Origin of the sequence: Gallaecimonas pentaromativorans (assembly GCF_003751625.1) — a bacterium.
GTDB lineage: Bacteria > Pseudomonadota > Gammaproteobacteria > Enterobacterales > Gallaecimonadaceae > Gallaecimonas > Gallaecimonas pentaromativorans.
On record NZ_RJUL01000002.1, the window covers coordinates 282,271 to 509,783 of the forward strand.

The window sequence follows — 227,513 nt, forward strand, 5'->3', positions numbered from 1 at the left end:
AACTGAAACTAAAAAAGTTGGCACGTAACCTGCTTTAGATAAAAGGCAAAACCTTGAGTCCTAATCTTAATGAGGAATGTCTTATGTTTACTGCTACTTTGCTTGCCACAGTTCTGAACTTCTTCGCTCCCAGCACGGCTTCTGTCGACGCTACCGTAACTGCAGCCCCGGTTACCGTGCTGATCGATGACCAAGTAGAAATGTAAACATCATGTCTACCCTGCTGAAAAGGCTTTTTGGCCATCATCAAAAACGGCAGGTAAAGCTCCCAAAGGGACTTGAGACTTTACGTCTCACCGTGACTCCCGCCAATAAATGGTGGGCATGAAAAAAGGCGCTCATTGAGCGCCTTTTCTTTTATGTTATGCCCTAAAGGCCACACCGCCATAGCCGCAGACCTGATGCATCCACAGTTGCTTTTTTAACTGTAACAACGGCCACAGCACCGGACCAAAGACCAGCCCGCCAAACGCCCATTGGCGCGGCGTCAGGCCCCCTTTGAGGGCATCAACATAGAAGAAGAAGGCACAAAAAAGCGATACGAAGGGAATGAACAACAACATCGACAACCACCTCTCAAAGCGAGGGGCTAGCATACCATGATGGCGTTTTTATGACCAAAAAAAGAGGGGCAAGCCCCTCTTCGTTAACTGTCGGCAGGTTAGCCATTAATCCTGATAGAAACGGGTCCCTTCTTCGGCCATCTTCACCAGCAGCGGGCTAGGCGCAAAGCGCTCGCCATACTGGCCTTCAAAGGTCTTGAGCTTGGCTACAACCGCTTTGGCACCCAGCTTGTCCATGTAGCGGAACGGGCCGCCCAGGAAAGGCGGGAAGCCGATACCGAAGATGGCGCCAATGTCGCCGTCACGGGCGCTTTGGATGATGCCTTCGTCCAGGCAGCGCGCCGCTTCGTTGAGCATCTGCATCAAGGTGCGCTCCACCAGGGTGGTGCTGTCGAGCCTACCTGAAGGGCTAACCCCCAAAACGCCGTACACCGACTCGTCCACCGGTTTTTTCGGCAGCTTTTTCAGCGGGTTCCAGGATTTGGGCAGATCCTTGTAGAGGTAAAAGCCCTTCAGGGATTTCTTGCCCTTGCGGCCATCAGCCAGCAGCTTGTCAAAGGCTTGAGGGGCCTGGAAGCGGCTACCCAGCTCTTTTTCAAGGATGGGGGCGATTTTGGCGCCCACGTCGATACCCACTTCGTCCAGCAAGGTAATGGGGCCTACGGGCATCCCGAAACCGGTCAGGGCTTTGTCCAGCTTTTCAACCGGCTCCCCTTCCATCACCAGGAACGCCGCTTCGTTCATGTACAAACCGAGGATCCTGTTGACATAAAAGCCGGCGCCGTCTTTGACCACGATGGGGGTTTTGCCCTGGCGACGGGCAAAAGCCACGGTGGTGGCGATGGTTTGGGGCGAGGTTTTGTCGTGAGCGATGATCTCGGCGAGCGGCATTTTGTCCACCGGCGAGAAATAATGCAGGCCAATCACGTTTTCCGGGCGCGCAGCTGCAGCAGCGATTTGACCGATGGGCAGGGAGGAAGTGTTGGAGGCAAAAATGGTTTCAGGGTGGCAATATTTTTCCACGTCTTTGACCATCTGGTGCTTGAGGTCCAAGTCTTCAAACACCGCTTCCACCACCAGATCCACATCGTGAAAACCACGGTACTGGGTGTCGCCGCTTAGCATCATCATCTGCTTTTGGGCTTCGCTCTTGCGAAGGTGGCGACGCTTGACCTTCTTCATCAGCAGGTCATAGCTGTACTTGTAGGCGTGGCTGATACCTTGCTCGGAAATGTCCTTGATACGGGTAGGAATGCCGGCCTTGGTCACGGTGACATTGGCAATACCGCCGCCCATCAGGCCGCCGCCAAGAACCGCCGCCTTAGTGACCTTCTGGGGTTTAACGCCCTCGGCGCCGGTTTCCTTTTTCATTTGGGTGGTGGCGAAGAACAAGCCGCGCAGCTGCTTGCTCTCGGGGGTTTTTACCAGCTCACCAAAGTTTTTGGCTTCCACTGCCAGGCCTGCGGCCATGCCGTCGGTCATGCCGATGCGCACGCACTCGAGGATCTTAAGCGGCGCCGGGTAATGGCCCCCGGTCTTTTTCACCACCGCCTTGTGGGCCTGATCGAAGACGATATTACGGCCAACGCCGTTGTCTTCCAGCAGTTTGTCCTTGATGGACTTTTTCGGGTCGTGAGCCGGCTTGCCCTTTTTGGCAAGCTCAATGGCCACTTCCAGCAGCACCGACTTGGGCACCACGTCGTCCACCAGGCCAGCCTTAAGGGCTTGCTTGGCGCGCAGCTGTTTGCCGGTCAGCATCATATCCAGGGCTTTTTGAATACCCACCAGGCGCGGCAAGCGCTGGGTGCCACCGGAGCCCGGCAGCAGGCCCAGCTGCACTTCCGGCAGGCCAAGGGCGGTTTTGTCCCAGTCGGTAGCCACCCGGCCATGGCAAGCCATGGCCAGCTCCAAACCGCCGCCCAGGCAAGGGCCGTGGATGGCGGCGATCACCGGCATTTTCAGGGCTTCAATCTCGGCGCAAATGGCATGGCCGGCCTTGGCCAGGGCTTCGGCGTCCTGGCTGGTCTGGCACTGGTCAAGCATGGTGATGTCGGCGCCGGCGATAAAGGAGCCTTCCTTGCCGGAGGTCAGCACCAGGCCCTTGATGGCGCTGTCGTGCCGCACATCGTCAAGAATGGCGCGAATTTCCTCGGCAAAGGCGGCCTTAAGGGTGTTCATGGTCTCGCCGGGCACATCCATGCAGATGATAGCGATGCCGTCTTCGCGGCGCTCCAGGGTAAAGGTTGTTGCAGTCATTATTCAGCCTCCAGAACCATGGCTGCGCCCAGGCCACCGGCGGCGCAGGCTGTGGTCAGGCCCAGGCCGCCGCCGCGGCGTTTAAGCTCGCGAAGGGTCTGGGTGATCATGCGGGTACCGGTCGCGGCAAAGGGGTGGCCGTAGGCAATGGAGCCGCCCAGCACATTGAATTTGTCCATGTCGATTTCGCCAGTTGCCTTGCTGCGGCCGAGTTTTTCCTGGGCAAACTTGTCAGAGGCAAACATCTTGACGTTGGCCAGGGTCTGGGCGGCAAAAGCTTCGTGCATGTCGATAAGCGCCAGGTCGCCAAGGGTAATGCCGGCGCGGTCCAGGGCCATGGGAGTGGCATAGGACGGGCCCATCAGCATGTCTTCCCAGACATCGATGGCGGCAAAGGCGTAAGAGCGGATGTAACCCAGGGGCTCGTAGCCCAGCTCTTTGGCACGGCCTTCACGCATCAGGATAATGGCCGAGGCGCCGTCGGTAAGCGGCGTGGCGTTGGCGGCGGTAACCGAGCCGTGCTTGCGGTCAAAGGCGGGCTTGAGCTTGGCGTAACCGGCCAGCTCGGAGTTTTCCCGAACGTTGTTGTCTTTGTCGAGGAAGCCTTTGTAAGGCTCGGCGTGGGCCACCATCACCTCGTCACGCACCAAACCCTCGGCCCAGGCCTTGGCAGCCAGGGTGTGGGAGCGGTGCGCCAGCTCGTCTTGGGCAAGGCGGCTGATGCCATGGCTCTTGGCCATTTGCTCGGCGGTATCACCCATAGACAAACCGGTGCTGTACTCGGCGACCGCCGGCGGTACCGGCAGCAAATCTTTCAGCCCTAAGCGGCGGAAGATGGCAAAGCGCTGGCCCAAAGTTTTGGCTTTGGTTAAATCCACCAGCGCGCGGGCCAGAGCCTTGGATACCCCTACCGGCAAGACAGAGGAAGAGTCGGCGCCCCCGGCAATACCGATATCGATACTGCCAGCCATAATGGATTCCACCACGTTCGCGGTGGACTGGAACGACGTGGCACAGGCGCGAGAGACACTGTAGGCGTCGGTGTGCACGCTCATGCCGGTACCCAGCACGATCTCCCGGGCAATGTTGGGCGCCTCGGGCATTTGCACTACCTGGCCAAACACCAGTTGCTCAACCAGCTTGGGGTCCAGCTCGCTGCGGGTCAGCAGCTCGCTCACCACCATCTTGCCCATGTCCAGTGCCGGTACCCCGTGATAGTAGGTAGCCTGGCGGGCAAAAGGCGTGCGCAGACCGGCAACAACGGCGATACGCTCGCCACTGGCCGTCTTTAAATTCAGGGTTTTCGCCGTCATCCCTTCCTCTCTATTAGTGTCTCTGATCTCAGAGGTCTGACCTGTGTAGTGGTCGATTGTAACCACTCCTTTTCCAAAAGGAAAACCTCTCTCACAGGGTAGCCAGTAGACCTGCTTGGCGTTTTCCGTTAAAACAGGTCAACACTCAAGATTAATCAGAAAATCAATGACACGCGCTGCATTTACTCGACTACGCACTCACCTGGACAAACAGGTGGTAGGACAGAGCCAGCTAACCCAGAACCTGCTGATCGCCCTGCTTGCCGACGGACACCTGTTGGTGGAAGGCCCACCAGGACTGGCCAAAACCCGTGCCATCAAGGCCGTAGCCCAAGGCCTCGAAGCCGATTTTCACCGGGTCCAGTTCACCCCGGACTTATTGCCGGCCGATTTGACCGGCACCGACATCTACCGCCCCGAGACCGGCGAGTTCACCTTCCAAAAAGGGCCGCTCTTTCACAACCTGCTGCTGGCAGACGAAATCAACCGGGCCCCGGCCAAGGTGCAATCGGCGCTGCTCGAAGCCATGGCCGAGCGGCAAATCACCGTTGGTAAAACCACCTACCCGCTGCCCAAGCTGTTTTTGGTCATGGCCACCCAAAACCCCCTGGAGCAAGAAGGCACCTACCCGCTGCCAGAAGCGCAGCTCGACCGCTTTTTGATGCACGTGCGGGTCGACTACCCCGACGCCCAGACCGAAATGGCCATCCTGCGCCTTAACCGCCAGGAAGCCATTGAAGACAAACCGGTGCCGGTCGAACCCCTGACCCAGGAAGACATCTTCGCCGCGCGCCGGGAAATTTTTAACCTGCACCTGGCCGACGCCGTGGAGCAATACATGGTGGCCCTCATCATGGCCACCCGCGAACCGGGCCGGGTTGACGAAGAGCTGGCCGGTTGGCTTGCCTACGGCGCCAGCCCCCGCGCCACCGCCGCCCTTGAGCGCTGCGCCCGGGCAAGAGCCTGGCTTGCCGGCCGCGACTTTGTCACCCCGGACGATGTCCAGGCGCTGCTGCCCAACGTGCTGCGCCACCGCTTGCTGCTCTCCTATCAGGCCGAAGCCAGCGGCATCACCATGGAGCAGGTGCTGGATCGCATTCTTTCCCGCGTTCCCTGCCCATGAGTGCCGTGCTACCGAGCGGCGCAGACGGCATAAGCCTGCGCCTTGAAGAACTGGTGCCTTACCGGCGCCTGGCAGGGCAACTGCAACTGACCCCCAAGGCGCCGTCGCGGGCCCATCAGGCTGGCCAACATCTGGCCCGGGCCAAGGGCCGCGGCATGGACTTTGACGAGGTGCGCCAGTACCAGGTGGGGGACGATATTCGCACCATCGACTGGCGCGTCACCGCCCGTACCGGCAAGCCTCACACCAAGCTGTTTCGTGAAGAGCGGGAAAGGCCGGTGCAGATGATCATCGACCTTGGCCCCTCCATGCAGTTTGGCTCCAAGCTGCTGTTAAAGGCGGTGCAGGCGGCGCACCTGGCGTCCTTGCTGGCCTGGCATGTGGCCGAGCGCGGCGACCGCATCGGCGCCCTTATCGGCAACGGCGACACCCACAAGGAGCTCAAGCCCAAGGGGCGCCAGCAAGGGGTGTTGGCCCTGGCCCATGGCCTGATTGAAATGCAAGGCCAGGCCCCTGACGTGCACCAGGCCAAGCCGGAGCTCATGAACGATTTACTGCGCCGCAGCCTCAAGCTCGCCTCTCCCGGCAGCCAGATTTGGCTGATAACAGACTTGCAAGGCTGGGACGACGAAAGCCGCTGGCTGATGGCCCGCCTGAAAAAGCACGCCGATGTCAGCGTGTTTATGGTAACCGACCCTTTGGAGCTGACCCTGCCCTCCTCTCGCCTGCCCCTGACCTTGCCGGTCCAGGGCCCCGAGGGCAAAGGCCTGCTGCCCATCGGCTCGGGGCGTTTTCGCAGCCAATACCAGCGCACCCGCTTAAGCCAAATTCAGCACATTCGCCAGACCCTCAAAGCCATGGATATCCGTTTTTGCGCCGTCGGTGCCCAGCAGTCCCTGGAGTTCCAGCTCGACCGGGTGAAGCCATGCTAGACAAACTCAAAGACATTCACGCCCCCCAAGCCCCGTCGGCCTGGCCGCTGGCCTGGGGTTGGTGGCTGCTTATCGCCTTGGTGCTGCTGGCCATCATTGCCGCCTTTTTTTATGTTCGCCGCGGCCGCGAGCAGGTAAACGAGCGCTTACAAGCCCGCCTCAAGGAGTTGGGTAACGGCGACGACTTCCTGGCCGCCCTCAATCAGCTGTTAAAAGAAGCCGCCTGCTATTACCACGACCCAGGCCAGGTCAGCGCCCTGTCCGGCAAGGCCTGGACCGGCTTTTTACGCCAGCACAGCCCCGCCGAGCCCGAGCGCCACCTTATCGAGCTGTTAGAAGCCGGCCCCTACGCCAAGAGCTTTCCCATTCGTTTTGAGCTTTTTCGTGACCTCAAAGCCTTTGCCGGCAGTTGGATAGCGGCCCAGGAGGGCAAAGATGCTTGAGTTTGAAAGCCTCTGGGCCTTGCTGCTGCTGCCGCTGCCCCTTATCTGGCGTTTTTTGCCGGCCCAGCCGGTAGCAAGCCTGACCCGCCTCAAGGTGCCCCTTGCCATCAGTAGCGCCGCCGACAGCGACCAGCCCGGCCAGGCCCGCCGCCAATTGCCTTGGTGGTTCAAATGGCTCGGCTGGCTTTGCCTGCTGCTGGCCCTGGCGAGGCCGGTGTGGATTGGCGACCCGGTCTCCCTGCCCGACAGCCGCCGGGAAATGATGCTGGTACTGGACTTATCCGGCTCGATGCAGGAGCCCGACATGGAGTTTGGCGGCCGCCCGGCCGACCGCCTGACCGCCGCCAAAGGGGTGCTTTACGATTTTATCAAGGAGCGCAAAGGGGACCGGCTGGGGCTTATTCTCTTTGCCGACCACGCCTATGTGCAGGCGCCGCTCTCCTATGACTTGGACACCATCGCCAAGCTGATGTCCGAGGCAAGCCTGGGGCTGGTGGGCAACCAAACCGCCATTGGCGAGGCGGTGGCGCTCGCCACCAAGCAGCTCGCCGACTCCAAGGCCAAAAAGAAAGTGGCCATTTTGCTCACCGACGGGCGCAATACCGCCGGTGGCATCGACCCGAATGACGCCATCGCCGCCGCCAAGGCCAAAGGCGTGACCTTCTACACCATCGGTTTTGGCTCCGATTTCCAGATAAAGCGCACCCCCATTGGCGACATCAAGGTGCCCAATAACGATCCGCCGGACGAAGCGCTGTTAAAGCGGCTTTCCGAGCAAACCGGTGGCCGCTTCTTTCGGGCCAAGAACACCCAGGATCTGCAACAGATCTACGGCGAGCTTAATCAATTGGAGCCGCTCAAAGACAACCAGCAGGTGCTTCGCCCCCGCCAGGACATCTTCTACTGGCCTTTGGGCCTTGTGCTGCTATTGAGTGTGGCGGTCGCCATTTGGAGGAGCCGATGATCTGGTTACGCCCTTATTGGCTGCTGGCCCTTATTCCGCTGGCCGTGCTGCTGTGGTGGTGCTGGCAGCGCCGCCCGGCAGGCTCCAGTTGGCAAAAACTGCTACCCGCCCACCTGGCCAAGCATCTCCTTACCGGCCAGGAAGGGGCCCAAAGCCGCTGGCCGCTGTTGATGCTGGCGCTGGCCTGGCTGCTGGCCACCCTGGCCATGGCTGGCCCTAGCTGGGAGCAAGACAAATACCCCCTGTATCAGCTCAAGGGTGGCCGGGTGCTGGTGATGGATATGTCCAACTCCATGCGCGCCACCGACTTGAGCCCTGACCGCCTCACCCAGGCCAAATTCAAAGCCATCGACTTAGTGCGGCAGTTAAAAGAAGGGGAAACCGGCCTGGTGGCCTATGCCGGCGCCGCGTTTACCGTCGCCCCCATGACCCGCGACAGCTCCACCCTTGAGTACCTTATCCAGGCCCTGTCGCCGGAGATCATGCCAGTGCAAGGCTCGCGCTCTGACCTTGGCATCGAAAAGGCGGTGGACCTTCTCAAGCAAGCCGGGTACCGGCGCGGCGATATCCTCTTATTTACCGACGGCCTGAACGACAAGGAACGCAGCCTTATCAGCAAACTGGACCTTGGCCCCTTTAAGGTGTCGGCGCTGGTGTTCGGCACCGACCAGGGCGCCCCCATCCGCAGCCTCTCCGGCGAGCTGATGAAAGACGACAAGGGCCAGGTGGTGATCGCCAAAACCAGCCTCAGCGAGACGTGTTCGGTAATAGCCGGTCTTTGCATCAAGGCAGGCCTTGACGATGGCGACCTCAAAGCCCTGCTCACCCCCAAAGACGACGGCCAGACCAAGTCCAACGAGGTGATAACCCTGCCCAAAGACGGCGGCCGTTATCTGTTGTGGCTGTTGCTGCCGCTGGTGCTGCTGGCCTTTCGCCGGGGCCTGTTGGTACTGGGGTTGGTGGCGCTGCTGCCCATGGTTAAACCGGCCGAGGCGGCGGTGTTTAAAAACGATAACCAGCAAGGCTACCAGCAGTATCAGGACCAAGACTACGCCCAGGCCGCCAAGACCTTTACCGACCCCAACTGGCAGGCCGCCGCCCTTTACCGCGACGGTAAATACCAACAAGCCGCCGATCTCTGGGCCAAACAAAGCGGCGCCAGCGCTCACTTTAACGAGGGCAATGCCCTTGCCAAGGCCGGTAAGCTTGACCAAGCCATCAGCGCCTATGACGAAGCCCTGGACACCCAGCCAGACTTTCCCGATGCCCGCTTTAACCGCGATCTGGTGAAAAAGCAGCTGGATCAGCAGAAAAAAGACGGCAAAGGGGACGATAAAAAGTCCGGCAAGGACAACGACAAGGACCAAAACAAAGACGGCCAATCCGCATCCAAGCCCAACCAACAGGATGACAAGGGCAACAAGAACAACAAGCCGGGCCAGCAAAAGGACGGCAACAAAGGGCAAGACCCTCAGCAACAACCCAAGGCCGATAACCAAAGCGGCCAGGACAAGAAAAAAGACCAGGGTCAAAACGGCCAACAGCAAAAGCCCCAGCAACCCAAAGACGGGAAGGACCACCAGGGCATGACGCCCCAGGGCGCCGATAAAAAAGGCGACGACAAGGCCCGCCAACAGCCAGCCCAGCTCAGTAAAGGTGATGGCCAGAGCCAGGGCCCGATGATGAGCGCCGATAAATTGCTGGACGCGGTCAACAATGACCCCGGCTACCTGCTGCAACAAAAAATGCTGCGCGCCTATGAAGCGCAAGCCAAAAAAGGGAAGGAACAACAACAATGGTAAGGCGTCTGCCGTTATTGCTGGCAGCCTGGCTGCTGCCGCTGCTGGCCTGGGGAGCCACCCAGGTCGAGGCCACCTTGAGCCGCAACCCGGTACCGGCCGGCGAGGCGGTTACCCTGGAGGTGGTGGTTAATGACGATCTGCCCGCCAACGCGCTGGACAGCTCGGCCCTTGGCAAGGATTTTATCGTCGGCAACACCAGTGTCAGCCGCTCCACCCAGATAACCAACCTCAATGTCAGCCGGGTAACCCGCTGGCAAATCAACCTCATCGCCACCAACCCCGGCAACTACACCATTCCGCCCTTGAAGGTGGACGGCTTGATGACCGCTCCCATCAAGCTGCAAGTGGTCAAGGCCGGCAGCAGTATCGACGCCCAAGACGTGTTGCTGGAAACCGAGCTTTCCGACAACCAGGCCTACCCCGGCGAGCAAATCACCTATAGCGTCAAATTGCTGGTGGCAAGCGATTTGAAATCAGGGCAATTGAGCGACCCCAGCGTCGACAACGCCGACATCAAGCGCCTGGGCGAAGATAAAGAAGGCAATGAGACCCGCCAGGGCCGCCGCTATCACACCTACTCGCGCCAGTACGCCGTTTTCCCCAAGGAAGTGGGTAATTACGTTATCAGCCCGCCGGTATTTAACGGCGAAACCTTCACTCAAGACCGGCGCGGCTTTTACCAAACCAAAGAAGTGGGCAAGGTAGGCCAGCCCCAGAGCCTTATCGTCAAAGCGATTCCCGACAACAGCAAACCCTGGCTGCCGGCACGGGATTTGAGCCTGGAAGAGCGATGGAGCGCCGATCCTAAAGACTGGAAGGTAGGCCAGCCCCTGACCCGCACCCTGGTACTGACCGCCACCGGCACCCAGGCCTCCAACCTGCCGCCGCTGACCTTACCTGTGCCGGACGGCCTCAAGGAATACCCGGACCAAAAAGACCGCAAGGATTTTATCAAAGACGGCTGGCTTACCGCCCAGCAGACCGTTGCCGAAGCCCTGGTACCTACCCGGGCCGGCAAGCTGGAACTGCCGGAAGTAGACATCACCTGGTTTGACACCCTGGCCGGTAAATACCGGGTCGCCACCCTGCCCGCCCGCACCCTCACCATTGGCGCCGTGGCGCCACAGCCCTCAGAAGTGGTGCAGCAGCAAGCGCCGCCCAGCGAAACCCACGCTGGCTTCTGGCCTTATTTGGCGGTGCTGGCCCTCTTGGCCTGGATGCTGACCCTGGTGCTGTGGTATCGCCAGCGCCAGGGCCGGCCCGGCAAAAAAGGCGCCGCCAGCGAGGCCAGTGAGGCCCCCGGTTGGCTGCGCCTTCGCCAAGCCGTTCACGGTAAAGACGCCAACCTAGCAGGCCAGGCGCTACTGGCCTGGGCGCGGGAGAAATACCAGGTCCATTCCCTTGAGGAGCTGGCAGGACTCTTGCGCCACCCGCCGCTCACCGATGCCATCACCGCCTTGCAGCAACAGCGCTTTGCGACCAAAGGCACGGCCTGGGACGGCCATGCCCTGTGGCAAGCCTTAAGCGATGCCAAGCTGCCCGAGCCGCCGCCACCAGGCTCGGGGCTATACGCCCGTTTTCAGCTGTAAATCATCTTGCGGCTCATGCCGCCATCGGCCAGCCAATGCTGGCCGGTGACAAATCCGGCCTCGGGGCCAAGAAGCCAGGCTACCAGCGAGGCGATGTCCCGGCCCCTTCCTACCCTGCCCGCCGGGTGCTGGTGATGCTCAAGCTCGCTAAGCACCTCGCTCTCTGGCGCCACCCACCCCGGGCTCACGCAGTTCACCCGCACCTTGGGCCCTAGGCTGATGGCAAGGGCGTGGGTCAGGGCCACTAGGCCACCTTTGGAGGCGCCATAACATTCGCTGTTGGGCTCGGACATCACGGCGCGGGTCGAGGCGATGTTGACCACCGAGGCGCCATCACGAAAATGGGGCAACAGCGCTTGGGTCATCAACATCGGTGCGGTCAGGTTTACCGCCAATACCTCTTGCCAAAGGCTTAAAGGAAGCTCGGCCAGCGGCGGGTTATGGGGATGGGCGATGGCAGCGTTATTGACCAGGCCATCCACCGGCGCCGAGAGCCGGGCGCCAAAACCGTTAATGGCGGCGGCATCGGTTAAATCCAGCCCCTCTATGGCAAGGTTCAGCTCCCCTGCCCTTGGCGTTTTATCCAGGGCCGTGACCCTGGCGCCGCACTCCAGTAGATAACGGCAGATGGCGCTGCCAATAACGCCGCCGGCGCCGGTGACCACGATGTGCTTGTCTTGCCAGTGGCACTGCATGAAACCTCCAAGGCTATGATTGTGATAATGCTCACATCTATGATGGGAAAAATACCATGGCCATGAAAGAGCAATGGGCCGAGGGCGGTCAATAGACCCATGAACAGCAGACAACGACGTTTCGAAGCCCTGGTTGGGGCACTTTCAACGGACCTCTATCGCTATGGGCTCTGGCTCACCAGCGATCCGGGGGTTGCCGACGATCTGGTGCAGGAAACCTTCCTGCGGGCATGGAAATACCTTGACGATCTGAAAGACGAAAAATCCGCCAGGGCCTGGCTTATCACCATCTTGCGCCGAGAAAACGCCCGGCGCTTTGAACGCAAACAGTTTGACATGACCGATTACGAAGAAGCCCACATCGCCGACGAGCATAGCCTGGACAGCGAAACCCAGCTCAGCCAGCTGGAGTTGCAGCGGGCCATGGGCCAGTTGGCGGTGGAATACCGCGAGCCCCTGGTACTGCAAGTGCTGTTTGGTTATTCGGGGGAAGAGATAGGCCAGATGCTGGAGCTCAACACCAACACCGTGATGACCCGGCTGTTTCGGGCCAGAAACCAGCTCAGGGAAATGCTCGGCGACACTGCGACAAGCAACAGGAGGGCCTCGGAATGAACGACCTGGAATTTAGACGCCGCCTGCTGGCCGACCCGCAGGACCCAAGCCTTTGCGAAGAGGCCAAAGGCGACAAGGCCCGTACCCGCCTGACCCAAGAAGTACGCCAGCAGGATGCCGCGCTGCTTGCCGCCCTCAAGGTACCGGCGCCGGGCAATCTGGCCAGCCGCATCATCCTTAGCCAAAGCCTTAAGGATTTTGAGCAGCGCCAACGGCGCCGCTCTCGCTGGCATCTGGGCATTGCCGCTTCCCTTGCTTTTACCGCCGGAGCCTTGATGAGCTTTTTAACCCTCGACAGAAGCCACCTGGGCTTTAGCCAATATGCCCTGGCCCACGTCTACCATGAATACAGCACCATGACCGATGCGGTAGACGAGAAGGCGACCCTGGCCTCTTTTAACAGCAAACTGGCCAGTTACGGCGGCGAGCTGACCCACCAGATAGGCCACATCTATTACGTTAATTTCTGTGACTTTGACGGTGTGCAAAGCCTGCATGCGGTAATGAGCGGTGAAAAAGGCCGGGTCACCGTCTTTTTCATCGACGGTAAAACCAAGGCCGGTGAAAAAGAAAAAGCCTACTTTGCCGACGGCCAATTTGACGGGGTAACCGAGCAAATCGGCAACCACCAGTTAATCCTGATTGGCGAGAAAGGCGAACCCTTGGAAAAAATGGAACAAAAGCTCAGGAAAAACCTGGATTGGACCATCTAAGCGCCTGAAAACGCTCCGCTTAACGCCCGAGCCTTGCCCGGGCTTTTTTATGGTTCCAAGGCTTGGGTGATTAAGAAAAAGGCAATTTAGGGGCACTTTGCGAGCCATGTCAAAACTGACCGTGGGTCAGTTATTTTTCATCGAAAAAAAGTGGATTTATGGGGTGCATTTTTAGGAGTATTCGCAGAAGTTTTGATAGTATCGCAACAGGTCCGCTGAGCGGACTTTAATCAAGGATGCCCTAAAGAGAGAACAATATTATGCAGCTAATCAGAAAATCACTTGTTGCAACCGCCATCTTCAGCGTGTGCTCTGGTGCCATGGCAGCTGGCTTCCAGATCACCGAACACTCCGCCAAATCCCTGGGCCGCTCCAACGCCGGCGAAGCCGCCGTAGCAGAGGACGCTTCGGTAGTGGCCGCCAACCCGGCCCTGATGACCAAGTTCAAGCGCCCCATGATGAGCGTGGTGGGCGCCTACATCATGCCCGACATCGACATCGAAGGGACCACCAGCAACTACTTCACTACCGGTGGCACCCCGGTGGCCACTTACAACAATGACGTGGCCCCCAACGCCTTCGTGCCGGAAGCCTACTATGTTGCCCCCATTAACGACCAATGGTCCTGGGGTATCGGTGGCTTCTCCAACTTTGGCCTGATGACCGATTACAACAGCGCAGCCATGACCAACCCGCTGGCTGACAAAACCGACCTGAAAACCTACAACCTCAACCCCAGCATCGCCTACAAAGTAGACGACAGCCTGTCTGTGGGTTTTGGTATCAACATCGTTTACGCCGAAGCCACCCTGTCCTCTTCGGTCCCAGCTGGCCTCGATGGCAGCACCCTGGCTGATGCCTTTGGCTTTGACGGCCAGCTCATTACCGAGCTTAAAGGCGACGATTACGGCTGGGGCTGGAACCTGGGCGTTACCTACGACTTCAGCCCGGCAACCCGCATCGGCTTTGCCTACCGCTCCAAGGTTGACCTGACCTTTGACGGCACCATCGACACCGGCATTCTGCCTACCGCCGGTAACCTGCTGCTGGGTCTGGACCCGACCAGCCAAAGCGCCGCCTTCCTGGCTGGCCTGCCGGCCAAGTTCGACGAGAAACTGGATCTGACCCTGCCGGCTATCTGGGAATTGGCCCTGAACCAACAGCTGACCAGCGCTCTGTCCTTGCAGGCGTCCGTCAACCGCATCGAGTGGTCCGACTTTGACAAACTGGTGGGTAAAAGTGCCCGTGGCGCCATGCTGCTGGATCAGCCCGAGAACTGGAAAGATGCCTGGTACTACAGCGCCGGTCTGACCTACGTTGCCTCCAGCGACATCACCCTGCGCGCTGGTATGAAATACGACAACACCCCGGTGCGTGACGAATACCGCGACCTGCGTATTCCTGACTCCAAGCGGATGTGGTACAGCGTCGGTATGACCTACAGCTTCAGCAAGGATCTGGATGTCGACGTTTCCTACAGCTACCTCGACTCCAAAAAAGCCTCCATCAACGAAGGCGAAGTGGTTGAGAACGGCAGTCCGTCTCTGACCGGTAGCTTCAGCGGCGAGATGTCAGGCAGCGCCCAGATCTTCGCTCTGCAGGCCAACTACCGTTTCTAAGCGGTATTGGTGACAAAAAAGGGGCCAGATGGCCCCTTTTTTTATTGGCGACCCCTTACTTGGGGCGTACCGCGATAACTTCGATTTCCACCAGCATGCCGGCACCGGCCAGGCCCGCTATCTGCACGGCGCTACGCGACGGCAGGTTGGGCTGCTCCTTGGTACCAAAATACTGGGTATAGCCCTTCATAAAGCCTTCGAAGTCCATGTGGCCCCCCTTGGCCGGGTCGCCGACCAAAAAGGCGGTCATCTTCACCACATCCCCCATGCCGAGGCCCTTTTCCTTGAGGGAGGCTTCAATACGGGACAGCACGCTCAGGGTTTGCACTTCGGTGTCGCCCCAATAGGCGGCGCTGCCTTTAGGGGCTTTTGCATCCTTGGGCGCCGGCACCATACCGCTTTGATAGACGGTGCCATCAACCTCCACAGCCGAAGAGATGGGAAAGGTGCTGCCACCCGGTAGCGGGTAGCGTTTAATTTCGGCGGCGCTCAGTGAACCGGCGCCCAGCACCATGGCCAGTGCCCCCAGCATCAGGCTTTTTTTCATCGTCTCTTCCTTATGGTTTGGTTGTCAGTGGCAGGCCGGCCAGGTAGGCCGAAACGTCCTGCATGTCCTTTTCAGAGCCGAGCATCATGGCGGCCTGGCGCATCATGGCGCCGTATTGGTCGCCCTCGGCTTCGCCCCGCTCGCCGCTTTTATAAGCCTCAAGCTGTTTGAGGATATACCAGTCGCTCTGGCCCGCCAGGGGCGGCGCTTTGACTGCCGACATGCCTTCACCGCTGGCGCCATGGCAACCAGCGCAGCTTTGATAAAGGCGCTTGCCGTGGGCGGCGTCCGCGCTCAGCAACTTCACCTTGGCCGGTGCCACCGGCTGCTGGCGCACAAAGGCAATGGCGTGTTCGATTTCAGCTGGCTTCATGATCTTGGCCACCTGCATCATCTCGCGGCCATGCCAGTCTGACGGCGTCATGCCCCGCCAGCCTTTTTGAAAGCCTTCAAGCTGCTCTTTGAGGTACCAGTCGGGCAGCACCGTCAGGTTGGGGGCCTTTACCGAGGCGTTGCCCTGGGCATTGCTGCCATGGCAGACCAGGCAGTATTGGGCGTTATCTTCCTTGGCCTGGGCCGCACCGGCCAGGGCCAGGGTCATTACCAGCAACCAGCTTCTCATGAGGCCTCCTTACTGCGCCGGGCTTCTTTGGTCTCAATGTCTGCCAGGGCATGCCAGGCCGAGCGAATGGCGCCTTCCTGCCAGCCGGAGTGGTGGCTTATCTGGTCGCCCACCATGTAGTGGCGGCCGCCGGCAGGGGCCTGCATCAGGGCAAATTTCTCCTGTATTTCCTCCGGCCACACCGAGCTGCAGCCCATCATGTGGTTCATGCGCTGCCAGCAAATGGTGACGCCGGTCTCGATATGGCTGCCATAGTCCTTGTGCACCTTGCTGCCCTGGCGAATGGCCTCTTGCATGCGCTCTTCGTTGCTCATGCGGGCAAAGCGGTCTCCCACTTCCGGGTCCCAGGTGTAGGCGCCGAGAAACACGCCTTTTTGCGTCAGCGGGCTGTGCTCGGGATACCAAATTTGGGTGATGTCCTGATTGGTCCAGCTGATGCCGTTGTAGATTTGCTCTTTCTCCCAGAACCGCTCCTTGGCCTGGAAGCCGATTTTAAAGAGCTTGCCGCGCTGAATTTTGCCCAGCACCTCGGCGTAATCGCTGGGGAAGTTGTTCTCGATGCCGGCCATGATGTGGGTCGGTATGCAGTTGATGCAGTAATCGGCGCGAATGGCTTTGCGGGCGCCGTCTTGCAGGTAGCTGACTTCGACGCCATCGTCGTCCAGCCACACCTTTTGCACCTGGGCCTTGAGGGTGATTTTGTCTTTGACCTTCTTAAGAAAGCCTTTAACCACATGGTCCATGCCGCCAACCGGGGTAAGCATGGCCGGGGCCTGATCGACCGCTTCGGCAAAGTTAAGGGCGCCGGCCCAGTAGTTCGATTGCATCAGGTCGGCAAAGCGCAGCGGATCTTTGATAACCGGCTCGGAGACAAAACCGCCCGACACCAACCCGGCGCGCTCGGAGCCGTGGTATTTCATGTCCGAGCCCAGATCGCCATAGGCCTTGACGAAGGCCATCATCTTCTCGAGTTCCACCTCGTCAAAGGGCGCATCCAGGTGTTTGGCAGAGGCCATGGTTTTACCCAGCAGCTCTGACATAAAGCCGCGGATATCGGCGCGGTACTCGCGAATGCGCACCGGCTTGCCGCCAAAGGCCTGGTCGTCCTGGGTGTAGCAGTTGACGTTGTCATTGCTAAACAGCATCAGCTCTACGCCCAGCTCGCGGCAGTAGTGCATCAGCCCGGTGTGGTGGGCGGGAATGCGGGCCGGGCCGCAGTTCATGTAGAGATGAGGTTGGTCGTCGAATTTGCAGATCTGCGGGTTACCGAACTCGTCGATAAAATCGCCATGGCGCACCGTGAAGTTACGGCCCCCGGCCCGGTGCGAGGCTTCCAGCACCGTCACTTGGTAGCCGGCACGGCTCAGCTCATAGGCGCTGGTCAGGCCGCTGATACCGGCCCCGAGAATAACAACTGAACGTTTTTTTCCGTTTAAGGGTTTGAGTTTTAACGGACTTGCCTGCACCGGAATGCTGGTCAATCCCAAAATACCGGCAGCATGAAATAACGCTGCGCTACCTCCGGCTCGCCCAATAAAATTGAGCAATTGCCGCCTTGAAAGCTCTTTTTTCATAAGCCCACCAACGTGTTAACAACTAGTTTCTACATCTAACTTCTCTTGGCCGTATTTAATTGTTTAGAGCGACAACCACCTAACCAAAAAAACAAAACCAGAGAAACCAACTTGTCACTATCCTGTAACGTTTTGCGGTACAGCTCACAAAAAATAGAGCTTTGACTCTAGCGTAACATCATGTTTTATAAAGATTGATTACGTTTACGCAAAGGTAAGCAATAGCTAAAATTCAGCCTTTATCTGGGATCGAATTCACAAAAACTTAATTTTCGATAACCTTTTAAGTGAATTTCTTTTGATAGGAAAAATAAGCCTGTGGTACCGATTTTAAAGGTTACCGGATGGTTAATACCTGTAGTTCCGGCTCTGTTGAAGATGTGCATCTTTTAAATGAGGGCGGACAATTATGACTAAAGATAAAAATGCCTTTAAGCAGAAAAGAGATCTGATTTCTCTTGCTGTGGTAATGGCCTTGAGCAATGTTTCAGTGGCAATGGCAGACGAGGACGACGCTGCCGCCAAAGGCGAAGACACTGAAGTCATTGCCATCACCGGTTCACGGGTAGCAGGCCGCACTGCCGCGGATTCTGCAGCGCCGGTGGATATCTTCTCCGCCAAAGACTTGCGTGGCCCTGGCGACACCGACCTGGGTGAAGTGCTGCGCAAACTGGTGCCCTCTTTCAACATCCCTACCCAGCCCATCAGCGACGGTAGCTCCTTTGTCCGACCGGCCAACATGCGAGGCCTGCCACCGGATGAAACCCTGGTGCTGGTCAATGGCAAACGCTTCCATCGCTCGGCCCTGGTGCAACTGGGGGGCGGTTCACTGTCCCAGGGTGCCCAGGCGCCGGACACCGCCAACATCCCCAGCCTGGCCCTTGGCCGCCTCGACGTGCTGCGTGACGGCGCCTCGGCCCAGTACGGCTCGGATGCCATCGCCGGGGTAATGAACTTCGTGCTGCGCTCCGACACCAACGGCCTGGAAACCCAGGCGCAATACGGCTCTACCTCCGAGGGTGACGGCGACGAATGGAAATTCTCCGCCAACTACGGCCGGGAGATGACCGAGAAAGGTTTCTTGAACGTCACTGCCGAAATCACCCAGCGTGACCGCACCGTGCGTGCCGACCAGCGCCCCGATGCCCAAAGCTATATCGATGCCGGTATCGAAGGGGTGCCGGACCCGGCCATGACCTGGGGTACCCCGCGCAGCAAATCCAAGCGTCTGGTGTGGAACTTCGGCTTGGAATTCTCCCCAAGCGATACCCTGTATCTGTTCGGTAACTACTCCGACGCCAACTCCGAAGGCGGTTTTTACTACCGTAACCTGGACCGTGATTTCTTTACCGACATCACCACCCCTGACGGCTCCACCTTTAACTTCCTGCAGTGGTTCCCAGGCGGCTTTACCCCGAGCTTCGGGGCTGATATCTATGACTTCAGCCAAGTGGCCGGCGTCAAAGGGACCCTGGCTTCCATCTCTGATGACCTGACCTATGATATCTCCGGCAGCTTTGGCCGTAACCGCATCGAGTACTTCCTGCACAACACCATCAACCCCTCTTTGGGGCCGGACTCCCCCACCAGCTTCAACCCGGGGACCCTGCAACAGACCGAGAAAAACCTAAACGCCGACTTCAACTACCCCATCGGCTCATTGAACGTGGCCTTCGGCGCCGAATACCGGGATGAAACCTACGCCATCATGAGTGGCGACCAGGCCTCCTGGGAAATTGGGCCTTACTCCTACCTCGGTATCGGCTCCAACGGCTTCCCAGGCTACGACCCCACCCAGACCGGCGAATGGACCCGCTCCAACTACGCCGGCTACGTGGACATGGAATGGGATGTCAGCATGGACTTGATGCTGGGCCTGGCCGGGCGCTACGAGAAGTTCTCCGACTTTGGTGACACCACCAACGGCAAACTCTCCGCCCGTTATAACCTGACCGACAGCTTCGTGCTGCGCGGCACCGTTAGCTCAGGCTTCCGCGCCCCGACCCCGGGCCAATCCCACACCACCAACGTGGCCACCACCTTTATCGGTGACGACCCAACCCCGGTGGCCGTGGGTACCATTCCGCCCACCAACCCTATTTCCGAGTTCTTCGGTGGCCGGGCCCTGAAGCCGGAAAAATCCACCAACTACACCCTGGGCGCCGGCTGGACCATCACCCCGGACTTGACCGCCACCATCGACGTGTACCGTATCGACGTGCGTGACCGTATCGGTATCTCCTCTTCTATTGATATCGACGATGCCACCCGCGCCCAACTGGTTGCCTCCGGTATCGCCAGCGCCGCCGACTACGGGCAAATTCGCTTCTTTACCAACGCCTTTGACACCAAAACCCAGGGCGTGGATTTGGTCATGACCTACAACCTCACCAGCGACTGGGGCGATACCACCATCAGCCTGGGCGGTAACTACAACAAAACCGAAGTCACCAAGATCAAGGATGACCGGGTAGTGGACGCCGACCGTAAGGCCGACCTTGAGAACCAGTTGCCCAAAACCCGGGTCAACCTCAACGTCAGCCACAGCATCGACGTCTACCGTTTCGATGTGGGTGCCCGCTACTACAGCAAGTGGAAGAACGCCACCGACCAGCAATATCAGACCTTTGGCTCTGAAGTGGTGGTGGACGCTTCTGCAACCTGGATGGCCACCTCCGACTTCAGCCTGACCGCCGGGGTCGAGAACCTGTTCGATACCTACCCGGACAAGACCCTCTACGGCGAAGGAACCGGCCAGAAGTACCCTGGCGGCTCCCCTGTTAACAGTGACGGCATGCGCTGGTACCTGCGCGGCAGCTACCACTTCTAATGCTAACCCACTGAAAAAAGGGGCCTTTGGCCCCTTTTCTTTTTTAAGAAGAAAGGTGCAGATGCACCGGGTTTCGCGGCAGTTGGCGACCATTTGCCTTGATGGTAATCTGCCAGGGTCAAAGCCGTTGTAGGACACCGATGGAAAGCTGTTGCATTACTATCCTGGCCCCCCATGGCCTCCATACCCGCCCGGCGGCCTTGCTGGTAGCCATGGCGCGGCGTTATGGCGCCGACATCACCGTTAAGTGTGGCGGCCTGCAAGCCAGCGCTAAAAGCCTGTTTGCCCTGCAAAAACTGCCGCTGGTAAGCGGCGCCACCATCGAGCTTTGCGCCGAGGGCGATGATGCCTGTAGCGCCATAAAAGACCTGCAACAGTGGCTGGAACAATTCAATGACGGCCAGCATTAAAGGCATCAGTGTCAGCAGCGGCAAAATCAAAGGGCCGGTGCTGACCCTGCCAGGGCAAGACCTTCGCCTGGATTTCACTCCCGCCAAGGCTGGCCAGCACCATAGCGAGTGGCACCGGTTCGAAGAGGCCCTGGCCCTTGCCGAAACCCAACTTGAAAAACTGCACCAACAAGCCCAGGAAAAGCTCGGTGACGACATCGCTGCCCTCTTTGTGGGCCTGCACCTGTTGGTGACCGATCCTGAGCTTATCGACGAAGTTAAAACCCAAATCTTTAAAAAGCGCGCCCGAGCCGAGGCCGCCGTTTATCACGTGCTGAACGAGCAGGCCCGCACCCTGGTCAATATCGGCGACGACTACCTGGCCGAGCGGGCCGCCGACCTTCGGGAACTGGCCGGTCGCCTGGTGCACCTGCTGCAAGGCCGGGTGCCCCCAGACCACATCCTTCTTGAACACCCGGTCATTTTGCTGGCCGACGAGCTTTACCCGGCCCAGCTCACCTTGCTGGATAACGACAAACTGCTGGGTATCGTCACCCGCAAAGGAGGCCGCCACGCCCATGCCGCCATTTTGGCCCGGGCTTACGGCATTCCGGCCCTGGCCGGTTGCAACGTGCTGGATAAGGTCAGTGACGGCGACTGGGTGGCCATTGATGGCGACCAGGGGCTTTTGTACCTGGACGACCCGCTGCCGGACTTTCCCACCGCCCATGTCGAAAGCCAGGACGGCTGCGCCGAAGTGATCCCCACCGCATCGCCCATTCGCCTGGCAGCCAATATCTCGACCCTGGTGGAAGCGCGCCAGGTGAGCCGCTGCGGCGCAAGAGAAGTGGGGCTTTGCCGCACCGAGCTGCTCTTTCCCAGCCGCCAACAGGCGCCGAGCCTGGAGCGGCAAATTCAGATTTACAGCCACATCGCCCGCGAGTGCGCCCCGGCACCGGTTACCTTCCGGTTGCTGGACGCCGGCGGCGACAAGCCCCTGCCCTGGCTCAATAAAGGCTCCGAGCCCAACCCGGCCCTTGGCTGGCACGGCATAAGGGTGCTGCTGGACCAACCCGAGCTCTTAGACACCCAGCTCAAAGCGCTGCTGGAAGTCTCCCGCCAGTATTGCATCCGCATCATGGTGCCCATGGTCACCGAATTGGAGGAAGTGTTGGCGGTCAAGGCCCGGCTCCACGCCCTGGCGGCCGAGCTTGAGGTGGCAGCGCCAGAGCTTGGCACCATGGTCGAAACGCCTTCGGCGGCGATGCTGGCCGATGTGCTGGCCGAAGAGCTGGATTTTTTCTCCATCGGCTCTAACGATCTGGCCCAATACACCTTGGCGGTAGACCGCGACAACCCCCGGGTAGCCGACCGCCTCAATGCGGTGTCGCCGGCTCTCGTTAGACTGATGGCGCTGGTGGTGGACGCCGCTCGCCCCAAAGGTCTGGCCGTGACCCTTTGCGGGGAGCTGGCCGCCAACCCCGATTACCTGCCACTGTGGCTGAGCCTTGGCATTGATGGCCTCTCTATGCAAGCCGGCGCCCTGGCGCACATTCGCCAGCGGCTGATGGACCCGCTTTTAGTGCCCGAGCGCCAGGCCCTGCTGGCCGCCCGTTCCGTCAGTGAACTGAGCACGCTTTTACAAAAAGCATGATAAGCTTGGAAAAAACGTTAACGACGTAGGCAACTATGGGGCTACTGGACAAGCTCAAACAGTTACTGGGCGACGGCCCGCAAGGGGACGGCATCGACATCACGGCACCGGTCAGCGGTGAGTTGGTGGATATCGAAGCCGTACCCGATGTGGTCTTTGCCGATAAGATCGTCGGCGATGGCATCGCCATCAAACCCAGCTCCCATCAAGTGGTGGCGCCGGTTAACGGCACCATCGGCAAGATCTTCGAGACCAACCATGCCTTTTCCATCGAGTCGGAAGACGGGGTGGAGATCTTTGTCCATATCGGCATCGACACCGTCGAGCTAAAAGGCGAAGGTTTTGTGCGGGTGGCCCAGGAAGGCCAACAGGTGAAACGAGGCGAGCCGGTGCTGGAATGCGATCTGGCTTTCTTACAAGAGCACGCCCGCTCAATCCTAACGCCAGTGGTGGTGTCCAACATGGACGACTTTCGCCACATTCGTAAAAAGGCCGGTAAGGTCAAAGGCGGCGAAGACATTATTCTGACCCTCTACCGCTGAAAAAAGCCCCTCCAAGGGGCTTTTTTTGTGCCTGTACCGATACGCCGGCCCAGCTGTTACCATGGGGCAAAAGCCACATCGGACCCCAACCACAGATGACCACCCTCTACGGCATAAAAAACTGCGACACCATCAAAAAAGCCCGCAAATGGCTCGATGACAACAGTATCGGCTACCAGTTTCACGACTACCGCATTGACGGCCTGAGTAAAGAACAGCTCAAAGGCTGGGCCAAGGAACTGGGCTGGGAAGCCATGCTCAACAAACGCGGCACCACCTTTCGCCAACTGCCCGAGGCGGATAAAGAAGCGCTGACCGAAGACAAGGCCCTGGAGCTGATGCTAAGCCACCCGGCTCTGATCAAAAGGCCGTTGCTGGCCGCCAACGGCAGCCTGGAACTGGGCTTTAAGGCCGACAGCTACGCCAAACTGTTTGAGGTGGCGCCATGAGCGACGTGTTGCAACTGGCCGCCGACCTTATCAGCCGCCCCTCGGTCACCCCCGAAGACGAAGGCTGCCAGCAGCTGATGGGCGAACGCTTGGCCGCGGTGGGCTTTAACCTTGAGTCCATGGTCTTTGAAGACACCACCAACCTCTGGGCCCGCCGCGGCAGCGACGGCCCGCTGTTTTGTTTTGCCGGCCACACCGACGTGGTGCCTACCGGCCCTCTTGAGCAGTGGCACACCCCGCCTTTTGAGCCGACGGTGATGGACGGCTACCTGCACGGCCGGGGCGCCGCCGACATGAAAGGCAGCCTGGCGGCCATGGTGGTGGCCACCGAACGGTTCGTGAAAAAGCACCCCAACCACAAGGGCTCTATCGCCTACCTCATCACCTCCGATGAAGAAGGCCCCTTTATCAACGGCACGGTGCGGGTGATTGACACCCTCGAAGCCCGCAACGAGAAAATCACCTGGTGCATCGTCGGCGAGCCCTCCTCCACTAAAACGGTGGGAGACGTGGTGAAAAACGGCCGCCGTGGCAGCCTGTCGGGCTACCTCAGGGTGAAAGGGATACAAGGCCATGTGGCCTACCCGCATCTGGCCAAAAACCCCGTGCACCTGGCGGCCCCGGCTCTGGCGGAGCTGGCCGGTATCGAGTGGGACAAGGGCAACGAATTCTTCCCCCCCACCAGCTTTCAAATTTCCAACCTTCAAAGCGGCACCGGCGCCGAGAACGTGGTGCCAGGCGAGTTGGAGGCAAAATTCAACTTCCGTTTCTCCACCGAGTCCAGCAGCGACAGCCTCAAGGCCCGGGTCACCGGCATCCTCGACGCCCATGGCCTGGATTACGACCTCACCTGGAAACTCAACGGCGCCCCCTTCCTGACCGACACCGGCCCGCTCCTTGGCGCCGTGCAGTTGGCCATCGAATCGGTCACCGGCCACCCTACCCGCCTGGAGACCTCCGGCGGCACCTCGGACGGCCGCTTTATCGCCCCGACCGGCGCACAGGTGGTTGAGTTAGGTCCTGTTAATGCCACCATCCATAAGGTGAACGAGTGCACCAACGTGGAAGAACTGGACAAACTGGCCCTGATTTATGAAAACCTTCTCGAGCGACTCCTGGCCTGATCTGGTCCTGACCGGGCGCTACGTCGGCCACCTTGAAGACTTGGGTGGCCAGCGGTTGTCAGCCTCGGCGGCCAAGGCCTTTGACGCCCTTAAAGCTGCCGCCGCCAAGGACGGCTTTATGCTGAGCATTGCCTCAAGCTACCGGGACTTTGAGCGCCAGGAACAAATCTTTTCCGGCAAATGGCGGGGCGTGCGCCCCGTCCATGACGACAGCGGCGCGCCCGTGGATGTTAGCGCCATGGACGCCGGGCAAAAGCTGGACGCCATCTTGCGCTTCTCGGCCCTGCCCGGCGCCAGCCGCCATCACTGGGGCACGGACCTTGATGTCTACTGCGCCAAGGCCCTTGGCAGCGACACCTTGGGGCTCACCCCCCAGGAATACGGGCCGGGCGGCGCCCAACATGCCCTGGCCCTGTGGCTGGCAGAGCATGCTCGCGATGCCGATTTTTTTCTGCCCTACGATATTGACCGTGGCGGCGTGGCGGCCGAGCCCTGGCATTTGAGCTTTGCGCCCCAAGCCGGGCCCCTGCTGTCAAGGCTTAGCGCCGATAAGGTGGCCGATGCCCTGAGCTATGGCCGGGTTGCCGGTTATGAAGACATCGTGCCGCGCCTCGATGCGCTGATGGCGCGCTTCGTCACCAACGTGGCCAAACCATGATCGGCTGGTGGATAGCCCTTATCGTGCTGCTGGTGATTGTGGGTAACCTGGCGCTGCTGTGGCCAAGAAAGCCCCCTGGCAATGACAAAAAAGACCCGCCTTGAGCGGGTCTTTTTTCAGGCGCTGCGCCGCTCGGTATTGGGGTTGGTGCCGAAGTAGCGTTTGTAGTCGCGGCTGAACTGGTTGACGCTCTTGTAACCCACGGCGCTTGCCGTCTGGCCGACGTTTAAAAGGTCCTGAGTAAGCAGCATCTGCGCTTTTAGCAGGCGCAGCTTTTTCAGGTACTGCAGCGGCGAGCACTGGGCCACATCCTTAAAATGCTGGTGAAAACTCGACTGGCTCATGTTGGCAAGGCGCGCCAGCTGCTCCACCGACATCTCCTCGTCCAGGTTATCGCACATCTGCGCCAGCACCTGGGCAATGCGGGCATAGTGGCCCTGGCCCTGCACCAAGGCCCTAAGCGCCGGGCCCTGAGCGCCTTTGAGCGCCTCGTACACCAACTCGCGCACCCGGCTTTGCCCAAGCACCCGGGCGTCCTGCGGCGAATGCAAACATTGCAGTAAACGCTCGGCGGCGGCCAGCATGGCCGGGGTCATTGGTACCGAGGCCAGCGGGCTTGGGTCGCCTTCGGTCACCGCCATGGGGCCGGTTTCGTTAACCAGCTCGGCCAGCAGCGCCGGGGTAATGCGTACAGACAGCCCCAGCAGCGGCGTCTCGCTACTGGCAAAGGTCTCGCATTCAAAGGGCAGCGGCAGGGTTTTCACCAGATATTGGCCAGGGTTGTAGTGAAACTCCTGATCTCCCAGGTAACCTATCTTGCGGCCCTGGGCGATGATCACCAGGCACGGCGGACTGTAGATAAGCGGCGAGCGGGGAATGGCTCGGCGGCATTGCATGATGGTGACATCCTCCAGCACCGTCTTGGAGGATCGGTCAGATTGCAGCAAGGGCGTGATAAGCGGTATAAGGGAGGCCGCCATAGCTGGGTTCCTTGATACGTAGCAAGATTGGGCCCCGCCATTATGCCTCTGTTACCGCCAGCCATTAAGGGCAGGTTTCGCCTTTTGGAGAAATTGGCAAAAAACTCGCAGGAATGAGAATGGCCCAATCGGCTTGGCGCCAGCAAAATAGTACCGTCACTTCCCTTCCTCCGCTAAAAAGGAATCCTTGTTTATGGCACAAGCTAAAGGTTACGCGGCCCAGTCCGCCACCGCATCCCTGGCGCCTTTCAACTTTGAGCGTCGCGCCCTTCGCGCCGACGACGTGGCCATCGAGATTGATTATTGCGGCGTTTGCCACTCCGACATCCACACCGCCGAGAACGACTGGGGCGGCTCCCGTTACCCGGTGGTGCCGGGCCATGAAATCATCGGCCACGTTACTGCCGTGGGTAGCGGTGTCAGCCGCTTCAAGGTGGGCGATATTGTCGGCGTTGGCTGCATGGTGGACTCGTGCAAGCATTGCCAAGCCTGCAACGATGGCCTGGAGCAGTACTGCCTGAACGGTTTTGTCGGCACCTATAACGGCGTGGACAAAGTCGACGGCACCATCACTCTGGGCGGCTACTCCGACAGCATCGTGGTGCACGAGCGTTTTGTGCTGACCATCCCCGAAGCGCTGGACCCTTCCGCCGCCGCGCCTATCCTGTGCGCCGGTATCACTACCTATTCCCCGCTGAAACACTTTGGCGTTAAGGCCGGTGACAAAGTAGGGGTGCTGGGCATGGGCGGCCTGGGCCACATGGGCGTGAAATTTGCCAAGGCCATGGGCGCTGAAGTAACCATCTTCACCCGCTCCGAGAGCAAGGTGGCCGAAGCCAAAAAACAAGGCGCCGACCATGTGGTGATCAGCACCGACCCCGAGCAGATGGCTGCCGTTGCCGGTACCTTCAACTACCTGCTGGACACCATTCCGGTGCAGCACGATTTGAACCCCTACCTGACCTGCCTCAAATATGACGGGGTGCATATCCTGGTCGGCCTTATCGAACCTCTGGAACCTGCTGTGCATACCGCTAACCTGGTGATGAAACGCCGGGTCATTGCCGGCTCTCTTATCGGCGGTATTCCTGAAACCCAGGAAGTGCTGGATTTCTGCGCCGAGCACGGCATCAGCTGCGATGTGGAAATGCTGGCCATGCAGGATATTAACGAAGCCTACCAGCGCATGAAAAAAGGCGACGTGAAATACCGTTTTGTTATCGATATGGCGAGCCTTAAAAGAGCCTCCTGAAAATAAAAAAGCCCGCTTGGCGGGCTTTTTTATTCCCACCCTCGCTAGACCAGTTTTAATTTTCTCGCCACCATAAAAAAGACAGCTGTCATTTACGACAGGGCGATTGCCATTTTCGTACTGAAATCATCATTTTCAGGTAATGATGATATTTATGTTTCACCAATAAACATCCCACCATCAGTCCAGAAACGTCGAAAAAACATCATTGCCGCCCTCCTATCGCGCCCAGCCTTACCTGGCAAAGCCAAGGCTGCCATCTGTTACTCCCGGCTTTGCCGCAACAGCATCGTTTTTTAATTCTCACCACAGCCGACATTCCCATTCTTTTTGCTGCGGGGAATCGTTTCCCCCTTATCTCCTTTTCCCCATCCCGTAATTTAAAACCCAAGTTCGGTGGCAGCGGTAACACATCGGCATTCAGGACGGCAATTTAATCAAGGATGCAAGACGATGAATTTTGACGACGCTTTAATCGAAGAATACATCGACTATTTCCCGGAATCGTTGCAGGAGCTGATACGGCTGATAGGGTTCTCCCAGACCCGCCAGCTGCTGTCCCACTACGGCGGGGCCAAGCGCTATATCCCCAAGCGCGGCGCCCAAAAAGGCCGGCGCTGGGACGCCATCAGCGACGAAGCCTTTAGCAAGCTGTGTGCCCTCTACTGCGGCGAGACCCTGGAGCTGCCCAAGCTCGACAGCCTTTTACGCATTCAGCGCGATCTGAACATCGTCGAGCAAAGCCGTAGCGGCGCATCCCGGGCCGAACTGGTGGCGCAATTTGGGCTGACCAACCGCCAGATAGGCAACATTCGCCGCCGCTATCGCATGGGCTGCCACAGCCCTTCTCATTGAGGTGCGTTATGACCCGCCTTCGCCTGTTTAATTACTGCGACCATCACCGGCCACCGGTGGTAGTGCTAAGTGAAGCCTTTGACGGCGGCGCCATGACGCCGCTGCCGTGGAAGGTAGTGAAGCGCCTGCCGCACTGGGGCTATCACCCTTTTGAATTTAGCGCCGAGCCAAGGCTCTGCCTGAGCGACGGTGACGGTAACTTCAACCCGGGCCGCGAGCTTGGCCTGGGGGAAACGCTGACGATTAGCGGCCAGCGCCAATGCCAAAAAGCGCCCGCTAACAGCAGCGAGATAGCGGTAGATAACCGCAGCGACACCGGCTTTGGCGCCTGGCTCTATCGGGCCCGCCAAGCCTCAGGCTACCGGGCCCTTGGGCCGCGCCAGCAGCTGCGGCTAAGGCCCCAAAGCCGCCTTTGTTTAACCACCGCCCTTAGTTGGCGCCCCTGGGACTTTCCCGACCCCGGCGCCCAGCCCACTTATTTTTCACTTACCGGCATCGCCTCGGCCGACATTTTGTTGGTTGGCGGCGGCGCCGGCAGAGACTCAGGGCCTTTTCGCTTCCACCTGGAAAACATCATCCGATGCTGACAGGGGCGAGAAATGCCGGAGCCAAGGCCGGTAAATGTTGCCGGCTTCATTCACCGCAAGGAGCAAGACATGGATATCAAACTGCGTTTCGTTAACCACAGCAATGACGCCAACAATTCCGAGTTCGTTGTCTTCCAGAAGAACGTGTCCAGCGATTTTGATGAGCTGAACGTGGCCTGGAAGGTCATTAAGAACTGCGGCCAGGGCGATTACCACCCCTTCGCCTTCCCCATGACCATGAGCGTGGGCGCCAGCGACAGCGACGGTAACTACATGCCGGAGATCGTCGCCGAGAACGGCCAGATGTACAGCGTGCAGCAAACCACCTCCGGCCACCGCCTGCAGTTCACCGGCCCAGGCACCTCCAGCAAGGAAGTGCAGCTGCGCAACGACCTCACCAAAGGCGCCATCAACTGCAACATCATGAAAGCCGGGCGCTTGCTGGCCACCAAAACCGGTGTCGCCCCTGGCCAAAAAGCGGTGTTCCAGTTCAAACCCACCATCTGGATCGGCGCGGCATCGCAGATCGTCGAAGGGGAAGTAATGAACTCGGCCATCATCTCCGACATCAACACCGAGATCTCCTTGCTGGGCATTGCCAGCGCCGATCTGGTGGTGACTGGCGGCGGTCCAGGCGCCAACTCCACCCCCTTTGTTTTCAGCCTTGAAAACGTGGTCATGGCCTGACGGAGCGGCCGCGAAAGCGGCCCTCCTTTTTCAAGGAGAGCAGCATGACCCGCACCCTTGGCATCTGGACCAGCGCCGACGGCCAGTTGATGCTGCGTATCGATTGGGAGCAAGGCGCGACCAACCTCAGTGTGTATGCCACTAGCGCCCGCAGCGGCCATGAAAGCCCGGCTTTCTACCTGCCGCTAAATGGCCTGCCTTGCCCGGTGCACTGCCAGCTCAAACCCGACATCGAACTCAAAGGCACCCTCTGGTTCAAGGCCCTGTCCGGCAACCTCGGCAAGGGCTGCGTTTGGGCCGATATCTACTCCACCAATGCGCCAACCCGCCTGCACCCCAGGCGTTTTGAAGGGGCGCTGCTGGAATGCTTTCTTGGCGAAGTGTCAGAGCCGGTTGAACCGGTCGAGCCGCCTTTGCCGCCTTATCTACCGGATAAATCCTATCAAGGGCCAGAAGACGCGTCAGCCGAGGCGCTGCCGCCGGGCCAAAACCTCTTTCCCTATATGTACCTTCGCCACTGGCCGGCCCTGGATAGCGCCGCCTTGGCCAAAGATTTTATCGTTATGCCAAGCGGGTTTATCAGCCAAAGCCCTTTTATCGGCGAACTGGCAAGGTGCAAAAGCCAGGGCCAGCGCACCGCCATGACTCGCCTGGCTGAGCGCTATTTGCAAACAGACCAAAGCGCCAGCCCCCCCACAGCCCCGTTGCAACTGGCCTGGGAGCGCTACCTGGCGCTGCTGTTAGTGCCCGGCTTTTCAACCCAAACCCTGGCGCCATTGACCCTTGAGCTAACGGAAGGCCGCTCCCAGGCGCCGATATTGCTGCCAGCGGCCCTTTTCCCCTTGCCACAACAGACAGCTTCGCCCCCCGAAGCCCCAGGGCAGCTGGCGCCCTACGCCATTGGCGAGCTACAGATGCTGCGCCAGCGCCTGATTGGCTACGAGCTTGGCGACATCGCCCGGGTGCAAAGCCTGATGCCAGGGGAGCGCCAGCACCTGGCGCAAAGCCAGGGCGACAGCCAGCTGCGCTTTGCACACAGTCAGCAGCAAAGCCACAGCGAAACCCAAAACAGCGCCGATGAAGACTGGCTCAACAGCCAGCTGCACCAGCAGCGCACCGTGATGGAAAAGCTCTGCACCGACGATTACCAGAATCTCAGCACCCATTACGGCCCGCCCACCGAGGCCACCCTGAGCGGCATCGTCAGCCACAAAACCCAGGCCGGCGACAACCCCGCCAGCAAAGACCGAACCCAACTGGCCCGCCACCTTCTGGATAAAAGCCAGAGCCTGCTGGCCAATGGCCAACAGCAGCAAAGTGGCCAGCGGCAGCTCAGCCACCAGCAGCAACTGGCTAAGAGCCGCTTTGACAACAGCGCCTCAAACGAGCCGCGCATCGGCGTGTATCGCTGGTTAAACCGCCGCTTCGAGGCCTTTGTGGTGCATTACGGCAATCGGTTGATGTTCGAGTGCCTGCTGCCAAAGCCGGCAGCGGTCTACATCCGCCAGCAGCGCCGCCTGTGCGGCCAGGAGCTGGCCGAACCCCAGCCCTTGGCAAGCTTTGGCATCAACGATTGGAGCGGGCTTGATAGCCAACTTGCCCGCATCCTGGCGGTGCGTTATCAGGCGCTGGATATCGCTCCCTGCCCTGCTAGCCGGGTGCAAAGCCTGGGCCTTAGGGCTGGTGAGCAGCGGGCCCTTGCCATACCCCCTGGCTATCAGGTCAGTGCTGTCGCCCTTAATACCCTGGGCGGCGAGGGGCGGCTGCTGGCCGGAGACCAGCAGCTAAGTGGCCAGCAGCAGCTAAGGGGCACCGCCCTTTTTGGCGAAGAGCAAAGCCTGGCGCTCTGCGCCGAGGCAACAGGCACCGACTTTTTAGCGGCGGTGAAGGTCAGCTGCGAGCCGAACGCCACCTTGCTTGAGCAGTGGCAGCAAGATTGCTACCAGCGGTTGCTGGCGGCCTACCAGCGCCAGGCCGAGCGTTACTACCGCCAGCAAACCCCAGCCATGGACGCCCAGCCAAGAGAAAGCCTGCGCCAAGTGGAGCGCCACTACCTTAAAGCCGGCGCCAAGCAACTGCTGCTGGCCCGCCAACAGCAAGATGGCCCCGCCTGGCTGAGCCGGCCAAGGCTAGAGCAGTTTTTTGACGATGCCATTGAGTGGCAGGAGATGAGTTACCGCTTTTTCAGCGAAGACGACACCGAGCTTCCCTGCCTTGACAGCCAGGCTGACCCTCTTTTTAGCGCCTTTTTGCAGGCAGCCAGCGCAAGGTTGCTGCTGCCGGTACGCCCCGACCGGGAAAAGGCACTGCTTTATTACCTGCAAAGCGGCGCTCCCTGGCCCCTCGATAACAGCCTGTGCCCGGTGCATCTTGCCAACGCCCCCTTGGTGCACCAGTTGCAAGCCTTGCCTGCCAATGCGGCGCAGCACCTGGTGGGTGAACCCTGGACCGAGTTGGTGCCCACTCACCAGCAGGTACTGGACACCAGCACCGCCCTGCCCTGGCAGGTGCGCCATGATTAGCCCCTGGCCGGTTATGGCCGCCGGCATCCCCGTCGGAGCAGTGATCGCCTTTGCCGGCCCCATGGGCCGCGACAGCGCCCTGCCCCGCCATGGCCTTGCCAGCACCGAGCCCTGGGGCTGGCTGCTGTGCGATGGCCGGCAACTGGCCTGCCAGGCCTACCCCGAACTTTTTGCCATGCTCGGCTACCACTACGGGGGCAGCGGCGCCCAATTTGCTCTGCCCGACTACCGGGGGGTTTTCTTGCGCGGGGTGGATGGCGGCAGCGGCAACGACCCCGATCTCTCCCGCCGCCAAGCGCCGGGAGACGGCGCCGCCAGCGAAGTAGGCTCGCGCCAGGGCGATGCGGTGATCAACCACAACCACAGCTACACCAAGCCCGAGGGTGAAACGAGTGCCGGCCCGGTAGGCGGCACCGCGGTTGCCTCCCTGCTGCCAAACCAATGCACCGATGCCCTCAAAAGCGCCAGCTGCGGCGAGCTCGCCCAGCAATCGGATTTTGAAACCCGGCCCTGCAACGTCAGCGTTTACTACCTCATTAAATTCACCAGCGCCGGGGCTGGTGGCCAACCACGACAAGGAGTTCACCATGGCCTATGACAAGGTGCAGTTCATTACCTACAACCTGGACACCAGCGCAGCGCCTGCCGCCCTTGGCGAGGCGCGCCAGAATATCGATGCTCGCCTGGCCCTGCTGAGCCGGGCCTTAAACCAAGCGGCCGCCAACACCGGCTCACCGCCCGATGAGAGCCTTAAGGTCTTGGTGACGCCCCAGCAGTTCCTCGGCTGCTACAGCCTGGCCGACGCCGCCTACGCCCTTCATAGCGTGCAGCAGTTGCTGGCCGCCCCTTGTTGGCAGCACTGGGCTTTGGTCATCAGTTTGCAGGCCAAAAGCGAGAGTGCCGCGCCGATGACCCTGTGCCTGGTGCAATTGGGCGCGGCGGTGGCGCTAGGGCAAGAGCAAATCGCCCAATACCTCACCGCCTGGCAAGGCGGCAGGGACCTCAGCGCCAGCCAGCGGCTTGGCCAAGGTTATTTGCTGGCCAAACGCGCCGGTGAAGGTTTGAACCCGGCCACCGGCGCCACCTTTAACCTGGCTGAGATCCAATGGGGGCTGGAGCTTGCCGATGACGGCGGCAAACGCCGCGCCCCGCTGCCAGCGGCCCTGCCAGGGCAACCTGGGGTGCAGCTGCAACTGGCGCTCTCCTGCGGCCTGGATTTTCGCCCCCAGCCCCTGGCGGTGTTGGAGGGGGGCCTGGTTTGCCACTGCGACGGCGCCGGTTTTGGCAGCGGCCTTTGGCGCCTTGAAAACGGCGCCGCCAGCGCCCTCTCGGGCCAAGCGCCGGAGCCGGTGAGCGACGCCCCCATAGAACTCGGCTCGCCGCTGGCATCGCTGCCGGTCAGCAGCCTTTACCCCAAAGGGGCCGGTAAACTGCGGGCTTTTACGCCCCAGCCGCTGCCCCCGGCCGCCCCAGCGCCGGGCCAGGTGCAGACCTTTAACTGGCAAGTATCGGAGCAGGCCAAGCTCGATTTAACGCTCTTTTACGACCAGGACGGCCAGTTCCTCTGTGCCCAGTGCCAGGCGGCGCTGCCCGGGGTTAACCTGGCAGAGCGCCCCTATCGATTGCCCCTCAACCTTTGTATCCGCGACAGCCAGGGCCAGCCGGTGGTACTTAAGTTGCGCCTGCAGTCTTGCAACGGCCTTCAGGACTTGGCCATCAACTGCAACCTAGATTTGCCGCACTTTAAATTCAGCGGCATCGCCATGGTCTTTTGCAGCACGCTTCGCGGCGACGCCCCGGCGCCCATCACCGCCTGGAAGGAGAGCGGCTTTGTCTGAGCTGGTTGTCGGTATTTATTGCCGGGGCCAGGGCGCGGCCCTGGCTGCAAGCTTAAGAGCCCTTTGGGCGGGCACCGACCACGGCTTTACGCCGCTCTTGCTGCTAGATGGCCCCCAGCCGCCGCTACCAAGCACTTGGGAGACATTGCCGCGCCTTTCCAGCCTTGAGGTGTTGGGCCAGGGCGCTTTTATCAACGCCATGAAAGCGGCCATGCCGGCCAGGGTGTACGGGTTTATCGAGGCCGGCACCCTGGTGGCGCCGGGCTGCATTGACGCGCTATTGGCAGCGCTTCTGGCAGCCCCTGCCAATGGCCTTGCCGGGCCCAGCAGCAACCGTGGCTGGAACGAGCAGGCGCAACTGCTGGACGAGCGCCTTGGTCTTGCCGAGCAGGCCCACAGCCTGGCCGGGGAAGGCCAGGCCAGCCAATACCTCAAGCCCCTTTACAGCCTGGGGGGCTTTTGCCTGCTGATAAAAGCCGAGGTGCTGACTCACCTTGGCGGCGTGGACGAAGGCTACGGCGCCGCGCCGGGTTGGGAGATGGACACCAACATCCGCGCCGCGCGCCTCGGTTGGCAAGGGCTGTGGGTAAAAGAGGCGCTGGCCATAAGGGCGGCCAGTAGCGATACCGACGCCGCCCTTTTGGCCGGGAAGCTCCGTTACCAAAAGCGCTTTTGCGGCCAGTGGAATATGGAGGAGGAGCGCCTTAGCTGCGCCCATTGCCTGGGGGATAACTGCCCGCACTTTGCCCACCAGCCCCTGCCGGGAGCAACCCTTAACGCCTCAGCGCCTGCTTTTTTGCCCGCCAAGGCCATGGCGGCGCCGCTGGTATCTTGCGTGATGCCCACCAAGGGCCGGCCAGCGTGGCTGGCGCAATCGGTGCGCTATTTTCTGGCCCAGGATCATCCCAACAAGGAGCTGGTGATTGTCTTTGACCAACCCGCGGATCTGGGCGCCCTTGCCTGCCACCCGTCGGTACGGCTGGTGGCAAGCAAGGATGACACCAGCATCGGCGCCAAGCGCCAGCTTGGTAACCAACATGCCAGGGGCGATTTTATCGTGCAGTGGGACGACGATGACTGGTACAGCTCGCGCCGCCTAAGCCGCCAGCTGTGGCCGCTGCGCCTGGACCTTGCCGATGTGACAGCGCTGACCCAAACCGGCTTTTTTGATGTGGACGCCAGCCAATGCTGGCAAGTCACGCCTTGCCTTTATCGCCAGCTTTTTCATGGCGCCGTGGCCGGCGGTACCCTGGCCTATCGGCGCAGCCTTTGGCAGCAGGCGCCGGGTTATCCCCCCGCCTCCCTTGGCGAAGACGCGCGGTTTTTAAAGCACCTTGAGCAGCGCGGCGCCGAGCTTTTAGCCATCGGTGCCGGTGAGGATTTTCTCTACCTGCGTCACGGCCTTAACAGCTGGCGCTTTGCCCCCGGTTACCTTGATGCCAAGGCTTGGTCCCTTCGCCCCCTGCCCCGGCGTTTTGCCGCCGACAAGGCCTTTTACAAAGCAATGAAGCAAAGGCCGCTGCTCTCTTGCATCATGCCCACCGCCAACAGGCCGGGCTTTGCCAAAGAGGCCATCAACGCCTTTTTGGCCCAGGACTACCCCCACAAGGAGCTGGTGATCGTTGACGATGGCCATGACGACCTCCGCCATCTGGTGCCACCCCACCCGGCCATTCGCTATCACCGGATAGCGCCGGGGCTGAGCCTTGGCGCCAAGCGTAACCGCTGCTGCGAGCTGGCCTCGGGGCATATCATTGCCCATTGGGATGACGACGATTGGCGGGCGCCGGATTGGCTGAGCCGCCAGGTGGCGCTGTTAGAAAAAAGTGGCGCCGATCTGTGCGGCCTGGCGGCGCTTTTTTTTGCCGAGCCCGCCACTGGCCGCTGTTGGCAATACCGCTATGACGGCGAGCCGCCTTGGGCGGCGGGGGGCACCTTGTGTTACTGGCGCCGCTATTGGCTGGCCCACCCCTTTAGCGACCGGCAGATCGGCGAGGACAATGCCTTTGTCTGGGAACCGGGCTGCAAACTGGCGTTAAGCGATTATGAGCTTGGCTATATCGCCACCGTCCATGGCGCCAACACCAGCCCCAAGGCAACCGATGGCGCTCGCTGGCACCCATGCTCCGAGGCGCAGCGCCGCCAGCTTTGGGCGCTGATGGGGGCTCAGGAAGCGGGAGCCGCCGACAAGGCGACAGCGGAGATGGCAGGGAAGTTGTCGTCGCACGAATGGGGCGAATAAAAGCTCAGCTCCTGCACCGAGGCGCCCTGGGGCACCTGAAAGGTGCGCTCAAAGCGAAGGCCGCCGGAGGCAGGGTCCACCACCTCGCGGCACACCCAGTACAGCGGCTGGCCGGCGCGGCTCAGCTCGCCGGATTTGATAAAGTGATTGGCCGGCGGCTCGCCGTACAGGCCGTTTTGGTAAGTAGACACAAAACTGGGCCCGTTAAGCTCGCCCTTGGGGTAGCGAAGGCCAATGCGGGCCACGGCGTGGCCCTTGGCGTCCACAAAATGCAGGCCGTGGCGCTGCCATTCAACCGGCACTTGCAGGCTGACAGGCCCAATCTTTACCGGCTTACTGCCGGGGCCGGCCTCCGCCTGGCTGACTAAAAGCGCCAGCACCAAGGATAAAATGCGCATCCGCTGTCCTTGTTTTCATCATTCTTCCTTGATACCGCCTTTTGCGCATTAATCCAAATTTTTCTGCCAGAACAGCGCCTTACCCATTTGCGGGTCCAACTCGTAACCGGCAAACCCGGCCTTGATATAGGCCTGGCGGGCCACCTGGTTGCCTTCCAGTACCTCAAGGGTCAGCTTGCAGCAGCCACGGGCGCGGGCCCGCTCCTCCAGCGCCGCCATCAGCGCCTGGCTAAGGCCCCGGCCGCGATAGGCCGGCAGCACCGCCATGTCATGCACATTAAGAAGGGGTTTGCCCTTGAAGGTGGAAAAGCCCTCAAAGGCATTTAAAAGCGCCGCCGGCTGGCCGTCCACGTAGGCCAGCAAGGTCATGGCATCGGTGCGCGCCGCAAGCATCGCTGGCAAGGCGGCCAGCACCTCTTCGGCGATAGCTTCGCCGCCACCCATGGGATCTTTGGCGTAGGCATTGAGCAAAAACACCAGGTCAGCGCCATGGCGGCTATTGCGGTAGTCGGCTTCGATTATCTCAACGGACATAACAATTTCTCTAAAAAAAAGGGCCGTTAGCTCAGCACAGCCTGGCAAGGGACTCAAGGGCCCAACCGCCATCCCCTGGAAACATCGGTGTACAAATTTGTAACGCCCGCACACAAAGGCAGGTCTAGACTGCTGTTTTTACAACCAAAAAACAGGGAGTACCGATGCCAATCACCTTATCGCGCCGCCAGCCCTGGCTGGGCCTGTTGGCCGGCCTACTGGCCATGCCGGCCCTGGCTGACACCCGGCTATTAAAAGAGCCGGATATTGCCGGTAACCGCATTGCCTTCGTTTACGCCGGCAATATCTGGGTTGCTGCCAGCGACGGCAGCCAGCCAAGGCAGCTGACCACCGGCAATGATGCCAATAGCCGCCCGCAATTTTCACCCGACGGCAAAACCCTGGCCTTTAGCGCCACCCATAACGGCAATACCGATGTTTACCTGATGCCAAGTAGCGGCGGCTTGCCCACCCGGCTGACCTACCACCCTGGCCGCGACTATGTAGAAGGCTGGACGCCAGACGGCAGCAAGGTGCTCTTTACCAGCGACCGGGATATCGGCAACAACAGGGCCAACCAGCTGTTTAGCATCGCCAAAAGCGGCGGCACCCCGGTCAAATGGATGCAGGCCCGGGCCGAAGACGCGGCGCTCTCACCCGACGGCGCCAAGCTCGCCTACCGGCCCATTATCATGGCCAACCGCGGCTCAAGCGGCTGGCGCCAGCACCGCGGTGGCGACACCCCGCCCATCTGGATAATGGACACCAAAAGCGGCGATTTCACCGAAGTGCCCCACCCCCATGCCAGCGATTTTCAGCCCATGTGGGCCGGAAGCGACCTGTATTTTTTGTCTGACCGCGGCCAAAGCGTCGGCCTTTATGGCTACAACGCGGCGCGGGGCGTCTGGCCGGTGGTAAGCCAGCAGCCTTGGGATATCCAAAGCGCAAACAGCGACGGCAAGCGTATTATTTATGACGCCGGCGGCCAGCTGCATCTTTGGGATATCACCACCGGCAAGGACCAAACCTTAAGCCTTGAGCTGCGCCCCGATCTGCCCGAGCGCCAGCCGGCCTGGAAATCGGTGCAGGGCAATATCGAGACCGCCGCGCTCTCTCCCACCGGCAAGCGGGTGGTGGTTACCGCCAGGGGCGAGATTTTTACCGTGCCTCTTGAACATGGCGCCATTCGCAATATCTCCAATACCGACGGGGCGCGGGAGATGACCGGCGTTTGGTCGGCCAAGGGCGACAAGCTGGCCTTTTTGTCCGACCAATCCGGCCAGTACCAGTTGGTGGTGACCGATCAGCAAGGCGGCAACAGTAAAAGCTGGGCTTTGTCTGACACCGCCACCCATTACTTTCACCTGGTGGGTTTTGCCGACCAGGACCGCAAAATCCTCTTTCGCGACAGCCACCTGCATTTGAAGGTGATTGACCTTGGCTCGGGCAAAGTAGCCACCATTGCCACCGACCCCATTCGCACCACTTTTTTAAACGGTGGCGACAGCGAAGCGCTGTCACCGGATGGCGCCTGGCTGGCCTATTCCCAGGTGGGTCCGAGCTTTAACCGCCTGTTGTACCTGTACAGCTTTGCCAGCGGCAAAAGCACCCCACTGACCCGTGGCATGAGCGATGCCGCCAGCCCCACTTTCTCGCCAGACGGCAAATACCTGTACTTCATGGCGTCCACCAACAGCGGTACCAGCGCGGCCGGTATCGACATGTCGACCCAGGAGCGCCCCTATCGCGCCGCCTTGTACGCCCTGGTGCTGCAAAAGGACGGCAGCTCGCCGCTGCTGCCCAAATCCGATGAGGAAAAAGCCGCCAGCAAGGAAAAAGACAGCGACAAGGGCGATAAAAAGCCGGCGGTGAAAATCGACCTGGACGGCATCAGCGATCGCCTGGTGGCATTGCCGGTGCCTGAGCGGGCCTATTCTGAGCTTGCCGTGGCAGACGATGGCGCGCTCTTTTATTTAGACAGCCCCCAGCCTGGCGCCAGCGTTGACCCAGACGCCAGCGACGCCCCAAGCCGCATCATGCGCTTTGATGTGGAGAAAAAAGAGGCCAGCCAGGTGGCCGACAAGGTGGCCTCCTTTAGCCTCAGCCGTGACGGCAAATTGATGCTGATAACCGGCCCCCACAACGCGCTCTCCACCGCCAAAGCCAGCGACAAACCCGAGCCCAAGGCGCTGGATTTAGCCAACCTCAAGCTGCGCATCGACCCGGCCAAGGAATGGCTGCAGATCTTCACCGACGCCTGGCGCATGGAAAAGGACTACTTCTACGCCGCCAACATGCACGGCCTTGACTGGCAAGGGGTGTTCAAGCGCTACCGGCCGCTGGTGGACAGCGTCGGTACCCGCAGCGACCTCACCGCCCTTATCGTCAACATGATAGGCGAGCTGCAAGTGGGCCATAACCGCGCCTACGGCGGCGACAGCCCGGCTTCAGCGCCGGTCAAAGTGGGCTTGCTGGGCGCCGATATCGCCCTTGAAAACGGCCACTACCGCATTCAAAAAATTTACAGCGGCGGCAAGTGGAACCCCTACCTTGAAGCGCCCCTGGCGGTGCCCGGGGTGAAAGCCCATCAAGGGGATTACATTTTGGCGGTTAACGGCCAGCCGCTGGCCGCCACCGACAACTTCTTTGCGCCCTTTGAGAACACCGCCGGCCAGCAGGTAAGCCTGACCCTGTCGCGCCGCAGCGACGGCAAAGACAGCTGGCAGCAAACCGTGGTGCCCACCGCCAGTGAGCGGGAGCTGCGGCTTTGGGACTGGATAGACGCCAACCGCCGCTACGTGGATAAAGTAAGCGGCGGCAAGGTGGGCTACGTGTACCTGCCCAATACCGCCGAAGCCGGCTTTACCTTCTTTAACCGCATGTTCTTTGCCCAGTTGGATAAAGAAGGGGTGGTAATCGACGAGCGCTCCAATGGCGGTGGCCAGATAGCCAACTACATTACCGACGTATTGTCGCGCCGCTACCTGGCCGGTTTTCGTGACCGGGACGGCAAGGTGTGGGGCTCCCCTGCTGGCGCCCTGGACGGCCCCAAGGTGATGCTGATTGACCAAGACGCCGGCTCCGGCGGCGACTTCCTGCCCTACGCCTTTCGCCACCTGGGTATTGGCAAGCTGATTGGCACCCGCACCTGGGGTGGGCTGATTGGTATCGCCCACAACCCGCCGCTGGTGGATGGCGGCACGCTGACCGTGCCCTTTATCCGCATCTTTGATGCCAACGGCAAATGGCTGGCCGAAAACGTCGGTATTGTGCCGGACATCGAGGTCAAGCTGCTGCCAAAGGCCGTTAACCAGGGTCAGGACGCCCAGCTGGACCGGGCCATTAGCGAAGTATTGGACGAGCTGAAAACCTTCAAACCGGTGCGCTTTAAAACCGCGCCGCCCATCCCCGACCAACTGGGCCAATAAGGCTCAGTTAAAAAGCGGATCGCCGCGCCGAGAAAGGGCCAGCTCGCTGGCCCTTTCTTTTACCAATTGCCAGATAAGGGCCGCCGCTGGCGACAGCGAGCGGTTTTTTCGGCGCACCAGCATCAGGGTTCTGTCCACTTTCGGCGCCAAGGGTTTAACCACCACCTGGCAACCTTCTGGTACCGGCAGCGCCAGGGCCGGCAAGATGCCGGTGCCAATACCCGCTGCCACCATGGGATAAAGGGTGACCGGGTGGCCAATCTCCTGGGCCACCACCGGGCTCAGCCCCAGCTCCTCAAATACCTTGTCGATAAGCAGCCTGCTACCCGACGCGTAGTCTTGCAGTACCAAAGGCCGCTCGGCCAGCGCCTGCCAGGAAACCGTGCTGGCTGCTGCCAGGGGGTCTTGGGGGTGGCAAAGGGCCAGGAAGGGCTCGGTTAAAATGGGCTGACACTCTAAATCCGGGCTTTGCAGCGGATCGATAACGATACCGAAATCCACCTCGGCGTTACGCACCCCTGACAGCACCCACTGCTGGGGCCGGTCGCTGAGCTTGATGGCGATATCGGGCAAGTCTTTGGCAGCGCTTGCCAGGCACTGTGGCATCAGGTTGGCAGAGATGGTCTGGCTCGACGCAATGCGCACCGTGCCGCTGATGCTGCGGCCAAAGGTGCGGGCGTCCAGCAAGGTGGCGTGCAGGTCGTCCAGCAGTTTTTCAAGCTGGGCCGCCAGGCGGGTGCCGGCCTCGGTGAGCACCACCTCGCGGGTGGTTCTATCCAGCAGTTTAAGGCCCATTTCCTGTTCTAAGCCGCGGATACTGTGGCTCACCGCCGACTGGCTAAGGCCGATACGCTCCCCGGCCCGGCTAAAACTGCCAAGGCGGGCAACGGCCACAAAGGTGCGAAGTTGACGCAGGCTGTAGTTCATTAAATAAATTCATATATACAGAAAATAATTCAATTTAATCATTTAACGCCATGAGCGCAAACTGGCCGCCTATATCGACTCAAGAGCGCCGCCATGAAACGCTTTTTACCCGACGCCTTTACCCTTTGCCTGCTCACCACCGTGCTGCTGGCCTCGCTACTGCCAGCCAAGGGCGAGTACGCCGTGGCCGTGGGTTATATCACCCAAGCGGCCATTGCCCTGCTGTTTTTCATGCACGGCGCCAAGCTGTCACGCCAGGCCATCGTAGAGGGCTCCAGCCAGTGGCGGCTGCACTTGGTGGTGATGCTAAGTACCTTTGCGCTCTTCCCTGTGCTGGGCCTTGCCCTTCGCGCCTGGGCGCCGCTGCCACTTCCTGACACCCTCTACAGCGGCTTTGTGTATCTGTGCATTCTGCCGGCCACGGTGCAGTCGGCCATCGCCTTTACCTCCATCGCCGGGGGCAACGTGGCGGCGGCAGTGTGCAGCGCCTCGGCGTCGAGCCTGATAGGGATTTTCATCTCGCCACTGCTGGCCGGTACCTTGATGAAGGTGCAAGGCTCGGCAGACGCCGGGCATGTTGAGCAGGTGCTGAAAGTGATGGAGCAGTTGCTGCTGCCTTTTGTGCTGGGGCATTTAAGCCGGCCCTGGACCGCGTCTTGGATTGAAAAGCACCGCAAGTGGATAGGCAAGACCGATCAGTCATCCATTTTGCTGGTGGTCTACTCGGCCTTTAGCGAGGCGGTATTGCAGGGGCTTTGGCATAAGGTGGGGGTGGTGGCCTTACTGGAAATTCTGGTGCTGTGCCTGGGGCTTTTGGCGGTGGTGCTGGTGGTCAATACCCAGGTGGCAAGGCGCCTTGGTTTTAACCGGGCCGACGAAATCACCCTGGTATTCTGCGGCTCCAAAAAGAGCCTGGCCAACGGCATCCCCATGGCTAACATCCTGTTTCCGGCAGCAAGCGTGGGGCTGCTTATCCTGCCGCTAATGCTGTTTCACCAGGTGCAAATCATGGTTTGCGCCTACCTTGCCCGGCGCTATCGCGAAAAGGCCCTGGTGCCAATCAGCGCCTGAGCCTTCAGGGGTGCTGGCGGCGCTTTTGCCACAGCACCCTAAGGGCGATAACCAGCACGGCCCCAAACACTATCCAGCCCACAAAGGCCGGCAAGCCAAAGACTTTGAGCACGCCAACGGTCATCACCGCCAGCACCATCAGCATCAACAACACCAGGAAATACTTGAACACCTGCATGGCTTATCTCTGTCGCTTATCTCTGTTTTAAAACGGCGGCACCTTACCATAAAGTGCCGGTACTGGCTTTGCTTAAAAGCGGCACTGGACGGTTAGGTCGGGGTTTAGCACCAGGTGCACCCGCTTACCAAATTCCCCGTCACTGACGGTGCCGCACTGGCCTTTGACGACCTTGCCGCCAGCCAGAGTCAATTGATACTGGTAGTGCCCAGGGTCTTGCTGGAGGCTATAGAAGATGCCGTTTTTATCGCCGGCTTTGATGTCGCCGAAATCAAGGCGGCTACTTGGCAAGGTGACGATGGCCGAGGCAATGTCCTCGCCAGCCTGGTTTTGAATGTCGATGCTGGGCGATACGTACAGCACCAGGTAATAAGCCGCCACCACGGCCACGGCGATGGAGCCGCCCATCCAGCCAATGCGCTTCATAAAGGTTCTCGGCAGTATCCAAAGAGGGCCTATTAGACCCCAGCGGCCATTGACATAAAAGGCCTACTCGGCCAGCCAGGCCAGCGCCTGGGCTTCATCCTCGAAATACTGCACCTGGCCACTGACAAACCAGTCGCCCACCTTGGCGGCCAGGCGCTGCCAGACCTTGTTGCCTAAAAGCGCAATCTTGTCGAACTCGCGGCCGTGTTTAAGCCCCAGCTGCCAGTCGTCCCAGGCGGCGTGCAGCTCCCAGCCTTTGAGTTCGGTGACATCCACCAGGGCTTTGATGTGGGGTTGGCGAATGCCCTCCAGGGCGCCTTCGAGCATGGGGGTGAGAATGAGGTAGTCGTCGTGGGTCAGGGTGCCGATGGCTTTTAATACCAGATAGCATTCGCTGCCCTGGCGCTCCAGGCCGATAGACATGCCGTGTCTTGTGCTGCCCATGTTGTACTCCTTTTCCGGGACCTCAGCATAGCCAGTCTGGCCCAAGAAAAGCCGGGGCGCCAGAAAACAAAAACCCCAGCCAAAGCCGGGGTTTATGTTAAAAATCAGGGCGAATTAGTCAAGCTTGACGCCGAGGCGGCCAGCCACTTCTTCGTAGGCTTCCACCACGCCGCCAAGGCCTTGGCGGAAACGGTCTTTGTCGAGCTTCTTCTTGGTTTCCTTGTCCCAGATCCGGCAGCCGTCAGGGCTGAACTCGTCACCCAGCACAATCTCGCCCTTGAACAGGCCGAACTCCAGTTTGAAGTCCACCAGCAGCATGCCGGCGTCATCAAACAGCTTGGACAGCACCTCGTTGACCTGATAGGTCAGGGCCTTCATTTGAGCCAGTTGGGCTTCGGTGGCCCAGCCAAAGGCGACGCACAGGCTGTCGTTGACCATGGGGTCGTGCAGGGCGTCGTTTTTGAGGAACAGCTCAAAGGTCTGGGGATCGAGCTTCTTGCCCTCTTCCACGCCCAGGCGGCGCACCAGCGAGCCGGCGGCGTAGTTACGAATGACGCATTCCACCGGGATCATGGCCAGTTTTTTAACCAGCACTTCGTCATCGCCCAGCAGTTTTTCCATCTGGGTGGGGACGCCGGCCGCTTCCAGCTTTTCCATGATGAAATGGTTGAACTTGTTGTTCACCATGCCCTTGCGCGCCAGCTGCTCTACCCGCTCACCGTCAAACGCGGAGGTGTCGTTGCGAAAATGCAGGACCAGGTAGTCAGGATTGTCTGTGGTGTAAACAGATTTGGCTTTGCCACGGTAAAGCTCTTGGCGTTTTTCCATCCTAAGGGGACTCCGATTGCTGAAAACGTTTGCGCTAGGGCGAAAAAAGAAGGCCGCTCTTCGCGGCCTGCGTATTGTAATCGCCTGAATCGGGCTTGTCAGCGCTAATTCTTCATCTCTTTGAGATCGCTATCGCGCATCAGCTCGGAGAAGGGCTTGTAGATCTCGGCGTACTTGTCGTCGGGGATCGGCTGGCCGTCATCATTGGTGATGGTCATGGAGGTGTTGTCGCCCATTTCGCCCAGCTGTATCTGATACTTGCCGTGCTTGATGGACAGCTCCTTGTCATCGCCGCCGAAGATGCCGCTCCAGAAAGAGCTGTCCGGGTCACCTTTGTAGCTGACGAAGTAAGTCCCGAGGCTCTTATCGATGTCTTTGATCTCAAAGCCCATGTGCTCAAGCACCATGGGTACCCGGCTCCAGGCGCGCTCGAAATCGGCGCCCAGTTGCAAGTCGGTAAGGTCGCTGTTGTTTTTACCCAAGGTAACGGCAATGGGCCGGAACTTGGCCAGGGCCATTTCCTTGGCGTGGGCGGTGTCGCGGCTGGCGTAGAAGCCCAGCCAGTCGTTCAGGACCGCAACCGAAGCGCGCTCGCCGCTGCCGATGGTGGCGTTGTCGTCGTCACCGGCAACCCGCTCGGCGCCTTTGCTGGTGACATACACCTCGGCAGTGCGGGCATGCTGGGGAGCATCGACACGAATTTCAAAGCGGCGTTTGACCGGGAAATCGTCGGCATTTTTGATCATGCCTTCCATGTCGTTGGGCACAAACCAGTCGGTTTCGATGGTATTGCCGGTTTTGCTGGCCACCGGGATATTGCGGGTCTTGAGCCACTCGTCCAGGCGCTCATTGATGACGCTGACCACGTTGTCTTCGCCTTCGCGGGCGTCGATTTCCACCTTGGAGCCGGCTTCGTTTTCAGCGATACGGGAGCCGTCAACCACGGTCAGTACCAGGCGCGGCGCGCGGATATCCATGGCCTTGCCCACCGGCCCTTTATCGGCCGCCGGGGGAATGGCGTATTTGCCATCGCCCTTGGGAGCGTGCAGCCCAGCAGGAATGGTCAGCGGCGGCTGGTCGGCCACCTTGGTATAAGCAAAGCCGCCATCCGGGGCACGGCGCTCACTGGTGGAGCTACAGCCTGCCAAGGCAATAACGGCCAGCGCCAGGGTTGTTTTTCTTATGATCATCCAGATACCTCAAATAAGGCCGGCGTTTTTGAGGTCGGCCTCAACGCTCGCCTGGCCCGCTTCAGTCAGCGGGACAAGCGGCAAACGCAATGTGTCGGTTGCCAGTAGACCCAGGCGTTTAAGGGCCCACTTGGCAGGTGTTGGGTTTGCTTCTACAAACAGTGACCGGTGCAACCCCTGCACCAGGCTGTCGATGGCAAGGGCACCTTGGCCGTCACCGGCCAGCGCCTTGTCACACATCTGGCGCATGGCCTTGGGTGCCACGTTGGCGGTCACGCTGATGATGCCGTGGCCGCCAGCCAGCATGAAGGCGCGGCAGGTGGCGTCATCACCGGACAACAGGGCAAAACCGGGGGCCACCTGTGCTTGCAGGTCGGCCAGCCTTGCCAGGTCACCGGTGGCCTCTTTGATGGCCACAATGTTGGGAAGTTCACTCAAAACCGCAACAGTTTGCGGTTTCATATCAACGGCAGTACGCCCCGGCACGTTATACAGCACTATCGGCTTGTCGGTGGCAGCGGCCACGGCCTTGAAATGGGCAATCAGGCCTTGCTGAGTGGGCTTGTTGTAAGCCGGGGTAGCGGTAAGAAAGCCGTCGATGGGCAATGCGTCCAGCGCTTTGGTCAGCGCTACGACTTTGTGGGTGGCACTGCCGCCGTTACCGGCAATGACCTTGAGCCGGCCTTGGGCCAGGTCACAGACGGTTTTCACTACGGCAATATGTTCGTCGGTTTCCAGCGTCGCCGATTCTCCCGTGGTGCCCACGGCGCAAATGCCTTGGGTACCCTGCTCAATGTGCCACTGTACCAATGCCTTGAGGGCGTCAAAATCTACTGCGCCATCAACGGTCATCGGGGTGACCAGAGCGACGATGCTACCGCTGAACATGATATGCTCCTGTTTTATCATTGGCTTGGTATGGTACTTTTGCCGATTACGCAACACAAGCCAGCTGTTAACGCTTTGAAAGGACAGTGAATGAGCCAATTTTTGGTGGTGACCGCCGTCGGTGAAGACAGGCCCGGTATCGTCAATGAACTGGTCAAGATGGCCAGTCAGTGCAACTGCAACATCGTCGATAGCCGCATGGCCATTCTGGGCAACGAGTTTACCCTGATTATGCTGATCAGCGGAGACTGGAATGCGGTAGCCCGCCTGGAAAGCCAACTGCCGGTGATGGCCCGTGACCACAACCTGCTGACCATGATGAAACGCACCGGCCAACACCAGGCTGCCAGCTACGCCCATCGCCTGGAACTGGCCGCTGTCACCCCCGACCGCCCTGGGGTCATTTCCCAGGTCACCCAGTTCCTGGCCGAAAAGCAGTTGGACATCTCGGCGCTCTCAGCCAGCACCGAGGGTGAACAATTGCACATGGCGGTGCGTATCAACCTGCCCGATGGGGCCGATCTGGGGGAGTTTGAAGCGAGCCTTGCTCCCCTGGCACAGGCGGCCAGCCTCGATATCCAACTGTCCCATCTGACCCCCCTGACCGAAATTCGTCATAAGGAGTGATGATGTCCATTAATCCCCTTAACGCCGGCGACAAAGCCCCGGCCTTTTCCCTTGCCGACCAAGACGGCAACACCGTTAGCCTTGGCGACTTTGCCGGCCAGCAGCTGCTGGTGTACTTCTACCCCAAGGCCAGTACCCCCGGCTGCACCGTGCAGGCGTGTGGCCTTCGCGACACCTTGGGCGAGCTCAAGGCCAAGGGCGTCGCGGTGCTGGGCATCAGCCCGGATCCGGTCAAGCGCCTTAAAAACTTTGAGCAAAAGCAGTCTCTTAACTTCCCACTGCTGGCCGACGAAGACCACCAGGTGGCCGAGGCCTTTGGGGTGTGGGGGCTGAAAAAATTCATGGGCCGCGAGTTTGACGGTATCCACCGCCTGAGCTTTTTGATTGGCCCAGACGGCACCGTGCGCCACCGTTTTGATAAGTTCAAAACCAGTGACCACCACCAGGTGGTGCTGGACTGGCTGGCACAGCACGGCTGACAAAAAGGTGCCTTAGGCACCTTTTTTTACACCCAAACCCTTGGTATGACAGCGCATTAAGGCGATATTCATCACCATGGAGCGACAACAACAAGGGCACCTTGTTAGCCCTTTGGAGGAAAGATGAAAGTGCTCGCCGCCGTGGCCCTGTTGGCCGCCTCTACCCTACCCGCCCACGCTGCCGATTTTGGTAGCAAGTTGGGCGGCCTCTTGAAAAGCAGCACCAGCCAAACCCAGCAGCAGGGCGACCTTATCAGCACCCTGGTGTCGTCTCTTGGGGTCACCCAAGGTCAGGCCGAAGGTGGTACCGGCGCCATCATGGCCATGGCCAAAGACAAAATGAGCAGTGCCGACTTTGGCAAGCTCAGCGACATCATCCCCAACATGGGCGATCTCCTTAAAGCTGCCCCCGATGCCGCTGCTGTGGATTCCGACCAGCAAGATGGCGGCACCTCCAGCCTGCTGGGCAAGGCCACCTCCATGCTGGGGGACAACTATGGCCTGGAAGATCTCAACGGCGCCTTTGAATCCCTCGGCATGGACTCGGGCATGGTGCGCCAGTTCCTGCCCACCATCCTCGATTACGTGCAGTCAAAAGGCGGCACCGCCCTGATGCAGAGCCTGAAAACGGCGCTGCTGGGGGGTTAAATAAGAAGGGGGCTGCCAGCCCCCTTCTTTTTTCGTGATTAAGCCCGCTTTTCACCACCATCGTCGCCGGCATCCAAAAAGCCGCCGGACTGGCGCTGCCAGAGCTGGGCATAAATGCCGCCTTGGGCCAGGAGCTGTTCATGGCTGCCCACTTCCACTATCTGGCCTCTGTCCATCACCACTAATTTATCCATAGCGGCGATGGTAGACAGGCGATGGGCGATGGCAATCACGGTTTTATTCGCCATCAGCCGGTAGAGGTTTTCCTGGATAGCCGCTTCCACTTCCGAGTCCAGGGCCGAGGTGGCCTCGTCCAGAATAAGAATGGGCGCGTCCTTGAGCATCACCCTAGCGATGGCAATACGCTGGCGCTGGCCACCGGAGAGCTTCACCCCCCGCTCCCCTACATGGGCCTCAAAGCCGGTGCGCCCGGCGGCGTCGGTCAGGCCGCCGATAAAGGCTTCGGCCTCGGCGCGCTTGGCGGCCTGGTGCATCATCTCGTCGCTGGCGTCGGGGCGCCCGTAAAGGATGTTGTCCCGCACCGAGCGGTGCAGCAAGGAGGTGTCCTGGGTGACCATACCGATTTGCGCGCGCAGGCTGTCTTGGGTCACGGCGCTGATGTCCTGGCCGTCGATGAGGATGCGCCCGCCTTCAAGGTCGTAAAAGCGCAGCAGCAGGTTCACCAGCGTTGACTTGCCAGCGCCGGAGCGGCCAATCAGTCCCACCTTTTCGCCAGGCTTGATGTCGAGATTGAGCTGCTCGATAACGCCGCTTTCCTTGCCGTAATGAAAACGGATGTCCTCAAAGCGAATGCCACCCTGGCTTACTGCCAGCGGCTCGGCGTCGGGTTTATCTTCCACCAGCCTTGGCACCGAAATCGAGCCGATGCCGTCTTGCACCGTGCCGATGTTTTCAAAAAGCGCCGACACTTCCCACATGATCCACTGGGACATGCCCCACAGCCGCAGCACCAGGCCAAGGGCCACCGCCACCGCACCGATGGACACCGCCTGATGCAGCCACAGCCACAGCGCCAGAGCCGCCACCGAGAACAGCAGCAGCGCGTTGAGGATATAAAGCGCGATGTTGAGCTTGGTTACCAGCCGCATCTGGGCGTAAACGGTGCCCATAAAGCCGCGCATGCCTTCTTCGGCGTAGTCGGCCTCGCGCTTGCCGTGGGAGAAGAGTTTCACGGTCTGGATATTGGTGTAGCTGTCGACAATGCGCCCGGTCATCAAGGAGCGGGCATCGGCCTGCACCGCCGACACCTTGGAGAGCTTGGGCACGAAATAGCGCAGCATCCCCAGGTAACAAAGCAGCCACATGGCCAGCGGCAGCACCAGCCGCCAGTCGGCGCTACCGACAATCACCAGGGTGCCGAGAAAATACACCGCCACGTAATTGAGCACGTCCAGAAGCTTCATCACGCATTCGCGCACCGCCAGCGCCGTTTGCATCATCTTGGTGGCAACCCGGCCGGCGAACTCGTCTTGATAAAAGGCCAGAGACTGCTTCAGAAGATAGCGGTGCACCATCCAGCGGATGCGCATCGGGAAGTTGCCAATCAGGGTTTGGAAGTTCACCAGCGAATGCAGGCCGACAAAAGCCGGCAACGCTACCAGCACCACCAGCGCCATCAGGGTCAGTTTGAGGCCTTCGTCTTTTAGGAAGGTCTCGCGGTTAAGGCCGGACAACCAGTCAACAATGTTGCCCATAAAGCCAAACAGCCACACTTCGGTGACCGCCACCAGCGCCATCATCAGCGCCGCCAGGCCCAGGTAGGGCCAGGCGCCCTTGGTGTAATGCAGACAAAACGCCACCAGGGTGCGGGGCGGAATGGTGGGCTCGTCCTTGGGCAAAGGATCCAGTCGTCGCTCAAACCAGCCGAACATAAAATCTCGAACCTCTTACAAAAGTGGCGCAAGGATACACCCTCAAGGTGCCTGGGGCGATGGCTGCCGGTGAAATGCACTTATGAGTAAAATGGCCTAATGGCAGTGCATCTGTCCCGGCCTTGCGATATAACCAAGCCACTAATCTTGCCCAGGAGCAGACGATGATCGATTTTCGCAGTGACACCGTAACCCAGCCCAGCCCAGAGATGCGCCATGCCATGGCCCAGGCCTTGGTGGGGGACGATGTGTACGGCGACGACCCCACCGTCAACGCCCTGGAAGCCTTTGCCTGCGACAAGTTGGGCTTTGAGGCGGCGCTATTTACCAGCTCCGGCACCCAGGCCAACCTGCTGGCGCTGATGAGCCATTGCGAGCGCGGCGAGGAATACATCTGCGGCCAGCAGGCCCACAACTACAAATACGAAGCCGGCGGCGCGGCGGTGCTGGGCAGTATCCAGCCCCAGCCCATCGACAACGCCGCCGACGGCTCCCTGCCTCTTGAGGCCATTGAAGCGGCCATCAAGGCCGACGACTTCCACTTCGCTCGTACCCGGCTGGTGTCGCTGGAAAACACCATCGGCGGCAAGGTGCTGAGCCTTGATTACCAAGCCCAGGTAGCCGCCCTTTGCCAAGCACGCGGCCTGAAACTGCACCTCGATGGCGCCCGGGTCTTTAACGCCGCCGTCGCCCTTGGGGTGGATATCAAGCTCATCGCCAAACACTACGACTCCATGAGTGTGTGCCTGTCCAAAGGCCTGGGGGCGCCTATCGGTTCGCTGCTGATGGGCGACAGCGCCTTTATTGCCAAAGCCCGGCGCCTTCGCAAGATGCTGGGCGGCGGCATGCGCCAGGCCGGCATCATTGCCGCCGCGGCCCATATCGCGCTGGATAAAATGCCCGAGCGCCTGCATTTTGACCACGACAACGCCCAACTGCTGGCCGAACGACTAAGGGCCATCCCGGCCCTTGAGGTCACCACCACCCCCACCAACATCCTTTATGCCCGCTGCCGCCGCGACCGGGCCCAAGAGTTAAAAGCCTTCTTGCAAAACCGCGGCATTCTCATCAACGCCGGCGCCCCCATCCGCTTTGTGACCCATCTGGGGATCACCAGCCAGGATGTGGAAACCCTGGCCGCCGCCATCGCGGATTTCTACCGGTGTCACTGACCCTTCGCGATTATCGCCCCGCCGACGCCAAGGCACTGGCCGAGCTCTTTTACGACAGCGTGCACCGCTCGGCCCTTGGCCCCTATACCCAGGCGCAGCTCGACGCCTGGGCTCCCTACCCCATCGACCACGTGCTGTGGCAACGCCGGCTGGATTTATTGCGGCCACTGGTGGCCGAACAAGACGGCGCCCCGGTGGGCTTTATGACCATGGAGCCCTCTGGCCTGATTGGCCTAGCCTTTACCAGCACCGAACACCAACGCCAGGGGGTGGCCCAGGCACTCTTTGACGCTCTTGAAGCCAAGGCTCGCCGCCAAGGCATTCATCTACTGACCGTGGATGCCTCGAAATTGGCCAAACCCTTCTTTTTAAAACAAGGCTTTAAAGTCACCAGCGAAAATCAGGTACAGCGCCAGGGCAAGGTACTGGTGAACTGGACCATGGAAAAATCCTTGGAAGACTGAGCCTTTCCCCCAGCGAAACCGCCAACCAACTCCTATTTTTTGCATTAAACTCCGCCTCCGTTTCGGGGGCCTGTATCGGCAACAGCGAGGGTTTAATGATGTCCGACAAAGATTCCTTGATGAGAGCCCGGTTGGAAAAGGCCAACGCCCTGATGCTGTGGGTGATGGGGCTAAGTTTCCTGTTCAGCCTCTACCTTGCCAGTTGGTATGGCATGTGGGGCCAGGCGCTGGGCTTTGGGCTGGTATTGTTGGCCCTGGCGGCTTTGCTGCGTTCTACCCTGGGCCGTCACCGCGCCAGCGGCCCTTTGATGGCGATATTGCAGATGGCCATGGTGGCCCTGCAAATCCACTTGGCCCATGGCCTTATCGAGATCCATTTCGGGGTCTTTGTGATGCTGGCCGTTTTGACAGTCTATCGCCAGATAGAAACCCTGCTGAGCGGCGCCGTCACCATCGCCCTTCATCACCTGCTGTTTTGCCTGCTCCAGGCCGAGGGCTACCCGGTGTGGCTGTTCAACCACATGGGCAATCACTGGTTTACCGTGACCCTGCACGCCGCCTACGTGGTGGTGGAAACCATCGTGCTGGTAACAGTGGCTTTGCAATCGCGCCAGGAGCACCTGCAAGGCGACTTGCTGAGCGAAACCAGCCAGGCCATGACCGGCCAGCAAGGGGTGATTAACCTCGACGTGGACGTGCCGCCGCTCACCGGGGTGCTAAAGCGCTTTCGCGACCTCATCAGCGCCCTGGTCAGCCTTGGCCGCTCACTGGTGCGGGAAAAAGAAGCCCTTGGCCAGCTTAACCAAGACCTGGTGCGCCAGAGCCAGCTTATTGGCCAGCAAAGCCAGGCCAGCGCCCAGGCGCTTGACGAACTGGCCGGCGCCGTGGAGGAGATGTCGGCCTCGGCTAACCACATTGCCGAAAGCGCCGAGCAGGCCCAGCGCTTTGTAGGCGAAGCGGTAACCCAGCAGCAACAGGCCAGAGCCGCCACCGACACCGCCGCCTCGGCCAGTGTCGAGATGCGCCAACAAATTGGCCAGACTGCCGCGTTGCTGGGAGACGTTAATCAAGCCAGCAGCGCCATCAGCAAGGTGCTGGACGTAATAACCGAAATCGCCGACAAAACCAATCTGCTGGCCTTGAACGCCGCCATAGAAGCGGCCCGGGCCGGGGATCTGGGCCGCGGCTTTGCGGTGGTGGCCGACGAAGTGCGGGCGCTGGCCGCCCAAACCCAAAGCTCCACCGGGGAAATTGCCAACTTCATCAGCACCTTGCAGCAAAAGGTGGCATCGTCGGTCAATGCCATGCGCGAGTGTGAGAAAAAAGCCGGGCTCAGCGAGGAGGCAGCGCTCAATGTGGCCGAGCGCATCAATGCCAGCCAGCAGACCCTGGAGCTTGGCAGCAATCAAATCACCCAGGTGGCATCAGCCACCCACCAGCAGCACCAACTGGCCCAAGGTATGGCCGGTGGCGCCAGTGAAATGCGCAGCCGCCAGCAGCAAATCGATACCGCCATCCAGGCCCTGGATGCACTGACCCGGCAGATAAGCGAGCAGGAGCAGAACATGGCTCGCCAGCTCGGGATGCTTTATCTCCCCCGCCTTAGCAACTGAAAAAAAGGCTCCCGAGGGAGCCTTTTTCATGCCGCTTCGCCCGCGCCGCTTTCTTCGGGCTCGGGGATGGGCCAGGCGTTGAGTACGGCTTTAACCAGGGTGGCCAGGGGGATGGCGAAAAACACCCCCCAAAAACCCCAAATGCCGCCGAAAAACAGTACCGCCAGGATGATAAAGATAGGGTGCAGGTTAACTGCCTCGGAAAAGAGGATGGGCACCAGCACGTTGCCGTCCAGGGCTTGGATCACCCCGTAGGCCACCATCAGGTAGATAAAGGTGCTGTCGAGCCCCCACTGCACCGCTGCCACCAGCGCCACTGGAATGGTAACCACCACCGCGCCGATGTAAGGGATAAGCACCGACAACCCCACCGCCAGCCCCAGCAGCACCGAGTAGCGCAGGCCAAAGATGGCAAAGGTGATGTAACTGGCCACCCCCACCACGATGATCTCCAGCACCTTGCCGCGGATGTAGTTGACGATCTGCACGTTCATCTCGTGCCACACCTGTTGGGCCAGTTTGCGGTTGCGGGGCATGAAACGCTGCAGGCCGCCAACCAGGCTTTGCTTGTCTTTTAGCAAAAAGAACATCAGCAGCGGCACCAGGATGAGGTAAATCAAAATGGCCACCACGTTGCCAAGAGAGCCGACGGTAAAACCAAGGGCAGTCTGGGCCCAGGTAATGAGCGTCTTTTGCGACTCGTCCACCAGGGTTTTCACCTGCTCGGGCTGCACCAGGCTTGGGTAGCGGTCGGGCAGCTCCAGCACAAAGCTGCGCACATGGTCGAGCATGTTGGGCAGTTCTTTAACGAGGTTGGAGGTTTGGGTCCAAAGGGTGGGCAGCAAAAACACCATGATCATCAGGCACAGCCCGATAAAAAGCAGCATCACCACCACCGTGGCCAGGGTGCGGCTCATTTTCAAATTGGCCAGTTTTTGTACCGGCCATTCCAGCAGGTAGGCCAGCACCAACGCCACCAGCAGCGGCGCCATGACATTGCCAAGCAAATAGATGGCCAAAAAGCCGAATACCAACAGCAAAAACAGGGTGATGGCATTAGGGTCTGAAAAGCGGCGACGGAACCAGTCAAGCACCAAGGATTTCAAAGCATCTCCCGGAAGGTAGTGTGGCGTGTCGAGGATGGCACAGCCAGGTTAAGGGCAACCTGAAACACCGTGCAAAGCCCGTGAGGCGTTATGTGTTGTGATAGGGCCTTGGCCATTTTGGCCAGGGCGCCCTTGGGCGACCTCATTATGCGGGGAGAACCTGTCGGAAACAAACAGGACTTTTTGTGGTCCAGTTGGTATGTTGTATAGGCCCGCCAAAGCGAGTCAAGTGAATGAAGCATAAAGGAATCATAGCGGCCCTGCTGAGCGTGGCCATGGTCAGCCCCCTGCCGGTGGCGGCCAATAGCGATCTGCCCCAGATAGGTACCGCAGGCCTGTCTGTACTGAGCCTCGAAAAAGAAGAATTGCTCGGAGAACTCTACACCTACCAACTGCGCGCTCAAGCCCCCATGGTGCGTGACCCGCTGGTCACCGAATATATCCAGGCCCTGGGCCACCGGTTGGTGTCTCACGCCGATAACGTCAATTATCCTTTTGATTTCATGGTGCTCAACGTCAACGAGTTGAACGCCTTCGCCTATTTTGGCGGCCACGTGGCCATCTTTACCAAGATCATCACCGAAGCCGACGACGAAGACGAACTGGCCTCGGTGATGGCGCACGAGATCTCTCACGTGACCCAGCGCCATCTGGCCCGCAAGATGGAAGAAAGCCAAAAGAGCATGCCGCTGACCATCGCCAGCATCGTCGGCTCCATCTTGGTGGGCATTGCCAACCCGGAGCTGGGCATGGCCGGTTTGCAGGCCTCCATCGCCGCCAACCAGCAGTTCAGCATCAACTACACCCGCTCCAACGAGGCCGAGGCTGACCGGGTAGGCTTTAATACCCTCTACCATTCGGGGTTCGACCCCATGGCCATGGCCGACTTCTTCCAAAAGCTGGTGGACCAATACCGCTTTGTATCCAAGCCGCCGGAATTCTTGCTCGACCACCCGTTGTCCGAAACCCGGGTAGCCCAGGCCCGTACCCGTGCCATGCAGCTGCCCAAGGTGATCCGCAAACCCTCCCTGGATTTCGAGCTGGTCAAGATGCTGCTGCGCACCCAGTACGGCGATCCGCCGGACAAGGTTAAACCGCGCCTGGAAAACGAGTTAAAGAACCACGAATACGTCTTTGAAGAGGCCATCCACTATGGCCTTGGCCAGGTGGCCCTGATGTCTGACGACTACCAAGGCGCCCTGGATATCGCCAACAAGCTGCTCAAGGCCTCGCCCCACAGCCTCTATTACAAATCGCTCAAGGTCGACGCCCTTATCGGCCTTGACCGCGGGGAAGAAGCGGCCCGCTTTTTGGCCCCCGAGGCCGAGATCCGCCCCAACAGCCCGGTGGTGGCCCTTAACCTTGCCAACGCCTGGGTGCGAGCCGACAAAGGCAGCGAGGCCATCAAGGTGCTGGAGCCTTATCTTTATATTCACCCTGATGATTCCCTGGCTATGGATCTCATGATCCAGGCTCAGGCCCAGGTGAAGGATGTGGGCGAGCGCGAAGCCTGGCAGGCCGAAAAGCTGGCCTATCTTGGCGCCTTTGACCGCGCCATCGGCCATTTCAACAACGCCTACAAGGCGCTGGGCGACAACGTTATCGAGCAGCGGCGCATCGAAGGGCGTATCGCCCAGCTTCGGGCCAAAAAAGCCCGCTTCGAGGCCTTGCAGCGCCGTTAGCACCCATGGGCTCGGGCCGTTACAATAGGCCAGAGCCCAAAGGAGACACAGATGCAGCTTTACCATAACCCCCGTTGTTCCAAGTCCCGCGAAACCCTGGCCCTTTTGGAACAACAAGGCCAGGCCCCTGAGCTGGTGCTCTATCTGGAAAAAAGCCCGGATGTGGCCACCCTCAAGGCACTGCTTACCAAGCTTGGCTTTAGTTCGGCCCGCCAACTGATGCGCACCAAAGAAGATCTTTACAAGGAGCTGGGGCTGGCCGAGGTGAACGACGAAGCGGCGCTGCTTAACGCCATGAGCGAGCACCCCAAACTGATTGAACGGCCGATTTTGGTCAACGGCGACAAGGCGCGCATCGGCCGCCCGCCCGAGCAGGTGCTGGAGATCCTATGAGCCCGGTGCTGGTGCTCTATTACAGTAAAACCGGCGCTACCCGTCAGATGGCACGGCTTATTGCCCGCGGTATCGAAGAAGAAGGGGTAGAAACCTGGCTGCGCACCGTCGAAGAAGGCGGTGAAGACCCGCAAATTGCCGCCGATGAGCTGAAAAACGCCAGCGCCCTAGCCCTTGGCAGCCCCACCCGCTTTGGCGGCATGGCCGCGCCCATGAAGGCCTTTTGGGACAGCACCGCCAGCGACTGGCTGGCTGGCAGCCTGGTGGATAAACCGGCCTGCGTCTTCACCTCCGCTGGCAGCCTGCACGGCGGCCATGAGAGCACCTTGCTGGCGATGATGGTGCCGCTCTTGCACCACGGCATGATGGTGCTGGGCCTGCCCTACACCGAGCCTGCCCTGCATCATACCCACACCGGCGGCACCCCTTATGGCCCCAGCCACTGGGCCGAGCACGGCGCCATCAGCCATGATGAAAAGGCCCTGTGCCTGGCCATGGGCCGGCGCCTGGCCAGAACCGCCAAGGCGCTTTGCGCCTGATCTTCGGCCGCCGTCCCCTGGCGGCCTGCTTTCCTTTACAAGGCGCCACTTCCCCTGCCCTGGCAAAGCACTTGATTTGCAGCTAAAAACACCACAACCTCTTTACATCATGACAACCAGAGAGTGTGGCGATGCAGTTATTTACAAGGACGATTGGGCCTGTTGGTGCCTGCCTGCTGATGCTAAGCGGCTGCGGCGGTGGCGGCTCCAGTGGCGTGAGTGACGTGGTTACCCAGCCGGTAACCGAGCTTACCATCAGCGGCGACAGCCAGGCCCTGACCGGCGATGCGGTGGGCCTGGTCGCCACCTTGCCCCAGGGCAGTTACCGCCAATACAGCTGGACCCAGCTAAGCGGCCCCACTGTCGAACTGCTCTCAGCCGGGACTGCCGGTATCGGCTTTGACGCCAGCCAGGCCGGCAGTTACCAGTTTCGCTTTACCGCTACCCGCAGTGACGGCAGCACCTTGAGTAAAGACGCCAGCCTGACCGTTACCGACACCAGCGCCCCCCAGGCGCAGCTGCGGGTTGACCGGGCGGTAAGCGAAGGGGCCGAATTTTCCCTGCGCCTCAACGCCACCGGCATCAGCAATGTCAGCAGCTGGTCGTTTCGCCAGCTCTCCGGGCCCAGCGCCACCCTGGAAACCAGCAGTAGCGAGCCGGTATTGTTTGTGACCGCCCCCCAAGTGAGCGGCGATGCGGTAATGACCTTTGAAGGCACGGCACAAACCGACGCTGGTACGCTGACCGACACCGCTTATATTGTGGTGCGTAACCGCGCCGAGGTAACCAGCCCCTATTTTTGCAATGGCAGCGGCGATAACTGCGCCACCACCAGCCCCCTGGCCTATGTCAGGCCCTACCGCAGCGACAGCCCCTACGCCAGCGTGCTGGCAAATTGCGTTTATTCAAACCAGCTAACCGCCAATAACCTTTGCACTATCAATACCCTGCCGCCACTTGGGCTAAACACCGACACCCCCAGCGTGGACGCCATTCTCGATAGGGTGCTGGTGTCCAATACCTGGATGGGCGAGCGCTTTGCCTACTTTTTGGAAAACCTCGACCCGAACGACGACTTTAAAACCCTGCTGGGGGCCACCACCGCCATCGTGATTTCCAGCGACGTGCGCCCGTCTTTCTACTGGGCCCTGACCGGCACCATCTACCTTGACCCGGACAGCCTGTGGCTGACCCCGGCCGAGCGGGATCTCATCAACGAGCAGCCCGACTACCGGGCCGGTTTTGGCGACGACTTGCAGTTCGTGATGCCCTGGCGCTATGTCAAAGATGACGCCTACGCCTTCTCCAGCACCGATCCCCAGGCCCGCCAGACCCGCACCATCGAAGCCATGGGCCTGGATTTAGGCTCGCTGCTCTATCACGAACTGAGCCACGCCAACGATTTTATGTCTCAGGCCAAGCGCCAGACCGGCCTTAGCGGCAGCGATACCTTCCTGACCGCTGCCACCAACCCGCCGCTGCTCTCAGATCAGCTCACCAACGGCTATCCGCTGCAATCCAATGAGATGTACGGCCTGGGCCAGGTACGCTTTTTTGGCGACAACGCCGATGTTACCCAACAAGGCTACCTGCCAAGCGATGTGGCCGGGTTCTTCTTCCCGGACCGGGCCAACGATTTTTACAACTACGCCAGCACCCGCGAAGACTTGGCCATGCTTTTTGAAGAAACCATGATGAAGCTGCGCTACGGCATAGACCGGGATATCGCGGTCACCAACAACCCCGCTTCTCCCACCAGCAGCAATGATTACCTGGTTTATCGCGGCCAGCGTAACCGCATCGGCGCCGCCAATATTCGCCCTCGGGCGCTGTTTGCGGTGCAAAACATCTTGCCCCAGGTCTACGACGATGCCGCAGCCCTGCTAACCGGCCTCACCCCCACCGAGCTTTGCAGCAATGAGGGCTGGCTGGATAACCTCACCCCGGCCTGCGCCACCAGCCTTGGGGTGTTGAGCAAGCGGGCGCGGGTGAGCGACACCCCGGTGCCCTACCGCTTGTTGCAGCGCGCCCACGACCGAGTGCTGCCCCTTCCCAAGCCCTGACAAAAAAGCCCGCATGATGCGGGCTTTTTTATAGGTCCAGGGTCTGTTTGACGAAAGGAATAGTGAGCTTTCGCTGAGCGGCGATAGACGCCTTGTCCAGCAAGTCGAGGGCGTCGAACAGCGCCCGCATCTCCCGTGACAGGCGATTGAGCAAAAAGCGCCCCACATCGTCCGGCAGGGTAAAGCCGCGCAGGCCAGCGCGCAGCTGCAGCGCCGCCAATTTACCTTCGTCATCCAGTGGGTGCAGCTGGTAGGTCACCCCCCAGTCGAGCCGGGAGATAAGGTCGGGCAGCACAATGCCCAACTGCTGAGGCGGCGCCTGGGCGGTGATGATGAGGTGGGCGCCGTCGCGGGTTTCCAGGGCGCGGTTGTACAAATCGAAGATCTGGCGCTCCCAGGCAGCGTCGCCGGCAATGGCGCCCACATCATCGATACAGACCAGCGCTAACTTTTCCATGCCTTCGAGCATGGCTGGCGCCATTTGGTCGCGGGCCTTGAGCGGCAGGTAGGCGGCCGGGGCGCCGCGCTCGGCGGCCAGGGCGCAGGCGGCGTGCAGCAGGTGGCTGCGCCCGCTCATGCCCTTACCCCACAGATAAAGCACCCTTTTTCCTTCGGCCCGGGCGGCCCCTTTGACTGCCGCCACCACCTGGGCGTTGTCACTGGGGTAGAAACTGACGAAGGTCTCGTCGTCAGGCAGCTGTACGGCCAGGGGTAACTGCACTGGGCGTCCTCATCGATTCACAAAATGGTACTGACCATCAGGGCCGGCCTCGAAGTGGCGGCTGAGGGTCAAGGCCTGGCTGAGCTGGGTCTGGTCGCCCCGCAGTTGCAGGCTGAAAGTTACGGCCCCGGCTTTGACATCGGTCACCTCGGCATCGGCCACCACCGGCAGCTTTTTCAGCTCGTCCAGGGCTTTGAGGTAATCCTCGGCGCGGCCCACACCCAGCAGGGTTATCTCATTGCGCTGCGCGGACAGATTGCCTTTGACCGCCAGGTTGGCGGCGAGCTGGTCGGTGAGGTCGTCTACCAAGGCGCGCATGGCGGCCTCGGGGCTGTCGCCAGTGACCTGGCCGCTGAGGCTAATGGCGCCGCTGAGTTGCCAATCGGCGGCGTAGCCCTGGCCGTTCGGGGTCAGACGCGCCATCACAAACTGGGCCGCCTTGTAGCGGCTGGAGGCGTCACTGACCGGCTCGTCAAAGCGGCCCCACACATCCAGCACGTCGAGCTTGACCTTGTCGTCCAGATCCCAAAGCGGCAGCACGACCGGCAGGCCACGCTGCTTGCCTTCGTCCACGGCGGCCTTGGCCAGCAGCGGCCTTGAGGCGTCGCTCACCATATCGCGCTGGCCGCTGGCATCCTGAATGGCAACCCACAGCAAGGTGGTGGGGCGCTCTGCCCCCCAAACGCCATAGCCGTGTTGCCAGATGGCCTGGTCCAGCAGGTGCTGGTCAAAGGCGGCATAAAGCTCCAGGCCATCATCCCCTTGCTCATAGCGATAGGAGAGCACATAGGGGGACGGGTCGTTAAGTAGCTCGGCCAGCTCCGGGGCGCTGGCAGCCTCGCTGCTGCCGGTCACCCGCACCAGGGTCTGAGCCATAGCGGCTTTGAGGGCCGCTTCACGGGCGGTATCGGTTTGGCTCTTGATAGCCACCTGGCTGCGATACAACTCGCCCACCGGCACTGCAAAAACCTGGCTGCAAAACAGCGTAAGGCAAACAAAAACAAAGGATTTCATGGCGTTCTCCATGCCGGAAAGCCCCGATCATAGGGGCAGCGCCCCCCTGACTCAAGATGGATGCTGTTCCCTGGGTAATACCAGGTTCAGTAATACCGCCACCAGGGCGCACAAACTGATGCCCTGGAGGGTAAAGGAACCGAGGCCAATCACCATGCCGCCGATGCCAAATACCAGCACCACAGAGCAGATAACCAGGTTGCGAGGCTGGGCCAAATCCACCTGGGCCCGCACCAGGGTGTTAATGCCCACCGCCGCGATGGAGCCAAACAGCAACACCATAATGCCGCCCATCACCACCGAAGGAATGGACTGCAGCGCCGCCCCCAGTTTACCCACAAAGGCCAGTACCACCGCAAAGCCAGCGGCCCAGGTCATGATGCGCGGGTCAAAGCTTTTGGTGAGGGTAACGGCGCCGGTTACCTCGGAATAGGTGGTATTGGGTGGGCCACCAAAGCAGGCCGCCAGGGTAGTGGCCAGGCCGTCCCCCAGCATGGTGCGGTGCAGGCCGGGTTTTTTAACGTAATCCTTGCCTGTGACGGTGCCGATGGTGAGTACGTCTCCGACGTGCTCGATGGCCGGAGCAATGGCCACCGGCAGCATCCACAAAATGGCGTCCCAGCGAAATTCGGGGGTGGTGAAGTGCGGAATGGCAAACCAGGCAGCGGCCGCCACCTTATCAAAGGACACGATGCCCATGGCCAGGGACAACAAATAGCCGACGATGATGCCCGAGATAATAGGGATGAGCTTAAAGATGCCGCGGGCAAAAATGGCTACCGCAAGAGTCGTGGCGAGGGCCGCCATGGAGATAGCCAGCGCCTTGGCAGGCTCTACCAGCTGCTCGGCGCCGTTACCGGTTTTACCCATGGCCATGTTGACGCCAAGATGGGCTAGGGAAAGGCCAATCACGATGATAATGGGCCCCACCACCACCGGCGGCAGCACCCGCTCGATAATACCGACGCCGCGAATCTTGATAACCAGCGACAGCAGCATGTAAACGCCGCCACAGGCCGCCAGCCCGCCCAGGGTGGCTGGCAGACCAAACTGCTGGGTGCCCATCACCACCGGCGAGATAAAGGCAAAGCTTGAGGCCAAAAACACCGGCACCTGGCGCTTGGTGACCAGTTGGAACAGCAAGGTGCCGGCGCCTGCGGTAAAAAAGGCCACGTTGGGGTCAAGGCCGGTCAGCAGCGGCATCAGCACCAGGGCGCCAAAGGCCACAAACAGCATTTGGCCGCCGATAAGGGCGCGTTTGAAGGGATTGTCGATATGGAACGGATCGGCAGTCACAGACATGAACAATTTCTCTGAGCAATATTAAAAACCCGGCCAGCGCCGGGTCGGGTTCATTTGGTGCCGAAGATCTTGTCGCCGGCGTCGCCGAGGCCAGGGATGATATAACCGTCTTCGTTCAGGCACTTATCGACCGATGCGGTGTAAAGCTCCACATCATTATGGGCCGCTTCCAGGGCCTTGATGCCTTCCGGTGCCGCCACCAGCACCAGCACCTTGATGTGCTGGCAGCCGCGCTTTTTAAGCAGGTCAATGGTGGCAACCATGGAGCCGCCGGTGGCGAGCATGGGGTCAACCACCAAGGCCACCCGCTCTTCAAGGTCGCCGCACAGCTTCTCGAAATACGGCACCGGTTCGAGGGTTTCTTCGTTGCGGTACATGCCCACCACCGAGACCCGGGCAGAAGGAATGTGCTCCAGCACCCCGTCCATCATGCCAAGACCGGCGCGCAGAATAGGCACCACTGTGACTTTTTTGCCCTTGAGCTGCTCAATCTCCACCGGGCCGTTCCAGCCTTCGATGGTGACGGTTTCCAACTCGAAATCCTTGGTGGCCTCATAGGTGAGCAGGCTGCCCACTTCGGCGGCCAGTTCACGAAAGCGCTTGGTGCTGATGTCAGCTTCACGCATCAGGCCCAGTTTGTGTTGGACCAGGGGGTGTTTGACTTCGCAGATCTTCATTCGAGCGCTCCCATTTCTTTTTACCGGCACAAAACCGGCCAATTTTACCTTTTGCGGCCATGGGGAACAACGGAAAAAGCCGCGAGGAAAACGTTTCAACTTAAGCCCGGCCCGGCTACAATACGCCCCGCCCAAAAACCCCCAATTTGCCCTCGAGGAAGACGATGAGCGAAAAACGCACGTCCCTGTCCTATAAAGACGCCGGTGTAGACATTGATGCAGGTAACGCCCTGGTAGAACGGATCAAAGGTGTGGCCCGCCGCACCAGCCGCCCTGAAGTAATGGGGGGCCTGGGTGGTTTTGGCGCCCTGTGTCAGATCCCCAGCGGCTACCAGGAGCCGGTGCTGGTTGCCGGCACCGACGGCGTCGGCACCAAGCTGCGCCTGGCCCTGGACTGGAACCGCCACGATGGCGTGGGCATCGATCTGGTGGCCATGTGCGTTAACGACCTTATCGTACAAGGCGCCGAGCCGCTGTTCTTCCTCGACTACTACGCCACCGGCAAGCTGGACGTAGACGTGGCCGCCCAAGTGGTTGCCGGTATCGGTAACGGCTGCGAGCAATCAGGCTGCGCCCTGATCGGTGGCGAGACCGCCGAAATGCCCGGCATGTACGAAGGCGACGATTACGACCTGGCCGGCTTTTGCGTTGGCGTGGTTGAAAAGTCCAAAATCATCGACGGCAGCGGCGTCAGCGAAGGCGATGCCCTCATTGCCCTGCCCTCCTCCGGCCCGCACTCCAACGGCTACTCCCTGGTACGCAAGATTGTGGAAGTGGCCGGTGCCAAGGCCGACACCATCGTTGACGGCAAGCCCCTGGCCGACCTGCTGCTCGAACCCACCCGCATCTACGTCAAGCCGGTGCTGGAGCTGTTTCGCAAGGTGCGCGTAAAAGCGCTGTCCCACATCACCGGTGGCGGCTTTTGGGAAAACATTCCAAGGGTCCTGCCCGCCGATGCCAAAGCGGTAGTCAACGAAGCGTCCTGGCAATGGCCGGCCATCTTCAACTGGCTGCAAGCCGAAGGTAACGTCACCCGCGAAGAGATGTACCGCACCTTTAACTGCGGTGTCGGCCTGGTGCTGGTGGTGCCTCACTCCCAACTGGAAGAGGCCCTGGCGGTGCTGACCGAGCAAGGTGAAAGCCCCTGGCACATCGGTACCATCGCCAAACGCGGCGACAGCGACAAAGCGGTAGAAATTCGTTGAAACGCCTGGTTGTCCTGATATCCGGTAGCGGCTCCAACCTGCAGGCGATCATCGACGCCTGCCAGGCCGGCACCGTGAACGGCCAGGTGGTAGGGGTTATTTCCAACAAGGCCTCGGCCTATGGCCTGACCCGCGCCGAAAACGCCGGTGTCCCTACCCGGGTGCTCAGTCACAAAGACTTTGGCGACCGCGAAAGTTACGACGCCGCCCTGGTGGCGGCGGTTAGCGACTTCAGTGCCGACTTGGTGGTGCTGGCCGGCTTTATGCGCATCCTGACTCCGGTATTCGTGAGCGCCTTCGAAGGCAAGCTGCTGAATATCCACCCCTCGCTGCTGCCCAAGTACAAGGGGCTGGATACCCACCAGCGAGCTCTTGACGCCGGTGACAGCGAGCATGGCGTGTCGGTGCACTTTGTGACTGCCGAGCTGGACGGTGGCCCTGTCATCGCCCAGGCCAAGGTGGCCATTGAGGCTGCTGACAACGCCGACAGCCTGGCCGAGAAAGTTCATCGGCAAGAACATGTTATTTACCCCATGGTCTGCGCTTGGTTCGTTGACGGCAGATTGCAAATGGGCGAAGGTAAGGCCTGGCTTGACGGACAGGTTTTACCGCCATGCGGGTACGTAACGCACTGATATCGTTCATGGTGGCAGCGACGCTGTCGCTGCCTGCCATGGCATCCCCCCTTGTTTCCTACGACGCCACCTATAAGGTCTTGCGTAAAGGCAAAGCTCTGGGTATGGGCACGCGCAGCCTCAAACAGGACGGCGACACCTACATTCTGCACAACGCCTCAGACCTGAGCTGGCTTATCTTTTCCGACCAAAGAGAAGAGACCGCCACCTTTACCCTGGGAAGCGATGGCCAGCAGGTGCAGGCCAGCCAATACCAATACAAGCGCACCGGCACCGGCCCTGACGACAAAGAAAGCGAAAGCTTTGAAGGGAACACGGTGCGAAGCGGCGGCGCCGGCATCAATGTCAAAGGGATGGTGTACGATCCCCTCTCCTACCAGCAGCAGTTGGCACTGGACTTGGCCGCCGGTAAAAAGGACGTGACCTACCACATCGTCAAGGAACTGAAAGAAAAGGTGTACCGGTTCCGGGTGGTGGGTGAAGAGCGCCTGTCCACCCCCTATGGCGACCTCGACACCCTGCGGGTAGAGCGGGTGCGGGACAATTCCAGCCGGGAAACCCTGTTCTGGCTGGCCCCCAAGCTGCACTACACCCTGGTCAGGTTGTGGCAATCCAAGGACGGGGTTGAGCAGATGGAGCTGGTGCTGTCCGACTACAAAGAAGCCGCCGCCCCCACCGAGGCCGCTAGCCCCCAGTAAGAAAGGGCTCCCCTAGCCTGAATACTGCGAACTGCCCTGGCGCCAGGGCAGTCCAATGCTCCCCTTGCGTCAGCGGCCGGGTGGCAATGACCGTGACCACATCATCAGGGGTGGTCACAGCGCTAAAGTCCACTTCCATGTCTTCATCAATCAGCTTGGCCGGCCCGAACGGAGCGCGGCGAGTGAGCCAATGGAGCTGGGTGCTGCAATAGGCCATTAGGTAGCGCCCGTCGCTTAGCAGCATGTTAAATACCCCAAGAGCGCGAAACTCCTCGGCAACCCTGGCAATAAAACGCCAAAGGGTCTGGGCCTTGGCCGGCGGCCCTTTGGGAAAGCGCGTTTGAATGCGGTGCAGCAGGTGGCAAAAGGCCCGCTCGGAGTCGGTGTTGCCCACTGGCGCCAGTGGACCGGTGGCAAGGCCTTGGTAGCCGCTTAGCTGGCCGTTGTGGGCGTAGGTCCAGTTGCGGCCCCACAGCTCGCGGGTGAAGGGGTGGGTGTTTTCCAGCCCTACCCGGCCACGGTTGGCCTGGCGGATATGGGACACCACGGCGCAGCTTTTAATGGGGTAGTCACGCAAAAAGCCGGCGATGGGAGACTGGTGCGACGGCTCGGGATCTTTAAAAGTACGGCAACCCTTACCCTCATAAAAGGTGATGCCCCAGCCATCCTTATGCGGCCCGGTATCGCCGCCACGGCGGATAAGGCCGGTAAAGCTAAAACAGATATCGGTCGGCACGTTGGCGCTCATGCCCAGTAATTCACACATCGCCCTTTATTCCAATACTGACAATCCGCCAGATTGTTTACCGAACAAAGGGCAACAGCGTCAAATAGAACCGACCTTTAACCCGTTGGCAGCGTATGTTTCATGCCATTGGTTTAACAGCGAATGAGGGTCCTGGGTCACGCCCATCCAGACCATACGTTCTGAGTCAACCCTGAACATGCGAACCAGCCAGGCATTGCCAACCTTTTTCTTGGAATGGGCATTGATAGCATCAGGGAAGGCCACCCAAAGCGGCGCATAGCTTTCAACAGGATAGGCCTTGTTATTTTTAAGCGGTTCGATCAACAGCACATGACTGACATGCTCACTCTTTAACAAGCGCACCATGCCAACGATATCGCTGGTACCGGCCATTTCAATAAGCGAGGGATCACCGCTGACAATATCGACATTGCCTCCAACAAGTGAACGCACGAATGACTCATTGACGGCAGGTTCGACACCCGGATGCGGGGCACTTATCACCATGATTTTATTTATCTTTCCTTCATCCTTAAACTGGTTGAAGGCATTTAACTGAGAGGATGGCGCGCAGCCCCCGAGTACAATAAGGCTGGCGACAAAAGCAAGAAAACGCATTGCGTATTACGTCCTGTATAAAAATCCATGTAAAAGAGACAGGGATGGTACAAAAAAAGGCACGATATATAAATAGAAAACTTAAAATGCCAACACTGATTTATCAAAAAACCGGCCTTGATGTGGCCGGTTTTTACGTTGTGCTAAAAAGCCTCAGGCCATCAGCTTTTCCACCATCAGGATGATGGAGTGGATCACCTTGATGTGAATTTCCTGGATGCGGTCGGCGTAACCAAAGTGCGGTACCCGCACTTCCACGTCGGCCATACCGGCCAGCTTGCCGCCGTCTTTGCCGGTCAGCAGGATAACCTTCATGCCTTTGGCCTTGGCCGCTTCCACTGCCTTGATGATGTTGGCCGAGTTGCCGGAGGTGGAAAGGCCAAACAATACGTCGCCTTTTTGGCCCACCGCTTCGACGTAGCGGGAGAAGACATAATCAAAACCGTAGTCATTGCCAACGCAGGACAAGTGGCTGGGGTCGGAGATGGCGATAGCCGGCAGGCCGGCGCGGTTTTCCCGAAAACGCCCGGTCAGCTCCTCGGCAAAGTGCATGGCGTCACAATGGGAGCCACCGTTACCGCAGGCCAGTACCTTGCCACCGCTCTTAAACTGTTCAGCTAACAGCTGTGCGGCCTGAGAGACTGCTGCCAGTTGGGTTGAGTCCTGACTGAATCGGGCCAGCACGTCGGCAGCTTCGCTGAGCTGCGCTTTGACGATGTCTTGTAACTCCATGAGACGCTTCCTGGGTGGACATAATGGCTGACGATTATAACCAGCCATAATCAACAAATCCTTCTTGATTCACTGAGCCGTATCCAGTAAAAAGTGGCAACAACACAGAGGTCTGACCTCTTAAGAGAAATAAACCCGTAAGGAGGGAATCGTGTTGACTCTAATTTGGACTCTGGTGGTCCTCGGTGGTGCCTGGGCTCTAGCCTACCACCGAGCTTCTTTGATGACCTTCACGGTGGCCGTGTTCGGCGCCCTGGTGGTGGGCAGCCTGCTGGGGGCGGCGTCTATCTGGCTGTGGCTGCTGGCGCTGCTGATTTTGGTGCCGCTTAATATCACCAGCATCCGTCACACTTATATTTCCGGCCCCTTCTTGAAGCTCTACCGTAAAATCATGCCGGAGATGTCCAGCACCGAGCGCGAAGCCATTGAAGCTGGCACCACCTGGTGGGACGGCGAGCTGTTTCGCGGCAACCCGGACTGGAACAAACTGCACAGCTTTCCCAAGCCGCAGCTGAGCGCCGAAGAGCAAGCCTTTTTGGACGGCCCGGTTGAAGAGCTGTGCCGCATGGTCTCCGACTGGGAAACCACCCACGAGCGCGCCGACTTGGCCCCCGAAGTGTGGGATTTTTTGAAAGAAAAAGGCTTCTTCTCGATGATCATCAAGAAGGAGTACGGCGGCCTGGAATTCTCCGCCTACTGCCAATCGTTGGTATTACAACGCCTGACCGGCGTATCCATGGTGCTCTCGTCCACCGTCGGCGTGCCCAACTCCCTGGGCCCGGGTGAATTGTTGCAACACTATGGCACCAAAGAGCAGAAAGACTACTACCTGCCACGCCTGGCCAAAGGCCTGGAAGTCCCCTGCTTTGCCCTAACCAGCCCGGAAGCGGGCTCTGATGCTGGCGCCATTCCCGATTTTGGCGTGGTGTGCAAAGGCGAGTGGGAAGGCCAAGAAGTGCTGGGGATGAAAATCACCTGGAACAAGCGCTACATCACCCTGGCCCCGGTGGCCACCGTGCTGGGCCTGGCCTTTAAACTGCGTGACCCTGATGGCCTGTTGGGCGGCGAAGAAGAGCTGGGCATTACCTGCGCCCTTATTCCCACCCACACTCCTGGCGTGGAAATTGGCCGTCGCCACTTCCCGCTGAACGTGCCGTTCCAGAACGGCCCGACCCGCGGCAACGAGGTATTCGTGCCTCTCGATTACATCATCGGTGGCCCGAAAATGGCTGGCCAAGGCTGGCGCATGCTGGTGGAATGCCTCTCCGTTGGTCGTGGCATCACCCTGCCCTCCAACGCCACCGGTGGCCTGAAAACCCTGGCCCTGGCCTCCGGCGCTTACGCCCGAGTGCGTCGCCAGTTCCGCCTGCCCATCGGCAAGATGGAAGGTATCCAGGAGCCGCTGGCGCGCCTGGGTGGCAACGCCTACCTGATGGGTGCCACCTGTGAGCTGACCACCACCGGCCTTGATCTGGGTGAAAAGCCCTCCGTTATCACCGCCATCGTCAAGTACCACCTGACCGACCGGATGCAAAAAGGCATCATCGACGCCATGGACATCCACGGCGGCAAAGGCATCTGTATGGGGCCGGAGAACTACCTGGCCCGTGGCTATCAGGGCGCCCCTGTTGCCATCACCGTGGAAGGGGCCAACATCCTGACCCGCTCCATGATGATCTACGGCCAGGGCGCCATCCGCTGCCATCCTTATGTGCTGGCCGAGCTGGAAGCCGCTGCCATTGAAGACAAGAAGCAAGCCCTGGTGGCCTTCGATAAAGCCGTGTTTGGCCATATCGGTTTTGCCATGTCCAACTTCTTCCGCTCCTTCTGGCTGGGCCTGACCGGTGCTCGCTTCAGCGCCGCGCCGTTCAAGGACCAAACCAAGCGTTACTACCAGCAGATGAACCGCTTCTCTGCCAACCTGGCATTGTTGTCTGACGTGGCCATGGGCGTGCTGGGCGGTGAGCTTAAGCGCCGTGAGCGGGTCTCTGCGCGTCTGGGCGATTTGCTGAGCCAGTTGTATCTGGCCTCTGCCGCCCTCAAACACTTCAACGACGAAGGCCGTCGCCGCGAAGAGCTGCCGCTGCTGCAATGGGGCGTAGAAGATGCCCTGGCCAAGCTGCAAGAGAGCCTGGACGAGCTGCTGCGTAACTTCCCCAACAAGTGGGTTGGCCGGGTACTGCGCCTGGTTATCCTGCCCTGGGGCCGCCCGGTAAGCCGCCCTGGCGACAAGCTGGACTACAAAGTAGCCACCTTCTTGCAAACCCCCTCTGAAACCCGCAGCCGCCTGGGTAGCAGCCAGCACCTGAGCCGCGTGGAAAACAACGCAGTGGGTATGCTGGAGCAAACCCTAGAAGACATCCTGGCCGTAGAGCCGGTGTTCGACAAGGTTGCCAAAGCCACCGACCGCAAGCGCCTGTTCTGGCGCCTTGATAAAGTAGCTGAAGAGGGCCTGGCCCTGGGGATCATCAGCGAAGACGAAGCAGAACTGCTGCGCCGCGCCGAGAAAGGCCGCCTGCGCGCCATCAACGTTGACGACTTCGACCCTCTGTACTTGGCCGCCGACAAGGAACTGGTCAAAAAAGAGAAAAAGGCCGCCGGCAAAGCCGCCTGAGCCTGAACCGAAAAAAGCCCCGCAGCCGCGGGGCTTTTTTATTCCCGGCGCTGAGGTTGCCGTAGACGTCCCGCACATTTTCAATAATGTGTTGATCGCCATAGACTTTTGCCATTGCCAAGCGCGGGCGCCCTGTGGCATTAACAACTCAGCCCAAATAGCCTAAGCTGGGTACGACAACACCTTTGGAGGTCTGAAAATGAGAAAAGTCCTGTTGGCCGCGCTGTTGTCGGTCAGTGCCTTACCGGCCCTTGCCGATGATTGCGCCACCACCATTGACGGCAATGACGCCATGCAGTTTGACAAAAAAACCATCAACGTTCCGGCCAGCTGCAAGACCTTCACCGTGACCCTCACCCATTCGGGCAGCATGCCCAAACAGACCATGGGCCATAACTGGGTGCTGAGTAAAACCGCCGATTACCAAGCCCTGGCCATGGCCGGTGCCCAGGCCGGCCTTGATAACGACTACCTGCCCCAAGGGGATACCCGGGTATTGGCCCACACCGCCATTATCGGCAGTGGCGAGCAAACCAAAGTCACCGTTGATATGAGCAAGCTGCAAAAAGGCGGCGATTACACCTTCTTCTGCTCCTTCCCCGGGCACTTTGCCCTGATGAACGGCAAATTCGTGGTCAACTAACGGCTCGCGGCACGCTTTTTCAAACCCGGCCTGAGCCGGGTTTATTTTTAGAGGTGACGGTAACTTGGCCTTGGGATAGGCTAAAAACGCGATGAACCAAAGGGATAGCGAAACGGATGATAAAGTGGCTGTGGCGGCTGTTACTGTTGAGCCTCTTAAGCGGATTGCTGGTCAGCAGCCTGCTGTTTTTCGCCCTTTATCGCACTTATGACCGCCTTGGCGCTGAAACCGCCATCGCCACGGTTCGCTTCAAAGAACTGAGCCCTCAACATTACCAGTTATTCCTGGCCACTCCCGGCAGCTGCGCCGAACGCAGTTTTCCCATTCAAGGTGACGACTGGCGCATCGATGCCCGCTTTATCAAATGGCCTAACTGGCTGACGGTGCTTGGCCTTGACCCGCAATATCGCCTCGACCGGGTTGAAGGGCGCTTTCGCGATATCGACCAAGCCAACAACACGCCGCACCACGCCTACGCCTTATCCCCCCGCACCTGGGTAAAACCCGGCTGGCTGGATAAGCTTCACTTTCTTATTGATACCGATTACGGCTCGTCAGTTTACGCCAGCATGGATGGCAACAAGCAGTACGTGGTCTATCGTAGTCCCAGTGGCCTTTTTACCCGTGAAGCGCAATCTATTCCGGTGCTGATCTCACCAGAGGCTTGTTTGCAGTCCCAGTCTTATTGGACCCAGGCCGCACTGTGGTTAGACGGGGAATTTCGAGACCGGTCAGTCGCCAGTAACAATGACACGCCATGATCAGGATTTGGCGTGTTGTTTTGAATGGAAAATCGACGCAAGCCGCTTTTGTTCCCGGCCACGAAACGCACTGTAACAGCTTTTAGGAATGAACGTTCATTCGTTCCTGATATCATGCCACTTCTAAAAATACTGCGTTGCTGTTTATGAACCGTCATTTTGAATACAGAGGTTTTTGTCATGCGACAACATAAAAGTGCCATTTTGGCCCTGGTGATCACCGCCGCCCTGGCAGGCTGTAGCCCTGCCGAGCAAGCCGGCCAAGGTCAGCAGCAGCCCCCACAGGAAGTCGGCATTATGACGGTCCAGTCTCAGCCGCTGACCCTCACCACCGAGCTACCGGGCCGGGTGCAAGCCTTCTTGGAAGCGCAAATCCGCCCACAGGTTTCAGGTGTGCTGCTAAAGCGCCTCTTTACCGAAGGCGGTAACGTCGACGCTGGCCAGTCTCTCTATCAGATTGACCCGGCCCCTTATGAAGCGGCTCTGGCCAGTGCTGAAGCCTCCTTGGCCAAAGCCAACGCCGATGCCCGTTCCACCGAGCTAACCTACAAGCGCTACCAGAAGCTGGTGAAAACCAACTATGTCAGCCAGCAGGATCTCGACCAAGCCGAAGCCACCTACAAGCAGGCTCTGGCCAGCATCAAGGAAGCCGAGGCCCAGGTAAAAACCGCCAAGATCAACCTCAACTATACCGATGTGAAATCGCCCATCAGTGGCCGCATTGGCATTTCTGCGGTGACAGCTGGCGCCCTGGTAACCGCCAACCAGACCCAAGAGCTGGTGCGGGTGCAGCAGCTTGACCCCATCTATGTTGACCTGACCCAATCAAGCGCCGCCATCCAGGCCCTTCGCACCAAGATGGCCCAGGGTAACCTCAAGCAGTCCGAAGGCGCTGAAGTTAGCGTGACTCTCGAAGACGGCAGCACTTACCCCATCAAGGGCAAGATTGAGTACTCCGAGGTCTACGTTAACGAGTCTACCGGCTCGGTGACACTGCGCGCCGTTATTCCCAACCCCGACGGTACTTTACTACCTGGCATGTATGTACGCGCCGAAGTCAGCACCGGTGAAGACAGCAACGCCATTTTGGTACCGCAAAAGGGCGTTAGCCGCGATGCCAAGGGCAATGCCTCGGTAATGGTAGTGTCCAGCGACAACAAAGTGGAAGTACGTCCGGTCACCACTGGCGAGGCGGTAGGCAACCAATGGCGTATTACCAGCGGCCTGAAAGTCGGTGACAAGGTGATCCTTGATGGCTTGCAAAAAGTCCGTCCCGGCGCACCTGTCACCACTGTTGACGCCTCCAAGCAGCAGTAAGGGGAGCTTTCATGCCACGGTTTTTTATTGAACGCCCTATTTTTGCTTGGGTGATCGCGATTCTCATCATGCTGGTTGGCGTGTTGGCGATTGTTCGCCTGCCTATCGCCCAGTACCCCAGCATCGCACCGCCGACGGTAACCATTACCGCCAACTACCCCGGTGCATCGGCCAAAACGGTGGAAGACGCCGTAACCCAGGTCATCGAGCAGCAAATGAATGGCATCGATGGCCTGAACTATATGTCGTCCTCCAGTAACTCCAACGGCCAGGCCACCATTACCCTGACCTTTACCCAGGGTACCAACCCGGATATCGCTCAGGTTCAGGTGCAGAACAAACTGCAACTGGCCACCCCGCTGCTGCCGGAAAGTGTGCAGCGCCAAGGGGTAACGGTGACCAAGTCGGTGCGTAACTTCCTGATGGTGTACGCCTTCGTTTCCGAAGATGGCTCCATGGATAAAGCGGACATCGCCGACTACATCAACTCCAACGTCAAAGACGCGCTGAGCCGGGTGCAAGGGGTAGGTGAACTGCAGGTGTTTGGTTCTCAGTACGCTATGCGTATCTGGTTGGACCCTTACCTGCTGAAAAAGTACAGCCTCACCGCCTCTGACGTAACTGCAGCCATCCAGGCCCAGAACGCCCAAGTGGCTGCTGGCCAGTTGGGGGGTACCCCGTCGGTGGCCGGCCAGGAGCTGAACGCCACCGTCACCGCCCAAAGCCGCCTGCAAACCCCTGAGCAGTTTCGCAACATTCTGCTGCGCACCGGCACCGACGGTGCCAACGTCTACCTAAAAGACGTGGCCAAAGTGGAGATGGGTTCCGAGAACTACAACTTCACCAGTAACTTCAACGGCCAAGCCGCCACCGGTGTGGGTATTCGCCTGGCTACCGGTGCTAACGCCCTTGATACCGCTAAAGCGGTAGAAGCCAAAATTGACGAGCTCTCCAAGTTCTTCCCTGAGGGGCTGAAGGCGGTAGTGCCCTTTGACACTACCCCCTTTGTAAAACTCTCTATCGAAGGCGTGGTGCATACCCTGATTGAAGCCGTGGTACTGGTGTTCCTCATCATGTACCTGTTCTTGCAGAACTTCCGGGCCACCCTTATTCCCACCATTGCCGTACCTGTGGTGCTGTTGGGCACCTTCGGGGTGCTGTCGTTGTTCGGTTACTCCATTAACACCCTGACCATGTTCGCCATGGTACTGGCTATCGGCCTGTTGGTGGATGACGCCATCGTGGTGGTGGAGAACGTCGAGCGGGTGATGAGTGAAGAAGGCCTGTCGCCTAAGGAAGCCACCAAGAAATCCATGGACCAGATCACCGGCGCGCTGGTGGCCATCGGTCTGGTGCTGTCGGCGGTATTCCTGCCCATGGCCTTTATGACTGGCTCAACCGGGGTTATCTACCGCCAGTTCTCGGTGACCATCGTCTCGGCCATGGCGCTGTCGGTGCTGGTGGCGTTGATTTTGACCCCTGCGCTTTGTGCCACCATGCTCAAGCAGGTGGAAAAAGGCCATCACGGTTCCGAACGCGGCTTCTTTGGCTGGTTCAACCGCTGGTTTGATAAACGCGCCCACGGCTATCAGAGCACCGTTGCCGGCATCCTCAAGCGCGGTGGCCGGATGATGATCATCTATCTGCTGATCGTCGTGGCAGTGGGCTGGCTCTTTAGCCGCACCCCAAGCTCCTTCTTGCCCGACGAAGACCAAGGCGTATTGTTCGTCCAGGTGCAGTTGCCAGAGGGCTCAACCCAGGAACAAACCCTCAAGGTGTTCAAGCAGGTTGAGAACTACTTCCATACCAAAGAGAAAGACAACGTCTATTCGGTGTTCTCTATCGGCGGCTTCAGCTTTGCTGGCCAAGGCCAGAACATGGGTATCGCCTTCGTTAAACTCAAAGACTGGAGTGAGCGTACTGCGCCTGGCAGCGACGTACAGTCCATTGCCGGCCGGGCCATGGGCGCCTTTAGCCAAATCAAAGGCGCCATGGTGTTCGCTTTCGTGCCGCCAGCGGTATTGGAACTGGGCACCGCCAACGGCTTTGACATGTACCTGCAAGACCGTAACTCCCAAGGCCATGAGAAACTGATGGCCGCCCGTAACCAGTTGTTGGGCATGGCCTCGCAAGACCACTCTTTGGTGGCGGTGCGGCCCAACGGCCAAAGCGACAAAGCCGAGTACCAACTGGATATCGACCACCGTAAAGCCGGCGCCTTGGGCGTTAGCGTGGCCGATATCAACTCGGTTATTACCACCGCTTGGGGTAGTAGCTACGTGAACGACTTTATCGACCGTGGCCGCGTCAAGAAGGTTTATGTGCAGGGTGAAGCCCCTTACCGCATGCAGCCTGAAGACGTAAAACGTTGGTATGTGCGTAACAGCAGTGGCGATATGGTGCCCTTCTCCGCCTTTGCCAGTGGCCACTGGACTTATGGCTCTCCGCAGCTGCAGCGCTATAACGGTCTGCCGGCGGTGGAGATCCAAGGTGCCGCGGCGCCAGGCTTTAGCTCAGGTAGTGCCATGGACACCATGCAGTCTTTGGTTGCCAAACTGCCCCCAGGCTTTGGCCTGGAGTGGACTGGCCTTTCCTATGAGGAAAAACTGTCCGGCAACCAAGCGCCAGGTCTCTATGCCCTGTCCATCCTGGTGGTATTCCTGTGTCTTGCGGCCCTGTATGAGAGCTGGTCCATTCCGTTCTCGGTGCTGCTGGTGATCCCGCTGGGTGTGCTAGGTACCCTGATCGCAACCGACGCGCGCGGTCTGTCTAACGACGTTTACTTCCAGGTGGCGCTGCTGACCATCATCGGTCTGGGAGCCAAGAACGCCATCCTTATCGTCGAGTTTGCCAAAGAGCAGTTCGACAACGGCAAGGGCTTGGTGGAGTCGACCCTGGATGCGGTGCGGATGCGTCTTCGCCCCATCCTGATGACCTCACTGGCCTTTGGCCTCGGTGTTGTGCCGCTGGCTCTTAGTACCGGCGCCGGCTCTGGCAGCCAGAACGCGGTAGGTACCGGGGTGTTGGGTGGCATGATTGCCTCCACCGCCTTGGGGATCTTCTTTGTGCCGCTGTTCTTTGTGCTGGTTGAACGCCTGTCCCACAAGCTGGTGGGTAAGAAAGTAGATAACTAAGCCGACAGGCTTGCTAAAAGGCGCCCGAATGGGCGCTTTTTTTATGTCGCCAATCTTGGGTTACTGACCTTCATAAAAACCTTTAGGAAGGCATCTGAAGGCTTTGTATGAGGAAGGGTTCGTAGGCTTAAGCTGGCACTATCGAGTCGCACAGGGCAATACAGAACGAATAGACAACGGACAGATGTCGATAAGAGCAGACCAAGTGTGCCAATGGCTCCCATAAACCATCAGCCTGGTCCGCGAACCAGAAGCCAGCAAGGGCTTCGGGGCACGGTTTGGCTAACAAAAAACCCGACACAAGGTCGGGTTTTTTAAGTAGTGGCGGAGTGGACGGGACTCGAACCCGCGACCCCCGGCGTGACAGGCCGGTATTCTAACCAACTGAACTACCACTCCGCACTTTATGCTTTTTTACCAAGCGGCGTGCAACCGGTTGGTACATTGTCACTGGCGGTTTCCCGCTGCAATCAGAACCAAGTTCTTATTGCGTTAAATTAGGCGGAGTGGACGGGACTCAACGTGGCCGGCTAGGCCCGCGACCCGGAAAGCCTTGGCTTTCCTCCGCGACGATAAGAACCAAGCCCTTATCGCATTTAATTAGTGGCGGAGTGGACGGGACTCGAACCCGCGACCCCCGGCGTGACAGGCCGGTATTCTAACCAACTGAACTACCACTCCGCACTTTATTCTTTTTTACCAATTGGCGTGCAACCGCTTGATACATTGTCACTGGCGGTTTCCCGCGACGACAAGAACCAGGTTCTCATCGCATTAAATTAGGCGGAGTGGACGGGACTCAACGTGGCCGGCTAGGCCCGCGACCCGGAAAGCCTTGGCTTTCCTCCGCGACGATAAGAACCAAGCCCTTATCGCATTTAATTAGTGGCGGAGTGGACGGGACTCGAACCCGCGACCCCCGGCGTGACAGGCCGGTATTCTAACCAACTGAACTACCACTCCGCACTTTATTCTTTTTTACCAATCGGCGTGCAACCGCTTGGTACATTGTCACTAGCGGTTTCCCGCGACGACAAGAACCAAGTTCTCATCGCATTAAATTAGTTGGCGGAGTGGACGGGACTCGAACCCGCGACCCCCGGCGTGACAGGCCGGTATTCTAACCAACTGAACTACCACTCCGCTCAGTGCTATCCGGTGGTCATCCCCCCGGTGCGGCGCAAATACTACGTTCGGCGCGCGTCTAGCGTCAACACCTTTTCTTAATTTTTTTCGTCTACATCGTCAGGGCGGCTCAAATCGAGCAAAAAGCCATCATTTTCCGGCGTTTGCGGTTGAGATTCGGGCAATTGCGCCTCCTCTGTAGGCAAAGCTTCTTGGCGTTTACGGGCCCTTAACCACCACCAAAGTGTGCCAAAAATCACAGGCACCAGTGCAAAAAGCAGCCACCACGCCGAAAAGCCGGAATTTGCTGCTGGCTTCGCCGCTTCGGCCTGCGGGTCGACAGGGGGCTTGGGTTTGGGCGGCGGTACCGAAACCAGGGTCCGCTCAGGTAGTTGCAGCTCCCTTGCCGTGCCCTCGGCGTCGATAAAATCCACTTTACCGCTAACGGTGATGGCGTGCCCCGGCGTCTGCAGATAACGCAGCTCGGCCACACCGTTAACAGGGCGCAAAATGCGTTTTACCTGCTGGTTGTTGGCCAGATGCAGGGTGAGGGCTATCCGCACCGATTGCAGGTCCAGGGTGTCGTCGTTAAGGGTGGCCCGGTAAATCAGCGGGCTAAGGTCGTCTTGTGGCAGCGGCGTGTCGATGGTGAGCGGCAAGGGTTTTAGCAGCAGCTCCTGGGTGAACTCTTGGCTGTCAAACACCGCCGAATCGCGCAGCGACCATTGATAGTGCCCGGCCAGGGTGGGCACGTTGAGGGTGGCGCAATAACGGCCGCCCAGCCCTTTGAGGTGCACCTTGGCGGTAGAGCCAAAGGCAAAGTTGTCGTCCTTCCCCACGTGACTGCTGGTAAACCAGGTACGGGCGTCCACCAGCCGAGTAAATTCCGCCGCACTTAAACTGCCGGCCGGCTCGGCAATTTGCTGGCAAAGCTCGGTCTGTTCCCCTACGTAACGGGGATTGGGCCAAGCAGGGGCGCCAAAGGTAAAGCCCTTGAAGGGATAACGGCCGGTGAATTCGCCAATGGCCTGCCAGGGGCCGGGGCGCGCCGATGCCATACGGACAATGTCCATGCCCGGCGCTGAGTACCAGTCCACGGTGTCGGGGTGGCGGTCGCGGTAGAATTTGTTGCCATCGGGGCCCACCAAGATCAGCGAGTCGCTGCCGCTTTTACGGCGCAGCACTTGATAGTAGGGGCCTTTGGGAAGATGAAAGACGTTTTGCAGGTACAACAGCGACTGGGGCAAGGTGTCCTTGGGCTCGGCGCCTAAGGCCTGGCTTGCAAGGCAAAGGGCCGCCAGGCCCAGGCTGGCCTTTATTGCCGCCACAGGCAGTGGCCCCCTTTCTTTTCCACCAAATCGAGGCGGCTTTCGTGGGCTGCCAGCTCGTCGGCGCTGGCCCGCACCACGCTTAAGGCGTCGGCAGCCAGGGCTAGACGGCGAATTTCATTGCCGCCGGTATCGGAGCCGTCACCGCCGCTTGCCACCAGGTTGAGCTTGGTTTGGCCACCGGTCATGGCCAGATAAACGTCGGCTAAGATCTCGGCATCAAGCAAAGCGCCGTGCAGGGTACGGCCGGAGTTGTCGATAAAGAAGCGGTCGCACAATACGTCCAGGTTGTTGCGCTTGCCCGGGAACATCTGGCGCGCCAGCACCAGCGAGTCGGTTACGGTGCAAAACTGCTGGGTGGGCGGCTGCTGGGGGTTCCACATCCGAAACTCAAAGTCCATAAAGCCGATATCGAAGGGGGCGTTATGGATAACCAGCTCGGCGCCACGGATAAACTCGATGAACTCCTGGGCCACGTCGCCAAAGCGGGGTTTGTCTTTCAGAAACTCGTCAGAAATACCATGAACTTCAAAGGCTTCCGGATCTACCGGCCGGTCAGGCTGCAAATACACATGAAAATGGCGGCCGGTCAGGCGGCGGTTTATCACCTCCACGCAACCAATCTCGATAATGCGGTGGCCTTCCCAATGGGGGCCCACATCCTGGTTCATACCGGTGGTCTCAGTATCCAGTACCACCTGACGATGTATCTGTTCGCTCATAACACCTTGTGTTTGCTGACCGGCGCCGAGAAAGGCACACTTGAAAGATTATCGGCATCTTACCAATGAAAGCGCAGTGCAAAAACAGATAACCCTATATACCGACGGTTCCTGCCTGGGTAACCCGGGCCCAGGCGGCTATGGCGTACTGCTACGTTATCGCCAGCATGAAAAATGCCTGAGCCAGGGCTATAAGCTCACCACCAACAACCGCATGGAGCTGCTGGCCGCCATCAAGGGGCTGGAGGTGCTTAAAGAGCCCTGCTCCATCGATATCTGGACCGACAGCCAATATGTGCGCCAGGGCATTACCTCCTGGATGGCCGGCTGGAAGAAAAATGGTTGGCGCACCGCCAGCCGCCAACCGGTAAAAAACCAAGACCTTTGGCAACGCTTAGACGCCGCCGCCAGTTTGCATGACATCCGCTGGCACTGGGTCAAGGGCCATTCAGGCCACCCCGAGAACGAAAAGGTAGACCAACTGGCAAGAGAAGCGGCCGAGTCGAGCAATTTGCTGGAAGACAGCGGGTTCGAGGGCTGAGATGGTCAAGGGCATCCTTTGCGACTTGGACGGGGTGGTCTACCAGCACCAAGGCGCGCTGCCCGGCGCCGTTGAAGCCATCCATGCCCTGCAACAAGCCAATGTGCCCCTGGCTTTTGTTACCAACACCACCAGCGCTTCAAGCGACATGCTGGCCAAAAAGCTTGGTCAACTGGGTGTCAACATTCCTGCCAGCCACATTATCACCCCGGTAACAGTGGCCAGGGCCGAGCTTGAAGGGCGGGGCCTTGAACGCATCTGGCTGCTGACAAACCCGGCCCTTAAAAGCGCCTTTGACGGCTTTGTGCTGGACAAAACCCGCCCCCAGGCGTTGGTGGTGGCCGACCTTGGCAAGGATTGGCGCTATGAGCTGTTGAACGCCGCCTTTAACTACCTTATCGAGCACCCCAAAGTGCCGGTGATAAGCCTGGGCCTGTCGGATTTTTACCAAGGCAAGGACCAGCTAATGCTGGATGTGGGCCCTTTTGCCAGGCTCCTCACCCAAAGCAGCGGCAACCCCTTAGTGGTGTGCGGCAAACCGGGCCGTGAGACTTTTCACCTCGGGGCGCGGCTTCTAAACCTGGCCCCAAACGAAGTGGCGATGGTGGGAGATGACATCAACACCGATGCCCTCGCCGCCATGGACGCTGGGCTGACCGGCATTTTGGTGAAAACCGGCAAGTTTCGCAGCAGCCAGCTTAACGGGCGCCAAAGCGACGTTATTCTCGCGGGGCTTTGGGCGCTTCCAGCCTGGCTACGCGACCAGTAACAGTACCAGCAAGTGGATTAACCACCCTTTTACGTTGACGGCTCAGCGCCGGGGTAACGGTCATGGGAATGGCTCTTTTGCGGGCTACCAGCATATAAACACCGCCGAAAAAGGGCGCGTAGTTCTCGCCCAGGGCTTCGAGCCAGTGCGGGGTTTTAGACGACAGCGGCCCAAACAGCAGACGGTCATCGGCCAAAATTTCAAAGCCCAGCAACGCCAGCCAATCCTTGACCCGCAGCGGATGATAAAAATGGCCATCAAAGGGCGGAGAGCGTTTCCAAAAGGCCGTTAAGTGCATCAATGACAAGGGGTTAAAGCCGGTCAGCACCAGATGCCCGCCTTCCACCAGCACCCGCTCGGCTTCGCGCATCAGCTGGTGTGGGTCTTTGCTGTATTCAAGGTTGTGGCACAGCACCAGCACATCGACACTGCGGCCCTGCAGCGGCAGCTCGCTGCCGGCAAAATGCACCTGACCGGTAGCGCCCATATGCCATTGGCGCTGCATCCTGGCCGCCGAGGTGTCAAAGGCGCCGGCTAGAGGGCCGAGCTTGACCAGGTAATAACCGTAGAACCGCGGCCACCAAAGGCTCAACCGGCACGCCTCCTGTTCGAGCAGCCAGCTACCGTCCTTGAGACTTTGCCAGGACTCAGGCATGGTGCCCGAATGATGCCTCTTTATGGGGCCAAACAGCATCGCCAACCAACCTTTCCAATCTGTATCAATGACACTGTGCCTGCGGAGCGAGCGATGAACAAGCCGTTGCCTCATCAAGACCCCGTTTTTGCCATCAGCGCCTTTAAAGATAACTATATCTGGGCCATCGAGACCGGCCCCGGCAAGGTGGCCGTAGTCGACCCGGGCGACGCCGCCCCGGTGCTCAGCGCCTTGGCCGAGCGCCAACTGACCCTTAGCGCCATCCTCATCACCCACCACCACAGCGACCACACCGGCGGTATCCGCGCTTTATTGGAAAAATTTGCGGTGCCGGTGTTTGGCCCCACCAACAAAGCCATTGATGGCATTAGCCATCCGGTTTCAGAGGGTGATCAGGTTCAACTTCAACGTCTTAGCCCTTTGCAAGTAATTAGCGTTCCCGGGCATACTCTGGACCATATTGCCTACCACGGGCAGGGAATGCTGTTTTGTGGCGATACCTTGTTCAGCGCAGGTTGCGGCCGATTGTTCGAAGGTGACGCCCCAACCATGTACCGCTCGCTTGCCAAGCTGGCGGCCCTTAAGGACGAGACCCGGGTCTACTGCGCCCACGAATACACCCAGGCCAACCTGCGGTTTGCCTGGAAGATAGAGCCTGCTAACCAGGCCTTGAAAACCTACATGGAGGACGTGGCAGAGCGCCGGCAGCACAACCTGCCCACCCTGCCCTCCACAATAGCGAAAGAAAAGGCCATCAACCCTTTTTTGCGCGCCCAAGAGATTGCCGTCAAGGACGCCGCCGAGGCTTACGCCAAAGCGCCCTGCCCGACAGCAGTCGACGTTTTTGCGGCTTTGCGACGCTTTAAAGATGAAAGCTGAATTTGCCCCCGACAATGCAGATTTTGATGAATAAGACAGCGTTAGCCTTATTGCTGCCGGTACTGTTGGCCGGCTGCCAGATGACCAAAACCGCGCAGCAGGCTGAGCCGCTGCCGGTGGCGCTAAGCCCGGCCACGGACACCCCCGACAATGACACCGCAGTCGCTGCCGCCGGTGACGACACCTTGCCGCCTGAGCCCGAAAGCTCCGAGGTGGACGTGTTGGCCGATGCCGACCAAAACGGTGAACAGGTGGCCCCGTTTGACGACCTCTGGGACGTTATCGCCAATGATTTCGCGCTCAACTACAACACCGAAGAGCCGCGCATCCTGGCGCAAAAACGCTGGTTTGAGAAACACCCCAAATACCTCGAGAGGGTATCCAAAAGGGCCGAGCCTTTCCTGTTCTTGATTGTCCAGCAGCTTGAAGATGCCAAGGTTCCCACCGAGCTGGCACTGCTGCCCATAGTAGAAAGCGCCTTCGACCCCTTTGCTTACTCCCATGGCCGTGCTGCCGGCATGTGGCAGTTCATCAGCGGTACCGGTGACCGTTTTGGTCTTGAACAGGATTATTGGTATGACGGCCGCCGCGACGTGCTGGCCTCTACCAAGGCCGCCATCGCCTACCTCAAATACCTCAACGAGATGTTTGACGGTGACTGGCTCAACGCCCTGGCTGCTTACAACTCCGGCGAAGGCCGGGTGATGCGCGCCATCGCCTACAACAAGAAGCACAACAAGCCCACCGATTTTTGGCATCTGGCCCTGCCCAAGGAAACCCGCGCCTATGTGCCGCGGTTGCTGGCCCTGGCCGAGATTTTGAAAAGCGAACAAGGTCGCAATCACTTTAATGCGGTGGCCAACGAACCGCGCTTGGCCCAGGTGAAGGTGAAAAAGCAGCTGGATTTGTCGGTTGCGGCCGACTTGGCCGGCATCAGCGTCAGTAAGCTGCATGCCTTAAACCCCGGTTTTAACCGCTGGGCCACCAGCCCAGGCAGCACCCAGACCCTGCTGCTGCCCAAGGCCAAGGCCGAAACCTTCGAGACCAAGCTGGCAGCGCTGCCGGCTAAAGATCGCCTGCGCTGGACCATGCACAAGGTCAAAAGCGGTGACAGCCTGCTCAAGCTCGCCCACCTCTACGACACCGACGTGGCCGCCCTTCGCAAGGCCAACCACATCAAGGGTAACCTTATCCGGGTTGGCCAGGATTTGATGATCCCGCTGTCGAGCCAAGCCCTGGCCGACGGCCGGCCAAGCCAAGCCGTTGCCAACCGCACCGCCACCCTGACCCACAGCGTGCGCAGCGGCGAGAGCCTGTGGACCATCGCCCACAAGTACAACGTCAAGGTCAAGGATCTGGCGCGCTGGAACCACATGTCCACCAAGGACACCCTGTCGCTGAACAAGAAGCTGACCGTGCGCCTGGACTCCGAGGTCAAAGGGGTCAACCGCAACGTCAGCTACAAGGTGCGCAGTGGCGATTCACTGTCGACCATCGCCAGCAAGTTCAAGGTGTCGGTGGCTGATCTAATGAAATGGAACCAGTTAGACGCCGACAATTACCTGCAACCGGGCCAGGTGCTCAAGTTGCTGGTGGATGTGACCCGCTCCTGATAAAAGGCCCGCAGAACGCGGGCCTTTTGCTTTTTGTCGCGCCGGGGTTTTACCGAGGCCGCCGGGGTGGTAATACTCAGGCAAATCCATAACAACAGAGACAGTGTCCGTGAGAACTCTCCTGCTTAGCCTGGCCCTGGTTGCCGCCCCGCTGTGGGCCGCCGACAAGGCCGACGCTCCGGTGCCGGACGTCAAAGAACAACACGTGGTTACCGAGCACAGCGTGCGCATCCAAGGTGACAAGGTCCAATACAAAGCCACCACCGGCACCCTGGTGCTCAAAGACGACAAGGGTAACCCCACCGCCAGCTTCTTCTACATTGCCTACACCAAAGACGGTGTGGACGATGCGCGCAAGCGCCCGGTGACTTTTGCCTACAACGGCGGCCCGGGCTCGTCCTCGGTGTGGCTGCACATGGGCGCCCTTGGCCCGCGTATCGTCAAATTTCCCGACGTTACCCAGCCGGCCAACGCGCCTTTTGACGTGGTAGACAACAAAGACAGTATCCTCGACACCACAGACTTGGTGTTTATCGACCCGGTCGGCACCGGCTACTCCAAGGCCGAAGGCAAGAAGGAAGGTAAGGATTTTTGGGGAGTGGACAGCGATAAAAAGGCCATGGCCGAGTTTATCCGCCTGTGGCTGACCAAAGCCGAGCGCTGGAACTCTCCTAAATTCCTGGCCGGCGAGTCCTACGGCACCACCCGCAGCGCGGCAGTGGTTGATGAGCTGGAAAGCCACGGCGTGTACATGAACGGCGTGGTGCTGATGTCCAGCGTGCTGGATTTCTCCACCATCAGCTTCAACCCAGGTAACGACTTGCCCTACATCACCTACCTGCCCACCTACGCTGCCACTGCCTGGTACCACGACGCCCTACCGAACAAGCCAAAGGACTTGGAAGCCTTCTTAAAAGAAGTGCGCGCCTTTGCCGGTGGCGAATACGCCGCGGCGCTCTTTAAGGGCAGCGATATCGGCGCCGAAGAAAAGGCCCGCATCATCGACAAGCTGCACCAGTACACCGGCCTGTCCAAGGCCTACCTGGATCAAACCAACCTGCGCATCGACATCATGCGCTTTACCAAAGAACTGCTGCGGGACAAACGCCGCACCGTTGGCCGCCTGGACAGCCGCTTTGAAGGCATCGACCACGACGCCGCCGGCGAGACCTTCGAGCACGACCCCAGCTACACCGCCATCATGGGCCCCTACACCGCCGCCTTTAACGACTACGTGCGCCGCGAGCTCAAGTTCAAGGACGACAGCGAATACCAAATCCTGTCCTACAAAGTGAACATGGGTTGGGACTGGGGTAAAGGTGGCTGGAAGGGCTACACCAACGTGGCCGAAGACTTGCGCCATGCCATGAGCACCAACACTCACCTCAAGGTGATGGTGGCCAACGGCTACTACGACATGGCAACCCCCTTCTTCGCCACCGAGTACACCTTCAGCCATATGGGCCTTGAGCCCAGCATCGAGAAGAATGTGTCCTTCAGCTACTACCCGGCCGGGCACATGATGTACGTGCAGCCCGCCTCCCGCGAGAAACTGGCCGATAACATCCGCGCCTTTATCAAAAGCGCCTATTAAGCCCAAATAGACCCAAAAGCCCGGCTAAAGCCGGGCTTTTTTATTGGCGCTGATCTACCCACGTCGCGCAGGGGTATAACCGCTCAGAAGTCACAGTGAGAAGCCCCATGGACCTTGCCCAGTTTGTCCTTGATACCCAAATCCTGCCCGGCGGGCGTATGCCCCTTCGGATATTTGAACCCCGTTACCTGCGCATGGTGGCCGACGCCATGGCCGGGCGCCGCCCTTTTGGTATTTGCATGCCCAACCCCAAGGCGCCCCTTAATACCCCGGCAAGACTCTGCCCGGTAGGCACCCTAGTGGAAGTGGTGGATTTTGAGACCTTAAGTGACGGGCGCCTTGGCATCACGGTAGAAGGGCGCCAGCGCTATCGCATCGATAGCAGCCATCAAGAAGACGACAAACTCCATGTGGCCAAGGTCTCCTTGCTGGACAACTGGCCGGCGGCGCCCTTGCCGGACGATGCCGATATCCTTAAAAACCTGCTGGCCCAGCTGTTTGACGAGCACCCGGAGCTGGCCGAGCTGTACCCGGCCCCTCACTTTGACGACGCCGCCTGGCTCACCGCCCGTTGGCTGGAGATCCTGCCGCTGTCAGGCCCTGAGCGCCAACCCTTTATCGAAAGTGCCGACTGCCAAAGCGCCCTGCACTTTCTGTGCTTTCAGCTGCGCGCATCCTTGGCCTCTTCCTGAGCTGGCAGGTCACCAGACAGCAAAATGGCAATATGGGCGGTGGAGGGATTGGACTCCAGGGCTATCTTGATGATCATGGTTAGCGGCACCGACAGCAGCATCCCCACCGAGCCCAGCAACCAGCCCCAAAAAATAAGGCTCAAAAACACCACCAGGGTGGAAATGCCAAGACCACGGCCCATGAGCCTGGGCTCTACGGCGTTACCCATCAGGGTATTGACCAGCAAAAAGCCAAGGGCGGTCATGCCGGCATGGCCAAGGCCCAGTTGCAGCAGCGCCAGCAATACCGCCGGCACCGCCGCGATGATAGAACCGATATTGGGGATGTAATTGAGCAAGAACGCCAATACGCCCCAGAGCAGCGGAAAATCCACCCCCACGCCCCAGGTCCAGGCCCAAATCAAGATACCGGTGCCAAGGCTCACCACCGTCTTGATGGCCAGATAATGGTTCACCGAGGTAAAGAAGCGGTGCAGCGCCTGGTAGACATGCTCGGCGCCGCCACTGGCCCGGTGCACCTTCTCGGACAGGCTGGCCGCCTCGAACAGCATGAACACCACGGTCAGCAGAATCACAAAGAAGTTGGTCAGCAAGGAGCCGAGGCTGGTCAGAGTATTGGCCGCCATGTTCATGGCGGCGCCCGGATCCATGATGGTTTGCAGCTGTTTGCGGTCCAGATGGATGTTAAGGCGGGCCAACTGGTCGGTTACCCAGGCAAACTGGGTCAGCAACTTGGCCCGGTACTGGGGAATATTAGCGGTAAACTGGTTCACCGAGCTGCCCACCAGGCCGGTCAGCATCAGGCCGATAAGCACGATAAGGAAGATGATCAACACCACCGCCAGCGGCCTTGGCACCTTGTGCCGCTCCAGCCAATTAACCAGCGGATTGCAGGTAATGGCAATAAAGGCAGACAACAGCAAAGGGACCAGTAAGTCGGCGGAGAGCTTGATGCCCGCCAGCACGATGACAAGGGCGGCCAGCCCCACTATCCAAGTTCGGCTCATGGTGTAACGAGGTCCTTCCCATCAGGGCCAGAAGGTGAATGAAGGTTGTCGCCGGCCGGCGACAACATAATGAGTTTCTAGGTTTTTTCCCTAATACTCAAGGTAAGTCCCAGGAGGCTCTTATGACAAAGGACAGACTCTTTATCACCGGCGCCACCGGTTTTATCGGCAAGGCGCTGTGCCAGCAGCTCAAAGACAGGTTCGCCATCACCGCCTTGGTGCGCGACCAAGATAAGGCCCGTCAGTTACTGGGCCCCGAGGTCGAACTCTGCGCCAATGTGCCAGACCTCAGTGGGGTGCAGGTGGTGATTAACCTCGCCGGCGAACCCATCGCCGCCAAGCGCTGGAGCGAGCACCAGAAAAAACGCATTACCCAAAGCCGTTGGCAACTGACCGAAGAGTTGGTAACCGCCATGAGCGCCTCGCCGCCGAGGGTTTTTATCAGCGGCTCGGCCATCGGCTTTTACGGCCCCCAAGACCCCGACACCCTGGTCACCGAGAGTTACACCGCCATCAGCGATGACTTTGGCCACCGGCTTTGCAAGGGCTGGGAAGAGCGCGCACTCAAAGCCCAGGAATTTACCCGAGTCTGTGTGCTGCGCACCGGCGTGGTGATAGGCCAAGGTGGCGCGCTAGAGCGCATTCTACTGCCCTTTAAGCTGGGCCTGGGGGGCCCGGTGGGCTCAGGCAGGCAGATAATGAGCTGGATAAGCCACCACGATATGGTGGCTGCCATATTGTTTTTGCTGGAAAGAAGCGATCTTTCTGGCGCTTTTAACTGCACCGCCCCTACCCCGGTCAGCAGCCGCGATTTTGCCAAAACCCTGGGCGCGGTACTGGGCCGCCCGGCGCTGCTGCCGATGCCTGCTTTTGTACCCAAGCTGCTGCTGGGAGAAGGCGCCACCTTGCTACTGGATGGCCAGAAGGTGATCCCCAAACGGCTACTGGAAGCCGGCTTTGAGTTTCGCTACCCCGAGCTGGCCGAGGCCTTCAAAGCCGCACTGGGATAGGCTTCCCCTGGCGCGAACATGGGGCCCGTGGTGAGTTGTGCCTGAGCATTTCATCTCAGGAGGAGACCATGGCCCATTCCCAACTGCTGCGCCAGGTGGCGCCAACTCTTGCCGCGCTGCTCTCAGGCCCCCTGGCTGCCATGGCCGTCAGCCGCATTAAAAGCCGCCTGGGCAGCGAAGCGCCGGGCAAACCCTTGGCCGAGTTGCTGCGGCTGCTGCTAAGCGACCCCCAGCACATCAAAAAACTGCAAACCGTGGATAGCGAGCTCAAACAGGAGCTAAAAGGATTGAATGTCGACCCCGCCAGCGGCCTGCCGCCGGTAAAGGCCGTTCGGCACTCCGGCCACAGCCAGTTACCGCAAATCATCCTCAGCGTTCTGTTTTTAGCGGTCTATTTTATTTTGCTGTCGTCGATGCTGGTGGTCGAAGCCAGCGACACCATCAACATGAAAAAGGGCGACAACTCGCTGATTGGCGAGATCCAGATTTTATTCGGGGTACTGACCGCCGGGGTCGGGCAAATTCTCGGCTATTGGTTTGGCGGCACCGTTTACAAGCGCGAACCGCCCCAAAGCTGAGGCTGCGCCAAATGGCGCGCTTTTCAAGGCCACAGGCGTTGCCGTTCCCCCCGCCATGCTTTACTCATTAGGGGATCAACCACACCTTCAAGGAACCACCATGTTGCACCGGACCGCCGCGTTGTTTTTGATGCTCGCCTCTGCCCCGGCTCTCGCCGCTGGCGTCAAAGTCACCCCCCTTGGCAGCCAGCAGGGGGAGTTTTGCCCCAAGGACAGGGCCATGGTTTTTGAAGATCCCAAGGGTACCCGCATCCTTTACGACCCGGGCATGACGGTAGCCGGCGCAAGCGACCCGCGCCTTGGCAAGATTGATGTGGTGCTTATCAGCCATATGCATGGCGACCATGTGGGCAGCGCCCATATCAAGGCCCCCAACGCCGGCTGCGCCGACACGCCACAGATGGTCTCGGATGTGCCGGAGACTAACGCAGTCGCCATCGCGCTGGCCAAAGGCGCCAAAATCGTTACCGGCTCAGAGATGCCAGCCTTTTTCGCCGCCAAACTCAAGGCGGCAGGCGGCGACCCGCGGGACTCGGTGCTGGCCCGTTTTGGCGCCAGCGTAACGGTGGGCGGCGTAAAAATTGCCACGGTGCCCGCCCTTCACAGTAACGGCGTGGCCCCCGACCTTATCGGCGGCGAGCTAGGCGCTCAGATGAAGGCGGCCGGCATCGCCGGCGACGTGGGCCCGGCCACCGGCTATGTGCTCACCTTCAGTAACGGCCTGGTGGCTTACCTTTCCGGGGATACCGGCCTTAGCGCCGAGCAAAAGCTGGTGGTGCACGACCACTACCATGCCAAGCTGGCGGTGATGAACATCGGCGATACCTACACCACCGGGCCCAGCGAGGCGGCCTTTGTGCTGAACCAGTGGCTTGAGCCCACCTCGGTTATCCCCTCTCACGCCAACGAAGTGGCCACCCAGGGCGGCAAGGTGGTGCCCGGCAGCAAGACCGCGCGCTTTATGGATGCCACCAACGCCGACACCTTGCTGCCGCTTTCTGGCCGCACCTTGACCTTCGACAGCAAAGGCAACTGCACCGCCGGTTGTCAGTAACGCTGTGGCACGCAGCCGTCTTGGCTGCACGTTTTTTAAACGGCGCTTAAACACCCTGGCGGCAAAAGTCTGTTTCCAGCCAGGGTAAGTGCGCCACCATTAAACCCAAGTAACCTCTGGCTATCCCTTGCCGGTTCTGGCCTGTACGCTCACCGCGCGTTTACAACGCACTGAAAAGCCGACCTTTTTGCGGGCCAATCGGCTGGCTCAATTAAACCAATCTGTATGATTTTTCGGGCATATTGGGACGCTGGCAACCGCAGCGACTATAACCAATGCTGATGGTTGCAACTGACTCACATAATAAGGGGAATGCAATGTCTACTGGTAAATGTCCGATGGGCCACACCTCAAAGGAAGGCACATCCAACCGCGACTGGTGGCCTAACCAGCTTCGCCTCGATATCCTGCATCAGCACTCTTCCCTGTCCAATCCCGAGGACACAGGTTTCGATTACAAAGCCGCCTTCAACTCCCTGGATCTCAAAGCCGTCAAACAGGAGCTGCACGCCCTGATGACCGACTCCCAGGACTGGTGGCCGGCCGATTTTGGCCATTACGGCCCGCTCTTTATCCGCATGGCCTGGCACAGCGCCGGTACTTACCGCATCGCCGATGGCCGCGGCGGCGCCGGTGGCGGCAACCAGCGTTTTGCCCCACTCAACAGCTGGCCCGATAACGTTAACTTGGATAAGGCCCGCCGCCTGCTGTGGCCCATCAAGCAAAAGTACGGCAACAAGATCTCCTGGGCCGACTTGATGATCCTGGCCGGTAACGTGGCCCTTGAATCCATGGGTCTGAAAACCTTCGGTTTTGCCGGTGGCCGCGAAGATCTCTGGGAGCCGGAAAAAGACGTGTACTGGGGCAGCGAAACCACCTGGCTCGGCACCGACCAGCGCTACAGCGGCGAGCGCGATTTGGAAAACCCCCTGGCGGCCACCACCATGGGCCTGATTTACGTCAACCCCGAGGGCCCTGAGGGTAACCCCGACCCGCTGGCAGCGGCCAAGGACATCCGCGAAACCTTCGCTCGCATGGCCATGGACGACTACGAAACTGTGGCCCTTATCGCCGGTGGCCACACCTTCGGTAAGACCCACGGCGCCGGGGATGCCTCCCTGCTGGGGCCAGAGCCGGAAGCGGCTGGCCTTGAAGAACAAGGCCTTGGCTGGATAAGCAAGTTTGGCTCTGGCAAGGGTAGCGACACCATCACCGGCGGCCCCGAGGTGACCTGGACCCAAACCCCCACCCAGTGGAGCAACTACTTCTTCGAGAACCTGTTCAACTACGAGTGGGAACTCACCACCAGCCCGGCTGGCGCCAAGCAGTGGCAAGCCAAAAACGCCGACGCGGTGATCCCGGACCCGCACGGCAAGGGCCATCGCCTGCCTACCATGCTCACCACCGACTTGTCGCTGCGTGTTGACCCGGCCTACGAAAAAATCTCCCGCCATTTCTATGAAAACCCCGATGAGCTGGCCGACGCCTTTGCCCGCGCCTGGTTCAAACTGGTACACCGGGACATGGGGCCGGTGAGCCGTTATCTGGGCCCGGAAGTGCCCACCGAAGAGCTGATTTGGCAAGATCCCTTGCCCAAGGCTAGCCACAAACTGATTGAGCCCAGCGACGCCGACGCCGTTAAAGCCAAGATATTGGCCTCGGGCCTGAGTGTCTCTGAGCTGGTTTCCACCGCCTGGGCCTCGGCCTCTACCTTCCGCGGCTCCGATAAGCGCGGCGGCGCCAACGGCGCTCGGGTGCGCTTGGCGCCGCAAAAAGACTGGCCAGTTAACCAACCGGCGCAACTGGCCAAGGTGCTGGGCAAGCTCGAAGGGATTGTCAGCGAATTTAACAAGGCGCAAACCGGCGGCAAGCAGGTTTCCCTGGCTGACGTGATAGTGCTGGCCGGTAATGCCGGGGTGGAAAAAGCCGCCAAAGACGCCGGTTTTGAGGTGAAAGTGCCCTTCCATCCGGGCCGCACCGACGCCACAGCCGAGCAGACCGACGCTGATTCCTTTGCGCCCCTTGAGCCGGTTGCCGACGGTTTTCGTAACTTCCAGAAGGCCAAGTTCGCCTGCCGCGCCGAAGACATGCTGGTAGACCGTGCCCAACTGCTGACCCTCACCGCCCCTGAGATGACGGTGCTAGTAGGGGGCATGCGGGTGCTGGGCACCAATGTGGGCAACCAGCATGGCGTGCTGACCAAGACCCCCGGCAAGCTCACCAACGATTTCTTCGTGAACCTGCTGGACATGAACACGGTATGGAAAGGCACTGACAGTGCCCAGACCGAGTTTGAAGGGCGCGACCGCAAATCCGGTGAGCTCAAGTGGACCGGCACCCGGGTTGATCTGGTGTTCGGCTCCCACGCCCAGCTGCGCGCCATTGCCGAGCGCTATGCCCAGGACGACGCCAAAGCCAAGTTTGTTAACGACTTTGTGGCGGCCTGGACCAAGGTGATGGAAGCCGACCGTTTCGACCTCAAATAAGCCGCCAAGGCTTAACAAAACGGCGCCCTAAGGCGCCGTTTTTTATGCCGGTTTTACTGGCCCGGCGCTGGCCACCACCTGGTTTCGGCCGGTGTTTTTAGCCAGATAAAGGGCCTCGTCCGCCGCTTGCAGCAAGGCGGCGCTGCTGCTTGCCTGCTCTGAGCACACCACTCCGATGCTCACCGTCAGCGCCATGCCTTTGGCAATGTCATCGCCATTGATGTCGGCTATCGCCTGGCGCAATTGCTCACAACGCCGGCAGCCATCGGCAAGGGCGGTATTGGGCAGCAACAATGCAAACTCTTCGCCGCCCCAGCGGGCCACCAAATCCTGCTCGCGGCATTGGCTTTTCAATAGCGCCGCCACCCGCACCAGCGCCTTGTCACCCACGCAGTGGGTAAAGCGGTCATTGATGGCTTTAAAGTGGTCGATGTCGATAAAGGCCAGGGTCAGGGTTTGTCGTTGCTGCTGGGCCTGGCTAAAAGCGGCCGACAAGGACTCGTCGAAGGCCCGGCGGTTGGCAAGGCCGGTCAGTACGTCCTGGCGGGCTTGTTTTTCAAGGGCCAGGGCTTGGACCTGCAACTGGCCAAGGAGCTGGGATTTTTCCTGGTTGGCCTGGCGCAGGCTTTCGGTCTGGCGCTTTAGCTCGTCGGTTTTATTGGCCACCAGTTCCAGTAGCCGCAGCTCGGAGCGGCGCAGGTGCCGGGTACGCCAAAACACCAGTAGCGCCACCAGCAACAACGCCAAAACAAGAGCCAGATAGGGCGCCCAGTGGCTCTGCCACCAGTAAGGCTGTTTGACGATCACCAACCTGGCTGGCAGGCTCCAATCGCCACCGCGGTTGGCGGCCTCGATACTGAGCACATAGCGCCCCGGCGCCAGGTTGGTAAATTCCAACTGATCGACGGTGCCGTTGTCATGCCAACCGCTGTCAAAGCCCTCCAGGCGCGAACGGTAATGAAGCGCGCTTGGCAAAATAAAGCTAAGCCCGGCAAATTTCACCTGCACGCGCTGCACCGCCGGCGCCAGCACCAGTTTGCCGGTAAGGCTGTGGCTCTGGCCATCCACCCATAGCCCTTCGATTGCCACTTCGGGAATATAGTGCCCCACTTCGTCCAGCCTTGACGGCTGCACATGGCTGGCACCAACGGCAGTGGCTATCCAGATATCGCCACCTCGCCCCTCAATCACGGTGGGGTTGGAGCCGCCATTGGCCTGGGCGCTCAGCATGCCGTCACTCTCGCCATAAAGCACCGGTTTGAGCTTTGGCTCGATGCCGTCGGCCACCGCGTTGGCATCATTTTCACTGACCCGCAAAATGCCTCGGTTGCTGGTCAGCCACAGGTTATGTTGCCGGTCGATAAAGACTTGGAAGTATTTATCAAAGGGCAATCCCTGCTGGCGGCCGATAAAGGCGCTTTTACCGCTACCAGCATCGAGGCGCAAAAGGCCCCGGTCAGTGGCTACCCAAAGCCGCTTGTTGGCCGGTTCGGCATAAAAGCCAAAGGCATACTCGGCCTTGTCATGCTGGCGAATGGGTACGGCTTTAAACCCCTTGCCATCAAAGGTGCCAAGGCCGGTGCCGGTGCCAATCCAGAGCCGGTTATCAAAGCGGGTGAGCGCCACCACAAAATTCCCTGGCAGGCCGTCACTGCTGCCAAAACTTTTGATGCCACTTTGGCTGACCTGGTTAAGCCCTTGAGAGGTGCCCACCCAGAGGCTGCCGTCGGCTTCGGGCAGCAATGCCCGCACCTCGTTGGAGCTAAGGCCGCTGTCCCGGTCTAAAAAGAGGCTCGCCTTACCGTGCCGATAGCGATAAAGCCCTGAGGCGTAAGTGCCCACCAGCAGGCTGCCATCCGTATCAAAGGCCAGGCTCAAAATGGATTGCTTTTGCATCACCGTCTCTACCACCCGGGCCTCGCTGGGTGAGTAACGGTTAAGGCCGCGGGCCGTGCCTATCCAGATATCGCCGCTCGGGTCTTCAAGGACGGTGCGCACATAGTTGCCAGACAGCCCCACATCGGAGGTGACCGCCGAGAACGGCGAGTTGCGCAGCCGCAGCAAGCCGCCATTGGTGCCCACCCAGATACTGTGTTCCCGGTCTTCAAAAAGCCCCAGCGCCCGGTTGCTGGGCAGGCCAAAGGACATATCCAGATGCTCAAGGCCGTAGCGTTGGCTGAGCCGGTAAATACCCCGTTGCACCGTGCCCACCCAGAGGCTGCCCTGGTGGTCGGCCAGCAGTTGGGTGATAGCCAGGTCCAAGAGCGCTGGCGCCACCGGCTCGACCCGGTTGCCACTTAGGCGGTAGAGGCCGCGCTCACTGCCGATAAGCAACTGGCCTTGGTAATGCCGCAAATCAAAAACCGGCACCTCGGGCACCCCTTTAACGGCCGAGACATTGCCCGCCCGCCACAGCGCCAAGCCCTTGGCGGTGCCAATCCAGATACCGCCGTTATCGGCCTTGACCATGCTATAGATGGCGTTACTGGGCAGGCCATCGGCGGTGGTCCAGCGGCTAACATGCTGCTGGCTATCAACCCGGAACAGCCCGCCCCCTTCGGTGCCCACCCAAATGGCGCCCGCCTCATCGGCCCAGACCCGGTTAATCAAATAACCCAGCGGTTTATAAGCCTGCCAATGACCATCGGTCACGGTAGCCAAGCCGCCCCGGGCGCCGCCGATAATAAGGCGGCCCTTGGTATCCACATAAACGGCGCGAATACCCGCATCCGGCAGGCCGGTACCGGCATCACGGCCAAAGACTTTGAATTCTTTGCCATTAAAGCGAGCAATGCCCTCCCAGGTAGTTAGCCACAGATAACCGTCCGGGGTTTGGGCAACGCTGTTGATGGTGTTATGGGGCAGGCCCTCGCGGGTAGTCCAAACCGATTTGAAATAGTGGCTCAGCGGCGCCATGGCCGAGGCGGGCGCAGCCACAGCCTGGCCAGCCCAGAACAGACAAATTGCGGCAAACAGCCGTAGGCGATAGAGCGGGCTCATGGGCGGTGGCAGGGTCCTGCTAAAGCGAATTGCGATAATGTGTAACAAAGCTTAACAATAATGGATTTCAAACCGATGGCACAGACCGGACACTGCGGTTATTTTGCCTTTGGCCGCACAGATTAGGTATTTGCTTATTTACTGCCGCACTTTTGGGCAGAAAATGACGTTATTGGCCGGCGGCGAAGACCAGGGCCTGAGCCGTAAATGGGGATATTTGTGCTGCCAGCGCTCTTTATTTGGGCGGTGGTTTTACCGCTGCTGGGTCTTTGGAAGATAGCCGGTGCTTTTTAACGACAGTGCCCCTTTAAAAGGGCTGGAGCCAATGGATGAACCCCGCCAAAGTGTCTCGGGATAACCTCAGTCGCCTCACCGATTTACCCAATATTGGCAAAGCCTCGGCCGAGGACTTGCGCCTCTTGGGCATTTTTAAGCCGGAAGATGTAACAGGCCAAGACCCTTTGGTGCTGTATCAGCGCCTTTGCCAGCTGACCGCCAGCCGCCAGGACCCTTGCGTGCTGGACGTGCTGATGTCGGTGACCGACTTTATGGCAGGGGGCGAACCCCAGCCCTGGTGGGCCTTTACCGCGCAGCGAAAGCGCCTATACCCGGCGCTGTAACGGCTTATTCCCCTTTACCGGCCTTGCCCATCATCTGGGCCCAGAACGCTTTTTGCATCTCCTCGAAGGCCTTCATGTTGGCGCCGCCAAACCAGTTTTTGGCCAGAGCCTGGGGGTCCATTTCATTAAGGCCGGTGCGTAGCCGCTCTTCAAATTCGGCCATCATCGAGGCCTGCAGCGGCTTGAGATCTGGCAGCCCCAAAAATGCCCGGGCTTCTTCAGGGGTGCATTCCACGTTGATGGTGATCTTCATATCAGCTTCCCTTTTGGATAAAAAACCTGCCTTCAAGCTAGTGCATACCCACAACCTTGGCAATGCAAGCGGTTGTTGGTAAAAGAAAAATGGTAAACCGCAAGAAGGAATGCCAATGCTATGGATGCTCGCCTTTTGGCTAACCGCCGCGCTGCTGCTGGCGCCGCTGCCTTTTAAGCTGGTTGCGCTTTTTAAACACTTTGAAACCCTTCGCATTTCCCGCTGGGCAGCCACTCGCGGTAGAGTCAAAACAATAACAAGGAGACGCCATGAACCGTTTTTCACGCCACACCCCCTGGACCAAGGTAATGGCCGGCCTGCTGTTTCTCGATGCCATCGGCGGCCTGATAGAGGCCAAGAGCGCATTTAGCGACACCATCGCCAGCGATAGTTTCCACGGTGCCACGCTGATTGTGCTGCCGCTATTAAAGGTGCTGCTGGGCTACCTGGTGGTACAGCGCCAACGCCGAGCCCTGAGCCTTAGCGCTATCCTCTATGGCCTGCAAATTCTTGGCGTGAAACTGGGGGGCGTTTTTATCGCCTTAAGCACCTACCGGGCGGTCGGAGTGATGATCATCCAAGACAACAGCCATATCGCCATCGACCTCTCGGCGCTGGTGCTGTGCGCCATCGCCATCAAGGCCTGGCGAAGCGCGGCCGCCCTGCCCGCCAAAACACCGGCCTACCCCGCCTGAGATGGCCATTAGCCTCGGCCTTTACGTTAAAAAACGCACCGGCCTGCCGCTTGGGGCCAAAGGCTCCCTTGGCCAGATGCTAAGGCGGGCCTTTGGCGCCGGCTCCTTTGACCGGTTTTGGATCCATTGGAATCCCATTTTCAGCTACTACCTGGGGTATCGCCTGTACCGGCCTTTGGCCCGATATATTCCAGCGGCCCTGGCGCTGTGGTTAACCTTTGTGGGCTGCGGCGCATTGCACGACGCCGTCACCATGCTGGTGCGCGGCAGCGGCGCCTTTTTGTTCACGCCCTGGTTTGCCCTGATGGGGCTGTTGGTGGCGCTCAGTAAAACCCTGCCCCTTGGCTATGGCGCCAGCCCTTTTTGGCTGCGCGCCTTGATTAATCTCACCTTGATTGCCCTGTGCCTGGCGTTGGTGCTGGCCCTTGGCCTGACCTTTTAGGAACCCCATGCGCTACCAAGGACGCCTTAGCAACTGGAACGATGACAAAGGCTTTGGGTTTGTCGAGCCCAATGGCGGCGGTAAACGCGCTTTTGTGCATATCTCGGCCTTTACCGGGCCAAGCCGCCGCCCGGTTGAGGGCGACCTTATCCATTACGAGGTGGTCAAAGACGACAAAGGCCGCCAGCAGGCGCGCGCGGTGCGCCTGGTCAGCGATAAAAAAGCGTCTGCCCCTCGCCCGGCCAAAAGCGGCGGCTTTGGCTCGGCCTTGGGATTGGTGTTTTTGCTGGTCATTATCGCTCTTGGGGCACTTAAAATCGTGCCGATGGCGATAGCGGGCCTTTATATCGGTGCCAGTTTTATCAGCTTCGCGCTCTACGCCCGGGATAAACACGCCGCCAAGCGCGGCCACTGGCGCACCCCAGAGAACACCTTGCACCTTTTGGCACTGGCAGGGGGCTGGCCGGGCGCCGCCATGGCCCAGTATTTTTTTCGCCACAAATCAAAAAAGACCGTCTTTCGCGTAGTGTTTTGGCTGACGGTGGTAGCCAACCTGGCCGCCTTGTTCACTCTGCTGCTGGCCCCGCACAAGCTGACGCTTTGGCTGCCGCTTTGAGGGTTAATATGGCTTCCACCACCTGGCGTGTCAGTACCATGGCGCTGCCGTCCATGGCCCCGGAGGGCTGCACCGCCAGGGCGGCACTTTGGGGACCTGAGCGAGGACATTCGTCGTTGCTGATAATGGCATTGCTACCGGCGCTATCTAGCTTGCACATGACGCTCGCCATGAAAAGGCGCTGGCATAGGGGGGTGCAGCCTGGTGCCGGGGCGCCGACGTTGTTAAGGGGAAGGCCTTCCCAGCATAAAAAAGCCGGCGCAATGCGCCGGCTGGGTCAACGGCCAGGCCTTAATTCTGGCCTTGCTGGTAGAGGCTCAGTACATCGCTGTCGCTCAGCGCGTCGTTAAAGATCTTCACCTCATCGACCAGCCCCTGGTAGGGAATGTCCCAGAAGTTGACCCCCAGGGCAAAGCCGGTGGGGTCGGCGCCGCTGAAGATGTCCGGATAACCGCTGCCGGTGAACACCAATACCCCGTTCAGATACACCGCCACGCTGCCGTTGTTGACCACAAAGGCCAACTGCGACCAACTGTCGGTGGGGATCTGCTCGCCCATGTCAGTGTCGTACCAGGCTTCACCACTCCATAGCATGCTGTGCTTGCTGACCCCATCCACCCCCATGGGCACCAGGCTTATCCAACTGGCAGACGAGGCATAAGCGAAGAAGGCGCTGCTGTATTGGGTGAGCGCCGAAGGCTTGAGCCACAGCGACACACTGTAGCTGTTGTCGGTGATGAGGTTATTGGGCAAGGCCACGCCGCTGCTGCCATCGAGCACCAGGGCCTGGCCCACCACGCCGCTGGCGTAACTGACGCTGCCACCGCTGCTGCCAAGGGTGGCACCCACCACGGTGCCGGCGGCGAAGTTGCCTTGGCTGTCGGTTAGGTCGTCGTTGTCAAAGTCATACTCGGCCACCGGCGTTGGCGCTCCCAAAGAGCGCACTGTCACCGAGAAGGCCTTGCTGGTACTGAGCCCATCCAGGCTGAGGGTGGCGGTCAGGGTAACAGTGGTATCGCCCTGGCTGGCCGAAGGCTGGGTGACGGTGCCGTCATTGGCCAACACCGCGCTGTTACTGGACTGCCAGCTGATGGCACTGGCAAATTCACCGGTCGTCGGCAGGCTGAGGCTGGCTTTCACGGCACTGGTGTCGCCCACATCGAGCTTGGCCGCCGCCAGCGCCAGCAGCTCGCTGCTGCTGTCATGGTCAATATCCAGCGCCGTGATCTCTTCGCCGCTGAGCGCGGCATCGTAGACCTTCAGCTCGTCAATCAGGCCGTTATAGGGCGCATCCCAGTAGTTGACCCCCAGCGTAAAGACGCCGCTCTGGCCGGTGAACAGATCCGGGAAATCGCTGCCGCTGTAGACGGCGCTGCCGTTGAGAAAGACGGTGACGTGGCCATGGTCCACGGCAAAGGCCAGGTGCGACCAGCTGTCGGTGGCAATTTGGCGGCCGGCGCTGGCGTCGTACCAGCTTTGGCTGCCGCTCCACAGCATGGTGTTGCCGTCCCAGCTCCAGGGCACCAGGCTCAGCCAGTTATCGGTTGCCTGGGCGCCGAAAAAAGCGGTGCTGTATTGGCTGAGCGCCGCCGGATCCAGCCACAGCGACACCGTGTATTGGTTGCTGTCGATAAGGCCATCGGGCAGGCGCACCCCGGCGCTGCCGTCCAACCACAAGGCGTTGCCGGTCAGGCCGCTGGCAAACTGCACTGTACCGTCGCTGCTGTCGGGCGTAGCGCCGGTGGCGCTGCCCGCCCCATGCAGGCCAAGGCGGTCGCGCAAGTCGCTGTCAAAGCTGTACCAGGCGCTGCGGTTGTATTGATGACGGGCCGGCACCCTGATGGTGAAGGTCACCGTTTGGGTCTGGCCGTTTAGGGTGATGGTGGCGGTCAGGGTGACAGTTTGGTCCCCCTCACCCACGTTGGGGCGGGTGACGGTGCCGTCGCTGGCGATGACCTCGCTGTTGCTGGACTGCCAGCTGATGGTGGCGCCACGGCTGCCAAGGGTTGGCAAGGTCAGGCTGGCGCTGGTTTGGTTGGCATAACTCAAACTGTTGGCAATGCTTTGCAGCACCTCCGTGGTGGTTGCCGCCGGCAGTTGGCTGCCCCAGACGTTGGCGCCGTCTTCCCCCACCGCACTGAAGGTGGGCACCAGTTGGCCGATGTTGTCGTTGTATTGCCAGGACAAGACCCCTTTGAAGGTGCCGAGGTTGTCGATGATCAAGGTGATCTGGTTGTCATCCCCCAGGCTGTAACTGCCGCTGTATTGGCCGCCAATGACGCCGTCGGCCGCCAGGCTCAGGTAGCCAGACGCCTTGGCACTGGTGTTGATGTCTTTGCCCAGGTCAATGAACTGGTAGTCGCCTTGCACGTCGACGGCATCGACGATGTTGTCGCCGTCCAGGGGCACATAGCGCAGCGGCGCCGCGACCGGCCAGCCGTCGGCATTGAACAGCAGTTGGTGCACCCGCACTTCATGGTATTCACCGCTGTCCAAAAAACGGGTATGCATCACCAGGTAATAGTGGCCGGTGGCGGCATCATAGTAGGTGGAGTTGTGGCCGGGAGACATATAACCGTGGTCGCTGCCCGGGTCACCGGCGTTGGCCTTAAACAGGTTGCCGGCCATGATCTTCTCGCCATAGGGAGCTATGGCGCTCCAACTACCGGAGGCGGCAATCATGTCGTTGCCTTCCACATCCAGGTAGGGGCCGTCCGGCTCCCTGGAGCGGGACACCCGCAGGTTATAGCCGTCGTTCTGGGCATAACCGCCAAAGGAGGTGAACAGGTAGTAGTATCCGGTGTCGGCGTTGTAGAGGATGTTGGGCCCCTCGATGGCGCTGAAATAGCCGCCGGTCAGGTGGGTGCCATAGCCTTGACCCGCTACCGGAAAGCCGGTGCTGTCGTCCATTTTCAAGATCCAGATGCCGCCGGAATAAGAGCCGTACACCATCCACAGCTGGCCATCGTTATCGTAAAAGACGTCCGGGTCTATGGCGTTGGGGTCAAGATTGCCGTTATAGACCTGGCCGTCGGCGCCGGTGCCCTCGGCGGCGGTCATGCCGGTTTTGAGAATAAGCCCCAGGTTTTGGTAAGGACCTTCGATGCTGTCGGACACCGCCACCCCGATGTAGGAGCGGGAACTGTCACAGTCGCCGCTGTCTACCGAGCCACAAAAATCGTAATAGAAGTAGTAGCGGCCGTCGGCCAGCTTGATCACATCCGGCGCCCAGCTGCCCACATGGCCGCCGGTCCAGGCGATGCCTTCGGCCACCTGGCTGCTGTAGGTGTCAAACAGGGGGTTGTCGTCGGTGACGTCGGTGGCCAGCAGGGTCCAATTCATCAAGTCGCTGGACTTGGCCTCGGCCAGATGCGAACCGAAGATGTAATAAGTCCCGGCATCGTCCCGCACTATGGAGGGGTCGTGTACCGACACATTGCTAAAACTCACCTCCCCGGCCAGGGTGGGGTTGGCGTAGGTTTGCACCGTCTCGCCACTGCTGTTGCTGTTGTCGGTGCTGGCATCGGTTGCCGAACTGCCACCACCGCACCCGCCTAGGCCCAATAGCAGGCCAAGCGTAAGTAACGCTTTGGTATTCATTTGATTTTCTGCTCCTGCTTCTGCTCCGTAGAGACAGAAGTCATTTTTCGCTGCAAAAACACCGGCCCTGGTTAGCAGGAACGGATGTGTAAAATGATATTGTATTATCATTTTACAGTACTAATTAATTGCAGATGATTTACAGCATTGCAACAAGCAGGGTGGCGCGGCGCGGCAATAAAAAAGCGCCCCTAAGGGCGCTCGTTTTAGCAGGGATTGCTACTGCTTAGGCGTATTTGGTGAGCAGGCGGCGAATTTCGCTCATGCGCTCGGCGTTGTCAGCCGCGCCGTTATCCAGCACGTTGCCCTCAATCACGCAGGCCATCATTTCGAAAAAGGCCTTGTCCAGGGCCTTGCGGGAAGCGGTGAGCTGCTGCATCACCTTCTCGCAATCGGCCTCTTCGCGGATAAGCTTTTGCACGCCGCGAATTTGCCCCTCCACCCGGGCCAGGCGCTTGAGCATTTTGTCTTGTTGTTCCGGTGTCGGTTGCATGGCGCTTTCCCTCAGATCGGTGCCGCTCATGATCCCGCCTTAGCCCTCGGCTGTCCAGTACGGCGCAGCAAGGCGGCATAGAGCAGCGGTATCACCAGCAACGTCAGCACTGTCGACACCGCCATCCCAAAAATAAGGCTGATGGAGAGGCCATTGAAGATGGGGTCATCGAGGATAAAGGTTGCTCCCAGCATGGCGGCAACGGCGGTCAGCACTATCGGTTTGGCCCGCACGCTGGCGGCAAATACCACTGCCTCATCCAGGCTCATGCCCGCCGCCACCTCATGGCGAATGACATCCACCAGCAAAATCGAGTTGCGAACAATAATGCCCGCCAGGGCAATCATGCCGATCATCGAGGTGGCGGTGAACTGGGCGCCAAGGAGTGCATGGCCCGGCATGATGCCAATCAGGGTAAGCGGGATCGGCGCCATGATCACCAGCGGCGTGGCGTAGCTGCCAAAGTGCCCCACCACCAACAGATAAATCAGCAGCAGCCCCACAGCGTAGGCAAGCCCCATGTCGCGAAAGGTCTCAAAGGTAATTTGCCATTCGCCGTCCCATTTGACGGCGGCGCCGGTCCAGGTGTCAGGCTGGTGGGTAAAGCGTTGCGGCAAGGTGAGCTTGCCGGCGGCGGCAAAAAGGCCATAAAGGGGGCTGTCGAGCTTGCCGGCCATGTCCGCCGTGACGTACACCACCGGGCGCAGATCCTTGTGATAACGGGGCTGGGCAAAAGGCCGGCTTTGGCGCTCAATCAGCTCGCCAACCGGCACGCTTACCCCTTGGCTACTGGTCACGGTGATGTTCATCAGGTTGGCCAGCTGCCCCTGCCAACTGCCGGGCAGGCGCAGGGTCAGCGCCACCGGCTCGGTTTGGCCGGGTAGCGCGAGATGGCTGACGGTAATGCCGCCGAGCGCCCCCTGCAAGGCCTGGGTAACCGCCTCGGGGCTGACCCCAAGCTGCGCCGCCTTTTGGCGGTTAACCTGCCACAGCTCCTCGCGGGCATCAGCCACCAGGGTGGTATCCAAATCCACAATGCCATGGGTAGCGGCCAGAGCGTGCTGCACGGTGCGCGCCGCCTTGGCGTTATCCGGCCCGTACACCTCGGCCACGATGGGCGCCAACACCGGCGGCCCGGGGGGCACTTCCACCACCTTGAGCACGCCGCCTTGGGTCAAGGGGGTGAGCAATTGGCGAATGGCCAGCGCCAGCTGATGGCTGGAGCGGTGGCGCTGGTGTTTGTCCACCAAGGTGACTTGAATGTCCCCAAGGTTGGGCTGCTGGCGCAGGTAATACTGGCGCACCAGGCCGTTAAAGCCGATGGGCGCGGCGCTGCCAGCGTAGATTTGAGTGGCCACCACCTCGTCTATGGCATCGAGCTTTCTGGCCATGGCCAGCAGCACGGCATTGGTGCGCTCAAGGCTGGTGCCCTCTGGCATGTCCAGTACCAGCTTGAGCTCGGATTTATTGTCAAAGGGCAGCATTTTTAAGACCACCGCTTCTACGGCCGCCAGCCCCAACGCCAAGGCAATAAGGCCAATCAGCCCAAAGCCCAGCAGGTAGCGGTTGCGGCGCCGGGCCAAAAAGGGCGCCATCAGCCAGGTAAAAAAGCGCTGGGCGCGAGGCGGCTGCTCTGGGTGCGCTGCGCTGTCTTTCAATAGATGCCGGGCCAGCCAGGGCGTTACGGTCAACGCGATAAGCAGCGACAGCAACATGCCCATGGAGGCGTTGATGGGAATGGGGCTCATGTAAGGCCCCATCAGCCCCGACACAAAGGCCATGGGCAGCAGCGCGGCGATCACCGTAAAGGTGGCCAGGATGGTGGGGCCGCCCACTTCGTCCACAGCGCCGGGAATGGCGCTGCGCAGCGGCTTGCCCATCCCCAGGTGGCGGTGGATGTTCTCCACTACCACGATGGCGTCGTCCACCAAAATGCCGATGGAAAAGATCAGCGCAAACAACGACACCCGATTGAGGGTAAAACCCCAGGCCCAGGAGGCAAACAAGGTGACTGCCAGGGTCAGCACCACGGCGCTGCCCACCACCAGCGCCTCGCGCCTTCCTAAGGCAAACAGCACCAGCGCCACCACCGAGAGGGTGGCAAAAATAAGCTTATGAATAAGGGTATTGGCCTTGTCGTTGGCGGTTTGGCCGTAGTTACGGCTCACCTCTACCTTAAGCCCTGGCGGCAGCCACTGGGCTTTTAGGGTGTCAAGCCGGGCCAGCACCGCTTGGGAGACGCTCACCGCGTTCTCGCCAGCCTTTTTGGTGATGGCAAGGGTCAGGGCCGGTACCGCCGCTTGGCCCTTATCGCGGGTCCACACATAGCGGCTGGGTACCGAAGGCCCCTGGTGAATATCGGCAAGCTGCGACAAGCGCACCGGCTTGCCGCCACGCACCGCCACCACCAGGTTGTTAAGGGTGTCCAAGTCATTGATAAAACTGCCGGCCTGCACCGGTATCAAGAGCCCCTCCCCCAAGCGATAACCGGCCTGGGCGCTGGGGTTTTGGGCGGCAATGGCGCGGCTGAGGCTGGCCACATCCACCCCTAGGCTGCTCATGGCGCCGGGCTTTAAGGTCAGCTCAACTTGCTCAGGCTCGGCGCCGATAATGCGCACCTGCCGCACCCCCGGCACGTTTTGCAGCGGCCCTTTGAGGGTATCGGCAAGGGATTTAAGACTGCCCTCGCCGCTTAAGGTCAGGGCCAGAATGGGCACATCGTCAATGCCGCGGATGTTAATCAGAGGCGGGCCATAAGCGCTGCTACCTTGCCAGGATGCCATGGCATCAAAAAGCTCGGTCTGGGCCTTGGCCCTGGGCACACCCACTTTGAACTGCACCGTTACCAGCGCTTGGCCGGGGCGGGACTGGGAATAGAGATGGTCGATACCGCTCATCCGCGCCAGGTGCTGCTCAAGGGGCGTTGCCAGCTCGCTCTCTACCGCCGCTGCCCTGGCGCCAGGATAGGCCACCTGCACGTCGGCCATGGTGACATCAATTTGCGGCTCTTCTTCTCGCGGCGTGATAGCCGCCGCCAACAGCCCCAGCAGCAAGCCAAAGAGCGCCAGCAGCGGCGTCAGCCGTGAGCGCTCGCCCCAGGCCGCCAGGCGCCCGGCGATGCCAAGCTTAGCCATGGACTATCACCTCGCCGCCGGCAAGGCCACTGAGTACCTCTACTTCCTCACCAAAGGTGCCGCCCAGGCGCACCGCCCGCCAGCTGCCGTCTTGCATTTTTACCAGGGTCAGCTCCCCTTGCTGCACGATGAAATCTTTGGGTACCAGCAGACCCTGGTGCTCCCCCACCTTGACGCTGACCGCCAACCACTGGCCGGGCAGCGCCTGGGTATCGGCCGCCAGCGCCAGGCGCAGTCGCACGGTGCCCGAGAGGCTGTCGGCGGTGGGAAAGAACAGCAGCGCCGTTGGCACCTTACCGGCCACCCTGGCCCAGCCAAATTGGCGAGCGCTCGCCGCCAGTTGCTGGGGCAGCTCCACATGTACCCGCAAAGTAGCGGGATCAAAGCCGCTCATCAGCGCCGTACCCGGCTGCACCAGCTCACCGGGCTCCACCAAGCGGGCACTGACCACGCCGCCGTAGGGCGCGCGGATAGCGGTATAAGAGAGCTGCTCGCTGGCGGTGGCCGCCGCCGCTTTAGCCGCTTTAACCGCGGCATCGGCGTTATCGCGGGCGCTGCGGGCCCGGTCAAGGTCAGCCTTGGGCAACAGCTTGCGGGCCACCAGGCTACTGACGCGCTGCCAATCGCCCTCGGCCTGCACCTGGTTGGCAAGGCTTGCCGCCAGGTTGGCATTGGCTCTGTCGAGCGCCTGGGACTGCTCGATGCTATTGATGCGGACAATAACGTCGCCGGCCGCCACGGTGTCGCCCACGTCCACCCGTACCTCGGCAACCCGGCCCGAGGTCTGGGCCGAGACGGTGGCGCTGTTACGCGCTTCTACCAGCCCCTGCAATTGCAGCAGCTCCGGCAAAGGCTGCTCGGTCAGCGTCAGGGTTTGGGTCTGGGCAAAAGCCGGCAACGCCATGGCCAACAGCAACAGGTAGCGCAGCATGATGGCTCCTTAAAAGGCCTGCCCGGCCTTGACCCCGAGCTTTTTAAGCGCCATGGCCAGGGGGCAAAAGCCGGTAAAGGACGCTTGCAGCAGATTGGCGCCCACAAAAGCGGTTAGCCACAGCCAATAGGGACTGACCAGCCAGGCCAGCAGCAGGCTTACCAGCACCATGGCGCCGGCAAAACCCATCACCAGTTTGTCGATGTTCATCATTCACCTCCACAAAGGGCTTGGCGCACCGCGCCTTCAAGCATGGTCAGGCCACCACGGCGTCCCTGGGCCAGAGCACTGTCCAAGGACTCTCCTTCGCAGTGATAAGCCATGGCCGCCAACATACCCCCCGCCCTATTGGCCGTGCCGCAGTGCAGCAGCACCGGCTTGGGCGCCTCGGCCAGCAAGGCCCGCAGTGCCTGGCAATTGTCGGCGTTCATATCCTTGGGGCCAGCGATGGGCAGGTGGTGATAGCACAGGCCAAGACCCGCCGCCACGCGTTGCTCGTCAAAAGACTGCTCACTATTCAAGGTCAGGTTGATAACGGTTTTAACGCCCTGCTCGGCGCACAGCGCCAGCTCCTCGGCCGAGGGCTGACCGGCGCAGAACAGGCCATCTTGATACAGATGACAAGCTGAAACGGGTAAAGACATGGCACACCTCCTTATACCCCCAAGGGTATTAAGAGAGCACGGAAAGATCAATATACCCCATAGGGTATAAATGCTAAGTAGGTAAAATAAGGCGTTTTTTTGTTGCTTATTGGCAAAATGCCAATAACACTCAAAGCCATACAGGATGTATCACGGCAATTTTGCAGCGTCAGGGAACGGCACTCATGACCCCAAGTACCACCCGTGTTTTACCCCCACTCGTGACCTTTTTTGCCTCCCGTCGGGGGCGCCCATGATGAACGCTGCCCTGCCTTTGGAGCCTGCCGCCTACTTTGATGTGGTGGTAATTGGCGGCGGCCCGGCCGGTACGGCGGCGGCCCTGACCCTGCTAAAGCAGCCAGCGCTGTCGATATTGGTGCTGGAGCGGGGTGATTACCAGCAAGAAAAGGTGGCCGAAGCCATTTCGGCCGGCATGTGCGATCTGCTGCAATACCTGGGGGTGTGGGAGCCCCTTTGCCAGCAACAGCCCTTGAGCCTTTGGGGTCAGCAAAGCGCCTGGGGCCACCCTTGGCTCGATGACGACGCGCCACATTTTGGCCAGTTCGGCCACAGCTGGCATATCAACCGGCGGGCCTTCGATTTGCTGATGGCAGAACAAGTCAAGGCAAGTGGTGGCCAGGTATCGACCCGCAGCCAGCTGCGCCAGGCCCATCGCACCGTCAATGGCTGGCAGTTGCAGGTCACGGACAAAGACAACCGCGACAGCACTATCGCTTGTCGCTACCTGATAGATGCCGCTGGGCGCACCTCGCCTTGGTCGCTGCTGGCCGGCGCCAACAGGGTGCGCTACGACAACCTCTTGAGCCTCTCCAACTGGCTGCCCAAACACCCTGACGCTGATGACACAGCGCGGGTGGAGAGTAATGAATGGGGCTGGTGGAGCGCGGTGCCCCAAAGCGACGGGCGCACCGTGGTGTCCTTGATGAGTGACATGGAGCTGGTGAGAAAGCATCGGCTCGCCTCCCCCCAGGGCTGGTTTGCCCTGCTGGCCCAAAGCCGCCATATCGCAGCGCAGGTAGAGCGCCCACCGATACTGCCCACGCCTCGGGCCAAACCGGCCTTTTCGGCGCTGCTGCGCCCGGCCATGGACGCCCCCATAGTGGCGGCCGGTGACGCCGCTGCCGCCCACGATCCGGTGGCCGAAAGCGGCCTTAGCCATGCCCTTTGCACCGGGGTTCAGGCCGCCAGAGCGGTGGTGGAAAGCTTGGGAGGTTCGAATAAATTCTTATGGGCCTATCACGATAGCCTGGCTCGGGAGTTTAGCCATTACCTTCGCAGCCACGGCCAGCTTTATCAGGCCGAGCAGCGCTGGGCCGGCGCCGATTTCTGGCGCTTTCGCACCACCCAGCCTTCGTTAAGCCCCGGCACTATTGTTTCCAGTGCCCAAAGCCCGACCAAAGCCTCCATCTTCGTGCCGGGCATGGTAGCCCGGCGCTTGTTGGAACTGGCCAAGGTGCCCAAACCGGCGGCGCGGATTGTGGCCGGCCTTCGCGAAGAAATGCCCGACCTGCCGGTCGAGCGCATCCTGCTGGCCATGGAAGAGCTACTGCTGGTAGGCCGTTAGCTCTGAATAAGCCGAAGCGGCGTGCGCCTAAGAAGCGGCCAGAGCCGCAACAGGGCTGGCAGCGCCACGCCGATAGCGCCGCCCACCAGGGCCGATACCGCCAGCAACCAATGCAGGTTCACCGGTAGCTCCAGCACCTGGGTTTGCAGTAAGTACAGGCTGAGCTGGCTGGTCAGCCCCGCCATCAGCCCCGCCAGGGCACCGAGCAGCAGGAACTCTATCCCTAAGGCGCGAAACAGGGTTTTATCCGAGGCGCCAAGGGTGCGCAGCACGCCAAGGTCGCGGCGCCGTTCATCCAGGCTGGCCTGCACCGCCGCCAGCAGCACCAACAACGACGCTGCCACCACCAGCACCCAGACAAATTGCAGCGCCAGCGCCACCTGGCCAATAAGGCTTCGGATCTGGCTGAGAATGGCGTCCACGTCAATCAGGGTCAGGGTGGGATGGCCTCGAAGCAGCTCGGCAAGCTGCGGCCGGTATTGGCTGTCTAGATGAAAACTGGCGATATAACTGGCCGGGAAGTCTTTAAGCACCGCCGGGCTGAAGATCATGAAAAAGTTGGGCTGCATGGACTGCCAGTCCACCTTGCGGATACTGGTGACCTTGGCCGAGAAATCGTCGGCCCCCAGCCGAAAGGTGACGCTGTCGCCGAGTTTCAGGTTAAGGCGCTTGGCCACCCCAGACTCCACTGACACCTCACCTTGAGCGTCATCCTCGGGCCACCACTTGCCCTCGATGAGGGTATTTTGGGGCGGCAGACCCTGGCGCCAGGTGAGGTTCAGTTCCCTGTCTATACCTACCCGGCCGCCACGGGCGTTGTCGTCGCCCTCGGCGCCGGGCTCGCTTGTTTCTTCGCCATTGATGGCCACCAAGCGTGCCCGCACCACGGGGTAGAGATCGGACGATTGGGTGCCGTACTGGCCAAGGAAGCTTTCCACGTCTTGCACTTCCTGGGGCGCCACGTTCACCACAAAGTAGTTGGGAGCGTCTTCCGGCAGGCTTTTTTGCCAATCGGCTAATAAGTCGGTCTTGATAAGCTGCACCAAGATCATCAGCATCAGCGCCAGGGTAAAACTGCCCAGTTGCACCAAGGTGGCGCCCCGGCGCCGCTCAAGGCCAGCCACCGCCAGGCGCCAGGCGCCGCCCAGATGCCGGGTGCGGCCCAAGAGTTTTAAAAGCACCATGCTGACGACCGCCACCGCCACCACTGCCACCCCAACCCCGGCCGCCACCGCTAGGGTGAGCTTGAGGTCACGGGTGAACAGCCCCACCGCCGCAAAGAGCGCCACCAAAACCAGCAGATAATGGCTCCGCCCCTGCCCTTGCTGGCCAGCCCCTTCGCGCCATACATGGATGGGCGGCACTTTTAAAAGCCGCCAAAGCGGCCAGGCGGCAAACGCCAGAGTGCAGATGCTGCCCACCGCCAGCCCCAGCCATAAAGGCTCCCAGGTGGCGGGGGGCAGCTCTTTGGGCAGCATGTCGCCGTATTGGGCGACAAGCACTTTGACAAGGCCGAGGCCCACCCCCAGGCCCAGCAGCGAGCCGGTGCCCAGCACCAATAGCAGCTGGCCGGCAAAGAGTGCCACCACTTGGCGGCGCGAGCCTCCCAGGGCCTTGATAAGGGCCACGGTGTCGATATGCGAGTCGCAAAAACGCCGCGCCGCCACACCGATGGCCACCGCCGCCAGCAGCACTCCCATCAGGCTTGAGAGCAGCAAGAACCGGTCGGCCCGTTTCAGGGCCACGCTGATGGGCGAGTTGGCCCGGCTGATATCGGTAAATTCGGCGCTGGGGGGCAGCTCGCCGTCAAAACTCGCTTCAAAGTCTTTAAGGGCCTTGGGAGAGCCGGTAAAGAGCCAGCGCCAGCTGACCCTGGAGCCTGGCTGGATGATGCGAGTCGCGGCAAGGTCCGCCTGGTTCATCAGCGCCGGCGGCGCGGCGGCAAAGACGTTAAGGCCCACGTCTGGCGCCTCAATCAAAAAGCGGGTCAGTTTAAGGCTCGCATAGCCCACCTCGATGCTGTCACCCCGTTTGACCCCAAGGGCCTGGGCCAGCCGAGGGTCCAGCCAGATGGCGCCGGGAGCCGGGCCGCCCCTTGCCACCTGCACCGCTCCGGTGAGGCTGTCGGCCACTTTCACCTCGCCGCGCAGCGGATAGTGGTTGTCGACGGCATAAACGGCGCCAAGCTGCATGGCATCATCGTGAATAAGCATGGTGGAAAAGCGGGTCTGGCGGCTTTGGGTAAGACCGCTTTGCTCGATTTTGGCGCTAAAGGCCTTAGGTAACGGCTGGCTGTAACGCAGCACCAGGTCGGCCGCCAAAAAGCTCGAGCCTTTGCGGTTAAAGGCCTGGCTCAGCACCTCGGAAAACCTTGCCAGCGACACCACCGACGCCACCGCCAGCAAGATGGCAAACAGCATGATAAGCACATCGGCCCGTTTCAGCTCCCGCCAGAAAAAGCGGCCAATCAGCTCAGGCCGCATCATCCTGCACCTCCAGGCGGCCGTCTTTGAGGCTCAGCACCCGTTGGCAGCGCCGGGCCAGCACCGGGTCGTGGGTTACCAAAATGAGGGTGGTACCAAAATCGCGGTTAAGGGCAAACAACAGGTCGGCCACGTGCTCGCCGGTGTGGGTGTCGAGGTTGCCGGTGGGCTCGTCGGCAAAAAGCAGCGCCGGGTTGGTGATAAAGGCGCGGGCAATGGCTACCCGCTGCTGCTCGCCGCCGGAAAGCTGCGCCGGGAAATGCCCCAGCCGTTTACCCAGCCCCACCCGTTCCAGCAGCTCGCTGGCGCGGGGACGGGCGTCGCGGTCGCCTTTGAGCTCGGCGGGCATCATCACGTTTTCAAGGGCGGTCAGGCTTGGGATAAGCAAAAACTGCTGGAACACAAACCCCAGCTCACTGGCGCGAAGGGCGGCAAGCTCATCTTCGCTGAGTTTGGCCATGTCTTTACCCGAGAGGCTCACCGAGCCTTTGCTGGGCTGGTCCAACCCCGCCAAGAGCCCAAGCAGCGTCGATTTACCGGAGCCGGAGGCGCCCATGATGGCAAGCGTCTGGCCGGCCTCGACCTTGAGTTCAACGCCGCTCAAGATCTCAAGGGCGGTACCATCGGCACTGACAACAGACTTGGCCAATTGGCGCACTTCAATTACGGCATTACTCATGGGGGCATCCTGTAGGGCAGCATCTATTTGACCTTAACCGCCTTTGCCGTTGCCGCCAAGCGGGCAGCGGCTGTTAGCCGTTAGTCGCAGTTAAGATGCAATTTGGCCGCAGACCGGATAGCTTAAGGCCATGACATTTGGGGGATCTTTATGAATTTAACCTGGTCTGCCTTAGGAGACAGGGCGCTGGTGCTGACCTTGGATCAGTGCGATACCCAGGCCCAGCGCCAGTTGCACTGGTTGGCCAAACAACTGGCGGCTTGCCAAGGGGTAAGCGAAACCGTGCCCGGCATGGGCAACCTGACCTTATTACTGGAAAGCCCGGCCTGCCCCATGGCGCCGGTGGCCCAAAAGGCGCTGGCGCTGTGGCAAGAGCGACCAGAAGCGGCCAACGTGGGCAAATTGCACCGCATCCCGGTGCGCTACAAAGGGCCGGACCTGCATCAGGTTGCCGAATACACCGGTCTTACCGAAGATAAGGTGATCGCCCGCCACAGCCAGGTGGTTTACGAGGTGGCCTTTGTCGGCTTTATGCCCGGCTTTGCCTATCTGACCGGCATGGATAAACGCCTGGCCATGCCAAGGCGCGCCGAGCCGAGGCTGCAGGTACCGGCCGGGGCCGTGGCCATTGCCGGCCAGCAAACCGGTATTTACCCGCGCCAAAGCCCGGGCGGCTGGCAGATCATCGGCTACACCGACTCGCCGCTTTTTGACATCAACCAAAGGCCCCCGGCCCTGTTGCAGCCCGGCGACCAAATTCAGTTTGAGGTGAGCCGTGATTGAAGTGCTCAAAGGCGGCATCATGGCCAGCATCCAAGACGGCGGCCGCCCCGGTTATCGCAGCCAGGGGATACCCGCTGGCGGCGCCATGGACCCTTTGGCCCTGGCGGTGGCCAATCTGCTGCTGAAAAAACCGGCCGACGCCCCGGCAATCGAAATCACCTTCGGCCAGACCCAGCTGCGCTTTAAAAAGGCCGGCTGGGTAGCGCTGACCGGCGCCGACCTTGGCGCCAGCTTTAACGGCGAGCCCATTACCCCAGGTTGGCGTTTTAAGGTCGAGCCCGGGCAAATTCTGCACTTTCGCCAGCCCAAGCACGGCTTTCGCGCCTACCTGGCCCTGAGCGGCGAGATAGCTGCGCCCAAGGTACTGGGCTCTGCCAGTGTGGATCTGGGCTCGGGGTTCAATAAGCCCCTTGCCACCGGCGAGGAGCTTGATTGGCAACCAGCCGGTGACTTTAACGGCCCGCTTTATGTGAGGGTGCCGGAAACCGGGCGCCTTAGGGTGCTGCCGGGGCCGGAGTTTCAAACCTTCGACAAACTGGCCCAAGGCATTTTCTGGCACACCGACTGGAAAATCACTGCCGATGCCAACCGCATGGGCTATCGCCTGGCTGGCCCCAGCCTGCACCGGCTGGTGGGGGACGAGCTGCCCTCACACGGGGTGGTGCCAGGTACGGTGCAGGTGCCGGCCAATGGCCAGCCCATCATCCTTGGGGTCGATGCCCAGGCCACCGGCGGCTACCCGGTATTTGGGGTGATCGTGGCAAGCGATCTGTGGCAGATGGGGCAACTGGGCCCGGGGCGGCAAATAAGCTTTATCCCCACCACCCAGGACGAGGCGCGCCAGGCCTGGCAGCAGCACTGCGATTACCTCAAGCATGTGGAGCAGTACGTTGCAGCGAATTGATTTTAATGCCGATCTTGGCGAAGGCGCGCCTTTTGACCGGGAGCTGATGGCGCTGGTGAGCTCGGCCAACATCAGCTGTGGCTTTCATGCTGGCGATGTGGCCCTTAGCGCCCGCACCATCGACTTGGCCCTGGAGCACAACGTCGCCATCGGCGCTCACCCCAGCTTTGACGATAAAGCCAACTTTGGCCGCACCCCCATGGCGCTGAGCCCCAATGCGGTGTTCGACCTGGTGCTCTACCAATGCGGCGCTATCAAAGCCCTGGTGGAGGCAAGGGGCGGGGTATTGCACCACGTCAAACCCCACGGCGCCCTCTATAACCAGGCCGCCCAAGACGCAGACTTGGCTGGCGCCATCGCCAAAGCCGTCAAGGCCCTCGACCCTAAACTCAAGCTCTATGGCCTGGCCGGTAGCCTGTCGCTTCAAGCGGCCCAAAACATTGGGCTTGAGAGCGTATCCGAAGTCTTTGCCGATAGGCGCTATTTAAGTGATGGCAGCCTGATGCCCCGCAGCCAGCCGGGGGCGGTATTGAGTGACGACGACGAGGTGCAAGCCCAGGTGCTGGCCATGGTGCAGCGCGGTGAGGTTATCGCCGCTAACGGCCAGCCCGTTGCCCTTGCCGCTCAGACCCTCTGCCTGCACGGGGACAACGCCCATGCCCTGAGCCTTGCCAAGCGCCTCCATCAGCGCCTTGGCGCCCTTGGCATTCATATCGAGGCCCCCTGATGGACGCCGTTTCCTACTGGCCATTGCTGGGGGTATTGGTGGTGGTTGTCGGCTTTGCCCTTCGCGCCAATCCGTTGCTGGTGGTGACCCTGGCCGGGGTGGCAACCGGCCTTGCCGCCGCCCTGCCCTTTACCCAAATTCTGCGCTATCTGGGCGAAGGTTTTACCCACACCCGCACTTTGAGCCTGATTTTGGTACTGCCGCTGGCCGTTATCGGCCTTTTGGAGCGTAACGGCCTACGCGAACAAGCCGGCAACTGGATTGGCCGCTTTAAACGCATCTCCGCTGGGCGCCTGCTGGCGCTGTACCTGCTGGCCCGGGAAGTCACCGCCGCCCTCGGCCTTACCAGCCTTGGCGGCCACCCGCAGATGGTGCGCCCCTTGCTGGCGCCCATGGCCGAAGGCGCTGCTGGCAAGGCCTTTGGCCCGCTCAGCCATGAAGAGCAGCAAAGGCTTCGCGCCATGGCCGCCGCTACCGACAACGTTGGCCTCTTTTTCGGCGAAGACATCTTTGTGGCCTTTGGCGCGGTGATGCTGATGCACAGCTTTCTCACCGAAAACGGCATTGACGTGGAGCCGCTGCATATCGCCTTTTGGGGCATTCCCACCGCCCTTTGCGCGCTGTTGATCCATGGCAGCCGGGTGCTGTACTTAGACAGACAACTGGCCAAAGGCTGGCTGCGGAGGCCGCGGTGAGTATCAGTTTTTTCTACGCCCTGGCCGGGGTTTTGCTGTTGGGTAACGCCGTATTAACGGCCCTGGATAACAGCCACCCCAGGCGCTTGGCCTCAAGCCTGTTTTGGGGATTGTATGGGCTACTGTTTTTACTGGGCGACTGGCTGCCGCCAATGCTGTGCGGCGCTCTGGTGCTTTTGATGGGGCTATTGGGGGGGCTTAACCTCGTTAAACCCAAGGCCCATCAAGAACCCGACGCCAAGGCCCGTGAGCAAGGGGCGCTGCGCCTTGGCAGCCGTCTGTTCTGGCCGGCCCTTTGTATTCCGGCCATCACTCTTGCCGGCAGCCTCGCTTTTCCCTGGCTAAAGGAGCAGGGCTTTGACTGGGTGTCGGGCAACGCCACCCTGGTGAGCCTCGGCATCGCTTGCGTTATCGCCTTTGCCCTTGCCTGCCGTCTCACCCGCGAGTCGCCCCTACAAGGGCTCAAAGAAAACAGCCGCCTGGTAGACGCCATCGGCTGGGCACTGCTGCTACCGCAAATGTTGGCCACCTTGGGCATTTTGTTTGCCAAGGCCGGCGTCGGTGACAGCGTGGCAAGCCTGGTGGGCGAGGTGCTTCCCAAGGGCGTGGAATTTTGGGCCATCGCCGCCTACGCCATTGGCATGGCGGTGTTTACCATGATCATGGGTAACGCCTTTGCCGCTTTCCCTGTGATAACCGCTGGTGTCGGCATTCCCTTTCTTATCAACGATTACCACGGCAACCCGGCCGTGATGGCGGCCATCGGCATGTTCAGCGGCTACTGCGGTACCCTGATTACCCCCATGGCCGCCAACTTCAATCTGGTACCCGCCGCCTTGCTGGAACTGGACGACCGGCATGGGGTGATAAAAGCCCAGTTGCCCACCGGCCTGATGTTGCTGGGGGCCAATATCCTGCTGTTATGGTGGTTGTTATGAAGATATTGCTGACCGGCTTCGAACCCTTCGGGGGCGAGCCTATCAACCCCTCCTGGGAGGCGGTAAAGGCCCTGGCGGGCTACCGCGACGCGGTGGTGAGCCTGATGCTGCCCTGCGTGTTTGATAAAAGCCTAGAGGTGCTGGGGGATGTGGCAAGGGCGCTGGAGCCAGAGATCATTCTTTCGGTAGGCCAAGCCGGTGGGCGAAGCGGTATTAGCCTTGAAAAGGTCGCCATCAACCTCAACGACGCCCGCATTCCCGACAACGCCGGTGCCCAGCCGGTGGATAGCGCCGTTATCGAAGGAGCGCCCAACGCCTATTTTGCCTCACTGCCGGTTAAACGCCTGACAGCGGCCCTGAAGGAAAAGCAAATCGAGGCCCAGGTATCGTTCAGTGCCGGCACCTATGTGTGCAACCATGTATTCTTCGGCGCTTGCCACCTGGCACAAAGCCTTCTCTCTAGGCCTTCGGTAGGGTTTGTCCATATTCCCTTTTTACCGGAGCAGGCCGAGCGTAACGGCCACGCCCCAGCCATGGCCCTTGCCGAGCAGATAACCGCCCTGAAGGTACTGATTGATGCCCTGCTGGCCGGAGGCGATGAGCTTCACACCAGCGCCGGCACCACCCACTGATAAAGGAACCCGCCATGCGCAAACTGCTGTTATTGCTGCTGATTGTCAGTCCCTTTGGCTGGGGCAAGACGCTGCTTATCATGGGCGATTCCCTGAGCGCCGGTTATGGCCTTAAAACCGACCAAACCTGGGTCAAGCTGCTGTCTGATAAGGTTAAAGACCAAGCCGACGGCTGGCAGGTGGTCAATGCCAGCGTCAGCGGCGAAACCACCGCCGGCGGCCTAAGAAGACTGCCGGCCATCCTCAAGGAACAAAAGCCGGCCCTGGTGCTGATTGAGCTGGGCGGCAATGACGGCCTGCGCGGCTACCCCATCGCCACCATGCAGGAAAACCTCGAAAAGATGGTCCGCCTCAGCCAGCAGGCGGGCGCCAAGGTGATGGTGATGGAGATTTGGCTACCCCCCAATTACGGCCCCCGTTACCTCGACCGCTTCAAGGCCACTTTTAAAACCGTTGCCGACACCACTGGCGCTTCTTGGCTGCCCTTTTTCGGTAAGGACATCGCCCTTGATAACGGCATGATCCAAGCCGACGGCATTCACCCCACCGCCAAAGCCCAGCCGCTGATCATGGAAGCGGTGTGGCAGGATGTGAGCCCCGCCCTTCGCTAAACAATAGCCACAAAGATGCGATAGCAAATCAAGCCAAGGATGGCGAGGGTACCTATCCACATCATCAACACACCGGAGTTTTGGGCCCGGTCGTTAAAGCCAAACCCCAGCATGGCAATGCCAAAGCAGAAAATGCCAAATGAAACCCAGAATGCGTCCATAACGCCCACCCTTGCTGCTTGATTGTTATGTCACTTCTATCCTATTGCCCAAGCAGGGCTTTCTCCATAAAACAGATCAATAAAAGCGCGGCGTAAATCTTAAAACCCGAAGCCCACTGCACCAATATGACCACGCCAGCAGGCAGCAGCCTTGCCTGAGATGGGCTCACCCGCAGTAATAAGTCCCATAAAAGGCCACTCCCGCAGGCGGTCTTGGGGTTTGGTGGCGCTAGGCGGGGTAAAGCTCGAAGCCTGAAACACGGCTTTGGGCGCAGCTTTACGCGAGCACAGGACGTGCGAGCCGGCAGGCGGCGCCAGGGACGGCTCATACCGCAGTTCTTTATCGAGGCTCTGGTTGCGCGGCAGTTGCTCTGCCGTTCTGAAAAAGAAAAAGGCCACTCTTTCGAGTGGCCTTTGTTTTTGGTGGAGCTAGGCGGTAGCGAACGGGGCAACCTTTGCCGCCGACCTCTTTTCCGGCATAACCGAAATCCGCTTTGTTCCTAATTGGTGGAGCTAGGCGGGGTAAAGCTCGAAGCCCGAAGCACGGCTTTGGGCGCAGCTTTACGCGAGCACAGGACGTGCGAGCCGGCAGGCGGCGCCAGGGACGGCTCATACAGCAGTTCTTTATCGAGGCTCTGATTGCGCGGCAGTTGCTCTGCCGTTCTGAAAAAGAAAAAGGCCACTCGAATGAGTGGCCTTTGTTTTTGGTGGAGCTAGGCGGTAGCGAACGGGGCAACCTTTGCCACCGACCTCTTTTCCGGCATGACCGAAATCCGCTTTGTTCCTAATTGGTGGAGCTAGGCGGGATCGAACCGCCGACCTCTTGCATGCCATGCAAGCGCTCTCCCAGCTGAGCTATAGCCCCAAATTGTGGCGTCCCCTCGGGGATTACGAAACGCGGCGCGTTTCGCCCTTCGGGCCAGCCTTTCGGCTGTTCTAAAACGCGTTGCGTTTTAGTCGAACTGCAGGGTTTCTCACCCCTAGGGAACGCTTCTGGTAAGCATTACCTCAGTTCTAAATTGGCGTCCCCTAGGGGATTCGAACCCCTGTTACCGCCGTGAAAGGGCGGTGTCCTAGGCCTCTAGACGAAGGGGACAAAATTTGCGATTTCGACGCACTGCGTCGCAGCAAATTTTATAAGGTGAGGTTTTGCTGGCAAAACCGAGCGACATATTCTGTCTATCACCCCATCAGTTCTAGGTAACTGATGTTTTATTTGGTGGAGCTAGGCGGGATCGAACCGCCGACCTCTTGCATGCCATGCAAGCGCTCTCCCAGCTGAGCTATAGCCCCAAATTGTGGCGTCCCCTAGGGGATTCGAACCCCTGTTACCGCCGTGAAAGGGCGGTGTCCTAGGCCTCTAGACGAAGGGGACAAAATTTGCGATTTCGACGCACTGCGTCGCAGCAAATTTTGTAAGGTGAGGTTTTGCTGGCAAAACCGAGCGACATATTCTGTCTATCACCCCATCAGTTCTAGGTAACTGATGTTTTAATTGGTGGAGCTAGGCGGGATCGAACCGCCGACCTCTTGCATGCCATGCAAGCGCTCTCCCAGCTGAGCTATAACCCCAAAATCTTGTATCAACCTGCTTTGCTGGTGCAGGCCGAATTATTGCTCTTTTCAGAGCTGATTACCGCTATGAAGCCGCAATCTTTATTTGGTGGAGCTAGGCGGGATCGAACCGCCGACCTCTTGCATGCCATGCAAGCGCTCTCCCAGCTGAGCTATAGCCCCAATGATAGGGGAGGCGTGCTCCCCTTCAGTGCGAGGCGCATTCTATGCAGCCCCTATTTTCCTGTCAACACGCTTTTGTCAGTCAGCGGCGCGTTTGGCGATAAAATCAACGGCTTGGTCCAGACGGGCCAGGCAGCGGGTTTTACCGATAAGGTGCGCGGTCACATCCAGCGACGGAGACTGGCCGGCGCCGGTGATGGCAACGCGCAGCGGCATGCCCACTTTGCCCATGCCCACACCCAGTTCGTCGGCGGTACCTTGGATGGCGTCGTGGATGGCTTCAACTGTCCAGTCGCTCAGTGCGGCCAGCTTCGCCTGCACCAGCTCCAGTGGCTCTTTGGCCACGGGGCGCAGGTGTTTCTTGGCGGCGCCTTCTTCAAACTCGCTGAAGTCTTCGAAGAAGTAACGGCTTTGGGCAGCCAGTTCCTTGAGGGTATTGACCCGCTCACCCAGCACGGCAATCACGGCCTCAAGGCTTGGGCCATTGCTGGTGTCGATGGCTTGGTCAGCCATGTGCCACTCAAGGAACTTGGCCACTTCCGCTGCCGGCAAGGTACGGATGTAGTGGTTGTTCAGCCAGTTGAGCTTTTCGGTGTTAAAGGCGCTGGCGGCTTTGTTGACCGCTTCGAGGGTAAAGAGCTCGACCATCTCCTGGATGCTGAACACTTCTTGGTCGCCATGGGACCAGCCCAGACGCACCAGGTAGTTGAGCAGCGCCTGGGGCAGGTAGCCGTCGTCGCGGTATTGCATGACCGACACGGCGCCATGGCGCTTGGAGAGTTTTTTACCGTCGTCGCCCAAAATCATCGACACGTGGGCATACACCGGCACCGGCGCGCCCAGAGCTTTGAGGATGTTGATTTGGCGCGGCGTGTTGTTGATGTGATCTTCACCACGCACCACGTGGGTGATGCCCATGTCCCAGTCGTCGACCACCACACAGAAGTTGTAGGTGGGGCTGCCGTCGGTGCGCTGGATGATTAAGTCGTCCAGTTCCTTGTTGCCAATCTCGATGGGGCCGCGGATTTGGTCATCAAAGATAACGCTGCCGTCTTCGGGGTTTTTGAAACGGATAACGAACGGCTCGTCGCTGCCATGCTCGCTGTGGTCATGGCGGCATTTGCCGTCATAACGGGGCTTCTCGCCCTTGGCCATTTGCTCTTCACGCATGGCGTCGAGGCGCTCGACGGAGCAATAGCATTTATAAGCCGTGCCGGCTTCGAACATCTGCGCGATGACATCGCGGTAACGGTCAAAACGTTTGGTTTGGTAGTAAGGGCCTTCGTCCCATTTCAGATCCAGCCAGTTCATGCCATCCATGATGGCTTCAATGGCTTCTGGAGTGGAACGTTCCAGATCGGTGTCTTCAATACGCAGCACAAACTCGCCATGGTGATGGCGGGAGAACAGCCAGGAATACAGAGCGGTGCGGGCGCCGCCAACGTGAAGAAAACCAGTAGGACTGGGAGCAAAGCGAGTTTTGACTTTCATGGACACACTTATCTGTTGAAAGGCCGGAGCGGGACAAGGGGCTTATTCTAGCACCGCAACCAAGGGACCCAAACACCCAAGGCGCTGAAAAATTCAGCATTCAAGCGGGGTTGCGGTGAATTGGGTTGACAGTGAAAAAGCCCTCCCTATAATACCGCTCCACATGGCAGGGGTGATTAGCTCAGCTGGGAGAGCACCTCCCTTACAAGGAGGGGGTCACTGGTTCGAACCCGGTATCACCCACCACTGTTCTTGTTTAGATAGGGAAAGTACCTCCCGCTGATACAAGAACCGGGGATAACGAGTCCAACTCGATATTTCCCACCCTATTCCTCTCGAGGAACCTGCCAGCCAAATTAAAACGTGTCGTCAGTCTTCCCAGGACGCCACTACAGATTTAGGGTGATTAGCTCAGCTGGGAGAGCACCTCCCTTACAAGGAGGGGGTCACTGGTTCGAACCCGGTATCACCCACCATATAAATTGGTTTTTGTCTTCTGCGAGAGCACCTCCCGCCGATACAAGAACCGGGGATAACAGGCTCAAATCTGGTATCGCCCACCATATACAACGTGTCGTCACGCTTCCCAGGACGCCACTATAGATTTAGGGTGATTAGCTCAGCTGGGAGAGCACCTCCCTTACAAGGAGGGGGTCACTGGTTCGAACCCGGTATCACCCACCATATAAATTGGTTGTTGTCTTCTGCGAGAGCACCTCCCGCTGATACAAGAACCGGGGATAACAGGCTCAAACCTGGTATCACCACCATACAAGTTGGTTTTTGTCTTCTGCGAGAGCACCTCCCGCGGATACAAGAACCGGGGATAACAGGCTCGAAGCTGGTATCACCCACCATATACAACGTGTCGTCACTCTTCCCAGGACGCCACTACAGATTTAGGGTGATTAGCTCAGCTGGGAGAGCACCTCCCTTACAAGGAGGGGGTCACTGGTTCGAACCCGGTATCACCCACCATATAAATTGGTTTTTGTCTTTCGCGAGAGCACCTCCCGCTGATACAAAAACCGGGGATAACAGGCTCAAACCTGGTATCGCCCACCATATACAACGTGTCGTCACGCTTCCCAGGACGCCACCACAGATTTAGGGTGATTAGCTCAGCTGGGAGAGCACCTCCCTTACAAGGAGGGGGTCACTGGTTCGAACCCGGTATCACCCACCATATAAATTGGTTTTTGTCTTCCGCGAGAGCACCTCCCGCTGATACAAGAACCGGGGATAACAGGCTCAAATCTGGTATCACCCACCATATTAGAAAGCCACCTTCGGGTGGCTTTTTGCTTTATTACGATTGCCAAGGTGCAGCACCTCCCGCTGATACAAGAACCGGGGGTAACAGGTCCAATCCGGTATCACCCACCATATTAAAAAGCCACCTTCGGGTGGCTTTTGCTTTTCTGACTTTGGGTGATCTAGGTGCAGTACCTCCTGCCGATACAAGAACCGGGTAACAGGCCCAACCCGGTGCCATCCACCCTGTTGAAGGGCCTCCTCTCCCTACCCTTGCCGCTTGTGAATACTCCGCTGATTGTGTTAATGGTATTTTATATACCGTATACAAAAAGGAATCGGCGATGATCATGCGTTACTTCCCTATGGCAGGTGTCAGCCTGCTAGCAGCCTTGGCGCTGTCTGCTTGCCAAAGCCAGCAGGCCAGCCCGCTAGCCGGGGTCTGGCTTTTTGGTAAAGAGGTTCAGGACTTCCCCGGGGTGCGAATGATAGAGATAAAGGCCCAGGGAGATGGTTACACCGGCACCATGACCACCGACTGGTACGGCCCCATGCCGATGAAAGACCTGGCAGTGAAAGACGGGGTGGCCACCTTTGGTATATTCAATGGCAATGCCCGGGTCCCGGTTAAAACCTGGACGGCTCGCCTTGACGGCGACAAGCTCCATGTCACTGGCGAGGTCTGGTACGGCAAGCTCGATAACGATGCGGTGCGTGGCAGCCAAGCCGACGCCGAAAAGCGCCGCTTTCATCTAACCGCCCTGCCCCCTTATGCCGAGCTAAAGCCTGATGGCCTTGCCCAAACACCGCCCATGGGCTGGAGCAGCTGGAACAAGTTTGCCGATCACATCGACGATAAAACAGTGCGCGAAATTGCCGATGCCATGGTCAGCTCCGGCCTTCGCGACGCCGGGTATCGCTACATCAATATCGACGACGGCTGGCAAGGCCAGCGCGGCGCCGATGGCCAAATTCGGCCCAACTCCCGCTTTCCCGATATGAAAGCCCTGGCCGATTACGTGCATGGCAAGGGCCTCAAACTGGGGATTTACAGCTCTCCTGGCCCCAAAACCTGCGCCGGTTACGAGGGCAGCTACGGCCATATTCAGCAAGACGCCGCCACCTACGCCGCCTGGGGCATTGATTATTTGAAATACGATCTGTGCTCGGGCGAGGCCTTCTATCAAAGCGCCGAGCAGATCCGTGCCAGCTACCAAGAGATGGGCCAGGCACTGCGCGCCACCGGCCGCGCCATCGTCTATAGCCTTTGCGAATACGGCCGCGGCGATGTCGGCAGTTGGGGGAGAAATGTCGGTGGCCACCTGTGGCGCACCACAGGCGACATTGAAGATAAGTATCAGGTAATGGCCAAGCTCGGCTTTGATGGCAACGGCAGCCCCCAACATGCCGGCCCCGGCGGCTGGAACGACCCGGACATGCTGGAAGTGGGCAACGGCGGCATGAGTGTTGAAGAATACCGCACCCACATGACCCTATGGGCCATGTCAGCCGCGCCGCTATTGATGGGCCACGACCTTCGCAACATGGACCGGCAAACCGCCAGCCTGCTGGAAAACCCCGAAGTGATCGCCATCGACCAAGACGCCCTGGGGATCCAGGGGCAAGCGGTTCGAAAAGAAGACGGCGCTGAGATTTGGGTCAAGCCCCTTGCTGGCGGCGCCGTTGCCCTGGCGCTCTTTAACCGCACCGATAAACCCCAGAGCATCGAATTTAGCGCCAAAGACGCCGGTTTAAGCCAACTGGCGACCCTTCGCGACCTTTGGGCACACCAACCGCTGGTCACAGACACCCGGCACATTACGCTTCCAGCCCATGGTGCGGCACTACTTAAGGTCAGTGGCAACGCGCTGTAAAAAAGGCCGCTTAGCGGCCTTTTTTATTTGATATCAGTGGAGCGGTACACCGTTTTAATGAGATGCCAGCCAAACTTGGTTTTCACCGGGCCATGCACTTCAAAAAGCGGCTTTTTAAAGACCACATTGTCAAAGGCTTTGACCATATCGCCCTTGCGAAACTCCCCTAAGTCACCGCCTCTTCGCTTGGAGGGGCACAAGGAATGCTGCTTGGCCAGCTTGTTAAAGTCGGCCCCTTTTTTCAGCTGTTCAAGCAGCTTCTCGGCCTCTTGCTGGGTTTTCACCAGAATGTGATATGCGCTGGCTGTGGCCATCATTTTGCTCCTCTTGCTAAGGCCGCTATTGTCCCACCGCCAGCCTTAGCCGCCAAGACCGCCATGGCTTTCGCATTGTTCGTAGCCAGCCATCTTTTGACAGCCAAGAAACGTACAACGCCTTACCACATAGTTTTTGCAATTGCTGAAAAACTGTGTACACATGAACGCAACCTATTGTCGTACTTTCATTTTCTGGCAAAAAGCCTAGGCTGTATCAATGCAGTTATCCCTGAAATCATGGGCTGATATGTGGTAGTTTTACCACGCCTTAAAATAAGGATTATTGTATTATGATTATCTTTTCCCTCCTCTTTCTCTTCATCGGCCTGGCGCTGCTGGTTGGCGGTGTCTGGCTGATAGCCCTGGGCGGCAGTTGGTACTACGCCATCACCGGCCTGGTACTGCTGGTGGTGGGCGCCCTCACCAAAAACCGCCGCACCTCGGCCCGCTTGCTTTACGCGGCGTTCCTGGTGGCAACCGCCGTTTGGGCATTGTGGGAATCGGGTTACGACTGGTGGCCTCTTGCCACCCGCATGGGCCTGTTCCTGATCCTGGCTATTCCGCTGCTGCTGGCCACCAAAAGCAATAAAGGCGGCGTCAAGGTACTGCTGCCGGTTTGGGCCGTGTTAGTGGTGGGCACCCTCGCCTCTACCTTGGTGGACAAACACAAGATTGATGGCGAGCTCAGCACCGAAATCAAGGTCGCAGCCCCCAATCTTGGCGACGCCCCCGCTGACGGCTGGCAAGCCTATGGCCGCAGCAACATGGGCCAGCGCTATTCGCCCCTGGACCAAATCACCCCCGCTAACGTCAGCAATCTGGAGCTTGCCTGGCAATACCAGACGGGCGATAAAAAAGGCCCGGGGGACGTAGGCGAAACCACCTACGAAGCGACCCCTCTTAAGCTGGGCAACACCCTTTATCTGTGTACCCCCCATAACTGGTTGGTAGCCCTGGACGCCGACTCTGGTAAAAAGGTGTGGCAGTACAAGGCAGCCATTGAGCCAGATCTGCAGCGCCAGCACCAAACCTGCCGCGGCGTGTCCTATCTGCCCGGCACTTCCGGCCAATTGCCGGTGGCCAAGGTGATGGACGCGCCGTCCGAGTCGCTGGCGCCCATTGCCTGCGATGCCGAGCTGTTCTTGCCGACTTCTGATGCCAAACTCATCGCCCTGGACCCGGCAACCGGCGCTCGCTGCCAGAACTTTGCTGACGAGGGCGTGCTTGATCTCACCCAGCACATGCCCTTTAAGCAGCACGGCTATTACTACTCCACCTCGCCGCCGTTGGTGGCCAAGGGCAAGGTGATTGTCGCAGGCTCGGTGAACGACAACTACGCGGTCAACTCCCCCTCCGGGGTGATCCGCGCCTTTGACGCTCGTACCGGCCAATTGCTGTGGAATTTCGACTCCGGTAACCCGGACCAAACCGCCCCTCTGGGCGCTGGCGAGGTCTACACCCCCAGCTCCCCCAACAGCTGGTCTGTGGCCAGTGCCGACGAGAAACTGGACCTGGCCTACTTCCCCATGGGTAACCGCACCCCGGACCAACTGGGCATGTACCGAAGCCCTGCCGAGGAGAAATACGCCAGCTCGGTGTTGGCGCTCAACCTCGACACCGGTAAACCTGCCTGGGTGCAGCAGTTTATCCACCACGATCTGTGGGACATGGACACCCCTGCCCAACCGGTATTGCTGGATCTGCAAACCAAAAATGGCCTGGAGCCGGCGCTGGTGGTACCCACCAAGCAAGGGGACGTTTATGTGCTGAACCGGGCCACCGGCCAGCCCATCTTCCCCATCACCGAAGAGCCAGCCCCCCAAGGCACCGATATTCCTGGCGACCACACCTCGCCCACCCAGCCCAGTTCAGCACTTAACTTCAAGCCGCCGACCCTCAAAGAGTCGGACATGTGGGGCGCCAGCCCGCTGGACCAGCTGTGGTGCCGCATCGAGTTTAAAACCCTCAACTACCAAGGGCAGTACACGGCCCCCTCTACCAAGGGCACCATTGTCTTCCCCGGTAACTTTGGGGTCTTCAACTGGGGCAGCGTGGCGGTAGACCCTAAACGCCAGGTCATGTTTGGCATGCCGCTGTACCTGGCCTTTACCTCCACCCTGGTGAAAAAGGACGGCGGCGATCTGGGCCCGGCCAACCAAGGGGAGCACGGTCTTAACGCCAACGAAGGTGGCCCTTATGCAGTTGATATGAAGCCCTTCTTGTCGCCCCTTGGCGTGCCCTGCCAGCAGCCCCCCTGGGGCTATGTGGCCGGGGTGGACTTGAGCACCGGTAAAAAAGTGTGGCAGCACAAAAACGGCACCATCCACGACATGACCCCCCTGCCCTTGCCCATCAAGATGGGCGTACCCGGCATCGGCGGCCCGGTTATTACAGCCGGTGGCGTAGTGTTTATGTCAGCGGCGGTGGATGATTACATCCGCGCCTACGACCTGACTTCCGGCAAGGTGCTGTGGCAGGCTCGCTTGCCCGCCGGCGGCCAAGCCACCCCCATGACCTACGTCAACAGCAAAGGCGAGCAAATGGTGGTGCAGGTTGCCGGGGGCCACGGCTCCATCGGTACCACCATCGGCGACTACGTGGTGGCCTACAAGCTCAAGCACTAAAAGACAGGCCCTGTAAAAAAGCCCGGCATCTGCCGGGCTTTTTGTTGCGCTGCTCTTAGCGCTAGAGCGCCATCTTGCCACGCACGGCGCGGGCCGAGGGCAGCACGTCGATATTGCAGGCATCGAAGCTGTCAGCCCGGGCCATTTTCCACATCCTCGAATAAAACTCCCCTTCAAAGCTCTCATCCAGCAGCTCGCCGGGTTTGAGAAAGACGTGGATCTGCGAGAACAAACGCACCTCAGTGGTGCTGGTGCGGCGTACCAGGTGGTGAGGGCCGATGTCACTGGGGCAGTCGATGCCGGCGGCAGCCAGCATTTCGGCAAAGGTATGGAGGGTATTGCGGTGAAAGTTATAGACCCGCTGCGCTTTATCCGGCACCACCAGCGCCTGTTGGCGCAGAGCATCCTGGGTTGCCACCCCGGTGGGGCACTTGTTGGTATGGCAAGACTGGGACTGAATACAACCGATGGCGAACATAAAGCCGCGGGCAGCATTCACCCAATCGGCGCCGATGGCCATGATGCTGGCAATATCAAAGGCCGAGACAATCTTGCCCGAGGCCCCCAGCTTGATTTTGTCCCGCAAGTTAATGCCCACCAGGGTGTTGTGAACAAACAGCAAGCCTTCGCGAAGCGGCAGGCCGATGTTGTCGGAAAACTCCCTTGGCGCCGCGCCGGTGCCCCCTTCCTTACCGTCGATAACGATAAAGTCGGGCAGAATGTCGGTCTCCAGCATGGCCTTGGCGATGCCCATAAACTCCCAGGGGTGGCCCAGGCACAGCTTAAAGCCCACCGGTTTGCCTCCCGACAGCTCACGCAGCTGGGCAATAAAGTGCATCAGTTCGGTAGGGTTGGAAAAGGCGCTGTGGCTAGAGGGTGACACACAGTCGCGGTCCATGGGCACACCACGGGTGGCGGCGATCTCAGCAGTGATCTTGTGCTTGGGCAAGATGCCGCCGTGGCCTGGCTTAGCCCCTTGGCTGAGCTTGATTTCAATCATCTTGACCTGGGGGTCCTGGGCCTGGCTTTCAAACTTGTGCGGGTCAAAGCCGCCCTGATCATTACGGCAGCCAAAGTAACCGCTACCCAGCTCCCAGATAAGGTCGCCACAAAATTCACGGTGATAAGGGCTGATGCTGCCCTCGCCGGTGTCGTGGGCAAAATTACCCATCTTGGCGCCTTTATTGAGCGCGCGAATGGCGTTGGCTGACAGCGCCCCGAAGCTCATGGCGGAGATATTGAAAATGGAGGCCGAGTACGGCTGGCGACACTGAGGCCCGCCAATCTGCACTCGAAATTCGATAGGGTCTTTCACCGGCAACGGTCGCATGGAATGGCCGATAAATTCAAAGCCCGGCTTGTACACATCCACCAGGGTGCCAAAGGCCTTTTCGCCCCCTTCATTCTTGGCGCGGGCATACACCAATGAACGCTGGGCTCGGGAAAAAGGCAGTTTTTCGTCGTCCCCTTCCAGCAGGTATTGGCGAATTTCCGGGCGGATAAACTCCACCAGAAAACGGATATGGCCCAGTACCGGGTAGTTACGGCACACCGAATGGCGCTCCTGGCGGAGGTCGTGAATGCCCACCAGGGTCAACAGGCCAGTCAGGATAAACAGCGCCCACAGCCCCGGATGCTGGGACAGAAAGGGAATAACCAGCAGGGTAATAAGAATGCAGCCGCCAAAGAAGGCGTAGCGGCTCAGCAGTGATAATTTCATCCGTTATTGTCCTTGAAAAAGTGACTTATAAGGCCGTACTCGTTGGCGACGGCCCGCTGCATAGCAGACAGGCTGTGCCAGCAAGAAAGCTCAGTCAAGTGTCCCGGCAAAGGCAGCTTCCCCGGCCTTTACCGCCCTCACTCAAATTGCGGCTCCACTTAGCATAAGGACATTGCAACCGGTTAACAGTCTTTTGGCTGTAAGAGAGCGTTTCAGCCCTTTGTTAATGCCATAAAAAAACGCCCCAAAAGGGACGTTTTTCAACAGGCGAATACTTATTTATCCGGCAAGGCGTAGGCAACGATGTAGTCGCCCATTTTGGTGCCGAAGGAGCCGTGACCACCGGCCGCAATCACCACGTATTGCTTGCCATTGACCGAATAGGTCATGGGGGTAGCCTGGCCACCAGCCGGCAGGCGGGCCTGCCACAGCTGCTCGCCGTTGGTCATGTTAAAGGCGCGCAGGTAGTTATCGGCAGTGGCGCCGATAAAGATGACGTTACCGGCGGTGCTGATGGGGCCGCCCAGCATCGGCATGCCCATGCGGAACGGCAAAGGCAGCGGTGAGCTGTCACGCACTGTACCCAGGCGTTTTTTCCACACCACCTTGTTGGTTTTAAGGTCAACACCGGTCAAATAGCCCCAGGCCGGCTGCTTGCAAGGCAGGCCCAAAGGCGACAAGAAGGCGTTGAGGGTCACGCCATAAGGCACGCCGTATTGCGGCTGGATACCAGACTCGGTACCGGAGCCTTTGGCGCCCGGCTCGGGCTCCATGGGGTTACCTGGGCCGCGGGGCATCAGGCGCGACACAAAAGGCAGCGCCATGGGGTTGGCAATGGCCACCTGACGGCTTTGGTCAACCGAGATACCGCCCCACTCAAACATGCCGAGGTTGCCGGGGAACACCAAGGTGCCCTGCTCGGACGGCGGAGTGAAGATGCCGTCATAACGCAGCTTGTGGAAGATAACCCGGCACACCAGTTGGTCGTACATGGTGGCGCCCCACATGTCGGCGCCGCTCATGTTCTCTTTGGGCCTGAAGCTCAAGTCAGAGAAGGGCTGGGTTGGGGAGACGTAGTCGCCTTTGGCGGCGCCCTGGGGCACCGCTTTCTCCGGAGCCGGTACCACCAGCTTGCCGTTACGGCGGTCTAGCACAAAGATGTTGCCGGTTTTGGCCGGGGCATACACCACGGGTACAACATTACCGTCTTTGTCTTTGATGTCGGCCAGGGTCGGCTGGGACGGAATGTCCATGTCCCACAGGTCATGGTGCACGGTCTGATAAGACCAGGCCAGCTTACCGGTGGTGGCATTGAGGGCCAAAATGGCACTGGCGTAGCGCTCCTGATCCGGGGTGCGGTTACCGCCCCAGATATCGGGGGTAGTGACGCCGGTAGGGATATAGACCAGATCCAGCTTTTTATCGTAGGCAGAAGGCGCCCAGGAGTTGGGAGAGTTGAAGGTGTAGTGCTCGCCCTCGCCTGGGATCTTATTGGGATCTTTGGCGCCTGGGTCAAAGGCCCACTTCAGAGCACCGGTGACAATGTCAAAGCCGCGGATAACGCCGGAGGGCTCGCGGGTAGAGAAGTTGTCGGTAACAGCGCCAGCCACGACGATGGTCTGGTCGGTCACAATGGGCGGCGAGGTCGGCTCGTACATGCCGGAGGTTTGCACCGGCTGACGGTCTTGCAGATCCAGCACGCCTTTGTCGGCAAAATCATCGCAAAGGGCGCCGGTGTCGGCATTCACGGCATAGAGGTGACCGTCGTTGACCGGCAGGTAAATGCGCCGGCTGCAGGCGCCGCCCTTGAGGCGGGCGTCATCGGCGGCAAAGGCATGATAAGACACGCCGCGGCAGGTTACGTGCTGGAAGGACGGGTCGGTCTTGAGCTTCGGATCGAACACCCATTTCTTTTGGCCGGTGGCCGCATCCAGGGCAAACAGCATCTGGTGCGGGGTACACAGGTACAGGGTGTTGCCCACCTTAAGCGGAGTTACTTCGTCGGTTATCTCACCCGGATCGCTGGCGCGCTTCATGTCGCCGGTGCGAAACACCCAGGCTTGCTTAAGCTCGTGCACGTTATCGGCATTGATCTGCTTAAGGGGCGAGTAACGCTGGCCCTCCTGGGTGCGCCCGTAAGCGCTCCAGTCGCCGTCGGCAACCTCGGTGTCAACCACCGGGCCGCTGGCTGCGGTAGGCAGCTCGCCGTTGATTTCCTGCGGATCGTTGAACACGGCGTAGGCCAGGATAACGCCGCTAATCACCAGCGCCGAGCCAAGGGCCGGGTAGGCCAGCTTTGAGGGCGCGGTGAGCTTGCGCCAGATAACCGGCAGCATCAGCCAGATGCCGAAAAACACCAGCACGTCGCAGCGTGGCGTCAGGGCCCAGAAATCGGAGCCAACTTCCGCCAGGCCCCAGATCATGGTGCCCAGCAGCAGCACGGCATAAAGCAGCAAGGCGGCGGCCTTGCGTTTTTTCAGCAGCACCGTCACTGCCAGCATCAAGATACCGGCAATAAGGTAATACCAGGAACCACCGATGGCGATAAGCCAGATGCCCCCGGCGAATAAATACAGCCCGGTAAGTGCGGCAAAGATTACCGTTAACGTTACCAGTAAACTGGAATTGGACTCGTTGCTTTTCATATAACCAACCATTAATGAAGGCGTAAAGCGCGACACCTAGAAATATAAGTTAAGACGACAATCCTCAGTAAAACAAACCCGCCTTTTACGTTGACGTAATCACCGTTTTTAATCGAAAACGCCATGGCGAGCTTTACCCGAAAGTGACATTGCTTGTCACCACATCGGGCAGCCGCCTGTACTGGCAGGTCTTGAAACCGCTGATTGTCTTGTTGCGCTCCGGCCTGGCTTGGCGCTTTGGCACCTTATCAGCGACCACCTTGGGTGGCCGACGCCCGGCTCGGGAGTGAAATGTAGGGTGGCAGAAGAACAATTCGCCTTTGCCTGTCTCGGCAATTAGGGAAATTGTTTAAGACGGTGATGATAGCTATAAACAATTAACTGATAAAGAACGCTTATTGTAAAAGTCCGTTTATAAAAAACCAAAAACGGTTCAATTGCTTAAAAAGTGAAACAATGAATTATTTTTAAACAAAGAAAACACTCTGGTAATACCAGCATACTTTTTATTTTTTAAATCAATTTAAGGCAGTCCAAGCCATCGAGGGCCATGTGAATAAGCAGCCCTACCCCCACCCAGCGGGTTTTGGGCAGCAGCGCCAATACCAGATAAAGGGCAATGGCCCAGGGTTGATGCAGGGGGTGAAAGCCGATGGAGCAGCGCAGCGGGTCAAACACCGGGGTGGCTAGTAGATGGTCGGCATCCACCAGCATGGTGGCCCACATCACCAGCAGCGCCCTCTTCCACTGGGCACGCCAAAACACCAGTGCCACCACCAGCGGCACCAGAAAGTGCAGCACCATGTGCAGGTTGCTCGACAGCATGCTCAGCTTTGCGGGCGGTCACGCCACAGCTGTGGCAGGTAGCGCGAGCTAAAGAGATACACCAGGCCCCAGCTGCTTACCGCCAGTTGGATGGCCTGCCAGGGATTGTAATCGCCATGGCCCTGGCTGATGTCAAACACCACCAGGCCAAGGTCGGCCAGCATCGCCACTTTCAGCAGCCAGCCTTGCTGGCGCCAGGCCCACCAAAAGCCGTCTTTGCTGTCTACTTGACGAAGACCGTTCAGCCACAGGCACAGCAGCGCCGGGATGGCCGGCAACAATTGCGGCCAGGCTTGGCTAAAATCGGGCATCAGTAACTCCAAAAAGGCGCCACCACTGGCGCCGCCCATCAACGAGCCCAGCCAGATGATGGGGTAGCGCAGCAGCCAGAACAGCAAGATCCAAAGGGCCCTTGGCAGTTTAAAGAGGCCTTTGGCGTCCAACTGCCCTGGGTGAAATACCGGCTCAACCATGGCGATTGGCGTGGATCATATTCAGCACGTCCTGCTTGGCGTCGCGGATATGGTGGCGAAGGCGCTCTACCGCGTCATCTATGCGTTGCTCGCGGCAACAGGCCAGCAGCGCTTCGTGTTCGCCCTCGGCCCGTTGGACACCGCCGTCCAGCATCAGGTGCAGGCGCACGTAGCGGTCGGCATGGAGATTGAGGTTTTGGATCAGCTCCAGGGTCCGTGGCCGGTTGGCACCCACGTACAGGCTCAGGTGAAACTGGCGGTTAAGGCCGGCCCAGTTTTGGATGGAGTCTTCCTTGAGGGCGGCATCCATTTGCAGCAAAAAGCCCTGGGACTGGTACAAATCAAGGGCGCTGAGGTGCGGAATGGAGCGCGCCAGCAGATCCGGCTCAATCAGCAGCCGGATATCAAACAATTCCTCGGCCTGCTCTACCGACAAGGGCGTCACCCGCGCGCCCTTGTGGGCCTCGAAGTCGATAAGGCCTTCGGCCTCCAGCTGCATCATGGCCTCGCGCACCGGAATACGGCTGACATTCAGGCTCTCGGCGATGAGATTTTGGCGCAGCGGCTCACCGGCTTTTAGCTCGCCGGACAAAATGCGGTCGCGCAGGCTGTCGAGGACAAAAGCGGTGCGGGTTTTATGAATGGTGGTCGCGGGCTTACTGCTCATGGTCGATGCAAAAAGGCAGACAATCGGGCCAGTATATCGGCTTCTTTTATGCGGCTCCATCGGCAAAAACAACACCACAAAAAGACATCTTTTAACCAACCGTCAACTCAACCAAGGTAAGGAGGCAACAATAACCGGCGCCATGAAGGCGCTGACAATATGCAATGGAGGACACAACATGAAGAAAACCGCCCTTATCTCGGCAACGCTTTTGAGCGGTGTGTGCAGCCTGGCCCAGGCTGCCGATCTGCAAGTGGGCCTGAAAGCCGCCGACGCCCTGGCCAGCAGCGGTGCCAGCCCCACCGAGCTAACCATCAGCTTTACCAATACCGGCAAGAAGGACGTAAAAATCCTGCGCTGGTTTACCGCAGAAGACGGCGCCCTTGCCGACAACCTCTTTACCGTAACCCGTGACGGCAAAGCGGTGGAATACATCGGCCGCCACTACAAGCGCCCTGCCCCCACCGCCAAAGACTATGTGACCATCAAAGCGGGCCAGAGCCTTAGCCAACAGCTGGATTTGTCTGCCTTTTATGACATGAGCCAAGCTGGCAGCTATGCGGTGAGCTATGAGGTCGAGCAGGCCGGGGCCGACACTCCGTCGCTCAAGCAAACCCTGCTGGCCCGCCCTGAAGTGCTGCGCTCGGCCAGCATCAGTTTCTGGGTCGATGGTGTTGAAGATAAAGGCATTGCCATTAAGCAGCCCATGGTGGCGGATATCGGCATCAGCAGCATCGGTTACCAAGGCAGCTGTACCAACAGCGAGAAATCCAGTATCAACAATGCGGTGAGCGCGGCTCAGTCTATCAGTAACGCTGCCCTGGCTTACCTGCAAGGCAACAGCAACCCCAGCGGCTCAACCCGTTACAAAACCTGGTTTGGCACCTACAGCAGCAGCCGCTACAGCACCGTGACCAGCCATTTCTCGGCCATCGCCAATGCTGCCAGCACCAAGCCGCTGGTGTTCAACTGCGCCTGTAACGACAGCGCCTACGCCTACGTTTACCCAAGCCAGCCCTACACCATTTATCTGTGTAACGCCTTTTGGTCAGCGCCCACCAACGGCACCGACTCCAAGGCCGGCACCATTGTCCACGAGCTGAGCCACTTCAACGTGGTGGCCGGTACCGACGATATCGTCTACGGCCAGTCAGGCGCCAAATCCCTGGCCCTGTCGAGCCCGTCGCAGGCCATTCAGAACGCCGATTCTCACGAGTATTTTGCTGAGAACACGCCGAGCCTGCCCTGATAAAAAAGGCGCCTTAAGGCGCCTTTTTTAATGATTGGCGAAAGCTGATGCGTTTTTTGGTGTCGGCGTAGTAGTAAAGCGCCATCACCAGCCCCAGCACCAAAGGCGGGTTGAACGACGGCATCACCTGAAACGGAAAGCCTTGGGCAAAGACGTTGAAAATCAGCAGAAACAGGCTGGCGATGGCAAAAATGCCAAGGCCGTTAAAAAGCGCGTTTTTCTCTGCCAGGGCCCTTGGCACTGGGCTCGACAGCGGGGCGCTGTCGGTCAGCACCTCACCATTGGCCGATACCGCCAGGGTGGCGCCGTCAAAGCTCACTTCCACCAGGCCCATGGCGGCCTTGGGGATGGCCAGGGCGCACAGCTGATGGGGTTTTAAAGTGCGAAACAGCAAGGATTTGTCCCGCTCTTCGCCGTCAATCAGCAATCTCACTTCGGTCAGCAGCAACCTCGGCAGCACCTGCACCTCGATTTGATGCTGCTGCCATTGACCTTGCCATTGCAGGGTTTTCATTACTTTTTACTCGGCGTCCAGGGCGTGATGAGGCGGATCTTACTGCTTTTTTTGGGAATGGAAATGTCTGGCGGCAATCCCGGGAAATAATCAAAGATCTGCTGCGGCACCTCAACCCCGGCGCCGTCGATAAAATGCCAGGCGCTACCGTCTTGTTTGGGGCGAACGGCGATAAGGTAGCCGTCTTCACTCACCACCTGGTTTTTGCTCTCCAAACGGCTGTGGATGGGCACAAAGGCCACCCAATCATCCTTGGAGGGGTAAAACTGGGTGGGGGTATCGAGGGTCAAGGCGCTTTGCTTAAGACCGCGCCGCTCGAGGTTTAAAAAACTCTCCTGGGCATTGATAAGCGCGGCCTCTTCGCCCCCTTGGGCAGCAATGGCTTTGGGGTGGGTCATGGCCACCAGGGTTTGAGCATCCTGGGCAAGAGTGGCGGCCTTGAGCTTGGCAAGGGCCGGCGCCAGCCCATCAAACTGGGCCCAAGCCGGCAGGGCCGCCAGCAAACTAACGAGTAACAGTACCGATTTATTCATTCGCCGTCCCAATAGTTAAGGCCTTGGTTGCTGCGCCCAAAAATGGCAAAGCTGCGCTCCTTGCTGTCCCCACCCGGCGCGCAGCCCGCCACCACCCCGTATTTACCGGAATCGGGATAAAGCATCACATCGGGCTGCTTCATGGTGGAGACCGCCAGATACACCAGCTCTTTGAGGCCGGAGTTAACCAACTGGTGGGCGTTATCCGGCCCTGCCGGGCAGGAGATAAAATCCCCGGCCTGCACCGGGTGGCTTTGCTCACCCATCAGCAAGGTGCCACTGCCTTCGAGGATAAAGAACATCTCCTCGTTGTTAAGATGGGCATGGCGCGGCCAGGCTTTTTTGCCCGGCTGAACCCGTACCACCCGAAATCCCAGCTCCTTGGCGCCAATGGCTTGTGCCACCGAGGCCACCCTGGCGAAATACTCGTCGCCATGGCTGTGGCTGCGGTACGTCAGTTTCTGAATGTTGATAACCGGACTGTTGGCCATGCTTGACCCCACTGTTTGGGTCTTTTAGTGTGAGCACCATTCTAACAACGAAGCCCGGCCTTTTAACAAGCCCCTTACAAGCGCCGCGCCATGCCCGCCCTCGAGGTTCGGATGAACAAAACCCTGGGTTCAGCCCTTATCGTGGCCGGTACCACCATCGGTGCCGGCATGCTTGCCCTGCCCCTTGCCACCGCCAAACTGGGTTTTGCCTTAAGCAGCCTGCTGCTGGTGGTCTTTGCGCTGCTGGCCGTCAAGGCCGCCTGGATGATGATTGACCACTGCATTGCCTTAGCTGGCCCCGCTTCGCTCGACGCTCTTGGCCGTAAGGCCTTTGGCCCTATGGGGCGGGTCTTGGTGGCGCTGGCCATGGGCATGCTCTACTACGCGCTGATGGCCGCTTATGTGTCCGGCAGCGCCAGTTTGATTGGCGCCAGCCTTGGCTTCGGCCAGGGGTTGGCGGCGCTTTTAGCCTCGCTGGTGGTAGGGCTGTTGGTGATGTTCTCCACCCAGGTGGTGGATATTTCCAACCGCTTGCTGTTTAGCCTGAAAATGGTGGCGCTGGCGCTGGTTATCGCCGGGCTAATGCCAAGCATCGACGGCGCCAGCCTTAGTCAGGGCGGCGTCATGCCCCTGGCGGCCCTGCCCATCATCTACACCGCCTTTGGCTACCACGGCTCCTTGCCCACCTTGGTTAACTACCTGGAAAAGGACCGCCAAAAGCTGCGCCTGGCCATCACCTGGGGCACGCTGCTGCCGCTGGCGCTGTACCTTGTCTGGCAGGCGGTGGTGCTGGGTAGCCTCACCCCAGAGGCCCTGGCCGCCACCGACGGCAAGCTTGAGGTGCTGATAGGGGCCCTTACCCACCAGCAGCAAGGCTGGCTCAGCCAATGTATTCACCTCTTTGCCGACTTGGCCCTGGCCACCTCTTTCCTTGGAGTAGCGGTGGGGATGTTCGATTTTCTGGCGGCACTTTTTAACCGCCAAAGCTCCCTGGCCGGGCGCAGCCAGACCGCGCTGCTGACCTTCATCCCGCCGCTGGCAGTGGCCCTTTTCTACCCCAATGCCTTTATCAGCGCCTTGGGCTTTGCCGCCCTGGCTCTGGCCTTTATGGCGCTGGTGCTGCCGGCGGTAATGAGCCTCCAACAAAAAAGGCACCCCGAGGGTGCCCTGCTGTTAGTGGCGGCGGCGCTGGTGTTTGCAGCCCAGTTGGCGGGATGAAAAAAGCGGCCTTGGCCGCTTTTTTGTTTACTGTTTGCCGATGGCTTTATTCAGTAGCCGGTGCAGCCTAAGCTGCTTGAGCTCGGTGCCGTCGCGCTCTTCAATGCGGTGACAGCCGTCTTCTTTAAAACCGTGCTTGAGCCAGAACTTGATGCCGGCCTGGTTATTTTCCAGCACCCACAAATTCAGCGACACAAACCCCTGCTCACGAAGGGCAACCAGGGCTTTGTCCAAGAGTTTTGAGCCCAGGCCGCCGCCAATCATTTCCGGGTCCAGGTACAAAGCGCGCAGCTCGGCGGTGGTGCGGCGAGATACATCCGGGTCGCGGGAGCGGCCGGTGTTGACAAACCCCAGCAGCTGGCCGTCGTCTTCCACCAACCAGGTCTGGCTCAAAGGCTGGCGCAGCAGGCCTTCTACCAGCCCTAAGCGCCCAACGGCATTGAGTTTTTCCAGAAATTCCGCGGGCAGAAACTGGCGATAGCTCTGCTGCCAGGCACGCACCAACAGATCGGCGATGGCAGCGGCATCGTCGAGGTGGGCCAAACGAAACTGGGGTAGTACGGGCAAGGTGGTGGTTCTCGGCGCAGTGGGATTGCTTGAAGTTAACAAATCACCGGCCCCCGAGACAATCCCCTGAGTGGTCAGCTTTGTCGATAACGGCAATGGGTTTCGCCGATCGGCCCTTTATCTGAGATAAAAGGCCGCCGGCAAAACCCGTTTACTCAGGCAGAAAAGCCCTGTTTTTTGCGCTCCCGGCGCAGCCAGAACCAAGTCCAGAGCGGCAGGCTGGCAAGCTCCACCAAAGGCTCCAGAGCAAAGCCCATAAAGCTCAGCTGAGTGTGCCAATCTTGCCAGAGCAACATGCCCGGCGCTGGCACGGCGATCATAAAGGCCAGCCACAGCGGCATCTCTTGCTCAAGGCGCGCCACCGCAAAGCCGGTGGGGGCAGAGAGCAGCTGCATCCCCAACGCCACCAGCAGCAGGCTCCAGGGCTGGGCCGGATCGCTCAGCCAGTTAAGGTAAGGAAGCTTGGGCACGCTGATGCCAACGCCATACATCACCAGGGCAATGCCGTAGGTGTAGAGCAGCACCAGAATAAGCAGAATAAATAAACGCATCAGCCAGTTATGCAGCATCGATAACCCCTTGTTCGCGCAAAAATGCCATCAACGCCTGGTCGTCCCAGGTGGCAACCCCCAGGCTCTCGGCCTTGGCAAGCTTTGAGCCAGCCTTCTCGCCAGCCACCAGCACGTCAGTGTTCTTCGACACCGAGCCGGCCACCTTGGCGCCAAGCGCCTCCAAATGAGCCTTGGCTTCGTCGCGAGACAGCACCGACAAGGTGCCGGTGATGACAAAGGTCTGCCCAGAAAGCGGCAGCTCGGCCGCTTGTGTCACTTCGCGCTCAGAGCTCCAGTGCACGTCAAGGGCCAAGAGCCGCGCCTCGATATCCCGCGCCCGTTCGGCATTGGCGCTGTCGGCAAAGAAAGCGGCCAGCCCTTTGGCTGCCGCCTTGGTGCCGCCAAGGGCGTTAAAGAGGTTTTGCTCGTCTTTAGCGCATTGGATAAGGGCATCGAGGCTGTCAAAGCGGCTGGCCGCCTTTTCCGCAGCGCCAGGGCCAACGCCGACGATATCGAGCTTGTTGATAAACTCGCTAAAGCTCATGGGCGCAAGGCTAATCTTGGCGCCGGCCTCCCCCAGCTTAAGGCCCTGGCCACGAAGCCCCTCAACCACCTGCCAGTTGTTGGGCTCGTTGAAAAACTCGCTAATGTGAAAGGCGACTTCCCGGCCCACATCGGGGATGGAGGTTAAAAGCTCAACCGGGGCCATACGGATGTTGTCCACATTGCCGAGGGTGGCGGCCACCAACTTGGCGGTCTCCTCCCCCACTTCCGGGATGCCAAGGGCGTAGAGCACTCGGTTAAAGGGAGTGGTTTTACTGCGAAGGATAGCGGCGCGCAGCTTGTCGGTGGAAAGCTCGGCAAAGCCTTCCAGGCCCAAAATATCTTCGCGTTTAAGCTCGAAGATACCCACCGGGCTTGCCAGGCGCTCGGCGTCCACCAGCTTTTCGACCACCACATCCCCCAGGCCTTCGATATCCAGGGCCTTGCGGGAGGCAAAGTGAATAAGGGCCTGTTTGAGCTGGGCCGAGCAGGTAAGCCTGCCCGAGCAGCGATACGCGGTGCCCTCGCGCTCTATGACCTTGGTTTTAAGGCGGGTGCGCAGGGTTTCGCGCTCCACATGGGCGCCGCACACTGGGCAAGCGGTGGGAAAAGCGATGTCTTTGGCCTCTGCCGGGCGGCGCTCCTCCACCACCGACACCACCTGCGGAATAACATCGCCGGCGCGGCGCACGATCACCGTGTCGCCAATTTTGACGCCGAGGCGGGCAATCTCGTCGGCGTTATGCAAGGTGGCGTTGGAGACGGTCACCCCGCCCACAAATACCGGTTTGAGCTTGGCAACGGGGGTGATGGCGCCGGTGCGCCCCACCTGGAACTCCACGTCTTCAAGGACGGTGAGCTCTTCCTGGGCCGGGTATTTCCAGGCGATGGCCCAGCGCGGGGCGCGGGCTACAAAGCCCAGCTCGTCCTGGTCAGCGACGCTGTCGACCTTGATAACGGCGCCGTCGATATCAAAATCGAGGGCGTCGCGTTTTTGCAAAATGGCGTCATGGTAGGCCTTGACCGCCTCAAGGCTCTCAACCCTTGTCACTTCTTTGCTGACCGGCAAACCCAGGCCGCGCAGCCACATCAGCCGCGCATACTGGCCGGCGGGCAGCTCACCGCCCTCCACTACCCCAAGGCCGTAGGCATAAAAGCTCAGCGGCCTTTTGGCGGTAATGCGCGAGTCGAGCTGGCGCAGGGAGCCGGCGGCGGCGTTGCGGGGGTTGGCAAAGAGTTTGTCGCCGCTCTCAAGCGCCTTTTTGTTCATCTCTTCAAAACCGGCCCGCGGCATAAACACCTCGCCGCGCACCTCGATGCGCTGGGGATATTCGCCCTGCAACTTAAGGGGAATGGCGCGGATGGTTTTCACATTTTGGGTGATGTCTTCGCCGGTAGCGCCGTCGCCACGGGTGGCGCCGCGCACCAGCACACCGTTTTCATACAAAAGGCTCACCGCCAGGCCGTCGAGCTTGGGCTCGCAGCACCAGGCCGGGCTATGGCCCAGGCCTTTTTCGACCCGTTCGCCAAAGGCGATGAAATCACCTTCATCCATGGCGTTACCCAGCGACAGCATCGGCACTTCGTGGGTAACTTCTCCAAAGGCGGCAGCAGCCTTGGCGCCCACTCGCTGGGTGGGGGATTCGGGGGTGATAAGGTCGGGATGGGCGGCTTCAATGGCTTGCAGTTCGCGCATCAGCCGGTCGTATTCGGCATCGGGAATGCTGGGGGCGTCGTCGACGTAATAGCGGATATTGTGCTGGTCGATTTCGCGGCGAAGGGTATCGAGTTGGGTTTGGATGTCGTTCATGGCGCTCTAACAAAAAAGCCCGGCACAGGCCGGGCTGACAAAGGCTTTAATGGCCGCCCGCTGCAAGGAGCTGGCGCCGAGTGAATTCGCGGATTTGGCCCTGGTAGTGCTGCACTGTCTGCTGGGTGACCAGGTTACGGTCACCGTCCAGCACCTGGCAGCCGAACTCTTCGGCCATCTTCTGTGCGGCAGAGAGCATCATGGCAAAGGCCTTCATGGCGTCACCGGCGTTGGGCAGGGTCATAAACAGCGCCACCCCACGGGTGTTGAACTGCTCCATGTTGTCCACGTCGAAGGTGCCGGGGTTGACCATGTTGGCCATGCTAAACAGCACCGGGCCACGGCCAGAGGATTCTTTGTGGCGGTGGAAGATATCCATCTCGCCAAAGCGCATACCCAGGGTAAGCAGCAGCGGCAGCAGCTCGGCGCCTTCAATCGGCTCGTCTTCCTTGGCAACCACATGCAGTACCAGCACGTCTTGCGGCTCGGGGGCAAGCTCCGGTTCTGGCTCTGGAGCCTGTTCGGCCTGGATGCTGGGCATAAAGGGGGCTTCGGGTTCACTTACCTCGGAGCCGGGGGCTTTGGCCACCTGCGGCTCTTGCTCAAACTCAGGCTCCGGGGCGGCGGCAGGCGCGAACTCTGGTGCCGCGGCTGGCTCTACAGCCTCGGCCTCTTGCGCCGCTTCGGCCTGGCTGGAGAGGTTAAGATCCATCTGCTCCATCTTGGGCTCATGGCGGCGCTTGGCTACCACCCGCACTTCACCGATACCGTCGTCGTCAAAGCCTGAGGTGTCTTTGTCTTTTTGGGTGGCGATGGGTTTGACCGCTTTGGTCTTCATCTTGGCCTGGCCCTGGCTGCGGATGGTTTTAAGGCCGTGGGCAAAAATAGCACCGATGATCAACACACCCGCAATTAGCAAAAAAATTTCCATCTAGGCTTCCTGTCTCTTTTTTCTAGCCTGCTTCCGCCAATGCGACGGCTTGTTCAATATCCACGGCGACGATGCGCGACACACCGGGCTCGTGCATGGTGACCCCGGTGAGCTGGTCGGCCATTTCCATGGCGACCTTGTTGTGACTGATGTAAATAAACTGGACGCTGTCTGACATTTCCCTGACCAAGCGGCAGTAACGCTCAACGTTAGCGTCGTCCAGTGGCGCATCCACTTCGTCCAGCATACAGAAAGGTGCTGGATTTAGCCTGAAAATGGCAAACACCAATGATAAAGCGGTCAGCGCCTTTTCACCACCGGAGAGAAGGTGAATGGTGGCGTTTCGTTTACCCGGTGGCCGGGCCATGATGGTAACCCCGGTATCCAACAAGTCTTCGCCGGTCAGCTCCAAATAAGCGCTACCGCCGCCAAACACCTTGGGAAAGAGGCGCTGCAAGTCGGCATTGACCACATCAAAGGTGTCTTTGAACTTGGCGCGGGTCTCCCGGTCGATTTTGCGGATGGCGTTCTCTAAGGTTTCCAGGGCAGCGTTAAGGTCGGCGTCTTGTTCGTCGAGATACTGCTTACGCTCGGCCTGCTGCTCGAATTCCTCGATGGCCGCCAGGTTAATGGCGCCAAGGCGGGCCACGGCATTCACCAGGCGGTCAATCTCCTGGGCCAGGGCCTCTTCGGTCTGGTCGCTAAGGGCCGCCAGCACCTCGTCGATGTTCTGCTCCAACTCGTCGAGCTGCTCGCGGGCGCCATCGGCCCGCACCTTGTGGCCTTCGATCTCCAGGCGGCGCTTGTCAATCTCGCCCTGCATGCTTTGCACCTTGGAAAAGGCCGCCGCCTGACCCTCTTCCAGCACCGCCATGCGCTCGTCAAGCTCGGCCATGCGCTGGTTAAGGGTACCAAGCTGCTCTTCCACTTCCTTGTGCTCAGCCAGCCACAGTTCCAATTGGCTTTGCTGGTCCTGGCCGGGTTCTTCCAGCAATTGCTGCTCTTCCAACAGCGCTTCGAGCTGTTCGGTTACTTCCTCGACCTGCATACCGGCCCGCTGGCACGATTCGGCCAAGCCCTGGCGCTGGGATTTAAGGGTTTCAACGCGGATTTGCAGCTGCTGGGCCTGGCCGCGCAGCTGCTCTTCTTGAGCCCTGGCGTCCGCCAGCTGCGGCTCCAGATCCTCTGGGGTGTCCTGCTCCTCGGCTTGCTCGGCGTCTTCCATCAGCATCAGCTGTTCTTCGCCAAGCTCGGCAAGTTCTTGCTCCTGGGCGGCGATGGCCTCCACCAGGGCGGCCCGCTCTTCGCCTCTGGCCCGGGCTTGCTCTTCAAGGCTGGCCAGCCTTGATTGCAAGATGGCCAGCTGCTGGCGCGCATCCTGGGCCTGTTGCTGGGCTAGTTGCTCCTGGCGCTGCGCGTTTTCGGCCTGCTGCTGGCACTGAACAAGCTGCGCCTTGGCGGCCTCTAGTTGCTCGCTGGCCGCAGCGAGGGCGTCTTCCAAGGCCGGTTGCTGGGCGCTTAGGGCGTCCAAATCTGCCACCAGACTCAAACCCTGGCTTTGGCCAGGGGCGGTGGAGACAAACCCAGGACCCAGCCAGAAGCCGTCCGGGGTGATAACCGATTCACACTCACCCAGGCTTTCGCGCCGGGCCAGGGCCTGCTCGCGGTTATCGGCCAGGTACACCTGGTTTAGCCAAGGCAGCGCCACCGGCGCAGTCACCACTTGGGCCAAGGTGCCGGCTTTGGCTGCCATGGCGCCGGGGCGCAGCAGCGCCGCACTTTGGCTGGCATCCAAAAAGGGGGCGTCGTCGCCTACCCGGGCGCTTAGCCAGCTGCCCAGCACCTGCTCGGCGGCCCGGTGCCAGGCGCCGTCAATGCGAAGGGTGGAGAGCAGGGTCGGCAACGCCGCCAGGGTCGGCAACTCTTCCTTGCCCCCGGCAGCGTCTATCAATTGGCTGAGCTGAGACAGGCGCGAGTTAAGGGCATCCAAGGCGCGCTCGGCCTGGCGCTGGGCATTTTGGCACTCTTGCAGCTGTTGCTGGGCGCCCTGCTCGGCCGCTTTTGCCTGTAAAGCCTGCTGGCGCGCCAGGTCATGGGCCTCAGCCGCCTCTTCCTGGCTGATGCGAAGCGCCTCGCCCTGCTCCCGAAGCTCAAGCAGCGCTTCGTTGTCGTGGCCGGCGAAGTTGGCCAGCCGTGCTTGGTCACGGCTGATATTGGCTTTGAGGTTATCGATACGGGTCGCCAGCACCTGCAGCCGGGTTTGCAATTGCCCTTGGCGCTGCAAACGCTGGGCAAGAGCCTGTTGCTGGGCGCGGTGGCGCCCTTCAAGGCTCTCGCGATTGAGGCGCGCTTCGGCCAGCTGCTCGCGCAGCTCGTCAAGCTCGGGGCTCAGCATCTCTAGCTCGTCATCGGCTTCGCTCTGGCGAGCCTGGTCTTGAGCGAGGGTGAGCCTTGCTTGCTCGGCCCGTTGCTGAAGCCTTGAAAGCTGCTCATCAAGCTGGCTGCGCCGGCTTTTGGCGTTAACCAGGTTTTGCTCGGCGCGGGCAATGTCAGAGCCCAGCCGGTAATAGCGGCTCTGGGCTTGCTCTACCTGGGCCTTGGCATCGTGCTGGGCTTCTTTAAGTTCGACCATGGCCTTTTCGTCGCCCCGGCTTTGGGCAATAAAGCGCTCCAGCTCGGTCTCGAAATGGCGTATTTCGCTGCTTAAGGTGGTGATGGCGTCCTGGTAGCGGCGAAAACGCAGCGCCGCTAACTGGCCCTTATTGGTGCGCTCCTGCTTTTTGTAATCGCGGTAGCGGCGGGCGGCATCGGCCTGGCGGCGCAATTTGTCGAGCTGGGCGCCCAGCTCTTCGCGCACGTCGGTCAGGCGCTCGAGGTTGTCGCGGGTGTGGCGGATGCGGTTTTCGGTTTCCTTTCGCCGCTCCTTGTACTTGGAGATACCGGCTGCTTCTTCGATAAAGACCCGCAGCTCCTGGGGGCGCGACTCGATAAGCCGGGAGATCATGCCCTGCTCGATAATGGCGTAGGAGCGGGGGCCAAGGCCGGTACCAAGGAAGATATCGGTGATGTCGCGGCGCCGGCAACGGCTGCCGTTCAAAAAGTACTGGGATTGGCCGTCGCGGGTAACCAGGCGTTTGACCGCGATCTCAGCGTATTGGGCCACCGGGCCGGTGGCGGTGCCGTCGCTGTTGTCGAACACCAGTTCGACACTGGCCTGGGACACCGGCTTTCGGCCAGAGGAGCCGTTGAAGATGACGTCGGTCATGGCGTCGCCGCGCAAGTTTTTGGCACTGGATTCCCCCAGTACCCACCGCACGGCGTCAATGATGTTGGATTTACCACAGCCGTTCGGGCCCACCACGGCAGTCATGGCCTTGGGAAAAGGCACGTTGGTGGCGTCCACGAAGGATTTGAATCCGGCCAGCTTGATACTTTTCAGGCGCATCTGTCCCCGGCGCTCTCGTTATGGTGTGGCAAATTAAGCAGTCGGCAATCTACCACAGTTTCTGTAACAAATCCGGGCTAGGCGCGGCGCGTTCACTCTTTTTATACTGGCCTTTTTGCAGAATGCAACGCATAGCCGTTGTGAATGTTAAGGAGGTAGCAAGGTGGCCAATCCCGTATCCGGCGCCCAATATCTTATGCGCGGTTTTTCCCTTATTCGGGAAAAGGGCCTGCGCCGATTTGTGCTTATTCCACTGCTGGTCAACCTGGTGCTGTTTGTTGCCGCCTTTAGCTGGCTGACTTATCGCATCAAGGACATGGTCAACTGGGTATTGGGCTACCTGCCAAACTGGCTGGACTGGCTTGAATACCTGATTTGGCCGCTGGCAATACTGTCGGTGCTGGTGGTGTTTTCCTATCTTTTCAGCGCCATCGCCAACTGGATAGCGGCGCCCTTTAACGGCCTTTTGGCCGAGCGGGTGGAGCTGAAACTCACCGGCGAGCCGCTGCCCGACACCGGCATGCTGGACATCGTCAAAGACATGCCGCGCCTTTTTGGCCGCGAGTGGGCCAAGCTCAAATACTACCTGCCACGGGCCATCGGCTTTTTATTGCTGTTTTTAGTGCCGGTAGTGGGCCAGACCCTGGGGGCGGCGCTGTGGTTCTTCTTTACCGCCTGGATGATGGCCATCCAGTACCTCGACTACCCCTTCGATAACCACAAAATCCCCTTTGAAGACATGAAACTGGCCCTCAAATACCAACGAAGCGCCAGTTTTAGCTTCGGCATACTGGCGACCTTGCTGGCCATGGTGCCCATTTTGAACCTTATCGTGATGCCGGTGGCGGTGTGCGGCGCCACCGCCATGTGGGTCGAGCGGTTTAGGCCTCACCTTTTAAGACGCTAAAAAAGGGCCGCTAGGCCCTTTTTGATGAGTTCGGTTCCCGGACCTTGGCGCTCAAGCACATGGTCTTGCCCTTAATAAGGGGGCGGGGGGCAGCATGGCGAGCCTTCAATAGAAAAAGGGCCAGTTTAACAGCCCTTTCTCGTGCCCTTAATCGAGCGCCATCGTCACCGGCGACCAGGCCGGCAACACCTCTGGTGGCGCTTGGTAATGGGTTGGAAATGCGCTTTTGCTGGCATAGCGGATTTTACCGTCAACCACCGTCAGTTCGGCGCGGGTATCCAGTAACTGGCGCTCAGGCACAGTCAGAATATCGTGGTTGAGCACCGCAAAATCGGCATACATGCCAGGGGCGATTTGGCCTTTATTGCGTTCCTCGCCGGAAAGATAGGCGCTGCCCTCGGTAAACAGCTTCAGGGCCGTTAACCGGTCAAGGCGGTTTTCCTCGCCATAGAGCACGGTCCCGCCAACGGTTTTACCGGACACCGCCCAGTAATAGGTGGCCCAGGGATTAAAACTGGAAACCCGGGTGCCGTCGGTACCAAGGCCGACGGGGATGCCCATGGCCAGCATTTTTTTAAGCGGTGGCGAGCGGCGGGTTTGCGCCTCGCCGTAACGCGCCAGGAAATCTTCACCGGCAAAGGCCATCCGCCCCTGCACGGCAATGGCGCCGCCCAGTTTTTTGATGCGTTCCAGGTTGTGGTCACTGACCGTTTCGGCGTGGTCGATTATCCAGCGCACCGCGCTGAGCTGTTGGGTTTTATCAATCTTCTCGAAAAGGTCCAGCATGCGGGTGATGGACTCGTCGTAGGTGGCATGGATACGAAACGGCCAGCCCTGCAACAGGTGCAGCCTGACCACTTGTTCCAGCTCTTTTTCGGCGCCCTCGCCCAAATCCGGCCGCTCGGCCTGGAAGTTTTCATAATCCGAGGCCTTCCAGACCAGCAACTCGCCGCCCCCTTCCACCACAAAACCGTTGTCCATATGCAGGTGCTGGTTTTGGTTGGCCTGGTAGCGGCTCATCCATTGGGTGAAATGGTTAAGCTCTTCACCGGGCACCTGAGGGAAGAGAAAGAAAGACACCCTCAGCGGCAACTCGCCACTGGCGGCCAACTGGCTCGATGCCTGGTAGTTGTCGGGAAAGAGGTGGCCGCCACCGCCGGCATCCACGGCGCTGGTCACCCCAAGACTCAGCAACTTGCGGTAGTAATGCTGGCTGGAGTTACGTTGTTCTTTTTCGCTAAGCGCCGGTAAGGCGGCGATGGTTTGGTACAAGATGGCGGGGTTAGGGTCTGCCACCAGCCTGCCGGTGGGCTCGCCCGAGGCGTCTTTCTCGTAATAACTGCCCTTGGGGGGCTGGGTGTTTTTGTCTATGCCCAGTACCGCCATGGCTTTTTTATTGAGTACGCCACCGGAATACAGGTGCAGCACAAAAACCGGCGTATTAGGGGCCGCCAAGGTCAGTTCTTCAGCGGTTGGCATCCGCTTTTCTTTAAACTGATGGGGGCTCCAGCCTCCCACAACCCGCACCCATTGCCCTGGCGGGGTGTTTTTGGCGCTCTGGCGAATAAGTGCCAGCCCTTTTTCCAGCGAATCAACACCCTCCCAACGGGTCTCGGTGTTGTAAAAGCGCCCTTCCCGCACCACGTGCAGGTGGGAGTCGTTCATCCCCGGGATCACCCGCTTCCCTTTGGCATCAATCACCAGGGTGCTGGCTTGGCGGGTCTTCAATAACGCCTCGTCATCGCGGCTTAGCGTGTCAAACCGGCCATCGGTTACCGAAAAACCGCTGTATGACTTTCCGTCGAAAGTAGAGATCTTGGCGTTATGCACGATGAGGTCGACAGCCTCGGCGGTATAGCTGCAGGCAGCAAGCAGCATGGCGAGGGGGGCAAGTTTCATTAGTGGCTCCAGGTTTTAGGCATGCGCAAACCGCGCGCGGCGCAGTCATGCCCAGATTAAAGCCTATTCTTGGCCCCGTTGGCGGGAGCAGTGTTTATCCAAAAAAGAAACATTTAACCAAAACCTTTTTAACCTTTAGGTTTTTATAGGTTTGGGGCAGGCGGCGCCTAAGCCGATACCCGCACGTCCAGCAGGTGGCCCAGCACAATATGGAGGTATTCGCGTTTAAAGGCGCCGTCAAAGGGCACGTCTTCGAGGGAGCAGCAGCTGTCGATATCGTCCTGGGCCAGGGCCCAGCGGATGGCGGCGAGGGTCTTGTGTTGCAGCTCCTCGTCGTAGCGATCTTTGAAGTTTGGGAAGATGTTGTAGGCAAAGCGGTTGGCCTTGACCGGCTCTAAGGAGTCGAGATGAAGCAGGGCGTAGAAGACGCCATTTAAGATGCTTTGTCGTTCGTGGCTCACCTGCCCTCCTTTGCCGCCGTGCATCCAGCACCACAAAGATGGCACGGCTTTGGCGATCACGACAGGGTTAAAAGCCAAAACCTGATTGAAAATACAGAAAAAAGTGTCAACAAAAAGCCCGGTTAAACCGGGCTTTTTAGCTTTATCCGCCGTGCTCGGCGTCGGCCTTGGCCGAGCCGAAGGTCCAGTGCAGATGCCCCGAGACCCACTTTTTAAAGTCCTCCAGGATGAGGTAGAGGGCCGGCACCAGCACCAGGGTAATGACGGTGGCAAAGAGGATACCGAAGGCCAGGGACACCGCCATCGGGATGATGATCTGCGCCTGCAGGCTGGTCTCGGTAACGATGGGCACCAAGCCCAGGAAGGTGGTGAGCGAGGTCAGCATAATGGCCCGAAAGCGCTTGATGCCTGAGTCCACCACCGCCTGGCGAATAGCCACCCCTTCCTTGCGGGCCTGGTTGACGAAATCCACCATCACCAAGGAGTCGTTCACCACCACCCCCGACAGGGCAATGATGCCAAACAGCGACAATACCGACACCGACAGACCCAGCAGCCAGTGGCCAACAATGGCGCCGATGATGCCAAAGGGAATCACCGACATGATGATAAAGGGCTGCAGGTAGGAGTTGAGGGGAATGGCCAGCAGCGCGTAAATCACAAACAGTGCCAGCAGGGCTCCCAGCAGCAGTTGGGTGTTGTTGTCCGCCTCGTCCTGGGCCTCCCCCGACATGCGCAGCGAAATACCCGGGTACTTGGCTTTAAGGCCCGGCACCACGTCTTTCATCAGTTCGCCAATCACCTTGGACGGCTCCACCTTGTTTTTGTCGGCGTCAGCGCTGACCGTCACCGCCCGCACCCCGTCGACCCGGGAGATCCGCGAGTAACCGTCGCCCAGCTCCACATCGGCCACATAGGAGAACGGCACTTCGCTGCCATCGCTGGTGCGAATGCGCATGTTCTCTAGGTTGGCCAGGGACTCACGTTCGGCCAGCGGGTAGCGCACCATGACTTTGACTTCTTCGTCGTCACGCTGAATGCGCTGCACTTCGGCGCCGTAGAAGCCTTCTCGCACCTGGCGGGCAAGGTCGGTCAGGCTAAGGCCCAGGGCCTGGGCAGCGGGTTTGATTTTAAGGCGCACCTCGAGGTTGCCGGACGACAGGCTGTCTTCGATATCAAACACCCCGTCGTACTTGGCCATGGCCGCCTTCAGCTCGCCGGTGGCGGCTTTCAGCTCATCAAGGTTCTTGCCACGGATGGTAAAGGCAATGGCGCCGCCGCCGGAGTCGCCGTTGATAGAGGCGTTAATCTTGAGGGTTTTCACCCCGGGCAGCTGGCCAATCTCCTGGCGCCACATGTCGGCAAGCTTAAAGGTGCCGATAGAGCGGCTCTCGGAGCTGGTCAGTTCCACCACAAAGCGGCCTTCGGTGGTGGATTGGTTCCACACGTAAACGTGCTTGACCACCCGGTTGCCGGTTTCACGCTTTAAGCGGTCATCCACCCGCCACAGGGCCTCTTGGAGTTTCTCCAGGGTCTGGTTGGTTTGGGTGGAGGCGGTGCCGCTTACCATCTCCAGGCGGCCTTGCACGAAGTCCGACGGGATATTGGGGAAGAACACAAAGCGTACGTTGCCGCTCGCCACTAACCCGGCCACCAGGATCATCATGGCGATAAACACCGACACCGTGATGTAGCGATAGCGCAGGCACCAGTTAAGGGCCGGGCGATAGTAATTGAGCACCATGTTGTCAAAGCCGCGGTTAAAGCGGGCTTTGAGACGCACCAGGGGATTTTTACTCTCGCCGTGGCTGATGCGCACATGTTTAAGGTGCGCCGGCAAAATGAACTTGGACTCAATCAGGGAGAACACCAGACAGAGGATCACCACCACGCCGATGGCCTCGAAAATGGCGCCCATAAAGCCGGTGACCATCAGCATGGGGGCAAAGGCCGCCACCGTAGTCAGTACCCCGAAGGTGGCCGGCACCGCTACCTTTTGGGCGCCGCGGATCACGTTATCCACCCCGGCGCCGCGCTCTTCTATCTCCGAGTGCACGCTCTCGCCAATAACGATGGCGTCGTCCACCACGATGCCCAGCACCAAAATAAAGCCAAAGAGACTCATCATGTTGATGGTGATGTCAAACATCGGCAGGTGCATCATCAGCAAGGTGCCAAGGAAGCACACCGGAATGCCCATCATCACCCAAAACGCCAGCCGCACCTGCAAAAAGAGGCTCAGCACCAAGAACACCAGGATACCGCCCATCACCATGTTGCTAAGCATCATGTCCAGGCGGTCAGACAAGAACTTGGAGCTGTCGCCCCAGTAGTCGAGCTGCACCCCAGCCGGCAGGTTCTTTTTCTTGTCGGCGACGTATTTTTTTACCGCTTCGGCGATTTTCAGCGCGTCCTGGTCCCCTACCGCTACCACACCGATAGAGACCCCGGGTTTACCGTTAAAGCGGGCAAAGCTGTCTTGCTCCACAAAGCCGTCAATCACCTTGGCTACGTCGTTCACCAGCACCCGGGTGCCGTCATTGCGGGTCAAAAGGGTGATTTTGTCGAACTGGTAACCGCGGTAGGCTTTGCCTTTGGCGCGCAGCAGGATATCGCCGGTTGCCGATTTAATGGAGCCGCCAGGCATATCCACCGAGCTGTTGCGCACCGCTCTTGCCACTTCGTCCAGGGTCAGGCCGTATTTGCGCAGCTTGTCTTCAGATACCTCAATGCCCACCTCGTAATTGCGCGAGCCTTGCACGTCGGCGCGGGTAATGCCCGGCAAGTCTTTGAGGTCGTCGGCGATGGATTTGGCGTATTCCTTGAAGCCGCGCTCGGTGAGATCCCCGTAAACCTGTACCCAGATCACCTCCTGCTCGGGGCGAATTTCGTAGATAACCGGTTTTTCAGCCTGCTCGGGCATGGTGGGAATGGCATCAACGCGAATTTTAATTTCGTTGAGCACCTCGGTGGTGTTGTAAGAAGGCTCCACTTCCACCTGAATGGAGGCGTTACCCTCACTGGCGGTGGATTTCACTTCCTTGATGCCCTCGATGTTCTCGATGGCCTCTTCCACCTTGAGCACGATGCCCTCTTCCACTTCCTGGGGGGCGGCGCCGGGGTACGGCACCTGGATGGAGATATAGGGCAGATCCAGCTGCGGAAACACCTCTTTGCGGATAAGCAAGGCGCTAACAATACCGCCGATGATGATCACCGCCATCAGCAGGTTGGCGGCAACGGTGTTGTGCGTAAACCAGGCAATAACGCCTTTTTGTTTTTCGCTCATTTTTCACTCACCGCCAGTTGCGTTTGGTGCTCGGCCTTGGGCGGCTCAGGGGCGATGGCCACCAGGGTGCCGTCCACCACGTTGCTAAGGGAGGTTAGGGATACCCGGTCACCGTCTTGCAGGCCGCTGGAGATATAGGCGTTCTGGGTGTCGGTGCGATCCACCTGCACTTTAAGGCGGCGGATGTGGTTGTCGTTATCGACCAGCACCACTTCATCGCCCCGCACCGCTTCTTTGGGTAGCACAATCAAGGGGCGCTCTTTACCGGAGCGCATCTGGGCGCTGACAAAGGTGCCGTACTTGAGCCAATGGCCACCGGCCTTGAGCCGCGAGTAAGGGTCGCGCACCTCGGCGATGACAAAGCTCATCCTAGACTGGGCATCCAGCACCCCGGAGCCTTGCACCAGTTCGGCGTCCCAGTGGTGGGTTTGGCCGGCCACGGTGTTGGCAAGGGAAATGGTAATGCCGCTGCGGTCGCCATCGCTCAGGCCCAGCCAGGACAGCTCTTCGTCAGATACCGGCAGCCGCACTTCGGCCACGGCGGTGTCGTCAATCATGCCAAGCTGGGTGCCCAGGGTAACGTATTGACCAAGGGCGATATTGCGCTGGCGCACCAGGCCGTCATAAGGGGCGCGAATTTCGGTGCGTTGCAGGTTGCGCTTGGCTTCTTCAAGGCGGGCTTTTTGCGATTGCACCAGGGCCTCGGCGCTGGCGAGCTGGGGTTTACGCAGCGCGATGTCGGTGACTTTATCCGGGGAAACACTGCGCCATTCTTGGGCTGCCACCCGGCCCTGGGCCTTTTCCTGCTCGTAAGCGGCAATGGCCTGGGCCAGGTCGGCCTCGGCGGCGCTCAGGGCGGTTTGGTAATCGGCAGGGTCAATCTGAGCCAACAGCTCGCCCTTTTGCACCATGGAGCCGGAGCGGAACTGGTCAGAGACCGACACCACCCGGCCGCCCACTTCCGCCACCAGGGAGGTTTGGGTTTTCGGCTGCACCGTGCCTTGAGATTCGATTTGGTAGTGCACCGGCGACTCTTTGGCGGTGACCACCGAGATCATCACCGGGGCCCTTGCTTCCTCCGCTTTTTGCGGCGGCTTTTTGGTCATCATCAAACCGACGAATCCCGCTATCGCCACCACCAACACCGCCAAGGGCAATAAGCACCCAATCGCAACTCTTTTCATGCAAGCTTCCCTGATTTTCCAGCGCCGACAATATGTAATGCGGCTGTTATAGCCGAAGGCCCTGACTGCTTATACAGGGCAAGTATTTTATTGTTTTGCAAAATGTGTACGACATGTTGCCAAGGTTATATTGGGCCATAAAAAAGGGCCCTGATGGGCCCTTTTATGGCACGGCCGGGGTTATTTTTTCCGGACCGTGATGCAACCGGCGGAATAGCCAGCACCGAAGGAGCAGATAATGCCCACATCGCCGCTACCCAGATCGCTGCGGTGCTTGTGAAAGGCGATGATGGAGCCGGCGCTGGAGGTGTTGGCGTATTCATCGAGAATCACCGGCGCCTCGATTTCGTCGGCATCGCGGCCCAGCACTTTACGGGCAATAAAAAGGTTCATGTTGATGTTGGCCTGGTGCAGCCAGAGCCGATTAGGCGTCAGGTCCTGGCGGGCCAGCTCGCCGCTGATAAGGTCGCTGACCATGGGCACCACTTCCTTGAACACCTTGCGCCCTTCCTGCACGAACAGCTTGTCGCGGTCGAACTGGTATTCGGGGGCGGTGCGGTTCAAAAAGCCGAAGTTGTTGCGGATGTTGTTGGAAAACTCGGTGACCAGCTTCTCGCCCACCACGGCCCACTGCTCGGCGCTAACCGCGTCTTCGCTGCGCTCAAGCACGATGGCGGTGCAGGCGTCGCCGAAAATAAAGTGGCTGTCGCGGTCACGAAAGTTAAGGTGCCCGGAGCAAATCTCGGGGTTAACCACCAGCGCCACCTTGGCGTTGCCGGAGCGCAACAGGCCGGCGGCGGTGGCAATGCCGAAAGTGGCAGAAGAGCAGGCCACGTTCATGTCAAAGGCAAAGCCCTTGGCACCGATAAAGTGCTGCAGCTCCACCGACATCGCAGGGTAAGCGCGCTGAGTGTTGGAGGCGGCGCAGATGATGAGATCCACTTCCTCAGGCTCGCGGCCGGCGGCTTTAAGGGCCTGATCGGCGGCGTGCATGGCCATTTCCACCATCACCGAGGGCTGGTCGTTACTGCGCTCGGGGATAAGGGGCATCATCACTTCCGGGTCGAGGATACCGTCCTTGCTGACCACATAACGGCTCTTGATGCCGGAGGCCTTATTGATAAATTCAACGCTGGAATGGGCCAAGCCCTGCAGTTGCCCGGCTTCAATGGCGGCGACGTTTTCTTCGTTAAAGTTGTCGACGTACTGGTTAAAGGCTTTGACCAGCTCTTCGTTGCTGATGGCATTGGGCGGGGTGTAGAGCCCGGTGCCGCTGATGACAATTTCGCTCACGCCTTTTCCTCTTGCTGCTCACTGGCGTTATCTAATAGCGGCCCAGTATAGCGGATCGCCGTTGTATCCCAAATCACTACCGTTTCGCCGATTTTATCCTGAATACACTGGCGGTTGTTGTCCCAAAGCACTTGCATAAACCCCAATAGCCCTGTGGCAAGGCCGGCGCCATAGCCGCCGTAGCGGCCAAAAGAGGCCCACAGGGTCAAGGGCTCGCCGTTAAGGCGCACGACCCTCAAGCCCAGCAGCTTTTTACCCGGGGTGCGGCCGCGCCACACGGCGGTAAAGAGGGTGAAATAGAGCGCGCCCCAACTGAGCCCGAGGCCAAGGTCGGCAATGATGCCCTTGGCCCAGCTCAGCAGCGAATAGCCGTAACTTTTGGGTTTGTCGGCTTGCTCATTTTCCTTGGCGGTTTGGGCAGCCTCAAGCTCTTCCTTGTGTTGCTGCTGGAGCGCTCTAGCGCCGTCCATGATTTGCGCTTTGTAGGCCGCCTTTTGCTCGGCCGTCAGAAAATCCATGTCGTCAAAGATGTTGTCGGCCAGCTCCTGGCGCGATTCCAGCTCACCGGGGAAGTTGGCATCGAGCACCGTTTTAAGGGCTGGCACTCTTTTATCGAGGCAAGCGGTGTCTTTACACAAGGCGGTGGCCACCCCCACGGCGCCTAGGGCGCCCACCGTCACCACCGAGTGCTCTTCAGTGCTGCTGCTCCCGCCTTTGCCTTTGACCCGGTCGCTGACGCTATCGGCCAGCACAATCACCACCACAAAGGCCACCAGCACCGCCAGAATACGCAGCCAACGCCGGGCCCAGGGGTGAATAACCTGGTCGTGGCGTTTGGCCAGCTGCCAGATGCCCACCGCCGCCACCAGCGCGACAAGCAGGCTTGAAACCTGGCTCAGCATGGCCACCAGCAGCAGGTCAACTGCCATGGCCATGGCCCGTCGCCAGGGCTTGCCAAGGGGGTGGCCCAAGAGGGTATCGTCTACCTTGAAGGCGAAAGGCGTAATAATGGCCCGGGTTTCCTTGCCTTCACGCCAGGCAGACAAGGCCGATTGGTAATCAGGATCGTGTTTATTCATCTATTTATATCCTTATAACCAGAAAATCCTTAACACCCGGTGGCGCTACCGCTACCTTGTGTCAAAACCCTCAGTGAGGCAGTTTTCGTTATGAGCCAAGTATTTAAAGACAATTCCCAGACCATTGGCAATTCCCCCCTGGTCAAACTGAACCGCGTAACCGGTGGCGAAGTCTACGCCAAGGTAGAATCTCGCAACCCCAGCTTCTCGGTCAAAGACCGGATCGGCGCCGCCATGATTGACGATGCCGAGCAAAAAGGCCTGCTGGGCCCGGGTAAAGAAATTATCGAGCCTACCTCCGGCAACACCGGCATTGCCCTGGCCTTCGTGGCCGCGGCCCGCGGTATTCCCATTACCCTGACCATGCCCGAGTCCATGAGCCTGGAGCGCCGTAAGCTGCTCAAGGCCCTGGGCGCCAAACTGGTGCTGACCGAAGCGGCCAAAGGCATGAAAGGCGCCATCGAAAAGGCCAACGCCATTCGTGACGCCGAGCCCAGCAAATATGTGCTGCTCCAGCAGTTCGAGAACCCGGCCAACCCCGCCATCCACGAAAAAACCACCGGCCCCGAGATTTGGGACGCCACCAACGGTGAAGTGGATGTGTTTATTGCCGGCGTCGGTACCGGCGGCACCCTCACCGGCGTGTCCCGCTACATTAAAAACGCCAAGGGCAAAGCCATTACGACGGTAGCTGTCGAGCCGACCGACTCCCCGGTTATCAGCCAAAAACTGGCCGGTGAAGAGCTCAAACCCGGCCCGCACAAAATTCAGGGCATCGGCGCTGGCTTTATCCCCGCCAACCTCGCTCTTGAGCTGATTGACCGGGTGGAGCAGGTCTCCAACGATGACGCCATGGCCATGGCCCATCGCCTGATGAAAGAAGAAGGCATCCTGGCCGGTATCTCTTCCGGCGCCGCTGTTGTGGCTGCCAAGCGCCTGGCCGAGAGCCCGGAGTTTGCCGGTAAGAAGATTGTGGTGATTTTGCCCTCTGCCGCCGAGCGTTACCTGACCTCGCCGCTGTTTGCCGATGTATTCACCGAGCAGGAACTGTCCCAGTAACTGCGCGTTGAAAGAAAAAGGCCCTTTGGGGCCTTTTTTATTGGCCAAGCAGCAGGCCGTAGTGCCAGTCGTCATGCCACTTACCGCGCAATAAAAAGTGCTCTTTAAGCACTCCTTCCCGCGCAAAGCCGTTTTTCTCCAAAAGCTTGGCTGATGGCTCATTGCCCGAAGTCACCACAGCGGTGAGCTTGTGAAAGCCTAGCTCTTTGGCAAGGGCGATAACCGCCTGGGTGGCCTCCTTGGCGTAGCCCTTACCCTGAAAGGCCGGCATAAACAAAAAGCCCAGCTCTGCCTGGCGGTGCGCCCAGGTGGCGCGAAAGCCGTGAATACCGATGGGCGCGCCACTTTCCTTTTCTCGTACCACCAGGCTCAGCCAGTGCTCGCTCTCTTTTTGCCAGGGGCGGCAGGCACTTTGGAACATGGCATCGATGTCGGCGTCGCTGCGGTTATCGGCAACAAAGGCCATCACCGAGGGTTCGCGCTCAATGGCAAAGTAAAAATCCCGGTCGGCTGCAGTTAGCGGGCTTAAGGTCAGGCGTGGGGTCTCAAGGTGCATGGCATTTTCCTTTTTTAACCACCTTGCCTCAAAACCCTTAACGCGACAATACCCTGAAAAAGCAATAAAAAACCCGGCGTCGCCGGGCTTTTTTCGCTTAGAGCCAGCCTTTTCGCTTAAAGAAAAAGTAGGTGCCGGCAGCGGAGGCGAACATCAGGGCAATGGCCAGGGGGTAGCCGTAGTGCCAGTGCAGCTCGGGCATGATGTCAAAGTTCATGCCGTAGGCCGAGGCAATCACGGTGGGCGGCAGGAACACCACGGCGGCAACCGAGAAGATCTTGATGATCTTGTTCTGCTTGAGGCTGGTAAAGCCCATGGCCGCGTCCAGCAGGAAGTTGATTTTGTCGAACAAAAACTGGGTATGGGGCAGCAGGGACTCGATATCCTGCAGCATATCTTTGATTTCTTTTCGGTTTTCTTCATCCAACCGGCCCCGCTGGTTGCGGGTAAGAAAGCGCAAAGAGCGCTGGGTATCCAAAAGACTCAAACGAATTTTGCCGTTGATGTCTTCCTGCACCGTGATGTTCTTTAAGATCTCGTCCAGCTCTTCCGCTTCGAAGACCTCTTGGCCGGTCTGTTCCAGTACGGTGTAGACGTCTTCGAGGAGGTCAGAGAGGTATTCCACCTTGAGGATTAGCATTTCCACCAGCAAGGAGGCCGGATCGGTGGCTTCCAGCTTGTTTTGGCGCAGGTAGGCCCGAAACAGCCGCATCAACCCCAGGTCTTCTTCGCGCAGGGTAATGAGCAGGTTGTCACGCAGGGTGAAGGACACGTTGACACCGCGCAGCTCTTTGCCGACCCGGTGCGGGAACAAAGAGACGATATGCAGGCCGTCTTTGTCGGAGTAGAAACGGGCCGAAGCCTCGATTTCGTTGATGTCGTCCTCTTCCGGTACTTCTTCCTGGAAATAGGTCGACATCCACTGACGCTCTTCGTCGGTGGGTTTGAACACGTCCAGCCACAGGGTGTGGGCAGGGAGACGGTCCTCGATGGAAAGTTCTTGTACGTCCAGCATCTGGCCGTTGCGCACATAGGCATTGATCATAGGCGCTTCCTGGCGGGAGGTAATTTAGCTAGCTTATTCTATGCCAAGGTACTTGTGTAACTGAACCGACAAGCGCCAATTCCTTTTGATACAAGTCGTTATACAAAGCTTTGTGGCCCGTTTCCCTTGGCTTACCGGCTGCAAATACACCGGTTTGTCGCTGCTGCAGCGGGCCAAAAGGGCGTCCAATTCCTCGATGTCGCGCTCCCGGGCTACCGGGTGCTTGATATCATCGGCCCGCTCCAGGGCCGAATCGAGGATGGCGTAGCCTCCTTTCATACCCACTTTTGGCGACAGGGTGATGACAGTCTCTTGAGGCACGTTGATTTCAAAGGTGCCGGAGGTCTCGATTTGGGTGCTGTAGCCGGCGCTGTGCAGCGCCTCGCAAAGCGGCACCAAGTCAAACATGCAGGGCTCGCCGCCGGTAATAACCACCAGTTTGGCGTTAAAGCCGCGCTCGGCAAAGGTGGCCAGCATCGCCTCGGGTGTCGCCCAGGCCCAGCAGCTGGTGGCAGCGGTTTTCACCAGAATGTCGCCCAGCGGGCGCTCGTCTTCGCTGTTTTGCTCCCAGGTGTGTTTGGTATCGCACCAACTGCACCCCACAGGGCAGCCTTGCAGACGCACAAAGATGGCCGGCATCCCGGTAAAACGGCCTTCACCTTGCAAGGTTTCGAAAATTTCATTGACCGGATAGCGCATCTTTTGTGCCTCAAGGTTGAGAGGGGGCGGATGCTACCATAAAATGCTGGCCCCAACCGAGGTGAGGCGTCATGAGCAAAGTTGTAGTCATCTATTCCGGCGGCATGGATTCGTTCACATTGCTGCACAAGGCCATTAACGACGGGCATGAAGTCCATGCGTTGTCGTTCAATTATGGCCAGCGCCATGTGAAGGAGCTGCAAGTGGCCGCCAAGGTGACCGCCGCGCTCGGCATTGCCCATGAGGTAGTGGACATCAGCGCCATTCAGAGCCTGATTGCCAACTCGGCGCTGACCTCGGATATCGCCATGCCAGAAGGCCACTATCATGAGGACAACATGAAGCAAACCGTGGTGCCCAACCGCAACATGATTTTGCTCTCCTTGGCCATCGGCAAGGCGGTGAGCATTGGCGCCGACAAGGTCTACTACGGTGCCCATGGCGGCGACCACGCCATCTACCCCGACTGCCGCCCCGAGTTCGTCAACGCCATGAACGCCGTATCGCAAGTGGCCAACTACGAGCCGGTGAGCATCGAAACCCCCTACCTGCTGGCCACCAAAGGTGAGATCCTCACCGACGGCCTGAAGATGGGGCTCAGTTACGAGAATACCTGGACCTGCTACCAGGGCGGCGAGGCGGCTTGTGGCCGCTGTGGCGCCTGTCAGGAAAGGCTGGAAGCCTTCCGCGAAAACCACCTGGAAGATCCCCTGCCTTACCTGACCCGTGAGATGTTATGAAACAGACGCTGTACAAAGACTTTTCCTTCGACTCCGCCCACCGCCTGCCCCACGTACCGGCCGGCCACAAGTGCGGCAACCTCCACGGCCACACCTTCGGGGTGCGGGTGGAAGTAACCGGCGAAGTGGACCCTTACACCGGCTGGGTGATGGACTTTGCCGACCTCAAAGCCGTGGTCAAACCGCTGATTGACCAGCTCGACCACTGCTATCTCAACGAGATTGAAGGCCTGGAAAACCCCACCTCAGAAGTACTGGCCAAATGGATTTGGGACCAGCTCGCCCCCAAACTGCCGCTGCTTTCTGCGATTTGGGTACGGGAAACCTGCACCTCTGGTTGCCTTTATAACGGCAACTGATAAATGGGCCGCGCTGCGGCCTTTTTTATGCCCGCTGCCGGGCGCCAGCGCCCTTGGCCTGGCACTTACAGCCCGGCTATGTTACTAATCGGCCACCTGTTTTTTGCGGTTCCAATCCATGACCTTACCCCTGTTGTTCTTTCCCGGCACCCAGTGTGATGAGCGCGTCTTCCTGCCCCTTTGGCGGCTGATGAGCATCGACGACAGGCGTTATGTACCGCTGCAATGGGCCGAGACCCTGGAGCAGATGCTGTCCTTGGCCGACTACGGCGCCGAGGGCGACAAGGTGCATCTGCTGGGCTTTTCCATGGGCGGTTACATTGCCAGCCGTTTTGCCCTGGATAACCCGGCGCAGGTGGCCTCACTGACCCTGATTGGTTTTGATGCCGCCGGCCTTAGCCCCCAGGAAGAGGCCCAGCGGGCCCAGATCATCAAAAGCCTGGAGCGGGGTCAGTTCAAGCCCATGTCTGAGGCGCGCTTGGCGATGATGGTGGGCGACAAAAGCCCGTTGGCCGTCGAGGCCAAGGCCACCATCCGTGAGATGGAGCAAGATTTGGGCGGCTCGGTGGTGCGCTATCACATGATGGCCGCCTCCAACCGCCCCGACTTGCGCCCAGCGCTGGCCAAGGCCCCCTTCCCCATCAACATCATTGCCAGCAGCGATGACCGTATGGCTTCTGTTGAAGCCCTCAAGGTAATGCACCAGCGCATCGGCCATAGCCACTTTGAAGAGGTTTCAGACAGCGGCCATATGCTGCCTCTGGAGCAGCCCCAAAAGCTGGCCACACTGCTCACCACCCTCATTACCGACTGACCATGGCACTGTGGGCCATAGTGCAGCGCGGCTGTGTCACGCCTTTTTTATTGGCGCGATCCCAGCGCTATCAATTAGGGGCTCTGGGGTTGGTGCAAGTGCTGCTGGCCCTGGCTGCCACCACAGCGGCCCTTGCCGTTGCTGCCCGGGTGGCAGGCCTGGTGGTGACTCTGATCTATTGCCTGCAATGCCTGCGTTTTGCGCTATCCGCAAAAGACCAGCCGCTGCCCAGCCTTGCCGGGCGCGCCCTGCTGCTGGGCCTTGCCAGCGTGGCGCTAACCTTCGCTACCTTGCTGGTGATGCAAGTGCCGCTGCTGGCTACCGGGCTTTTCGCCGAGATAACCTCGCCAAGTTTTGCCATCAACCTCGCCAAATGGCTGGCCTATGCCCTGCTCGGCGCTTTTTACCCGGTGCTGCCGCTGGTGGCGATAAACGGGGTAGCCGGGCTTCGCCAAGGCTTTAAGGTGGGCAGACAGCACTGGCTGGCCCTGGGGCTGTTGGTGTTTATGGAAAAAATGCTTGGGGAGCTTGTTATGGCGGCGCTTGGCTACCTGCCCCTTGGCGAGAGCCTCGCCGTGCTGGATATGGTGCTACAACTGATACTGCTGGCGCTGTGGATGTTCGTGCTGGCAGAAGCGGTGAAAACCTGGCATCGCCCGGCGGACCACTTCGTCTTGGAGGTCTAAACCTTGAAGCCCCCCTACCAGCCCATCCGTTGCGACCTTTACGACTACCTGGAAATCGCCTGCCTCTTTGGCTACCGGCTGCAGGTGGAGCTGGCCTCGGGCCAGACGTTTGAGGCCAAGGCCCTCACTACCCGGGTGCAAGGGGGCGAAGAGTTTTTAACCCTGCAAAACGGCGAGGCGACACGTGAGTACCGCCTCGATGCCATCACCGCCATTACCCCTTTGGATAGCGGCGCCCGCTTTGGCCGGGTTGTGCTGGCCCCTTAGCCGCAGCGCTCCATATACAGCACCGCCGGCATCACGCCTAAGCGCCAGCTGCGCACCAGACCATCGGCGCCGGCCTCAAACACCAGCTTTTTGCCTTGCCAGGCAGGGTCGCTCACCACCAGCAGTTGGGCGCCAGCCTGGTATTTATGGGGCAGGGTTTCACTGCGGCCAGCAAATACCTGCTCGGCCTTGGCAAGGGGGTCGCCCACCTTGATGCCGCCGGGGCTCAGGTAGCCGGGGCTGTCCACATCCAGGCGCACAAAGCGGCCGTTTTCCACCATAAAGGCCAGGCCAAATTGCTGGCTGGCGTCGGGGTTTTCAAACAGCATCTGGCACTGGGCGGCGCTATCGCTACCGCCGTAAAGGGGTTTGCCCACTGCCTTTTTCAAGGTGGACAGGGTGTCGCCAAATCGGGCCTTGGCAAAGCCGTCCACCGTGACCGGTTGCGGCTTTGGGTTAAGCGCACAGGCCGCCAACACCAGCGGCATCATCCACACTAATGGTTTCATCCGGCTCTCCCTGCAAATCACACCAACCCTAAGTTAACAGTGTGATTTCAATATGATGTGAATATCGCCCTAACAATACTGCTACCATGGCAGCCTGTGCTTTTGCCAAGGAAAGCCATGGATAAGCTGCTTGCCATGCGCATGTTTGTTGAGACCGTTGACGCCAAAGGCTTCTCGGCCGCCGCCCGCAAATTGGATATCGCCACCTCGTCGGTATCGCGGATGGTAGACGCCCTGGAGGCAGAGCTCGGCACCGTGCTGCTCAATCGCTCCACCCGCCAGGTGACCGTATCGGAAGCCGGCATGGCCTATTACCTCAGTGCCCGCCACATTCTCGACAGCGTGGTAGAAGCCGACACCGCCATCAAAGACAGCCAGGAAGAGCCTTCTGGGCCATTGCGGGTTTCGGTGCCCTCCGCCTTTGGCCGCGCCATTATCGCCCCCCATCTAGGCCGCTTTTTGGCCCGCTACCCGCGCCTGGAGCTGGATATCACCCTGACTGACGAGATTGTTGATCTTTTTGCCGAACGGGTGGATTTATCCATCCGCCTGGGCTCCCCGGCGCCCATGGAAGAGGTGATAAGCCGCCCGGTAGGACACTTCAAACGGCTGGTGGTGGCAAGCTCCGAATACCTAGAGCGCTGCGGCGAGCCGCAAGAGCCACAGGCCCTTAGCAGCCATGAATGCCTGCGTTTTAACTACGGCGCCGCCAACCAGGTGTGGACCTTTGAAAAGGATGGCCAGCAATGGCGCATTCCGGTGCAGGGCCGCACCAAAAGCAACAATATCGAAGTGCTGCAAGAGCTGGCTCGCTCCGGCTACGGGGTGGCGCTGCTGCCCGACTGGCTGGCTTATAACGACGTTGAAAGCGGCCTGCTGACCCAGCTTTTTCACGATTTTACCGTTAATCCCAACAACGCCAGCGCCGCCATCAGCGCCCTTTATCTGCCCAATCATCGGGGGTCAAAGCGCGTTAAGGCCTTTATCGAGTTTATTTCCGGCATCCTCGAAGACGCCTAACCTCGCCCCAAAGCCAGTGGCGGCAATGGCTTTGCCTTTTATGCAAAGCAACCTTGCCCGCCCGCCCGATTCTCAGCAAAAGGCGCAACACCTACCTTAGGCCCATCCCGACAACCCCGGAGTGAGCCTGCGATGCGCCCTTTATCCATTGAAGTCTTTGGCGACTTTACCAGTCCCTGGTGCTGGATTGCCGAGCACCGCCTGCACCAGGCCCTTGACGAAGCCGGTGCCTTGCAGCAAGCACAGCTTCATTACCGGCCTTTTTTGCAAAACCCCAGCATCCAACCCCAAGGCATAGAGCGGCGCTATTACTGCACCGCCAAGGCCGGCAGCTGGGCCCGCGCCCAATTGCTGGACGCCCAGGTCAGTGCCGCAGGCCAAGAGCAAGGCCTGGAATTTCGCTTTGACCGCATCAGCACCGTGCCCCAAACCCTCGCCGCGCACCTTTTGGTGTGGCAAACCCAGCAATCTGCCCCGGCCAAAACCTCGGCATTGGTGGAGGCCATTTACCACGGTTATTTCCACCTGGGCCTGGATATTGGCAAGCACCAAGTGCTGGCCGACATCGCCGCCAGCGTGGGGCTTGACGCAAAGGCCTGCCTCAACGCCCTTAACAAAGCCCAAGGGCTTAGTGAACTTCGCGTACTGCTGGCTGAAAGCCGAAAGCCAAGTATCGACAAGGTGCCGCTCGTTGATATCGACGGCCACCGGGTCACCGGCGCGCAGCCGATCAGCGTGTTTCGCCGCGCCATTACCCGCTCTCCCCTTTAACCCTGACTGCCCTTTTTGAGGACTTCGCTATGACCGCACAACTTAAGCAACCCATCAACGTAGGTACCCTGACGCTGCCCCACCGGGTCGCCATGGCCCCTTTGACTCGCTCGCGGGCTGGCCAGCCGGGTAACGTACCCACCGCCATGAACGTGGAGTACTACCGTCAGCGCGCCAGCGCGGCACTGATCATCACCGAGGCCACCCAGATCTCCCAACAAGGCCAGGGTTATGCCTGGACCCCCGGAATTCATACCAAGGTACAGATTGATGGCTGGGCCAAGGTAAGCGAGGCTGTCCATCAAGCCCATGGCCGTATTTTCATGCAGCTTTGGCACGTTGGCCGGGTGTCGCACCCGCAGTTCCAACCCGGTGGCCGCCCGCCGGTGGCCCCCAGCGCCCAAGCCGCGCCCGGTAAAACCTTTATTACCGATGCCAACGGCGAAGGCATTTGGGCTGATGTGCCGGTGCCAGAAGCGCTGAGTATCAGCGGTATCGACGCCATTGTTGCCGATTACCGCCAGGCCGCCCTTAATGCCATGGCCGCCGGCATGGACGGGGTGGAGATCCACGCCGGTAACGGTTACTTGCTGGACCAGTTCATCAACAGCGCCTCCAACCTAAGGGACGACCAATACGGCGGCAGCATTGAAAACCGCGCCCGCCTGCTGCTGGAGATTGTTGATGCCCTGGTCGAGTTGCTGGGCCCGGGCAAAGTGGCGGTGCGCCTGACCCCCATGGGCCGCTTTATGGGTATGGGCGACGACACCCCCGAACAAACCTTCGGCTACATCGCCCGCGCCCTGAACGACAAATCCCTGGCTTACCTGCACCTGGTTGAGCCGGTGATGGTGGGCACGGTACGTGACGACAACATCGACCCGCGCTGGGACGCCATCATCCATCAGCTGCGCCAGGACTACCGTGGCGTGCTGATGCTGGCTGGCGGTTATGACGCGAAAAGCGCCGAGCAGGCCCTGGCCGATGGCCGCGCCGACATCATCGCCTTTGGCCGACCTTTTATTGCTAACCCGGATCTGCCGCGCCGCCTGTTTGACGGCCTGGCTCTGAACGCCGGTGACAGCGCCACCTTCTTTGGCGGCGACGCCACAGGCTACATCGACTATCCCGCTTGGGCACAGGAGTAATCCCATGAGCACCCCATCCCAAACCATGAGCCGCGGCCTTATTGCGCTGTTCGCGTTTTGTTGTGGCGCCATCGTCGCCAACATTTACTACGCCCAGCCGATCATCGAGCTGATGGCGCCCGATGCCAACCTCACTAACAGCACCGCCAGCCTGGTGGTGTCATTAACCCAAATCGGCTACGCCGTGGGCCTGTTCTTCCTGGTGCCGCTGGCCGATTTGGTGGAGAACCGCAAGCTTATCCTCGCCACCCTGGCGGTAAGTTTTGCAAGCCTTTTAGGCACCGCCTTTGCCGCCCATCCCAGCACCTTGTTGTTGACCTCGGTGCTGATTGGCCTGAGCTCGGTCGCGGTGCAGATGATCATTCCCCTGGCCGCCCACCTCACCAGTGAGGAAAGCCGTGGCCGGGTGGTCGGCAGTATCATGAGCGGCCTGCTGCTGGGCATTTTGCTGGCCAGGCCCGCATCCAGCCTGGTGGCCAATTTCTTTGGCTGGCGCGCCGTATTTATGGTGGCGGCCGGGGTGATGGTGGTGGTAGCCATCGCCGTGGCACTCTTTATGCCGCAGCGCAAACCAAGCCATAGCGCCAGCTACGGCGCCCTGCTGGCCTCCTTGTGGCATCTTTTTCAGCGCCACCCGGTACTGCGCCAGCGCGCCTTGTACCAGGCGCTGATGTTTGCCGCCTTCAGCCTGTTCTGGACCGCCTCACCCATCGCCTTGGCCCGCGAGTACGGCCTGAGCCAAGCGCAAATTGCCGTCTTTGCCCTGGTGGGCGCCATGGGCGCCATCGCGGCTCCCATTGCCGGGCGTCTGGCCGATGCCGGCCACACCCAGCGCTTGTCGCACTTTGCCAAGCTGCTGGCTGTGGTGGCCTTTGTACCGGGCCTCGTGGCGCTGCAACTGCATCTGTCCTTTGGCGTGGTGGCCCTGGCCATCACCGGGGTGCTGCTGGACTTTGCGGTGCAGATGAACATGGTGCTGGGCCAACGGGCCGTCTACGCCCTAGATCCGGCCAGCCGTGGCCGCCTCAACGCCCTTTACATGACCAGCATCTTTATCGGCGGCGCCGTGGGCTCCTCGGTGGCCGGCAGCCTTTATGAACATGCCGGTTGGACCGGGGTTGCCCTGGCCGGGGCTGCCATGCCGGTTATCGCCCTGCTGGTGTTCCTGAAAGTCTCAGCATCAGCCCCGATTGCGGTAAAGGGAGCCTGACATGAAAGCCATCATCATCGGCGGTTCACTGGCCGGCCTTTTTACCGCCAACGCATTAACAGCCATCGGCTGGCAAGTTGAGGTGTTTGAGCGCTCCGAGTCTGAACTGGACAGCCGTGGTGGTGGCATAGTCCTGCAGCCGGAAGTGGTAGAAGCCTTTGTTTTCTCAAGCATCCGCCCCAGCGGCGAGTTGGGGGTAACGGCGCCGGGCCGCCAATATCTGGACGCATCAGGGCTGATGATAGGTAACGCTCGCCAGCCCCAGATGCAAACGTCCTGGAACCTGCTGTATGGCTATCTCAAGGGTGCGCTGGACAGCGCCCATTACCACCAGGGCGCCGAGCTCAGCCACTTTGAGCAAGACGAGCACGGCGTCAGGGCTTTCTTTAGCGATGGGCGCGAGGCCACAGGCGACCTGCTGATTGGCGCCGACGGCCCCGGCTCGGCAGTGCGCAGCCAGCTGCTGCCGGGGCTGGCGCCACAATACGCCGGTTATCTGGTGTGGCGCGGCTTGGTAGACGAGCACCGCTTGCCGGATTCTGTCGTCAAGGCCCTTGGCGATGATTTTGTGTTCCAGCAAAACCCCGAGTCGTTGATGCTCCAGTACAAGGTTCCCGGCAGCCACAGCGAGCTAACCCCAGGCCTTAGACGCAACAACTGGCTTTGGTACATCAAGGCCGAAGGCGAAGCGCTTGAGGCGGCCCTTACCGACAAAAACGGTGTTCGCCGGGGCCATTCGGTGCCGCCTGGCCTGCTGGCCGCCAGTGAAGAGAGCCGTTTTCGCGCCTTGGCCGACACCCAGCTCAACCCCGCTTTTAAAGAACTGGTGCGCCTGACCGACGACCTCTTCGTGCAAGCCATTTTGGACCTGAAAGTGCCGCGCATGGTCTTTGGCCGGGCCTTGCTGCTGGGCGATGCCGCCTTTATTCCCCGCCCTCATACCGCCGGCAGCACCGCCAAAGCTGCCGCCAATGCCCTGGCTTTAGCCCGGGCTCTTCAAAATCACAGCGCCCTTGAACCGGCCCTGGCCCAGTGGCAACAGCAGCAGCTGACCGAGGGCCAACGCATGGTGGACTGGGGCGTGCGTATGGGTAACCGCCTGATGGCGATTACTCACTCCAAAGGAGGTGCCAAATGAACACCGCAACCCTGCATTACCTTTACGACCCCTTCTGCGGCTGGTGCTATGGCGCCGCCCCCATGGTGTCGGCCGCCAGCGAGATAGAGGGCCTTGCCATCAACGCCCATGGCTACGGCCTGGTATCGGGGCCGGACAGCAAGCTGACCTCACCGCAGTGGCGCGACTTTGTGCGCCCCCATGAAGAGCGCATCACCGCCTACAGCAAACAAATCTTCTCCCCGGCCTATTTGCAAAACGTGCTGGAAAGCACCGAGGTGCGCCTGGACTCCGATCCGCCCATCGCTGCCATGATGGCTGCCGAGGCCCTGGGCGGTCTTGGGGTGGCCATGCTCAAAAGGCTGCAACTGGCCTACTACCAGCAAGGCCGGCCCATTGCCGAGTTCGATGAGCTGCTAAAAGAAGCCACCGCACTGGGCCTTGACCAAGGCGCCTTTGAAGCCGCTTACAGCCAGGCCCTTGGCCAGGTGGATAGCCACATCAACGACACCCGCGCCATGGTAGGCCAGCTTGGCCTTAGAGGCGTGCCGGGCTTTGCGCTGGAGCAGGACGGTCAATGGCAGGTATTTCCCTTTGGCCATTACCTTAGCCGCCCGGCGCTTTTTAAAGCCGACTTGCAAAAAGCGCTGCAAGGCAGCGCCGAGTAAAAAAGCCCGGGCCAGTGCCCGGGCTTTTTTTGCCGCCAGTCATTCCTCGCTGGAATGAATGATATCGCCGTCACCTCGCTACCGGCGCCACCCGGCCAGAGCCACAATGACCCCGTCAATTACACACACCGAGGCAAATACCATGACCACTTTCACTCGCTACAACGAAGACAACGCACCGCAAACCGCCAAACCGCTGCTGGCCGCCACCAAAAAAGCCTTTGGCTTTGTGCCCAACCTGCAAGGCTACATGGCCGAGTCTCCTGAGCTGCTGGCCGGCTACGGCGCCCTTTGGGATCTGTTTGGCAAGTCCACCCTCAGCGCCCATGAGCAACAAGTGGTGTATCTGACCAATAACTTCGAGAACAACTGCCACTACTGCATGGCCGGCCACACCACCCTGGCCCAGATGCAGAAAATGGATCCCGCCGTTATCGATGCGCTGCGCGACGGCTTTGAGCTGCCCGACCCTCGCCTTGAAGCCCTGCACCAGTTTGCCAAAGCCGTGGTGCAAGAGCGCGGCTTTGTAGGCGACGCCGCCGTCGAGCAGTTTCTGGCCGCCGGCTTTACCCGTCAAAACGTGCTGGAGGTCATCCTCGGCACCGCCACCAAGCTACTGAGCAACTACACCAACCACATCGTTCACACCCCCCTGGACGACTTCATGAAAGGCAACGAGTGGACCAAACCCACCGCCTGACCAAGTTGGCCCCGCCAGGGGCCATCATTAAAGGAGAACGCCATGACCCTGCAAGCCAAACTCGACGCCTTCAAGGCTGACTTCAAAGCCGGTAAGCCGCCCTACAATGCCCCGGCCCACATTCACCCCATTATGGAGCGCGCCACTAAAGAGCTGATTGCCAGCGGCGCCGCAGACCGCGCCCTTAAAGCTGGCGACAAGGCCCCGGCCTTTACCTTGCCAGACCCAGAGGGCAAGGCGGTGAGCAGCAGCGAGCTGCTGGCCAAAGGCCCGCTGGTGCTGAGCTTTTACCGAGGCGTGTGGTGCCCCTACTGCAATTTTGAACTCCAGGCGCTGCAACAGGCCCTGCCCCAGTACCAAGAACTGGGCGCCAACCTGGTGGCCATCTCCCCGCAAACCCCGGTCAACAGCCGAAAATCGGTGCGCACCAATAGCCTGGATTTTCCCATCCTCAGCGACAGCGCCAATGAGGTGGCTGCGGCCTTCGGGCTGCGCTTTACCCTGCCTGACTATCTGGCAGAGCTCTATCGCGCCTTGGGTAACAACCTGCCGATAGTCAACGGCGATGACAGCTGGACCTTACCCATGCCGGCCCGTTATGTGATTGGCCGCGACGGCATCATCCGCTACGCTGAGGTCAACCCCGACTACACCCAACGCCCTGAGCCGAGCGATCTGCTGCCTTATCTGTAATACAGGCCGCCCCCGGGCGGCTTTTGCCGTTTGGCAAAAGGCCCTACACTGGCCTCATACTTATTCCCAAAGGGCATACCGATGGACATGCTGGCCGCCATGGAAACCTTTACCGCCGTTGTCGATAGCGGCAGCTTCTCAGCCGCTGCCAGGCGCCTTGGGGTTGGCCAGCCGGCAGTGTCCAAAACCATTGCCCAGCTTGAAGAAAAGCTGGCGGTGCATTTACTCATTCGCTCTACCCGCGGGCTGACCCCAACCGAAGCTGGCCTTGCCTTTTATGAAGGGGCCAGGCGCACCCTCAGTGAAGCTAACGAAGCGCAGGTGCTGGCGCGCGGCTCAGGGAGTGGTCTAACAGGGCGCCTTCGGATTTGTGCCGCCGTCACCTTTGCCAGCCTGCACCTGGTGCCAAGGCTTGGGCCCTTTATGGCCGCCCATCCTGACTTGCAAATCGAAGTGGTGCTGGACGACAGGGCCATCGACCTGGTTGAAGAAGGTATCGACGTGGCGCTGCGCATGGGCAACCTAGCGGACTCTTCCCTGGTGGCGCGCAAGATCACCAGCGGCAAACGGATGGTGGTGGCCACCCCGGCTTATATTGCCAACCACGGCCGCCCACAAAGCCCGGCCGAACTGGCCAGTCACCAGGCGGTGATTTACAGCCAGCGCGACGCCGTTGATGTTTGGCGTTTCAATAAAGACGGCAACGAGCAGCAGGTAAAAGTGCAAGGCCAGCTCAAAGTCAGCGCCGCCCAGGGCCAAAGGGCGGCGGTCCTTGCAGGCCTTGGATTGACCCTCGCCTCACAGTGGATGTTCCCCGAAGAGCTGGCCTCGGGAGCGGTAGAGGTATTACTGCCCGACTGGCAATTGCCGCCAGTGGACTTATGGGCGGTGTTTCCTGCCGGGCGCAACAGCACCACCAAGGCCCGGCTGTTTGTAGAATTCGTCCAAGGGCTGTTTGAGCCGCCCTTTGCCCCGCCCGTAACTGCGCCCATAACGTGACTAACGATGTAACTGGATATTTATCAACCAGTTTCAGCGCCGTTAACAGCCTGGCTGTAAGTAGAGCGAGACAGTGTGGTAGACAATCTGGGCATTCTCTCTGGCGCAGAAAACCTTTATAGTGAGAACTATTAGCGTTTGTGCTCAAAAGAAAAGCAGATGAATCTAGCCGATGTAAAAAAAGGTCTGCCAGCCATCGTTGTTGACGTGGTAGACGCCTACGAGCAGGACCCCATCGCCAGGCGCCTTCGGGAACTGGGCTTTGTTGCCGGTGAGCCGGTGCGAGTGGTGGCCCGGGGCCTGCTGGGCGGTAATCCGCTGGTGGTTCAAGTCGGGGCAACCCGCTTTGCTCTTCGCAAAAAAGAAGCCCAACGCATCCATATTCAAACCGAGTTCGCATCCTGATGAGTGCCAGCAGTCTTCGTATCGCCCTGGTGGGTAACCCCAACAGCGGCAAAACCGCCCTCTTCAACCAACTGACCGGCAGCAACCAGAAGGTGGCCAACTACGCCGGGGTGACCGTCGAACGTAAAGAAGGGATTTACCACGCCGCCAACGGCAGCAGTATTCATATCCTTGATTTGCCGGGCGCCTACAGCCTGGAAGCCACCAGCCCCGACGAAGCGGTGACCCGCGACGTGCTGCGCGGCCAATACCGCGGCGAAGCCGAGCCCGACGTGCTGGTGTGCGTGGCCGACGCCACCAACCTGCGTTTGCACCTGCGCTTTGTGCTAGAACTCATTGCCCTGGGCCGGCCCATGGTGCTGGCCCTGAACATGATGGATACCGCCCGCAAGCACGGCATTCGCATCGACACCCAGGCGCTGTCCAAAGAGCTGGGCATTCCGGTGGTGGAAACCGTCGCCATCAGTAAAGACGGCGCCAAGGCACTGGTGGACAAACTCAACAGCCCCGACTGGACTGGTCGCCAAGTAAGCGAAGAGCTCACCCTCGAAGAGCGCCACCAGCGGGTGCGTAGCCTGATGGCTACCGTGGTGAGCTACGACAAAACGGCCACCACCCTCGATGACCGCCTGGATGCCTTGTTCCTGCACCCGGTGCTGGGCCTTGGGGTACTGGCGGTGCTGATGTTCTTTATCTTCCAGGCGGTGTTCTCCTGGGCCGAGCCTGCCATGGACGCCATCACCGACGGCATCAGCGTCTTTGGGGCCTGGGCCACCAGCCCTCTGCCTCAAGACAGCGCCCTTTTTAGCCTGCTTAACGACGGCATTTTTGCCGGCCTTGGCAACGTGCTGGTGTTTTTGCCGCAGATCCTGATTTTGTTCTTCTTCATCCTGGTGCTGGAAGAGTCGGGCTACCTGCCCCGCGCCGCCTACCTGCTAGACCGAATGATGTTTCGCGCCGGCCTCACCGGCCGGGCCTTTATTCCGCTACTTTCGAGCTTTGCCTGCGCCATTCCCGGCATCATGGCAACCCGCACCATCTCCGACCCGCGCGATCGCTTAACCACCATCTTGGTGGCGCCCTTGATGACCTGCTCGGCGCGCCTGCCGGTCTATACCCTGCTCATTGCCGCCTTTATCCCCCAGCAAACCGTGGCCGGCACCTTTAACCTGCAAGGTATCGTGCTGTTTTGCCTGTACTTTGCCGGGATCTTGAGCGCCTTGCTGGTGGCCTACGTGATGAAATGGCTGCGCCGCGACAAGCGCGAACATGCGCTGCTGATGGAGTTGCCGGCCTACCGCCTGCCGCACCTTCGCGACCTGGCCTTTGGCCTGCTGCAACGGGCCAAGATTTTCTTGAAACGGGTGGGGGGCATCATCTTCTCCCTGACCGTGCTGCTGTGGGTGCTGTGCACCTTCCCCGGCGCTCCCGAGGGGGCAACGGGTCCTGCCATCGATTACAGCTTTGCCGGGGTCATCGGCCACTGGCTGGCCTATGTCTTCGAGCCGGTGGGCTTTAACTGGCAGATTTGTATCGCCCTGGTGCCCGGCATGGCGGCCCGCGAAGTGGCGGTGTCGGCCCTGGGTACTGTCTATGCCATGTCCGGCAGCGAAGACATGATAGCCAACCAACTGGGCCAGGTGATCGCCCAGACCTGGTCTCTGCCCACCGCCCTGGCGCTGCTGGCCTGGTATGTGTTTGCGCCCCAGTGCATCTCCACCCTGGCGGTGATCCGCCGCGAAACCAACTCCTGGAAGGTGATGGGTTTTGCGCTGGTTTACCTCTTTGCCCTGGCCTACCTGGCGGCCATGGCCACCTATCAACTCGCGGAGTGGTTACTGTGATATTTGAAGTGGTTCAAGGGGTTATCGTGGCCATTGTGGTCCTGACCGCGCTGCTGATGGCCCTGAATAAATACGTACCCGCCAGCAAGCGCCTACAAGGCGCCCTGGCCGATAAACTGCTGACCCCGGGGCGCAGTGCCCCGGCCCGCTGGCTGGGGAAAAAGCTGCACGGCCAGCTGTCGGCGGCCGGTGGTTGCGGCAGTGATGACGGCTGCGGCAGCTGCAAAGGCTGTGCCCCCAGCAAGCCCACCCATAGCGGGCCGGAGATCTTTCGCACCAAAGTCTGACCTGCCGCGCAGACCTCCTGTCTCGCTGTTCTGGCCTTGTCATCAAAGCCGGGTAAAATGGCGCCACAAAAACAGGAGATAACCACCATGCGTCATTTTTTCTGGCTTCTTTCCCTGCTCTTATCCACCCAGGCTCTGGCCTTTGGCTTTAACGGCCACAAGGCGTTCTGCCAGGCCGCCTACGACCTCACTACCCCCAAGACCCAGCACGCCCTGGATAAAGTGGTGGCCAGCCAAGGCCAGTACGGCTCTTTTGCCGAGAGCTGCACCTGGGCTGACGACATCAAAAAAGACCACCAATGGGATTGGTCCAAGCCGCTGCACTACATCAACGTCAAACGTGGCGCCACCGAGGTTGACGCCGGCGACTGCGCGCCGCACGGCTGCGTGCTCTCGGGTATTCGCCACTACCAGGCGGTGCTGAGCCAAGATCCCAGTGACTGGCAGGCGCTCTTTTTCCTGTCGCACTTTGTGGGCGACCTGCACCAGCCGCTGCACGTGAGCTATGAAGACGACTGGGGCGGCAACAAGGCCATGGGCGATTTCTTTGGCGAGCAGAAGAACCTGCACGGCATTTGGGACTACGGCATGCTCAGCCACATGGGCGGCGACGACTGGAAGCACTTTGGTGACAAGCTCGCCAGCCTTGCCAGCGCCAAAGATGCCGGTGGCCAGCCGCTGGCCTGGGCCAACGGCTCTTACAAGGTGACCGAAGACATTTACCGCTACTACGCCAAGCACAAGACCATGGGCCAGGAATACGTAGACCACTTCGGCCCGGTGCTTGAGGCGCGTATGGAAAAAGGCGCCGAGCGCCTGGCGCGCATGCTCAACGCCATTTACGACAAAGGCGCTGACAAATAAGGTAAAACCAAGGAAACATCCGGGCCGTTATTGGTAACGGCCGGGCTTGGGGTTATACAGGGCGGGTGTCATACTCGCCCTGATCAGACCTTGCCCATGCCCAATCATAATCTGCGTTTTCTTGTTCCCTTTTTCAGCGCCCTGCTGCTGGCCGCCTGTGGCGGCGGTGGCTCGGACAGCACCGACACCAAAGGCAGCAGCTTCGTCCTGCAACTGGTGACACTGCGATCCGATAGCCTCGCCAATACCAACAGCGCCAAATGCCAGGTATATTACCAGACCGGTAGCAGCAACAGTGAAGGCGACGCCACCTACTACTACGCCACCGCCGTTACCGACCCGGCCGTTGCCCTCTACAACGCCGACGGCAGTTTGTCGTCCCGCCTTAGCGTCGACAGCAGCGGCAAGGTCCAGGTTTACGACAGCGACGTGCCAAGCGGCGGCTACCTGGCGGTCACTACCACCACCATCGGCCAGGCCTTTACCGAGTACAACGTCACGGCGCTCTCTTCGTCGCTGCTGGGGGCCATGACCTTGAGCGTGGCCAGCAGCAACACCAGCGGCAATTGCGTGAGCGGCACCTACAGCGCGCCGGCCAGCAGCACCGGCTATATGAACATCAACGTGCCCGGCGATTTCAGCGCCGCGCCGGTGATCTACCGCCTGGACAACGGCGTTGATGTCACCACCACCGCCAGCAACACCAAGCTGACCCTGACCGTCTACCAAGACCACCCGCTGCTGGTTACCGCCTACGGCCATTACGACAGTGACACCGGCAAGGCCAGCGACATGGTGGGTTACGCCTTTATCAGCGCCAGCGCCCTTTGCAGCCAAAGCGCCAGCTGCGACGGGGTCGACCTGGTCGCCCTAGACCAGACCCCGGCCATCAGCTTTTTAAACGAAGACGCCACCGACAACGCGGTGCTCAAAGTGGTGTCTGACAGCAACATCTACAACTGGCAGACCCTCGCCGCCAGCGACACCCGCTTTGGCTACAGCGACAGCCTGGCCAGCGCCAACTGGTATTACCGCGCCAACGGCAGCTACCTCAATTGGGACATCGCCCGCCATAGCGCCATCAGCGCCCCGGACGCCGGGGTAGACGTTAACTTGCTCGGCAGCCTTAATCTGTCTGACGCCGACCCGCAAACCAGCGCCAGCTGCAGCGGCGCCAGCTTTGCCTGCGTCACCTTAGGCGGCGCCTCGGCCAGCCAGTTTGATTACCAGCGCACCCTGGTGTCGGCCTACAGCAGCAGCGGCAAGGTTTACATGGCCATGCAGGTGCTGGGCCCGGCCGCCAGCCAGGTCAACCTGCCCAAGGTGGTAGACAGCAGCGGAAACCTGCTGATGAGCGCCAGTGACCTTGCCGCCGGCAGCGTTACGGTGAAATTGCTAAGCGCCAGTGAAAGCGCCCTCTTTCAAGACCAGCGGGACGACAACCTTGGCGGCAGCGATGCCCTCTACTACGGCACCGTGCTTGAAAGCCTGGCCCAGCAGCAAAGCCTGGCCAGTACCCTTGCCGCCAGCGACAGCCTGCGCCTTAGCCGCAGCCACAGCAGCTTATAAAAAAGGCCCCGAACGGGGCCTTTTTTATATCCGGGGCCGGACCATGTTGGCAGGCTTTAAGATCTCGGCCAATAGCGCCTCGTCCAAAAGCCCTTCTTCTCGCACCAGCTCCAGCACCCCCTTGCCGGTTACCAGGGCTTCCTTGGCGATGCGGGTGGCGTTGTCGTAGCCGATATGGGGGTTAAGGGCGGTGATAAGGCCGATGGACTGGTTCACCAGCGCCTCGCAGCGCTCCACGTTGGCGCTGATGCCAACCACGCAGCGCTCGCGCAGCATGTCCATGGCCCGGCGCAACAGCCGCATGGATTCCAAAATCTTGTAGGCAATCAAGGGCTCCATCACGTTGAGTTGCAGCTGCCCGGCTTCGGCGGCCAGAGTGATGGCCAAGTCGTTGCCAATCACCTGGTAGGCCACCTGGTTCACCGCCTCGGGAATAACCGGGTTCACTTTGCCGGGCATGATGCTGGAGCCCGGCTGCTGGGCCGGCAGGTTGATTTCCCCAAAGCCGGTACGGGGGCCGGATGAGAGCAGGCGAAGATCGTTACAAATCTTGGAGAGTTTCACCGCCAGGCGCTTGGTCATGCCGCTAAAGAGCACGAAGGCGCCCATGTCGGAGGTGGCTTCAATCAAATCTTTGGCCAAACGCATGGGATGGCCGCAAATGTCGGACAGATGGGCCGTGGCCAGCGCGCCGTAGCGAGGGTCGGCGTTGATGCCGGTACCGATGGCGGTGCCGCCGAGGTTCACTTCCCGCAACAGATCGTAAAGCCCCTCGATACGCTCGATGTCTTCCCCCAGGGTGGTGGCAAAGGCGCCAAACTCCTGGCCCAGGGTCATGGGCACTGCGTCCTGCAATTGGGTGCGGCCCATTTTGATGATGTCCTTGAACTCACCGGCCTTGGCGCCAAAGGCGTCGCGCAGCGCCGCCAGGCTGTCCACCAGCTCGGCATGGCTCAGTTGCAGGCCTACCCGGATGGCGGTGGGATAGGCGTCGTTGGTGGACTGGGACAGGTTGACATCGTTGTTGGGGTGCAGCTGGCCGTATGCGCCTTTGGCATGACCCAGGTGTTCGAGGGCGATATTGGCGATCACCTCGTTGGCGTTCATGTTGGTGGAGGTACCGGCGCCGCCCTGGATCATGTCCACCACGAAATGGTCGTGAAATTCACCAGCGATGATGCGGTCACAGGCCAGCACGATGGCGTCTTTTTTAGCCGCCGGCAAATGGCCCAGCTCGGCGTTGGCCAGGGCCGCCGCCTTTTTCACCATGGCCAGGCCCAAAATCAGCTTGGGAAAGTGATACAGGGGCACACCGGTCAGCTGGAAGTTGTCCAGGGCCCGCTGGGTTTGCACCCCGTAATAGGCACTGGCAGGCACATCCAAATAACCTAACAAGTCTTTTTCCTGGCGAAACAGGGGGGCGTCACTGGCGGGGTGGGGAAAGGCGGTCACGGTACGGCTCTGTGGGTGAAAAGTGGCGCTATGGTGAGCCCTTGGCCAGGGCTTTTGCCAATGCTATTGTTTCAAGGCTCATGCCGTTTCGGCATAACCAACGGACAACCCATGGATATCGACAGCAAGTGGCTTGAAGACTTATTGGCCTTGGCCAGTTGCCGCAGCTTTTCCCAGGCCGCCGCCCGCCGCCACGTTACCCAGCCCGCCTTTAGCCGCCGCATTCGCGCCCTGGAAGACGCCGTAGGTGCCGCGCTGATCGACCGCAGCAAGACCCCGGTCGATTTAACCAGCGAAGGCCAGCTGTTCCTGCTCACCGCCCGCTCTGTTACCGACCAACTGGCCGAAGCGGTGGCAAGGGTGCGCGGCCTGCAACCGGCCCAGGCCCAGGTGCTGGATATCGCCGCCGCCCATTCCCTGGCCAACAGCTTTTTCCCAGATTGGCTCAGCCAACTGCCCCTTGGCAGCCAGCAGTCCATTCGCCTGGCGGCGCTGAACGTGGAGGAGGCGGTGCACCAGCTGCGAGAAGGCCAGTGCGATATGATGCTGGTCTATTACGATCCGCTCTCGGCCCTGCAACTCGATAGCGCCACCTTCCCTTCCCTGCCTCTGGCCAGCACCGCCCTGGTGCCGGTCTGTGCGCCAGGAGAGAACGGCCAGCCGCGCTGGAACCTCGAAACCGACGAAACAGTGCCACTGCTGGCCTACACCCAGGGCGCCTTTTTGGGCCGTACCCTTCGCATGATGCTGGCCAACGACGGCCTGCGCCTTCGCCTTCGCACCCTTTTTGAGACCGCCATAGCCGACGGCCTCAAAGGCATGGCCCTGAAAGGACTGGGGGTGGCCTGGCTGCCCAGGCTTTGCATCGAGCAGGAACTGGCAGACGGGCGCCTTCTAGAGCTGGGCCCGGCGCGCTACCAGGCCCCCCTTGAAATTCGCCTCTATCGCTGCACCCTGGTGCACAAGGCCGCCCTTGACCGGCTCTGGCAGCAACTGGCGGCTACTTAGCGGCCTTGCTGCGCTCCAGCGCCTTGGCGATGGTCTGGCGGTCGCTGTCGCTAAGCTCGGCCTGGTCGATAAAATCGACAATCACATCCACATCCTTGATGTCTGGCACCTCGATATGGGGCGGGATGGGCGGCATAACCCGCAGCTTGCCAAGCTCGGCGCTGTGGGCCTTGAGCTCAATCTGCACCCGCTTTAGCTCCTTTTGGGCGCGGGCCATGGCCACCTTGGCTATTTTCTGGGCCTTGATGCGCTGTACTTCGGCGATTTTCATTGCCTTTTCCCGCTCAATCTCGGCCATTTTCAGCTGCTGGGTAATGTCCTGTTCCAGTTGGCGCGCTTCTTCTTCGCTGCCAAGCTCCTTGACCAGCGCTTGGTGCAGCTCCTCGTCACTGGCCGCCGACAAGTCCAGGTGGCGCTGCTCGGTGTTTATCACCAAACGGTGTTTGTGCATTGCTGTTGACTCGGGGCTGGCAGCAGGCACTGCCTTAGGCGCCTTTGGGGCCGCCTGGAGGAGGGTTGTGGGCGGCGTGGTTTCAGGGCTCGGGGCCGTCATCGCCACCGGCGCGGCTTTGGGGGTATTGGCGTCGGCGGCGCAGGCACTTTGCAGGGCAGCCAGGGTGGCAAGACTCAATAGCGATAGCATTTTCATAAGACGCTCCTTTAATTGGGCCCTCACTATTGAGAAAGTCATGCCAACTCATAAAACCTATAAAATTCAATATATTAATAAAAAAACGACCAATGGAGATGTCCCCATATGGGGACTCTGCCCCCATTTGAGGCGCACTTTGGCCGGCAAAGTGCCTGCCGGTGGGCGCTAGGCGCCGCCCCGGCCCTTTGCTAGGGTGCTTGCAAACGGAGGTTCTATGCGCGTTAAACACAGCCTGTTTGCCCTTTTTGGCGCCCTGTTCCTGCTGCTGGCCGGCACCCAGATGTGGCTACTGAGAAGTTTAAAAGACGACATCAACTTTGAAGTGGCAGTCATCAGCAACGAAATGGTGGATAAAGTCCTGGACGACATCAAAGTGCCGGAGCCGCCAGAGGTGGATATCGAGGTGCCGCCTGAGCTTGACCAATACGCCCCTAAAGACGCTGCCCAGTTGCGCCAAGAGGTGCTGCGCATCAAAAGCGCCGAGCTCCAGCGCAACCAGGAAAAAATGCGCCTGGAGGTAGAAAAAGCCCGGCGCCAGGCAAGTGAAGCGCTGAAAAAGGCCCAGCAGCAGCGCTTTCGCATCACCCCTTCGCCTTCTTTTACCGTGGTCAAAAGCGCCAACATCAAGCTGTGGATAGGCCTTGGGGTCACCTCACTGCTGGCGCTGCTGGGGATTTACCTGCTGGCCCACGCCTTTTCGCGGCCCCTTGAGCTGCTGGCCAGCGGTTTTAGTCGCCTGGCCAAGGGTGAGCAAGGGGTCACCTTAAAGCCCCAAGGCATGCGGGAGATGAAAAGCGCCATCGAAGGCTTTAACCATATGAGCCGGGATTTGGAAAGATTGCGCCAGGAAGAAGAAAGGGTGCGGGCCCAGGCCCACCTGGCAGAGCTTGGCGACATTGCCCGTGGCCTTGCCCATAGCCTGCGTAACCCCATCCACACCATAGGCCTCACTCTGGAAGGACAGCTGGACGAGCCGCAAAAAAACGCCATCCGCCAAAAGCTCAAGCAGATGGACAGCAACATCAAGGCGCTGCTGACCCTCTCGGCCCAGGGGGTAAACCGCCAGCAGCCCTTGGTGCTGGCCGAACTGCTGGCCGATGTGCGCTTGAGCATCGGCGGCCAATGGCAGCTGCAACTGCCCCAGCATTGCACCTTGAAAGGAGACGAGTCGGAGCTTCGCGCCATCTTGCATTCGCTGATGAGTAACGCCCTGGAGGCGGCCCCCGGCAAGGTGGCCAGCCTTAGGGTGACGGCACTGGCAGATGGCCTTGAAATTGAGGTGCGTGACCAGGGCCCGGGGCTCAGTGACGCCGCCAAAGCCCGGCTCTTTACCCCTCACGCCACCCAAAAGGCCGACGGCGCCGGCATGGGCCTCTATATTGCCGAGCGCCTGGTGCGGCTGCGTTACGGCGGGCGCCTGAGCCTCGACAACCACCCCCAAGGCGGCGCCGTCGCCACCCTTTACCTGCCGGAGAACAGCCATGCGCATGCTGCTGGTTGAAGACGACGCCGACCAACGGCAATTGCTGGCCCAGCTGCTGGGCAACTATGAGCTGGTGCTGGCCGCCTCGGTGGCCGAGGCCCAGCCTCATCTTGGCAAGGTCGATTTGGTGCTGAGCGACTGGAAGCTTGGCGACGGCGACGGCCTGATGCTGCTGCGCGCCGCCCAGCGCCTAAGCCAGAGCCCGGCCTTTGTGATGATGACCGCCTACGGCACCATCAGCCACGCCGTGGACGCCATGCGCCAGGGCGCCGACGATTACCTGTCCAAACCCTTTAGCCGCCAGGAGTTGGAGCTGACCCTTGAAAAAGTCAGCCGTGCCCAGCGCCTCAAAACCGACAACCAGCGGCTGAGCCAAGCCCTTGCCGACCAACACAAGCTCACCGAGATCATCGGCAATTCCGCCGCCATGCAGCAGCTGCAAAGCCGGCTGGCGCGCATAAGCGACACCGACGCCACCGTGCTTATCGAAGGGGAGTCCGGTACCGGCAAGGAATTGGCGGCCCGTGCCCTGCATCAGTTGTCGCGCCGCGCCCAAAAGCCCTTTGTGGCCATCAACTGCGGCGCCATTCCCGAGGCCCTGGCCGAAAGCGAACTCTTTGGCGCCGACAAAGGTGCCTACACCGGTGCCACCCAGGCCAAAACCGGCAAGTTTGAGGCCGCCAGCACCGGCACTCTGTTTTTGGATGAAATAGGCGAGCTGCCGCTGGTGCTGCAAAGTAAGTTGCTGCGGGTACTGCAAGAGGGCAAGGTCACCCGCCTTGGCGAGCACCAGGAGCGCAGCATCGATGTGCGCATCATCGCCGCCACCAACCGTGACCTCAAAGCCGAGGTGCAGGCCGGGCGTTTTCGCGAAGATCTTTTTTATCGCCTGAACGTGGTGCCCCTGACCCTGCCGCCCCTTCGCGAGCGCCGCGACGACATCCCCGCCCTTTGCCGCCACTTTCTGGCTCTCTATGCCCGCCGCCACGGCCTTAACCCGCCGGCTCTTGGCCACGGCCTTTTGGAAAAGCTGATGAGCCACCACTGGCCGGGTAACGTGCGGGAGCTGGCCAACCGCATGGAGCGGCTGGTACTGCTGGGGGAAGACATGCCCATCAGCCCCCTTGGCGAGGGCGCCAGCGAGTTCAGCGTCAAACTGCCGGCCGGTGGGCTGGACTGGGAAGCCTTTGAACGCCACTGCCTGGAAAAGGCTCTGGCCCTTAACGGCGGCAACAAACGCCAGACCGCCCGCTACCTCAGCCTTGGCTATAAGGCCTTGTTGTACCGGCTGGAAAAACACGGCCTGTCATAAAAAGCGGTTAACAAAAAGGCGCCCAGGCATTAACGTAAGGAAAAAAGCAGGAACGCCTTATGAAAAAGTTCTGGCAGGCAGCAGCGCTCATTATCATCACCCTGGTGATGCTGGCCCTTTATTACTACACCAGCGAGTTAGGGCTTTAAAAAGGCGGCCACAGGCCGCCTTTTTTACAATGCTTTAAGCTGCTCGTTCATGGTGGTTAATTGGTCGCGCAGGCGCGCTGCCTCTTCGAATTCCAGGTTCTGGGCGTGCTGGTACATCTGCTTCTCGATTTTTTCCATCTCGCTGGCCAGGGTTTTGGCGTCCAGATGCAAAGGAGCGCTGTCTTGGCGGCCCTTGCCTTTCCCTTTGCCCTTGCCGTCGCTGTCGTTCTTGTCGCCCAGTTGCAGGATATCGGCAATTTTCTTGTTGAGCGCCTTGGGCACGATGCCGTTTTCGAGGTTGAAGGCTTCTTGTTTTTCCCGCCGTCGCGCCGTTTCATCCATGGCCCGCTGCATGGAGCCGGTGATTTTATCGGCATAAAGGATGGCGCGGCCGTTAAGGTTACGGGCGGCCCGGCCTATGGTCTGGATAAGGGAGCGGTCGGAGCGCAGGAAGCCTTCTTTGTCGGCATCGAAAATGGCCACCAGAGACACCTCGGGCATATCCAGGCCCTCGCGCAGCAAGTTAATGCCCACCAGCACGTCAAATTCGCCAAGGCGCAGGTCACGGATGATCTCTACCCGCTCTACCGTGTCCACATCCGAGTGCAGGTAACGGACCCGCACCCCGTGCTCGTTTAAGTACTCGGTGAGATCTTCGGCCATTTTTTTGGTGAGGGTAGTAATAAGCACCCGTTCGTTGACCTCCACCCGCTTGCCAATTTCCGACAACACGTCGTCCACCTGGGTGCCTACCGGGCGCACTTCCACCACCGGGTCTAAAAGACCGGTGGGGCGCACCACCTGCTCGGCGATTTCGCCGGCCGAGCGCTCCAGCTCGTATTTGCCGGGGGTGGCAGAGACATACACCGTTTGCGGCGCTATGGCTTCAAACTCGTCGAATTTCAGCGGCCGGTTATCCAGGGCCGAGGGCAGGCGAAAACCATATTCCACCAGGGTTTCTTTGCGGGAACGGTCCCCTTTGTACATGGCGCCAATTTGCGACACCGTGACGTGGGACTCGTCGATGATCATCAAGCCGTCTGGCGGCAGGTAATCGAGCAGGGTCGGCGGCGGCTCGCCGGGGTTACGGCCAGAGAGATAGCGCGAGTAGTTCTCGATGCCCGAGCAATAACCCAGCTCCACCATCATCTCGATATCGAACTGGGTGCGCTGGGCCAGGCGCTGCTCTTCCACCAGTTTGCTGTTGCTGCGAAGATCCTCAAGGCGGCCTTTAAGCTCCACCTTGATGCTCTCTACCGCTTCGAGCACCTTCTCCCGAGGGGTCACGTAGTGGGTCTTGGGGTAGATGGTGATGCGGCCAAGGCCGCTTCTGAGCACCTGGCCGGTGAGCGGGTCAAAGGTGCTGATGCGCTCCACTTCGTCGTCAAAAAGCTCGATGCGCACAGCTTCTTCGTCGCTCTCGGCCGGGTGGATGTCAATCACCTCGCCACGCACCCGGTAGGTGCCACGGCTAAACGCCACTTCGTTGCGGGTGTATTGAAGCTCGGCCAGCCGGCGCAGCATGGCGCGCTGGTCGATGATGTCGCCCTGGCGAATGTGCAGCATCATCGACAAATAGCTTTGCGGGTCGCCAAGGCCGTAGATGGCCGATACCGAGGCGACGATCACCACGTCGCGCCGCTCCATCAAGGCCTTGGTGGCCGACAGGCGCATCTGCTCGATATGGTCGTTGATGGAGGCGTCCTTCTCGATAAAGGTGTCGGACGCCGGCACATAGGCCTCGGGCTGGTAGTAGTCGTAGTAGGAGACGAAGTATTCCACGGCGTTTTCCGGGAAGAATTCTTTCATCTCGCCATAAAGCTGGGCGGCCAGGGTCTTGTTGGGGGCCATGACGATGGTGGGCCGGCCCAATTTGGCAATGACATTGGCCATGGTGAAGGTCTTACCGGAGCCCGTTACCCCCAACAGCGTCTGGTGGGCCAGGCCCGCTTCCAGGCCGTCTACCAGTTGGGCAATGGCGGTGGGCTGGTCACCGGCCGGTTGGTAGGCCGAATGCAGGATAAAGTCTTTGCTCATGCCGTCTCCTTGGTAAACCAGCGATAGGCGATGGTCGCGCTAATCAGATTGGCCAGCACCACCCCGGCGAAAAATCCCGGCAGGCCGAGAAAATGCCCGCCAAGCCAAGCCAACGGCACGGCGGCGGCAAAAAAGCGCAGCACCGACATGGTCAGCGCCTTGGCCGGGCGATGAATGGCATTAAAAGACGAATTGGTGAGGATAACCACCCCTTGCAGGCCGTAGCCCAGGGGGACGATGAAAATAAAAAGTCGAATATATTCAGCCACCTTGGGGTCTTTACCAAAGACCCAACTGATGGGGAAGGCCAGTACCAGCAGCGCCACATAAAACAGGCCCTGCCAGCCCAGCACAAAGCGCACCACCCCTTTGTAGGCGCTTCGCACCCTTTCGAGCTGCCCGGCGCCCATGTTTTGACTGATAAAGGGCGGCAAGCTCATGGACAGCGCCAGCACCACCAGGGTAGAGAGGGATTCAAGCCGTGAGCCAACCCCATAGGCCGCCACGGCTGCCGGGCCAAACTGGGCCACCATGGCGGTAAGGGCGGCCATGGCAAGCGGGGTCATCATATTGGCGCCAGCCGCTGGCAAGCCAATCACCAGCAAGGAGCGCCAGTGGCGCACCATGGCGAGCCCTGGCAGACAAAACTGCGCCAGCTGCCGCTTATACAGCATAAACAGCACCCCAACCGAGCCGCCCAGCCAAGCCAGCACCGTGGCCAGCGCCGCGCCGGCCAGCTCCATGCGCGGAAAAGGCCCCAGGCCAAAAATAAGCACCGGGTCCATGACCGCATTGATAATGCCGCCAAGCACCATAAAGCGGCTGGGGGTGACGGTATCGCCATTGGCGCGCATCACGGCGTTGGCGATCATCGGGATGGCCAGCATCGGGCTGCCGGCAAACCACACGTTCATATACTGGGCAATCAGCTTTTGCTGCTCGGCACTGGCGCCAAGGGCCGAGAAGATGGGGTCTTGCAGCAGCCAGGCCAGTATCGCCAGCACCGCCACCAGCAGCACCCCCAACCAGATGGCGGCATTGCCTTGCTCTTTGGCCTGCTCGGCGCAGCGCCGCCCCAGGGCATGGCCGATAACCGCAGAGGTGCCAATCCCCAGACCAATGGTGAGGCTGATAAGGAAAAAACTCACCGGAAAGGTAAAACTGATGGCAGCCAGCGGGTGGGTGCCAAGACGACTGACAAAAAGGGTATCGACCAGGTTGAAAGTCATCATGGTCGCCATCCCCCACATCAGGGAGACGGTCATCTGCTTGAGGGTACTGTTGATGTCCCCGGCCAGCAGATCGTGTGCAGCGCGCGCCATGAATGAAAATCCAGACAGAAATAAATGAAAGCGGCCAGTTTACGCCCCCGAGCCGAAAACGACCATGTTTTCTGCCTTTTTCCCACTCACCTCTTGCCAGGCTCAGGCCAAGCCGTTATCTTACGCGCCCCCACGGGCATTTCCCTCCTGGCCCGGCCTATTTCGGCAAGTTAATTCACACCTTGAATATCCTATTACAGCTTTGTCACAAAGCTGAAAGCGCCCGACTGTAAGAAAATTACTTACCTTTTAACCATTTGATTTATAAGCAATAAACACCTGAACGGCGATAGCGCTTTTTTTTCGCAAATTCCAGGCGAAGCCGCGCCAAGTGTGGCTCTTGCGCCTTTCCCCACAGAGTTATCCACAGAAAAAGTGGATAACTTAAGCCAGCCCTTACCGGCTCTGGCGTGAGGACGGATCAGTCATTTATTTGCGGTTTAAAGTAACGAAAGCAACTGATCGCCCCCGCCCCGTCGATGGCTGAAAAAACGCACTTTTGGTCAATGGGCCGTCATCTTGCCCAAAAGGCAAGCAATCGGACTTTTCTGGGTATCATTAGTGTTGACAGCCCCAGAGGCCGTGGATAACATTCGCCACCGTTGCTCCCCCGTAGTTCAGTCGGTAGAACGGCGGACTGTTAATCCGTATGTCACTGGTTCAAGTCCAGTCGGGGGAGCCAGTTTAAAACGACATGGCGCCTGGCGCGGTGTCAGCCCCTAGGGCAACACAATTTATTCCCTCGTAGTTCAGTCGGTAGAACGGCGGACTGTTAATCCGTATGTCACTGGTTCAAGTCCAGTCGAGGGAGCCAAACAAGAAGTGCTTTCAACCTTTGGTTGACCCCCAGCAAAGCCAGCTTAGCGCTGATGTCACTGACCTGGGCGGCCCCGTACCAGTCCAGTCGAGGGAGCCAAATCACCGCCACGGCGGTTCGCACAAGCGAGACAATTTATTCCCCCGTAGTTCAGTCGGTAGAACGGCGGACTGTTAATCCGTATGTCACTGGTTCAAGTCCAGTCGGGGGAGCCACTTTAAAAAGGCCAGCATCAGCTGGCCTTTTTCTTTTTCTGATGTTGATATGCGAAATCCCAAGGCACGGGGCCTGCCTCGCAGGCCATGTCACTGACCTCGGCGGCCCCGTACAAGTCCAGTCGGGGGAGCCACTTTAAAAAGGCCAGCATCAGCTGGCCTTTTCTTTTTCTGATGTTGATATGCGAAATCCCAAGGCACGGGGCCTGCCTCGCAGGCCATGTCACTGACCTCGGCGGCCCCGTACAAGTCCAGTCGGGGGAGCCACTTTAAAAAGGCCAGCATCAGTTGGCCTTTTCTTTTTCTGACGTTGATATGCGAAATCCCAAGGCACGGGGCCTGCCTCGCAGGCCATGCCACTGACCTGGGCGGCCCCGTTCAAGTCCAGTCGAGGGAGCCAACACTAAAAGGCCAGCATCAGCTGGCCTTTTCTTTTTCTGACGTTGATATGCGAAATCCCAAGGCACGGGGCCTGCCTCGCAGGCCATGTCACTGACCTCGGCGGCCCCGTTCAAGTCCAGTCGGGGGAGCCAACACTAAAAGGCCAGCATCAGCTGGCCTTTTCTTTTCCTGTTTTGATAGCTGAGTCCCCAGGCACCAGGCTGCATGGCCAGTCGAGGAACCCCTTCCCGGCCCGGCTCACGTTTTTTAGCAGGTCACATCGTTATTAAAGCCAGGCACGCTTTCTCAAGCGCAGCCAGGGGCCGCCGATACGCAGCTGGCGCAACACCGCCAGACTTTCTTAAAAAGGCCTTATTTCCCTGAGCCGACGCCAATATAAGAAATTTGGCTTATTGCCAGCGGTCTTCGTCGCCTTTTTCAAAGCCTGTCATGGAAATGCCAGGGGTTATGGTTTAGATCTGGTGTCAGGCTGTTTTGGTTTAAAATTCAACAGCTACCGTCCGAGCGCCCAGTGGAGGGGAATTAAAACAATGAAACCCGGTGCAGCTTCTGCCTCCTCATTGCTTATCTTAACTTTTGTCGCCTGGCTGCTGATGACCCTCAGCCTGGTGATGATTGGCCGTGCCCAATTGGCCGAGCAACAGCAACTAGCGGTGCAAAGTGCCATTGCCTGGCAACAGCAACCCGATTCCCCGGCGCCGCCAGACTGGCTACAATGGCAGCGCCCCGGCACCCAACCACAAGCTCGCGCCCCTCGCCACGGCACCTTGGCCGCTTCCGTTATGGGCGTCTTGCTGGGGGCGAAGGAGCAGCAACTTGGCCCCCTGCGCTGGCGCCTGGACAGCTCCGCCCTTTATGCCCAGATTGAGATAGCGCTGCTGCTGGCACTGCTTATTCCCCTGGCCGGTGGCGTGCTCGTCTACCTCATTAGAAAACGCATCCTTGAGCGCCTGAAGATCGTTGACCAAGAGCTAAGCCAACTCATCGACCACTTGGACGAAGGTGAAGAGCTGCCCGGCAGCATCTCGGTGGATGCCTTTAACGGCACCCTTGCCGCCATTGCCGAAGCCCGCGCCCGGGTATTGCAGCAAAGCGCCGAGCAGCAGCGGGTTATCAAGGCCTTAAGCCAGCAGGTGCTGAGCGACCCTCTTACCACCCTGCCCAACCGCCGCGCCTTTAACGACCAATTAGGCCGCGAGCTTGCCAACAAAAACGCCGTTGGCCTGCTGCTTATTCGCGCCACTGCCTTGAGAGCCATCAACGACGAAGACGGCTACAGCGCCGGCGACCAATACCTGCGCGACCTCGCCCAGATCTTAAAGCGCCAGTCAGGCAAAAAGCTGGCGTGCCGCAGCTATCGCCTTTCGGGCAGCGACTTTATGGTGCTGGTTGCCACCGGCGAGCTGGGCGAGTTGGACCAGTTTGCCCAGCACCTGATGGCGGAGCTGATGTCCCTTCGCAATCAGTCCAAAGAACAGATGCCCGCCTATATTGGCGGCGCCCTGGTTAAAGACACCACCTTAACCGCCGCCCTGTCCCTGGCCGACACCACCTTGTCGCTGGCCATGGCCCAGGGCCAGCCGGGCTGGCATGTGGACGCCGGCCTTGGCCCCAATAAATCCCTTGAGCAGCGCACCCAGCAGCAATGGCGCGACCATATCCAATACCTGCTGACCGGCCAGGGCCTGACCTTGCTGGCCCAGCCCATTCAGGGGGTTAACCGCAACGAGGTGCACTACACCGAAATTCTGGCCCGCTGCCACGACAAAGACGGCCGGCTGCTACCCACCGCCTCAGTAATGGCCATGGCCGAGCGCCTGGGGCTTATCCAGCAACTGGACAAACTGGTGATGGAAAGCGCGCTCAAGGAGCTGGTAGGCAAACCTCTTGGCCGCTCCATGTACGCCATCAACCTCAACGCCCTGACGGTGCAAGATCCACACTTTGTGATTTGGCTGGAGCGCAAGCTGCTGGCCCACCCCGAGCTTGCCCGTCACCTGGTGTTTGAGGTGCCGGAAGCCGGGCTTATCCGCCAGGTGGGCGCCAGCCAGCGCTTTATCGAGCTGCTGCACAAGATGGCGTGCCGCATCACCATCGAGCGTTTCGGCACCGGCCTTGGCGCCATTCGCTTCTTCAAGGCCCTGAAACCTGACTTTGTGAAGGTGGACGCGGCGCTCAGCCGCGCCATCGATCAGGACAAAGACGGCCAATATTACCTGCGTATCTTGGTGGACATCGCCCACCGCCTGGGGGTCAAGGTGCTGGCCGAGAACGTGGAGAACGCCGAAGAGCGCATGGTGCTGACCGACCTTCGCCTCGATGGGCTGCAAGGTTATTACCTGGCAAGACCGGTACCCTTCGGGCCCTCGGCCCTGACCATGAACCCATAAAAAACGCCGCATCATGCGGCGTTTTTTTCATCCCTCGCTGCTCCCTGCTGGCTCACCATCACCCCCAGCAGCACCAGGCTACTAGCCAGCAGTTGGCTGGGGCTAAGCCGCTCATCAAGTAGCACCATGGCCATCACCAGTGAAAAGAGCGGGATCAGGTTCACAAACACCGCCACCCTAGCCGCCGGGAGCCTGGCCATGGCGAAGTTGTACAGCCCATAGGCCCCAAGGGTGACCCCCAGCCCCAGATACAGCATGGACAACAGGGCCTGGCTGCTAAGCCCGCTCGGCACCGGGGCGCTCAAAAGCGCCATCGGCAGGAAAAACAGTGAACCGCTGATGGCCTGGATGGCGGTCAGCCACAGCGGCGAGTACCGGTCGGAGAGCTTTTTCAGCGACAGCGAATAGATGGCGGCGCAGACCATGGCGGCAAATTCCAGGCTATTGCCCAGCAGCGGATTGGGCGCATCGGCCGACACAGTGCCGGCCGCGCTCAGCCACAACACCCCCACCAGAGCCATGGCGAGCCCCAGCCACAGCCGTGGCGAGGCCTTTTCTTTTAACACCAACACCGCGCCGCCAACGGTAAGAAGCGGCAGCACCGCGGTGACCATGCCGGCCTGGCCGGCCGAGGTATATAAAAGGGCTTTGGCTTCAAACACGAAATACAGGCAAGGCTCGGCCAGCGACATAGCCGCAAACAGGCGCCAATCACCTTTTTGGTAATGGGCTTTGCCCCAGAACCGCTTCATGGCCAGCAGCGCAATGGCAGCAATCCACATCCTCGCGCAAATCACCCACAGTGGTGATACCTCCACAAACACCACCTTGAGCACCACAAAGGTGCTGGCCCACAAGGCCATGGCCAGGACCAGGGCAACTAACGGCATAAAGACCCCACAGACTCCCCTGTTGTTTAGGGGAGGACAAAACACGATAATAACCCGCTGATTCTACTTTGGCCGAAGGGGACCAAGCCACCCATGGGCGATTATCTGCTGTTATTGATAGGCACAGTGCTGGTCAATAACTTCGTGCTGGTGAAATTTCTCGGGCTCTGCCCCTTCATGGGGGTATCCAACAAGCTGGAAAGTGCCATTGGCATGTCCCTGGCCACCACCTTTGTGCTGACCCTGGCCTCCCTGTGCAGCTACCTGGTCAACACCTACCTGCTCGAGCCCTTGGGTATCGGCTACCTGCGCACCCTCTCCTTCATTTTGGTGATAGCGGTGGTGGTACAGTTCACCGAGATGGTGGTGCAAAAAACCAGCCCCATGCTGTACCGGGTGCTGGGCATCTTCCTGCCTCTTATCACCACCAACTGTGCGGTGCTGGGGGTGGCGCTTTTGAACATCAACGAAAACCACACCTTGATGCAGTCGCTGATTTACGGTTTTGGCGCCGCCGTGGGCTTCTCGCTGGTGCTTATCCTTTTTGCCGCCATGCGCGAGCGCCTGGCCGCCGCCGACGTGCCGGTGCCCTTTAAGGGCCCGGCCATCGCCTTGATCACCGCCGGGCTGATGTCCCTGGCCTTTATGGGCTTTACCGGCCTCGTTAAGCTGTAACCATGACCATTCTTTACGCCATTCTTGCCCTTGCCGCCCTGGCCCTGGTGTTCGGTGTCATCCTTGGCCTGGCTTCGGTCAAGTTCAAGGTCGAAGCCGACCCCATTGTCGACCAGATAGACAACATCCTGCCCCAGACCCAGTGCGGCCAGTGCGGCTACCCGGGCTGCCGCCCCTATGCCGAGGCCATTGCCGGTGGCGACGACATCAACAAGTGCCCCCCCGGCGGCCAGGCCACCATCGAAAAGCTGGCCGACCTGATGGGGGTCGAGGCCAAGCCGCTGGACGCCGCCCACGGCGAAGAGGCCGTCAAGAAAGTGGCCTTTATCCGCGAAGACGAGTGCATCGGCTGCACCAAGTGCATCCAAGCCTGCCCGGTTGACGCCATTCTCGGCAGCGCCAAGCACATGCACACCGTGATTAAAAGCGAGTGCACCGGCTGCGATCTGTGCGTCGAGCCCTGCCCGGTAGATTGCATCGAAATGCGCCCGGTACAAACCACGGTCCAAAACTGGAAATGGCGCCTCAACACCATCCCGGTAAAAGAAATCGCCCCTGAGGAAGCCCATTGATGTTGACCTTGCTTGAGCGGCTTTCCAGCAGCGATGTCTTTGATTTTCATGGCGGTATTCACCCGCCCGAATTTAAGAGCCTGTCCAACCACAAGCCCATCGGCAAACTGCCCATGGCGCCCTTTTTGGTGGTGCCGCTGCGCCAGCATCTGGGGGAGCTTGGCGAGGTGTTGGTCAAGGCCGGCGAGAAGGTGTTAAAGGGCCAGCCTCTGTCGCGGCCCATGTCGGTGATGGGTGTGCCGGTCCATGCCCCGACCTCCGGCACCGTGGTGGCGGTAGAGAACCGGCCCCTGACCCATGCCTCCGGCCTTTGGGACATGGCGGTGGTTATCGAGCCCGACGGCCAAAACCAGTGGGGCGAGAAGCACCCGGTGGCCAACCCCTTTGAGGCCGACCCAGCCGTGCTGCTAAAAGCAGTAAAAGCCGCCGGCCTTGCCGGGATGGGCGGCGCCGGTTTCCCCACCGCCGTTAAACTCGGCGGTGGCCGGCCCATCGAAGCCTTGGTGGTCAACGCCGCCGAGTGCGAGCCCTACATCACCAGCGACGATTGCCTGCTCCGCGAAGAGCCCGAAAACGTAGTAGCCGGTGCCCGGCTGATGGCCCGCATCGTCGGCGCCCGGATGGTGGTGATTGGCATCGAGGACAACAAACCCGAGGCCATCTCGGCCCTTGAAGGGGTGATTGAAAGCCTCGACGACGTTTCCATGAAGGTGGTGCCCACCAAGTACCCCTCCGGCGCCGAGCGCCAGCTCATCAAGCTGCTCACCGGCGACGAAGTGCCGGCTGGTGCCATTCCGGCCGACCTTGGCCTGGTGGTGCAAAACGTCGGCACCGCTTACGCCGCCTACCGCGCTCTGGTGCTGGGCGAGCCGCTTATTCGCCGGGTAGTGACCATCACCGGCCAGCAGGTGAAAAAGCCCGGCAACTATTGGCTGCCCATCGGCACCCCCATCAGCCACGCCCTTACCGAGTGCGGCTTTAAGCCCGAGAAAAAACAGCGGCTGATTATCGGCGGCCCGATGATGGGCTTTACCCTCAATGATCCGGCCGCGCCGGTGACCAAAACGGTGAACTGCCTGCTGCTGCCCAGCAGCAAGGAGCTTAAACCGGCCGGGCGCGAGATGAGCTGTATCCGCTGCGGCGAGTGCGCCGATGTCTGCCCGGCCGAGCTGCTGCCTCAGCAGCTCTATTGGTACGCCAAGGCCGAAGACCACGAAAAACTCGACGAATACAAGCTCTCGGCCTGTATCGAATGCGGCGCCTGTGCCTACGTTTGCCCCTCCGAAATTCCCCTGGTGCAGTACTACCGGGTGGCCAAGGCCGATATTCGCAGCGCCCAGGAAGAAAAACGCAAATCCGACAAGGCCCGCGAGCGCTTTGAGGCCCGCAACGACCGCCTGGAGCGAGACAAAGCCGAACGGGAAGCGCGCCATCAAGAAGCCACCGAGCGCCGCAAAGCCGCCATGGCCTCGCGCAGCGAAGAAGCAGCTCCACCGAGCGACGCCGTCGCCGCCGCCCTTGCCCGGGTAAAAGCCCAAAAAGACACCGAGGTGGCCAAGGCCCAGCAAGCGGCGCAAGCCGGCGCCCATCTGGAAAAAGGCGAGCTGGTTCCAGACAACAGCGACATGGCCGCGCTTCGCGAAGAGCGCAAACGCCAGGCCCGGGAGAAAAAAGCCCAGCTGGCCGCACAGCAAGATGCCGAGCCTAGCCCTGATTCCAGCAATGCCCCAGCGGCTGATGCCAAAAAAGCCGCCGTAGCTGCCGCCATTGCTCGGGCCAAGGCCAAGAAAGAGGCCGCTGCCCCGGCAGAAGACACAGGCGACGCCTCGCCCCAAGATGCCAAAAAAGCCGCGGTGGCCGCCGCCATTGCCCGCGCCAAGGCCAAAAAAGCGGCCCAGGGGCAAGGCGCCGAAGGTGGCCAGGCTGATGCAAATCAGCCTGAGCCAAGCTCGGCGGCAAGCGAGCCAGCGGTTAGCGCCGCAACTGATGCTGAGCCTCCTGCTGCCAGCGAGCCGGTAGACCCTAAAAAAGCCGCGGTGGCCGCCGCCATTGCCCGCGCTAAAGCCAAAAAAGCGGCCCAGGCGCAAGGGGTTGAAGGTGGCCAGGCTCAAGCAAATCAGCCTGAGCCAAGCCCGGCGGCACGCGAGCCAGCGGTTAGCGCCGCTACTGATGCTGAGCCTCCCGCAACCAGCGAGCCGGTCGACCCTAAAAAAGCTGCCGTGGCTGCGGCTATTGCCCGCGCCAAGGCCAAAAAAGCGGCCCAGGCGCAAGGGGCTGAAGGTGGCCAGGCTCAAGCAAATCAGCCTGAGCCAAGCCCGGCGGCAAATGAGCCAGCGGTTAGCGCAGCTACTGATGCTGAGCCTCCTGCTGCCAGCGAGCCGGTAGACCCTAAAAAAGCCGCCGTGGCCGCCGCCATCGCCCGCGCTAAAGCCAAAAAGGCGGCCCAGGCGCAAGCCGCCGAAGGTGGCCAGGCTGATGCAAATCAGGCTGAGCCAAGCCCGGCAACCGGCGAGCAAGAACCGGCTAGCCCGGCAAGCAGCGCTCCGGCAGCTGCCCAGCCAAGTGCAAGCGAGCCAGCGGCGCCAGACGCCAAGGCCGCTGCGGCCAGCCCCGCCCCGTCAGAGGCGGACCGTAAAAAAGCGGCCATCGCCGCCGCCATTGCCAAAGCCAAGGCCAAAAAACAGGCTCAGGAAGGTCAGGACTGATGTTAGGTATCGCCAGCTCTCCCCACACCCACAAGCGCCGCACCACAGGCCAGGTTATGCGCCTGGTGGCCTATGCCACGGTGCCGGGCATCGCCGCGCTGTTTTATTTTTTCGGCTACGGGGTGCTTATCAATCTGGTGCTGTGCTCCGTCAGCGCCCTGCTGGCCGAAGCGCTGATCCTTATTTTGCGCCGCAAAAGCCTGTGGCAGCTCACCGACAGTTCGGCGCTGCTTACCGCCATCTTGCTGGCCCTGGCCCTGCCCCCCACCGCGCCCTGGTGGCTGCTGGTGATAGGCTCGGTGTTTGCCATTTTGGTGGCCAAGCAGCTTTACGGCGGCATCGGCCAAAACCTCTTTAACCCGGCCATGGCCGCCTATGTGCTGCTGCTCATTTCCTTTCCGGTGCAGATGACCAACTGGCTGCCGGCTCGCTCCCTTGCCGAGCATGTGCCGAGTTTGCAAGACAGCCTGAGCCTGACCATGACCGGCTACACCACCGACGGTTTTGCCGCCCACCAGCTGAGCCTGGGTGTGGATGGCCTAAGCCAAGCCACCCCCCTTGATACCTTGAAGACCGACCTTAAGCAGGGCAAAACGGTGTCCGAGTCCATGGAAAAGCCGCTGTTTAGCGCCCTTGGGGGCCTGGGCTGGAACTGGGTCAACGGCGCCTTCTTGCTGGGCGGCCTCTTTTTGCTGTGGCGCGGCGTTATAGGCTGGCAGATCCCGGCTGGGGTGCTGGGCGGCCTTTTCGCCTGCGCCTTTGTGGGCTTTGTTATTCACCCCGACAGCAACGGCTCGCCGCTTTTTCATGTGTTCAGTGGCGCCGCCATGTTCGGGGCCTTTTTTATCGCCACCGATCCGGTTACCGCCGCCACCTCGCCCAAGGGCCGGCTTATCTTTGGTTTGCTCATTGGCGTGCTGACCTACTTTATCCGCGCCTTTGGCGGCTACCCTGACGCCATCGCCTTTGCAGTATTGCTGGCCAACATGGCGGCGCCTTTGCTGGATAACTACACCAGGCCCCAAAGTTTCGGGGAAGGGTCCAAATGATGATGTTTTCTGCCGCCCGCAAGAACGGGCTTATCCTCGGTATCTTCGCCCTGGCCTGCACGGCGCTCTTGGCTGGCACCCATGAGCTCACCAAGGACCGCATTGCCGAGCAAAAAGAAGCCCAGCGCCTGAAAATCTTGAACGCCATGATCCCCAAGGCCAGCCATGACAACGACCTCTACCACGACTGCACCGAGGTGAGCGACCCGGCCCTGTTGGGTACCAAAGACCCCCTTGCGGTGTTTCGCGCCCGCAAAAACGGCAAACCGGTGGCCCTGGCCATGGAAACCGTGGCCCCGGACGGCTACAGCGGCGCCATCTCCCTGATGGTGGGCATGTCCTACCCCGACGGCACCGTGCTGGGCGTTGAAGTGCTTGAGCACAAGGAAACCCCCGGCCTTGGCGATAAAATCGAGCGCCGCAAATCCAGTTGGCTGGACGAATTTACCGGCAAATCCCCCACCGGCCCCAGCGACCCGGCCTGGGCCGTGAAAAAAGACGGCGGCCAGTTTGACCAGTTCACCGGCGCCACCATCACCCCAAGGGCGGTGGTTAAAGCGGTGGGCCGCACCGTGGAATACTTCAGGCAGAACAAGGACGCCCTCTTTGCCGCAACCGGCCAATGTGGAGGCACGCAATGAGCCAGTTCAAAGAAATCGCCAGCTTAGGCCTTTGGAAAAACAACCCGGGCCTGGTGCAGCTATTGGGGCTTTGCCCGCTGTTGGCGGTGTCCAACACCCTTACCAACGCCCTGGGCCTTGGGGTTGCCACCATGCTGGTGCTGATAGCCTCTAACGCCACCGTTTCCCTGGTGCGCCACTTTGTGCCCAAGGAAATTCGCATGGCGGTGTTTGTGATGATCATCGCCGCCTTCGTGACCGCCGTTGAGCAGGTGATGACCGCCTTTGCCTATGGCCTTTATCAATCCCTTGGCATCTTTATTCCGCTCATCGTCACCAACTGCGTGATCATGGGCCGCGCCGAGGCCTTTGCCTCCAAAAACACCGTGGGTCTTGCCGCCTTTGACGGCCTGATGATGGGCCTTGGCTTTACCGCCGTGCTGGTGGTGCTGGGCGGGCTTCGGGAGGTGATTGGCCAGGGCACCCTCTTTGACGGCGCCGATCTCCTGCTGGGTGACTGGGCCAAGAGCCTGCGTATCGAGGTGTTCCACTTCGACGCCAAATTCCTGGTGGCCCTGCTGCCGCCGGGAGCCTTTATTGGCCTGGGTTTCCTGATTGCCCTTAAAAAGGTCATCGACCAGCAACGACAACGCAAAACCGCGCCGGCACCGGTGGTCAAGGCCGAGCGGGTGCGGGTAACCACGGCAGACTGATGAACCAGCAAAAACGTATCGAGATCCTGACCCGGCTGCGCGATGCCAACCCCCATCCCACCACCGAGCTGAACTTCAGCACCCCCTTCGAGCTGCTGGTGGCGGTAACCCTCTCGGCCCAGGCTACCGATGTCGGGGTCAACAAGGCCACCGACAAGCTGTTCCCGGCCGCCAACACCCCTAAGGCCATCTGGGATTTGGGGGTCGATGGCCTCAAGGATTACATCAAGACCATCGGCCTTTTTAATGCCAAGGCCGAGAACGTCCATAAGATGTGCCGTATCCTGCTCGATGAGCACGGCGGCGAGGTGCCCGAAAGCCGCGAGGCCTTGGAAGCCCTGCCAGGGGTGGGCCGCAAAACCGCCAACGTGGTGCTCAACACCGCTTTTGGCTGGCCCACCATCGCCGTAGACACCCATATTTTCCGGGTCTCCAACCGCACCAAGTTTGCCCCCGGCAAAGACGTGCGGGCGGTGGAAGACAAGCTGGAAAAGGTGGTACCCAAAGAATTTAAAGTGGACGTGCACCACTGGCTTATCCTGCACGGCCGCTACACCTGTATCGCGCGCAAGCCCCGCTGCGGGTCTTGTATTATTGAAGATCTTTGCGAATTCAAAGACAAAATCGACATCTGAAACAACGAGGTGAGCAATGCGACTTCTTCACACCATGCTGCGGGTTGGCAACCTGGACAAATCCATCGCCTTCTACACACAAGTGCTCGGCATGAAACTGCTGCGCCAGTCCGACAACACCGAGTACAAATACAGCCTGGCCTTCGTGGGCTACGGCGATGAAATCGACCACACCGTTATCGAGCTGACTTACAACTGGGGCGTCGAGAGCTACGACTTGGGTAGCGCCTACGGCCATATCGCCATCGAAGCCGACGACATCTATGCCCTGTGCGAAGAAGTGCGGGCCAAAGGCGGCAAGGTGACCCGCGAGCCGGGCCCGGTACTGGGCGGCAGCACCGTTATCGCCTTCGTCGAAGACCCTGACGGCTACAAGATTGAATTTATTGCCAAAAAAGACGCAGGCAAAGGCCTGGGCAACTAACGGCAAACCATGAAAAAAGGCACCCGAAGGTGCCTTTTTTGTCAGCGTTTGATTTGCAACACCACCCGGCGGTTAAGGGCCCTGCCCTCTTCGGTGTTGTTGGAGGCGATATGACGCTTCTCGCCATAGCCTTCGGTGCTGATGCGGTCCGCCGGCAGCCCTTTGCCCACCAGGTATTCCTTGATGGCCTTGGCGCGCTTTTTAGAGAGCTCTTCGTTGGCCCAGCGGCCGCCGTAGGAGTCGGAGTAGGCGGCGATATCGATGCTGGAGAAGTGGTTGTCGTTGGCCAGATACTGGCCAATCAAATCCAGGCGCGCCAATGATTCTTCGGTCAGCGACGAGGAGTTTTTCTTGTAGTTGAGCACCGAGAAGGAGATGTCCTCAAAGCTCACCGGCAGCAGGCCGCCCAGGCAAGAGACAAAATCCTCGTAGCCTTTTTTGAAGTTGCCGGAAGACAGCGCCACCGACACCTTGTTGCGGCCAAGGCGATCAGGATAGGTCAAAGTGGGGAAACGGCCAGCGTCCAGCTCGGAGAGCATGTCCCAGGCCCTGTCGTCTGTTACTTCCGCCGGGTAGCGCGGGTAGAGCGACACCTGCCCCAGGGGTTCGGCTTTGAGGCCCGGTTGCCAAACAGGGGGAACACTGGCCAGGGTGGCAACGGTGCGTTGGCTGGGGCCGTCTTTAAGCGCCATGGCAAACTGCAGGTTTTCCTTGCGGCTGGCACGGGCACTGAACACCGCCACCCCGTAATGGGGAATGTGGTGTTCCAGCCGGCATTGCAACGGGTTTGACGCCGTTACCTGCCATTGGGACTGGCCCAGGCTGGCTGCGTAGTAGCGTACGCCGGCATCCACAGGCGCCGGTTGGGCGGCCAGGATAACCAGTGCAGCAACAGCAGTGATGTGTAAAGACTTGGACAGCATAGACTCTCCCCTACCTCTACTACTGTGTCGGCAGGTCTTTTTGCAACTTTAGGGATTTGCCCGCTTTTGTCATAATGGCCCCCCGGCCACTAGTCACAGTATTCCATGTCAACAACTCTTAGTCAGCGTTTCCGCGGTTTTTACCCAGTGATCATCGATGTGGAAACTGCCGGATTCAACGCCAAGACCGATGCCCTGTTGCAGATTGCGGCCACCCTTATCGATATAGACGCCCAGGGGCGTTTTTTCGTCGTCGAGACGCTTTTTCACAATGTCTTGCCTTTTGAAGGAGCCAATCTCGAAGACGCCGCGCTGAAATTTACCGGCATCACCGACCCCTGGCACCCGCTGCGCCTGGCGGTAGACGAAGACGAAGCGCTCAAAGACATCTTCAAGCAGGTGCGAAAGCGCATGAAGACTGCCGATTGCCAGCGGGCCATTTTGGTGGGCCACAACGCCGCCTTTGACCTTGGCTTTCTTAACGCCGTCATCGAACGGACCAACCAGAAGCGCTCGCCCTTTCACCCCTTTGTGAGCTTCGACACCACCACCCTGGCGGCCCTGGCCCTTGGCCAAACGGTGCTGGCTAAGGCCTGCGTCGCCGCCGGGCTGGAGTTCTCCAACGCCGAGGCCCACGCCGCCGACTACGACGCCGAGCGCACCGCCCAGCTGTTTTGCCATATCGTCAACCGCTGGCAGGCCTTGGGGGGCTGGCCTTTGCCGGTACCAGAATCTGAAGCACAAAGCGCGCCAGACAGCGACGACAATGCTGAATAAAAATGCAGCCGAGGGCTTGATCTTGCCGGCGCATTTTGGAAAACTGCCGCCGTCCTGAATTTTTTAGGACCAGAAGAGGTGCGTTTTCCAGGTAACCAGCACGAGGGGCCCTTTCCCTTAGACGGCTGGCCAGGGGGTAAACGCCGAGATGACCTTGCGCGGGGGCGCGCACTGTCATCGGTCAGACAGGTTGAATCCTGTTGACTGTCACCTGTTGGTGGAGCGCTTCTGGTACAAGCAGTCTCGTCTTTTGTTGTCTGCCGGTCCCAGGCGCTCTCTTTGCTTGAATTCAAGGAGAGCTATGAACATCCCCGCTAGCCGCGTACTGAAATTTGGCGGCACTTCCGTTGCTGACTACGATGCCCAGGGCCGCAGCGCCCAACTGGTAGCCAATCAACCCGAATCCCGTATCGTTGTGGTCAGCGCCGCTGCCGGTGTAACCAATGCCCTGGTTGGCCTGAGCCAAGCCAAGGACAGCGCCACCGCCGAAAATTTCCGTAATCTTATCCGCGATCGCGAGCAGCATTTCTTCGACGCCCTGGGCGAGCCCGATGCCCTTAAGGCCACCTACTGGACCCTGATGGAAGAACTGGACGCCTCCGGCCCCTGTGCCGGCCAGGCCCGTGACCAGTTACTGTCCTTGGGCGAGCGTTTTTCCAGCCTGTTTTTTGCCGAGCGTCTGCGCCAGCTGGGTATGCCTGCCGTGCAGCTGCCAGCCCGTTTCCTGATTGCCACCGACAGCCAGTTCGGCCATGCCGAGCCCGATGTCGCCCGCACCCGCCAACAGGTGCAGGTCGCCCTTAACGACCATCAAGGCGAAATTTTGGTCACCGAAGGCTTTGTCGGCGCCGATATCGACGGCAATCTCACCACCCTTGGCCGCGGCGGCTCCGATTATTCCGCGGCGCTGCTGGCCGAAGGGGCCGATGCCGACTGGGTTGAGATTTGGACCGACGTCAAAGGCCTGTACACCACAGACCCGCGCCTGGCCCCCAAAGCCCGCCCTTTGGCGGAGCTGTCTTTTGCCCAGGCCGCCGAGCTGGCCACCTTTGGCGCCAAGGTATTGCACCCCAAAACCCTGTGGCCGGCCATGCGCCACGACATTCCGGTGTTTATCGGCTCTACCTTGGACGCCTCCGGCGGCACCGTTATTCGCCGTGAAGTAACCGGCGAGCGCCGCTACGCGGCCCTGGCGCTGCGTAAAAACCAGACCCTGTTGAAAATAACCAGCCCCGAGATGCTCTACAGCTACGGCTTTTTGGCCCGCGCCTTTACCCTGCTGGCCAAGCACCAGATCTCGGTGGATTTGGTAACCACCTCCGAGATCTCCATCGCCCTGACCCTCGACGAGCGCGGCTCAGAGCAGGCCTTGGATGAAAGTGTGCTGGAAGAGCTGAAAACCCTTGGCACCATCGAAGTGCAAGAAGGCCTGGCCCTGGTGGCGCTGGTGGGCGACAACCTCAACACCACTCCCAAGGTGGCGGCCGAGGTATTCGATGCCCTAGGGGGCATCAATGTGCCGCTGATTTGCCACGGCGCCAGCCCCCACAACCTGTGCCTGCTGGTGGAAGAAAAAGACGGGCCGCAGGCCATTGCCCGGTTGCACGAGCGGCTGTTTGAGCGCCTTAAAATCGCTGCGGCTTCATAGCAAAAACGCCCCGAAAGGGGCGTTTTTTTTAGCCCCACTTGGAGGCGGGGGCCTGGTAATCCAAAAAGCGCTCAAGCATGGCGCCGGGCTCGGTTTCCACTATCAGCATCTGGTGGTGGCGCTCGTCTAAAAAGCCCTCGTTCACATAGTTTTGCGACTGGGCGATCAGCGGGTTGTAAAAGCCGGCCAGGTTTAAAAGGCCAATGGGCTTGTGGTGGTAGCCAAGCATGGCCCAGGTCCACACTTCGGCCACTTCTTCAAGGGTACCGGCGCCCCCTGGCAGCGCGATAAAGCCGCCGGAGAGCTGGGCCATCATCGCCTTGCGCTCGTGCATGTCGCGCACGATGTGCAGCTTGGTCAACCCCTTGTGGCCCACTTCTTTATCTAAAAGGGCCTGGGGAATAACGCCGATGGCCTTGCCGCCGGCTGCCAGCACCGCGTCGGCCACTGTGCCCATCAACCCCACCCGGCCACCGCCGTACACCAAGCTAATATTGCGCTCGGCCAGGCATTGGCCCAGGGCCCTGGCCGCGCTTTTAAACAGAGGGTTAACCCCCGGCCTGGAACCGCAAAATACCGCCACAGTTTCCATGGTTGCTCCGGTTTAAAAAGTCGTCGAGATCCACTAGGTTAGTGTTCAACACTGCTATATGATGCAGCACCTTTTTCCGGCCGCCCACTGCCCGTAAGTGCCCGACCGGTTCCCCTACTTTATCAGGGAATTACCATGAAGATCGGCATCCTGTCCCGAAACACTGATCTGTATTCTACCCGTCGTCTGGTGGAAGCGGCCGAGAGCCGGGGCCATGAGGTGCAGGTGCTTAACCACCTGCTTTGCTACATGAATATCGCCTCCCACAGGCCCAGCATTCACTACGGCGGCAAAGAGCTGGAAAACCCCGACGCCATCATTCCCCGCATCGGCGCCTCGGTCACTTTTTACGGCACCGCCGTGGTGCGCCAGTTCGAGATGATGGGGGTATACAGCGTCAACGAATCGGTGGCTATTTCCCGCTCTCGCGACAAGCTGCGCAGCCTGCAACTGCTGGCCCGTAAAGGCATCGGCCTGCCCATCACCGGCTTTGCCCACTCCACCAAGGCCACCGACGACCTAATCGAAATGGTGGGCGGCGCGCCGCTGGTGGTAAAACTGCTGGAAAGCACCCAGGGCAAAGGGGTGGTGCTGGCCGAAACCCGCAAGGCGGCCGAAAGTACCATCGAGGCCTTCCGTAGCCTTGGCGGCCGCTTTTTGGTGCAGGAATACATCAAGGAAGCCGGCGGCGCCGACATCCGCTGCATCGTGGTGGGCGACAAAGTGGTGGCCTCCATGCAGCGCCAGGCCAAAGACGGCGAGTTCCGCTCCAACCTGCACCGTGGCGGCAGCGCCCAGTCAATCAAAATTACCCCCGAGGAGCGCTCCACCGCGGTGCGCAGCGCCAAGATCATGGGCCTTGGGGTAGCCGGTGTTGACTTGCTGCGCTCCAATCACGGTCCGCTGGTAATGGAAGTGAACAGCTCTCCTGGCCTGGAAGGCATTGAAAAATCCACCGGTATCGACGTGGGCGGCGCCATCATCGAGTACATCGAGAAAACCGCCAAACCCCACGCCACCAAAACCAAAGGTAAGGGCTAACCATGGAACTGGGCGGCGTTAGCATCAAACCCGGCAGCCGGGTCGATATCAAGCTGCCGGTGCCGCCGCTCTACACCAACGCGGCCCTGGACATGCCGGTAACCGTTATTCGCGGTAAAAAAGACGGCCCAAGGCTTTTTGTCAGCGCCGCCATCCATGGCGATGAAATCAACGGCGTCGAGATAGTGCGCCGGCTGCTGGCCAGCTCCTTTGTTAAACGCATCACCGGCACCCTGATCCTGGTGCCGGTGGTCAATGTCTACGGCTACACCAGCAAGAGTCGCTACCTGCCGGACCGGCGCGACCTTAACCGCGCCTTCCCGGGCTCCGCCAAAGGCTCCATGACATCAAGGCTCGCCCATACCTTTATGAGCGAGATTGTGGCCAACGCCAGCCACGGCATTGACCTGCACACCGGCGCCAAACACCGCACCAACCTGCCGCAAATTCGCACCTCACTGAACGACCACGACGCTCTGGCCATGGCCAAGGCGTTTCGGGTGCCGGTTATTCTCAACGCCGAGCTGCGCGACGGCTCCTTGCGCGCTACCGCCGCCGAAAACGGCTGCCCGGTGCTGCTTTACGAAGCCGGTGAAGCGCTGCGCTTTGACGAATTTGCCATCCGCGCCGGCCTTCGCGGTATCGTCAACGTGATGCGCCACCTGGGCATGTTGCCCCCTGCCAAGGCCCCAAGCCGCCAGCTAACCCCGCAAATCGCCCAGGAAAGCCGCTGGGTACGGGCCAATGCCTCGGGCATTTTGCTAAGCACCAAAGCCATAGGCGACGCGGTGAGTAAAGGCGAAGTGATGGCTCACATTACCGACCCCACCGGCAGCACACCGGTGGTGATAAAAAGCCCGGTAGACGGCATTGTTATCGGCCAGGCCACCCTGCCCTTGGTACACGAAGGCGAAGCCCTCTATAACGTCGCCCACACCGAAAAAGGCGACTTGGTAGAAGCCGCCCTGCCCCATTTTTATGACAATCTGGAAAGGTTGGATGAGAGTGATTTTGCGCCTTTGTGATGGCCAGACTTTCTGACACAAAAAAAGCCGGTTTATCCGGCTTTTTTTGTGTCTACTCAGCCCTAGCTATCAGCAAGGTGCAGCTGCCCTTAGCTCTTGCAGCATGGCCCTTTGGTAAGCCAGAACTAAAGACTCGGGCGCACCGGTGTATGGGGCAATCGCCGCATCAAATGCCATGCACAGCAGCACTTGCTCCGGGCTGTAGCCTGTGGCCTTTTGCGCTTTAAACGCCTGCGTTGACGCCGCCCACAGCGCTTCTGCCCGTTCGCGATATTCCTCACCCCATGCGGCCATGAAAAGTTCAGAAGGGTTGTACTCGAAGCTAAATCTGAGCAGTTCGCTCAAGCTGGCATCCGCCTTGGGCAGCTTGGTAAAGGCGTCTTGCATCATTGCATCTATGGCTTGGGTTGCCATCTGTTCCTCCGTTGAACAAGGTTGTGGAGCCTGAAAAGTAACAAAATCCCTCTGTTGGGCATAGGGAGGATCCCCTCGGCCAACCCCTAACGGTGCGAGCCATGCAACGTTTGACGCCATAGCAAGTCGTTGGTCCGGCTGTTGGGATGCTCAGGGATGATTGGGAAGTGCTTGGCACAGCTAGAGCGAGCTTGTTTACCTAGTTTCACCCCAGCATATAAAGAAGCAGTGGTGATTCTTTACCATCCAGCTTGTTCTGATGGTTCCTTTATACGCAGGGGGGCGCCCCTGCACGCGCCCTACTTTTGGGGCCAAAAGTAGGCAAAAGCCTGGCCCATGTTTCGCTTTCTCTTCGCCTTTGGTCGTTCCCGGAGCACCGGTTCAAACGCGCTCCCGGCACGGATGAACCTGCCTCGACATCCCTGTCTCGGCCGCCCCTCCACTCCCGCCAGCTCAGCGCTTCACTTAACGGGCCCAAGATCAGGCAGCTTCGATAAACCATTGGGAATAAAAACATCCCTGGCCTTCACCCTTCAGGCCATCGTCGCTTCGCTCCGATGTTAAAAATCGTTCCTGACGATTTTGTCGCGCCAGCTCACCTTTCCGGCGATAAGGCGCTTCACTTAAAGGGGTTCCAAAAGGCCAGTAGCTTCGATTCAATATTTCTACTTTACAGTAGCTGGGTGATCATTTAATTCTTGGGAGAGTTTTAGGCCGAGACATGAACTTCTCTTTTCCAAAAATAAAAGGTAGGGTGTCAGAAAAAATATCAACACAGTGCTTTAGACCACATCCCAAAATGATTAGCACTCCTCATCCGTTATTGGTTAAGGTATCAATTTTTTGAAAATTTCTTCTAGAGTTTCCATCAAGTCTCCTTAACCAGAAAAGATGATTGGCTTTGGGTATTGATGCATATTTTCATTTTTCAGGTTGATGCCAGAAGTAACCGTGAACAAAAAAAAGACGATACTTTGGTAAAACAAGATCCGCTTTTCCCGACAAATCTTTTCTGTACAGTCAAAAGCGAAAACCTGCTTTGTGTAAGTATCTCCGAACAAGCAATTCCGAAGCCGTATTGTTTCCCTTGATGGCAGACATTATTTCTGATCTTCTAGAACCATCTACAATGTCTACCATTAATCTAACTTTCAGTCTTCCAATAACTTCAAAAGCTCTACAGCCGGAGTTTTTTCTCTATGAACCTTATCATGGCAAATGTTGCAAAGCGTTATCAGGTTTTCAAGCGTATTGGATCCACCTAATGCATGATGTTCCATATGATGTAGTTCAAGGAATGTTCTGTAATGGTCGCCCTTATTTGCGTTTTCGTAGTTCCAACCACAATCTCGGCCACGGCAGCTGAACTTGTCACGTTCGAGCACTTTAATTCGGACGGGGTCGGGTATCTTTCTGTCATGAACTTTGGCCTGGCGATCTTCTTCCAAGACATAGATTCCAACAGGGAGACTTGGCATACCGGTTACACGTGTAACGATTGGCCATCCTTCTTCGGTACGAAGCTCCCTTACTCTTCTCGCCCATTCTGATCTACCTTTGGCAAGGTATTTTAACTCTTCCCCGGTAATCCGTTTACCGACATTTTCTCTAAAATAACGCAGCAACTTGCTTTTTACGCCATCTTTACTTTTCCGAATTTCATTGGCCAAGTTCCAACGATGCGCGCTATCGCGATCTTGCTTGTCTTCGACAAGGATATAGTTATCTTTCTTATATTTTTTCTCAGGCTCTCGGACATGATTATCAATCAAGTCATCATCAAGTGCCTCTTTAATTGCCAGGCCAGTAAAAATTGGCCAACCTTGTTCTACCCTCAACTCACGAATTCTTCTGGCATATTCGCTTATTCCGGCGACTACCATCAGTTCATCACCGAGAACCTCTACTCCTGGATATTTTCGCAGGTAAGCTAATATACGGTCACGCGCAGAGTCAGCTTGTACATCATCAATTAAGGAACCGCCTAGATCTCTTAATTTATGATTGACTGGAACAAGAGACTGCACTTGTTCTCGTAGATCGCTATCCACAAGCTTCTCCTCAAATCTCTCTAACAAGGATATGAGGTTTTTAAGGATTTTCTCCGGATCGTCGCGTCTTGATCGTCTAACCATACTATGCCACCTTCTTTCCTTTTAAATTCCGCTTATCCATAATTTTCGATACGAAGCGGGCAATTGCGCCAGCGAAAATCGGCGGTACCGCATTGCCGATTTGTCTTGCTACTTCAATCTTGCTTCCGGTGAATTTGAAGTCATCGGGAAAGGACATCAAACGTGCGGCTTCCCTATGCGTTATTGGTCGATCTTTGGATGGATGCAAGTATCTGCCTTTCTCCGGCTTAAAAAACTCTGTGCGAATAGTGACAGAAGGTCTGTCCCACCAAAGCCTGCCAAATAAGTCCGTTCCACCAGATTTCTTGTTTATCCAGCATTGCGGAGTGATATCAGGGCGATTGCGCTGCAAATCAAATCGGTTCCCTCCCGGAGGGACGGCACGATATCTTTCAAGGCTCTTCTCGGTAGGAGTCCTTCCGAAATGAAGGTCAAGTGGTGATTTCTTATCTTGACGTATGTCGGTTCCCTTTGGCTCAGGTAAATCCGCGATGAATTCTCTCACCGTACGCCAGCTTGGAAGTACGCTTGATGACCCGGGAACGGCATGGGTTTTTTCAGGCGGGAAATCCGGCAACATGCCGATATTGAAATCACTTATCTTGACGCCTATCGCTATCGTCCTTTTCCTGGTTTGAGGCGTGCCATAGTCGGCCATGTTAAGCACGGCTGGCTGGAGCATTGCAAAACCCATCAACATAGCTCGTTCGCAAATATCTGAAAACTCGGGGCTTTTCAACAAACCTGGAACATTTTCCATAACGAATATGGAAGCACCTGACCGCTCAACGATGTCCATATAAGGCTCCCATAGTGCCCGACGGGCATCCCCCTCCCGGTTCTTATTCAGCAAGCTGAATCCTTGGCAAGGTGGTCCGCCGATCACGATATCGGCTCGAGGTACGCTGTTGGAATCCAGCCAATGCTCTATGTTTGCCTGTTGGCAATGCTGGTCTTCACCAAAGTTGGCATTGTAGGTATTGACGGCATCGAAATTGTTATCGATAGCCAAGATGCTCTCGAAGTCGCCACAAAACCTCTCATCTGAGAACCCAAGGGACATGCCCCCAGCGCCGCAGAATAGATCGATTAGTTGGTACTTCTCAGCCATTAGTCGCTCCTGTTAACAATTCCGAATCAATAACGATCCGCCAAAACACTGTTCATAAGCACAGTAATATAGTTATTTCTAACGAGCAAGGTTACTGCCCAAATAGAAAATAAGCGGTGCATCATACCCGATTAGGCCTGCCGTTCTTAGATGCAAAGACGACATTTTGGAACACAGCGGCGATGTCCAGGAGGGCTAAGAACATTGATGGCCTGAGTAACCAGGGATGCCATGCAAGCGGATGCGCGTGTGCAGCGATCTGAGGCGTAGATTGAGCGTAACGAGGTGTGACGGTCGAAGCGAAAGCGCTGCTTTCGCGCACCTGAACGCGAGGCCTGGATGGACGAGCCGGAAACAACCACCAGGGAGGGTTTCACTCACGATAGCTTATCGAAGCTGCCAGGGCGCGTGCAGGGGCCCCCCTGCGATTAGCCGAACTCCGCGAAGAGAAAAAGCCAGCAATTAAAAGCCAACCCACCGAGTCTGCTCTGCTGGGATCAGCCCTCCCCTCAAACCGCCTCGCAAAGCCGTACCTGAGAAGGTACAGACATTAGCGCCAGCAAAAAGCCTCCGGTCTACAAAACCATAAAAAGAAACATCGACACGCCACCATCACATCCAATAGTAATAAAAAACCCCACCTACCTATCGGCGGGCTGGGGCTTTTGGACTCTGGGGTTATGCCAGATGGTTAAACAATGTGATTAGGGGCTGGCCGGCGATGGTGTAGTTGCCACGAAAGTTGTGGTTCTGTGGCAACTCGGTCTGCCGCAGGGCTACCCCGAAACGGGCAGCGGCTGCGGGGTTGGCTCGGTGGGTGACCTGGTGGCGCTCCTGATAGCGGGTCTCGACATCTTCCTTGGTGGCCTTGATGGTGACGGCCCCTGGAATATTGATGTGATGGTTGTTTATCACCAGTTCAATACCGTGTAAGGCAGGCAGATGCAGGCGCCGGCGCCGGGCGTTTTCATAGATGAAGTAGCGGCGCTCCATATTACAAAAAGGCGAGTTGCTCCATTCCGGCGTGGCCACAAAAATCATGCACTGCGAGGTAGCTACCGCATGGCGATAGTATTCCTTCCACCCGCCGTTCATGGAGGCGACGCCAACCAACCAGGGCCTGGCGGCATCGACCACGGTGGTTTGAGTTCCGGGCACCATTTTTAAGCATTCGGTGTCGAGGTAGACGCTGTTAACTTGCTGCCAGTTTTTGCGCTGCATGATTTGATAGCGCAGCCAGCGGGCAAAATAGGCGCCGCCGTTTCTGGCGCCAAAGCTCAGCGTAACGTGGGTAACGCCGTGCTGCTGTTGCAGCGCTTGCGCTCTTTGAAGGAGTACAGGGTCAAGGAGTGTGGGGCAATCTTGGGGTAATGGCATGTTGATGTCCTTATCTTGAGTGAGGGTGATATCCATTTCGACGGCCCTATTGTTAGCAGCCTCCTCCTCCGCCAACAACTCGGATCAGTAAAAGACATCCCCTCTATCCGCCGCCTTACCCACCTGAAAGCTGATGCTTGCCCTCAAACCGCTTTGCCAAAAAGCGCGCCAGCGACGGGCCAAACATCAGCACCAGCAAAAAGCGCAGGGTTTGCATGGCCATCACAAAGGAAATATCCACATGGGTGCCGGCCGAGATAATGGCGATGGCATCCATGCCGCCGGGGCTGGTGGCGAGGTAGGCGGTCAAAGGGTCTACGCCCAAAAACCGTACCAGCAGGTAGCCGATACCGGCGCACAGGGTCATCAAGAAGACGATGGCAAGGATCATGGGCAGCAGGGCGCGGCGGGCCGTTTTAAGGGTGCTGCTGGTAAAGCCAAGGCCCACATGCCAGCCGAGGGTGGCGTAGGCCATGGCCAGCAGCCACTTGGGCAGCACCAACTGGTAACCGAGGCCCAGATGCAGCGCCGCGCCAATCACCATGGCCAGCAGCAGCGGCCCGGAGGGAAAGCCGGTGCGCCGCCCGGCAAAGGTAATGCCAAGAGCCAGCAGCAGCGTCACCCAAAGGCCGGGCCACAGCGCTCTGCTTGCCGCGGCGGCGGTCGCCGCCCCTGGGGGCAGCTCGGTTGCAAAATGCGCCACCAATGAGGCGGTGATGGCCACCATCAGCACCCGCAGGTATTGCATCAGGGCCACCAGGCGCACGTCGGCATTGGCGCTCCCTTCGGCCATCACCACCATGGCCGAGGCGGCGCCGGGGTAGATGCCCCAAAGGCCGGTGGTACCGGGCAGCCAAGGCCCCTTGCACAATAGCCAGCCGAGCAGGGAACTCACCACCAGCACGCCCAGGATAATGGCCAAATAGAGCCAGGCATCGCTTAAGAGACTGTGCAGTAGATTGGCGGAAATGGCGGCGGCTACCATCAGGCCGATAAGGCTCTGGGCCAGGCTGTAAACGGGCTTGGCAATGGCCAGGCGGTGGCCCCGTACCCCCATCACAATGCCGCCCAGCATCGGTCCGAGCAGCAAGGCTGCCGGTAGGTGCAACAGATCCAGGGGCAGTGAAAAGGCCGCAGATAACAACAGCAAGAGTGCCCAGGAACGGGCCTTGGGGAGCGCAGAGAACAACGGAGCCTCCTTTGAGGCCCCATAACATGCCCGAGCGCTGCCCGGCTGTCAAAACGGCCGGGCTAAATTCACCCTTACAAAAAACGGATCAGCTGCTGACCATCTTGCGAAAGCGCCGAAAAGCCACCCAGAAAAACACCAGCCCGGTGGCCACCACCGCCAGCATCTGCGGCCAGACAATGCCAATACCGGCGCCCCGGTAGAGTACCGCCTGGGCCATGGCCACAAAGTGGGTGGAGGGCACCAGCTGCATGATGTGTTGCAGTAGCACCGGCATGGAATCAAGGGGCGTGGTGCCACCGGACAGCAACTGCATCACCACAAAGGTGGGCATGGCCAAGAGGCCAAACTGGGGCATGGTGCGGGCCAGGGTGGCCAGCAATATGCCAAGGGAAGTCACCGAGCCCAAATACAACAAGGTGCCCAGCACAAAAAGCGGCACCGTACTGCTGGCTATGGGCACCCCCAGTACCCCTTTAACCATGCCGAAGATGGCCAGCACCACCGCCACCAAAATAACCAGGCCGTTGGCCCAGACCTTGGCAGCCATGATTTCGCTGGCCGACAGCGGCATCACCAGCAGGTGCTCAAGGGTGCCGTGCTCGCGCTCGCGGATAACGGCGGCGCCGGTGAGAATAACCGCCAGCAGGGTGACGTTGTTCACCAGCTGCATGATGGCGTTAAACCAGGTGGTGTCGAGGTTGGGGTTAAAGTAGGCGCGGGTAACCAGGCTGACCTTGGTGCTTAGATCAAGGCCGAAATACTCGCTGATGGTCTGGGCCACTATCTGCTGAATGTACTCGGCCCCGGAGCCAGCCTGGCTCATGGCCGAGGCGTCAACCTGCAAGGCGAGCTCGGAGCTGCGCCCGGCGCGAAGGTCGGCGGCAAAGTTGGGGGGGATTTGCAGCACAAAGGTAACCTTGCCCTGCTCCATCAGGGTGTCGATATCTTGCCCTGAGGAAAGCCGCCGCGCCTCTTTGAAGTACGGCGGTAAAAAGGCCTGGTCGAGGCGCTCGGAGAGCGCGCTTTGGTCAAGATCTTCAATGGCAATGGAGGCATTTTTCACCTCGGTATTGGCCCCTTTACTGACCGAATAAAGGGCCAGGGTGAAGGTGTAGATAATAAGCACCACCAGCACCGGATCTTTTAATACGCTCCAAAGCTCCTTGACCCCAAGGGCATAAACGTTACGCCAGTTCATGCTTCCTGCTCCTTCATCACCAGCACGCTAAGGGCAATAAAGCCCACGCCAAAGCCCAGCAGCATCAACAGGCTTGGCAGCAGCTCGTCAAACCCCAGGCCTTTGGCAAAAGTGCCCACGCTGATGGTGTTGAAATAAGCCGAAGGAAACACCATGCCCATCACCTTGGCCGAGCCGGTTAAAGACGCCATGGGCACGATAAGGCCGGAGAAATTCACTGCCGGCATGATGGAGAGGATGGCGGCGGCAAAAAGCGCCGCCACCTGGGTTTTGACAAAGGCAGAAATAAGTAGCCCAAAGCCGGTGGTGGCCACCACATACAAAAGTGCCCCCAGCAGCAGGGTAAAGAGGTTGCCGGTTACCGGCACCCGGAACAAAAACAGCGCCAGCAGCAACATGCTAAGGGCGTTGATGCAGGCAATCAGCACGTAGGGCAGCTGCTTACCCAACAAAAACTCCAGGCGGGTGGTGGGGGTGGCGTAGAGGTTCAAAATCGAGCCCAGCTCCTTTTCCCGCACCACGCCAACGGCGGTGAGAATGGCCGGGATAAGGGCCAGCAGCAGCATCATCACCCCCGGCACCATGGCGTTGACGCTTTTAAAATCCTGGTTGTAGCGAAACCGGGTTTGCAGGTTCAGGTTGGTGTGGCTGCCAAGGCCCTGGCCGCTCAAGAACTGGTTAAAGACCCCTTGCACATAGCTGCGGGCGGTTTCGCCGCGAAACGGCATGGCGCCGTCGAGCCAGGCGGCAAGCTCGGTGGGTTTGTTGGCGGCAAGGTCGCGGCCAAACCCCGGCGGTATGGCCAGCACCACTTTGAGCTCGCCGCTTTTAAGCCGCCGCTGGGCCTCGGCCTCACTGGATACCGGCGCCTGCTCGCTAAAGTAGCGCGAACCGCGAAACTCCTCGACAAAAGCGCGGCTCTGGGGGCTTTGGTCCTGGTCAAACACCCCGTAGGCCAGGTTTTCCACGTCAAAGGAAATGCCGTAGCCAAACACAATCATCAACAGCACCGTGCCCAGCATGGCAAAGGCCAGGCGGATGGGGTCGCGCTTGATTTCCATACCCTCACGCCGGGCGTAGGCCCAGAGCCTGCCAAGGGAAAAGGCGGCCGGTTTGGCGCCGGGGGCGGGCTCCTTGGTTACCGGCAGCTCGCCGTCTGCCGCTGCCGGCTGGGCCTTTTCAAGGTAATGAATAAAGGCCCCTTCAAGATCTGGCGCGCCGCTTTTTTGCACCAGTTCGGCCGGTGGGTCCTGGGCGAGAATTTTACCGGCGTGCATCAGGGAAATGCGGTCGCAGCGGCCAGCCTCGTTCATAAAGTGGGTGGAGATAAAGATGGTGACCCCGTCATGGCGCGACAGCTCATGAAGGAGGGTCCAGAACTGGTCGCGGGCCTGGGGGTCCACCCCGGAGGTGGGCTCGTCGAGGATAAGCAAGCGGGGGCTGTGGAGCACCGCCACCGCCAGTTGCAGCCGCTGCTTGATGCCAAGAGGCAGCTCGCCGGCGTTTTGGTCTGCCACCTTTTCCAGGGTAAAGCGCGCCAACAGCGCCTTGATGCGCTCGGCTGGCGCTGCGATGTGGTAGAGCTTGGCGTGCAGCTCCAGGTTCGCCCGTACCGTCAGCTCGCCATAAAGAGAAAAAGCCTGGGTCATGTACCCCACCTTGGCCCGCATCGCCAGGCTGTGCTGGGTAACCGGCTCGCCAAAGATGCTGGCGCTGCCTTGTGTGGGCGGCAGCAAGCCGGTGAGCATCTTCATGGTGGTGGTTTTACCGCAGCCATTGGAGCCCAAAAAGCCGAAGATCTCCCCCTGGCGGATATTCAACGACACGTCGCTGACGGCGGTAAAGTCGCCGAAACGGCAGGTAAGCCCCTTGGCCTCAATGGCCAGCGGCCGCGCTTTGTCATCAAGCGGCAGGGGCGTAAAAGGCTGGGCCGCGCCGCCGGCTCTTAGGGCAACAAAGGCGGCGTCGAGGTTGTCGGTACCGGTGTTGGCCAGCAGCCCTTTGGGGGTATCGAGGGCGAGAATGCGGCCATCGTCCAGCGCCATCACCTCGTCTAGCATCATCGCCTCTTCCATATAGGCGGTGGCCACCACCAGGCTCATTTGCGGCCGGGCGCGGCGAATGCCCTCAACCAGCGCCCAGAACTGGCGGCGGCTAAGCGGGTCGACCCCGGTAGTGGGCTCGTCCAGCAGCAACAGTTTGGGGTCGTGAATAAGGGCGCAGCACAGCCCCAGCTTTTGCTTCATGCCGCCGGAGAGCTTGCCGGCCGGCCGGTCTTTGAAGGCCCAAAGATGGGTGGCTTTTAATAGTTGCTCGCCGCGCCGCGCCCGTTCTGCGGCGCTATGGCCAAAGAGCCGGCCAAAAAAATCGAGGTTTTCCCACACCGATAAGGTGGGATAGAGGTTCTTACCCAGGCCCTGGGGCATGTAGGCGATATCGGCGCAGACGTTGCGCCGGGCCTGGCTTGAGGCCATATCCGCCCCCAGCACCACTACCCTGCCCTGCTGCAAGGCCTTGGTGCCGGCGATAAGGTCCAGCAAGGTGGATTTACCCACCCCGTCGGGGCCGATGATGCCAAGGCTGGCGCCGCTTTTAAGCGTAAGGGCGGCGTCAATCAGGGCCCGGGTCTCACCGTAACGGTGGCTGACCCCATCGAGCGCGATGGCGTTCATGAGGCAAAGGGCGATTTGAGGTTGTCAGGCCAGGGTTGGCTGGCGTCGAGCTTGATCCAGGTTTCCCCCGGCAGGCCGGTTTTCACCTGCTTGATGTGTTCTTTAAGCAGGCTGACCGGGATCCGCACCTTGACCCTGAACATCAGTTTCTCGCGCTCGTCCTTGGTCTCGACCTGCTTGGGGGTGAATTGGGCTTCGGCGGCCACAAAACTCACGGTGGCGGGGATGGGTTTGTCGGGGATGGCGTCCATCACGATGCGCGCGTCGCTGCCCAAGGCCACTTTGCCGGCCACGGTTTGCGGCAGGAAGATGGACATGGTCACATCGGTCAAATCAAGCAAATTCAGTACCTTGCCGCCAGCGCCAAGCACCTCGCCGACGTTGGCAAGCTTGTATTGGATACGGCCATCGCGGGGGGCGTGCAAGGTGGCTTCGTCAATCTGGGTTTGCAGGGTTTCGACCCCGGCTTGTGCTTCTTCAATGGCGCCTTGGGCGGCAACCGCCTGGGCCTTGGCGGCGGTCAGGCCAGCGCTTGCCACCTGAAAACTGGACTCGGCTTCGTCATATTGGGCGCGGGCGATGAGCTTTTTCTTTAAAAGCTCTTTGGCCCGCTCAAATTGCACCTTGGCCAGATTAAGCTGGCTTTTGGCCTGCTCCACTTGGGCCTTGGCGCTTTCGAGGTTGTCGCGGGTTTGACGCTCTTTGGCCTGGGCCTGGCGCAGCTGGGCGCTTAGGGTATCAGTGTCCATTTTCGCCACCACTTGGCCTTGGGTGACAAAATCGCCCTCGTCGACCAGCAGTTCCACCAGGCGGCCGCCGTTCTTGGTGGCGATGTCCAGTGAGGTGGCCTCGATACGACCGTTACCGGAGGCAAAGCCCTCCGGAGTTTTGGGCACCAGCAGCTTTTGCCCGGCCCAGACTGCTGCGGCAATGGCCACCACCAGCACCACAATTACGCCCTTGCGCATAACTCAATCCTTGTGTTGTTTTGTGCATCCTAACCGGCCACAGGTCGGTCCTCTTTGCTTGATATCAAAGTTCAGTGAAAAAGGCTGCCTGTTCAAGGGCTTTTTAAGGATAAAAGGCCAGAAAAAAGCCCCCGAAGGGGCTTTTTCAGCTCAGCAGGGTGAGGAACTCGCTGGCGCTCATGGGCTTGGAGAACATGGGGTAGTCGTACTTGAGGGCGTTGTCGTGCTCTTCCTGGGAGGTGGCGGCGGCGCAGTCGCTCAAGGTTATCACCTCATAGCCGTTCTCGTAGGCGCTGCGCATGGTGGACTCGACGCAGCAGTTGGTCAAAAAGCCCCCCAGCACCACGGTTTTAATGCCTTTGCTGCGCAGCATGAAATCAAGGTTGGTGCTGGCGAAGGTGTCGAGGCCCCGCTTGCCCTCCACCACAGTATCGCCAGCCTTGGGGCTGAGTTTGTCGCAGATGGCGGCGCCCCAACTGCCTTTGACAAAGGCCTTGCCGTCTACCACCCCTTTGAGGATGCCGTAGGGGTGGCGCGTTATCTCGGCGTAACCGTCGGCAAAGTGGATGGGGGCATGCATGATGGTGACGCCGCAGGCGCGGCATTGGTCCACCACGCTTTGGGTTTTGGCCAGCATGTCGGTGCTGGCCATCACGCCTTGCACCGCGTCGTGCAGCACGCCGCCGGGGGTGGTGAAGTCGTTTTGGTATTCGATGAGCACCAGTGCGGTAGTCTGGGGTTGAATGGTCATGACATCTCCTTCGCCAATGGGGTGTGAGTGGAGCCTGGCAAGGTTGGCCATGGGCATAAGCGCCTTGCCTGGCTCTAGCCTTACCAGCCTTGCCCGGCCAAGGCAATGGCCGCCATCGGCACCACAATCACGCCATTGCGCATGGCACCTGCTTTCCAGGCATATCCCTAACCTAAAACATTCAAGAAAAACAAAGCATTGCTTGTATTCAAGCTTTACTCCGATGGTGGCGTTGCCCAGAGCCATTACAAAATGTGGATTACCTTTCCCGAAAAGTCTCAGCTCAGTTTTTTGAGAACAAAGGCCAAAACGTCTTTGACAGCCGTCTTTACATGCACTTTTACTTAATCAAGCAAAGGACAGCAGCGAGAACAACATGGACAACTGCCAGCACATACTTTACCTACCCGGCCTGGGGTACGAGTTCAATAACGCATCGGTGAAAACCTACGCCGGACGTTTTATGAAAGCCCTGGACGAGCAGCACCCCAACGCCAGCCTGCGTTTTTTGCTCAAAAGTGAGGAGGAAACCCTGGCCAGTGGCGACACCGTTACCGTGGTGAGTGTGTTGGAAGACAACGGCCAGCAGCAACAAGAGCGCTACCGGTTCTACGAGTTTCGCTACGCCCCCTGGTTGACAGCCCAATGGCAACAAAGCAGCCCGCTGCGCCAATACCTGAGCCTGAGCTTTACCCTGCTGGGCCGCTTGCCGTTGGCACTGAGAAGCCTATTAGGTTACGCCGCCCACGCGCCACTGACCGCCCGCCTGCAGGGGGCCTACTTTCTGGTGCTGTTTTTTATGATGAGCTTGGTGCTGTTCTTACTGGCACCGGCAGCGCTGTTGGCGGCAACCGAGCTTCTTGCCGGGTATTTTCCTCAGCTCAAAGAGTGGTTAAGCGGCCAGCTGCAATGGGCCGACCAGCTGAGTCATTGGGCGCAAGGACTGTTGGTGATTTTTACCGGTCTGGCCCTGGTCAAAGGTGACACAACCTCGGTGGTCAAAACCCTTACCGGCGAGATGATGTCAGCACACCATTATCTTTCCTTTGCCCAGCAGCGGCTGGTGATCCAGGGGCGCTTGAGCGCCTTACTCGAACATATTGCCGAAACCCGTAATCAGGCGGTGGCGATCCACGCTTATAGCTTTGGCTCCATCATCGCTCTTGATAACTTGTTTCCCCACCAGGGGCCGGTGCCGGTGCGGGTCTGCCAGACGGTCAGGCATCTGGTTACCATCGGCTGCCCCCTCGATTTCATCAACACCTACTGGCCGCACTATCTCAATCGCTCCCCCAAGACGCCACTGCCCCTGGAAAGTTGGACCAATATCCATTCGCCCCTGGATGTTCTGTCCAGCCAGCTGTTCAGACCGGGCCAAAACCTGCCTTTTGCCCTTGCACCACAAACTCACTGCGAGGATCTATGCTACCGGCTGATGGCTAACGAACAGCTGGGGCCCTGGCAGATACTGACCTTGGTTGGCCTTAAGAGCCATGGTGGTTATTGGGACCCGGATCCCCAGGCAGGCAGTTGCCTGCAATTGCTCACTCCTAGGTTGTTGCCCGGCGAATAGACCAAGGGGCGTGCAATGGCTCAAAAAGGCGGTGATAACAGTTCGACAACAGATTGATCTCCTTGGTAGTCTCGCCCTTTTTCCAGCACAAGAACCGCCATGCTACTGAACCCGGTTATTCTCTCCGTCGTCCTGCTGCTTGTTCTGAGCATTTGCCGCATCAACGTGGTGGTGGCCCTGGCGTTGTCGGCCCTGGCGGCGGGGCTTTGTGGCGGCCTTGGCCTGGACGCTACCCTCAAGGCCTTTACCGGCGGTTTGGGTAACGGCGCCGAAATTGCCCTGGCCTACGCCATGCTGGGGGCCTTTGCGGTGGCCATTGCCCGCTCCGGCATCACCGAGTGGGGCGCGGCGCAAATCATCAGCAAACTGGGCACGACCCCCAGCCCAAAGCGCCAGGCCGCGGTAAAAGCCACAATTTTGCTGGTGATCATGACCATGGCGGTGATGTCGCAAAACCTCATTCCCATCCACATCGCCTTTATTCCTATTCTGATCCCGCCGCTGCTGGGGGTGCTGGCCGACCTTAAAGTCGACCGTCGCCTGGTGGCCTGTATTATCACTTTTGGCCTCACCACCCCTTATATGGCGCTGCCGGTGGGTTTTGGCTCCATATTCCTCAACCAGCTTATCTACCCCAACCTTACCAACAACGGCCTTAGCATCGACATCAACGAGCTGCCCAAGGCGATGCTTATTCCGGCGGTGGGTATGGTGGTGGGGCTGCTCATTGCGGTGTTCTTCAGCTACCGTAAGCCGCGCCAATACCAGGCGAGCCATGTGCCGGGCGAAGTAACAGAGATAAAAAGGCCCAACTGGTGGGTGCTGCTGGTGTCGTTTTTAGCCCTGGCGGTGGCCTATTACCTGCAGCGCAGCAGCGACTCGGTGATTTTGGGCGCCCTGGCCGGGTTTTGCGTCTTTATCATCGGCGGGGTGGTGCCCTGGAAGGAGAGCCAGGACGCCTTTACCGACGGGGTGCGGATGATGTCCCTTATCGGCTTTATCATGATCACCGCCTCCGGCTTTGCCGAGGTGGTCAAAGCCACCGGCAGCGTTGATGCCCTGGTGCAAAGCTTGTCGGCAGATCTGGGATCCAAGCCGGTGGCGGCGGCGCTGATGCTGCTTATTGGGCTTTTTGTCACCATGGGGATCGGCTCGAGCTTCTCCACCGTGCCCATTATCGCCACCCTTTACGTGCCCCTTTGCATCCATCTTGGCTTCTCGCCGCTGGCCACCGCCGCCATTGTAGGCACTGCCGCCGCCTTGGGTGATGCCGGCTCACCGGCGTCGGATTCCACCGTCGGCCCCACCGCTGGCCTTAATGCCGACGGCCAGCACGACCACATCCGCGACTCGGTGCTGCCCACCTTCCTGCACTTTAACCTGCCGCTCCTGGCCGCCGGCTGGATAGCGGCCATGGTGCTCTGACAAATCCCCATTAAAAAACCGGCCAACAGGCCGGTTTTTTTGACGAAGCAGCAGGCTTATTCGGCGCCTTTTTCTTCTTCGGTCTTGTGCTTTTCAGCGGTTTCCTTGATCAAAGGCTGCAGCTCACCTTTTTGGTACATCTCAAGGATGATGTCGCAGCCGCCGATCAGCTCGCCTTCTACCCACAGCTGCGGGAAGGTCGGCCAGTTGGCGAACTTGGGCAGCTCGGCGCGGATATCCGGGTTTTGCAGGATATCGACATAGGCAAAAGGCTCACCACAGGCCATCATGGCTTGAGCGGCCTGGGCAGAGAAGCCACAGCTGGGGAGCTTGGGCGAGCCTTTCATGTACAGCAGGATGGGGTGCTCGGCAAGTTGCTCTTTGATGCGTTCAATGGTGTCCATGACAACCTCTACAATAAAGTCGTGCGGCCATTGTACTGCCAGACGGCGCCACACCCAAGCCTTGGCGAAGCTTAGGCCCAATTAAATAAAAAGATTGCTTTATATATTCACAGGCGCCGGACTGTGAGTACAATGGCCGCCGAGCATTGTCGAATACAACCCAAGGAAAAAGGAGAGGAAACATGGCCTTTGAACTGCCAGCACTTCCCTATGAAAAGAACGCTCTGGAACCCCATATCTCTGCCGAAACCCTGGAATACCACTACGGTAAGCATCACAACACCTACGTGGTTAACCTGAACAACCTCGTTGCCGGCACCGACAACGAAGGCAAGTCCCTGGAAGACATCATCAAGACCTCCAGCGGCGGCCTGTTCAACAACGCAGCCCAGGTATGGAACCACACCTTCTACTGGCATTGCCTGAGCCCCAACGGCGGCGGCGCTGCCACCGGTGCCATTGGCGAAGCCATCAACAGCACTTTTGGTTCCTTTGACGCGTTCAAAGAAGAATTTACCAAGAGCGCCGTAGGTAACTTCGGTTCCGGCTGGACTTGGCTGGTGAAAAAGGCAGATGGCTCCATCGGCCTGCACAACACCTCCAACGCCGGTTGCCCCATCACCGAAGGCGTTACCCCGCTGCTGACTGTCGACGTGTGGGAACACGCCTACTACATCGACTACCGCAACGCTCGTCCTAAGTACATGGAAGCCTTCTGGGCCCTGGTTAACTGGGACTTCGTGAACAAGAATTTCGCCGGTTAATGCCCCTTTTTACCGGCCAAAGCCCTCTTCGGAGGGCTTTTTTGTTGGGAGAGCCACCATGAATATTGGCCTTGGCGGTCAGGCGCCGCACTTTTGCGTACACATTGCCAACCGCCCGCCGCTGGACGAATACCAGCACGATGTGTACCGCCCAATGCGCCCGGGGGAAATTGCCGACATCGCCCGCCAGACCGGCAACCATTGGCGCAAAATTTTCAACGTGTTTGCCAAACTGGCCTATCTGCTGGACAACGAAGGCTATGACAGCTGGCAGGCCCTTCGGGACCACAGCCTGCTGCAAGAGGGTTCGCGTTACGCTTTGTTGTTCAGCCCGCCAGACCTTAACGCCTTGGCGCCGCAAGCACTGCTGCTGGGTAAGGGCTATGGCGATAGCCTGGGGCTGACCGAAGAAAGCGGCGGGCCACTGCGCTGGCAAATGCCGGGTTTTGCCACTCTTAATGGCGGCCGGCTTATCCTTTGCCCCTACTTTGACTACCGCCAGCTCAGCAACATCAAACTGCTTTATCTCAAGGAGTTAATTGAGGCCTGACTGTCTTCGAAAAAGTAACGGAGTAGTGAAAATTTAACTTAAATTTCCGTATCTTAAAGATAAGCAAATCCAAAATCCCCGGCTACGCTTATAGATGACAAGGGCCAATGACGACCCATCATCCCAAGCTGAGTCAGGGGGCGCTATGAGCATTATCGAGCATTATCGTCAGCGTTATGAGGAAGCGCGCGAAGAAGAGTATTCTCTGGAAGAATTCCTCAATATTTGCAAACAGGACAAAATGGCCTATGCCACCGCCTCCGAGCGGCTGCTGGCCGCCATCGGTGAGCCGCAAATGGTGGACACCGCCCAGCATCCTCGCCTGTCACGCATCTTCTCCAACCGGGTTGTGGCCCGCTACCCCGCCTTCTCCGAATTTTACGGCATGGAAGAAGCCATAGAGCAAATCGTGGCCTACCTCAAACATGCCGCCCAGGGCTTGGAAGAACGCAAACAAATCCTTTATCTGCTGGGCCCGGTGGGGGGCGGTAAGTCCTCCTTGGCCGAGAAGCTCAAATACCTGATGCAAAAAGAGCCCATTTACATGCTCAAGGGCTCGCCGGTGCAAGACCATCCCCTGTGCCTGTTTGACCCCAACGAAGACGCCAAACTGCTGGAAGACGAATACGGTATTCCGCGCCGCGCCACCGAGGTGATCATGTCGCCCTGGGCGGTAAAACGCCTCAAAGAATTTGGTGGTGATATCAGTAAATTCAGCGTGGTAAAGGTTTACCCTTCCATCCTTAACCAATGCGCCATCGCCAAGACCGAGCCTGGCGACGAGAACAACCAGGACATCTCCAGCCTGGTGGGCAAGGTGGATATCCGCATGCTCGAACAGTTCTCGCAAAACGATGCCGATGCTTATTCCTACTCCGGCGCCCTGTGCCGTGCCAACCAGGGCTTGATGGAATTCGTGGAGATGTTCAAGGCCCCCATCAAGGTGCTGCATCCGTTGCTTACCGCCACCCAGGAGGGCAACTACAACGGTACAGAAAGTCTCTCGGCGCTGCCTTTTCACGGCATTATCCTCGCCCACTCCAACGAGTCGGAATGGCAGGCGTTTCGCAATAACCGCAACAACGAAGCCTTCTTGGACCGGGTCTATATCGTTAAGGTGCCTTACTGCCTGCGGGTGACCGAAGAAATCAAAATCTACGACAAGCTTATCGAGCACTCCGAGCTGTTCGAGGCTCCCTGCGCCCCCGGCACCTTAGAGACCATGGCCCAGTTCTCGGTGCTGTCACGCCTCAAAGAGCCGGAGAACTCCAGCCTCTATTCCAAAATGCGGGTCTATGACGGCGAGAGCCTTAAGGACACCGATCCCAAAGCCAAGAGCTATCAGGAATACCGCGATTACGCCGGGGTAGATGAAGGCATGAACGGGCTATCGACCCGCTTTGCCTTCAAGATTCTCTCCAGGGTGTTCAACTTCGACCACTCCGAAGTGGCCGCCAACCCGGTGCACCTGTTCTATGTGCTGGAGCAGCAAATCGACCGTGAGCAGTTCCCTCAAGAACTGTCCGAGCGCTACAAAGAGTTTTTAAAAGGCTACCTCATTCCCAAATACGTGGACTTTATCGGTAAGGAAATCCAAACCGCCTATCTTGAGTCTTACAGCGAGTACGGCCAGAACATCTTTGACCGCTACGTCACCTACGCCGATTTTTGGATCCAGGACCAAGAGTACCGCGACCCGGAAACCGGCCAGCTGTTTGACCGGGCAGCGCTTAATGCCGAACTGGAGAAAATCGAAAAGCCGGCGGGCATTTCCAACCCCAAAGATTTTCGCAATGAAATCGTTAATTTCGTGCTGCGGGCCCGTGCCAACAACAACGGCAAGAACCCCACCTGGACCAGTTACGAGAAGCTCAGAACCGTTATCGAGAAGAAAATGTTCTCCAACACCGAGGAGCTGTTGCCGGTGATTTCCTTCAACGCCAAAACCTCGGCCGAAGAGCGTAAGAAACACGATGACTTTGTCGAACGAATGATGGACAAGGGCTACACCCGTAAGCAGGTCAGGCTGTTGTCTGACTGGTATCTGCGCGTGCGTAAATCCTCGTAAGGAGGCGCTATGTCCCATTTTATCGACCGGCGTCAAAACGCCAAAGGTAAGAGCACGGTCAACCGAAACCGCTTTTTGCGCCGCTACAAGTCGCAGATCAAAAAGGCGGTGTCGGATGCCATCACCAAACGCTCAGTGGAGGATGTGAACTCGGGGGAGTCCATCTCCATTCCGGCAAGGGATATTTCCGAGCCGATATTCCATCAAGGCAAAGGGGGAATGCGCGAACGGGTGCACCCCGGTAACGACCAGTTTATCCCCGGCGACCGCATTGCCCGTCCCCCTGAAGGCGGCGGTGGCGGCGCCGGCCAGGGGGACGCCTCCGACAGCGGTGAGGGCGAAGACGAGTTCGTGTTTGAGATCTCCAAAGACGAATACCTGGATTTACTCTTTGAAGACTTGGAACTGCCGAACCTTGAAAAAAGCCAACTGGCGCAATTGGTGGAATGGGAAAACCGCCGCGCCGGCTTTGTAAACCAAGGGGTGCCGAGCCGCATCAACGTGGTGCGCTCGCTCAAACAAAGCCTGGCACGGCGCATGGCCATGACCGCCGGGCGCAAGCGCCGCCTAAAAGAATTGGAGGCCGAGCTGCTGGCCCTGGAAGCAGACCCGACCGCCACCCAGGAGCAGCTCAAGGCCCTTCGCCAAGAGATAGACGAACTCAAGGCCGCCATCGACAAGGTGCCCTTTATCGACACCTTCGACCTTCGCTACAACAACTTTGAGCGGGTGGCGATACCGTCCAGCCGAGCGGTAATGTTCTGCCTGATGGACGTATCCGGCTCCATGGACCAGGCCACCAAGGACATGGCCAAACGCTTTTACATCCTGCTTTATCTCTTTTTAACCCGGACCTACAAGCACATCGATGTGGTCTACATTCGCCACCACACCCAGGCCAAGGAAGTAGACGAACACGAGTTCTTCTACAGCCAGGAAACCGGCGGCACCATCGTCAGCTCGGCGCTGAACCTGATGGTGGAGATCATGAAAAAACGCTACCCGCCAGACCAATGGAACGTGTACGCCGCCCAGGCTTCAGACGGCGACAACTGGGCTGATGATAGCCCCACCTGCGCCAAGGTGCTGAGCGAGCAAATTCTGCCCTATGTGCGCTACTACAGCTATATCGAGATCACCCACCGCTCTCATCAGACCCTGTGGCGTGAATATGAAAGCCTGGCCCAGCAGTTTGGCAACTTCGCCCTGCAGCACATCCAGGAAGTGGGGGATATCTACCCCGTATTCCGGGAGCTGTTCCGCAAGCAAGCCGCCTAGGAGTTACCATGGCAAAAGTGCGCAAACCCTTGAATGACGGCCCGGATTGGACCTTTGACGATTTGGTGAAATACGACAAGGCCATCGCCGCCGTCGCCGAGCATTATGGCTTGGACACCTACCCCAACCAGATGGAAATCATCACCGCTGAGCAGATGCTGGACGCCTACAGCTCGGTCGGCATGCCTATCGGTTATAGCCACTGGTCCTATGGCAAAAAGTTCATCCAGTCTGAGCAGTCCTACCGGCGCGGTTTCATGGGCCTGGCTTATGAAATCGTCATTAACTCTGACCCTTGCATCGCTTATTTGATGGAGGAGAACAGTCTGCCAATGCAGGCGCTGGTCATCGCCCATGCCTGCTACGGCCACAACTCCTTTTTTAAAGGTAATTATCTTTTTAAAACCTGGACCGACGCCGAAAGCATCATCGACTATCTGGTGTTCGCCAAAAACTACATTCGTGAGTGTGAAGAACGCCATGGCCAGCGGGAGGTGGAAACCCTACTGGATGCTTGCCATGCCTTGATGAATTTCGGGGTGGACCGCTACAAGCGCCCTTCGGAGATATCCTTGGCCGAAGAAAAGCGCCGCCAGGAGGAGCGCGAGGCGTACTTGCAAAGCCAGGTCAACGAGCTTTGGCGTACCCTGCCCCAACCCAAGGAAGCAGCCTTTGAAGAACCCCGCTTCCCAGAAGAGCCCCAGGAAAACCTGCTGTATTTCATTGAAAAAAACGCGCCGCTGCTCGAACCCTGGCAGCGCGAAATCGTGCGTATCGTCCGCAAGATTGCCCAGTACTTCTACCCGCAACGCCAAACCCAGGTAATGAACGAAGGTTGGGCCACCTTCTGGCACTACACCTTGCTCAACCACCTCTATGACGAGGGCAAGGTGACAGACCGCTTCTTGCTGGAGGTATTGCACTCTCACACCAACGTGGTTTTCCAGCCCGAGTACAACAGCCGCTACTACAGCGGTATCAATCCCTATGCCCTGGGCTTTGCCATGTTCCGCGACATTCGCCGCATCTGTGAAGAGCCCACCGACGAAGACAAGGCCTTCTTCCCGGACCTCGCCGGCTCCAACTGGCTGGAAGCGGTGCATTTTGCCATGCAGAACTTCAAGGACGAGTCCTTTATCGGCCAGTATCTCTCACCCAAGGTGATGCGAGATTTGCGGCTTTTTGCCATCCGCGACGACGACAACAAGAACTACCTGGATGTTACCGCCATTCACAACGACGACGGTTACCGGGCCCTGCGCCAAACCCTGTCAGCCCAATATAACCTCGCCAACAACGAGCCAAACATTCAAGTTTATAAGGTCAACGTGCGGGGCGACCGGTCATTGACCTTGCGTTACGTGCCCCATAACCGCATACCGCTGCACGAAGGCACGGCTCAGGAAGTGCTCAAACACCTGCATTATCTGTGGAAGTTTGATGTGCATCTGGACGTGGAACACGGTAACGGCGAGGTGGAGCGGCGTTTGACCTGCCCTATGCAGTTAAAAAAAGGCGCCTGACGGCGCCTTTTCATTCTTAATCGACGATATCGGAAGGAATTTCACCGCGCATGCTGACCCAGACCCGCCCGGAGTCCAGCCCGTATTTGCGCACCACCGGCAGGGCCTCTTCAAACTTGTGCTGGCCTGCCAGCTCCTTGAGGGTGCTGTAGTATTTGCGCGCCAGCTCACGGGCCTTGGGGTTGGAGAAGTAGAACTTGCCCACCCGGCTGTAGAGGTTCTTAAAGCCGTTGAGGATCAGCACATAAATGGGGTTGCCGCTGGCACCTGACAGCGCGTGGTGCAGTTTGTAATCGTAGAGGGCGAACTCGACCGGGTCGTCGCTGATGGTATCCGCTTCTTCTAAAATCTTTACGGCTTTGTCGGGCGCATGCTTGAGGGCGCTACGGATAAAAATGGCGCTGATGTTGGTGCGGGCGGACAACAGGTGATCCACCAGCTCCGGAAAGCGATCCTGGTCCAGGCGTGCCAGGGTTTCGAGGATATTGAGGCCACTGGTTTCCCAGAAATTGTTCACCCGGGTAGGCTTGCCGTGCTGGATGGTCAGCCAACCGTCACGGGCCAGGCGTTGCAACACTTCACGCAAGGTGGTGCGGGTAACCCCGATGAGTTCAGACAACTCGCGCTCCGCAGGCAGAATTGAGCCCTGAGGGAAACGGTTGTTCCAGATAGACTCAATGATGTATTCCTCAGCAAATCCTGCTGGGCTTTGCGCTTTTATAATCATGCGGGTATCGCAGCCTGTTGTCGTTATTCGATATCGAAAGCCGATTCTAGCGGCGGCGCCCCAAAAAATAAACTTTTGGCTGAATTTGCGACGCTTTGCGGTGAACCGCCACAGGTAGGAGTGCAAAGTGCGGCAACAGTCCTTAAGATAGCCAAAAAACAATACATTCCGCTTACAGGGAACTTGCATGTCGTCAACCACAACACTGCCGCGGGCATTGGTGGCCAACTTTCTGGGTCACTCGCCTGACTGGTACAAGCTGGCTATCGTCTGCTTTTTGATAATCAACCCCATTGTCTTCGCGATAAGCCCTTTTGGCGCCGGTTGGCTGCTGATCGTCGAGTTTATCTTCACCCTGGCCATGGCGTTGAAATGCTATCCGCTGCAACCCGGTGGCCTGCTGGCCATTGAAGCGGTGGTCATCGGCATGACCAGCCCGGCCCACGTCAAGGCCGAGCTGCTGGCCAACCTTGAGGTGCTGCTACTGCTGATCTTCATGGTGGCCGGTATCCACTTCATGAAAGATTTGCTGCTGGCCATCTTTACCAAGTTGCTGCTGAAAGTCCGTTCAAAAATCATGTTGTCACTGGCTTTCTCACTGGCAGCAGCGTTTTTGTCGGCCTTTTTGGACGCTCTGACCGTGGTGGCGGTGATCATCGCCGTGGCCACCGGCTTTTACGCCATCTACCACAAGGTGGCCTCAGGCCAAGACCCTCATAAAGACGACCACGACCATACCTCGGACGAGCACGTCAAAGAGCTAACCCGTGACGACCTCAACCGATTCCGGGCCTTTTTACGCAACCTGATGATGCACGCCTCTGTGGGTACTGCCCTTGGCGGTGTTTGCACTATGGTCGGTGAGCCTCAGAACCTTATCATCGCCGAAAACGCCGGCTGGCAGTTTATCGAGTTCCTGCTGCGCATGGCCCCTGTGACCCTGCCGGTACTGATCTGCGGCCTGCTGACCTGCGCACTGGTCGAGAAATTCAGCTGGTTCGGTTACGGCGCTCAGTTGCCTGACAGCGTTCGCAGCGTGTTGCTGGATAACGCCAAAGCCCAGGATGCCAAGCGCACCCAGCGCGATGTTGCCCGCCTCTATATTCAAGGCCTAGTGGCCGTTTGGCTGATCGTAGGCCTGGCCATGCATCTGGCAGCCGTCGGTTTGATTGGCCTTAGCGTCATCATCCTCACCACCGCTGCCTGCGGCATCACCGAAGAGCACCAACTGGGCAAGGCCTTTGAAGAGTCCCTGCCCTTTACCGCGCTGCTGGCGGTGTTCTTTACCGTGGTGGCGGTGATCATCGACCAGCAGCTGTTCAAACCGGTTATTCATTGGGTATTGGATTTCGAGGGCAACAGCCAACTGCTGATGTTCTACGTTGCCAACGGCCTGTTATCCATGGTCTCGGACAACGTCTTTGTGGGCACGGTGTACATCAACGAAGTGCATGCCGCGCTCAATAACGGCACCATCACCCGTGACCAATTCGATCTGTTGGCCGTCGCCATCAACACCGGTACCAACCTGCCGTCGGTAGCCACACCCAATGGCCAAGCCGCCTTCCTGTTCCTACTGACCTCGGCGCTCGCCCCCTTGCTGCGCCTGTCTTATGGCCGCATGGTGTGGATGGCCCTGCCCTACACCATAGTGCTGACCATTGTCGGCATGATAACGGTGTACTGGTTCCTGCCGGACCTGACCCAGTGGCTCTACTCCCACGACCTGATACACCATCACCAGCCCGGCAGCTCACCGCTGCCATCTGGACACTGAGCAAAGAAAAGCCGTGCCAAAGCACGGCTTTTTCTGTTAAATAGCCTTCCATTATCACAATGAAATTGAGTAGGTTATGCTCGCCAAACTTGCCTCGCAACGTTCCTCCTGGCTATTGATGGCCGCCAGCGCCCTGCTCCTTGAAATGGTCGCGCTTTTCTTCCAATACGGTATGCGCCTTGAGCCCTGCGTGATGTGCGTGTACCAACGAGTGGCGGTGCTTGGCCTCTTTGGTGCCGGCTTGCTGGGGGCCATTGCCCCGGGCAACCTGGTGGTGCGCTGGGCCGGTTTTTCGGCCTGGGTGGTCAGCGCCGCCTGGGGCCTGAAATTGGCCTACGAGCACGTCGACCTGCAGCTCGACCCTTCGCCTTTCAAGCAATGCGCCTTCAAACCCGACTTTCCCGACTGGTTCAAGGTTGACCAATGGCTGCCAGCCATGTTCGAAGCCCGTGGCGATTGCACCCAAACCGTGTGGCACTTCCTGGGCCTGTCCATGCCCCAGTGGATGATGGTGATTTTTGCCCTGTTCCTGGTAGTCGCGGTGGTGGTTATCATCGGCCAGTTCTTCAAAAAAGCCCGCTGAGTCATCACTCGCAACAAAAAGCCCCGCCAATTGGCGGGGCTTTTTTTAATCAACATCTTCAAGGGGCCAGGTGACGATGAAATCGGCCGGGTCCAAGTCTAACCCCTCCGACACCGATTTGTGGCGCACCGACATGTCGGCGGCATGCATCTTGTGCTTCTTGCCGCCGTTCAGTAGCGGATGCCAACTCGGCAGGCCTCGGCCTTCCGAGAGGCGCCGATAAGCGCAACTGGGCGGCAGCCATTGAAAGTTGGCCAGGTTATCGGCACTTAGCTGCAGGCAGTCAGTTACCTTGGCAAAACGGTTGGCGTAGTCGCTGCAACCGCCGCTGCGAAGGTCCAGCAGCTCACAGGCCACCGCCGTGTGGTAAATCTCGTCGGTGTCTTCGTCCTGGAGTTTGTGCAGGCAGCACTTGCCGCAGCCGTCGCAAAGTCCTTCCCACTCGCTTTGGCTCATTTCCTTGAGCCCTTTGGTTTCCCAGTAGTGAACGCCGCTCATGGTGCCAGGGGCGGCCAGACGATGCGGTCTGCCAGCAGGCTGACCCCGGTGGCAAAGAAGTCTGAGCGGTTCCAGCGTTTGAGCACCTGGTAATTGTTGTACACCAGGTAAACCCGCCCTGAGGGGCCGTCCACGGCCTTGAGCTGGGCTTTCATGTCGGCCTTGGGCAGCGGACCACCATTAAAGCGGCGCACGCCGAGCTTGGCCCACTCGTCGAGGGATTTGATCTCGTCCTTCATGGCCCAGTCAAAACCTTGGGGCACCTTGACCTGGCGGCCCCAGATCTGGTCGTTTTGCCAACCGGCTTTGGCTAGGTAATTGGCGATGGAGGCAAACACATCGGCGGTGTCATGCCAGATGTCCTTTTTGCCGTCACCGTCGCCATCGACCGCCAGCGCCAAAAAGGAGCTGGGCATGAACTGGGTCTGGCCCATGGCGCCGGCCCAGGAGCCTTTGAACTCGGCCAGGGGCACATGGCCTTGCTCGAGAATCTTAAGGGCCGCCATCAGTTCGTCTTTGAAAAAGGACTCGCGGCGCCCTTCAAAGGCCATGGAGGTCAGGGCGGAGATCACCGGGAAGTTACCCTGCACCTTGCCAAAGCTCGACTCCTTGGCCCACAGCGCCACTATGTACTGGGGTTTAACACCATACTGTGCGGCAATACGGTCCAGCTCTTCTTTGTGCTTTTGGTATTGGGCGCGGGCCTGCTTGACCTTCCACTCCGGCACGGTGCGGTTGAGGTAGCCTTCAAGCGTGAGGCGGCTCTCGGGTTGGCTGCGGTCGGCGGCAATGGCCCTTTGCATCAGTTTGACGTCGGCAAAGGCGGCGTCCACCACCTCAGGCTTGATGCCCTGGGTCAGGGCTTCTGCTTTGAGCTTTTGCACATAGACGGCAAATTCCTGCTGGGTTT

At 59.4% G+C, this 227,513-nt stretch carries 203 protein-coding genes, 18 tRNA genes, 2 pseudogenes and 1 riboswitch (2 of these 224 only partly in view); of the genes and pseudogenes, 125 read left to right on the forward strand and 98 right to left on the reverse strand.

Features of this window, described 5'->3' with window-relative positions; translation table 11 throughout:
* Positions 1–6, forward strand: partial view of an EAL domain-containing protein gene (locus EDC28_RS04135; RefSeq protein ID WP_123420761.1) — the 3' end only. It extends 4,272 nt beyond the left edge of the window; the window shows 6 of its 4,278 coding nt (coding positions 4,273–4,278); its start codon lies off the left edge, out of view; the stop codon is at positions 4–6.
* Positions 7–362: 356 nt separating this feature from the next.
* Here the strand turns inward: EDC28_RS04135 and EDC28_RS04140 are convergent, their stop codons facing one another.
* The 3 genes from EDC28_RS04140 to fadI all read right to left on the reverse strand — a co-directional run bounded on the left by EDC28_RS04140 (position 363) and on the right by fadI (position 4,132).
* Positions 363–563 (reverse strand): hypothetical protein, encoded by a 201-nt coding sequence (locus EDC28_RS04140; protein WP_123420762.1) that lies wholly within the window; start codon positions 561–563, stop codon positions 363–365.
* Positions 564–668: 105 nt separating this feature from the next.
* Positions 669–2,819, reverse strand: a complete 2,151-nt coding sequence (fadJ, locus tag EDC28_RS04145; protein WP_123420763.1) for a fatty acid oxidation complex subunit alpha FadJ — start codon at positions 2,817–2,819, stop codon at positions 669–671.
* Entirely contained in the window at positions 2,819–4,132 is a 1,314-nt protein-coding gene (gene fadI, locus EDC28_RS04150; RefSeq protein WP_123420764.1) for an acetyl-CoA C-acyltransferase FadI, read from the reverse strand. The genes fadJ and fadI overlap by 1 nt, the downstream gene beginning before the upstream one ends.
* A gap of 166 nt (positions 4,133–4,298) precedes the next feature.
* On the opposite strand from fadI, the gene EDC28_RS04155 reads away from it, so the two are divergent.
* The 6 genes from EDC28_RS04155 to EDC28_RS04180 are packed head-to-tail and all read left to right on the forward strand — an operon-like array spanning position 4,299 to position 10,985.
* Entirely contained in the window at positions 4,299–5,255 is a 957-nt protein-coding gene (locus EDC28_RS04155) for an AAA family ATPase (protein ID WP_123420765.1), read from the forward strand.
* Positions 5,252–6,187 carry a DUF58 domain-containing protein gene (locus EDC28_RS04160; RefSeq protein ID WP_050658693.1) on the forward strand — a complete coding sequence of 312 codons (936 nt, stop codon included), beginning with the start codon at positions 5,252–5,254 and terminating at the stop codon, positions 6,185–6,187. Before EDC28_RS04155 ends, EDC28_RS04160 begins: the two co-directional genes overlap by 4 nt.
* A complete protein-coding gene (locus EDC28_RS04165; protein ID WP_123420766.1) occupies positions 6,181–6,630 on the forward strand; it encodes a DUF4381 domain-containing protein in 450 nt (149 codons plus the stop codon). The genes EDC28_RS04160 and EDC28_RS04165 overlap by 7 nt, the downstream gene beginning before the upstream one ends.
* On the forward strand, positions 6,623–7,594 hold the full coding sequence (locus EDC28_RS04170; RefSeq protein ID WP_123420767.1) for a VWA domain-containing protein: 972 nt from the start codon (positions 6,623–6,625) through the stop codon (positions 7,592–7,594). Before EDC28_RS04165 ends, EDC28_RS04170 begins: the two co-directional genes overlap by 8 nt.
* Positions 7,591–9,396: a vWA domain-containing protein gene (locus EDC28_RS04175; RefSeq protein ID WP_123420768.1), complete on the forward strand. Its 1,806-nt coding sequence runs from the start codon at positions 7,591–7,593 to the stop codon at positions 9,394–9,396. The genes EDC28_RS04170 and EDC28_RS04175 overlap by 4 nt, the downstream gene beginning before the upstream one ends.
* The gene (locus EDC28_RS04180) at positions 9,390–10,985 is read left to right on the forward strand and encodes a BatD family protein (protein WP_123420769.1); all 1,596 of its coding nucleotides are present in this window, start codon (positions 9,390–9,392) and stop codon (positions 10,983–10,985) included. The genes EDC28_RS04175 and EDC28_RS04180 overlap by 7 nt, the downstream gene beginning before the upstream one ends.
* On the opposite strand, the gene EDC28_RS04185 is transcribed toward EDC28_RS04180, so the two are convergent.
* Positions 10,976–11,680: an SDR family oxidoreductase gene (locus tag EDC28_RS04185; protein WP_123420770.1), complete on the reverse strand. Its 705-nt coding sequence runs from the start codon at positions 11,678–11,680 to the stop codon at positions 10,976–10,978. The genes EDC28_RS04180 and EDC28_RS04185 overlap by 10 nt on opposite strands.
* 90 nt (positions 11,681–11,770) lie before the next feature.
* Between EDC28_RS04185 and EDC28_RS04190 the strand changes: the two are divergent.
* The 3 genes and pseudogenes from EDC28_RS04190 to EDC28_RS04200 form a co-directional block, all read left to right on the forward strand.
* Positions 11,771–12,295 (forward strand): annotated as a pseudogene (locus tag EDC28_RS04190) (sigma-70 family RNA polymerase sigma factor); the annotation flags it as partial.
* The gene (locus EDC28_RS04195; RefSeq protein WP_050658700.1) at positions 12,292–13,008 is read left to right on the forward strand and encodes a DUF3379 family protein; all 717 of its coding nucleotides are present in this window, start codon (positions 12,292–12,294) and stop codon (positions 13,006–13,008) included. The pseudogene EDC28_RS04190 and the gene EDC28_RS04195, both read left to right, overlap by 4 nt.
* A 260-nt stretch (positions 13,009–13,268) precedes the next feature.
* A complete protein-coding gene (locus tag EDC28_RS04200; protein WP_123420772.1) occupies positions 13,269–14,627 on the forward strand; it encodes an OmpP1/FadL family transporter in 1,359 nt (452 codons plus the stop codon).
* A gap of 55 nt (positions 14,628–14,682) precedes the next feature.
* On the opposite strand, the gene EDC28_RS04205 is transcribed toward EDC28_RS04200, so the two are convergent.
* From EDC28_RS04205 to EDC28_RS04215, 3 genes are read right to left on the reverse strand one after another with little or no spacing between them, the layout of a single operon-like run.
* On the reverse strand, positions 14,683–15,174 hold the full coding sequence (locus tag EDC28_RS04205) for a RidA family protein (RefSeq protein WP_050658702.1): 492 nt from the start codon (positions 15,172–15,174) through the stop codon (positions 14,683–14,685).
* Positions 15,175–15,184: 10 nt separating this feature from the next.
* On the reverse strand, positions 15,185–15,796 hold the full coding sequence (locus tag EDC28_RS04210) for a c-type cytochrome (protein ID WP_123420773.1): 612 nt from the start codon (positions 15,794–15,796) through the stop codon (positions 15,185–15,187).
* Positions 15,793–17,343 carry a flavin monoamine oxidase family protein gene (locus tag EDC28_RS04215; protein ID WP_170164025.1) on the reverse strand — a complete coding sequence of 517 codons (1,551 nt, stop codon included), beginning with the start codon at positions 17,341–17,343 and terminating at the stop codon, positions 15,793–15,795. The genes EDC28_RS04210 and EDC28_RS04215 overlap by 4 nt, the downstream gene beginning before the upstream one ends.
* Positions 17,344–17,845: 502 nt before the next feature.
* Here EDC28_RS04215 and EDC28_RS04220 point away from each other — a divergent pair.
* The 7 genes from EDC28_RS04220 (at position 17,846) to EDC28_RS04250 (ending at position 25,016) form a co-directional block, all read left to right on the forward strand.
* Positions 17,846–20,200: a TonB-dependent receptor plug domain-containing protein gene (locus tag EDC28_RS04220; protein WP_211355716.1), complete on the forward strand. Its 2,355-nt coding sequence runs from the start codon at positions 17,846–17,848 to the stop codon at positions 20,198–20,200.
* 140 nt (positions 20,201–20,340) lie between these two features.
* Positions 20,341–20,610 (forward strand): HPr family phosphocarrier protein, encoded by a 270-nt coding sequence (locus EDC28_RS04225; protein WP_050658706.1) that lies wholly within the window; start codon positions 20,341–20,343, stop codon positions 20,608–20,610.
* Positions 20,594–22,243 (forward strand): phosphoenolpyruvate--protein phosphotransferase, encoded by a 1,650-nt coding sequence (gene ptsP, locus EDC28_RS04230; RefSeq protein WP_123420776.1) that lies wholly within the window; start codon positions 20,594–20,596, stop codon positions 22,241–22,243. Before EDC28_RS04225 ends, ptsP begins: the two co-directional genes overlap by 17 nt.
* Positions 22,244–22,278: 35 nt before the next feature.
* Complete coding sequence (gene crr / locus EDC28_RS04235; RefSeq protein ID WP_050658708.1) at positions 22,279–22,785, forward strand: PTS glucose transporter subunit IIA; 507 nt, start codon at positions 22,279–22,281, stop codon at positions 22,783–22,785.
* A gap of 95 nt (positions 22,786–22,880) precedes the next feature.
* Entirely contained in the window at positions 22,881–23,234 is a 354-nt protein-coding gene (locus EDC28_RS04240) for an ArsC family reductase (RefSeq protein ID WP_123420777.1), read from the forward strand.
* Positions 23,231–24,358, forward strand: a complete 1,128-nt coding sequence (gene dapE, locus EDC28_RS04245; RefSeq protein ID WP_123420778.1) for a succinyl-diaminopimelate desuccinylase — start codon at positions 23,231–23,233, stop codon at positions 24,356–24,358. The genes EDC28_RS04240 and dapE overlap by 4 nt, the downstream gene beginning before the upstream one ends.
* Positions 24,327–25,016: a M15 family metallopeptidase gene (locus tag EDC28_RS04250; RefSeq protein ID WP_050658723.1), complete on the forward strand. Its 690-nt coding sequence runs from the start codon at positions 24,327–24,329 to the stop codon at positions 25,014–25,016. Before dapE ends, EDC28_RS04250 begins: the two co-directional genes overlap by 32 nt.
* A 116-nt stretch (positions 25,017–25,132) precedes the next feature.
* Here EDC28_RS04250 and EDC28_RS04255 read toward each other — a convergent pair whose 3' ends face one another.
* The gene (locus tag EDC28_RS04255; RefSeq protein WP_050658724.1) at positions 25,133–25,996 is read right to left on the reverse strand and encodes an AraC family transcriptional regulator; all 864 of its coding nucleotides are present in this window, start codon (positions 25,994–25,996) and stop codon (positions 25,133–25,135) included.
* A 193-nt stretch (positions 25,997–26,189) separates the two neighbouring features.
* On the opposite strand from EDC28_RS04255, the gene EDC28_RS04260 reads away from it, so the two are divergent.
* The 8 genes from EDC28_RS04260 to EDC28_RS04290 all read left to right on the forward strand — a co-directional run bounded on the left by EDC28_RS04260 (position 26,190) and on the right by EDC28_RS04290 (position 35,979).
* Positions 26,190–27,248, forward strand: coding sequence for an NAD(P)-dependent alcohol dehydrogenase (locus EDC28_RS04260; protein ID WP_050658725.1), 1,059 nt, complete (start codon positions 26,190–26,192; stop codon positions 27,246–27,248).
* 453 nt (positions 27,249–27,701) lie between these two features.
* Complete coding sequence (locus EDC28_RS04265; protein WP_050658726.1) at positions 27,702–28,103, forward strand: Mor transcription activator family protein; 402 nt, start codon at positions 27,702–27,704, stop codon at positions 28,101–28,103.
* An 8-nt stretch (positions 28,104–28,111) separates the two neighbouring features.
* Entirely contained in the window at positions 28,112–28,690 is a 579-nt protein-coding gene (locus EDC28_RS04270; protein ID WP_123420779.1) for a hypothetical protein, read from the forward strand.
* A gap of 69 nt (positions 28,691–28,759) precedes the next feature.
* Complete coding sequence (locus EDC28_RS04275; protein WP_050658728.1) at positions 28,760–29,377, forward strand: hypothetical protein; 618 nt, start codon at positions 28,760–28,762, stop codon at positions 29,375–29,377.
* Between the two features lie 44 nt (positions 29,378–29,421).
* Positions 29,422–31,899 carry a hypothetical protein gene (locus EDC28_RS19950; RefSeq protein ID WP_148049799.1) on the forward strand — a complete coding sequence of 826 codons (2,478 nt, stop codon included), beginning with the start codon at positions 29,422–29,424 and terminating at the stop codon, positions 31,897–31,899.
* The gene (locus EDC28_RS04280) at positions 31,892–32,497 is read left to right on the forward strand and encodes a phage tail protein (protein WP_244946536.1); all 606 of its coding nucleotides are present in this window, start codon (positions 31,892–31,894) and stop codon (positions 32,495–32,497) included. Before EDC28_RS19950 ends, EDC28_RS04280 begins: the two co-directional genes overlap by 8 nt.
* The gene (locus EDC28_RS04285) at positions 32,487–33,737 is read left to right on the forward strand and encodes a hypothetical protein (protein WP_123420781.1); all 1,251 of its coding nucleotides are present in this window, start codon (positions 32,487–32,489) and stop codon (positions 33,735–33,737) included. Before EDC28_RS04280 ends, EDC28_RS04285 begins: the two co-directional genes overlap by 11 nt.
* A complete protein-coding gene (locus tag EDC28_RS04290; protein WP_123420782.1) occupies positions 33,730–35,979 on the forward strand; it encodes a glycosyltransferase in 2,250 nt (749 codons plus the stop codon). The genes EDC28_RS04285 and EDC28_RS04290 overlap by 8 nt, the downstream gene beginning before the upstream one ends.
* Here the strand turns inward: EDC28_RS04290 and EDC28_RS04295 are convergent.
* On the reverse strand, positions 35,904–36,377 hold the full coding sequence (locus EDC28_RS04295; RefSeq protein WP_123420783.1) for a hypothetical protein: 474 nt from the start codon (positions 36,375–36,377) through the stop codon (positions 35,904–35,906). The two genes, EDC28_RS04290 and EDC28_RS04295, sit on opposite strands and share 76 nt — an antisense overlap.
* A 48-nt stretch (positions 36,378–36,425) precedes the next feature.
* Complete coding sequence (locus EDC28_RS04300) at positions 36,426–36,911, reverse strand: GNAT family N-acetyltransferase (RefSeq protein WP_123420784.1); 486 nt, start codon at positions 36,909–36,911, stop codon at positions 36,426–36,428.
* Positions 36,912–37,075: 164 nt separating this feature from the next.
* Between EDC28_RS04300 and EDC28_RS04305 the strand changes: the two genes are divergently transcribed.
* Positions 37,076–40,339: a S41 family peptidase gene (locus EDC28_RS04305; RefSeq protein WP_123420785.1), complete on the forward strand. Its 3,264-nt coding sequence runs from the start codon at positions 37,076–37,078 to the stop codon at positions 40,337–40,339.
* Between the two features lie 3 nt (positions 40,340–40,342).
* Here the strand turns inward: EDC28_RS04305 and EDC28_RS04310 are convergent, their stop codons facing one another.
* Positions 40,343–41,266 carry a LysR family transcriptional regulator gene (locus tag EDC28_RS04310; RefSeq protein ID WP_123420786.1) on the reverse strand — a complete coding sequence of 308 codons (924 nt, stop codon included), beginning with the start codon at positions 41,264–41,266 and terminating at the stop codon, positions 40,343–40,345.
* A gap of 93 nt (positions 41,267–41,359) precedes the next feature.
* Between EDC28_RS04310 and EDC28_RS04315 the strand changes: the two genes are divergently transcribed.
* Positions 41,360–42,337 carry a bile acid:sodium symporter family protein gene (locus EDC28_RS04315; protein ID WP_123420787.1) on the forward strand — a complete coding sequence of 326 codons (978 nt, stop codon included), beginning with the start codon at positions 41,360–41,362 and terminating at the stop codon, positions 42,335–42,337.
* A 4-nt stretch (positions 42,338–42,341) separates the two neighbouring features.
* Here the strand turns inward: EDC28_RS04315 and EDC28_RS20095 are convergent, their stop codons facing one another.
* The 6 genes from EDC28_RS20095 to dapA form a co-directional block, all read right to left on the reverse strand.
* On the reverse strand, positions 42,342–42,515 hold the full coding sequence (locus tag EDC28_RS20095) for a hypothetical protein (protein WP_170164027.1): 174 nt from the start codon (positions 42,513–42,515) through the stop codon (positions 42,342–42,344).
* Positions 42,516–42,587: 72 nt separating this feature from the next.
* Positions 42,588–42,941 carry a hypothetical protein gene (locus EDC28_RS04320; protein WP_123420788.1) on the reverse strand — a complete coding sequence of 118 codons (354 nt, stop codon included), beginning with the start codon at positions 42,939–42,941 and terminating at the stop codon, positions 42,588–42,590.
* 63 nt (positions 42,942–43,004) lie between these two features.
* Positions 43,005–43,385: a SpoIIAA family protein gene (locus EDC28_RS04325; protein WP_050658739.1), complete on the reverse strand. Its 381-nt coding sequence runs from the start codon at positions 43,383–43,385 to the stop codon at positions 43,005–43,007.
* Positions 43,386–43,499: 114 nt separating this feature from the next.
* On the reverse strand, positions 43,500–44,213 hold the full coding sequence (gene purC, locus EDC28_RS04330) for a phosphoribosylaminoimidazolesuccinocarboxamide synthase (protein ID WP_050658740.1): 714 nt from the start codon (positions 44,211–44,213) through the stop codon (positions 43,500–43,502).
* Positions 44,214–44,317: 104 nt separating this feature from the next.
* Positions 44,318–45,403: an outer membrane protein assembly factor BamC gene (gene bamC, locus EDC28_RS04335; protein WP_050658741.1), complete on the reverse strand. Its 1,086-nt coding sequence runs from the start codon at positions 45,401–45,403 to the stop codon at positions 44,318–44,320.
* 9 nt (positions 45,404–45,412) lie between these two features.
* Positions 45,413–46,291 (reverse strand): 4-hydroxy-tetrahydrodipicolinate synthase, encoded by an 879-nt coding sequence (gene dapA, locus EDC28_RS04340; RefSeq protein ID WP_123420789.1) that lies wholly within the window; start codon positions 46,289–46,291, stop codon positions 45,413–45,415.
* 90 nt (positions 46,292–46,381) lie between these two features.
* On the opposite strand from dapA, the gene EDC28_RS04345 reads away from it, so the two are divergent.
* The 3 genes from EDC28_RS04345 (at position 46,382) to EDC28_RS04355 (ending at position 48,045) form a co-directional block, all read left to right on the forward strand.
* Positions 46,382–46,918, forward strand: coding sequence for a glycine cleavage system transcriptional repressor (locus EDC28_RS04345; protein WP_050658743.1), 537 nt, complete (start codon positions 46,382–46,384; stop codon positions 46,916–46,918).
* An 8-nt stretch (positions 46,919–46,926) separates the two neighbouring features.
* A complete protein-coding gene (gene bcp / locus EDC28_RS04350) occupies positions 46,927–47,397 on the forward strand; it encodes a thioredoxin-dependent thiol peroxidase (RefSeq protein ID WP_050658777.1) in 471 nt (156 codons plus the stop codon).
* 123 nt (positions 47,398–47,520) lie between these two features.
* Entirely contained in the window at positions 47,521–48,045 is a 525-nt protein-coding gene (locus tag EDC28_RS04355) for a DUF2780 domain-containing protein (RefSeq protein ID WP_050658744.1), read from the forward strand.
* A 38-nt stretch (positions 48,046–48,083) separates the two neighbouring features.
* Here EDC28_RS04355 and EDC28_RS04360 read toward each other — a convergent pair whose 3' ends face one another.
* Positions 48,084–49,937 carry an ABC transporter ATP-binding protein gene (locus tag EDC28_RS04360; RefSeq protein ID WP_123420791.1) on the reverse strand — a complete coding sequence of 618 codons (1,854 nt, stop codon included), beginning with the start codon at positions 49,935–49,937 and terminating at the stop codon, positions 48,084–48,086.
* A gap of 164 nt (positions 49,938–50,101) precedes the next feature.
* On the opposite strand from EDC28_RS04360, the gene ltaE reads away from it, so the two are divergent.
* The 3 genes from ltaE (at position 50,102) to EDC28_RS20405 (ending at position 53,186) form a co-directional block, all read left to right on the forward strand.
* The gene (ltaE, locus tag EDC28_RS04365) at positions 50,102–51,109 is read left to right on the forward strand and encodes a low-specificity L-threonine aldolase (RefSeq protein WP_123420792.1); all 1,008 of its coding nucleotides are present in this window, start codon (positions 50,102–50,104) and stop codon (positions 51,107–51,109) included.
* Positions 51,100–51,573: a GNAT family N-acetyltransferase gene (locus EDC28_RS04370; RefSeq protein ID WP_123420793.1), complete on the forward strand. Its 474-nt coding sequence runs from the start codon at positions 51,100–51,102 to the stop codon at positions 51,571–51,573. Before ltaE ends, EDC28_RS04370 begins: the two co-directional genes overlap by 10 nt.
* Positions 51,574–51,692: 119 nt before the next feature.
* The gene (locus EDC28_RS20405; RefSeq protein ID WP_170164028.1) at positions 51,693–53,186 is read left to right on the forward strand and encodes a methyl-accepting chemotaxis protein; all 1,494 of its coding nucleotides are present in this window, start codon (positions 51,693–51,695) and stop codon (positions 53,184–53,186) included.
* 26 nt (positions 53,187–53,212) lie between these two features.
* On the opposite strand, the gene EDC28_RS04380 is transcribed toward EDC28_RS20405, so the two are convergent.
* On the reverse strand, positions 53,213–54,292 hold the full coding sequence (locus EDC28_RS04380) for an AI-2E family transporter (RefSeq protein ID WP_123420795.1): 1,080 nt from the start codon (positions 54,290–54,292) through the stop codon (positions 53,213–53,215).
* Positions 54,293–54,525: 233 nt separating this feature from the next.
* On the opposite strand from EDC28_RS04380, the gene EDC28_RS04385 reads away from it, so the two are divergent.
* The 4 genes from EDC28_RS04385 (at position 54,526) to EDC28_RS04400 (ending at position 58,969) form a co-directional block, all read left to right on the forward strand.
* Positions 54,526–55,974, forward strand: a complete 1,449-nt coding sequence (locus EDC28_RS04385; protein ID WP_123420796.1) for a M48 family metalloprotease — start codon at positions 54,526–54,528, stop codon at positions 55,972–55,974.
* A gap of 51 nt (positions 55,975–56,025) precedes the next feature.
* Positions 56,026–56,367 (forward strand): arsenate reductase (glutaredoxin), encoded by a 342-nt coding sequence (gene arsC / locus EDC28_RS04390; protein WP_123420797.1) that lies wholly within the window; start codon positions 56,026–56,028, stop codon positions 56,365–56,367.
* Complete coding sequence (locus tag EDC28_RS04395) at positions 56,364–56,906, forward strand: flavodoxin family protein (RefSeq protein ID WP_050658752.1); 543 nt, start codon at positions 56,364–56,366, stop codon at positions 56,904–56,906. Before arsC ends, EDC28_RS04395 begins: the two co-directional genes overlap by 4 nt.
* A 131-nt stretch (positions 56,907–57,037) precedes the next feature.
* Positions 57,038–58,969 (forward strand): PKD domain-containing protein, encoded by a 1,932-nt coding sequence (locus EDC28_RS04400; protein WP_211355717.1) that lies wholly within the window; start codon positions 57,038–57,040, stop codon positions 58,967–58,969.
* A 28-nt stretch (positions 58,970–58,997) separates the two neighbouring features.
* Here EDC28_RS04400 and hda read toward each other — a convergent pair whose 3' ends face one another.
* From hda to upp, 4 genes are read right to left on the reverse strand one after another with little or no spacing between them, the layout of a single operon-like run.
* Positions 58,998–59,690, reverse strand: coding sequence for a DnaA inactivator Hda (gene hda, locus EDC28_RS04405; protein ID WP_050658754.1), 693 nt, complete (start codon positions 59,688–59,690; stop codon positions 58,998–59,000).
* Positions 59,691–59,699: 9 nt separating this feature from the next.
* Positions 59,700–60,704, reverse strand: coding sequence for a DUF2066 domain-containing protein (locus EDC28_RS04410; RefSeq protein WP_050658755.1), 1,005 nt, complete (start codon positions 60,702–60,704; stop codon positions 59,700–59,702).
* Between the two features lie 51 nt (positions 60,705–60,755).
* Complete coding sequence (locus EDC28_RS04415) at positions 60,756–62,006, reverse strand: uracil-xanthine permease family protein (RefSeq protein WP_123420799.1); 1,251 nt, start codon at positions 62,004–62,006, stop codon at positions 60,756–60,758.
* Between the two features lie 50 nt (positions 62,007–62,056).
* Complete coding sequence (gene upp, locus EDC28_RS04420; protein ID WP_123420800.1) at positions 62,057–62,683, reverse strand: uracil phosphoribosyltransferase; 627 nt, start codon at positions 62,681–62,683, stop codon at positions 62,057–62,059.
* 164 nt (positions 62,684–62,847) lie between these two features.
* On the opposite strand from upp, the gene purM reads away from it, so the two are divergent.
* The 3 genes from purM to EDC28_RS04435 are packed head-to-tail and all read left to right on the forward strand — an operon-like array spanning position 62,848 to position 65,221.
* Positions 62,848–63,888: a phosphoribosylformylglycinamidine cyclo-ligase gene (purM, locus tag EDC28_RS04425; RefSeq protein ID WP_050658758.1), complete on the forward strand. Its 1,041-nt coding sequence runs from the start codon at positions 62,848–62,850 to the stop codon at positions 63,886–63,888.
* A complete protein-coding gene (gene purN / locus EDC28_RS04430) occupies positions 63,885–64,523 on the forward strand; it encodes a phosphoribosylglycinamide formyltransferase (protein ID WP_123420933.1) in 639 nt (212 codons plus the stop codon). Before purM ends, purN begins: the two co-directional genes overlap by 4 nt.
* On the forward strand, positions 64,502–65,221 hold the full coding sequence (locus EDC28_RS04435) for a DUF3108 domain-containing protein (RefSeq protein ID WP_123420801.1): 720 nt from the start codon (positions 64,502–64,504) through the stop codon (positions 65,219–65,221). The genes purN and EDC28_RS04435 overlap by 22 nt, the downstream gene beginning before the upstream one ends.
* Here EDC28_RS04435 and EDC28_RS04440 read toward each other — a convergent pair.
* The 3 genes from EDC28_RS04440 to lpcA all read right to left on the reverse strand — a co-directional run bounded on the left by EDC28_RS04440 (position 65,208) and on the right by lpcA (position 67,319).
* Positions 65,208–65,987 carry a class II glutamine amidotransferase gene (locus EDC28_RS04440; protein ID WP_123420802.1) on the reverse strand — a complete coding sequence of 260 codons (780 nt, stop codon included), beginning with the start codon at positions 65,985–65,987 and terminating at the stop codon, positions 65,208–65,210. The two genes, EDC28_RS04435 and EDC28_RS04440, sit on opposite strands and share 14 nt — an antisense overlap.
* 60 nt (positions 65,988–66,047) lie before the next feature.
* Positions 66,048–66,587, reverse strand: coding sequence for a hypothetical protein (locus EDC28_RS04445; RefSeq protein ID WP_123420803.1), 540 nt, complete (start codon positions 66,585–66,587; stop codon positions 66,048–66,050).
* Positions 66,588–66,740: 153 nt separating this feature from the next.
* The gene (gene lpcA, locus EDC28_RS04450; protein WP_050658763.1) at positions 66,741–67,319 is read right to left on the reverse strand and encodes a D-sedoheptulose 7-phosphate isomerase; all 579 of its coding nucleotides are present in this window, start codon (positions 67,317–67,319) and stop codon (positions 66,741–66,743) included.
* Between the two features lie 148 nt (positions 67,320–67,467).
* Between lpcA and fadE the strand changes: the two genes are divergently transcribed.
* The 5 genes from fadE (at position 67,468) to EDC28_RS04475 (ending at position 75,788) form a co-directional block, all read left to right on the forward strand.
* On the forward strand, positions 67,468–69,933 hold the full coding sequence (fadE, locus tag EDC28_RS04455) for an acyl-CoA dehydrogenase FadE (protein ID WP_050658764.1): 2,466 nt from the start codon (positions 67,468–67,470) through the stop codon (positions 69,931–69,933).
* A 199-nt stretch (positions 69,934–70,132) separates the two neighbouring features.
* Positions 70,133–70,576, forward strand: a complete 444-nt coding sequence (azu, locus tag EDC28_RS04460; RefSeq protein WP_123420804.1) for an azurin — start codon at positions 70,133–70,135, stop codon at positions 70,574–70,576.
* Between the two features lie 116 nt (positions 70,577–70,692).
* Positions 70,693–71,337, forward strand: coding sequence for a hypothetical protein (locus EDC28_RS04465; RefSeq protein ID WP_050658766.1), 645 nt, complete (start codon positions 70,693–70,695; stop codon positions 71,335–71,337).
* A gap of 180 nt (positions 71,338–71,517) precedes the next feature.
* The gene (locus EDC28_RS04470) at positions 71,518–72,654 is read left to right on the forward strand and encodes an efflux RND transporter periplasmic adaptor subunit (protein WP_123420805.1); all 1,137 of its coding nucleotides are present in this window, start codon (positions 71,518–71,520) and stop codon (positions 72,652–72,654) included.
* An 11-nt stretch (positions 72,655–72,665) separates the two neighbouring features.
* Positions 72,666–75,788 (forward strand): efflux RND transporter permease subunit, encoded by a 3,123-nt coding sequence (locus EDC28_RS04475; protein WP_050658768.1) that lies wholly within the window; start codon positions 72,666–72,668, stop codon positions 75,786–75,788.
* A gap of 322 nt (positions 75,789–76,110) precedes the next feature.
* On the opposite strand, the gene EDC28_RS04480 is transcribed toward EDC28_RS04475, so the two are convergent.
* The 6 genes from EDC28_RS04480 to dnaQ form a co-directional block, all read right to left on the reverse strand.
* Positions 76,111–76,187, reverse strand: a tRNA-Asp gene (locus EDC28_RS04480).
* A 205-nt stretch (positions 76,188–76,392) separates the two neighbouring features.
* A tRNA-Asp gene (locus EDC28_RS04485) sits at positions 76,393–76,469 on the reverse strand.
* A gap of 205 nt (positions 76,470–76,674) precedes the next feature.
* Positions 76,675–76,751 (reverse strand) — tRNA-Asp (locus tag EDC28_RS04490).
* A 103-nt stretch (positions 76,752–76,854) separates the two neighbouring features.
* Positions 76,855–76,931: transfer RNA gene (locus EDC28_RS04495), tRNA-Asp, on the reverse strand.
* A gap of 80 nt (positions 76,932–77,011) precedes the next feature.
* Positions 77,012–78,241 carry a hypothetical protein gene (locus tag EDC28_RS04500; RefSeq protein ID WP_123420806.1) on the reverse strand — a complete coding sequence of 410 codons (1,230 nt, stop codon included), beginning with the start codon at positions 78,239–78,241 and terminating at the stop codon, positions 77,012–77,014.
* Complete coding sequence (dnaQ, locus tag EDC28_RS04505; RefSeq protein WP_050660881.1) at positions 78,229–78,963, reverse strand: DNA polymerase III subunit epsilon; 735 nt, start codon at positions 78,961–78,963, stop codon at positions 78,229–78,231. Before dnaQ ends, EDC28_RS04500 begins: the two co-directional genes overlap by 13 nt.
* Positions 78,964–79,039: 76 nt before the next feature.
* Here dnaQ and rnhA point away from each other — a divergent pair, with 76 nt between their 5' ends.
* Together rnhA and EDC28_RS04515 are read left to right on the forward strand one after the other, a co-directional pair.
* Positions 79,040–79,504, forward strand: coding sequence for a ribonuclease HI (rnhA, locus tag EDC28_RS04510; RefSeq protein WP_050660887.1), 465 nt, complete (start codon positions 79,040–79,042; stop codon positions 79,502–79,504).
* A gap of 1 nt (position 79,505) precedes the next feature.
* On the forward strand, positions 79,506–80,273 hold the full coding sequence (locus tag EDC28_RS04515; RefSeq protein WP_123420807.1) for an HAD-IIA family hydrolase: 768 nt from the start codon (positions 79,506–79,508) through the stop codon (positions 80,271–80,273).
* Here the strand turns inward: EDC28_RS04515 and EDC28_RS04520 are convergent.
* Entirely contained in the window at positions 80,224–80,865 is a 642-nt protein-coding gene (locus tag EDC28_RS04520) for a methyltransferase domain-containing protein (RefSeq protein WP_211355718.1), read from the reverse strand. The genes EDC28_RS04515 and EDC28_RS04520 overlap by 50 nt on opposite strands.
* A gap of 156 nt (positions 80,866–81,021) precedes the next feature.
* Here EDC28_RS04520 and gloB point away from each other — a divergent pair, with 156 nt between their 5' ends.
* The 4 genes from gloB (at position 81,022) to EDC28_RS04540 (ending at position 85,706) form a co-directional block, all read left to right on the forward strand.
* Positions 81,022–81,807, forward strand: coding sequence for a hydroxyacylglutathione hydrolase (gene gloB, locus EDC28_RS04525; protein ID WP_123420934.1), 786 nt, complete (start codon positions 81,022–81,024; stop codon positions 81,805–81,807).
* 26 nt (positions 81,808–81,833) lie between these two features.
* Positions 81,834–83,420 (forward strand): LysM peptidoglycan-binding domain-containing protein, encoded by a 1,587-nt coding sequence (locus EDC28_RS04530; RefSeq protein ID WP_050660886.1) that lies wholly within the window; start codon positions 81,834–81,836, stop codon positions 83,418–83,420.
* Between the two features lie 109 nt (positions 83,421–83,529).
* The gene (locus EDC28_RS04535; protein WP_244946537.1) at positions 83,530–85,014 is read left to right on the forward strand and encodes a S10 family peptidase; all 1,485 of its coding nucleotides are present in this window, start codon (positions 83,530–83,532) and stop codon (positions 85,012–85,014) included.
* Between the two features lie 107 nt (positions 85,015–85,121).
* Entirely contained in the window at positions 85,122–85,706 is a 585-nt protein-coding gene (locus EDC28_RS04540) for an LON peptidase substrate-binding domain-containing protein (protein WP_123420810.1), read from the forward strand.
* On the opposite strand, the gene EDC28_RS04545 is transcribed toward EDC28_RS04540, so the two are convergent.
* The gene (locus tag EDC28_RS04545; RefSeq protein WP_148049801.1) at positions 85,676–86,713 is read right to left on the reverse strand and encodes an AI-2E family transporter; all 1,038 of its coding nucleotides are present in this window, start codon (positions 86,711–86,713) and stop codon (positions 85,676–85,678) included. The genes EDC28_RS04540 and EDC28_RS04545 overlap by 31 nt on opposite strands.
* 122 nt (positions 86,714–86,835) lie before the next feature.
* On the opposite strand from EDC28_RS04545, the gene EDC28_RS04550 reads away from it, so the two are divergent.
* The 4 genes from EDC28_RS04550 (at position 86,836) to katG (ending at position 91,841) form a co-directional block, all read left to right on the forward strand.
* Complete coding sequence (locus EDC28_RS04550) at positions 86,836–87,723, forward strand: TIGR01777 family oxidoreductase (protein WP_123420811.1); 888 nt, start codon at positions 86,836–86,838, stop codon at positions 87,721–87,723.
* Between the two features lie 68 nt (positions 87,724–87,791).
* On the forward strand, positions 87,792–88,301 hold the full coding sequence (locus EDC28_RS04555; protein WP_050660875.1) for a hypothetical protein: 510 nt from the start codon (positions 87,792–87,794) through the stop codon (positions 88,299–88,301).
* Between the two features lie 100 nt (positions 88,302–88,401).
* A complete protein-coding gene (locus EDC28_RS04560) occupies positions 88,402–89,355 on the forward strand; it encodes an MBL fold metallo-hydrolase (RefSeq protein ID WP_123420812.1) in 954 nt (317 codons plus the stop codon).
* A 317-nt stretch (positions 89,356–89,672) separates the two neighbouring features.
* Positions 89,673–91,841, forward strand: coding sequence for a catalase/peroxidase HPI (katG, locus tag EDC28_RS04565; RefSeq protein ID WP_123420813.1), 2,169 nt, complete (start codon positions 89,673–89,675; stop codon positions 91,839–91,841).
* 42 nt (positions 91,842–91,883) lie between these two features.
* Here the strand turns inward: katG and EDC28_RS04570 are convergent, their stop codons facing one another.
* Positions 91,884–94,841, reverse strand: coding sequence for a ligand-binding sensor domain-containing diguanylate cyclase (locus tag EDC28_RS04570; RefSeq protein ID WP_123420814.1), 2,958 nt, complete (start codon positions 94,839–94,841; stop codon positions 91,884–91,886).
* A 329-nt stretch (positions 94,842–95,170) separates the two neighbouring features.
* Between EDC28_RS04570 and EDC28_RS04575 the strand changes: the two genes are divergently transcribed.
* Positions 95,171–95,461 carry a helix-hairpin-helix domain-containing protein gene (locus EDC28_RS04575; protein ID WP_123420815.1) on the forward strand — a complete coding sequence of 97 codons (291 nt, stop codon included), beginning with the start codon at positions 95,171–95,173 and terminating at the stop codon, positions 95,459–95,461.
* 4 nt (positions 95,462–95,465) lie between these two features.
* On the opposite strand, the gene EDC28_RS04580 is transcribed toward EDC28_RS04575, so the two are convergent.
* Positions 95,466–95,714 (reverse strand): DUF6489 family protein, encoded by a 249-nt coding sequence (locus tag EDC28_RS04580; protein ID WP_050660869.1) that lies wholly within the window; start codon positions 95,712–95,714, stop codon positions 95,466–95,468.
* A 269-nt stretch (positions 95,715–95,983) separates the two neighbouring features.
* Between EDC28_RS04580 and EDC28_RS04585 the strand changes: the two genes are divergently transcribed.
* Genes EDC28_RS04585 through EDC28_RS04595 form a run of 3 tightly spaced genes read left to right on the forward strand, consistent with a single transcriptional unit; the run spans position 95,984 to position 97,467 of the window.
* Positions 95,984–96,409, forward strand: a complete 426-nt coding sequence (locus tag EDC28_RS04585; protein WP_123420816.1) for a hypothetical protein — start codon at positions 95,984–95,986, stop codon at positions 96,407–96,409.
* A gap of 1 nt (position 96,410) precedes the next feature.
* Complete coding sequence (locus EDC28_RS04590) at positions 96,411–96,851, forward strand: acyltransferase (protein WP_123420817.1); 441 nt, start codon at positions 96,411–96,413, stop codon at positions 96,849–96,851.
* Between the two features lie 7 nt (positions 96,852–96,858).
* Positions 96,859–97,467 (forward strand): DUF1294 domain-containing protein, encoded by a 609-nt coding sequence (locus tag EDC28_RS04595; protein ID WP_123420818.1) that lies wholly within the window; start codon positions 96,859–96,861, stop codon positions 97,465–97,467.
* Here the strand turns inward: EDC28_RS04595 and EDC28_RS19955 are convergent.
* From EDC28_RS19955 to EDC28_RS04625, 7 genes are all read right to left on the reverse strand, one after another.
* On the reverse strand, positions 97,418–97,627 hold the full coding sequence (locus EDC28_RS19955; protein ID WP_148049802.1) for a hypothetical protein: 210 nt from the start codon (positions 97,625–97,627) through the stop codon (positions 97,418–97,420). The genes EDC28_RS04595 and EDC28_RS19955 overlap by 50 nt on opposite strands.
* A gap of 131 nt (positions 97,628–97,758) precedes the next feature.
* Positions 97,759–101,067, reverse strand: coding sequence for a LamG-like jellyroll fold domain-containing protein (locus tag EDC28_RS04600; protein WP_123420819.1), 3,309 nt, complete (start codon positions 101,065–101,067; stop codon positions 97,759–97,761).
* Between the two features lie 226 nt (positions 101,068–101,293).
* A complete protein-coding gene (locus EDC28_RS04605) occupies positions 101,294–101,590 on the reverse strand; it encodes a metal-sensing transcriptional repressor (protein ID WP_232338763.1) in 297 nt (98 codons plus the stop codon).
* A complete protein-coding gene (locus tag EDC28_RS04610) occupies positions 101,587–104,694 on the reverse strand; it encodes an efflux RND transporter permease subunit (protein ID WP_123420820.1) in 3,108 nt (1,035 codons plus the stop codon). Before EDC28_RS04610 ends, EDC28_RS04605 begins: the two co-directional genes overlap by 4 nt.
* Positions 104,687–105,625, reverse strand: a complete 939-nt coding sequence (locus tag EDC28_RS04615; protein ID WP_123420821.1) for an efflux RND transporter periplasmic adaptor subunit — start codon at positions 105,623–105,625, stop codon at positions 104,687–104,689. Before EDC28_RS04615 ends, EDC28_RS04610 begins: the two co-directional genes overlap by 8 nt.
* A gap of 9 nt (positions 105,626–105,634) precedes the next feature.
* Positions 105,635–105,835 (reverse strand): YgaP family membrane protein, encoded by a 201-nt coding sequence (locus EDC28_RS04620; RefSeq protein ID WP_123420822.1) that lies wholly within the window; start codon positions 105,833–105,835, stop codon positions 105,635–105,637.
* Positions 105,835–106,269: a protein tyrosine phosphatase family protein gene (locus tag EDC28_RS04625; protein WP_050660861.1), complete on the reverse strand. Its 435-nt coding sequence runs from the start codon at positions 106,267–106,269 to the stop codon at positions 105,835–105,837. Before EDC28_RS04625 ends, EDC28_RS04620 begins: the two co-directional genes overlap by 1 nt.
* Positions 106,270–106,522: 253 nt before the next feature.
* Here EDC28_RS04625 and EDC28_RS04630 point away from each other — a divergent pair, with 253 nt between their 5' ends.
* Positions 106,523–107,854 (forward strand): NAD(P)/FAD-dependent oxidoreductase, encoded by a 1,332-nt coding sequence (locus EDC28_RS04630; protein WP_170164030.1) that lies wholly within the window; start codon positions 106,523–106,525, stop codon positions 107,852–107,854.
* Here EDC28_RS04630 and EDC28_RS04635 read toward each other — a convergent pair.
* Positions 107,851–110,340 carry an ABC transporter permease gene (locus EDC28_RS04635; RefSeq protein WP_123420823.1) on the reverse strand — a complete coding sequence of 830 codons (2,490 nt, stop codon included), beginning with the start codon at positions 110,338–110,340 and terminating at the stop codon, positions 107,851–107,853. The two genes, EDC28_RS04630 and EDC28_RS04635, sit on opposite strands and share 4 nt — an antisense overlap.
* Entirely contained in the window at positions 110,327–111,016 is a 690-nt protein-coding gene (locus EDC28_RS04640; RefSeq protein ID WP_050660858.1) for an ABC transporter ATP-binding protein, read from the reverse strand. Before EDC28_RS04640 ends, EDC28_RS04635 begins: the two co-directional genes overlap by 14 nt.
* A 150-nt stretch (positions 111,017–111,166) precedes the next feature.
* Between EDC28_RS04640 and pxpB the strand changes: the two genes are divergently transcribed.
* Genes pxpB through EDC28_RS04675 form a run of 7 tightly spaced genes read left to right on the forward strand, consistent with a single transcriptional unit; the run spans position 111,167 to position 116,306 of the window.
* Complete coding sequence (gene pxpB, locus EDC28_RS04645) at positions 111,167–111,799, forward strand: 5-oxoprolinase subunit PxpB (RefSeq protein WP_123420824.1); 633 nt, start codon at positions 111,167–111,169, stop codon at positions 111,797–111,799.
* Positions 111,792–112,703: a 5-oxoprolinase subunit C family protein gene (locus EDC28_RS04650; protein ID WP_123420825.1), complete on the forward strand. Its 912-nt coding sequence runs from the start codon at positions 111,792–111,794 to the stop codon at positions 112,701–112,703. The genes pxpB and EDC28_RS04650 overlap by 8 nt, the downstream gene beginning before the upstream one ends.
* Positions 112,675–113,430 carry a 5-oxoprolinase subunit PxpA gene (locus EDC28_RS04655; RefSeq protein WP_123420826.1) on the forward strand — a complete coding sequence of 252 codons (756 nt, stop codon included), beginning with the start codon at positions 112,675–112,677 and terminating at the stop codon, positions 113,428–113,430. The genes EDC28_RS04650 and EDC28_RS04655 overlap by 29 nt, the downstream gene beginning before the upstream one ends.
* Positions 113,427–114,125: a DUF969 domain-containing protein gene (locus EDC28_RS04660; protein WP_123420827.1), complete on the forward strand. Its 699-nt coding sequence runs from the start codon at positions 113,427–113,429 to the stop codon at positions 114,123–114,125. Before EDC28_RS04655 ends, EDC28_RS04660 begins: the two co-directional genes overlap by 4 nt.
* A complete protein-coding gene (locus tag EDC28_RS04665; protein WP_123420828.1) occupies positions 114,122–115,063 on the forward strand; it encodes a DUF979 domain-containing protein in 942 nt (313 codons plus the stop codon). Before EDC28_RS04660 ends, EDC28_RS04665 begins: the two co-directional genes overlap by 4 nt.
* Complete coding sequence (pcp, locus tag EDC28_RS04670; RefSeq protein ID WP_244946539.1) at positions 115,060–115,695, forward strand: pyroglutamyl-peptidase I; 636 nt, start codon at positions 115,060–115,062, stop codon at positions 115,693–115,695. The genes EDC28_RS04665 and pcp overlap by 4 nt, the downstream gene beginning before the upstream one ends.
* A gap of 14 nt (positions 115,696–115,709) precedes the next feature.
* Entirely contained in the window at positions 115,710–116,306 is a 597-nt protein-coding gene (locus EDC28_RS04675; protein WP_123420830.1) for an arylesterase, read from the forward strand.
* On the opposite strand, the gene EDC28_RS20100 is transcribed toward EDC28_RS04675, so the two are convergent.
* The 8 genes from EDC28_RS20100 to gltX all read right to left on the reverse strand — a co-directional run bounded on the left by EDC28_RS20100 (position 116,303) and on the right by gltX (position 119,695).
* The gene (locus EDC28_RS20100; RefSeq protein ID WP_170164031.1) at positions 116,303–116,467 is read right to left on the reverse strand and encodes a hypothetical protein; all 165 of its coding nucleotides are present in this window, start codon (positions 116,465–116,467) and stop codon (positions 116,303–116,305) included. The two genes, EDC28_RS04675 and EDC28_RS20100, sit on opposite strands and share 4 nt — an antisense overlap.
* 789 nt (positions 116,468–117,256) lie before the next feature.
* A tRNA-Ala gene (locus EDC28_RS04690) sits at positions 117,257–117,332 on the reverse strand.
* 155 nt (positions 117,333–117,487) lie between these two features.
* A tRNA-Glu gene (locus EDC28_RS04695) sits at positions 117,488–117,563 on the reverse strand.
* Between the two features lie 121 nt (positions 117,564–117,684).
* Positions 117,685–117,760: transfer RNA gene (locus EDC28_RS04700), tRNA-Ala, on the reverse strand.
* A gap of 6 nt (positions 117,761–117,766) precedes the next feature.
* Positions 117,767–117,842: transfer RNA gene (locus EDC28_RS04705), tRNA-Glu, on the reverse strand.
* A 121-nt stretch (positions 117,843–117,963) separates the two neighbouring features.
* A tRNA-Ala gene (locus tag EDC28_RS04710) sits at positions 117,964–118,039 on the reverse strand.
* Positions 118,040–118,128: 89 nt separating this feature from the next.
* Positions 118,129–118,204, reverse strand: a tRNA-Ala gene (locus EDC28_RS04715).
* 78 nt (positions 118,205–118,282) lie between these two features.
* Positions 118,283–119,695 carry a glutamate--tRNA ligase gene (gltX, locus tag EDC28_RS04720; protein WP_123420833.1) on the reverse strand — a complete coding sequence of 471 codons (1,413 nt, stop codon included), beginning with the start codon at positions 119,693–119,695 and terminating at the stop codon, positions 118,283–118,285.
* Positions 119,696–119,865: 170 nt separating this feature from the next.
* On the opposite strand from gltX, the gene EDC28_RS04725 reads away from it, so the two are divergent.
* The 6 genes from EDC28_RS04725 (at position 119,866) to EDC28_RS04750 (ending at position 122,823) form a co-directional block, all read left to right on the forward strand.
* Positions 119,866–119,941: transfer RNA gene (locus tag EDC28_RS04725), tRNA-Val, on the forward strand.
* 154 nt (positions 119,942–120,095) lie between these two features.
* Positions 120,096–120,171, forward strand: a tRNA-Val gene (locus tag EDC28_RS04730).
* A gap of 132 nt (positions 120,172–120,303) precedes the next feature.
* A tRNA-Val gene (locus tag EDC28_RS04735) sits at positions 120,304–120,379 on the forward strand.
* 218 nt (positions 120,380–120,597) lie between these two features.
* Positions 120,598–120,673: transfer RNA gene (locus tag EDC28_RS04740), tRNA-Val, on the forward strand.
* Positions 120,674–120,805: 132 nt separating this feature from the next.
* Positions 120,806–120,881: transfer RNA gene (locus EDC28_RS04745), tRNA-Val, on the forward strand.
* Between the two features lie 412 nt (positions 120,882–121,293).
* Positions 121,294–122,823 carry a glycoside hydrolase family 27 protein gene (locus EDC28_RS04750; RefSeq protein WP_244946540.1) on the forward strand — a complete coding sequence of 510 codons (1,530 nt, stop codon included), beginning with the start codon at positions 121,294–121,296 and terminating at the stop codon, positions 122,821–122,823.
* A 23-nt stretch (positions 122,824–122,846) separates the two neighbouring features.
* Here the strand turns inward: EDC28_RS04750 and ppiC are convergent, their stop codons facing one another.
* On the reverse strand, positions 122,847–123,140 hold the full coding sequence (gene ppiC / locus EDC28_RS04755; RefSeq protein ID WP_211355719.1) for a peptidylprolyl isomerase PpiC: 294 nt from the start codon (positions 123,138–123,140) through the stop codon (positions 122,847–122,849).
* A gap of 290 nt (positions 123,141–123,430) precedes the next feature.
* On the opposite strand from ppiC, the gene EDC28_RS04760 reads away from it, so the two are divergent.
* Positions 123,431–125,764 carry a glucose/quinate/shikimate family membrane-bound PQQ-dependent dehydrogenase gene (locus EDC28_RS04760; RefSeq protein WP_123420834.1) on the forward strand — a complete coding sequence of 778 codons (2,334 nt, stop codon included), beginning with the start codon at positions 123,431–123,433 and terminating at the stop codon, positions 125,762–125,764.
* 61 nt (positions 125,765–125,825) lie between these two features.
* Here the strand turns inward: EDC28_RS04760 and EDC28_RS04765 are convergent, their stop codons facing one another.
* The 5 genes from EDC28_RS04765 to EDC28_RS04785 form a co-directional block, all read right to left on the reverse strand.
* Entirely contained in the window at positions 125,826–127,484 is a 1,659-nt protein-coding gene (locus tag EDC28_RS04765) for an FMN-binding glutamate synthase family protein (protein WP_050657625.1), read from the reverse strand.
* 275 nt (positions 127,485–127,759) lie between these two features.
* Positions 127,760–130,129: a glucose/quinate/shikimate family membrane-bound PQQ-dependent dehydrogenase gene (locus tag EDC28_RS04770; RefSeq protein WP_123420835.1), complete on the reverse strand. Its 2,370-nt coding sequence runs from the start codon at positions 130,127–130,129 to the stop codon at positions 127,760–127,762.
* 513 nt (positions 130,130–130,642) lie between these two features.
* Positions 130,643–130,954 carry a DUF6122 family protein gene (locus EDC28_RS04775; RefSeq protein WP_050657624.1) on the reverse strand — a complete coding sequence of 104 codons (312 nt, stop codon included), beginning with the start codon at positions 130,952–130,954 and terminating at the stop codon, positions 130,643–130,645.
* 2 nt (positions 130,955–130,956) lie between these two features.
* On the reverse strand, positions 130,957–131,427 hold the full coding sequence (locus tag EDC28_RS04780) for a DUF2919 family protein (protein ID WP_123420836.1): 471 nt from the start codon (positions 131,425–131,427) through the stop codon (positions 130,957–130,959).
* Positions 131,420–132,094: a GntR family transcriptional regulator gene (locus tag EDC28_RS04785; RefSeq protein ID WP_123420837.1), complete on the reverse strand. Its 675-nt coding sequence runs from the start codon at positions 132,092–132,094 to the stop codon at positions 131,420–131,422. Before EDC28_RS04785 ends, EDC28_RS04780 begins: the two co-directional genes overlap by 8 nt.
* Before the next feature lie 178 nt (positions 132,095–132,272).
* Here EDC28_RS04785 and EDC28_RS04790 point away from each other — a divergent pair, with 178 nt between their 5' ends.
* Complete coding sequence (locus EDC28_RS04790; protein ID WP_123420838.1) at positions 132,273–133,343, forward strand: M35 family metalloendopeptidase; 1,071 nt, start codon at positions 132,273–132,275, stop codon at positions 133,341–133,343.
* Between the two features lie 13 nt (positions 133,344–133,356).
* Here EDC28_RS04790 and EDC28_RS04795 read toward each other — a convergent pair whose 3' ends face one another.
* Genes EDC28_RS04795 through EDC28_RS04805 form a run of 3 tightly spaced genes read right to left on the reverse strand, consistent with a single transcriptional unit; the run spans position 133,357 to position 134,881 of the window.
* Positions 133,357–133,857 (reverse strand): hypothetical protein, encoded by a 501-nt coding sequence (locus tag EDC28_RS04795; RefSeq protein WP_050657620.1) that lies wholly within the window; start codon positions 133,855–133,857, stop codon positions 133,357–133,359.
* Positions 133,857–134,390 (reverse strand): hypothetical protein, encoded by a 534-nt coding sequence (locus tag EDC28_RS04800; protein WP_123420839.1) that lies wholly within the window; start codon positions 134,388–134,390, stop codon positions 133,857–133,859. The genes EDC28_RS04795 and EDC28_RS04800 overlap by 1 nt, the downstream gene beginning before the upstream one ends.
* On the reverse strand, positions 134,387–134,881 hold the full coding sequence (locus EDC28_RS04805; RefSeq protein ID WP_050657618.1) for a cupin domain-containing protein: 495 nt from the start codon (positions 134,879–134,881) through the stop codon (positions 134,387–134,389). Before EDC28_RS04805 ends, EDC28_RS04800 begins: the two co-directional genes overlap by 4 nt.
* Positions 134,882–134,992: 111 nt before the next feature.
* On the opposite strand from EDC28_RS04805, the gene EDC28_RS04810 reads away from it, so the two are divergent.
* Positions 134,993–136,099 (forward strand): amino acid permease, encoded by a 1,107-nt coding sequence (locus EDC28_RS04810; RefSeq protein ID WP_170164032.1) that lies wholly within the window; start codon positions 134,993–134,995, stop codon positions 136,097–136,099.
* Between the two features lie 27 nt (positions 136,100–136,126).
* Here the strand turns inward: EDC28_RS04810 and EDC28_RS04815 are convergent, their stop codons facing one another.
* From EDC28_RS04815 to smc, 5 genes are all read right to left on the reverse strand, one after another.
* On the reverse strand, positions 136,127–136,666 hold the full coding sequence (locus tag EDC28_RS04815) for a GNAT family N-acetyltransferase (RefSeq protein ID WP_050657616.1): 540 nt from the start codon (positions 136,664–136,666) through the stop codon (positions 136,127–136,129).
* 155 nt (positions 136,667–136,821) lie between these two features.
* A complete protein-coding gene (locus tag EDC28_RS04820) occupies positions 136,822–137,235 on the reverse strand; it encodes a hypothetical protein (protein ID WP_050657615.1) in 414 nt (137 codons plus the stop codon).
* Positions 137,225–139,570 carry an NAD-dependent DNA ligase LigA gene (ligA, locus tag EDC28_RS04825; protein ID WP_123420841.1) on the reverse strand — a complete coding sequence of 782 codons (2,346 nt, stop codon included), beginning with the start codon at positions 139,568–139,570 and terminating at the stop codon, positions 137,225–137,227. Before ligA ends, EDC28_RS04820 begins: the two co-directional genes overlap by 11 nt.
* A gap of 46 nt (positions 139,571–139,616) precedes the next feature.
* Positions 139,617–140,501 carry a cell division protein ZipA gene (gene zipA, locus EDC28_RS04830; RefSeq protein WP_123420842.1) on the reverse strand — a complete coding sequence of 295 codons (885 nt, stop codon included), beginning with the start codon at positions 140,499–140,501 and terminating at the stop codon, positions 139,617–139,619.
* Between the two features lie 22 nt (positions 140,502–140,523).
* A complete protein-coding gene (gene smc, locus EDC28_RS04835; protein ID WP_123420843.1) occupies positions 140,524–143,946 on the reverse strand; it encodes a chromosome segregation protein SMC in 3,423 nt (1,140 codons plus the stop codon).
* Positions 143,947–144,109: 163 nt separating this feature from the next.
* Between smc and cysZ the strand changes: the two genes are divergently transcribed.
* Positions 144,110–144,853 carry a sulfate transporter CysZ gene (gene cysZ / locus EDC28_RS04840; RefSeq protein ID WP_123420844.1) on the forward strand — a complete coding sequence of 248 codons (744 nt, stop codon included), beginning with the start codon at positions 144,110–144,112 and terminating at the stop codon, positions 144,851–144,853.
* 147 nt (positions 144,854–145,000) lie between these two features.
* Here the strand turns inward: cysZ and EDC28_RS04845 are convergent, their stop codons facing one another.
* From EDC28_RS04845 to EDC28_RS20270, 6 genes are all read right to left on the reverse strand, one after another.
* Entirely contained in the window at positions 145,001–146,752 is a 1,752-nt protein-coding gene (locus EDC28_RS04845) for an amidohydrolase (protein WP_123420845.1), read from the reverse strand.
* 167 nt (positions 146,753–146,919) lie between these two features.
* Entirely contained in the window at positions 146,920–147,213 is a 294-nt protein-coding gene (locus EDC28_RS04850) for a hypothetical protein (protein WP_050657610.1), read from the reverse strand.
* Positions 147,214–147,355: 142 nt separating this feature from the next.
* On the reverse strand, positions 147,356–150,502 hold the full coding sequence (locus tag EDC28_RS04855; protein ID WP_123420846.1) for an efflux RND transporter permease subunit: 3,147 nt from the start codon (positions 150,500–150,502) through the stop codon (positions 147,356–147,358).
* Positions 150,499–151,686, reverse strand: coding sequence for an efflux RND transporter periplasmic adaptor subunit (locus tag EDC28_RS04860; RefSeq protein WP_123420847.1), 1,188 nt, complete (start codon positions 151,684–151,686; stop codon positions 150,499–150,501). The genes EDC28_RS04855 and EDC28_RS04860 overlap by 4 nt, the downstream gene beginning before the upstream one ends.
* Positions 151,687–151,866: 180 nt before the next feature.
* Positions 151,867–152,979, reverse strand: a complete 1,113-nt coding sequence (locus EDC28_RS04865; RefSeq protein ID WP_123420848.1) for a beta-ketoacyl-ACP synthase III — start codon at positions 152,977–152,979, stop codon at positions 151,867–151,869.
* Positions 152,976–154,058 carry an RDD family protein gene (locus EDC28_RS20270; protein WP_244946541.1) on the reverse strand — a complete coding sequence of 361 codons (1,083 nt, stop codon included), beginning with the start codon at positions 154,056–154,058 and terminating at the stop codon, positions 152,976–152,978. The genes EDC28_RS04865 and EDC28_RS20270 overlap by 4 nt, the downstream gene beginning before the upstream one ends.
* A 90-nt stretch (positions 154,059–154,148) precedes the next feature.
* Here EDC28_RS20270 and cysK point away from each other — a divergent pair, with 90 nt between their 5' ends.
* Entirely contained in the window at positions 154,149–155,117 is a 969-nt protein-coding gene (cysK, locus tag EDC28_RS04875; protein ID WP_123420849.1) for a cysteine synthase A, read from the forward strand.
* A gap of 37 nt (positions 155,118–155,154) precedes the next feature.
* Here the strand turns inward: cysK and EDC28_RS04880 are convergent, their stop codons facing one another.
* The 3 genes from EDC28_RS04880 to queE form a co-directional block, all read right to left on the reverse strand.
* Complete coding sequence (locus EDC28_RS04880) at positions 155,155–155,673, reverse strand: GNAT family N-acetyltransferase (protein WP_050657604.1); 519 nt, start codon at positions 155,671–155,673, stop codon at positions 155,155–155,157.
* 97 nt (positions 155,674–155,770) lie between these two features.
* Complete coding sequence (corA, locus tag EDC28_RS04885) at positions 155,771–156,718, reverse strand: magnesium/cobalt transporter CorA (protein ID WP_123420850.1); 948 nt, start codon at positions 156,716–156,718, stop codon at positions 155,771–155,773.
* Between the two features lie 33 nt (positions 156,719–156,751).
* Complete coding sequence (queE, locus tag EDC28_RS04890; protein ID WP_123420851.1) at positions 156,752–157,417, reverse strand: 7-carboxy-7-deazaguanine synthase QueE; 666 nt, start codon at positions 157,415–157,417, stop codon at positions 156,752–156,754.
* 71 nt (positions 157,418–157,488) lie between these two features.
* On the opposite strand from queE, the gene queC reads away from it, so the two are divergent.
* The 5 genes from queC (at position 157,489) to EDC28_RS04915 (ending at position 160,283) form a co-directional block, all read left to right on the forward strand.
* Positions 157,489–158,157, forward strand: a complete 669-nt coding sequence (gene queC / locus EDC28_RS04895; RefSeq protein WP_123420852.1) for a 7-cyano-7-deazaguanine synthase QueC — start codon at positions 157,489–157,491, stop codon at positions 158,155–158,157.
* Positions 158,154–158,516 carry a 6-carboxytetrahydropterin synthase QueD gene (queD, locus tag EDC28_RS04900; RefSeq protein WP_123420853.1) on the forward strand — a complete coding sequence of 121 codons (363 nt, stop codon included), beginning with the start codon at positions 158,154–158,156 and terminating at the stop codon, positions 158,514–158,516. Before queC ends, queD begins: the two co-directional genes overlap by 4 nt.
* Before the next feature lie 118 nt (positions 158,517–158,634).
* Entirely contained in the window at positions 158,635–159,330 is a 696-nt protein-coding gene (locus tag EDC28_RS04905) for an alpha/beta fold hydrolase (RefSeq protein WP_123420854.1), read from the forward strand.
* A gap of 2 nt (positions 159,331–159,332) precedes the next feature.
* The gene (locus tag EDC28_RS04910; RefSeq protein ID WP_148049804.1) at positions 159,333–160,016 is read left to right on the forward strand and encodes a hypothetical protein; all 684 of its coding nucleotides are present in this window, start codon (positions 159,333–159,335) and stop codon (positions 160,014–160,016) included.
* 3 nt (positions 160,017–160,019) lie between these two features.
* Positions 160,020–160,283 (forward strand): Rho-binding antiterminator, encoded by a 264-nt coding sequence (locus tag EDC28_RS04915; RefSeq protein ID WP_050657597.1) that lies wholly within the window; start codon positions 160,020–160,022, stop codon positions 160,281–160,283.
* Here EDC28_RS04915 and EDC28_RS04920 read toward each other — a convergent pair.
* Positions 160,280–160,792 carry a lectin gene (locus EDC28_RS04920; protein WP_148049805.1) on the reverse strand — a complete coding sequence of 171 codons (513 nt, stop codon included), beginning with the start codon at positions 160,790–160,792 and terminating at the stop codon, positions 160,280–160,282. The two genes, EDC28_RS04915 and EDC28_RS04920, sit on opposite strands and share 4 nt — an antisense overlap.
* A 117-nt stretch (positions 160,793–160,909) precedes the next feature.
* Between EDC28_RS04920 and EDC28_RS04925 the strand changes: the two genes are divergently transcribed.
* From EDC28_RS04925 to EDC28_RS04990, 14 genes are all read left to right on the forward strand, one after another.
* Complete coding sequence (locus tag EDC28_RS04925; RefSeq protein ID WP_050657595.1) at positions 160,910–161,812, forward strand: LysR family transcriptional regulator; 903 nt, start codon at positions 160,910–160,912, stop codon at positions 161,810–161,812.
* A 132-nt stretch (positions 161,813–161,944) separates the two neighbouring features.
* Positions 161,945–162,583 (forward strand): DsbA family oxidoreductase, encoded by a 639-nt coding sequence (locus EDC28_RS04930; RefSeq protein WP_123420857.1) that lies wholly within the window; start codon positions 161,945–161,947, stop codon positions 162,581–162,583.
* Positions 162,584–162,612: 29 nt separating this feature from the next.
* Entirely contained in the window at positions 162,613–163,731 is a 1,119-nt protein-coding gene (locus EDC28_RS04935; protein ID WP_123420858.1) for an alkene reductase, read from the forward strand.
* Between the two features lie 4 nt (positions 163,732–163,735).
* Positions 163,736–164,941: an MFS transporter gene (locus EDC28_RS04940; RefSeq protein WP_050657592.1), complete on the forward strand. Its 1,206-nt coding sequence runs from the start codon at positions 163,736–163,738 to the stop codon at positions 164,939–164,941.
* A gap of 1 nt (position 164,942) precedes the next feature.
* Positions 164,943–166,079: an FAD binding domain-containing protein gene (locus EDC28_RS04945; protein ID WP_123420859.1), complete on the forward strand. Its 1,137-nt coding sequence runs from the start codon at positions 164,943–164,945 to the stop codon at positions 166,077–166,079.
* Complete coding sequence (locus EDC28_RS04950) at positions 166,076–166,726, forward strand: DsbA family protein (RefSeq protein WP_123420860.1); 651 nt, start codon at positions 166,076–166,078, stop codon at positions 166,724–166,726. Before EDC28_RS04945 ends, EDC28_RS04950 begins: the two co-directional genes overlap by 4 nt.
* Before the next feature lie 142 nt (positions 166,727–166,868).
* A complete protein-coding gene (locus EDC28_RS04955) occupies positions 166,869–167,426 on the forward strand; it encodes a carboxymuconolactone decarboxylase family protein (RefSeq protein WP_050657589.1) in 558 nt (185 codons plus the stop codon).
* A 42-nt stretch (positions 167,427–167,468) separates the two neighbouring features.
* The gene (locus EDC28_RS04960) at positions 167,469–168,119 is read left to right on the forward strand and encodes a peroxiredoxin-like family protein (RefSeq protein WP_123420861.1); all 651 of its coding nucleotides are present in this window, start codon (positions 167,469–167,471) and stop codon (positions 168,117–168,119) included.
* 81 nt (positions 168,120–168,200) lie between these two features.
* Entirely contained in the window at positions 168,201–169,118 is a 918-nt protein-coding gene (locus EDC28_RS04965; protein ID WP_050657582.1) for a LysR family transcriptional regulator, read from the forward strand.
* A gap of 159 nt (positions 169,119–169,277) precedes the next feature.
* The gene (locus EDC28_RS04970; RefSeq protein ID WP_050657581.1) at positions 169,278–169,523 is read left to right on the forward strand and encodes a FeoA family protein; all 246 of its coding nucleotides are present in this window, start codon (positions 169,278–169,280) and stop codon (positions 169,521–169,523) included.
* Entirely contained in the window at positions 169,523–171,367 is a 1,845-nt protein-coding gene (gene feoB / locus EDC28_RS04975; RefSeq protein WP_123420862.1) for a ferrous iron transporter B, read from the forward strand. Before EDC28_RS04970 ends, feoB begins: the two co-directional genes overlap by 1 nt.
* Before the next feature lie 8 nt (positions 171,368–171,375).
* Entirely contained in the window at positions 171,376–171,654 is a 279-nt protein-coding gene (locus EDC28_RS04980; RefSeq protein WP_336391503.1) for a DUF6587 family protein, read from the forward strand.
* Between the two features lie 87 nt (positions 171,655–171,741).
* Complete coding sequence (locus EDC28_RS04985; protein ID WP_170164033.1) at positions 171,742–172,518, forward strand: S1/P1 nuclease; 777 nt, start codon at positions 171,742–171,744, stop codon at positions 172,516–172,518.
* A 96-nt stretch (positions 172,519–172,614) separates the two neighbouring features.
* Positions 172,615–174,087, forward strand: coding sequence for a hypothetical protein (locus EDC28_RS04990; protein ID WP_123420865.1), 1,473 nt, complete (start codon positions 172,615–172,617; stop codon positions 174,085–174,087).
* A 24-nt stretch (positions 174,088–174,111) separates the two neighbouring features.
* Here EDC28_RS04990 and EDC28_RS04995 read toward each other — a convergent pair whose 3' ends face one another.
* Positions 174,112–175,503: an aspartate ammonia-lyase gene (locus EDC28_RS04995; protein WP_170164039.1), complete on the reverse strand. Its 1,392-nt coding sequence runs from the start codon at positions 175,501–175,503 to the stop codon at positions 174,112–174,114.
* A 147-nt stretch (positions 175,504–175,650) separates the two neighbouring features.
* Here EDC28_RS04995 and EDC28_RS05000 point away from each other — a divergent pair, with 147 nt between their 5' ends.
* On the forward strand, positions 175,651–176,547 hold the full coding sequence (locus EDC28_RS05000; protein WP_123420866.1) for a LysR substrate-binding domain-containing protein: 897 nt from the start codon (positions 175,651–175,653) through the stop codon (positions 176,545–176,547).
* On the opposite strand, the gene EDC28_RS05005 is transcribed toward EDC28_RS05000, so the two are convergent.
* Complete coding sequence (locus tag EDC28_RS05005; protein ID WP_123420867.1) at positions 176,540–177,196, reverse strand: hypothetical protein; 657 nt, start codon at positions 177,194–177,196, stop codon at positions 176,540–176,542. The genes EDC28_RS05000 and EDC28_RS05005 overlap by 8 nt on opposite strands.
* A gap of 217 nt (positions 177,197–177,413) precedes the next feature.
* Here EDC28_RS05005 and EDC28_RS05010 point away from each other — a divergent pair, with 217 nt between their 5' ends.
* Both EDC28_RS05010 and EDC28_RS05015 read left to right on the forward strand, forming a co-directional pair.
* On the forward strand, positions 177,414–178,700 hold the full coding sequence (locus EDC28_RS05010) for a sensor histidine kinase (protein ID WP_123420868.1): 1,287 nt from the start codon (positions 177,414–177,416) through the stop codon (positions 178,698–178,700).
* Positions 178,681–179,994, forward strand: a complete 1,314-nt coding sequence (locus tag EDC28_RS05015; RefSeq protein WP_123420869.1) for a sigma-54-dependent transcriptional regulator — start codon at positions 178,681–178,683, stop codon at positions 179,992–179,994. The genes EDC28_RS05010 and EDC28_RS05015 overlap by 20 nt, the downstream gene beginning before the upstream one ends.
* 173 nt (positions 179,995–180,167) lie before the next feature.
* On the opposite strand, the gene uvrB is transcribed toward EDC28_RS05015, so the two are convergent.
* Together uvrB and EDC28_RS05025 are read right to left on the reverse strand one after the other, a co-directional pair.
* A complete protein-coding gene (uvrB, locus tag EDC28_RS05020) occupies positions 180,168–182,180 on the reverse strand; it encodes an excinuclease ABC subunit UvrB (RefSeq protein WP_123420870.1) in 2,013 nt (670 codons plus the stop codon).
* Entirely contained in the window at positions 182,177–183,502 is a 1,326-nt protein-coding gene (locus EDC28_RS05025; RefSeq protein WP_123420871.1) for an MATE family efflux transporter, read from the reverse strand. The genes uvrB and EDC28_RS05025 overlap by 4 nt, the downstream gene beginning before the upstream one ends.
* Before the next feature lie 606 nt (positions 183,503–184,108).
* On the opposite strand from EDC28_RS05025, the gene EDC28_RS05030 reads away from it, so the two are divergent.
* The 4 genes from EDC28_RS05030 (at position 184,109) to EDC28_RS05045 (ending at position 187,326) form a co-directional block, all read left to right on the forward strand.
* A tRNA-Asn gene (locus EDC28_RS05030) sits at positions 184,109–184,184 on the forward strand.
* Positions 184,185–184,240: 56 nt separating this feature from the next.
* Positions 184,241–184,316, forward strand: a tRNA-Asn gene (locus EDC28_RS05035).
* 142 nt (positions 184,317–184,458) lie between these two features.
* A tRNA-Asn gene (locus tag EDC28_RS05040) sits at positions 184,459–184,534 on the forward strand.
* A gap of 932 nt (positions 184,535–185,466) precedes the next feature.
* Positions 185,467–187,326, forward strand: coding sequence for an EAL domain-containing protein (locus EDC28_RS05045; protein ID WP_083445718.1), 1,860 nt, complete (start codon positions 185,467–185,469; stop codon positions 187,324–187,326).
* Positions 187,327–187,337: 11 nt separating this feature from the next.
* Here EDC28_RS05045 and EDC28_RS05050 read toward each other — a convergent pair whose 3' ends face one another.
* Positions 187,338–188,216 carry a DMT family transporter gene (locus tag EDC28_RS05050; RefSeq protein WP_050657568.1) on the reverse strand — a complete coding sequence of 293 codons (879 nt, stop codon included), beginning with the start codon at positions 188,214–188,216 and terminating at the stop codon, positions 187,338–187,340.
* Between the two features lie 93 nt (positions 188,217–188,309).
* Here EDC28_RS05050 and rsxA point away from each other — a divergent pair, with 93 nt between their 5' ends.
* The 8 genes from rsxA to gloA are packed head-to-tail and all read left to right on the forward strand — an operon-like array spanning position 188,310 to position 195,609.
* A complete protein-coding gene (rsxA, locus tag EDC28_RS05055) occupies positions 188,310–188,891 on the forward strand; it encodes an electron transport complex subunit RsxA (RefSeq protein ID WP_050657567.1) in 582 nt (193 codons plus the stop codon).
* Between the two features lie 2 nt (positions 188,892–188,893).
* Complete coding sequence (rsxB, locus tag EDC28_RS05060; RefSeq protein ID WP_050657566.1) at positions 188,894–189,463, forward strand: electron transport complex subunit RsxB; 570 nt, start codon at positions 188,894–188,896, stop codon at positions 189,461–189,463.
* Entirely contained in the window at positions 189,463–192,168 is a 2,706-nt protein-coding gene (gene rsxC / locus EDC28_RS05065) for an electron transport complex subunit RsxC (protein WP_123420872.1), read from the forward strand. The genes rsxB and rsxC overlap by 1 nt, the downstream gene beginning before the upstream one ends.
* Positions 192,165–193,217: an electron transport complex subunit RsxD gene (gene rsxD, locus EDC28_RS05070; protein ID WP_123420873.1), complete on the forward strand. Its 1,053-nt coding sequence runs from the start codon at positions 192,165–192,167 to the stop codon at positions 193,215–193,217. The genes rsxC and rsxD overlap by 4 nt, the downstream gene beginning before the upstream one ends.
* A gap of 2 nt (positions 193,218–193,219) precedes the next feature.
* Complete coding sequence (gene rsxG / locus EDC28_RS05075; RefSeq protein WP_050657655.1) at positions 193,220–193,858, forward strand: electron transport complex subunit RsxG; 639 nt, start codon at positions 193,220–193,222, stop codon at positions 193,856–193,858.
* Positions 193,855–194,550: an electron transport complex subunit E gene (locus EDC28_RS05080; RefSeq protein ID WP_050657563.1), complete on the forward strand. Its 696-nt coding sequence runs from the start codon at positions 193,855–193,857 to the stop codon at positions 194,548–194,550. Before rsxG ends, EDC28_RS05080 begins: the two co-directional genes overlap by 4 nt.
* The gene (gene nth / locus EDC28_RS05085; protein ID WP_123420874.1) at positions 194,550–195,185 is read left to right on the forward strand and encodes an endonuclease III; all 636 of its coding nucleotides are present in this window, start codon (positions 194,550–194,552) and stop codon (positions 195,183–195,185) included. Before EDC28_RS05080 ends, nth begins: the two co-directional genes overlap by 1 nt.
* A gap of 16 nt (positions 195,186–195,201) precedes the next feature.
* Complete coding sequence (gene gloA / locus EDC28_RS05090; RefSeq protein WP_050657561.1) at positions 195,202–195,609, forward strand: lactoylglutathione lyase; 408 nt, start codon at positions 195,202–195,204, stop codon at positions 195,607–195,609.
* 41 nt (positions 195,610–195,650) lie between these two features.
* Here the strand turns inward: gloA and EDC28_RS05095 are convergent, their stop codons facing one another.
* A complete protein-coding gene (locus tag EDC28_RS05095; RefSeq protein ID WP_050657560.1) occupies positions 195,651–196,532 on the reverse strand; it encodes a flagellar protein MotY in 882 nt (293 codons plus the stop codon).
* A 105-nt stretch (positions 196,533–196,637) separates the two neighbouring features.
* On the opposite strand from EDC28_RS05095, the gene rnt reads away from it, so the two are divergent.
* On the forward strand, positions 196,638–197,309 hold the full coding sequence (gene rnt / locus EDC28_RS05100) for a ribonuclease T (protein WP_050657559.1): 672 nt from the start codon (positions 196,638–196,640) through the stop codon (positions 197,307–197,309).
* A gap of 65 nt (positions 197,310–197,374) precedes the next feature.
* Positions 197,375–197,545, forward strand: a riboswitch (Lysine riboswitch).
* Positions 197,546–197,610: 65 nt separating this feature from the next.
* Positions 197,611–198,957: a lysine-sensitive aspartokinase 3 gene (gene lysC, locus EDC28_RS05105; protein WP_123420875.1), complete on the forward strand. Its 1,347-nt coding sequence runs from the start codon at positions 197,611–197,613 to the stop codon at positions 198,955–198,957.
* Between the two features lie 28 nt (positions 198,958–198,985).
* Here the strand turns inward: lysC and EDC28_RS05110 are convergent, their stop codons facing one another.
* Positions 198,986–199,549 (reverse strand): LOG family protein, encoded by a 564-nt coding sequence (locus EDC28_RS05110; protein WP_123420876.1) that lies wholly within the window; start codon positions 199,547–199,549, stop codon positions 198,986–198,988.
* 135 nt (positions 199,550–199,684) lie between these two features.
* Here EDC28_RS05110 and rimK point away from each other — a divergent pair, with 135 nt between their 5' ends.
* Both rimK and EDC28_RS05120 read left to right on the forward strand, forming a co-directional pair.
* Complete coding sequence (gene rimK / locus EDC28_RS05115; protein WP_050657556.1) at positions 199,685–200,590, forward strand: 30S ribosomal protein S6--L-glutamate ligase; 906 nt, start codon at positions 199,685–199,687, stop codon at positions 200,588–200,590.
* 2 nt (positions 200,591–200,592) lie between these two features.
* Positions 200,593–201,615 carry a succinylglutamate desuccinylase/aspartoacylase family protein gene (locus EDC28_RS05120; RefSeq protein ID WP_050657555.1) on the forward strand — a complete coding sequence of 341 codons (1,023 nt, stop codon included), beginning with the start codon at positions 200,593–200,595 and terminating at the stop codon, positions 201,613–201,615.
* Between the two features lie 69 nt (positions 201,616–201,684).
* On the opposite strand, the gene EDC28_RS05125 is transcribed toward EDC28_RS05120, so the two are convergent.
* The 10 genes and pseudogenes from EDC28_RS05125 to EDC28_RS05170 all read right to left on the reverse strand — a co-directional run bounded on the left by EDC28_RS05125 (position 201,685) and on the right by EDC28_RS05170 (position 213,433).
* Entirely contained in the window at positions 201,685–202,029 is a 345-nt protein-coding gene (locus tag EDC28_RS05125) for a hypothetical protein (protein ID WP_123420877.1), read from the reverse strand.
* A gap of 921 nt (positions 202,030–202,950) precedes the next feature.
* Positions 202,951–203,169 (reverse strand): annotated as a pseudogene (locus EDC28_RS20480) (hypothetical protein).
* A gap of 11 nt (positions 203,170–203,180) precedes the next feature.
* Positions 203,181–204,080 (reverse strand): HNH endonuclease, encoded by a 900-nt coding sequence (locus tag EDC28_RS05135; RefSeq protein ID WP_244946542.1) that lies wholly within the window; start codon positions 204,078–204,080, stop codon positions 203,181–203,183.
* 85 nt (positions 204,081–204,165) lie between these two features.
* Positions 204,166–205,275, reverse strand: a complete 1,110-nt coding sequence (locus tag EDC28_RS05140) for a DNA cytosine methyltransferase (RefSeq protein WP_123420879.1) — start codon at positions 205,273–205,275, stop codon at positions 204,166–204,168.
* 678 nt (positions 205,276–205,953) lie between these two features.
* Positions 205,954–206,652 carry a TIR domain-containing protein gene (locus EDC28_RS05145; protein ID WP_148049807.1) on the reverse strand — a complete coding sequence of 233 codons (699 nt, stop codon included), beginning with the start codon at positions 206,650–206,652 and terminating at the stop codon, positions 205,954–205,956.
* A gap of 115 nt (positions 206,653–206,767) precedes the next feature.
* Positions 206,768–207,841, reverse strand: coding sequence for an AbrB family transcriptional regulator (locus EDC28_RS05150; protein WP_123420881.1), 1,074 nt, complete (start codon positions 207,839–207,841; stop codon positions 206,768–206,770).
* Positions 207,842–207,929: 88 nt separating this feature from the next.
* Positions 207,930–209,042, reverse strand: a complete 1,113-nt coding sequence (locus tag EDC28_RS05155) for an ABC transporter permease (RefSeq protein ID WP_123420882.1) — start codon at positions 209,040–209,042, stop codon at positions 207,930–207,932.
* Positions 209,039–211,714: a ribosome-associated ATPase/putative transporter RbbA gene (gene rbbA, locus EDC28_RS05160; RefSeq protein WP_123420883.1), complete on the reverse strand. Its 2,676-nt coding sequence runs from the start codon at positions 211,712–211,714 to the stop codon at positions 209,039–209,041. The genes EDC28_RS05155 and rbbA overlap by 4 nt, the downstream gene beginning before the upstream one ends.
* Positions 211,711–212,682, reverse strand: a complete 972-nt coding sequence (locus EDC28_RS05165) for an HlyD family secretion protein (protein WP_123420884.1) — start codon at positions 212,680–212,682, stop codon at positions 211,711–211,713. Before EDC28_RS05165 ends, rbbA begins: the two co-directional genes overlap by 4 nt.
* Before the next feature lie 145 nt (positions 212,683–212,827).
* A complete protein-coding gene (locus EDC28_RS05170) occupies positions 212,828–213,433 on the reverse strand; it encodes a cysteine hydrolase family protein (RefSeq protein WP_123420885.1) in 606 nt (201 codons plus the stop codon).
* A 376-nt stretch (positions 213,434–213,809) separates the two neighbouring features.
* On the opposite strand from EDC28_RS05170, the gene EDC28_RS05175 reads away from it, so the two are divergent.
* Together EDC28_RS05175 and EDC28_RS05180 are read left to right on the forward strand one after the other, a co-directional pair.
* Positions 213,810–215,006 (forward strand): hypothetical protein, encoded by a 1,197-nt coding sequence (locus tag EDC28_RS05175; protein WP_123420886.1) that lies wholly within the window; start codon positions 213,810–213,812, stop codon positions 215,004–215,006.
* Positions 215,007–215,105: 99 nt separating this feature from the next.
* Entirely contained in the window at positions 215,106–216,431 is a 1,326-nt protein-coding gene (locus tag EDC28_RS05180; RefSeq protein WP_123420887.1) for a Na+/H+ antiporter family protein, read from the forward strand.
* Between the two features lie 56 nt (positions 216,432–216,487).
* On the opposite strand, the gene EDC28_RS05185 is transcribed toward EDC28_RS05180, so the two are convergent.
* On the reverse strand, positions 216,488–216,835 hold the full coding sequence (locus EDC28_RS05185) for a Grx4 family monothiol glutaredoxin (RefSeq protein WP_050657652.1): 348 nt from the start codon (positions 216,833–216,835) through the stop codon (positions 216,488–216,490).
* Between the two features lie 182 nt (positions 216,836–217,017).
* Here EDC28_RS05185 and sodB point away from each other — a divergent pair, with 182 nt between their 5' ends.
* From sodB to EDC28_RS05210, 5 genes are all read left to right on the forward strand, one after another.
* Entirely contained in the window at positions 217,018–217,599 is a 582-nt protein-coding gene (sodB, locus tag EDC28_RS05190) for a superoxide dismutase [Fe] (protein ID WP_050657546.1), read from the forward strand.
* Between the two features lie 58 nt (positions 217,600–217,657).
* A complete protein-coding gene (locus EDC28_RS05195) occupies positions 217,658–218,149 on the forward strand; it encodes a DUF6942 family protein (protein ID WP_123420888.1) in 492 nt (163 codons plus the stop codon).
* A gap of 145 nt (positions 218,150–218,294) precedes the next feature.
* Positions 218,295–220,217 carry a PrkA family serine protein kinase gene (locus EDC28_RS05200; RefSeq protein WP_050657544.1) on the forward strand — a complete coding sequence of 641 codons (1,923 nt, stop codon included), beginning with the start codon at positions 218,295–218,297 and terminating at the stop codon, positions 220,215–220,217.
* A 9-nt stretch (positions 220,218–220,226) separates the two neighbouring features.
* Positions 220,227–221,495 (forward strand): YeaH/YhbH family protein, encoded by a 1,269-nt coding sequence (locus EDC28_RS05205; protein WP_050657543.1) that lies wholly within the window; start codon positions 220,227–220,229, stop codon positions 221,493–221,495.
* Positions 221,496–221,503: 8 nt separating this feature from the next.
* A complete protein-coding gene (locus tag EDC28_RS05210; protein ID WP_050657542.1) occupies positions 221,504–223,018 on the forward strand; it encodes a SpoVR family protein in 1,515 nt (504 codons plus the stop codon).
* A 16-nt stretch (positions 223,019–223,034) separates the two neighbouring features.
* Here the strand turns inward: EDC28_RS05210 and fadR are convergent, their stop codons facing one another.
* Positions 223,035–223,745 (reverse strand): fatty acid metabolism transcriptional regulator FadR, encoded by a 711-nt coding sequence (gene fadR, locus EDC28_RS05215; RefSeq protein WP_050657541.1) that lies wholly within the window; start codon positions 223,743–223,745, stop codon positions 223,035–223,037.
* Between the two features lie 187 nt (positions 223,746–223,932).
* Here fadR and nhaB point away from each other — a divergent pair, with 187 nt between their 5' ends.
* Positions 223,933–225,522, forward strand: a complete 1,590-nt coding sequence (nhaB, locus tag EDC28_RS05220) for a sodium/proton antiporter NhaB (RefSeq protein ID WP_050657540.1) — start codon at positions 223,933–223,935, stop codon at positions 225,520–225,522.
* A 76-nt stretch (positions 225,523–225,598) separates the two neighbouring features.
* Positions 225,599–226,105 carry a disulfide bond formation protein DsbB gene (gene dsbB / locus EDC28_RS05225; protein ID WP_050657539.1) on the forward strand — a complete coding sequence of 169 codons (507 nt, stop codon included), beginning with the start codon at positions 225,599–225,601 and terminating at the stop codon, positions 226,103–226,105.
* Positions 226,106–226,150: 45 nt separating this feature from the next.
* On the opposite strand, the gene EDC28_RS05230 is transcribed toward dsbB, so the two are convergent.
* Both EDC28_RS05230 and EDC28_RS05235 read right to left on the reverse strand, forming a co-directional pair.
* Entirely contained in the window at positions 226,151–226,603 is a 453-nt protein-coding gene (locus EDC28_RS05230) for a YcgN family cysteine cluster protein (RefSeq protein ID WP_123420889.1), read from the reverse strand.
* Positions 226,600–227,513, reverse strand: the 3' portion of a protein-coding gene (locus EDC28_RS05235; protein ID WP_050657537.1) for a lytic murein transglycosylase. It continues 73 nt past the right edge of the window; the window shows 914 of its 987 coding nt (coding positions 74–987); the start codon falls outside the window, past its right edge; it ends in the stop codon at positions 226,600–226,602. The genes EDC28_RS05230 and EDC28_RS05235 overlap by 4 nt, the downstream gene beginning before the upstream one ends.

Excerpts from the sequence above, each read along its gene's own strand:
- EDC28_RS05000 (WP_123420866.1), top strand. The coding sequence starts at position 175,651 with ATGGATATCGACAGCAAGTGGCTTGAAGACTTATTGGCCTTGGCCAGT.
- EDC28_RS04470 (WP_123420805.1), top strand. The coding sequence starts at position 71,518 with ATGCGACAACATAAAAGTGCCATTTTGGCCCTGGTGATCACCGCCGCC.
- EDC28_RS19955 (WP_148049802.1), bottom strand. The coding sequence starts at position 97,627 with ATGTGCAAGCTAGATAGCGCCGGTAGCAATGCCATTATCAGCAACGAC.
- EDC28_RS04415 (WP_123420799.1), bottom strand. The coding sequence starts at position 62,006 with ATGTCTGTGACTGCCGATCCGTTCCATATCGACAATCCCTTCAAACGC.
- EDC28_RS04310 (WP_123420786.1), bottom strand. The coding sequence starts at position 41,266 with ATGAACTACAGCCTGCGTCAACTTCGCACCTTTGTGGCCGTTGCCCGC.
- EDC28_RS04285 (WP_123420781.1), top strand. The coding sequence starts at position 32,487 with ATGGCCTATGACAAGGTGCAGTTCATTACCTACAACCTGGACACCAGC.
- purM (WP_050658758.1), top strand. The coding sequence starts at position 62,848 with ATGAGCGAAAAACGCACGTCCCTGTCCTATAAAGACGCCGGTGTAGAC.
- dnaQ (WP_050660881.1), bottom strand. The coding sequence starts at position 78,963 with ATGAGCGAACAGATACATCGTCAGGTGGTACTGGATACTGAGACCACC.
- ltaE (WP_123420792.1), top strand. The coding sequence starts at position 50,102 with ATGATCGATTTTCGCAGTGACACCGTAACCCAGCCCAGCCCAGAGATG.
- azu (WP_123420804.1), top strand. The coding sequence starts at position 70,133 with ATGAGAAAAGTCCTGTTGGCCGCGCTGTTGTCGGTCAGTGCCTTACCG.
- EDC28_RS04845 (WP_123420845.1), bottom strand. The coding sequence starts at position 146,752 with ATGAAACTTGCCCCCCTCGCCATGCTGCTTGCTGCCTGCAGCTATACC.
- EDC28_RS04805 (WP_050657618.1), bottom strand. The coding sequence starts at position 134,881 with ATGGCCAACAGTCCGGTTATCAACATTCAGAAACTGACGTACCGCAGC.
- EDC28_RS04400 (WP_211355717.1), top strand. The coding sequence starts at position 57,038 with ATGCAGTTATTTACAAGGACGATTGGGCCTGTTGGTGCCTGCCTGCTG.
- EDC28_RS05050 (WP_050657568.1), bottom strand. The coding sequence starts at position 188,216 with ATGCCGTTAGTTGCCCTGGTCCTGGCCATGGCCTTGTGGGCCAGCACC.
- EDC28_RS04160 (WP_050658693.1), top strand. The coding sequence starts at position 5,252 with ATGAGTGCCGTGCTACCGAGCGGCGCAGACGGCATAAGCCTGCGCCTT.
- katG (WP_123420813.1), top strand. The coding sequence starts at position 89,673 with ATGTCTACTGGTAAATGTCCGATGGGCCACACCTCAAAGGAAGGCACA.
- queE (WP_123420851.1), bottom strand. The coding sequence starts at position 157,417 with ATGCGCTATCCGGTCAATGAAATTTTCGAAACCTTGCAAGGTGAAGGC.
- EDC28_RS04630 (WP_170164030.1), top strand. The coding sequence starts at position 106,523 with ATGATGAACGCTGCCCTGCCTTTGGAGCCTGCCGCCTACTTTGATGTG.
- EDC28_RS04635 (WP_123420823.1), bottom strand. The coding sequence starts at position 110,340 with ATGATGCGGCCTGAGCTGATTGGCCGCTTTTTCTGGCGGGAGCTGAAA.
- rsxC (WP_123420872.1), top strand. The coding sequence starts at position 189,463 with ATGTTGACCTTGCTTGAGCGGCTTTCCAGCAGCGATGTCTTTGATTTT.
- EDC28_RS04985 (WP_170164033.1), top strand. The coding sequence starts at position 171,742 with ATGCGTCATTTTTTCTGGCTTCTTTCCCTGCTCTTATCCACCCAGGCT.
- EDC28_RS05015 (WP_123420869.1), top strand. The coding sequence starts at position 178,681 with ATGCGCATGCTGCTGGTTGAAGACGACGCCGACCAACGGCAATTGCTG.
- EDC28_RS04855 (WP_123420846.1), bottom strand. The coding sequence starts at position 150,502 with ATGAGCGAAAAACAAAAAGGCGTTATTGCCTGGTTTACGCACAACACC.
- feoB (WP_123420862.1), top strand. The coding sequence starts at position 169,523 with ATGAGTGCCAGCAGTCTTCGTATCGCCCTGGTGGGTAACCCCAACAGC.
- EDC28_RS05205 (WP_050657543.1), top strand. The coding sequence starts at position 220,227 with ATGTCCCATTTTATCGACCGGCGTCAAAACGCCAAAGGTAAGAGCACG.
- EDC28_RS04475 (WP_050658768.1), top strand. The coding sequence starts at position 72,666 with ATGCCACGGTTTTTTATTGAACGCCCTATTTTTGCTTGGGTGATCGCG.
- EDC28_RS04515 (WP_123420807.1), top strand. The coding sequence starts at position 79,506 with ATGGTCAAGGGCATCCTTTGCGACTTGGACGGGGTGGTCTACCAGCAC.
- EDC28_RS04780 (WP_123420836.1), bottom strand. The coding sequence starts at position 131,427 with ATGGTTGAGCCGGTATTTCACCCAGGGCAGTTGGACGCCAAAGGCCTC.
- gltX (WP_123420833.1), bottom strand. The coding sequence starts at position 119,695 with ATGAAAGTCAAAACTCGCTTTGCTCCCAGTCCTACTGGTTTTCTTCAC.
- EDC28_RS04625 (WP_050660861.1), bottom strand. The coding sequence starts at position 106,269 with ATGTCTTTACCCGTTTCAGCTTGTCATCTGTATCAAGATGGCCTGTTC.
- EDC28_RS04195 (WP_050658700.1), top strand. The coding sequence starts at position 12,292 with ATGAACGACCTGGAATTTAGACGCCGCCTGCTGGCCGACCCGCAGGAC.
- EDC28_RS04345 (WP_050658743.1), top strand. The coding sequence starts at position 46,382 with ATGAGCCAATTTTTGGTGGTGACCGCCGTCGGTGAAGACAGGCCCGGT.
- EDC28_RS20100 (WP_170164031.1), bottom strand. The coding sequence starts at position 116,467 with ATGGACGCATTCTGGGTTTCATTTGGCATTTTCTGCTTTGGCATTGCC.
- EDC28_RS04600 (WP_123420819.1), bottom strand. The coding sequence starts at position 101,067 with ATGAATACCAAAGCGTTACTTACGCTTGGCCTGCTATTGGGCCTAGGC.
- EDC28_RS04320 (WP_123420788.1), bottom strand. The coding sequence starts at position 42,941 with ATGAAGCGCATTGGCTGGATGGGCGGCTCCATCGCCGTGGCCGTGGTG.
- EDC28_RS05025 (WP_123420871.1), bottom strand. The coding sequence starts at position 183,502 with ATGGCGCGCGCTGCACACGATCTGCTGGCCGGGGACATCAACAGTACC.
- EDC28_RS04295 (WP_123420783.1), bottom strand. The coding sequence starts at position 36,377 with ATGCGCATTTTATCCTTGGTGCTGGCGCTTTTAGTCAGCCAGGCGGAG.
- EDC28_RS04280 (WP_244946536.1), top strand. The coding sequence starts at position 31,892 with ATGATTAGCCCCTGGCCGGTTATGGCCGCCGGCATCCCCGTCGGAGCA.
- EDC28_RS04955 (WP_050657589.1), top strand. The coding sequence starts at position 166,869 with ATGACCACTTTCACTCGCTACAACGAAGACAACGCACCGCAAACCGCC.
- EDC28_RS04410 (WP_050658755.1), bottom strand. The coding sequence starts at position 60,704 with ATGAAATCCTTTGTTTTTGTTTGCCTTACGCTGTTTTGCAGCCAGGTT.
- EDC28_RS04935 (WP_123420858.1), top strand. The coding sequence starts at position 162,613 with ATGACCGCACAACTTAAGCAACCCATCAACGTAGGTACCCTGACGCTG.
- EDC28_RS05195 (WP_123420888.1), top strand. The coding sequence starts at position 217,658 with ATGAATATTGGCCTTGGCGGTCAGGCGCCGCACTTTTGCGTACACATT.
- pxpB (WP_123420824.1), top strand. The coding sequence starts at position 111,167 with ATGAATTTAACCTGGTCTGCCTTAGGAGACAGGGCGCTGGTGCTGACC.
- fadJ (WP_123420763.1), bottom strand. The coding sequence starts at position 2,819 with ATGACTGCAACAACCTTTACCCTGGAGCGCCGCGAAGACGGCATCGCT.
- EDC28_RS05155 (WP_123420882.1), bottom strand. The coding sequence starts at position 209,042 with ATGAACTGGCGTAACGTTTATGCCCTTGGGGTCAAGGAGCTTTGGAGC.
- EDC28_RS04950 (WP_123420860.1), top strand. The coding sequence starts at position 166,076 with ATGAACACCGCAACCCTGCATTACCTTTACGACCCCTTCTGCGGCTGG.
- EDC28_RS04750 (WP_244946540.1), top strand. The coding sequence starts at position 121,294 with ATGATCATGCGTTACTTCCCTATGGCAGGTGTCAGCCTGCTAGCAGCC.
- EDC28_RS04940 (WP_050657592.1), top strand. The coding sequence starts at position 163,736 with ATGAGCACCCCATCCCAAACCATGAGCCGCGGCCTTATTGCGCTGTTC.
- crr (WP_050658708.1), top strand. The coding sequence starts at position 22,279 with ATGGGGCTACTGGACAAGCTCAAACAGTTACTGGGCGACGGCCCGCAA.
- EDC28_RS05110 (WP_123420876.1), bottom strand. The coding sequence starts at position 199,549 with ATGGAAACTGTGGCGGTATTTTGCGGTTCCAGGCCGGGGGTTAACCCT.
- dapA (WP_123420789.1), bottom strand. The coding sequence starts at position 46,291 with ATGTTCAGCGGTAGCATCGTCGCTCTGGTCACCCCGATGACCGTTGAT.
- ligA (WP_123420841.1), bottom strand. The coding sequence starts at position 139,570 with ATGAACGACATCCAAACCCAACTCGATACCCTTCGCCGCGAAATCGAC.
- EDC28_RS04880 (WP_050657604.1), bottom strand. The coding sequence starts at position 155,673 with ATGCACCTTGAGACCCCACGCCTGACCTTAAGCCCGCTAACTGCAGCC.
- EDC28_RS04300 (WP_123420784.1), bottom strand. The coding sequence starts at position 36,911 with ATGTCCGTTGAGATAATCGAAGCCGACTACCGCAATAGCCGCCATGGC.
- EDC28_RS05145 (WP_148049807.1), bottom strand. The coding sequence starts at position 206,652 with ATGCCATTACCCCAAGATTGCCCCACACTCCTTGACCCTGTACTCCTT.
- EDC28_RS04240 (WP_123420777.1), top strand. The coding sequence starts at position 22,881 with ATGACCACCCTCTACGGCATAAAAAACTGCGACACCATCAAAAAAGCC.
- pcp (WP_244946539.1), top strand. The coding sequence starts at position 115,060 with ATGAAGATATTGCTGACCGGCTTCGAACCCTTCGGGGGCGAGCCTATC.
- EDC28_RS05165 (WP_123420884.1), bottom strand. The coding sequence starts at position 212,682 with ATGCGCAAGGGCGTAATTGTGGTGCTGGTGGTGGCCATTGCCGCAGCA.
- EDC28_RS04435 (WP_123420801.1), top strand. The coding sequence starts at position 64,502 with ATGCGGGTACGTAACGCACTGATATCGTTCATGGTGGCAGCGACGCTG.
- EDC28_RS05095 (WP_050657560.1), bottom strand. The coding sequence starts at position 196,532 with ATGCTGTCCAAGTCTTTACACATCACTGCTGTTGCTGCACTGGTTATC.
- EDC28_RS04540 (WP_123420810.1), top strand. The coding sequence starts at position 85,122 with ATGGACCTTGCCCAGTTTGTCCTTGATACCCAAATCCTGCCCGGCGGG.
- EDC28_RS04970 (WP_050657581.1), top strand. The coding sequence starts at position 169,278 with ATGAATCTAGCCGATGTAAAAAAAGGTCTGCCAGCCATCGTTGTTGAC.
- EDC28_RS20095 (WP_170164027.1), bottom strand. The coding sequence starts at position 42,515 with ATGCAGGTGTTCAAGTATTTCCTGGTGTTGTTGATGCTGATGGTGCTG.
- EDC28_RS04255 (WP_050658724.1), bottom strand. The coding sequence starts at position 25,996 with ATGGCGGCCTCCCTTATACCGCTTATCACGCCCTTGCTGCAATCTGAC.
- EDC28_RS05170 (WP_123420885.1), bottom strand. The coding sequence starts at position 213,433 with ATGACCATTCAACCCCAGACTACCGCACTGGTGCTCATCGAATACCAA.
- dsbB (WP_050657539.1), top strand. The coding sequence starts at position 225,599 with ATGCTCGCCAAACTTGCCTCGCAACGTTCCTCCTGGCTATTGATGGCC.
- zipA (WP_123420842.1), bottom strand. The coding sequence starts at position 140,501 with ATGGAAATTTTTTTGCTAATTGCGGGTGTGTTGATCATCGGTGCTATT.
- ptsP (WP_123420776.1), top strand. The coding sequence starts at position 20,594 with ATGACGGCCAGCATTAAAGGCATCAGTGTCAGCAGCGGCAAAATCAAA.
- EDC28_RS04810 (WP_170164032.1), top strand. The coding sequence starts at position 134,993 with ATGAACAAAACCCTGGGTTCAGCCCTTATCGTGGCCGGTACCACCATC.
- EDC28_RS04785 (WP_123420837.1), bottom strand. The coding sequence starts at position 132,094 with ATGAGCAGTAAGCCCGCGACCACCATTCATAAAACCCGCACCGCTTTT.
- EDC28_RS04590 (WP_123420817.1), top strand. The coding sequence starts at position 96,411 with ATGGCCATTAGCCTCGGCCTTTACGTTAAAAAACGCACCGGCCTGCCG.
- smc (WP_123420843.1), bottom strand. The coding sequence starts at position 143,946 with ATGCGCCTGAAAAGTATCAAGCTGGCCGGATTCAAATCCTTCGTGGAC.
- EDC28_RS04790 (WP_123420838.1), top strand. The coding sequence starts at position 132,273 with ATGAAGAAAACCGCCCTTATCTCGGCAACGCTTTTGAGCGGTGTGTGC.
- gloA (WP_050657561.1), top strand. The coding sequence starts at position 195,202 with ATGCGACTTCTTCACACCATGCTGCGGGTTGGCAACCTGGACAAATCC.
- lysC (WP_123420875.1), top strand. The coding sequence starts at position 197,611 with ATGAACATCCCCGCTAGCCGCGTACTGAAATTTGGCGGCACTTCCGTT.
- EDC28_RS04360 (WP_123420791.1), bottom strand. The coding sequence starts at position 49,937 with ATGTTCGGCTGGTTTGAGCGACGACTGGATCCTTTGCCCAAGGACGAG.
- EDC28_RS04225 (WP_050658706.1), top strand. The coding sequence starts at position 20,341 with ATGGAAAGCTGTTGCATTACTATCCTGGCCCCCCATGGCCTCCATACC.
- EDC28_RS04315 (WP_123420787.1), top strand. The coding sequence starts at position 41,360 with ATGAAACGCTTTTTACCCGACGCCTTTACCCTTTGCCTGCTCACCACC.
- corA (WP_123420850.1), bottom strand. The coding sequence starts at position 156,718 with ATGATCAATGCCTATGTGCGCAACGGCCAGATGCTGGACGTACAAGAA.
- rsxA (WP_050657567.1), top strand. The coding sequence starts at position 188,310 with ATGGGCGATTATCTGCTGTTATTGATAGGCACAGTGCTGGTCAATAAC.
- EDC28_RS20405 (WP_170164028.1), top strand. The coding sequence starts at position 51,693 with ATGAGAGCCCGGTTGGAAAAGGCCAACGCCCTGATGCTGTGGGTGATG.
- EDC28_RS04765 (WP_050657625.1), bottom strand. The coding sequence starts at position 127,484 with ATGAAATTATCACTGCTGAGCCGCTACGCCTTCTTTGGCGGCTGCATT.
- EDC28_RS05045 (WP_083445718.1), top strand. The coding sequence starts at position 185,467 with ATGAAACCCGGTGCAGCTTCTGCCTCCTCATTGCTTATCTTAACTTTT.
- EDC28_RS04170 (WP_123420767.1), top strand. The coding sequence starts at position 6,623 with ATGCTTGAGTTTGAAAGCCTCTGGGCCTTGCTGCTGCTGCCGCTGCCC.
- EDC28_RS04930 (WP_123420857.1), top strand. The coding sequence starts at position 161,945 with ATGCGCCCTTTATCCATTGAAGTCTTTGGCGACTTTACCAGTCCCTGG.
- EDC28_RS05180 (WP_123420887.1), top strand. The coding sequence starts at position 215,106 with ATGCTACTGAACCCGGTTATTCTCTCCGTCGTCCTGCTGCTTGTTCTG.
- EDC28_RS19950 (WP_148049799.1), top strand. The coding sequence starts at position 29,422 with ATGACCCGCACCCTTGGCATCTGGACCAGCGCCGACGGCCAGTTGATG.
- EDC28_RS04465 (WP_050658766.1), top strand. The coding sequence starts at position 70,693 with ATGATAAAGTGGCTGTGGCGGCTGTTACTGTTGAGCCTCTTAAGCGGA.
- EDC28_RS04180 (WP_123420769.1), top strand. The coding sequence starts at position 9,390 with ATGGTAAGGCGTCTGCCGTTATTGCTGGCAGCCTGGCTGCTGCCGCTG.
- queC (WP_123420852.1), top strand. The coding sequence starts at position 157,489 with ATGAGCAAAGTTGTAGTCATCTATTCCGGCGGCATGGATTCGTTCACA.
- EDC28_RS05200 (WP_050657544.1), top strand. The coding sequence starts at position 218,295 with ATGAGCATTATCGAGCATTATCGTCAGCGTTATGAGGAAGCGCGCGAA.
- EDC28_RS04775 (WP_050657624.1), bottom strand. The coding sequence starts at position 130,954 with ATGCTGTCGAGCAACCTGCACATGGTGCTGCACTTTCTGGTGCCGCTG.
- EDC28_RS05185 (WP_050657652.1), bottom strand. The coding sequence starts at position 216,835 with ATGGACACCATTGAACGCATCAAAGAGCAACTTGCCGAGCACCCCATC.
- EDC28_RS04545 (WP_148049801.1), bottom strand. The coding sequence starts at position 86,713 with ATGAGCCGAACTTGGATAGTGGGGCTGGCCGCCCTTGTCATCGTGCTG.
- EDC28_RS04275 (WP_050658728.1), top strand. The coding sequence starts at position 28,760 with ATGGATATCAAACTGCGTTTCGTTAACCACAGCAATGACGCCAACAAT.
- nth (WP_123420874.1), top strand. The coding sequence starts at position 194,550 with ATGAACCAGCAAAAACGTATCGAGATCCTGACCCGGCTGCGCGATGCC.
- fadI (WP_123420764.1), bottom strand. The coding sequence starts at position 4,132 with ATGACGGCGAAAACCCTGAATTTAAAGACGGCCAGTGGCGAGCGTATC.
- EDC28_RS04185 (WP_123420770.1), bottom strand. The coding sequence starts at position 11,680 with ATGCAGTGCCACTGGCAAGACAAGCACATCGTGGTCACCGGCGCCGGC.
- EDC28_RS04800 (WP_123420839.1), bottom strand. The coding sequence starts at position 134,390 with ATGAATAAATCGGTACTGTTACTCGTTAGTTTGCTGGCGGCCCTGCCG.
- nhaB (WP_050657540.1), top strand. The coding sequence starts at position 223,933 with ATGTCGTCAACCACAACACTGCCGCGGGCATTGGTGGCCAACTTTCTG.
- EDC28_RS04395 (WP_050658752.1), top strand. The coding sequence starts at position 56,364 with ATGAGCCCGGTGCTGGTGCTCTATTACAGTAAAACCGGCGCTACCCGT.
- EDC28_RS04355 (WP_050658744.1), top strand. The coding sequence starts at position 47,521 with ATGAAAGTGCTCGCCGCCGTGGCCCTGTTGGCCGCCTCTACCCTACCC.
- EDC28_RS04610 (WP_123420820.1), bottom strand. The coding sequence starts at position 104,694 with ATGGCTAAGCTTGGCATCGCCGGGCGCCTGGCGGCCTGGGGCGAGCGC.
- EDC28_RS04585 (WP_123420816.1), top strand. The coding sequence starts at position 95,984 with ATGAACCGTTTTTCACGCCACACCCCCTGGACCAAGGTAATGGCCGGC.
- purC (WP_050658740.1), bottom strand. The coding sequence starts at position 44,213 with ATGGAAAAACGCCAAGAGCTTTACCGTGGCAAAGCCAAATCTGTTTAC.
- EDC28_RS04140 (WP_123420762.1), bottom strand. The coding sequence starts at position 563 with ATGTTGTTGTTCATTCCCTTCGTATCGCTTTTTTGTGCCTTCTTCTTC.
- EDC28_RS04250 (WP_050658723.1), top strand. The coding sequence starts at position 24,327 with ATGAAAACCTTCTCGAGCGACTCCTGGCCTGATCTGGTCCTGACCGGG.
- rsxB (WP_050657566.1), top strand. The coding sequence starts at position 188,894 with ATGACCATTCTTTACGCCATTCTTGCCCTTGCCGCCCTGGCCCTGGTG.
- EDC28_RS04165 (WP_123420766.1), top strand. The coding sequence starts at position 6,181 with ATGCTAGACAAACTCAAAGACATTCACGCCCCCCAAGCCCCGTCGGCC.
- EDC28_RS05230 (WP_123420889.1), bottom strand. The coding sequence starts at position 226,603 with ATGAGCGGCGTTCACTACTGGGAAACCAAAGGGCTCAAGGAAATGAGC.
- EDC28_RS04615 (WP_123420821.1), bottom strand. The coding sequence starts at position 105,625 with ATGCTGCGCTACCTGTTGCTGTTGGCCATGGCGTTGCCGGCTTTTGCC.
- EDC28_RS04620 (WP_123420822.1), bottom strand. The coding sequence starts at position 105,835 with ATGAACATCGACAAACTGGTGATGGGTTTTGCCGGCGCCATGGTGCTG.
- ppiC (WP_211355719.1), bottom strand. The coding sequence starts at position 123,140 with ATGATGGCCACAGCCAGCGCATATCACATTCTGGTGAAAACCCAGCAA.
- EDC28_RS05080 (WP_050657563.1), top strand. The coding sequence starts at position 193,855 with ATGAGCCAGTTCAAAGAAATCGCCAGCTTAGGCCTTTGGAAAAACAAC.
- EDC28_RS04550 (WP_123420811.1), top strand. The coding sequence starts at position 86,836 with ATGACAAAGGACAGACTCTTTATCACCGGCGCCACCGGTTTTATCGGC.
- EDC28_RS04530 (WP_050660886.1), top strand. The coding sequence starts at position 81,834 with ATGAATAAGACAGCGTTAGCCTTATTGCTGCCGGTACTGTTGGCCGGC.
- rbbA (WP_123420883.1), bottom strand. The coding sequence starts at position 211,714 with ATGAACGCCATCGCGCTCGATGGGGTCAGCCACCGTTACGGTGAGACC.
- EDC28_RS04260 (WP_050658725.1), top strand. The coding sequence starts at position 26,190 with ATGGCACAAGCTAAAGGTTACGCGGCCCAGTCCGCCACCGCATCCCTG.
- EDC28_RS05005 (WP_123420867.1), bottom strand. The coding sequence starts at position 177,196 with ATGAAAATGCTATCGCTATTGAGTCTTGCCACCCTGGCTGCCCTGCAA.
- EDC28_RS04175 (WP_123420768.1), top strand. The coding sequence starts at position 7,591 with ATGATCTGGTTACGCCCTTATTGGCTGCTGGCCCTTATTCCGCTGGCC.
- EDC28_RS05140 (WP_123420879.1), bottom strand. The coding sequence starts at position 205,275 with ATGGCTGAGAAGTACCAACTAATCGATCTATTCTGCGGCGCTGGGGGC.
- EDC28_RS04325 (WP_050658739.1), bottom strand. The coding sequence starts at position 43,385 with ATGGGCAGCACAAGACACGGCATGTCTATCGGCCTGGAGCGCCAGGGC.
- EDC28_RS04960 (WP_123420861.1), top strand. The coding sequence starts at position 167,469 with ATGACCCTGCAAGCCAAACTCGACGCCTTCAAGGCTGACTTCAAAGCC.
- EDC28_RS04605 (WP_232338763.1), bottom strand. The coding sequence starts at position 101,590 with ATGAGCGGCACCGATCTGAGGGAAAGCGCCATGCAACCGACACCGGAA.
- EDC28_RS04445 (WP_123420803.1), bottom strand. The coding sequence starts at position 66,587 with ATGCGTTTTCTTGCTTTTGTCGCCAGCCTTATTGTACTCGGGGGCTGC.
- cysK (WP_123420849.1), top strand. The coding sequence starts at position 154,149 with ATGAGCCAAGTATTTAAAGACAATTCCCAGACCATTGGCAATTCCCCC.
- EDC28_RS04580 (WP_050660869.1), bottom strand. The coding sequence starts at position 95,714 with ATGAAGATCACCATCAACGTGGAATGCACCCCTGAAGAAGCCCGGGCA.
- EDC28_RS05010 (WP_123420868.1), top strand. The coding sequence starts at position 177,414 with ATGCGCGTTAAACACAGCCTGTTTGCCCTTTTTGGCGCCCTGTTCCTG.
- EDC28_RS04270 (WP_123420779.1), top strand. The coding sequence starts at position 28,112 with ATGACCCGCCTTCGCCTGTTTAATTACTGCGACCATCACCGGCCACCG.
- EDC28_RS04945 (WP_123420859.1), top strand. The coding sequence starts at position 164,943 with ATGAAAGCCATCATCATCGGCGGTTCACTGGCCGGCCTTTTTACCGCC.
- EDC28_RS04640 (WP_050660858.1), bottom strand. The coding sequence starts at position 111,016 with ATGAGTAATGCCGTAATTGAAGTGCGCCAATTGGCCAAGTCTGTTGTC.
- EDC28_RS04560 (WP_123420812.1), top strand. The coding sequence starts at position 88,402 with ATGTTGCACCGGACCGCCGCGTTGTTTTTGATGCTCGCCTCTGCCCCG.
- rimK (WP_050657556.1), top strand. The coding sequence starts at position 199,685 with ATGAAGATCGGCATCCTGTCCCGAAACACTGATCTGTATTCTACCCGT.
- EDC28_RS04905 (WP_123420854.1), top strand. The coding sequence starts at position 158,635 with ATGACCTTACCCCTGTTGTTCTTTCCCGGCACCCAGTGTGATGAGCGC.
- EDC28_RS04820 (WP_050657615.1), bottom strand. The coding sequence starts at position 137,235 with ATGCTGCATAACTGGCTGATGCGTTTATTTATTCTGCTTATTCTGGTG.
- EDC28_RS04675 (WP_123420830.1), top strand. The coding sequence starts at position 115,710 with ATGCGCAAACTGCTGTTATTGCTGCTGATTGTCAGTCCCTTTGGCTGG.
- EDC28_RS04595 (WP_123420818.1), top strand. The coding sequence starts at position 96,859 with ATGCGCTACCAAGGACGCCTTAGCAACTGGAACGATGACAAAGGCTTT.
- EDC28_RS04555 (WP_050660875.1), top strand. The coding sequence starts at position 87,792 with ATGGCCCATTCCCAACTGCTGCGCCAGGTGGCGCCAACTCTTGCCGCG.
- EDC28_RS04155 (WP_123420765.1), top strand. The coding sequence starts at position 4,299 with ATGACACGCGCTGCATTTACTCGACTACGCACTCACCTGGACAAACAG.
- EDC28_RS04760 (WP_123420834.1), top strand. The coding sequence starts at position 123,431 with ATGATTATCTTTTCCCTCCTCTTTCTCTTCATCGGCCTGGCGCTGCTG.
- EDC28_RS04440 (WP_123420802.1), bottom strand. The coding sequence starts at position 65,987 with ATGTGTGAATTACTGGGCATGAGCGCCAACGTGCCGACCGATATCTGT.
- EDC28_RS04990 (WP_123420865.1), top strand. The coding sequence starts at position 172,615 with ATGCCCAATCATAATCTGCGTTTTCTTGTTCCCTTTTTCAGCGCCCTG.
- EDC28_RS04570 (WP_123420814.1), bottom strand. The coding sequence starts at position 94,841 with ATGAGCCCGCTCTATCGCCTACGGCTGTTTGCCGCAATTTGTCTGTTC.
- EDC28_RS04770 (WP_123420835.1), bottom strand. The coding sequence starts at position 130,129 with ATGAAAAGCAACGAGTCCAATTCCAGTTTACTGGTAACGTTAACGGTA.
- rnt (WP_050657559.1), top strand. The coding sequence starts at position 196,638 with ATGTCAACAACTCTTAGTCAGCGTTTCCGCGGTTTTTACCCAGTGATC.
- EDC28_RS04305 (WP_123420785.1), top strand. The coding sequence starts at position 37,076 with ATGCCAATCACCTTATCGCGCCGCCAGCCCTGGCTGGGCCTGTTGGCC.
- EDC28_RS04925 (WP_050657595.1), top strand. The coding sequence starts at position 160,910 with ATGGATAAGCTGCTTGCCATGCGCATGTTTGTTGAGACCGTTGACGCC.
- dapE (WP_123420778.1), top strand. The coding sequence starts at position 23,231 with ATGAGCGACGTGTTGCAACTGGCCGCCGACCTTATCAGCCGCCCCTCG.
- EDC28_RS04385 (WP_123420796.1), top strand. The coding sequence starts at position 54,526 with ATGAAGCATAAAGGAATCATAGCGGCCCTGCTGAGCGTGGCCATGGTC.
- upp (WP_123420800.1), bottom strand. The coding sequence starts at position 62,683 with ATGAAGATCTGCGAAGTCAAACACCCCCTGGTCCAACACAAACTGGGC.
- rsxG (WP_050657655.1), top strand. The coding sequence starts at position 193,220 with ATGTTTTCTGCCGCCCGCAAGAACGGGCTTATCCTCGGTATCTTCGCC.
- EDC28_RS05175 (WP_123420886.1), top strand. The coding sequence starts at position 213,810 with ATGGACAACTGCCAGCACATACTTTACCTACCCGGCCTGGGGTACGAG.
- EDC28_RS04575 (WP_123420815.1), top strand. The coding sequence starts at position 95,171 with ATGAACCCCGCCAAAGTGTCTCGGGATAACCTCAGTCGCCTCACCGAT.
- EDC28_RS20270 (WP_244946541.1), bottom strand. The coding sequence starts at position 154,058 with ATGAATAAACACGATCCTGATTACCAATCGGCCTTGTCTGCCTGGCGT.
- EDC28_RS04910 (WP_148049804.1), top strand. The coding sequence starts at position 159,333 with ATGGCACTGTGGGCCATAGTGCAGCGCGGCTGTGTCACGCCTTTTTTA.
- EDC28_RS04200 (WP_123420772.1), top strand. The coding sequence starts at position 13,269 with ATGCAGCTAATCAGAAAATCACTTGTTGCAACCGCCATCTTCAGCGTG.
- EDC28_RS04205 (WP_050658702.1), bottom strand. The coding sequence starts at position 15,174 with ATGAAAAAAAGCCTGATGCTGGGGGCACTGGCCATGGTGCTGGGCGCC.
- EDC28_RS04795 (WP_050657620.1), bottom strand. The coding sequence starts at position 133,857 with ATGAAAACCCTGCAATGGCAAGGTCAATGGCAGCAGCATCAAATCGAG.
- queD (WP_123420853.1), top strand. The coding sequence starts at position 158,154 with ATGAAACAGACGCTGTACAAAGACTTTTCCTTCGACTCCGCCCACCGC.
- gloB (WP_123420934.1), top strand. The coding sequence starts at position 81,022 with ATGAACAAGCCGTTGCCTCATCAAGACCCCGTTTTTGCCATCAGCGCC.
- uvrB (WP_123420870.1), bottom strand. The coding sequence starts at position 182,180 with ATGAGCAAAGACTTTATCCTGCATTCGGCCTACCAACCGGCCGGTGAC.
- EDC28_RS04860 (WP_123420847.1), bottom strand. The coding sequence starts at position 151,686 with ATGAAAAGAGTTGCGATTGGGTGCTTATTGCCCTTGGCGGTGTTGGTG.
- EDC28_RS04210 (WP_123420773.1), bottom strand. The coding sequence starts at position 15,796 with ATGAGAAGCTGGTTGCTGGTAATGACCCTGGCCCTGGCCGGTGCGGCC.
- EDC28_RS05125 (WP_123420877.1), bottom strand. The coding sequence starts at position 202,029 with ATGGCAACCCAAGCCATAGATGCAATGATGCAAGACGCCTTTACCAAG.
- sodB (WP_050657546.1), top strand. The coding sequence starts at position 217,018 with ATGGCCTTTGAACTGCCAGCACTTCCCTATGAAAAGAACGCTCTGGAA.
- EDC28_RS04965 (WP_050657582.1), top strand. The coding sequence starts at position 168,201 with ATGGACATGCTGGCCGCCATGGAAACCTTTACCGCCGTTGTCGATAGC.
- EDC28_RS04920 (WP_148049805.1), bottom strand. The coding sequence starts at position 160,792 with ATGAAACCATTAGTGTGGATGATGCCGCTGGTGTTGGCGGCCTGTGCG.
- EDC28_RS04655 (WP_123420826.1), top strand. The coding sequence starts at position 112,675 with ATGTGGAGCAGTACGTTGCAGCGAATTGATTTTAATGCCGATCTTGGC.
- fadR (WP_050657541.1), bottom strand. The coding sequence starts at position 223,745 with ATGATTATAAAAGCGCAAAGCCCAGCAGGATTTGCTGAGGAATACATC.
- lpcA (WP_050658763.1), bottom strand. The coding sequence starts at position 67,319 with ATGGAGTTACAAGACATCGTCAAAGCGCAGCTCAGCGAAGCTGCCGAC.
- arsC (WP_123420797.1), top strand. The coding sequence starts at position 56,026 with ATGCAGCTTTACCATAACCCCCGTTGTTCCAAGTCCCGCGAAACCCTG.
- bamC (WP_050658741.1), bottom strand. The coding sequence starts at position 45,403 with ATGATCATAAGAAAAACAACCCTGGCGCTGGCCGTTATTGCCTTGGCA.
- EDC28_RS05120 (WP_050657555.1), top strand. The coding sequence starts at position 200,593 with ATGGAACTGGGCGGCGTTAGCATCAAACCCGGCAGCCGGGTCGATATC.
- EDC28_RS04265 (WP_050658726.1), top strand. The coding sequence starts at position 27,702 with ATGAATTTTGACGACGCTTTAATCGAAGAATACATCGACTATTTCCCG.
- EDC28_RS05210 (WP_050657542.1), top strand. The coding sequence starts at position 221,504 with ATGGCAAAAGTGCGCAAACCCTTGAATGACGGCCCGGATTGGACCTTT.